Origin of the sequence: Comamonas koreensis (assembly GCF_014076495.1) — a bacterium.
In the GTDB taxonomy this organism is placed as follows: Bacteria; Pseudomonadota; Gammaproteobacteria; order Burkholderiales; family Burkholderiaceae_C; genus Comamonas; species Comamonas squillarum.
Genome location: NZ_CP043575.1, coordinates 339700 through 566489 on the forward strand (window position 1 = coordinate 339700; position 226790 = coordinate 566489).

Sequence of the window (226790 nt, forward strand, 5' to 3'; positions counted from 1 at the left end):
AGAGGTGCTTCGCAATGCACCAAAAAGGTGCAAAACAACAAGGAAGCCCGCCCATGAGTCTCGCCGTGGTGCACAGCCGGGCCCTGGTCGGGCTCACCGGCCATCCCGTCAGCGTCGAAGTCCATCTGGCCAATGGCCTGCCCAGCTTTACCCTGGTCGGCCTGGCCGATCTGGAAGTGAAGGAAGCGCGTGAGCGTGTGCGCTCAGCGCTGCAAAACAGCGGGCTGGAGTTTCCGCACAACAAACGCATCACCGTCAACCTGGCACCGGCCGATCTGCCCAAGGAGTCGGGCCGCTACGACCTGGCCATCGCGGTCGGCATTCTGGCGGCCAGCGGCGCTATCGATGCGGACCGGCTCAAGGACTATGAATTTGCCGGCGAGCTGTCGCTGTCGGGTGCATTGCGCCCGGTGCGCGGCGCGCTGGCCGCCAGCATGGACCTGCACCAGCGCGGCCAGCAGGTGCGCCAGGTGCTGCCCCCGGGCAGTGCAGAGGATGCCGCCCTGGTGCCCGATGCCGAGGTCTACCGCGCCAGCCACCTGCTGGACGTGGTGCAGCACTTTGCGCCCCAGGCCGCCAGCGCCGAGCCCGATGCAGCGCCCAGCCAGTGGCAGCGCATGCCCGCCCAGCCCCGCCCGCCCGAGGCCCCCGGCGCCGACATGGCCGATGTCAAAGGCCAGGCGGCCAGCAAGCGGGTGCTGGAGATCGCTGCCGCAGGCGGCCACAACCTGCTGATGCTGGGCGCACCGGGCGCTGGCAAATCGATGCTGGCCCAGCGCTTTGCCGGCCTGCTGCCGCCCTTGAGCGTGGCCGAGGCGCTGGAGAACGCCGCCGTGCACAGCCTGGTCGGCAGCTTTGATGCCCAGCGCTGGGGCCAGCGCAGCACGATGGCGCCGCACCACACCGCCAGCGCCGTGGCCCTGGTGGGCGGCGGCAGTCCGCCCCGGCCCGGTGCGATATCGCTGGCCCATTGCGGCGTGCTGTTTTTGGACGAACTGCCCGAGTTCCCGCGCAGCGCGCTCGAAGCACTGCGCGAGCCGCTGGAGACCGGCCAGATCAGCATCGCCCGCGCCGCGCAGCAGGCCACCTTTCCCGCCCGCTTCCAACTGATTGCCGCGATGAACCCCTGCCCCTGCGGTTTTCGGGGCTCGCGCCAGCGCGCCTGCCGCTGCTCGCCCGACCAGGTCAGCCGCTACCAGGCCCGCATCAGCGGCCCCTTGCTCGACCGCATTGACCTGCACCTGGAAGTCAGCCCCCTGCCCGCCGATGAGCTGCTGACCGCCCCGGCCGGCGAATCGACCGCCACTATCCGCGAGCGGGTGACCGCTGCCCGCGCCCGGTCACTGCAGCGCCAGGGCATGCTCAACCAGCAGCTGCAAGGCCAGGCGCTCGACGATTACTGCCATGCCGAGCCCGCTGCGCTGCAGCTGCTGCAAACCGCCGCCGCCCAGCTGGCCTGGTCGGCACGCGGCATCCATCGCAGCTTGCGTGTGGCGCGCTCGATTGCGGATCTCGCGCAGTCGGAGACCATCAGCCCGGCCCATGTGGCCGAGGCGGTGCAGTACCGGCGGGCGCTGCTGGGCAGCAGCGGCATGTAGGCAGCACATGCACGCGGGCAGCGCTGCCGCATGTCCACCCTTATGCAGAAAACGCGTTTAGTAAGTCAGAAAAATTAGTTCCTCCCGCAACGCTGACTTCGCACAATCCCCCTTTTGCGCCGCGCAGCCCTGCTGCGAACGGCGGTTTTTTGAAAGCGGATATGGGCGTGAGCAAATTGGGTCAGTGGCGGGTCTTGGGCGTGGCGGCAGCGTCGCTTTGTGTGGTGGCCGGTGCCAGTGCGGCAGGTGCAGCCAGTGCCCCCAGCGGCGCCCCCATCCGTATCGGCTTGCTGGCCCCGCTGACCGGATCGGGTGGCGCCTATGGCAAGGAAGAGGAAACGGCGGCCAAGGCAGCCGCAGCCCATATCAATGCACATGGCGGTGTGCTGGGCCGTCCGCTGGAGATCGTCGTCGCCGATGACGAGACCACGCCCACAGCCGGCGTGTCGGCCGCGCGCAAACTGATTGATGTGGATGGCGTAGTAGCGATCACCGGCGTGTGGAGCAGCGCGGTGGCGCTGGCCGTGCGCCCGGTGGCACTCGAGAAGAGTGTTGCGCTGCTGCCCGTGGGCTCGGCCGATGAGCTGACCGAGGGCGACAACAAGGGCCTGGTCTGGCGCTTCCAGACCAATGGCAAGAACTGGGGCCAGGCCTTTGCCAATGTGGCCTACAAGGATGGCGCGAGGACCGCCTCCATCCTGGTGCTGCAGACGCCCTTCACGCTCAGCACCGTCAAGCCCTTTGCCGAGCGCTTTGCGCAGCAAGGCGGCAAGGTGCTTGACACCCTCTACTTCAACCCCAACCAGCCCTCGTACCGGGCCGAGGTGGAAAAGATCTTCAGCAAGAAGCCCGATGCGGTCTTCCTGCCCAGCTATATCCCCGAGTTCAGCGCCATCGTGCGCGAGATCTACCGCAGCGGCTACGAAAGCAAGCTCTACACCTTCAGCCATGCGGCCGACAGCGGCGGCAAGTTTGTGCAGAACGTGGGCAAGGCCGCCGCCGAAGGCGTGAACCATGTGCAGGCCACGCCGGTGGGCAACAACGCCAGCTACCAGCTCTACCTCAAGCAAACGCAGCAGCCCGAAGGCACCATCGTCGCCTTTGGCGCCAATGTGTTTGACGAGATCAATGTGCTGGCGCTGGCCATCGAAAAAGCCAAGAGCGCCAAGGCGGCCGACTTCAGCAAGGAAATCGCCAATGTGGTCAACACCAAAGGTCCCGATGTGCACGACCCCGTGCAGGGCCTGCAGCTGATTCGCGCAGGCAAGCCTTTCCGCTATTCCGGCGCGACGGCGGACTTCCGCTTTGCGCCCAATGGCGACCAGGTGGACCTGGACTACGGCCACTACCGCGTGCTCAACGGCGTGAGCAAGCTGGTGGGCACCACCAAATGAGCCTGCAGACAGACGATCTGCTCAGGGTTCAGGATGTTCATGTAGGTTTTGGTGAATTCACCGCGCTGGACGGTGCCCACCTGCGCATTGCGCGCGGCGGCATCACCGGCATGGTGGGGCCCAATGGTGCGGGCAAGTCCACCTTGTTCAACGTGCTGGGCGGCCAGCAGGCCCACCAGGGCGGCCGGGTGCTGTTCGACGGCCAGGACATCACGCACTGGTCCGTGCACCGCCGCGCCCAGGCCGGGCTCACCCGCACTTTTCAGATCTCGCGCGAGATGGGCGCGCTCACGGTGCTGGAGAACCTGCTGCTCGCCGCTCCCCAGCAGCCCGGCGAAAAGCTCTGGCATGCGCTGCTGAACACGGCGGCCGCCCGCCAGCACGAAGCCCAGGCGATGGCACAAGCCCAGTCCCTGCTCGAGCGCGTGGGGCTGTGGCGCCTGGCGCATGACCGGGCCGACAGCCTCTCGGGCGGCCAGAAGAAACTGCTGGAGCTGTGCCGCGCGCTGATGCTCAAGCCCCGGCTGGTGCTGCTCGACGAGCCGGCGGCCGGCGTCAACCCGGTGCTGGTCGGCGAGATTGCGGACTTCATCCGCAGCCTGCAGGCCGAAGGCATGAGTTTTGCCATTGTGGAACACAACATGGACATGATTGCCGCGCTGTGCGACCCGGTGTATGTGCTGGCCCAGGGCAAGGTGCTGACCCAGGGCAGCTTTGCCCAGGTGTCTGCCAACGCGCTGGTGGTCGAGGCCTACCTCGGAGGTGTGGCATGAGCGCCGAACTGCGTCTGGACAGCGTCGTGGCCGGCTACGGCGCGCGCGCCGTACTGCATGCCGTGAGTCTGGATGTCGCACCCGGCTCCAGCCTGGTGGTCGTCGGCCCCAATGGCTCGGGCAAATCCACCTTGATGCGCGTCGTGACCGGGCTGATCCGCCCGCAGTCGGGCCGCGTCATCTGGGATGGCCGCGACATCACCGCCCTCGATGCGCCGGGCCGCGCACGCCTGGGGCTGGGCTATGTGCCGCAGGAGGCCAATGTGTTCCGCAACCTCTCGGTGCTGGACAACCTCAAGCTCGGCCATGAGTTCATCGCCAGCGGTGGCGCCAGGGCCTTGCGCGAGCGGCTCGATGCGGTGCTGGCGCTGTTTCCCGAGATCGTTCCCAAGCTGAACGTGGCCGCTGGCTTGCTCAGCGGCGGCCAGCGGCAGATGGTGGCCATGGGCGCGGCGCTGATGCCCTCACCCCGGCTGCTGGCGCTCGATGAGCCCTCGGCGGGCCTGTCGCCGCTGAATGCATCGCGCCTGTTTGACGTGGTGCAGCGCGTGGCGCACACCGGGGTCACCTTGTTCATGATCGAGCAGAACACCCGCCTGGGTCTGGCCGCTGCCGACCGGGGCCTGGTGCTGGTCGCCGGCCAGGTGCGGGCACGCGCGCCCAGCCAGGAGCTGCTGGCCAACGGCCAGCTGCAAAGTCTTTATCTGGGAGCGCACTGATGCTGGCGCAACTCATCTTCAACGGCCTGGTATCGGGCCTGCTCATTGCGTTGCCGGCCTTGTCGCTGGCCTTGATTTTCAGCGTGCTGCGCTTTGCCAACTACGCCATTGGCGCGATGGTGACCACCGGCGCGTACCTGGTCTATGCCTTCAACGGCCCGCTGGGCTGGCCGCTGCCGCTGGCGGTGGCCGCCGGCATGGCGCTCAGCGTTGCGCTTTCGCTGCTGCTCGACCGGCTGGTGTTTGCGCCGCTGCGCGGGCGCTCGGGCGTCACCTTGCTGGTGGCCTCGATCGGCCTGGGCCTGGTGCTGGAGAACCTGGTGCGCCTGGTCGCCGGCAATGCGCCGCGCGGCTTTGGTGTGGAGATTGCCCGGCCCGCGCGCCTGCTCGGCCTGCGCGTCAACCAGGAGCAGCTCATCACCCTGGTCTGCGTGCTGGTGGCGCTGGCGCTCGTGTGGCTGGTGTTCCGCTTCACGCGCCTGGGCCGGGCCATGCAGGCGGTGGCCGACAACCCCGATCTGGCGGACGTGCGCGGCATCTCGCGCAAAAAGGTGACGGCCGCGGTCTGGGCGCTGGCCGCCGCAATGGCGACCTTGTCGGGCGTGCTGATCGGGCTCGATTCGAATGTGGATCCGCAAATGGGTTGGAACTACCTGTTGCCGGTCTTTACCGCAGCCATTCTGGGCGGTATCGGCAGCCCGATGGCGGCAGTGGCGGGCGCGCTGCTGCTGGGCGTGACCGAAGAGCTGGCCACCCTGTTGCTGCCGCCCCACTACCGCACGGTGGTGGCCTTTGGGGTCATGGCCTTGCTGCTGCTGCTGCGCCCGCAGGGTCTCTTTGGTGCCAAGTGGGTGCGCAAATGACAAGCTATCTGATTGCAACCCTGGTGCTGGTGGTCATCGCCACCTTGTCGGGCCTGGCGCTGAACCTGCAGTGGGGCCTGGGTGGCCTGGTTAATTTTGGCCTGTTCGGCTTTTATATGCTGGGCGCCTATGCCTGCAGCCTGCTGCAGATGCAGGGCCTGCCGCCGCTCGCTGCCATGCTGCTGGCGCTGCTGCTGACGGCAGCGGCCAGTGCGCTGGTCAGCTTGATATCCGTACGGCTGAGCGAGGACTACCTGGCCATCGTCACCTTGGGCTTTGCCGAATCGCTGCGGCTCTTTATCAGCTACGAGGAATGGCTGACCCGGGGCACCTTGGGCATCCCCAACATCGTGCGGCCTTTTGCCGAGCTGGTGCCCAGCGCCTGGCGCGACCTGTTCTTTCTGGGCTTTTGCCTGGTCTGGCTGGCGCTGGTGTTTGTGGTGCTGCAGCGCCTGGCGCGCTCGCCCTTTGGCCGCCTGCTGCGCGCCACGCGCGAGGACGCGGGCGTGGCCGAGGCGCTGGGCAAGAACGTGCTCTGGGTGCGGGCGCGCAGCTTTGCGCTGGGCGGCGCCATCCTGGGCATTGCCGGCAGCCTGCACGCCTTCTACTACACCTATATCGACCCGACCCAGTTCAGCACCATCTTGACGGCCTACGCCTTCATGGCTGTGATCCTGGGTGGGCGCGGTAGCCATGCCGGCGTGCTGGTTGCCGGCTTCACGGTGATCCTGCTGCTGGAGGGCAGCCGCATGCTGGCCGGCGTCGTGCCCTGGCTCGATGGCACGCAGCTGGCCGCCATCCGCCTGTCGCTGGTGGGCCTGCTGCTGCTGGCGATGCTGATCTTCAAACCCAACGGCCTGCTGCCGGAGTACCGGCTCGGCCCCCGCTCTCAAGGAAAATAGCCATGTCCCGAATCACCCGCAAATCCCGCGACGACCTGCCCGCCGCAGAGCAGCCGCTGTGGGACCGCATGCTGGCCGCTGGCGACTTTGCCGACCAGGCCGGCGTCATGGCGCAGCGCCTGCCGATCTTCTCGCAGACCTGGGCGCTGCTGCTGCAGCTGGGCCAGGAAGCGGTGCTGCCCAGGCGCTACACCGAGCTGGCCATCGTTACCGTCTCGCTGCTCAATGCATGCGAGTACTGCATCGACCACCATGGGCCCAAGCTGCTCGTCGAAGGCCTGTCAGAACAAGGCGTACAAAGCCTGCTGGACTATGCCAGCCACCCCGAGCTGGGCGAGGTGGACCGCCTGGTGGTGGAATACGCGATCACCGTGACCCGCAACTGGAGCCAGACGCGCGACGAGATCTTTGTGCGCCTGCACCAGCATTTCAGCGAAGCGCAGATTGTGGAACTAACCTGGCGCACCGCGCTGTGCGGCGCCTTCAACCGCTTCAACGACATTCTGCAGGTGCAGACCGCGCCCCTGGCCAGCGCTGCGGCCAGCGCGGCCACTGCGCAAGTCTGAGCACCTGGAGGGATTCCATCGCATGAGCAGACAGCCTCGGCGTGAACTGCGCCTCAACAGCTTCCAGATGGCCGCGCCCTCCCACAACTGGGCCGGCCTGTGGAAGCACCCGCGCGACAACCAGGCGCAATACCACCAGTTGCGCTACTGGGCAGACATGGCCCGCACGGCAGAGCGCGGCCTGCTCGACGGCATCTTTATCGCCGATGTGTTCGGCATCTACGACGTCTACGCCGGCAATGCCGATGCGGCGCTGGTGGCAGGGGCCCAGTCCCCGCAGCTCGACCCGACGATGCTCATCTCGGCCATGGCCCTGGTGACCGAGCACATCGGTTTTGGCGTGACAGCCAGCCTCAGCAACGACCACCCCTTCTCCTTCGCACGGCGCTTTGGCACCCTGGACCACCTGACCAACGGCCGCCTGGGCTGGAACATCGTCACCGGCTACCTGGAAAGCGGCGCGCGCGGCCTGGGCCGCGATAGCTTGCGCGACCATGACGAGCGCTACGAAGTAGCCGAAGACTTCATGGCCGCGATCTACCAGCTCTGGGAAGGCAGCTGGGAGGCCGGTGCTGCCGTGCGCGACAAGGACAGCGGCGTGTTCACACACCCCGAGCGCGTGCATGCCGTCGCCCATGACGGCCCCTACTACCGCGTGCATGGCCGGGCGCTGGCCGAGCCCTCACCCCAGCGCACACCCCTGCTGTACCAGGCTGGCAGCTCCGCGCGCGGCCAGCAGTTTGCCGGCCGCCATGCCGAGGCCTGCTTTATCAACGGCCCCACACCAGCGGCAGCGGCCAAATCGGTGAAGGCCTTGCGCGAATCAGCCCGCAAAGCCGGGCGCGATCCCTACGATCTGCTCACCCTGCTGGGCGCCACCGTGATCGTTGCGCCGACGACCGCTGAATCCCAGGACCTGCGCGACGACTACCGCCGCTACCTGGACAGCGCCGGCCAGCTGGCGCTGGTCTCGGGCTGGACCGGCATGGACCTGTCCCAGCTGGGTCTGGACGATGTGCTGCCCTTTGCCAAGACCAATGCCATACAGTCCACCGTCGAGCACCTCACGCGCAACACGCCACAGCCGCCCAAGGTCCGCGATCTGCTGGATTTCAGCCCCGTCGGTGCGCGCGCACCGGTCTTCATCGGCTCGCCGGTTGATGTGGCCGACCAGATGGCCCATTGGGTCGCCGAGAGCGATATCGACGGCTTCAACCTTGTGCGCACCGTCATGCCCGAGAGCCTGGACGCCATCGTCGACCTGCTGATCCCCGAGCTGCAAAACCGGGGCATGTTCAAGACGCGCTATGCGCAAGGGACACTGCGCGAAAAGCTGTTCCCGGCAGGGGGCAAGCTGCTGCCGGCCAGCCATCCGGGCGCCGCCTACCGGCGCTGATGTTCCAGCAGACGGCCACAAGGACCACCCACAAAAAACAACCCCCACCACCCGGAAACAGGCGATGGGGGTTGGCACATCAGCGCAGACAGCCGCTTTAGGCTTCCGGCATCAGCGGCTCGCCCAGGTTCAGCATCAGGCGGTTGGCCCAGGCAAAGATCGCGTCCGAGTGCAGGAGGTCCAGCACCTCGCCGTCGTTCAGGCCCTCGGCCTTGAGCGCATCGATGTCGGCGGCGTTGATGGCGGCGGGCTGCTCGGTGATCTTGATCGAGAACTGCACGATGGCCTTTTCACGCGCCGTGGTGCCGGCGGTGGCGGGCTCTTCGAACACCTGGGCGATGGTGTCGCTGCGCTTGGCCAGCTGCTCAAAGCGCTGCGCATGGACCGACGCGCAGTAGACGCAGCCGTTGATGCGCGAGACCACGGTGGAGCCCAGCTCACGCTCGGCACGCGAGAGGCCGCCGGGCGCATACATGATGGCGTTGAAGGCGGTGGAGCGCTCGCGCAGGATCAGCGGCTGGTGCACCAGGAACAGGTAGTAGTCCGAGGTCTTGGCCTTGGGGTGGCTTTCTTCGAGCACGGCCATCTGGTCGGGCGTGGCCTGGCCCAGCTGGACCACATCCAGCCAGGCCTTCCACTCCAGCGATTCGTTGGTAAAGCCGTGGGCGCGGATGACCTGGGCGGGTTGGAATGCGGCGGGCGTGCTCATGCGGTGGCCTCCTCGGATGCTTTCATGGCTTGCAGGCCGGCGACAAGGCGGACCTGGTAGGAGAGAAACGCGATCAGCTGCGACAGCGCCACAACGGCCGGGGTGCTGATGCCTGCGGCTGGCAGGGTTTCCAGCGCCGCCTTGTCGCCCTCGATCGGGTTCTCGATCAGGGTGCGGGTAAAGGCCAGCATGGCGGCCAGGCGCGGGTCTTGCGCATCCTGGGGCTGGCCGGTCTCGGCGACGGCGATCAGTGCAGCATCGACTGCCAGCTGCTGCAGGCGTTCGCGGTAGTGGGCAACCAGCTCGGGCGCAGGGGTCAGGCGGCAGGCGTAGAGCGCAACCAGCAGGCGCTCGGCCAGGCTGATGCCCGGCAGCGCCGGATCAAACAGCGCCTGGTAGCTGCCCTGGGTGGCGGCCACCACCTTTTCACGCTGGTGGCGCGCCGCATAGGTGCGGCTGCCCGGTGCCAGACCGACCAGCCGGTCGATCAGGTCATCGCTGGGGGATGTGGACATGCAAGACTCCTTGGATTTATGGTTGTGCAGCGCCGGCCTTGGCCGCCACCGCGCGTTCTAGAAACTGCAGCACGCCCTGCCAGGACGCGGCATCGGCATGGGCGTTGTCGGCCGGGTTGCCACCGCCGGTGCTGACCTTGCCCGAGACCGGGTGCGCGTAGACCAGCTGCGTGGTCGGCACATAGGGGAACAGGATCGCGTGGCCGGCGCGCTCAAAGTCCAGCCACTGCACATCGTGCGGGTGCTGCACCTCGGCCAGCTTGTCGCGCACCATCTGCGAATACACGCTCGACGGCCAGGAGCCATCGTCGGTGGCCGACAGCAGCATCACCGGGCCCTGGATGCGCTCGACCGGGATGCGCGCACGCGCCACGGCCTCGGCATCAAGCAAGGCGGTGCGCATCGCGCGCTCATGGCGGTGGGGCGATGGACCTTCGTCAAACGGTGCCCAGCTGGCTGTGCGGTTGTTCTCCCAGATGTGGGTCAGCGGTTTGCCGCCCAGCAGCCAGGTTGGGCCTTCGCGCCCCACCTGCGGGTCGCAGGCGTTCTGGCCGCTGTGCACAAAGGCGCTGGGCACATAGCCCACCACGGCCGATACCTGCTGCGCAAAGGTGGCCCCCAGCAGCAGCACCAATTCCCCCCCGCGCGACTGGCCGCTGAGCGCGACAAAGTCATGCGCCGGTTGCACCGTGCGGCGCAGCCATTGCAGGCCTTTTTCAAAATACTCCAACGGGGTGTTGGAGATGTAGGGCGACAGGCCAGGCGCCTTGAAATACGCCAGCGCAAAGGCCGCATAGCCGCGCGATGCATAGAGCGCCGCGCGCGGCTCATTGATGCCGCCGCCCGAGCCGTTGACGATCATCACCGCCGGGTGCGGGCCGGCGCCAGCGGGCAGGTACAGGGTACCGACCAGCCCGTCCTCGCGCACCTCGCGGCGGGTCACGCCGGGGGCTGCGAGCTGCTGGCTCAAGCTTGCCTGCGCCTGCGCAGTGCCTGTGCTGGCCTGCAAGGTCGTCAGCAGCGCATCGGTCACCGGCTGGTTGAACAGCTCGCGGCTGGTGGATGCCACCGGGCTTTGCGACCAGACCAGACCCATGCCATCGGCACCGGCATAGCTGCCGGAGACGGGCGCATCGCGGCGCAGATCTACCGTCCCCTTAGCATCGGCGATGAAACGCGCCTGCGCGCGCCACAGCACGCCGCTGCGCGGGGTCTCGGCAGTCACCTCCACCGCCTCACCGGGCTGGGCGCCTTCGATACGGATGTGGCGTGCCACATCGATCAGCGCGTCCGCCTGGTCCATCGTGATGGACAGCTGGGCCATCAGGGTGCCACCTTGGTCACCATCGATGCGGTGGTGCGGTCGCTGCTGAACGGGGTGACCTTCAGGCCCTTCTTCGCGGCCCAGATATTGCGGTAGTGGAACAGCGGGATGATGCCCACATCATCGGACACCACCTTGGCCGACTGGCGCAGGATGCTCTCGCGCTTGGCCATGTCGAACTCTTCGGTGGATTCGGTCAGCGCCTTGTCCACGGCCGGGTTGCTGTAGTGGCCCCAGTTGGAGGCGCCCAAGCCCTTCTTGGCATCGACCGTGGCCAGCACGTTCACCAGCGCATAGCTGGCCTCACCGGTGCCATTGCCCCAGGCCAGCATGCTCATCGCATATTCGTTCTTGTTGGCGCGGCCCGAGTACACGGCCCAAGGCACCACCTCCACCTGGGTCTTCACGCCAATGCGGGTCCAGAACTGGGCCACCACCTGGGCGGTTTCCGGGCCTTGTGGGTAGCGGTCGTTGGGCACATGCATGGTCAGCTTGAAGCCTTCGGGGAAGCCGGCATCGGCCAGCAGCTTCTTGGCCTTGGCGGCATCAAAAGGAATGTTCTTGATGTCGGGGTTGTAGCCATAGGTGTTCTTGGGCATCCACTGGTTGGCCTCGGTGGCCGCGTCCTGCAGGATGCGGTCCACGATGGCGCCCCGGTTGATCGCCAGGTTCAGCGCCTCACGCACGCGCTGGTCCAGCAGCGGGTTCTTAGGCAAAGGCTTGCCGGCGTTGTCGGTGATGAAGGCATTGGGCGCCGGGTTGAAGCTGGGCTGCAGCAGCATCACGCGCAGGCCGTCGTAGGGGTAGACGGTGACATTGGGCGCATTCTTCAGGCGCGCGAGATCAGAGACCGAGACCTTGTCGATCACATCCACATCGCCGGCCAGCAGCGCAGCGGTGCGCGATGCGGCATTGTTGATGTAGCGGTAGTTGACCTTGTCCCAGATCGGCTTGTCACCCCAGTAGCCATCGTTGCGCTGCATCACCACGCGGTCGCCTGGCGTGTAGGACACCCATTTGTAAGGGCCCGAGCCGACCATGGCCTTGCCCGAGTTGTAGTCTTCGGTGGCCGATTTTTCGCCCACATGCTTGCTGACGATGTGCACCGAGGCCAGGTTCAGCGGCAGATCGGGGTTGGGGATGTTGGTCTTGATGATCAGCGTGTGCGGGTCCTTGGCCGTCACCGATTCGACGGTGCGCAGGTAGCCGGCAAAGGTGGCCACGCTGCCGGGCACGGCGCGGGCGCGCTGGTAGGAGTAGATGACGTCCTCGGCGCTGAAGGCCTTGCCGTCCTGCCACTTCACATCAGTGCGCAGCTTGAACTCCCAGGTCTTGGGGTCCAGGTTCTTCCAGCTCGCAGCCAGGCCGGGCTGCAGCTTGTTGTGGTTGTTCTGCACCAGCAGATCCCAGAAATGCAGGTCCACCGAGCGGTCGCCGGCATGGTTGTTGAGCTGGGGGTCCATCGACGAGACCGGGTCGGCAAAGCCGATGTTCAAGGTCTGCGCATGGGCAGCCAGGCCAGCGCCCATCAGGGCAGCGGTGAGGGAAGAGACGATGATGCGTTTCATGGCGAACTCCTGGTGAAACTGTGAAAACGGTTCGAACAAATACGGAGAAAAAGGCGGCGCTCAGCTGAGCGCTCAGGCGTCGTTCAAATGGCAGGCGCTTTGGTGCTGGATGGCGATGCCCTTGAGCTGGGGCGCCTCCACCTTGCAGCGCGGCATGGCACGCGGACAGCGCGGATGAAAGTGGCAGCCGCTGGGTGGGTTGAGCGGGCTGGGGATTTCACCCTGGATGGCCGAGTAGGTCTTGTGGCGCGCGTTCATGTTCGGCACCTCGGCCAGCAAGGCCTGGGTGTAGGGGTGGTTGGGCCGGGCAAACAGCTCCTCGACCGGCGCGGTCTCGATCACGCGGCCCAGGTACATCACCACCACCCGGTCGCAGATATGCTCGACCACGCCCAGGTCATGGCTGATGAACAGATAGGTCAGGTGCAATTGCTCGCGCAGGTCCATGAACAGGTTCAGGATCTGCGCCTGGATCGACACATCGAGGGCGGCGACCGCCTCATCGCAGACCAGCATGCGGGGCTGCACGGCCAGCGCGCGGGCAATGCCGATGCGCTGGCGCTGGCCACCGCTGAACTGGTGCGGGTAGCGGCTGCGCAGCGCGGGGTCGAGCCCGGCGCGCTCCATCTGCGCGCAGACGTAGTCGTCAAAACCAGCCTGGTCGACCAGACCATGGATACGGGCCGCCTCGCCAACGATCTCGTCCACGCGCAGGCGCGGGTTCAGGCTGGCGTACGGGTCCTGGAAGATCATCTGGATGCGCAGGCGCTCGACATGGCGCTCGGCCGGCGTCAGGCTGGCCATGGCCTTGCCGGAGAACAGCACCTCGCCATCGGACGGGGGCAACAGCCCCGCCGCGATGCGGCCCAGGGTGGACTTGCCGCAACCGGATTCGCCCACCAGGCCCACCACCTCGCCGGGGCGCACCAGCAGATCGACCTGGTCGACCGCGCGGGTGACCGGGTGGGGCTTTTCCAGCCCCAGGCTTTGCAGCAGTCGGCCACCAATGCCTGGCTTTTGCTCGCCAAAGCGCTTGCTGACCTGGCGCAGCTCGACCACCGGGGTGTCTGCCGCGCTGTCGGCTGCTGTGGTATTCGTCATCTCGTTCATACGCGGGCCTCCAGGCCTTGCGGCGCGGTGGCACCAAGGGTGCTTGGGGCGCTGGCGGTCAGCGCCGGGTGAAAGCAGCGCACCAGGCGGCCGGGCAGCGGCTCGGTCTGCTCAGGCTGGGCCTGGCAGGCGGCAGTGGCGCGGGTGCAGCGCGCGGCAAAGGCGCAGCCGGGAGGAAGCTGCAGCATATTGGGCGTCATGCCGGGAATCTGCTGCAGGCGGCTGCCGCGCCGGTTGTTGGCCGGCAGGCTGCCGATCAGGCCAGCGGTATAGGGGTGCAGGGGGCTGTCCAGCACGGCATCGACGCCGCCTTGCTCAACGATGCGGCCGGCATACATGACAGCCACTTCATCGGCCAGACCAGCCACCACCGACAGGTCGTGCGTGATCCAGATCAGCGCCGTGCCCTGCTGGCGCGCGAGCTTTTGCACCTCGGACAGGATCTGCGCCTGGATGGTCACATCCAGCGCCGTCGTGGGCTCGTCGGCAATGATCAGATCGGGCCGGTGCAGCATCGCAGTCGCAATGGCCACGCGCTGGCGCATGCCGCCCGAGAGCTGGTGCGGGTAGGCCTGCAGGCGCTCGTCTGGGCTGGCAATGCCCATCATCGCCAGGGTCTCGCGGGCCCGCTCACGCGCCTGGGCCTTGCTGGCCGAGGTGTGGGCGCGCACCGCTTCGATCATCTGCGTGTCCACGCGCAACACGGGGTTGAGCGTCATCATCGGGTCCTGGAAGATCATCGCGATGCGGTTGCCCTGCAGCTGGCGCAGCTCGCGCGGCTTGATCTTGGTGATGTCGCGGCCCTGGAACAGCACCTCACCGCCGGTCACGCGGCCCGGTGCATCGACCAGGCCCATGATGGAAAAGCCGGTGACGGACTTGCCCGAGCCGGACTCGCCGACCAGGCCCAGGATGCGGCCGCGCTCCAAGGTGAAGGACACATCGTTGACCGCGCGCAGGGTGCCGGCGCGGGTCGCAAACTCGGTGCGCAGATTACGCACCTGCAAGGTGGGCACGCTGCTCATCGGGTGTTCCTCGGGTTCAGGACATCGCGCAGGCGGTCGCCCACCAGGTTGATCGCCACGATGGTGACCAGCAGCGCAATGCCGGGGTAGAAGCTGATCCAGTACTGGCCCGAGAGCATGAACTGGTAGCCGTTGGAGATCAGCAGGCCCAGCGAAGGCTCGGTCACCGGCACGCCCAGGCCCAGAAAGCTCAGGGTGGCCTCCAGGGTGATGGCGCGGGCGATCTGCAGGGTGCCGATCACGATCAGCGGCGGCAGGCAGTTGGGCAGGATGTGGCGCACCATGATGCGCCAGTTGGGGATGTCCAGGCAGCGCGCCGCCTCGACATACTCGCGCCGGCGCTCGACCAGGGCCTGGCCGCGTGCCGTGCGGGCGTAGTAGGCCCATTCCAGGATCACCAGGGTCAGCACCACATTGCCCACGCCCTTGCCCAGGTAGGCGAGGATCATCATCGCCACCAGGATCGAGGGGAAGGACAGGATCAGGTCCACCACGCGCATGATGATCGTGTCGGTCTTGCCACCGGCATAGGCGGCCAGCAGGCCCAGCAAGGTGCCCACCACGCCGGCAATCAGCGCCGAGCCCACGCCCACCAGCAGGCTGATGCGCAGGCCGTAGAGAATCGCCGAGTACAGATCGCGCCCCTGGCCATCGGTGCCCAGCAGGTAGTGGAAGCTGGCCAGCCCATTGGCTGAGCCCGGCGGCTGGCGCGCATCGAGCACATCGAGCTGCTGCAGGTCATAGGGGTTCTGCGGCGTGATCCAGGGCGCGACGAGCGCCGCCAGGATCAGCACGACGGCGACGATCAGGCCAAACAGCGCCAGGCGCGAGGCCAGAAAATCGGCCACATGCGCGCGCCAGGGCGAAGGCTGGCGCAGCGCCGCGGCCGGGGCCGTGCCCACGGGGGCGTTGGCAGGGGTGTTGGTGCCGCTCATGCTGCGCCCTCCAGGCGCACGCGGGGGTCGAGCACCTTGTACAAGATATCCACGATCAGATTGAGCGTGACAAACAGGCAGACCACCACCACCAGGTAGGAGACGATGACGGGACGGTCCAGCGCATTGATGCTGTCCAGAATCAATTTGCCAGCGCCCGGCCAGGAGAAGATGCTCTCGGTCACCACCGCAAAGGCGATGGTCGAGCCCAGCTCCAGGCCCAGCACGGTGACCAGCGGAATCATCGTATTGCGCAGCACATGCAGGCCCACCACACGCAGCGGCGACAGGCCCTTGGCGCGGGCAAACTTCACATAGTCGAGCGGCAGCACCTCGCGCACACCGGCGCGCGTCAAACGGATCACCAGCGAGATCTTGAACAGCGACAGGTTGATCGCAGGCAGCAGCATGTGTCGCAGGCCATCGGTGGTCAGAAACGACCACTGCGCGCCCAGGAACTCCACCGTCTGGCCGCGCCCGCTCGACGGCAGCATGCCCAGCGACACGCTGAAGGTCATGATCAGCATCAGGCCGACCCAGAACGTGGGCAGCGAAAAGCCCACGATGCTGCCGGCCATGATGGATTTGGAAAACCAGCTCTCGGGGTAGAGGCCGGCCAGCAAACCCAGCGGCACGCCCAGCACCACGGCGATGACCAGCGCGGCAATCGCCAGCTCCAGGGTTGCGGGCAGGCGCTGCAAAATCAGCTCGATCGCCGGCACGTTGTAGACAAAGCTCACGCCCAGGTTGCCCTGCAGCGCGCCGCCGACAAAGCCCAGGTACTGGCGCCACAGCGGCTGGTCAAAGCCCAGCTGGGCGATGATGCGCGCGCGCTCGACCTGGTCCACGTCCTGGCCGATGAGGATATCGACCGGGTTGCCGATGGCATGCAGTCCGACGAAGACGATGACCGTCATCAGCAGCACCACCACCACGGCCTGCACAAGGCGGCGCAGCAGCCAGCCGATCATGGTGCGCCCGCCTTGTCCAGCAGTGCGGTGGCCTGGCCAGGTGGTTCAGCCGGCGTCCACTCATCGCCAAACACCTCGGGGTCGCTGAAGGCCTGCAGCTTCTCGAAATGCCACTGCACATCTTCGGCATACAGGCGGCTGCTGATGCCCTGTGCCAGGCGCTCGGCGCCCACGCTGATCGCAGGAATATCGCCGGACACCGTGCCATGCGTCAGCGCGGCCGGGTAGGAGAACGCATGGATGCGCTCCAGCCCCGGGCAGGCGCCGGGAATCTTTTGCTGCAGCTCGAAGGCCGGGCCCAGGTCGGGCGAATCGGACAGCTCCTGGTCGTCCTCGCCCTCGGGGTGGCGGTAGCGGTCGCCCCAGTTGCGCACATGGGCGGCAAAGGGCGCAAACTCGCTGCGCGCATTCCAGTCGATGCGAAAGCCGGTGGAGAACACGACAAAGTCCAGGTGGAACACGCCCTTGGAGGTATGGACGCGGATCTCGTCGCCGGTCCATTCCATGCGCTCGATCGCGCAGCCCAGGTTGAAGCGGGCATTGGCATGGCGCGAGACGCGCAAGGTGCTGCCCCGGGGTGGCGGCACCTGCTGCACATTGATGTAGTGGCGGATCTTCCACTTCCAGTCGTCGGGCAGCTGCAGGTGGCCATGGGTCAGGCCCGGGCTGCCGGCACCCTTGCCCTTGTTGACGCGGGGAATGTCGTTGCGGCGGATCAGCAGATCAACGCTGGCCGCGCCGCTCTCCAGCGCCGTCGCTGCGCTGTCCATCGCCGAGGCACCGGCCCCCACCACGCCGATACGCTGGCCAGCCAGTTGGGCGTAATCGGTGCTGTCTGACGAATGGGCCCAACGGTCGCGCGGCAGGCTGCGTGCCATCTCGGGCACATAAGCGCCGCCCAGGCCGTCGCGGCCGGTGGCCAGCACCACATGGCGCGCCAGCACCTTGCGTGCGCCGCCGGGCGTCTCCAGATCGAGCTGCACCACGCCATCGGCGCCGCGTGGGCGCACGGCCAGCACCTTGTGGCCGTTGTGCACCGGCAGCGCCAGCACCTGGCGGTACCAGCGCAGGTAGTCCATCCACTGCAGGCGCGGGATCTTGTCGAGCGCCTCCCAGGCCTCCAGGCCGAACTGCGACTCGAACCAGGCGCGGAATGTGAGCGCCGGTTTGCCCAGCGCCGGGCCGGTGAGCTGCTTGGGTGAGCGCAGCGTTTCCATGCGCGCCGTCGTCGCCCAGGGGCCTTCAAAGCCCGCCGGCGACTGGTCAAAGATCTCGGCCGGCACGCCCATGAAGCGCAGCGCCGCGCATGCGGCCAGGCCCGACATGCCGCCGCCGATGATGGCCACGGGCAGCACCGGCTCGCCCTCCAGCGCGGTCTCGGGCAGCCAGTCCTTGGCGGGCAGGTCCAGCCAGGCCAGGTCCTGGCGCACCCGGGCTTCGAGTGCGGCCAGCCCCTGGGGCGGCAGTAAGCGTTCGTCGTTCATGCGTGGTTCTCTCAAAATTCTGGTGTGCCCGCAGCGGGCCGCTGGCCCTCGGGCAGCATTTCTTCCAGCAGCGCGGCGTGGGCGCGTGCGTCATGCAGTACAAAGCCGGGCAGCAGCGCCTGCGCCACCTCGGTCAAGGCCTGGCACAGCGCATCCATCGCAGGCGTACACGGCGTGGCCTGCTGGCTGACCACGCCAAACAAAAACGGGATCTCGGTATCGAGCGGGCGTACCACCACGCCTTGCAAAGGCAGGCCCAGCGCCGTCACCGGCTCCAGCACCGACACGCCCAGGCCGGCGCGCACGGCGGCCATCGCATTGACCGAAGCATTGGTTTCCATGAACTGGGTCTCGCCCGGCTGCGCGCCCGGGCGGGCAGCGGCAAAGGCTTCATCGAGGCGGCCACGCAAGCGGTAGGGGTTGGCCATGGTGATGATGCGGCGCTCGGCCAGTGCCAAAAGCGGCACCACGTCCAGCGCGGCCAGTGGGTCCGCTTCGGGCAGCACCGCCACGCAGGGCGCGCGGCCAATCCAGTGCACCTGCAGGCCCCGGTGCTCCAGCGGCAGGCTGCTCACGCCCAGCTGGGCGGCCCCCGTCAGCACGCCTTGCGCCACCTGCTCGGGCGAGGCGCTGCGCAGCTGGATGTGCGAGATGCTCTGCGCCATCGCGCCTTCGAGCCGCGCCAGCGCCGCAGGTACCAGGCCCGCGGCCAGCGCCGGCGTGGCCAGCAGGTTCAGCGGGCGTTGGCTGCCGCCTGCAATCTCGCGGGCACGCTGGCGGATCTGTTGCAGGCTGTGCAGCGCATGGGCCACATCCTCGTACAGCAAAAAGCCTTGTTCATTCGGGGTAATGCGCGGGCCGTTGCGGCTGAACAGCGCGTAACCAATCTCCTGCTCCAGCTCCTGCACCAGGCGGCTGATCGCGGGCTGCGAGCGGCCCAGCATGCGCCCGGCGGCCGTCACGCTGCCGGTCGAGATCACGGCCGCGAAGGCCTCAAGCTGGCGAAGTTCCATGGGTATTGAATGCGAAAACCGCATTCTGAGCTATCGAGTATGCAATCCACAAATACTAAATAGACATATCCAAATAGCAGAAGCGTATTTACCCGAGTACCAGGCGACCTGCGCTATGCCGTAGCCACGCAAAAAAGGGAGCATGCGCTCCCTGCGTGACGGCCGTTTCCGGCTGCTTCTAGCTCAAAACTCGCTCAGAGCCCCAGCTTCTTGGCCACATAATCGGCGTCCTTGTCGCCCCGGCCCGAGAGGTTGACGAGGATGTTCACCCCCTTGTCCAGCTGCGGCGCGATACCCATGGCCCAGGCGACGGCATGGGCGCTTTCGAGCGCCGGGATGATGCCCTCGACCCGCGACAGGGTCATGAAGGCGTTGAGGCAGGCCTGGTCGTCCACGGCTTGGTAATCGACCCGGCCCAGGTCCTTCAAGTAGCTGTGCTGCGGGCCCACGCCGGGGTAGTCCAGGCCCGAAGCGATGGAATGCACGGCCGCAGGGCTGCCATCGGCGTTCTCCAGCACATAGCATTTCATGCCATGGATGGCGCCGGGCTTGCCCACCGACAAGGTGGCGGCATGCTTGCCCGGCTGGTCCACGCCCTCGCCCGCTGGCTCCACGCCCACTAGCTTGACACTGGCATCGGGCAGAAAGGCCGTAAAGATGCCCATCGCATTGGAGCCACCGCCCACGCAGGCGGCCACATAGTCGGGCAGCTTGCCGTGCCGGGTCTGGAACTGCTCGCGCGCCTCGCGCCCGACGATGGACTGGAAGTCGCGCACCATCTTCGGAAACGGGTGCGGGCCCACCACCGAGCCGATCGCATACAGGTAGTTCGTCGGGTCCTTGAGGTATTCCTCAAACGCGCTGTCCACCGCCTCCTTCAGAGTCGCCTGGCCAAAGGTCACCGGCACCAGCTTGCAGCCCAGGATGCGCATCTTGGTGACATTGGGGTGCTCTTTTTCGATATCGACCTGGCCCATGTGGATCTCGCAGGGGATGCCCACCAGCGCGCAGGCGGTGGCCAGCGCCACGCCATGCTGGCCGGCGCCGGTCTCGGCAATCACCTTGGTCTTGCCCATGAACTTGGCCAGCAGCGCCTCGCCCAGGCAGTGGTTGATCTTGTGCGCCCCCGTGTGGTTGAGGTCCTCGCGCTTCAAATGGATCTGCGCGCCGCCCAGCTGCTCTGACAAACGGCGGGCATGGAAGATCGGGCTGGGGCGGCCCACATAGTCCTGGAACAGCTGCTGGAGTTCGTCCTGGAAGTCCTGGCGCTGCACGATCTGCTCGTAGGCCTCGGCGATGTCGTCCATGGCCTTTTTCAGATGCGGGGGCACCAGCTGGCCGCCGTAGTCACCAAAGAAACCGTTGGCATCGGGCATCTCAGCAAAGTTCATCATGGTTGTCATAGGCTGCTTTATCTCTGTGAAGGCAAAGCTTGTTGATACCACAGCACTCCAGGCAAAACCTTGCAGGTTTTCCCGATGCCACAATAGCTGCCATGAAAGCTGACGCCGTTCGTGACATCGCCCTGGCCCATGCCATCGAGACCTCACCGCCCCATGAGGCCCTGCCCAGCGCTGCGCGCTGCGAGGCCATCACGCAGGAGGTGCTGCACACCTTGGGCAAGCCCGCGCTGGGTGGCAAGGCCGGCCAGGCCGCCTTTGCCCAGTTTCTGCAGCTGCGCGCCAAGCGCATCATCCAGGCCAGCCAGTTGCCCGCTGATGTGCGCCAGCTGTGGCAGCATGCCCCGGGCCTGGCGCACTGGGCACCGCTGGCGATCGGCCTGCTGGCGCTGTGCCTTGGCTTTGCCAGCCACCGCATTACCGATCCGCACCGGGTCGATCTGATGTCGCTGTCGCTGATGGGCATCGTGCTGTGGAACCTGCTGATGTACACCGTGCTCTTGCTGCGCAGCCTGCTGCGCCTGGCACGGCGCCAGCCAGCGCGCGTGGCGCCCTGGGAGCCCACACAGCCCACGCCAGCCGGCACGGCACCCAGCGCGGCTGCTGCCGATGAGCACCCCGGCTGGATCGCCCGCCTGCGCGGCAAGGCCATGCCTGCGCTGCGCGGCAGCGGCCTGCGCAAGATGGCGCTGCGCTTTGAGCGCAACTGGTGGCAGGCCAGCGAAGGGGTGCGCAATGCGCAATGGCTGCTGTGGCTGCACCTGGGCGCGGCGCTGGTCGCCGTGGGCGCACTGGCCTCGCTCTGGCTCACGGGCCTCACCAAGGAATACCAGGTCGGCTGGGAGAGCACCTTCCTGTCGGCCCCGCAGGTGCAGCACTGGCTCAACCTCCTGTTCGCCCCCACCCAATGGCTGCAGTGGACGACGCCCTGGAGCCTGACCGATATCCAGGCGCTGCAAGGCTGGGTGAGCAGCAGCCTGCCCGCGGCGCCATCGGCCCCGGCAACCCAGGCCATGGCAGCCCCCGCCTCCGGTGTCGGCGCGCGCTGGGTCTGGGCCTATACCGCCTTGCTGGGCGCCACCGTGGTGGTACCGCGTGTGCTGCTGGCGCTATGGCAAGGGCTGCGCGCGCGCTGGCGCAGCCAGCACCTGCAGCTGCCGCTGAACCAGGCCTACTTTGCCCGGCTGCAGCGCGACTTTGGCGGCCTGGCCACGCGCCTGGTGCTGCTGCCGTTCAGCATGGATGTGACGCCCGAGCGGCGCGCCGCGATCGACCACTTTGCGACCGATCTGTATGGCGCCGGCGCCCATGTCGACTGGCTGCCGACGCTGGCCTATGGCGCTGCGCTGCCGGCCGTCGATTTGGCGCCCGCTGCGCAGGCCATTGCGCTCATCAACCTGTCAGCCACGCCCGAGGCCGAGGTACATGGCGAGCTGCTGGCCCAGCTGCGCAGCCGCTTTGGCGCCAACGGCCAGCTCTGGCTCTGGGCCAGTGACTTTGCCGCCCGCAATGCCGGCGCCCCCCGCCGCCTGCAGGAGCGCGAAGCGCTGTGGCAGGAATTTGCCCAGCAGCACGGCTTCAACGCGCAGCTGATCACCACCGGCACCTGACGAGACCCGCACGATGACCGAGATGACGAACGCCCCCCCACTCCCCGCCGCTGTGCCGCAGGCAGCGGATGCAGCCAACGACCAGACCATCGCCTGGTGCCTGCTGTCGCACACCAATATCGGCAAGACCACCCTGGCCCGCACCCTGGTCGCCGAGGACATTGGCGAAGTCCAGGACGCCGCCCATGTCACCAGCCAATCGCAGCGATACCTGCTGCAGCGCACCGAGCAAGGCGATGAACTGTGGCTCTGGGACACGCCGGGTTTTGGCGATTCGGTGCGGCTCTACAACCGCTTGAAGCAGCAGGGCAACCCGCTGGGCTGGTTTCTGTCCAATGTCTGGGACCGCTGGCGCGACAAGCCCTTCTACATGAGCCAGCGCGCCTTGCAGGCCGCGCGTGACCATGCCGATGTGATGCTCTACCTGGTCAATGCCGCCGAAGACCCGGCCGACGCCGGTTACTGGGCCAGCGAGATGCGCATCCTGCAGTGGATGGACAAGCCCGTGCTGGTGCTACTCAACCAGATCGGCAGTGACACCACAGCCACCCAAACCGCCGCCGACCTGCAGCGCTGGCGCGCGGCGACGGCCGAGTTTGCCGGCACCGTGCGCTCGGTGCAGGTGCTCGATGCCTTCACGCGCAGCTGGTGGCATGAAAAGCAGGTGATGCAGTCCATCGCGCCGCTGCTGCCCGATGCCAAGCAGCCGGCTTACCAGCGCCTCTTGCAAACCCGCGCACAGCGCCAGCAAGCGCGCGAAGCGGCCAGCCTGCAGGCCCTGGCCGAGCAGCTGCTGCTGGCGGCCACTGCGCAGGAGACCGTGCAGACCAGCGACAACAAGCTCTGGCAGCGCGCCTGGAGCAAGGTGAGCGGCTCGGTTGCACAGGCCATCCGTGGCAGTGGTCCTGAGGGCGCCGAGCTCAGCCCCGAGCAGACCGCCGCGATGCAACGCCTGACCCAGTCCCTGCAGCAGGCCGACCTGGCCAGCACCCAGGCGCTGCTGGCGCTGCACCAGCTCGATGGCCAGGCGGCCAGCCAGATCCAGCAGCAGCTCAAGGACCACCTGAAAACCAGCACACCGCTGGATCCGCAGACGGCCAGCCTCTGGGGCGCGCTCACGGCTGGTGCTGCAACCGGCCTGGGCGCCGATATGGTGGCCGGCGGCATGACCTTGGGCGCAGGCGCGCTGGTGGGCGCCTTGGTGGGTGCCGTAACCTTTGCCGGTGCCGCCTGGAGCGCCAACAAGATGTTTGACCAGCAGGCCCAGCGCTTTCACCTCTCGCCCGAGTACCTGAGCGCCTTGACCGGCCAGCTGCTGCTCAAGTACCTGGTGATCTCGCACTTTGGCCGGGGACGCGGGCGCTACACCAGCCCCAGCGCGCCGGCGCAGTGGAGCGAGGCCGTGCAGGCCGCCGTGCAGCACCGCGCCACCCAATGGCAGCAGCAGTGGAAGGCGCTGGGCAGCCTGGCCGCCGATGCCGGTTTGAGCGACGAGGCGCGCGCCGCCCACTTGCAGGCGCTGCAGCTGCAGCTCGGTGAATGCCTGCACCAGGCGCTAGGCCGCCTGTACCCCGACATGGATCGACCGGCAGGCAGTGCTCATGCCAACAATCAATAAAAACAAGCAATTACAAAATTAATGACGATAAAAAACATATATCCGCATTGACCCGGTTGTTTTTTGCAGGTGCCCGTCGCAGCATGGGGGTGCCATGGCCCTGAGGCCCGGCATCCCTTGCAACAAAACGACAGGAGAGTTCTATGCGCAATACCTGGAAAGCCTGGATCAGCGGTATCGCCCTGTGCAGCACAGCGGCAGTTTTTGCCCAGACACCGGCAGCGGGCACGGCACCTGCGGCCAAACCAGCCCCTGCCGCCAAGGCCGCGCCGGCGGCCCCCGCAGCAGCAGCGCCAGCGGCCGCTGCCGACAAGGCCAAGACCCCCGCCCCTGGCGGCGGTGCCGGCAAGGTCTGGGCCAATACCAGCTCCAAGATCTACCACTGCCAAGGTGACCGCTACTACGGCACCACCAAGCAAGGCGAGTACATGACGGTGGCAGATGCGAAAGCCAAGGGCATCCAACCGGCCAAGGGCAGCAAGGCTTGCAACAGCTGATCGGCGCCGCCCCGCACCACCCAGACCCTGCGCAAACCCGCAGGGTTTTTTACGCTGCCCGGCGCTGCACCAGCCACTGCCACCAGCGCTTGCCGTAGCCGGCAATGCCCTGGGGGAACAGCAAGACCAGCAGCAGAATCACCGCGCCCAAGGTGGCACGCCAGTAGTCGGTGTTGCGCGCCATGGCGTCATGCAGCCAGGTAAAGCTGAAGGCGCCCAGAATCGGCCCCACCAAGGTCTGCACACCGCCCAGCAGCACCATGACCAGGCCATCGACGGACTTGGCCACCGACATGGTCTCGGGCGAGATGCTGCCCTTGGAGAACGCAAACAAGGCGCCCGCCAGCCCGGCCACCGAGGCAGCCAGCACAAAGCCCATCCACTGCACCCGCGCCACCGCAATGCCGATGGCCTCGGCGCGCAGCGGTGCGTCGCGGCTGGCACGCAGCGCATAGCCCAGCGGCGCATACAGCACCCGCCACAGCGCCAGCACGCCAGCGGTGGCCAGCAGCAGGGTCAGCAGGTAGAACCAGCGCTTGTCCTCCAGCCAGGCCGCCGGCCAGACACCCGTGAGGCCATTGCTGCCCCCGGTGACCGAATCCCACTGGAAGGTGGTAGCCCAGATGATCTGCGCAAAGGCCAGGGTCAGCATCGAGAAATACACGCCCGTCAGCCGCACCGCAAACCAGCCGGTCAACAGGCCGCCCAAGGCCGCCAGCAGTGGCGCCAGCAGCAGCGCCCACAGCATCGGCAGGCCCGCCGCGTTCAGCAGCAGCGCCGCACCATAGGCGCCCAGGCCAAAGAAGGCCGCATGGCCAAAGGAATGGAGACCTGCCGGCCCCATCAAGAAATGCAGGCTGGTCGCAAACAGCGCGGCAATGACCAGGTCCACCATAAGCACCAGGGTGTAGGACTGCGCATCGACCGCCCAGGGCAGCGCCAGCAAGGCCAGCAGCACAGCAGCTCCCACGGCTTTCAAGGCAGGCGGGGGGGCGCGCAGCGGCTGCTCGCGCAGGCCCTGGCTGCGGCTCGCGGCCTGCGGCTTGCCCAGCAGGCCCCAGGGGCGCAGCACCAGCACCACGGCCATCACCAAAAAGTCCGCCACCAAGGTCAGCTGCGGAAACGCAATATCGATACCGGCGATCTGCACCACGCCCAGCCAGATGCACAGCGCCTTGACGGTGGACACCAGCAGTGCCGCGACAAAGGCACCGGTGAGCGAGCCCATGCCGCCGACCACCACCACGACAAAGGCCGAGCCAATGGTCTGCAGATCGAGCTCCAGGGTGGCCGGTTCGCGCGGCAGCTGCAGCGCGCCGCCCAGCCCGGCCAGCGCGGCGCCCAGCGCAAACACCGCCGTGAACAGCCAGGCCTGGCGCACGCCCAAAGCGCCCACCATTTCGCGGTCCTGCGTGGCGGCGCGCACCAGCATGCCAAAGCGGCTGCGGTGCAGCAGCAGCCAGGTGGCACCCAGCACCAGTGGGCCCACCGCGATCAAGAACAGGTCATAGCTTGGAAAGGCGCGGCCCAGGATATCGACCGCGCCGCCCAGCCCCGGCGCGCGCGGGCCCAGCAGCTCATCGGGCCCGCACAGCCACAGCACCGCATCCTTGATCACTAGCACCAGCGCAAATGTGGCGAGCAGCTGAAACAGCTCGGGCGCCTTGTAAATGCGGCGCAGCAGCAGCACCTCCACCACACCGCCCAGCAGCCCGACGGCGATGGCCGACAGCGGCAGCGACAGCCAAAAACCCCAGCCGCCCCCAAGGGGCGCCATGGCCTCGGCCAGCGCATAGGCCGCGTACAGCCCCACCATGTAAAAGGACCCATGCGCAAAGTTGACGATGCGGCAGACGCCAAAAATCAGCGACAGCCCGGCGGCCACCAGAAACAGCGACGAGGCGCCGGCCAGGCCATTGAGCAGTTGCACCAGCAGACCGGAAAAACTCATGCGCCTCCCTGCGCTTGTCGCCATGCCTGGCCGTCTTGCCGCCCCAGCCAGCGGGGCATGCGCGCCCACCGACCTGCGGCGCTTGCGGGGGCCAGGCAGCGTTCCATCAGCTTACTGCGGGCGCATCTTGCGCACTTCGTCATCGCTGGGCAGGTAGTCCTTGCCATCGCGGTAGACATAGTCCACCAGCTCGCCCTTGCCGCCCACGTTCTTGAGCTTGCCCACATAGGCGCCCATGGTCGATTGGTGGTCCTGCGCGCGCCAGGTGATCGGGCCAAACGGCGACACGACCTGCAGGCCTTCAAAGGCCTTGATCAGCGCCTCGGTGTCAGTGTTGCCGGCCTTCTTGATGCCCTCGGCCAGCGACTTGATGCCGGCATAGCCAACGACCGAGCCCTGGCGCGGGTAGTCCTTGTACTTGGCCTGGTAGGCGTCGAAGAAGGCCTTGTGCTCGGGCGTCTTCAGCGTGTGCACGGGGTAGCCGGTGACGATCCAGCCATTGGGCGTTTCGGCCTTGAGCGTGTCCAGGTATTCGGGCTCGCCGCTCAAAACGCTGACGACCTCGCGGTCCTTGAACAGGCCGCGCGTATTGCCCTCGCGCACAAACTTGGTCAGGTCGGTGGCAAACAGCACATTGAAGATCGCATCGGGCTTGGCATCGGCCAGCGCCTGCACGACGCTGCCGGCATCGACCTTGCCCAGCACGGTGGCCTGCTCGGTGACGAACTCCACATCGGGCTGGGCCGCCTTCATCTTGGCCTTGAAGGTGGCGACTGAGGACTGGCCGTACTCGTAGTTGGGGTAGACGAGAGCCCAGCGCTTTTTCTTGAGCTTGAGCGCCTCTTCGACCAGCATCGACACCTGCATGTAGGTGGAGGGGCGCAGGCGGAAGGTGTAGGCGTTGCCATTGCTCCAGACCATCTTGTCCGTCAGCGGCTCGGTAGCAAGGTAGAAGAACTTGCGCTGCTTGGCAAAATCGGTCAGTGCCATGCCGGTGTTCGACAGAAAGCCGCCGGCCAGCACATCGACCTTTTCGCGCGCGATCAGCTCCTCGGCCACGCGCACGGTATCGCCCGGGTTGGCATTGTCGTCGCGCGTGATCAGCTCGAGCTTCTTGCCGTTCACGCCGCCTGCGCGGTTGACTTCGTCCACCGCCAGCTCCATGCCGCGCTTGTAGGGCTCCAAAAAAGCGGGCTGGTTCTTGTAGCTGTTGATCTCACCGATCTTGATGACACCGGCCGCCTGGGCAGCCGAGGCCCCCAGAACAGCGAGCACCAGCGCACTGGCCGTGCGGGACAACAGACGGTAGCGGGCAGAAATAGGCATGCAAAAGTCTCCAGGTGAGACCGGCCCCACAGCGGAGGCAGGCGCTGACAGTCAGGCCGCTATTGTGACGGCTTCCGCGCGCTGTGAACGCCCCGAGCTGCAAAGGGCTGCCCGCATGCGGATGCAGATTCGTTTTTGACCGCTTGGTGCGACAGGTTTTGCGGCCTGCGGCGCCCTAGCCAGATTTTGACTAATTGCCATTCGATCACATGTATTCGTATTTCATCTAATACTAATCTTATTAAGAATTAGCGATCATCGGTTCCTCTCCCAGACTTTGGACCCGTGGGCATATGGCATTGATTCAGACCTTCATCGCGTTGCTTGGTGATAGCGCAGTTCTCCGCAGCCAGCAGGACCTGGCCGGCCATGTGACCGACTGGCGCGGCCGCTACCAGGGCCAGGCCCAGTGCGTGCTGTTCCCGTCGACGACGGCGCAGGTGGCGGAGGTGGTCCGGATCTGCCATGCAGCGCAGGTGCCGGTCGTGGCCCAGGGCGGCAATACCAGCCTCTGCGAAGGCGCGATTCCGCGTGCCGATCTGCCCGAGACCGTGGTCATCAACCTGGGCCGCATGCGCCAGGTGCGCGCGGTCGATCCGGCCAACAACTCGATGGTGGTCGATGCCGGCTGCGTGTTGCAGACCGTGCAGGAGACCGCCCGCAGCCATGGGCGCCTCTACCCGGTGAGCCTGGGCGCCGAAGGCTCCTGCCAGATCGGCGGCAATATCGCAACCAATGCCGGCGGCACGGGCGTGCTGCGCTATGGCAATACCCGCGAGAACGTGCTGGGCCTCGAAGTGGTGCTGCCCGATGGCCGCATCTGGGAAGGGCTCTACGGCCTGCGCAAGAACAACACCGGCTTTGATCTCAAGCATTTGTTCATTGGCTCAGAAGGCACGCTGGGCATCATTACCGGCGCCACGCTCAAGCTCCACCCGCTGCCCACGGCGCGGGCGATGGCCTGGCTGGCGGTGGAATCGCCCCAGGCGGCCATCGCCATGCTGGCCCGGTTCCAGAGCCGCTGCAGTGCCTCGCTGTCGGCTTTCGAGATGCTCAACGATGTGCAGCTGAACATTGTGCTGGGCCATGTGGCCGACCGCCGCGCGCCTCTCAGCCCCAGCTACCCCTGGCATGTGCTGGTGGAGCTGACCGACACCTGTGACGAGGCGCTGCTGTCCGCTGCGCTCGAAGAGACGCTGTCGGCCGCCGCCGAAGAGGGCCTGCTGCTGGATGCGGCCATCGCCACCAATGGCAAGCAACAGGCCGACTGGTGGGAGGTGCGCCACAGCGTCTCCGAAGGCAACAAGAAGGCCGGCATCGGCATCAACACCGACCCGGCGGTGCCGCTGTCGGCCATCCCGGCGTTCATCACCCAGGCGACGGCCGCCGCGCACGGCATCGTGCCGGGCGCGCCGATCATCATCGTGGCCCACCTGGGCGACGGCAATGTGCACTTCATCCCGCAGATGCAGTTTGCGCAGTGGCAGGCGCTCTCGCCCGCTGAGCAGGACCAGCTCTCGCACCGCGTCAAGCAGGCCGTCAACGAAGTGGCCTGCGCGCTGGCTGGCACCTTCAGCGCCGAGCATGGCATCGGCCAGGTGCTGACCGACGAGATGGCGCTGTTCAAGCCCGCCGTCGAGCTCGATCTGATGCAGGCCATCAAACGCGCCATCGATCCGCAGCAGCGCTTCAACCCCGGGCGCCTGCTGCCGCCCGCTCCCTGATCCCCTCCCTCCCTTGACTTCCCCTGCCTCTTCCTTCGAAAGGACACTTTATGACTGAGATCACTACCTCCCGTCGCACCGCACTGAAGGCGGCCGTGGCTGGCGCAGGCCTGATTGCTGCACCTGCCGTACTGCGCTATGCCCGTGCCACGTCCAAGCGTATCGTGGTGCGTGATGACGGCGGTATCTACACCAAGGCCTATGGCGCGGTGTACTACAAGCCTTTCACGCAGAAGACCGGCATCGAAGTGGTGGGGGTGCAGGCAACGGCCGAGCCCGTGGCGCAGATCCGCAGCATGGTCGAGACCAAGAACTACACCTGGGACATGGCCAAGATCAGCCAGCCGGCCATCCTGCTGCTGACCGAAGGCGGCAAGGTGCTGCTGGAAAAGCACGGCCTGGAAAACGACCCCTTCGTCAAGACCATCCCGGCGCAGTACATGTCGCCCTACGGCGTGGGCACCAATGTCTACAGCACCGTGCTGGCCTACCGCGAAGAGGCTTTCAAGGGCCGCGCCGCGCCCAAGTCCTGGGCCGATTTCTGGAACGTCAAGGACTTCCCCGGCCGCCGTGGCATCCGCAAGCACCCGTTTGACACGCTGGAGCAGGCGGCGATGGCCTCGGGCGTGTCTGCTGCGCAGCTGTACCCGCTGGATCTGGACCGCGCCTTCAAGGCCCTGGACCAGATCAAGCCCAAGATCGATGTCTGGTGGAACTCCGGCGCCCAGGTCGAGCAGATGCTCAAGTCCGGCGAAGTCGACATGATCGCCACCTGGGTGTCGCGGCCGCAATCGGCCAATGCCGATGGCGCCAAGATCGGCATCGTCTGGAACCAGAACATCTGGGGCGTGGACAGCTGGTCCATCCTGGCGGGCACGCCCAATGCCGACGCCTGCCGCGAGTTCATCAAGTTCGCGTCCGAGCCCCAGCGCATGGCCTCGCTGACCCAGTACTTTGCCGCCGGCGTGACCCAGCCAGAAGCGTTCAAGTTCATCAAGCCCGAGCTGGCCAAGGAATCGCCCACCTATCCCGACAACATCAAGAACGGCGTGCAGATCGATGCCAAGTACTGGGTGGCCAACCAGGCTGCAGTGATCGAGAAGTTCAACGGCTGGGTGCTCAAGTAAGCGCTGCGCGCCAGTGATGACCAAGCCTGCTGAGGCACGGCACACCGTGCCAGCCTCAGCACAGGCACCACCAGGTTGATTCGTTGCAGCACGGTGCAATGGAGAAGATTGAAATGAAGAATATAAAACTGTCGATTGCGGGCTTGACCAAGCGCTATGGCTCCTTTGTCGCGCTGCACCCTACCAACCTGGAAGTGCCCGAGGGCGAGTTCCTGACCTTGCTGGGCCCTTCGGGCTCGGGCAAGACCACCTTGCTGAGCATGATCGCCGGCCTGTCCGTGCCCGATGGCGGCCAGCTGCTGATCAACGGCAAGGATGTGACCTATGGCGCGCCCTATGAGCGCGACATCGGCATGGTGTTCCAGAACTATGCGCTGTTCCCGCACATGACGATTGCCGAGAACATCGCCTTTCCGCTGAAGATGCGCAAGCTCGACCGCGCCACCGCGATGAAGCGCGCCATGGAGGCGCTGGAGCTGGTGCACCTGCCCCATGTGGCGCAGCGTTTTCCCAAAGAGTTGTCGGGCGGCCAGCAGCAGCGCATTGCACTGGCGCGCTGCCTGGTCTACAAGCCCTCGATTGTGCTGATGGACGAGCCCCTGGGCGCCCTGGACAAGAAGCTGCGCGAACACATGCAGCTGGAGATCAAGCGCATCCACCGCGAGGCCGGCACCACCATCGTCTATGTGACCCACGACCAGGAAGAGGCGATGACCATGTCGGACCGCATCTGCCTGATGAACGGCGGCCGCATCGAGCAGCTGGGCTCGCCCGCAGACCTGTACTTCCGCCCGCGCACGCCCTTTGTGGCCGATTTTCTGGGCGAGAGCAATCTGTTCAAGGGCACCGTCGTTGCCAGCCAGGCCGGCCAGGCCCGCGTCGCCTTGAACGGCACCAACACCGAGCTGCTGGCCTCGGCCGACCAGCCGCTGGCCACCGGCGCCAAGGTCTGCGTGATGGTGCGCCCGCAGAACATGGCCGCCGCCGCTGCGGCCCAGGGCGCCAGCGAGCGCTTCAGCGGCCAGCTGCTCGATACGATGATCACCGGCAGCCTCACCAAGCTCTACCTGAAGGCGCCTGCACTCAGCACCGAGCCGGTGGTGCTGTCCTTCCCCACCTCCATTGCCAAGCATGACCACGCAGTGGGCAGCACCTTGGACTTTGGCTGGTCCAGCAGCGACGCCGTCGCCGTGCCGGAGCCCGCATGAACAGCGCCGCCACCCCCCGCGCCGCCTGGGTGAGGCCGCTGATGATGGCCGCACCGCTGGTCATGCTGTTTCTGGTGCTGCTGGTCTACCCCGTGGGCCAATTGCTGCTGCTGAGCATCTACAGCGACGGCAGCTTCAAGTGGAACAACTACAGCCAGCTGTTCAGCTCTTCGGTCTACCTGGATACCATGTGGATCACCTTGAAGATCTCGCTGGTCACGGCGCTCTTGTCCATCGTGGGCGGCTACCCGATTGCCTACCTGGTCTCGTCGCTGCAAAAGGATAAGAAAAGCCGCTGGGTGTTCTGGATTCTGCTGTCGTTCTGGACCAGCTTTCTGGTGCGCGCCTTCGCCTGGATCGTTGTGCTGGGCCGCAATGGCCTGGCCAACCAGCTGCTGCTGGCGCTGGGCCTGCAGGATGCGCCGTCGAACATGCTCTACAGCTTTGGCGCCGTGCTCGTGGGCATGGTCCATGCGCTGATGCCGCTGGCCGTGCTGACCATGCTCTCGGTGATGGAGAACATCGACCGCAACCTGCCGCGTGCCGCGCTCACCTTGGGTGCCCGCCCGGGCACGGCGTTCTGGCGCGTGTACTTTCCTCTGTCCATGCCCGGCGTGGCTGCGGGCGCGATCATGGTCTTTGTCACCGCCGTGGGCTTTTTCATCGTGCCGCAGCTGCTGGGTGGCCGCAAGGAGACCATGATCACCCAGCTGATCATCGAGCAGGTGATGCAGGTGATGAACTGGGGCTTTGCCGGCGCCATCTCGGTGCTGCTGCTGATCGTCGTGCTGATCGTGTTTGCGATCTATGACAAGGTGCTGGGTCTGTCGACGATGACGGGCGCGCAGTCGGACAAGAGCAACCACAGCAGCGGTTTCATGCGCCAGCTGTCCGAGATGGTGCTGGGCCTGCTCGGCAGCATCAGCGACCGGCTGATTGCGCTGGTGCCGCGCTCGCGCAAACGCGATCTGCAGCAGGGGGATTCCTTCGTGCTGCGCGCCAGCGTGGTGGCCCTCTTGGTGTTCCTGAGCGTGCCTGCGCTCTTGATGATCCCCATCTCGTTTGCCGACAAATCGGGCCTGAACTGGCCGCCCCAGGGCTTTACCCTGCAGCACTACCAGGACATGCTGGCCTCGCCGCTGTGGATCAACGCCACCGTGCGCAGCTTTGTCGTGGGCTTTTTTGCCGCGCTGGCCGCCATGGCTGTGGGCACGCCAGTGGCCTTCTTGCTGGTGCGCGGCCAGATGCGCGGCAAGGCCTTGCTGCTGGCCTTTGTGCTGTCGCCGCTGATCATCCCGCGCATGATCATTGCCGTGGGAATGTTCTATTTCTTCTCCAAGGTGGGCCTGGTGGGCACCTCGCTGGGCCTGGTGCTGGGCCATACCGTCATCGCCATCCCCTATGTGGTGATGACGATGATGGCCGTGCTGCGCAACTACGACACGCGCCTGGACATGGCCGCCCAGAGCCTGGGCGCGCGCCCCTGGCAGACCTTGCGCTACGTGACCTTCCCGATCATTGCCGCCGGCCTGACCTCGTCCTTCCTGTTTGCCTTTGCCACCTCGTTTGACGAGCTGACCATCTCGCTGTTTGCCTCGGGGGGCCTGAGCTCCACCCTGCCCAAGCAGTTCTGGGATGAAGTGACATTGCAGATCTCGCCGGTGATCGCCGCCGTCTCGACCTGCCTGTTCGCCTTCATCGGCATTTTGATCACCTGTGCGGACTGGCTGCGTCGCCGCTCCGCCGCTTCTTTGAATTGATGAACCATGACTACACGTATCACCTCTGAGCAACTCCGCGGCATCTTCCCGGCACTGGCCACGCCCGTGACCGCCGACGGCCAGATCGACACCCAGGCCGTGCGTGCGCTGCTCGCCCACCTGCAAGGCAGCGGCATCAGCGGCACCGTGCCGCTGGGTGGCACCGGCGAGTACGGCGCCCTGTCGCGCGCCGAGCGGGCCCGCATGGTGGCCACGGTGCGCGAGCACCAGGCCGCCGACCTGCCGGTGCTGGCCGGCGTGCTCGACCCCGGCTACCACGACGCCATTGCCTCGGGCCAGGCGCTGGCCGATGCCGGCGCCGACGCGCTGATGCTGCTCACACCGTACTACACCACGCCATCGCAGCAAGGCATCCGCGACTACTTCATGCGCTATGCCGATGCCTCGCCGCTGCCCGTGGTGATCTACGAGATCCCTTACCGCACCCGCATCTCGATTGCGCCCGAAGTGCTGCACGAGCTCTCGCGCCACGAGAACATCATCGGCATGAAGGCCTGCAACACCGACATGTACCACTTCCTCAAGGTGGTCCAGGGCGTGGATGCCAGCTTTGCGGTGCTGAGCGGCGAGGACACCATCTTCCCCGCGCAGATGCTCTGCGGCGCCCAGGGCGGCATCATCGTGACGGCCAACCTGCTGCCCAAGACCTGGACCCGCATGTACGCGCTGCTGACCAGCGGCAAGACCGAAGAAGCGCTGGCCCTGCACCAGGAGCTGATTGGCCTCTTGGACCTGGCTTTTGCCGAAACCAACCCCGGCCCGATGAAGTCGGTCTGGGACCTGGTGGGTGTGCAGGCCCCGCACCTGCTGGCCCCGCTGGTCGATTGCAACCCCGATCTGTCCGCCCGCCTGCGCCAGGCGCTGACAGTGCGGCTGCAGGCCGAGCGCCAGCTGGCCTGACCGGGCACCCGCGATGCTGCCCGCCATCAAAGACTACCGCGTGCTGGCCCGCCAGCGCCTGTCCCGCTTTGCCTTTGACTACCTCGAAGGCGGCGCCGAAGACGGCCGCAGCATGGCACGTAACCTCGCCTCCTGGGGCGATGTCACCTTCTTGCCGCGCGCCATGGTCGATGTCAGCCAGGTGGACACCAGCATCACCTTGTTTGGCCGCAAGCAGGCCATGCCGGCCTTTGTCGGGCCCACCGGGCTCAACGGCCTGTACTGGCCCCAGGCCGAGCAGGTGCTGGCCCGCGCAGCGCATGCCGCCGGCCTGCCCTTTGTGATGTCGACCGCCTCCACGTCGCTGTTGGAGGATGTGCGCGCCGCCAGCCCGGGCGATCTGTGGCTGCAGCTCTATGTGCAAAAGGACCGGCGCATTGCGCAGAGCATGATGGCGCGCGCGCAGGCGGCGGGCTTTAGCGCGCTGATGCTGACCGTGGACACCATGGTGCATGGCAAGCGCGACCACGATGTGCGCAACGGCTTTCGCATGCCCGTGCCCTGGACGCCCAGGCTGCTGGCCGATTTGCTCAGCCACCCGCGCTGGTGCCTGCGCATGCTGCGCCAGGGCGGCTCGCCGCAGCTGGTCAACCTGGCGCGCAGCGCCGGGGTGGAGAGCAATATCCAGAAGCAGGCCGCCGCGATGAGCCGCGAGATGGACATGGCCCTGCGCTGGGAAGACCTGGCCTGGGTGCGGCGCCACTGGCAGGGCCCGGTCATCGTCAAGGGCCTGCTCAGCGCCCAGGATGCCCGGCGCGCGCTGCAGGCGGGCGCCGATGGCATCGTGGTCAGCAACCACGGCGGGCGCCAGCTGGAGTGCGCACCCGCGCCCATGGCGCAACTGCCGCAGATTGCCGACGCCGTTCATGGCAAGATGCATATCTTTGTCGATGGCGGGGTGCGCCGCGGCAGTGACATCGCCAAAGCCCGGGCGCTGGGGGCCGATGCCGTTCTGCTGGGGCGCGCGCCCCTCTACGGACTGGCCTCGCGCGGGCCCCAGGGCGTGGCCGAAGTGCTGGAGATACTGCGCACCGAGCTGGAGACCACCCTCCGATTGCTGGGCGCCCCGCAGGCCACGAGCCTGGACGCGACCTTTCTGCAAAAATACTAGACAGTGACCCGAGACAGCCGCTTTTTACGATGCCTAAAACCACACACAGCATTGCCGAGCCCGTAGCAAGCGTTGAACCCACCGCCCGTGAATCCTCATTGTTTGTCGGCTCGCTGGCCAAGGCCTTCCAGGTGCTGGAGGCCTTTCGCGACACCCACCGCGAGATGTCGCTCGCCGAGATTGCCCGCGCCGCCCAGCTCGACCGCAGTGCCACCCAGCGCATCATCTTCACCCTGGAAAAACTGCGCTACATCCGGCGACTGCCTGGCTCCAACCTCTACACGCTCGCGCCTGAGGTGCTGCGCCTGTCCTACAACTACCTGCGCTCGCAACGCATCGTCGAGCGCGCCTACCCTTATCTGATCGAGATGACCCACACCCTGGGCGAGACCTCGAACCTGCAGGAGATGGATGGCAACGAGGTGGTCTTTATTGCCAAGGTGCCGGGCCGCTACATCTACAACTCGGACTTTGCCGTGGGCTCGCGCCTGCCTGCGGCCTATACCGCCTCGGGCCGCGCGATGATGGCCAAGCTGCCGATGGACGAGCGCCTGCGCCTGATCGAATCGACCCCGCTGGTCAAGATTACCGCCCAGACCATGACCGACCCCGAGGAGCTGCTGCGCCGCATTGAAGACGCCGAGCGCGACGGTTATGCGATTGTGCAGAACCAGACTGTGGTGGGCGATATCTCGGTGGCCGCCGCCATTACCGGCCGGGGCGGTGTGCCCATTGGCGCCATTACCATCTCGGCCCCCTCCACCCGCTGGGGCACGGCCAAGGCCGAGGCCGAGCTGCTGCCCCATGTGCTGCTGGCGGCGACCTCGATCTCCAATATCCTGGATAATTTCTAGACATTCACCTGGTACGGACGGTCTGGGAGTGATAGAAACGCGTGAGTTCCGGTGTCACGCGGTCGAGCGTGATGGGGTCTTCGTAGAACTGCATCTGGTTTTCCTGGCCGAGCCAGACGAGTTCCTTGCTGGCCGCAGGAATGGATGCAAACAGCCGCCGTGGGATGTCAGGCCCGCTTGCCGCACGGTCCGCATGCACCATCAGCGTGGGGGTGCTGAGCTTGGCCATGGCCTGATCGGCGCGGTGCCCCCAGATGCCAGCCTCCGACATCATGGCGATCCGGTTTTCCCACAGACCATGGAAGTTCCAGAACGCATGCCGGTCGGCCCAGCGGCTGTAGAACTGCTGAACCGCAGACGCCTTCAGCAGTGCATCCGGGTTGGGCGGAGTGGTCCGCTCCGAGACGACCGGGATGTAATCCACGGCACCGGATTCCTGAAACTGCTTTAGGGCAGCCTGTGAGCGTGCGGCGCGGCGCTCGATCTCCTGCTCGCTGCCCAGGTACATCAATGCCGTCTGGGGCGTGAGGTAGTGCCCGGCCACCAGCGCCACCGACCGCACGCGCGGCTCGGTGATGGCAGCATCCACCGCCCAGTTCACGCCCTGGCAGATACCCAGCAGATGCAGCGCCGCGCTGTCCACCTCCGCCCGCTGGGCGAGATACTCCAACGCTGCTTGCAGGTCCTGCGTCTTGGCCGCTCCGCTCTCCAGCCGCCTTGGCGTGCCGGCGCTTTCGCCGTGGTAACGCGGGTCAAACACCAGCACCACAAAGCCTTCCCGCGCCAGCCGTGTAGCGTATTGCATCGGTGATTGCTCTTTGACAAAGCCGACGGGGCCCATCACCGCCACCGCAGGTCGAGGCCCCACATGCCCACTGGGCAGCAACAGGTTGCCAACGATTTCGGTGCCTTGCGACAGGAACCGCACCTGCTCGACCGCATAGTGCGTGTTGGCAATGCGGCCGCTGGCACCCCAGGCCTGGGTTTGGAAGGCCGCGCGAGAGTCAGCCTGAGAGGCGGGAGCAGCAGCCTGGGCATTGCCAGCGGTGAGGCCAGCGATCAGGGCAACGCTGCTGAAGATACTTGGAAAGGACATGGGACTTGACTTTCTTTGCCATTTGCAAGGGTTCGAAGTGTTGGCGAAGGCGTATATTTCTCCTAATGAATAGTTAGAATCTTGGTTATGCGCGAAATGGATATTAGGCGTATTGACCTCAATTTGCTGGTGGTGCTGCGTGTGCTTTTGGACACAGGCAGTGTTACCAGAACGGCAGAGCGATTGCATATGAGCCAGCCTGCGGTGAGCCGAGCGCTGGCCAAGCTGCGTCTGCAACTGGGCGACAAACTGCTGGTACGGGTGGCTGGAGGCATGGCACCCACGTTGCGTGCGCAAGCGCTGTCGGCACCGCTTGCCGCATTGCTGCACCAGCTGGAAGAATGTGTAGCACCCGCAGTGTTTGACCCGGCCACCACCAGGCGCGTGTTCAGCGTTGCTACCACCGACTACGGCGCAGTCGCGGTGCTGCCCAGCTTGATGCAAGCTTTCGCACAACAAGCCCCTTTGGCCGGCATCGAAGTGATCCCGTTTTCCGATGCGGTTTTTGAGCTGCTCAATGCGGGCCAGGTGGACTTCGTTCTGTACAGCGACGATCCGGTTGCGGGCACGCTGAGAACCCGCCCGCTGTTTCGGGAGACCTATTCCTGCGTGCTGCGAACAAACCACCCCTTGCTGGTAAACCAAGAGGCGCGCGCAGACGAGGTGCTCAGTCTGGAAGAGTTTGTCGCGTGGCCGCACGCGCTGGTCAGCATCTTTGGTGGGCGGACGGGCGAAGTGGATGATGCCCTGGCTGCCTGTCACCAGAAACGGCATATCGCTCTGTGGCTCCCCTACTTTGCCACGGCGGGCCTGGTCAGTGCTGCCTCGGATTTGATCGTCACCCTGCCCACGCGGGTCGCGACTGCGCTTGCGGACACCAATGGCCTCCGGCTTTTGAAGCCACCGCTTGAACTGCCCGGCTTTGGCTATCGCATGCTGTGGCATGAACGCAGCCACGAAGATCCGGGTTGCGTGTGGCTCCGCGATTTAGTGGCGGCCACAGCCAAACATCAGAATGCAGCGCACACCGGACCATCCGCTTGAGTGTTTCAGGGCTGCGCAGCCTTCGCTTATTGGCTAAAAACCCCGCTCACAACGCGCCGATATGTCCATATGACGTTTAAGTTGTATGAATAGTGAACAATAGCGTTTATAGATATACACAAGACCAACTGACTACTGCACTGCTATGAGCGCCTTTCTCGAAGAACGTGTCCTGTCTGTTCACCACTGGACCGATCGTTTGTTCTCCTTCACGACCACCCGTGATCCCGCGCTGCGTTTTTCCAGCGGCCACTTCACGATGATTGGCCTGAAGGTCGATGGCAAGAACCTGCTGCGCGCCTATTCCATCGCCAGCCCCAACTACGAGGAGCACCTGGAGTTCCTGTCGATCAAGGTCGATGAAGGCCCGCTGACCAGCAAGCTCCAGCACATCCAGGTGGGTGACACCATCATCGTCGGCAAAAAGCCCACGGGCACCTTGCTGGTCGATTACCTGCTGCCGGGCAAGAACCTGTATTTGATCGGCACCGGCACGGGCCTGGCGCCCTGGCTGTCGGTGGCGCGCGACCCCGAGACCTATGACCACTTCGAAAAGGTCGTTGTGGTGCACGGCGTGCGCCAGGTCCAGGAGCTGGCCTACCAGCAGCTGCTCGAAGAAGAGCTGCCCAACCACGAGTTCCTCGGCGAAATCGTCAAGGACAAGCTGGTCTACTACCCGACGGTGACGCGCGAGCCTTTCCGCAACCAGGGCCGTATCTCCAACCAGATCACCGCCGGCACCTTCCCGCAGAACATCGGCCTGCCCGAACTGAACCCGGACACCGACCGCGTGATGCTCTGCGGCAGCCCCGCGATGCTCGCTGAGCTGAAGGAACTGCTTGAAGCCAAGGGCTTCAAGGAAGGCAATACCTCGACACCCGGCGACTTTGTCGTCGAGCGCGCCTTCGTCGAGAAGTAAGCAGCGCCCCCGCCCAGCAAAAAACGACCCTCGGGTCGTTTTTTGTTGCCTGCAGCGCAGATTAGATCAGCTGCTCGGTGTAGAAATTGCCACCGTGGTAGAGCAGCGGCGGCACGCCCACCACATGCTGGCAGTGCGCAACCTCGCCAACGAGGATCACATGGTCGCCCGCATCATGGTGCGGGCCGTTGCGGCACTCAAAGCTGGCAATGGCGCCCGCGAGCAGCGGCACGCCGGTCACGCCCACTTCATACTCCACGCCCGCCCAGCGGTCGATGCCCTTGCGGCTGAACTGCAGGGCCAGCTCCTTCTGGTGCGCGCCCATCACATTGATCGCGTAGTGGCTCACGGTCTCGAACACCGGCATTGACGAGGCGGTTTTCATCAGGCTCCACAGCACCAGTGGCGGGGTGAGCGATGCGGAATTGAAGGAGCTGATCGTCAGCCCGACCTTGTTGCCATCGGGCGCCAGTGCCGTGACCACAGCCACCCCGGTGGCGAACTGGCCCAGCGCATTGCGAAACTCACGTTCGGAAAACGAGGCAGAAACAGGCGATTGCAGGTGTTCAGGGGGGAGGGAGCGGTTCACGGGGCAGGCAGACGGCAGGGGCAGACGCCATGCCGTCAAAAGCATGGATGGGGTCATTATCGGCCAGGGGGCGAGGCCCCTGCGCGCGTAGGTGCTTGAAAACAAGGCAGGCGGGCCGCATCTGCAGGGGAAATACACGGCGAGAAGCAAACCTATGTCCTTGATTCCCAACTTCGCGATGCTCGGCAGTGGCCCGACGGTGCTGATGCTCCACGATGCCGACACCGACCACCTGGGCTTTGCCCCGCAGGTGGAGCTGCTCGCCAGCCAGGGCTACCGCGCGATCGCCTGGGACATGCCTGGCTACCATGCCAACCCGCCACCCTATGGCGGCTACAGCCTGAAGGCGCTGGCCGCCACGGCGGATGGCCTGCTCGAAGCGCTGAAGATTGGCCGCGCCCATATCGTCGGCCATGGCATGGGCGCGATGGTGGCCGCCGAGCTGGCCCTGCGCCACCCCACTCGCGTGCGCAGCCTGACCCTGGTGGCCGGCGGCCCGGCGCTGGAGGCGGACAGCCAGCAGCACTGGGTGCAGACGCGCCAGCAATTGCTGGCCCAGTGCCAGCAGCAGGCCAGCACCGAGGCGGTGCAGATGCAGCGCTTTGCCGAGCTGCTGGTGCAGCTGCAATCGGGCCAGCAGGCCTTGCCCGAAGGGCTGCAGCTGGCGCGCCACGCGATCACCCAGATCCAGCCGCTGGCCTATGGCCGCATGCTGGAGATGCTGGCCGGCCCCAGCACCCTGGCCGAGCGCCTGCCCCACCTCAGCCAGCGCTGCCTGCTGGTGAGCGGCGGCCAGGATGTCTGCATGCCACCCCAGCGCATGCAGGCGCTGGCAGACCAACTGCCCGACGCTCGGCATGCCCGTCTGGAGGGCGTTGGCCACTGGCCCCAGCTGGAGAGCCCCGATGCCTTCGAAGGCCTGCTGCTCGACTTTTTGGCGACCCAGCGCGCCACGGTGCACTAGGAAAAACCCGTAAATCCGGCGCCTGCGGCGGCGGTTTGCCTCTGCAGGTGGTTGACTTGCCATCCTGGCAATGCAGCCCGCTGGGCGCCACCGGGGCAAAAAACTGGCATGCTATGGGGTTTGGCGTGCAGCCCGTCACTTTCCTGGAGCCTCTCCAGGCTGGCGGACGGCCACCATGATCGGCAGCGGCTCCCCACAGGACGCTGCTGTCCCTGTTGCCAACTGAAGGATTAGTCCCGTGTCCCCCTCTTCCCTGACCTTTGCCGTCACCCCATCGAGCCAGCCACGCAGCGCCCAAGAGCGCGCCAAGATTCTGGACAACCCGGGTTTTGGTCTGCACTTCACCGACCACATGGTCTCGGTGCACTGGGACAAAGAGGGCGGCTGGCGCGATGCGGCCGTGACCCCGTACGGCCCGATTGCGCTGGACCCCGCCGCTGCCGTGCTGCACTACGGCCAGGAAATCTTTGAAGGCATCAAGGCCTACCGCCATGCCGATGGCTCGGTCTGGACCTTCCGCCCCCAGGCCAATGCCGAGCGCCTGCAACGCTCCGCCCGCCGCCTGGCGCTGCCGGAGCTGCCGGTCGATGTTTTTGTCGAATCGCTCAAGCAAATCATCGCCGTGGACAAGGACTGGGTGCCCAGCGGCAACGAAGCGAGCCTGTACCTGCGCCCCTTCATGATCGGTGACGAAGTGTTCCTGGGCGTGCGCAGCGCCCACAAGGCCACCTACTACGTGATCGCCTGCCCCGCCGGCCCCTACTTTGCCAAGGGCGTGGCGCCCGTGGCGATCTGGCTGTCGACCGACTATGCCCGCGCGGCCAAGGGCGGCACCGGCGCTGCCAAGTGCGGCGGCAACTATGCCGCTTCGCTGCTGCCCCAGCAGCAAGCCCAGGACAACGGCTGCTCGCAGGTGCTGTTCCTCGATCCTGCCGAAGGCAAGTACCTCGAAGAGCTGGGCGGCATGAACGTGTTCCTGGTCTACGGCAAGCAAAACAAGCTGGTCACGCCTGCGCTGTCGGGCAGCATTCTGGAAGGCATCACCCGCGACTCGCTGCTGCAACTGGCACGCGACCGTGGCATGGTGGTCGAAGAGCGCAAGATCGCCGTTGACGAGTGGAAGCAGGGTGTGGCCTCCGGTGAGATCACCGAAGTGTTTGCCTGCGGTACCGCTGCCGTGATCACCCCCATCGGCCAGCTCAAGGGCGAGGGCTTCTCGGTGGGCGACCTGTCGGCCCCCGCTGGCGAAGTCACGATGGCCCTGCGCAAGGAACTGACCGATATCCAGTACGGCCGCGCCCCGGACCGCCACGGCTGGCTGGTGCGTCTGGACGCCTGATCCGTCCGCGATATAAACGCCAAAGGGCCGCACAGTGTGCGGCCCTTTTTTCACGGTGCTGTGAGACCTTTACACAGCGACGGCAGTCTGGCGCTTGCTGTCGCTCTCGAAGCCATAGAAGCCAAAGCGCATCTCCGGCATGCGCCCGCTCACCAGCTCGGCCATCGCCTTGCCGCTGCCGGCGCCATGGGTCCAGCCCAAGGTGCCGTGGCCGGCATTGATCCAGAGCTTGCCGATCTTGGTGCGGCCGATGAACGGAATATTGGTGGGCGTAGCGGGGCGCAGGCCGGTCCAGAACTGCGGGTTGCCGCCCTGCTCAGGCAGGCGGGTGTCGCAGACGCCGGGCATCAGCTCCTCGATGCGGCGCGCCAGCATGTGGCAGCGGGCCTTGGCCAGGGGGCTGTCCAGCGAGCTGTCAAAACCGTTGAGCTCGATCGTGCCGGCCACGCGCAGCTGGTTGCCCAGGCGGCTCATCGCCAGCTTGTTGCCATCGTCAATGCAGCTGACAAAGGGCGCGGCCTCAGGCTTCAAGATCGGCAAGGTGGCGCTGTAACCCTTGCCCGGATAGATGGCCACATTCAGGCCCACGGTGCGCAACAGCGGCGCGGTATAGCTGCCGCAGGCGACGATGACGGCATCACCCTGCAAGGTGCGCGGGCTGCTGTCTGCGCCCGCTGCGGTGGCGCGCACGGTGACCGAGTCGATCGCGCCACCGGCCACATTCAGCCGCTCGACACGGTGGTTGTAGAGAAACTGCACACCGCCCTGGGCGCAGAGCTGGGCGAGCTTTTGCGTGAACACGCGCGCATCGCCGCTCTCGTCGCTCTCGGTAAAGGTGCCGCCCTTGATATGCGCGGCATAGGGCTTGAAGGCGGGCTCGATCTTCAAAAACTCTTCGGTGCTGACCATGCGGCGGTTCACACCGTACTGGCGCATCAGGTCGACGGCCATCTGCGCATCCTGCACCGCTTCGTCGCTGGTGAAGAAGTGGGCAATGCCGCGCTCGAGCCGGTTGAACTGGATGCCGGTCTGGGCCACCACGGCCTTCAAGGCGTTGTGGCTGTAGGCACCGAGCGCAACGATCTGCTGCACATTGCGGGCAAAGGAGCGGTCATTGCACTCGGCCAGAAACTGCGTGAGCCAGCGCCATTGCTGCGGATCGGCATGCGGGCGCAGCAGCAGCGGCGCCTCCTTGTCGAACATCCACTTGAGCGCCTTGAGCGGGGCATGCTTGTTGGCCCAGGGCTCGCAGTAGCTCACCGAGATCTGCGCGGCATTGGCATAGCTGGTCTCCAGCGCCGCGTCCGGTTGGCGATCCACGACGGTGACGTCGTGGCCGAGTTGCAGCAGATGCCAGGCAGTGCTGGTGCCGATGATTCCGGCGCCGAGGATGATGACTTTCATGCCTCTCAGTGTCTGGCATCTTGGCTGTAACATAAAGTGCAATTAAACTTCTTCAGGATTCATCAGTTCTACTAATACTGGAGCCCCATGAGCAACCTGGACCCTGTCGCGCTGGAATGCCTGGCCGCCGTGATTGAAGAAGGCGGTTTCGAGAAGGCCGCGCTGCGCCTGAATGTGACGCAATCGGCCGTCTCGCAGCGGCTGCGTGCGCTAGAGGCACAGATCGGCTCGGTGCTGGTGGTGCGCAGCCGCCCGCTGCGGCCCACCGCTGCCGGCCAGCTGCTGCTCAAGCACACCCAGCAGCTGCGGCTGCTGCGCACCGACCTGGAGCAGGAGCTGCACAGCCTGCTGCCCCACACCATGCGCCGCAATGCGCATGACGAGGCCATCTCGATTGCCATCAATGCCGACAGCATTGCCACCTGGGCGCTCGATGCACTGCAGGACATCGCGCTGCAGCAGCTGCCGCTGGAGATCATCACCGACGACCAGGACCACACCTTGGAGCTGCTGCGCACCGGCGAGGTGCTCGGCTGCGTCACCACCATGCCGCAGGCGCTGCGCGGCTGCCGCGTGACCGCGCTGGGCGCAATGCACTACATCGCCGTGGCATCGCCCGCCTTTGCCCAGCAGCATGTGCCGCAAGGAATCAACCGCAGCAACTTCAAGCACCTGCCGTTTTTGAGCTACAACCGCAAGGACGACATGCAGCGCGTGTTTGTCGCCCGCGCGATGGGCCTCAAGACCGTCGGCCTGCACCAGCTCTATGTGCCCAACTCCGAAGCTCAGGTGCGCGCCGTGGCCGCTGGCTGGGGCGTGGGCGTGGTGCCCGAGCTGCTGGCCCGCCCCTACCTCGCCGATGGCCGCCTGGTCAATGTGGCCGAGACCCAGGTGCTGCGCGTCGACCTGTACTGGCACTGCTGGAACCTGCAGTCGGCCTTGCTGGGCGCCCTGAGCGACGCGATGGTGCACAGCGCCAAGAGCAGCCTGGCGCCGCCCACGGCGGCCGCTCGCGCCATGGTCAAGGCATAAAAAAACTGCCTGCACCCCCAGGGGGATGCAAGCAGTTTCCGGATGTCCACAGGCATTCATCGCACCGGTGGTTCCATCCCTCCCTCATCAGTGACATCCATTGCATGCGCAGTATCCGCGCCAAGTATTGCTATATGGTGAATAGCAAATGACAGACGCATGATCTGATCCATTTACCGAATCAGCAATACCGGCAGCTTGCTCTCGGCCAGCACTTGGGTCGCCACCGAGCCCAGCACCAGCTTGGCCAGCGCACCATGGCCGCGGGTGCCCATGATCAGCAGGTCATAGCCGCCCTTATCGGCCGTCTCGGCAATGGTCTGGGAGATCGGGCCTACGGCAGTCTCGGCCACGGCCTTCACCTGGTGGGCGGCCAGAAACTCCTGCACCGGCACCAGCACCTTCTGCGCCTCTTCGCTGTGGTAGTCGTCCACCAGCGCCTTGCCCAAGGCCTTGGCGGCCCGGGGCGGCAGCAGGGGCTGCACCGTGAGCACCGTGTAATGGTGGTTGGGCGTCAGCCACTCTGCGTGCGCTGCCAGGTAATCGAGCATCTTCTGGGTGTAGGGGCTGCCATCAACGGCCAACAAAATACGCATGCCTTGACTCCTTCAAAAAAGGGGTGAGGGACCCAACACCGGTGGCGCCACCAACGCTGGACTGTGGCCTGGCAAACCCGCGCTCCATCAGCGAGAACGCGCTTTACAGGCTAAATCATGTGTATCAGCTTATAGATTTACCGTCAAACGGGCATTGATATGCATCAGGCGCGGCGACAAATTTAGGTAAAAACCCTTGGGCTTTGGCTTGACGGAGGGAATGCCAGAAGTGGAGCGACCCTGGCTACACCGCCACCAGGCAATGCGGATTGAAGCTCTCCTGCTCACCCTTGCGCGCATAGCCCAGCGGGTTGGCCACGACCCGGCATTGCCAGGGGCGGCCATCGCTGTGCTGGCCTTTGGCCAGGTAATCGCTGGGCGCATGCAGGTGGCCGTGGATCCAGAGGTCGGCATAGGGCAGCAGGTCATCGAGCACATTGCAAAAACCGGCGGTTCCGGGCGTCAGCCCATAGCGCGGATCGGCGCTGCGCAGGCTGGGCGCAAAGTGGGTGATGACGACGGTTTTGCCATCAAAGGGCTCGGCCAGTGCGGCGCGCAGCCATTCCTGGCAGCGCAGCGCTTCGTCGCGCATCTCGGCGGCCAAAAAGGGCTGGCCGTTGCGCTGCATCTGGGCCTTGGTCAAGTAAAAGTTCGCGGCCTTGAAGGCCTTCTCGCGCTGCTTCATCAGCGCGCCCAGCTCGGTCACGCCGTTGTGCAGGGCAATGGCGTCGTAGTCGGACCAGAGTGTGGTGCCGATAAAGCGCACGCCGTCGATGATCAGGGTGTCGCAGTCCAGCATCGTGATGCCCAACTTTTCGCAGCTGGCACGCAGGCGCAGCCGGGCGGCATCGAAATCCTGGTTGTCAAACTCGTGGTTGCCAGGCACCAGGATTACCGGCTCGGGCCAATGGCCGCCAGCCTGCTGCGGGCTGAACTGGGTGAGGCCAAAATCCTTATCGTCCAGCATCGAGCCATTCTGGTAGGAGCCAATGTCGCCGGCCAGCACCAGCAACTGGGCGCCGGGCGCAGGCTGGGCACGGAAATGGGGGTGGGTCTCCAGATGCAGGTCGGACAGAATTTGCAGGTGCATGGTCGCCTAGCCTACCATGGGCTTTAGCGCCTTGCAGCCCGCTACATCGGTAATTCCAGGTCAGGAAAAGCCGCCCGGGCCGAGCGCTCCAGTGCATGCAGCATCCATTCCAGCGCCGAGGGCGGAATATGCCCGCTGCGGCTGCGCCACAGCGCATCCACATGCACGGCCTCGACGCGCAGCGGCAGCGGCTGGAAGGCCAGCAGATCGGCGATGCCGGTGGCAGGCACAAAGTGACGCGGCAAAACGGTCAGCAGGTCGGTGCGCGCCACCACGCGCGCGGCGGTGAAGTACTGGTTCACCGTCAGCACCACCCGGCGCTTGCGGCCGATCGATGCCAGCGCCTCGTCCAAAAAGCCAAAGGGCTGGCCGGAAAAGCTCACCAGCATATGGCGTGCATCGCAGTAGCGCTCCAAAGTCAGCAAGCCCTCACTCAAAGGATGGTCCTTGCGCATCACGCAGAGGTATTCGCCGTCATAGAGGCGCCGGCTCTCGAAATCCACCAGGTCCCCCGACTGGGCGCGCGCCGTCATCTCGGCGAGCACAAAGGGGAAATAGCCCACGGCCAGGTCCGCCGTCTCGGCGTCCAGCTCCTCGCGCGGATCACGGGTAGTGAGTGGTTGCACATGCACAGAGACGCCTGGTGCCTCGGTCTCCAGAATGTGCATCAGGCTGGGCAGCAAGGTGGCGGCGGTGGCATCGGCCATCGCCACGACAAAGGCCTGGGTCGCATGGGCGGGGTCAAAGCGCTCAGGCGCAAAGCTGGCCTGCAGGCGCGCCAGCGATTCGCGCACCACCGGCCACAGCGCATTGGCCAGCGGTGTGGGCTCCACACCCTGGCCGCTGCGCACCAAAAGCTCGTCATGCAGCGCCTCGCGCAGGCGCCGCATCGCATTGCTGACTGCCGGCTGGGTGATGGCCAGCTTGTCGGCCGCCCGGGTCAGGCTGCGCTCATTCATCACCTCGTCGAATACACGCAAGAGGTTCAGGTCCAGGTGCCGAAATTGGTGGGGCAGCATTTTCAATCCTTTGCAGCGCTGGGCGAACCGCAATACATCACTGACATGAATGATACAGATTCAAAAGATAAATTTGAGAACGTCTAGGGTAAACCCTATACTTCGTTCATCGCTTCAAAGAAGCATTAATCCCAAAGACATCCATCATGACCAACAGTTTTGTACACACTGACATGGCTACCGAGCACACGGGCGTTCTGCGTGTGGAACGTGCTGCTGAACATCTCAAGACCACCTTCGGCACCAAGGGCGTTGGCGCATCGTTGATGCTGGCCGCGCTGGTCGCTGCCGTGCTGGTGGTTGCCACCCGCCTGGTGGACTCCGTCGCTGGCGGCAGCCACTGGATCGCTGGCTGGGCCCTGCTGTGGGCCGTCGCCTTTGTCGCCATCGCCCTGCTCGCTGCCCCTGCCCGCAACCTGAGCAGCAGCCTGCGCGCCGCTCGCCGCAGCTGGGACGAAGGCCACCGCCGCGCCCTGGAAGACGACAAGACCTGGCAAGTGGCCCTGCAAGACAGCCGCGTGATGGCTGACCTGAACCGCGCCATGAGCGACGCAGCGGTTTCGTTCTACCACAAGAACTACTGATCAACGCCGGGGGTCCTCCAGAGCCCCAGCGCCGGCAGCCACGATCTGCCTTTTCAAGAGCCACGGCATGCCGTGGCTTTTTTGTTGTCGGTGGTCGCCCCCATCCATAGCGGATCAGCAGCTTGGCATCGCTAAACACCTCCGCCAGCACAAGCGGCAGGTGCCTGGAAGAAGGTTGGCAAGCGCTTTCCTGCCCTCAGCGGTGCCGACTGTATGCAACAAACCACAGTCCTACCGATGCGCTGACGCTGAGCCCCAGCGGGTGTAAGGCCCGCCACTCCCACAAAACAAAACCCCGCATGCCTGAAACATGCGGGGTTTTGTTGTCTTTCGCTATCCCAGCCACTGGCAGCAGTGCTACCAGCGACCTCGTGAGCTACCGATCAGGCAGCGGCCAGGCGCTTTTCCAGATCGGCCTTGATGTCCAGCAAGGCCTGGGGCAGGCGCTGGGCCAGGTGGTCGAAATGGGTCTGGTGCGATGCCAGCTCTTCGGTCCAGACGGCGGTGTCGATGTTGGTGACGGTCTTGAACTGCTCGGCATTGAAGTCCAGGCCGGTCCAGTTGATCTCGGCGTACTGCGGTGCCACGCCAAAGGCGGTCTGCGTGCCCTGCACCTGGCCTTCGAGGCGGTCGAGCATCCACTTGAGCACGCGCATGTTCTCACCGTAGCCAGGCCAGACGAACTTGCCAGCGGCATCCTTGCGGAACCAGTTGGTGGTGTAGATCTTGGGCAGCTGCGCGCCAGCGGCTTCGAGCTTGTCGCCCAGGTTCAGCCAGTGGGCGAAGTAGTCGCTCATGTTGTAGCCCATGAAAGGCAGCATCGCGAATGGATCGCGGCGCACCACGCCTTGCGCGCCAAAGGCGGCAGCGGTGGTTTCCGAGCCCATGGTCGCAGCCATGTAGACGCCTTCCTTCCAGTTGCGCGCCTCGGTCACCAGCGGCACGGTGGTCGAGCGGCGGCCGCCAAAGATGAAGGCATCGATCTTCACGCCCTTGGGGTCGTCCCAGGCTTCGTCGAGCGCCGGGTTGTTGGTGGCAGCGACGGTGAAGCGGGCATTGGGGTGGGCGGCCTTGGCGCCGGTTTCCTTGGCGATCTGGGGCGTCCAGTCCTTGCCTTGCCAGTCAATCAGGTGGTCGGGCAGCTGGCCGCTGTCCTTTTCCATGCCTTCCCACCACACATCGCCGTCATCGGTCAGCGCGACGTTGGTGAAGATCACGTTCTTGTCCAAACTGGCCATGCAGTTGGGGTTGGTGTGGTAGTTGGTGCCGGGGGCCACGCCAAAGTAGCCGGCTTCGGGGTTGATGGCGCGCAGCGAGCCGTCGGCCTGGGGCTTAATCCAGGCGATGTCGTCGCCGATGGTGGTGACCTTCCAGCCTTCAAAGCCGGTGGGCGGCACCAGCATCGAGAAATTGGTCTTGCCGCAGGCGCTGGGGAAAGCGGCGGCCACGTGGTACTTTTTGCCCTGGGGATTTTGCACGCCCAGAATCAGCATGTGCTCGGCCAGCCAGCCCTGGTCGCGGCCCATGGTGGAGGCGATGCGCAGCGCAAAGCACTTCTTGCCCAGCAGCGCATTGCCGCCGTAGCCCGAACCGTAGGACCAGATTTCGCGCGTCTCGGGGTAGTGCACGATGTACTTGGTCTTGTTGCAAGGCCAGCTGGTGGTGTCCTTTTCGCCGGCCTGCAGCGGCGCGCCGATGGTGTGCACGCAGGGCACAAATGCACCATCGCTGCCGATCACGTCGTACACGGCGCGGCCCATGCGGGTCATGATCTTCATGTTGACCGCGACATAGGCGCTGTCGGACAGCTCGATGCCCACGTGGGCAATGGGCGAGCCCAGCGGGCCCATCGAGAACGGCACCACATACATGGTGCGGCCCTTCATACAACCGTCAAACAGCGGCTGTAGAGTCGAGCGCATCTGGGCAGGTTCCATCCAGTTGTTGGTCGGGCCGGCATCTTCCTTCTTGGCCGAGCAGATGTAGGTGCGGTCTTCCACGCGGGCCACGTCCGAGGGATCGGACCAGGCCAGAAAGCTGCCGGGGCGCTTGGCGGGGTTGAGCTTCTTGAAGGTGCCGGCATCGACCAGTTGCTGGCAGAGGCGGTCGTATTCTTCCTGGCTGCCATCGCACCAGTAGACGGCATCGGGCTTGCACAGCGCGGCCATATCGGCCACCCAGGCGATGAGCTTGGGGTTCTTGACGTAGTCGGGGGCCTGAATGGCGACACCGGCCTGGATGTTTGCGTTCATGGGAAGGCTTTCAAAGTTGTAAACGGTTCATCAAAAACCGCTGCGACAAGCCCCCTGGCCGACAGCAACCCATTTTTGAAAAACCGTCTCCACAACGTCGGACAAGGCGCCATGCCTGTGCGCAAAAATGCCTACGCTGGACTGGCGATTTTAGCAGTCGGCCCCCAAAACGGTGATTTTCAGTCTCAACATCTATGCATTTGACGCATGACGAAATGCATAACTGTATTGATACCGGTTTCTTTGGCAAGCCTTCTGTCGCGCAGGTGGCGCTGGGCCCGGCGTCGCCAAGCGGCCACAGCAGCGCGGGGCCGCGTCAGCTATCGCCAGCCATCGCGAGGGAGCGGCAGGCAACAAAAAACCCGCCAGCGGCGGGTTCAGCAACAAGAGCTGGAGCGCGGTTTGCGCGCAGCGCTCAGGCCATGTAGACGGCGATAAAGGCCAGCAGGAACATCATCAGCGCGCCCACCACGGGCAGCACCACCGGCATCAGCGGAACAATGGCTTCCACGGTATCCATCGGCGGGTGTTCGGTGTCGGCGTCGGTGTGCGGGCTGGACATGGGCTCTCTCCAATGCAAAGGCTGAGAACCATTGTAGCGAGCGGGCGCCGGGCCTGCATGCCGGGCGAACCCTGAGCCAGCTACATGACCCTTTCGCCAACGATCAGCCCTCCAACACGGGGTAGAGCGACAGCACCAGCAGCGCCGCCATGCACCAGTTGAAGCGCTGCAGCGCCCGGGGTGTGCGCAGCGCGCGGCCCACGGCGCTGCCAAACAAGGTCCAGACGCTGACGCTGGGGTAGTTCACCAGGCCCAGCACCAGCGCGGCAAGCAGCAGGTTGGCGGCATAGCCATCGCGCGGGGTGTAGGTGGCCACAATGCCGATGGCCATGATCCAGGCCTTGGGGTTGACCCACTGGAAGGCAGCGGCCTGCCAAAAGCCAAAAGGTTGCGCAGCCGCCTGCTCGGCACCCGCCTGGCCGGAGCGGGCAATCTTCCAGGCCAGCCACAGCAGGTAGGCGGCGCCCAGGTACTTGAGCCAGGTGTAGAGGCGCGGCTCGCGCTCAAAGGCCACGCCCAGGCCCAGGCCCACCAGCAGCAGCATGGCCACCACCCCGAGGCTGATGCCCAGCATATGCGGCACCGTGCGACGGTAGCCAAAGCTCGCGCCCGAGGCCGTCAGCATCACATTGTTGGGGCCTGGCGTGACCGAGCTGACAAAGGCGAACAGGGCCAGGGGCAACACAAAGGCGGTGGTTTCGGGCAAAACAGACATGGCAAGCTACAGAAAAAAGGAGAAAAGAAAAGCTGCTGCCATGCTAACGCTGCCATGCAGTACAGTACCGGTACACTTTATCTAGCCACTTCAAGAATTGGCCTGCTCTTATGACCCAGACACTTTCGCCCGCTGCCGCTTTCGCCGATACCGATACCGCTGCCCCCAGCCCCAGCGCCCCTCCGCTGGCAGCGGCCGCCTGGGGATGGCAGCCGGTGCGCACCGGCAGCGCCTCCCTGGTCGAGCAGCTGGTGGCGCATTTCAGCGACCGCATCCGCAACCATGGGCTGCGCGCGGGCATGCGCCTGCCGTCGGTGCGGGCGCTGGCCGAGCAGGCGGGGGTGAGCCGCGACACCGTCGTGCAAGCCTATGACCGGCTGGCCGCGCAGGGCCTGGTGCAGTCGCGCCGGGGTGCGGGCTTTTTTGTCTGTGCCCAGCGCGCGCTGGCCGAGGCGGCCGCAGCCCCTGCGGCCAGCCTGGCCCAGGGCGCGGCCTTTGATACCTCCTACCTGCTGCGCGGTATCTTCCGCGAGGATGCCGATGGCTCCGGCCACACCGGCAGCGCCGGCTGCCTGCCGGCCAGCTGGATGGACGAGGGACTGATCAGCGGCGCGTTGCGCGCCATCTTGAAGCAAGGCCTGCGTGCCGAGCGCAGCCTGCTGGGCTATGGCCTGCCCCAGGGCCTGGCGCCGCTGCGCCGCCAGATCGCATCGACCTTGCAGGCGCAAGAAGTGCCGGCCCACCCCGAAACCCAGCTGATGACGGTGAGCGGCGTCACCCACGGGCTGGACCTGATCGTGCGCTGCTTTTTGCAGCCCGGCGACACCGTGCTGGTCGAGGACCCGGGCTGGTTCCTGATCTTTGGCCGCCTCAACACCATGGGGGTCAACGTGGTGGGGGTGCCGCGCCTGCCCGGCGGCCCCGATGTGCAGGCGCTGCAGGCACTGGCCGCGCAGCACCAGCCCAAGCTCTTTATCCTCAACACCGCCGTGCACAACCCCACCGGGCTGAGCCTGTCGGCCGGCGTGGCGCACGAGGTGCTGCGCATTGCCGAGCGGCATGATTTTCTGCTGGTCGAGGACGACACCTATTCCGAGTACCTGGGCAATATGCCCTTGCGCCTGGCCGCCATGGACCGGCTGCAGCGCGTGCTGCTGGTGGGCGGCTATTCCAAAACACTGTCAGGCGGCTTGCGCGTGGGCTATGTGGCCGCGCGCCCCGAGTTCATCCACCAGCTGACCGATCTGAAGCTGCTGGGGGGCCTGACCTCCGCCCTGCCCAGCGAGCAGATCGTGCACCGCATCCTGGCCGATGGCAGCTACCGCAAGCATGTGGACCGGCTGCGCGAGCGGGTGGACAAGGCGCGCCACCGCTGCCTGCGCCAGCTCGAAGCGCTGGGCTGCCACGCGGTGCATGAGCCCGTCGCCGGCACCTTCGCCTGGGTGGACTGCGGCATGGATTCGGAACTGCTGGCGCGCCAGGCCAGCGAGCATGGCCTGCTGCTGGCGCCTGGCGTGCTGTTCTCGCCGCGCCAGGCGCCGTCGAGCTTGCTGCGCATCTCGGTGGCGATGGCCGAGCAGCCGGCTGCCTGGCAGACCTTGGCCTTGCTGCTGGAGCGCCACCGGGGCGCTTGATCAGGCCAGGCATTTGAGGCGACAGCCTTAGCCGCCCGTACGCCCGCGCCCCTCGGTCAGCAGCACCGCGGCCTGCACGCGCGATGACAGGCCCAGCTTGCGCAGAATGTGCTGCACATGGATCTTCACCGTCGTCTCGGCAATGGCCAGGCTGCGCGCAATCTCCTTGTTGCTGGCACCGGCGGCAATTTCGCGCAGGATCTCCAGCTCGCGCGGCGACAGCTGCTCCAGCGGGTCGGCCGGCTCGGGCATGGCCGGCGGCGGCGCAACCGGCTCCAGCGGCCGGTTTTGCAGGGCGCTCACCAGCTTGTCGGTCATCTCCATGCTCACCGTCGATTGGCCGCGCAGCGCGCGCTCGATCGCGGCCACCAGCACCTCGCTGTCGGCCGTCTTGAGCAGGTAGCCCTGGGCGCCGCGCTGCAAGGCCAGCGCCAGCGTGCCCGCGTCTTCGCTGGCGGTGAGCACCAGCACCCGCGCCGCCGGCGCTGCTGCGCGCAGGTCCGGCAACAGATCCACGCCGCTCACGCCCGGCATATGGTGGTCCAGCAGCACCACATCGGGCTGTAGCTGCGCGGCCTGGCGCAGCGCCTCGCCCGCATCGCCGGCCTCGGCCACCACCTGCAGCTGCGACTGGGCGGCCAGCAGCGCGATCACACCGCGCCGAAAGAGCGGGTGGTCGTCCACCACCAGCAGGCGTATCGCGGGGGTAGGCGCTTGCGCTGCCGTCATGCGGGGCTCCTGGAGGTGGCAAAGGTTGCGGCCGTGGGCGGCTGAAAAGTCGGTAGAGGCTGAAGGGGTTGCAGGGGCTGCAAGCGGGGCAGGCTCAGGCGCACGCAGGTGCCGGCCCCGGGGACGGAATGGATCTCCAGGCTGGCACCAATGCCAGCGGCGCGCTCGCGCATGATGCGCAGGCCCACATGGGTTTCATCCAGCGCCAGGGCGGCCTGCGCCATGCCCTGGCCATCGTCGCGCACCTCCACCGCCCACTGCGGGCCTTGCTCCACCTCCACCCACACCTGGCTGGCCTGCGCATGCTTGCGCACGTTGGACAGCGCCTCCTGCACCACATGCAGCACCTGCACCTGCACATCGGGCGGCAGCGCCATGCCTTCGCCGGCAATCTGCAGCTGCGCGGGCAGACCGGTCTGGTGCTCGAACTTGGTCAAGGTGGTGCGCAGCGCAGGCACGATGTCCTCGGCATTGGTACGGGTGCGAAAGTGCAGAAGCAGCTCACGCACATCGGACAGGCTTTCGCGGATGCCGGTATCGAGCTCGCCCAAGGTTGCCTGCACGCGCGCGCCATCCGGGGGCAGCCGCGCCATGTCGCTGCGCAACAGCCCCGCCTGGATCTTCAAGAACGCCAGGCTCTGCGCAATGGAGTCGTGCAGCTCGCGCGCCAGCAGGCCGCGCTCGTCGGCCACCGCCGCTTCGCGCTGCAAGGCGTCGGCGCGCAGGCCCTCCATGCCGCCGGCCAGGTGGCTGGCCAGCGCATCGAGCAGCGCACGGTCATCGGGCGCCAACATGGTGGCTTGGCGAAAGAACAGGTCCACCTCGCCCACCATGCGCTCATGCAGCCGCACCGGCACGCTCAGCACGCTGACAAAGCCCGCCCGCCGGCATTGCCCGGCATCGACCCGGCCGGCCGCTGCCGGCACGCCACGGCGCCAATCCTGCAGCGCCACCAGCTGGGTCTGCGCCTGGGCCTGGGGCTGGCCGCAAACGCAGTCACCGGTGGGCAGGCAGTGCTCGGCATCGACCATCTCCTCGGGCAGCCCTTCGGACGCGAGCAGCACATAGCGGCGGTTGTGCTCGTCCGACCAGCGCAGCGCCACCGCATCGGCCTGCGCCGTCTTGCGCATCTGGGCCGCAAAGCCCTGGGCCAGCACCGGCAGCGCATCGGCGCGCGCCACCAGCGCGGCAGCGTCGTACAGCACCGCCAGGCGGGCGCGTTCGGCCTGCAGGTGTTCGGTCTTTTGCTGCACGCGGCGCTCCAGGCTGGCATACAGGTCCTGCAGGCGCACCGCCATGCGGTTGAAGCCCCGCGCCAGCGCACCAAACTCATCGCCGCCATCGGCGTGCACCCGCACCGACAAATCGCCCGCCTCGACCTGGGCCAGGGCCGTCTGCAGCCGCGCCAGCGGCCCAAACACCAGCAGCTGGGCCGCATACAGCAGCGCCAGCGCGGCAGCAATGGCCAGCGCCATCATCACGAACTGGGCGGTGTTGAGCCAGGTCGTCCAGCGCGCCAGTTGCTGCTCGATGCGGCCGACCAGGTGGTCCACCTCGCCGACAAAGCTCTGCGCCTGCTGGGCCGTGACCTCGGCCTGCACCACATGGCTGCCAGTCACCGGCTGCTGCCAGGCTGCGCGCAGCCGCTGCCAGCGTTGCTGCACAGCTTGCAGGGCGGCACGCGAGGCCTTATCGCGCGGCACCGACAGCGGCCGGGCGGCATCACCCTTTTCCAGCAAGGCCAGGCTGGTGTCGAGCTGGCCGATCAGCAAGGCCAGGCGCTGCGGGCTCGCCTCCGGCAAGGCCTGCGCCAGCTGCCAGGTCTGCATGCGCATGCGCCCCGCTTCGTTCACGGCCGCAGCGCCGCCTTCGAGCGACCAGGTCAGCCGCAAGGTCAGGCCAATCGCGACCAGCGCCATCAGCAGCAGCGCGCAACCAATGGCGCCGATCTTGACGGCCAGCGGCCGCTGGCGTGCTGGCTGCAGTTCCCCTTTCATGGCCCCGCCTCCGGGTAACGCACCCCGCGCCGCTGCGCCATCTCGCGCCCCATGGCGGCTTGCACGGCTGGCTCCAATTGCGCTTGCGCGCTGGGGTAGGCCTGCGTCTCCTCTGCCGCGATATGGCGCGTATAGACCTCGGCAAAATCGGCCCAGCGGCGCCGGGCCGCCACCAGCGCCCCGCCCATCGGTGCATGGCCTGCTTGCACCGCCTGCAGATCCGCCCGTATCGCCGGCCACAGCGCCTCCATCTGCCGGTGCTCGGCCTGCAGCTGGTCTGCCAGCGCGCCCTGCCCCGCCGCCCGCAGTACGGGCAGCACATGCTGCTCTTCATCCTGGTGGTGCAAGGGCGCCGCCAGGTCAAAGTAGCGCTGCACATCGGCCGCCGCATCGCGCGCCTGGCCCTGCGCATCGCCGCCGCCCTGCTCGGCCAGGTAGGCACCCAGGCGGCCCAACAGATCCAGGCTGCGCGCCACCCGGCCGTGGCAGGCCTGCAGCATGCCGAACGGCTCGTCAAAGCCTGCTGTGGGTGGGGTGTTCAGGAGCTGTTTCACAGCCTCCATTTTCGCTGCCCATCGCTGACCGTGCGTTGCGGTGTACGCCAAGCATGATCCAGGTCAAATTTTGCTGACTGACGCAGGCGCACAGTGGTGCGGTACTGCTATATCTTTGCCCTGTTAGCTCTTTATGGCCAAACGTTTTCCTATCCATCCTGCGCATCCGGAGCGGACTTGCTGGGGGTGTGACCGTTATTGCGCTGCGTCGTCCATGGCTTGTGGCAATGGGTCGGAGCGGTCGGCGCATCCGGTGGAGTTGTTTGGGCCCGATTGGGCGGACTGGGATCCTTTGGCTTCTCAGCCTGCTGAGGATGCCGGTCTGCCAGGGCAGTCCTGATGTTTCGGGCGGCGTGCGGATCGTGTGACGGTCGGCATTCCATCGCTCTTGGCCCTGCAGGCTCCTGCTGTGGCCTTCAGGCCTGAGGCCGGTTTTCGCCCGGCAGGCGACTTACTTTCTTGCTCGTGCAAGAAAGTAAGCAAAGAAACACGCCCCTACCGTCTGCGACCCCTTCGCTGCGCTGCGGGGCAACCTGTGGTGTGACGTTTGCGGACTGCGCCGTGGAACTCACTACGCGCTAAAGCGCTCCGTTCAAACAGCCACGGCGAGTCAGTTCACGAAGCATGCGCGCTGGGGCGCGCATGCCAGCCCGCAAACGCCCCACCACAGGCGCATACAGAAGGGGGATGCCGTCACCTCCCATGCCGAGCGCAGCGATGCCAGCTTGGGCTGCTGGGCCCCCTCTTTCCCCTTCTGTCCGTGCCGAGAAGCACAGGCCCAGGGGCGGGCGTGTGCCGAAGGACACACGCCTTCGTCGTCATGCTTGCCGCATCTGTTTGAACGGAGCGCCCTGGCGCGTAGTGAGTTATGCGGCACGTCCCTGGGCCGAGCATCGCAGGTTGCCCCGCAGCGCAGCGAAGGGGACACGGACAGCAGGGGCGCACTTCTTTTGCTTACTTTTCTTGTGCGAGCAAGAAAAGTGAGTCGGCTGCCGGACGAAATCCGGCTTCTGTCCTTCAACAACAGAAGAAGTAGAAACCAGCCGCTGTGGCCAACGCTTCTCCATTAACTCGGCAATACCGTGCGATGGTCGGCCTTCCATCGCTCTTAGCCATGCAGGCTCCTGCTTTGGCCTTCAGGCCGGAGGCCGGTTTTCGCCCGGCAGGCGACTCACTTTCTTGCTCGTGCAAGAAAGTAAGCAAAGAAACACTCCCCTACCGTCTGCGACCCCTTCGCTGCGCTGCGGGGCAACCTGTGGTGTGACGTTTGCGGACTGCGCCGTGGAACTCACTACGCGCTAAAGCGCTCCGTTCAAACAGCCACGGCGAGTCAGTTCACGAAGCATGCGCGCTGGGGCGCGCATGCCAGCCCGCAAACGCCCCACCACAGGCGCATACAGAAGGGGGATGCCGTCACCTCCCATGCCGAGCGCAGCGATGCCAGCTTGGGCTGCTGGGCCCCCTCTTTCCCCTTCTGTCCGTGCCGAGAAGCACAGGCCCAGGGGCGGGCGTGTGCCGAAGGACACACGCTTCGTGAACATGCTTGCCGCATCTGTTTGAACGGAGCGCCCTGGCGCGCAGTGAGTTATGCGGCACGTCCCTGGGCCGAGCATCGCAGGTTGCCCCAGCGCCCCAGGCGCTGGGGACACGGACAGCAGGGGCGCACTTCTTTTGCTTACTTTTCTTGTGCGAGCAAGAAAAGTGAGTCGGCCGCCGGACGACATCCGGCCTCTGTCCTTCGATTAAGCAATAGAGGTAAAACGGAAGCTGAGCCGGTCAGCGGCTCTTAATTGGACATGGACAGAGCGATGGCAACACTCTACGCACCATCGCTCTTGGCCATGCAGACTCCTGCTTTGGCCTTCAGGCCGGAGGCCGGTTTTCGCCCGGCCTCTGTCCTTAAACAAAAAGCAGGCGGTTAACAAAGAGCCGACGGTGAGACATAACCAGGCGGCAATCAAACAAAAGAGCTACTGCACCAAAGGCGTTTCCGCCCCTTCCAAATCCACCCCCACCACCAGCGCCCGCCCAGCCAACAACCGCAAATACTGCGACAACCCCGTCGCAAAACTCTGCTGCCGCAGCTGCTGCAACACAGCGGCCCGCACCTGCTCATAAGGCGGCACGGTGCCCGCCTCGCGCTCCTGCACCTCCACCACATGCAGCCCAAAGCGGCTGTGCACCAGGCGCGGCAACACCCCCACCTCGGCATGGCCGAAAAGCTCGCGGGCGAACTCGGGGGCGCAATCCTCGATGCGCAGCCAGCCCAGCTGGCCACCCTGCGCGCCGCTGGGGCAGTTGCTGCTGGTGCTGGCAGCGGCGGCAAAGCGGTCGCCGGCGGCCTGCTCTTGCGGGGTGGCGCTGCGCACATCCAGCAGGCAGGCCTCGGCGCGCTGGCGCAAGGCGTTGATGTCGACGCCGGGCGTCACCGCAAAGAGCACATGGCGTGCCCGCACGCGCTCGCCCCGGGCGTAGCGGGCTGCGTGGGCTTGGTAGTGGCGGCGGCCGGCGTTGTCGTCGGGCTCGGGCAGTTGCAGCTCGGCGTCCAGCAACTGCTCGATGGCGCTGCCGGCCGCTTCGCTGATGGCGCCGGCGCGGGGCACGGGGTCGTCGGCAGCGAGCAGGCCCTGGGCCTGGGCGGCCTGGCGCAGCAGCTCGGTGCAGGCGCGCTGGCGCAGCTCCAGCGGGTCCAGCAGCTCATCGGCATCGCACAGCGCAATGCCGTTGACCTGGGCAGCGGCCAGCGCATCGCGCGGGGCGCCCAGCGGCGCCTCGATGCGGGGCAGGCTGAGGGCGGCGGGGCTGTCCTGGCAGCTGCAGGCTGCGCTGCCACAGCCACCCGTGGAGGTGTGCAGATCGGCGTTCATGGGCGGCCTCCTGGCTGCTTGTTGGACAGGTTCAGACGGCGCGCACGCACCAGCTGGTAGGGGCGTGCCAGGTAGGCCACGGAGGCGAAGCCGCTCCAGACATGCACCAGGCGGCTGAAGGGGAAGAGCAGGAAGATTGTCATGCCCAGCACCATGTGCACCTTGAACGGCCAGTCCAGCGCCACCAGGCCTGCCGCATCGGGGCGGAAGGTGACGATACGCTGGGCCCAGTCGGCCAGCACCAGCATCGCGTGGGCATCGGCCCGGTGCGAGAACGAGGCGGGCAAGGTGGCCAGGCCCAGCACCAGCTGCACCCACAGGATGATGAGGATGGCCAGATCGGTGCGGTGGCTGGTGCGGCGGATGCGCGGATCGGCAATGCGGCGGTGCAGCAGCAGGCTCAGGCCAATAAAGCAGACCAGGCCGGCGGTGCCGCCGGAGATGATGGCCAGCATCTGCTTTTGCGGCGCGGTGATCAGCCACTCATACATGAAGTGCGGCGTGAGCAAGCCCACCGTGTGGCCGAACAGCAGAAACAGAATGCCGATATGGAACAGGTTGCTGCCCCAGCGCAGCTGGCCGGCGCGCAGCATCTGCGAGGAGTCGCTCTTCCAGGTGTACTGGTCGCGGTCAAAGCGCGCCAGGCTCCCCATCAGAAAGACGGCCAGGCAGATGTAGGGATAGACGTTAAACAGGAAGTTGTGCAATGCAATGGGCATGGCGGTCTCCTCGGGGTTCAGCGGGCCGCGCCAGCGGGTGGCTGGCGCCGCGTGATGTGGATGGGTTGGGCGCTGCCCGGTGCGGCCTGGCCCTGGCTGTTGCAGCCGCCAAAGGCGGCGGGCTCTTCCCAGCTTGCGTCCAGCGGCTCGTCGGCGGGCAGCGGCGCAGCAGGGGTGTCGGCCACCAGCGGCTGGCCGGCCAGATCGAGCACGGCGGACAGCACGGCGGCGTAGTCGCTGTGGCGGCGGCCGAGTGCCGCAGCGATGGACTGCAGGATGTGCGCAAACTCACCGATGAAGGCGCGCGCCTCCAGGGTCGGCTGGGTGGAGGCGAACTCCAGCAGCACCGTCAGGTGGTCGGGCAGCTCGGTGGGGTCGAGCAGCAGGCCGGCCTGCTCATAGGTCTGGACCAGGTCGACCATCGCCGGGCCCCGGTCGCGCGAGTCGCCATGCACATGCTCGAACAGGTGCAGCGCAGTGCCACGGCCCCGGTCAAACAGGTCCACATAGATGGCCTCGGCATCCATGCCTTCGGCCAGCAGGCGGTCCATCAATGCGTCCAGCTCGCTGCGGCGCACATGGCCCAGCGCGTTTTCGGCGTTGAGCGCCGTGTGGATGTCGACCAGGTGGCCGCGCATCGCGGCGTCGGGGTAGCGCAGCAGGTGGGCCAGTGCGCGCAAGGTAAAGCTGATGCTGTCTTTCATGTCGTCTCTCCTCACAGGCTCGCCTGGATCGGGATGGTGCGTTTTTTCTCGCTGCCGAACAGGCTGGTGTCGGTCACGCCTTCGCTGCAACCGTTGCCAAACGAGAAGCCGCAGCCGCCGCGCACATTGAAGGCGTTCTCGGCATATTCGCGGTGCGTGGTGGGGATCACAAAGCGGTCTTCGTAATTGGCAATGGCCATGGTCCGGTACATCTCCTCGGCCTGGGCCACCGTCAGCTCGGCCTGCTGCAGTGCGGCCTCGTTGGGCAGGCCATCGACATGCTTGCCGCGCTGGTAGGCGCGCATGGCCAGCATGCGCTCCAGCGCGCGCACCACCGGCACCGTATCGCCTGCGGTGAGCAGGTTGGCCAGGTACTTGACGGGGATGCGCAGCTGGTTCACATCGGGCAGCTCGCCATTGGCGCTCACATGGCCGGCCTGGGCGGCGGCGGTGATGGGAGACAGCGGCGGCACGTACCAAACCATCGGCAAGGTGCGGTACTCGGGGTGCAACGGCAGGGCCACCTGCCAGTCCACCGCCATCTTGTAGACGGGGCTGCTCCTGGCCGCGATCAGCCAGGCCTCGGGGATGCCATCGGCCCGCGCCTGGGCGATCACTGCCGGGTCGTTGGGGTCGAGGAAGATATCGAGCTGGGCCTGGTACAGGTCCTTGTCCTGGGTGACGCTGGCCGCTGCTTCGATGCGGTCTGCGTCATACAGCAGCACGCCCAGGTAGCGGATGCGGCCCACGCAGGTTTCGGAGCAGACCGTGGGCTGGCCCGCCTCGATGCGTGGGTAGCAGAAGATGCACTTCTCGGCCTTGCCGCTTTTCCAGTTGTAGTAGATCTTCTTGTAGGGGCAGCCCGAGACGCACATGCGCCAGCCCCGGCATTTGTCCTGGTCGATCAGCACAATGCCGTCTTCCTCGCGCTTGTAGATCGAGCCGCTGGGGCAGCTGGCCACGCAGGCGGGGTTGAGGCAGTGCTCGCACAGGCGCGGCAGGTACATCATGAAGGTGTTCTCGAACTGGCCGTAGATGTCCTTTTGCACCTCGTCAAAGTTCACATCCTTGCTGCGCTTGCTGAACTCGCCGCCCAGGATCTCTTCCCAGTTCGGGCCCCAGACGATCTTGTCCATGCGCTGGCCGGTGATCAGGCTGCGCGGCCGGGCCGTGGGCGCTGCCTTCATCTCCTTGGCAGTTTGCAGGTGCTCGTAGTCGAAGGTAAAGGGCTCGTAGTAGTCGTCGATCTCGGGCAGGTTGGGGTTGGCGAAAATCTTCATCAACAGCTGCCATTTGCCGCCCTGGCGCGGCGCGATGGAGCCATCGGCCTTGCGGACCCAGCCGCCATTCCAGCGGTCCTGGTTTTCCCATTCCTTGGGGTAGCCGATGCCGGGTTTGGTCTCGACGTTGTTGAACCAGGCGTACTCGACGCCGGGGCGGTTGGTCCAGACGTTCTTGCAGGTGACGCTGCAGGTATGGCAGCCGATGCATTTGTCCAGGTTCAGGACCATGCCGATTTGTGCGCGAACCTTCATGTTGGGTTCTCCGTGGGGGTTGGTGTGGGGGTCGGTGCGAAAAGCATGACCAGGGCCGATGCGGCCTCCTGGGCATGCACAGCGTGGGGCTCGCCCGCGGCGATGTGGCAAAAGTCACCCGGCGCCATGGCCAGCTGGCGGCCCATGGTCTCGAAGACGAAGCGCCCTTCGATGCACTGGATCACCATGCGCTCTGGCACCTGGTGGCTGTGCAGCGACTGGCCGGCCTGCAGCACCAGGCGGAAGATCTGCAGACCGGGATCGCGCACCAGGGTGTACGAGCGCGCCTCGCCCAGCGCGGCCGCCAGGGGCCGCGCCGAGAAGACGGCGCCAGCAGGGGTGTGGGTCAGTGCCATGGCGGGGACTCCTTCTGCGTGGCGCTCAGGGGTTCTCGCCCTGGGCCTGGTAGGCGGCGGCCAGGTGGTCATCGCGCGGCGTGTCCAGCCAGTCCACCTTGGCCATCTTGCGCACCACGACGAACTCGTCGCGGTTGGTGCCGATGGTGCCGTAGTAGTTGAAGCCGTAGCTGTACTGCGCGTAGCCACCGATCATGTGCGTGGGTTTGAGCACAATCCGCGTGACAGAGTTGTGGATACCGCCGCGCACGCCAGTGATCTCGCTGCCGGGCGTGTTGATGATCTTCTCCTGCGCGTGGTACATCATCACCATGCCGGGTTTGACCCGCTGGCTGACGACCGCCCGCACGGCCACTGCGCCGTTGAGGTTGAACATCTCCATCCAGTCGTTGTCCTCGATGCCGGCGCGCTGGGCGTCCTCCTCGCTGATCCAGGCCACCGGCCCGCCCCGGTTGAGCGTGAGCATCAACAGGTTGTCGGTATAGGTGCTGTGGATGCCCCATTTCTGGTGCGGCGTGATGAAGTTCAGCTGGATCTCGGGGTGGCCATTGGGCTGGATGCCCTGCATGCCGGCCGTGGCCTTCATGTCCACCGGCGGACGGTAGCTGGAGAAGCCCTCGCCAAAGGCCACCATCCAGGGGTGGTCCTGGTAGAACTGCTGGCGGCCGGTGAGGGTGCGCCATGGGATCAGCTCATGCACATTGGTGTAGCCGGCGTTGTAGCTCACGGTCTCGCTCTCGATGCCGCTCCAGGTGGGCGAGCTGATGATCTTGCGCGGCTGCGCCTGGATATCGCGGTAGCGGATCTTCTCGTCCTCGCGGTAGATCGCCAGGTGCTTGTGCGCGCGGCCGGTCACCTTCTCCAGCGCCTCCCAGGCCTTCACCGCCACATGGCCATTGGTCTCGGGGGCCAGCTGCAAAATCGTCTCACAGGCATCGATATCGCTCACGATGCGCGGGCGCCCCTCGGTCACGCCCGGCTCGGTGGTCAGGCCATTCAACTGGCCCAGCTGCTCAACCTCGGTGCCGGTCTGCCAGCCAATGCCCTTGCCGCCATTGCCCAGCTGGTCCATCAGCGGGCCCAGTGCGGTAAAGCGCTTGTAGGTGTTGGGGTAGTCACGCTCCACCACGGTCACCTGCGGCGCGGTCTTGCCGGGGATCAGCGCGCATTCGCCCTTTTTCCACTCGGCCACGCCATAGGGCTGGGCCAGCTCGGCGGGGGTGTCGTGCATCAGCGGGGTCAGCACGGTGTCGCGCTCCACGCCCAGGTGGCCCACGCAGACCTCGCTGAAGGACTGGGCAAAGCCCTTGTAGATCTCCCAGTCCGAGCACGATTCCCAGACCGGATCGACCGCGGCCGACAACGGGTGGATGAAGGGGTGCATGTCGCTGGTGTTGAGGTCGTTCTTCTCGTACCAGCTGGCCGTGGGCAGCACGATGTCCGAGTACAGACAGGTGGTGCTCATGCGGAAGTCCAGGGTGACCAGCAGATCGAGCTTGCCCTGGGGCGCATCGGCATGCCAGGTCACCTCTTCGGGCTTGGCGTCATCGGGGCCCAGGTCCTTGCCCTGCACGCCGTTGTCGGTGCCCAGCAGGTGCTTGCAGAAGTACTCATGGCCCTTGCCGCTGGAGCCCAGCAGGTTGCTGCGCCAGACAAACAGGTTGCGCGGCCAGTTCTCGGGCGCATCGGGGTCTTCGCAGCTCATCGCCAGGCTGCCGCTTTGCAGGCCTTGGGCCACATAGTCGCGCGGCGCCAGGTTGGCGGCATCGGCGGCGGCCGCTATCGACAAGGGGTTGGTCTTGAGCTGCGGCGCGCTGGGCAGCCAACCCATGCGCTCGGCGCGCACGTTGTAATCGATCATGCTGCCGCCGTACTGGCTGCGGTCGGCCAGGGGGCTGACGATCTCTTCAAGGCCGAGCTTCTCGTAGCGCCACTGGTCGGTATGGGCGTAGAAGAAGCTGGTCGAGTTCTGCTGGCGCGGTGGGCGTGCCCAATCGAGCGCAAAGGCGAGCGCCGTCCAGCCGGTCTGCGGGCGCAGCTTTTCCTGGCCCACATAATGCGACCAGCCGCCGCCGCTTTGGCCCACGCAGCCGCAGAGCATCAGCAGGTTGATGACGCCCCGGTAGTTCATGTCGCAGTGGTACCAGTGGTTCATCGCCGCGCCGATGATGACCATGGACTTGCCCTGGGTCTTGTCGGCATTGGCGGCAAACTCGCGCGCCACCAGGGTGATCTGCTCGCGCGGCACGCCAGTGATGCTCTCGGCCCAGGCGGGCGTGTAGGCGGCATCGTCGTCGTAGCTGGCAGCGCCGCTGCCCAGGCCCCGGTTGATGCCGTATTGCGCGGCCTGCAGGTCGAACACGGTGGCCACCAGGGCCTCGTGGTATTCGCCCTCGCTGCACAGGCGCAGGCGCACGGCCGGCACCTTGGCGCGGCTCACATCGCCTTGCTGTTCGTTGGCGGTGAAGTGCGGCGTGGCAATGCCGCCAAAGTAAGGAAAGCCGACATCGACAATCTCATGGGCCTGGCTGCCATCTTCCAGCACCGAGAGCTTGAGGCGGACCTCGTCGCCATGGCGCGCTTCCTTGGACTCCAGGTTCCACTTGCCCGCGTCGCCCCGGCCCTCGGCGCCCCAGCGAAAGCCGATCGAGCCATGGGGCAACACGGCGCGGCCCTGGCTGTCAAAGGCCATGGTCTTCCACTCGGGGTTGTTGTCCTGGCCGAGCTTGCCGTTGAAATCGCTGGCGCGCAGGTAGCGGCCAGGCACCTGCACTACGCTGCCATCGGCCAGGGTCTTGCTCTCGAGCAGCACCAGCATCGGCAGGTCGGTGTAGCGGCGCGCGTAGCCGTCAAAGTAGTCGCTGCGCTTGTCGAAGTAGAACTCCTTGAACGCCACATGGCCCATGGCCATCGCGAGCGCCGCATCGGTGCCCTGCTTGGGGTGCAGCCAGACGTCGGAGAGCTTGGCCACCTCGCTGTAGTCGGGGGTGACGGCCACGGTCTTGGCGCCCTTGTAGCGCACCTCGGTGAAGAAGTGGGCATCGGGCGTGCGCGTCTGCGGCACGTTCGAGCCCCAGGCAATGATGTAGCTGCTGTTGTACCAGTCGGCCGATTCGGGCACATCGGTCTGCTCGCCCCAGACCTGGGGGCTGGCCGGCGGCAGGTCACAGTACCAGTCGTAAAAGCTCATGCAGACGCCACCGATCAGGCTCAGGTAGCGGCTGCCGGCCGCGTAGCTGACCATGCTCATCGCCGGGATCGGCGAGAAGCCAATGATGCGGTCCGGCCCGTGTTGCTTGATGGTGTAGACGTTCGCAGCGGCCACCAGCTGGTTGACCTCGTCCCAGGTCGAGCGCACAAAGCCGCCCAGGCCACGCACCTGCTGGTAGTCGCGGCGCGCGGCATCGTCCTGTGCAATCAGGGCCCAGGCATCGACCGGCGTTTTGGCCACCTGGAGCGCCGCGCGCCAGCGCTCGAGCAAGCGGCCCCGCACCATCGGGTACTTGACCCGGTTGGCGCTGTACAGGTACCAGCTGTAGCTGGCACCCCGGGCGCAGCCACGCGGCTCATGGTTGGGCATGTCCCAGCGCGTGCGCGGGTAGTCGGTCTGCTGGGTTTCCCAGGTGACGATGCCGCCTTTGACATAGATCTTCCAGGAGCAGGAGCCCGTGCAGTTGACGCCATGCGTGCTGCGCACGATCTTGTCATGCGCCCAGCGGGCGCGGTAGGCGTCTTCCCAGGTGCGGTCTTCGCCGGTGGTGCGGCCGTGGCCGCCGGCAAAGCTCTCCTTGGGCAGGCGAAAGTGGGTGAGTCGGTCGAGGAAATGGCTCATAACGGTTCTCTTTCTCGTGGGGTCCAGGCTCTGGGGCCTTTAGCAGGGCATCGCGGCGTTGCGGCGGGCATAGCACCACCAGGTCACCACGGCGCACAGCAGATAGAAGGCAGAAAAGACCCACAGCGCGGCCTCGGGCCCGCCGGTGGATGCGATCGAGCTGCCATAGCTCTTGGGAATGAAAAAGCCGCCATACGCACCCAGTGCGCCGGCAAAGCCGACGGCGGCGGCGCCCAGCACATTGCCTTCCTTGAGGGCGGCGGCCTGCGAGGCCGCATCCTTGCCTGCGCCTTGCGTGGCCAGCTGGTTGAAGATCACGGGGATCATGCGGAAGGTGGAGCCATTGCCGATGCCGGTGGTGACAAACAGCACCAGGAACATCAGAAAAAAGCCGGTGAAGCTGCCCGCTTGCGGCCCCCAGGCCAGCGCATAGCTGCCCGTGCCCTTGGGCAGAAACCACAGCACGCCCAGCACGGCCAGCGCCATCACCAGAAAGTTCCAGAACGTGACCACGCCGCCACCGACCTTGTCGGCCAGCCAGCCACCAAAGGGCCGCACCAGCGCGCCCACCAGCGGGCCCAGCCAGGCGTAGGCCAGCGGATTGACGGCGGGGAACAGGCCCTTGATCAGCAGCGGAAAGCCGGCGGCAAAGCCGATGAAGGAGCCAAAGGTGCCCAGGTAGAGCAGGCACATGATCCAGTTGTGGGGCTGCACAAAGATGGCGGCCTGCGCGGCCACTGAGGCCTTGGCATCGGCCACATCGTTCATCCCGAACCAGGCAACGACCGAGGTCAGCGCAATCCAGGGCACCCAGATGAAGGCAGCGTTCTGCATCCAGACCTCGACCTGCACCCCGCCCTGGGTGATGGTCTGCGGCTCACCGCCAAAGATGCCCAGCAGACCGACGGTGACGACGATGGGGCTCAGGAACTGCACCACCGACACGCCCAGGTTGCCCAGGCCGGCATTGACACCCAGCGCCGAGCCCTTGCGGTCCTTGGGGAAGAAGTAGCTGATGTTGGCCATGCTGGAGCTGAAATTGCCCCCGCCCAGGCCGCACAGCAGCGCCAGGATCAGCATCGTCGGGTAGGGCGTGGCCGGGTCCTGCACGGCCATGCCGATGCCGATCGCCGGGATCAGCAGGCTGGCAGTCGAGATCGCCGTCCAGCGCCGGCCGCCCACCAAAGGCACCATGAAGGAGTAGAAGATGCGCAAGGTGGCGCCCGACAGCGCAGGCGCGGCCGCCAGCCAGAACAGCTGGTTGGTGGAGTACTGAAAGCCCAGGCCCGGCAGGCTGACGGCGACCACGCTCCAGACCTGCCAGACGGCAAAGGCCAGGAACAGCGCCGGCACGGAGATCCACAAATTGAGCTTGGCGATGGCCTCGCCCTCCTTTTCCCAGAAGGCCTTGTCCTCCGGGGTCCAGATCGTCAAGGTGCTGCCGCGGCGCGGCGCAGAGGGGGTGTTGCTTGTCATGGAGAGTCTTTCCAGCAGAAATCGATGGCGGCTGTCACGCCTTGCGGCCCGCAGCGGGGCCCATCACATCGGTGCGGCGCACCTCGGTCCAGTACATCCAGATCAGCGAGACCCAGACCACGCCATAGAGCAGCATGAAAGCGCTGGAGCGCAGGCCCGTCAGATCGAGCAGCAGACCGAACAGGATCGGCAGCACAAAGCCGCCCAGGCCGCCGGCCAGGCCCACGATGCCGCTGATGGCACCGATGTTGTCGGGGTAGTCGTTGCCGATGTACTTGAAGACGCTGGCCTTGCCGAACGCAAAGGCCACGCCCAGCACACCCATCAGCGCGGTGAAGCTGTAGACGTTCAGGCCCAGGTGGAAGGTCTGGGGGCCGTTGACCGTGGCAACGGTGAAATCGGTCTGCGGGTAGCTCAGCAGGAACAGGCAGATCCAGCTCACCCACATCACCCACCAGGTGACCTTGTGGGCGCCGTATTTGTCGGACAGCACACCGCCAATGGCGCGCAGCACGCCGCCGGGCAGCGAAAAGCAGGCCGCGAGCAAGGCGGCGACGCGGATGTCCAGGCCGTACTCGCCCACGTAGTACTGCACCATCCACAGCGCCAGCGCCACATAGCCACCAAAGACGATGCTGTAGTACTGGCAGTACTTGAGCACGCGCGGGTCCTTCAAGGCCTGCAGCTGGTCGACAAAGCGGACGTTGCTGGCCACCAGGTGGCGCGGGTCATGCGCGCTGAACAGCCAGAACAGCACCACGGTGCCCGCCAGAATGGCCGCGTAGACCTGGGGCACCAGCGCCCAGCCGCCCGCCACCAACAGCGCCGGCGCAAGAAACTTGTTGACGGCCGAGCCGGAGTTGCCCGCGCCATAGACGCCCATGGCCATGCCCTGGCGGCTCTTGGGAAACCAGCGCGCCACATAGGGCGTGCCCACCGAGAAAGAGCCACCGGCGAGGCCGACAAACAGGCCGATGACGAGGAACTGCCAGTACTGCGTGGCGTAGGCCATGAGCCAGACGGCCGGCACGGTGACGGCCATCAGCACGGTCATCACGGTGCGGCCGCCAAAGCGGTCCGTCCAGATGCCCAGCGGCACCCGCACCAGCGAGCCCGAGAGCACCGGCATGGCGGTGAGCAGGCCAAACTCGGTCGCGTTCAGGCCCAGTTGCTGCTTGAGCGGGATGCCGATGACGCCGAACATCATCCACACCATGAAGCAGACCGTGAAGGCCAGCGTGCTGACGGCGAGCACGCTCCAGGCCTGGCGCGAGACAGCGGGAGGGGCAGTGGCGGAATCCATGGTGGGGGCAGATGTTGTTGGTCTGCCTCTACTGTGCTGCGCCAGCGCGCAGCGCACCATCCACCGGTTAGCGCATCAGGCCGCGCCGCAAGAACGATGGCCTGCGCCCTGCCATCGTTCTGAAGAACTATGGCGCCGCTTTTCTCGGCAGCGCCTGATGTGCATCAAACCGGCCATGCAGCCTGGCCGGCATGATGCCCGGTTGCTCAGGCCAGATCGACCTGCATGCCCACGGCGCGCAGCTTGTCCACCACCTCATCGATATGCGCCTTGCTGCGGGTCTGCAGCACGATGTCGATCTCGGTGTTTTGCGCGGCCAGCTTGGTGAAGGCGCGCTGGTGGTGCACCTCTTCGATGTTGGCGCCCGCCTCGGCCACGATGGCCGTGATGCGTGCGAGCATGCCGGGCACATCGCGCGAGCTGATGCGCAGGCGCGCGAGCCGGCCCGAGCGCACCATGCCGCGCTGGATGATGGAGGCCAGCAGCAGCGGGTCGATATTGCCGCCCGACAGCACCAGGCCCACCTTCTGGCCGGCAAAGCGCTCGGGGTAGCGCAGCAGCGCCGCCAGCCCCACCGATCCCGCGCCCTCGACCAGGGTCTTTTCAATCTCCAGCAGCATCAGCACCGCCTGCTCGATATCGCTCTCCTCGACCAGCACCAGGTCGTCCACCGTGCGGGCGACGATCTCGCGCGTGATCAGGCCGGCCGTCGCCACCGCAATGCCTTCGGCCATCGTCGAGACGCCGACGGGCAGGTCCTGGTGCTGCACCGCATTGACCATGCTGGGAAAGCGCGAGGTCTGCACACCCACCACCTGGATGCCGGGCTTGACCGCCTTGGCGGCGGTGGCCATGCCGGCAATCAGGCCCCCGCCGCCGACGGCGACCAGCAGGGTGTCCAGGTCGGGCTGGTCTTCGAGCATCTCCAGCGCCAAGGTGCCCTGGCCGGCTGCAATGTCGGCATCGTCAAAGGGGTGCACAAACACCAGCTTCTGGTCCTCGGCCATCGCATAGGCATGGGCGCGGGCCTCTTCCAGCGTGTCGCCATGCAGCACCACCTCGGCACCAAAACTGCGCGTGCGCTCGACCTTGACGCCCGGCGTGAAGCGCGGCATCACGATCACCGCCCGCACACCCAGCTGCTGCGCATGGTAGGCCACGCCCTGGGCATGGTTGCCCGCGCTCATCGCAATCACGCCCCGTGCGCGCTGCTCGGCGTTGAGCTGCATCAGCTTGTTGCAGGCACCGCGCTCCTTGAAGGCCGCCGTGAACTGCAGGTTCTCGAACTTGAGGTAGACCTTGGCGCCCACGATCTGGGACAGGGTGTGGGAGTACAGGCACGGCGTGCGCTCGACCTTGCCTTGGATGCGCTGGGCGGCGTCGCGGATGTCTTGAATGCTGAGCATGGGATGACTCGCTGGAGGGTGGGCCGCCCGGCCAGGGGGCGGCAGTGGTGATGGGTGCCGTATCCGTGTTGCCGGGCGTCAGTCGGCGCTGGGCGGCTGGTAGACATGGTCAAAAAACGCCTGCTCCAGCGCCACCGCGCGGCTGAAATAATCGGCCGCCTCGGCACGCACGTCGGGCTCGATGCTCTCGCCCATGCGGTCGAGCTCGGCGCGCAGCCAGCCGACAAAATCGCGGAAGAAGTCATTGGCGTGCAGGCTGATCCATTCGGCATGTTCAAAGCGCGGCGGCAGGCGCTGGCCGGGCTGGTCAAAGCCGTCCAGGTACAGGCCTTCGGCCACGCAGAGCACGGCCAGGCAGTTGGCGTATTTCTGGCTGCGCGCAGCCTGCCCCATCAGCGCCTGGAACTGCACGGTAGGCAGCGTCAGCGGCGGCGTATCGCGCTCCTGCTGGGACACGTCCAGCGCGTCAAAACTGCGCTGAAAGTAGGTGTTCTCGTCGCTGGTGATCATCGCCGCTAACTGCGCCAGGCGCACGCGCGGCGCAAAGCTATCGGCGCTGGCGATGGCCGCGCCCAAGAGCGCCACGAACTGGTTGATGAACTGGTAGTCCTGCACCAGGTAGCGGCGCAGCACCGCATCATCAAGGCTACCGGCCCGCATCTCGTCAATGAAGCGGTGCTGGATGCAGGCATCCCAGACGGGCTGGTTCAGCGCTTGAAGCGATTCGGAAAAACGGTCGGTCATGGTGGGCGGCAGGGGCTGCAACGGCAAAGAGGGCCATTGTGCCGCAACAGCCTTGTGCCTGCGTACCACCCTTGTGATGCGCTATGATTTTTGCACATCCCCACCCTCTCCCTCTGTTACCGAAAGACGAGCATGACCTCTGCCATCGACCGCCGCCATGTCGGCGCCCGCCTGTCCGAAATCGCCATCCACAACGGCACCGTCTACCTGGCCGGCCAGATCCCCGAGAACAACCCCGGTGCCGATATCGTCACCCAGACCCAGGAAGTGCTGAGCCATATCGACCGCCTGCTGGGCGAGGCCGGATCGAGCAAGGCCAGCATCCTGCAGTGCCAGATCTACCTGACCGACATCAGCGAGATTGGCCAGATGAACAGCGTCTGGGACGCCTGGGTGACCCCCGGCCACACGCCGCCCCGCGCTACCGTGCAGGCCACGCTGGGCAACCCGGCCTACAAGATCGAAGTGGTGGTGGTCGCCGCCGTCGACAAGGCCTGATCGGGGCGCGCTGGCCCTAACCAAGAACCTGTTCTAAGGCTGCGCTGAACGCAGCATTCCTTGCATACAAAGCCTGTCTTGCAACTTGCATGGCAGGCTTTTTGCTTGTGTCTCCCAGGCTGCACAAGTCGGTGAACGCTCACGGGTAATCCCTGTTCACTGATCGGTATGTGCATGGGTACATTTTGCATACAAGAAATTTACAACTTGTATACAAACCGAAAAGGAATGCGTATGCGTCGTTTTGTCAGATCGCTGTTCGGGCAGGTGGTGGTGGCTCTTATCGTTGGGGTCCTCATCGGCCTGCTGGTGCCGGAGTGGGCCGTCAACCTCAAGCCTTTGGGCGATGGTTTCATCAAGCTCATCAAGATGATCATCCCGGTGCTGGTGTTCTGCGTGGTGGTGCATGGCATCGCGGGCGCAGGCGACCTCAAGCGCGTGGGCCGGGTCGGCGTCAAGGCGCTGATCTACTTCGAGGTGCTCACCACCATTGCACTGGTGTTGGGCCTGGTACTGGCCTTTGTGTTCCAACCTGGTGCAGGCATGAACGTGGACCCGAGCAAGCTCGATGCCTCGGCCATGAGCGCCTACGCCAGCAATGCCGACAAGCTGACCAGCGGCGGCACGGTCGATTTCCTGATGAAGCTGATCCCCACCACCGTGGTGCAGGCCTTTGCCACCGGCGACGTGCTGCAGGTGCTGCTGTTTGCCGTGCTGTTTGGCTGCGGGTTGACCATGCTGGGCGAGCGCGGCGCGCCGGTGAGCCTGCTGATCGACACCATGTCGCATGTGCTGTTCAAGGTGATGGGCATCATCATCAAGCTCGCGCCCCTGGGTGTGCTGGGCGCGATCGCCTTTACCGTCGGCCAGTACGGCGTGGGCTCGCTCAAGCAGCTGGGCATGCTGGTGCTGCTGTTCTATGTGGCCGTCGCCTTCTTTGTCTTCGTGGTGCTGGGCTTTGCGATGCGCGTCTCGGGTTTCAGCCTCATCAAGCTGCTGCGCTACCTGCGTGAAGAGCTGATGGTGGTGTTTGCCACCACCTCGTCGGACAGCGTGCTGCCCCAGATCATGGCCAAGCTGCGCCACCTGGGCATCCGCGACTCCACGGTCGGCCTGGTGATCCCCACCGGCTACTCCTTCAATCTGGATGCGTTCTCGATCTACATCACCTTGGCGGCGGTCTTCATTGCCCAGGCCACCAATACGCCGATCTCGATGACCGACCTGCTGACCATCCTGGCCATTGCGCTGGTCACCTCCAAGGGCGCGCACGGCGTGCCGGGCTCGGCCATCGTGGTGCTGGCCGCCACCTTGCATGCGATCCCCGCGATCCCGGCCATCGGCCTGGTGCTGGTGCTGTCGGTGGACTGGTTCATGGGCATTGCCCGGGCGCTGGGTAACCTGATCGGCAACTGCGTGGCGACCGTGGCGATTGCCTCCTGGGAAGGCGATATCGACCGCGAGCGCGCCCATAAGGTGCTCAATGGCGAGAAACTACCGCAAGACACGGCACAATCGGAGCTGTCTACACCCCACGCCTGAGCCCATGACTGCTGTCAGCCCCACCACCATTGCAGAACGCGTCGTCGAAGCCATCCTCGCGCAGAAGCTCTCGCCCGGGGAGCGCCTGGGAGAGCAGGCGCTGGCAGACAACTTCTCGGTCAGCCGCACCTTGGTGCGTGAGGCGCTGATGCAGCTGCAGGCGCGCGGCTTTGTGCAGGTGCAGCCGCGCCGGGGCTGGTACGTGGTGCAGCCCAGTGCCGAAGAGGCACGCGACGCCTTCGCCGCCCGGCGCATCATCGAGGCGGGCATCCTGGAGACCGCAGGCCGCCCGATGCAGCAGGTGATCCGCCAGCTGCGCCTGCATATCGACGAGGAGCAGCGCGCGATCCAGGGCGCCGACGCGGCCACGCGCGCCTTTCTGCTGGCCGATTTCCACGTCTGCCTGGCCGAGAACATGGGCCACCGCCTGCTGGCCGATACCCTGCGCGACCTGACCGCCCGCACCACGCTGGCAGCAACGCTCTACCAGTCCGACCACAGCGCCGAGCAGTCCTGCGCGGACCATGCCAGCATTGTCGAGGCGCTGGAGCGGGGCGACGCCGAGCAGGCCCGCGCACTGATGCTGGCCCATATCGGCAACGTCGAAGAAGCGTTGGAGACCACCCCTCCGCCCCCGGAGACTGCGCCTGGCGAGCGCCTGCGTGCCACCCTGAGCCCCGTGCAGCGCTGATGCCCGAGCCACGCATGCGGCCGCGCAAGAGCGGCGGGCCGGGCCGACTCCTCAAGCCTGCCAGGCCCGCAAGCCCGGCCGGCCCGCCCCGGCTGCTGGGCTTTCACAAGCCCTATGGCGTTGTCAGCCAGTTCACGCCCGAGGGGCGCTGGCAAGGCCTGAAAGACTTTATCGACGTGCCCGGCGTCTATGTCGCTGGCCGGCTCGATGGCGACAGCGAAGGCCTGCTGCTGCTGACCAACGACGGCCAGTTGCAGGCCCGCATTGCCGACCCGCGCCACAAGATGGCCAAGACCTACTGGGTGCAGGTCGAAGGCATTCCCGATGCCGCCGCCTTGCAGCAGCTGCGCGATGGCGTGGACCTGAAAGACGGCAAGACCCTGCCGGCCCAGGTGCGCATGCTCGACCCGCAGCCTGCGATGTGGCCGCGCCACCCGCCCATCCGCGTGCGCCAGAGCGTGCCCGATTGCTGGATCGAGCTCATCATCCGCGAAGGCCGCAACCGCCAGGTGCGGCGCATGACCGCTGCCGTCGGCCACCCCACCTTGCGCTTGGTTCGCATGGCCATTGGCCGCTACTCGCTCGCTGGCCTGGAGCCCGGGCAGTGGACGGATCTGGCGCTGTAAAAAGTCGCCGCGCCAGGCATCATTGCGCCAGCAGCGGCAATGCATCCAAAGCCTCTTGCCCCGAGGGAAGGGCCACCGCCTGCCAGCCACCACGCCGGGGCCAAGGCCGGTAGTGCGCCAGCGGCAACACCTCCACCTGCTCGATCTGCCCTTGCAGCTGCGCGCCCAGCGCCTGCAAGGCCTGGCTGCGCTGCTGCGCGCAGGCCTGCACCTGCGCCCACTGCGCGCGCCGCTCGGCCGCGCTGAGGGCCGCCATCGCATGGGGCGCTGGCAGGCATTGCGCCGCAGCCAGCCAGCGCAACGCGCTGAGGTCGCCCGCGCCCAGTTGCTGCAGCTGCTGGGCATAGCGCTGCAGCCCCTCCGGCTCCAGGCGGCCCGCCAATTGGATGTCGAGCACATCGCCTTGCAGCCGGTAGCGCGCTGGCAGGGCGGCGGTCCAGTGGCTGCTGCCGTGGCGGCTACGCATGCTGGCAGCAATACGGCGGCTGCCCTGCACCAGCAGTGGTTGCACCAGCTCCAGCAGGGCCACATCGCGCAGGCGGGCTTGTTCCGGGTTGCGGGCGGGCGCCAGCTGAATGCGGATGGGCTGGCTGTCATAGCCGCGCCATTGCAGGCCCCAGGCCTGCAGCCCGGCCCGGTCGGGCGCCATCAGGCCCATGGCCAGCGCCGCTGGCACAAAGGCGATCGCCGCCCAGATCCACCATTCGGGCGACATGCGGCGGGCATTCCAGGCCTGGCCCTGCCGAAGCAGCGACCAGCCGGTGCTCAACTGCCCCAGCAGCCAGACCACCACCAGCACCACGATGGCGCCGGCCAGGCCCGTGCCCATCTGCAGCATCTCGGCCGGGTGCAGGCCCTCGGGCAGCACAAACAGGACCATCCAGCCGCAGGCCGTCGCCAGCAAGGCCGCCAGCATCGCGTAGAACGGCAGCCACACGGGCGTACGCAGGCGCCCGTCCTCCATCCGCAACGCCGGATCGCGCAGCGCGCGCCGCCCTTCGACCAGCCAGCCGATGCGGCCCGCTTGCGACAGCAGCACAAACACCAGCCCGCCTGCGGCCACTGCTATCAGCAGCGGCAACCACAGCCACAGCAGCAGCACGCCCAGCGCCGCCATCAGCACACCGCCCAGTACCAGCAGCGCCGCATGGCCGCGCTGCCGCTTTCCCTCTTGTCTCCAACCCATGGACCTCTGCACTCCCTTGTCTCTCATCTCCACCGGCATCCGGCATTCCTGTGCAAGAATGCCCTTTCGCACCCACTAAGCCTGCAAGACCAGCTATGGTTTTGGGAGTATATGAACTGGAGGGGATGGACGCGGCTGCCATACCCCCGCTGTAAGAACCTGTTCAAAGGAAACCCCATGCGCCCCTTGCTCAGCCTCTGCCTTGGCCTGGCCTTTCAACTGACGCAACCCCCTGCCCACGCACAGAACATGACCACGCTCGCCCTGCACCAGGCAGCGGCTGCCAACAACGGCAGCCGCATCCAGCAACTGCTGCAAAACGGTGGCGCCAGCGCCCTCGATGCACGCGATGCCCAGGGCCGCACGCCGCTGCTCGTAGCCACCCAGAGCAACCAGGTGGCAGCGGCCAGGGCCTTGATCGAGGCCGGCGCCGATGTGAATGCCAAGGACCACATCGAAGACAGCCCCTACCTGTACGCCGGCGCACGCGGCCACCAGGAGATCCTGCAGATGACGCTGGCCCATGGCGCCGACCTGCGCAGCACCAACCGCTATGGCGGCACCGCGCTGATCCCGGCAGCCGAGCGCGGCCATGTCGAGACCGTGCGCACCCTCATCAACGCCGGCGTCGATGTGAACCATGTCAACCGCCTGGGCTGGACGGCGCTGATGGAGGCCATCGTGCTGAGCGATGGCGGCCCGCGCCACCAGCAGATCCTGCAGCTCTTGATCGATGCCAAGGCCGATGTCAACCTGGCCGACAAGGAGGGCGTGACACCGCTGGCCCATGCCCGGCAACGCGGCTATAGCGCGATGGTGGAGATGCTGACAGCGGCCGGTGCGCGCTGAGGCGCAACGTTGTTTTATGCAATACGTTAATAAAAATTAGACTTTTTATAACTATTGCTTTATAGTGAACACCGTCTGAGAGGTATTTGCCGCTGTGCAAGCCTCTTTTTCCCGCTGGTGGGTGGCAGGGCTACTTCCAGCGTTCTTGGCGACATTCGCCTGGTTGGTCTGCAGAGCAGCAGTCAACCGCGTACCTACACGCTCACACAGGCTGCCCAAGCCCGTGATCCTGATTGATACCCATTTCTAAGACTTTTATTTCCATCGGGAAGTACCTCGTTTCCCCGTCGACCCACCAAGCGCCCAATGGCCGCTTTGGCGCCTCCTTCTCCTTCCAGCGATCACCGGGCAATGGCAGCTATTGCCGGGTATTCCGCTTCGACAAGACATTCGCCTCTGCAGAAGCGGCGCGCATCTTTGCAGTGACCCAAGGCTGGCTGCAGTCATCCATGCCCAAGCCTCCGGTCTGCTGACCGCGGGGTGGCAACACCACCCCTCCCATTCCTTGGCGACATGGCCTGGTCTGTCCAGTCCGCCGCCACTCCATGCGCACCCATGGTGCAACTTCTTTCAGAAAGGCTCTGACATGAGCAGCAAAATTTATGTGGGCAACCTGCCCTATTCCGTGACCGATTCCAGTCTCCAGGACAACTTCTCCGAATTCGGTTCGGTGACCTCCGCCAAAGTCATGATGGACCGCGATACCGGTCGCTCCAAGGGATTCGGCTTTGTCGAAATGGCCTCGGCCGATGTGGCCCAGGCAGCAATCGACGCGCTCAATGGCAGGTCGGTCGACGGACGCCAGATCGTCGTCAACCTGGCCCGCCCCCGTGAAGAATCCAGAGGCGCGGGTGGCTACAGCAACTCGGGCGGTCGCTCCGACGTGGGCTACGGCCAAGGCGGCTACGGCGGTGGCCGTTACTGAGCGCATCGCATCTTGAAGACCCGGCTGTCGTAGCCGGTTCGATCAGGCCTTACAAAGCGCCTCTCGGTACCGCTGGTACAGAGAGGCGCTTTGTCATGGAGCGGACACGGGGCCGTCCGGGCCGGGCGCAATCGCTCCGGCCTGCGCCAGCAGCTGCGCGATCCAGTCGATGAACACCCGCACCCGGCGCGACAGCTGCGCCCGGTGCAGGTAGAGCACATGCACCGGCAGCGCAGGCGGCGGGTAGCTGTGCAGCACCTGCACCAGCTCGCCCGACTGCAGATGGGCCTGCACGTCATAGCGCGGTATCTGGATCAGGCCCAGGCCCGCCAGCGCGCAGGCGATATAGCTCTCCACATGGTTGGCACCCACAGCCCCGGGCAGCACCATGCTGTGCTCGGCGCCGCCCTCCACCCATTCCCAGGCGGCAGGGCGCCCACTGGTGGGCGAGTTGTAGTGCACGCTCTGGTGGCCTGCCAGGTCAGCCGGTGTCTGCGGCGTGCCCTGCCGGGCCAGGTAGGTGGGGCTGGCGCAGTTGATCAGTTCCATGCTGCCCAGCGCCTTGGCCACCAGCGAGCTGTGGGCCAGCGGTCCCACGCGCAAGGCGCAGTCGATGTGCTCCTGCACCAGGTCCACCGCCCGGTCGCTGGAGCCCAGATCCACCTCCAGCCCCGGGTGCTGCGCCAGCAGCGCTGGCAATGCGGGGGCGACGATCAGCCGCGCCACGCGGCTGGGCACATCGATGCGCAGGCGCCCGGCCACGGCATGCGATTGCGGGCGAAAGCGCTGCTCGAGGTCCTGCATCTCATCAACCAGGCTGCTGGCGCTATCAACCAGCGCCTGGCCATCCAACGTCAGCGCTACCTTGCGTGTGGTGCGGTGGAGCAGGCGCGTGCCCAGCCGGGCTTCCAACTGCTGCACCGCCAGCGACACGGTGGGCCGGGGCAGCGCCAGCTGGTCGGCGGCCTGGGAAAAGCTGCCGGTCGCGGCCACACGCAAAAAGATGCGCAGCAGGTCAATGCGGTCCATAGCCCGGATCCTGCACATTCATTGTTAATAAATTCTGGATAAACATGGAATAAATTCTATATTTATCTTTGTTTCGTGACCAATTACGCTGAACAGCTCTGACCTATCCCCAAGGAGCTTTTCATGTCCAAACCCCAACACAGCCTGCAGGGCAAGACCGTTTTGATCGCCGGCGGTGCCAAAAACCTGGGCGGCCTGCTGGCCACCGACTTTGTCCAGCATGGCGCCAAGGCCGTGGCCATCCACTACAACAGCGCAGCGAGCAAGGCCGATGCCGAGCAGACGCTGGCAGCGCTGCAAAAGCTGGGCGCCAAGGCGGTGATGCTGCAAGGCGACCTGACCACGGCCGCCGCCGTGGAGAAGCTGTTTGCCGACACCGTGGCCGCGCTGGGCCGCCCCGACATTGCGATCAACACCGTCGGCAAGGTGCTGAAAAAGCCGATGGCCGAGATCAGCGAAGCGGAGTTTGACGAGATGGATGCGGTCAACAACAAGGCCGCCTTCTTCTTCTTGAAGGAGGCAGGCAAGCAGGTGAATGATGGCGGCAAGATCTGCACGCTGGTCACCTCGCTGCTGGGCGCCTTCACGCCGTTTTACGCGTCCTACGCGGGCACCAAGGCGCCGGTGGAGCACTACACCCGCGCAGCGGCCAAGGAGCTGGGCGCGCGCGGCATCTCGGTCACCGCCGTGGGCCCCGGCCCGATGGACACGCCCTTCTTCTACGGCCAGGAAAGCGCTGACGCGCAGGCCTACCACAAGAGCGCAGCGGCGCTGTCGCCGTTCAGCCAGACGGGCCTGACCGACATCGAAGACGTGGTGCCCTTTGTGCGCCACCTGGTGAGCGATGGCTGGTGGATCACCGGCCAGACGATTCTGATCAACGGCGGCTATACGACAAAATAAAGCCTGGAGGGCGCCGCCCTCCCACCACCACAAGGAGTTGCCCATGCATATGATTTTGGTCATGCTGACCGGCTTGCTGCTGCTGGCCGTCTTTGCCCTGCTGGGCAAGCTCTGGGGCGCCGATGCGGCCAGCATCGCGCTGGCGGCCAAGTACTTCATCCCCGCCTGGCTGGGGGTCGCGCTGGTCAATATGTGGGTCGGCGTCCACAAGGCCGGCTATACCGTCGCGCAGGAGCTGCCCATCTTGCTCGTCAACTTCGCCGTGCCCGCCGCGCTGGCGCTGGGCCTGGTCTGGTGGCTGGGCCGCGCCTGATCGGCGATTGGACAGAACACCACAGTTGCCGCGCTGCAGCATCGAAAACACTGGGCCCGCTGCCTGCCTTGCACTACGCTGGTGCGTGGAATTGGATGCCTGCAGCGGTTGATGGGGGTGTTCTCTACAGGCGGCAGCAAAGACCGACAAGTGCCTGCACACCTCGCCTGTTGTGAGCCGCAGACGCGCGCTTTACATTGTCACCGTGCCGTCATACCGACCCCGCAGCATCCATCCACTTGCTGATTCACCAACCCTGGGGACAACGGACGATGACAACACACCAACCCACCTTTCGCCTGGCCACGCTGGGCGCTGCGATGTGCGCAGCTCTGCTGATGACCGCCTGCGGCGGCGGCGATGATGATCCGAGCTTCAAGACCCTGGACGGCAAGCAGCCCCAGGTGATCGCCCACCGTGGCTACTCGGGCATGTACCCCGAGCAGACCCGCATGGCCTACGAGAAGGCGGCCGACGCCGGTGCCGACATGCTGGAGCTGGACATGCACATGACGCGTGACTGCCAGCTGGTGGCCCGCCACAACGCCTGGCTGAGCGACAGCACCAACATCGCCGATGTGGCCAAGACCAATGCCGCCGTGGCAGCCCGCAAGCGCACCACGCCCGGCGTGCTGGTGAATGTGAAATACCCCGCCATCCCGGCCAACGGCCCCAGCCAGTACCTGACGGACCTGGTCGAGCCGGGCAACCAGAAGTCGGTGCTCAAGGCGCTGATCGTCGACGGCGAAGACCACAGCAATGACTGGTCGATCAGCGACTTCACGATGCAGGAGCTGCGCGACTGGATTGCCGGCACCACCTTGGACAACCGCGCCGACCGCCCCACCGAGTGGAACGGCAAGCTGCCGCTGATCAGCGCCCAGGATGTGATCGACATCGCAGCGGCCAAGGGCAAGGCGCTGGGCCGCACCATCCCCGTGTATGCCGAAACCAAGAACCCCTACTGGAACAACCAGCAGGCGATCGCCAATGGTTGCGGCAGCGGCAGCCACCCGTTTGAAGATGCCGTGATGGCGCTGCTCGAGAAGAACAAGCTCAACAGCAAGGACTCGGCCATCTACATCCAGAGCTTTGACCCTGAGAGCCTCAAGTACCTGCGCAAGGCCGGCATGAAGGCCAAGGGCGTGCAGCTGATCGATGGCAATGACTTCGACCTCAAGGACGGCTCGATGGTCTACATCACCACCGATGAATGGACCTTCATCAGCGGCCGCCCCTACAGCTGGACCCTGGCTGGCGATGCCCGCACCTTTGCCGTGATGCAGACCCCGGCCGGCCTGGCCGAGATCAAGACCTATGCCGACGGCATCGGCCCCTGGAAGCCCCAGGTCCTGGCCCACTCCGTCGTGCCCTACAAGGACGGCGCCGGCCTGAAGGACGTCAACACCTTGAAGGACACCGGCCTGATCGCCAACGCCCACAAGGCTGGCCTGATCGTGCACAGCTTCACCTTCCGCAACGAAGCGGGCCGCCTGGCCGGCATCTACAAGGGTGACCCGGTGCAGGAGTTCCTGGCCTACTACCGCCTGGGCATCGATGGCGTGTTCACCGACTTCACCCCGACGGGCGTGCAGGCCCGCGATGCCTACATTGCCGAGCTGAAGAACCAGTAAGCCAGGCAGCTGCTTCCACCCCCAAGGACGCCCTGGCGTCCTTTTTTGATGCCTGCCTCAGCGCGCCAAGCGCGGCTGGCTGCGCCGCGCCAGCGCCCAGGCCAGCAGGTTCAGCGCCGAGCACATCAGCCAGTAGATCGCGCCCACCAGCAGGAACACCTCGGCCGGGTGCACCATCAGCCGCGCATTGACCTGGGTGGACAGAAAGGACAGCTCGCCCACGCCGACGATATAGGCCAGCGAGCTGTCCTTGATCAGGGTCACCCACTGGTTCACAAACGAGGGCAGCATCACCGCCAGCGCCTGGGGCAGGATGAGGCTGCGCAGCACCTGCCAGCGCGTCAGGCCCAGCGCCGCGCCCGCATCCCACTGGCCCGGCGCAACCGCCTGCAGGCCAGCGGCCACGCCATGGGCCAGGTAGGCGCCGCTGACCAGCGACAGCGCACAGACCACCGAGACGCTGCCCGGCACATCCACGTTGAACAGCACCGGCAGCAAAAAATAAATCCAGAAGATCAGCAGCAGCACCGGAATGGCGCGCAAAAAGCCCAGCACCACCCGCAGGTACTGCAAGGCCCGGCCCCGCCCCATCACCAGCGCAATGCCCAGTGCCAGCCCCAGCACGGCAGATAGCAGGCCGGAGACGGCGCTCAGCATCAGGCTCAGCAAGGCGCCGCCCGGTGGCCCATCGGGAAAGGTGCCCACCAGCAGGTAGTGCCAGTCATCGCTCAGTGCAGCAAAGTTCATGCGCGCCTCACCTCCACCCGGCCCCAGCGGCGGCGCTGGGCCAGGTGCTGGCTGAGCAGCTCCAGCCCGATGATCAGCACGATGTAGAGCAAGGTGGTGATGCCATAGACCTGGAAGGACTGGAAGGTCTCGGCCTCCACCTGGCGCGCCCGGTACGAGAGCTCGGCCAGGCCAATGGCCATGCCCAGCGAGGTGTTCTTGACGATGTTCATGTACTGGCCCATCAGCGGCGAGATGACCCGCGCCAGCGCCTGGGGCAGCACGATATGGCGCAGCAGCTGCCAGCCGCCCATGCCCAGCGAGCGCGCCGCCTGGCTCTGGCTGGCCGGCACGCTGTTGATGCCCGCGCGCACCTCTTCGCCCACATAGGCCGTCGCATAGAACACCATGCCGATGCAGGCCGAGACAAACTCCAGCGAAGGCCAGCCCAGGCTGAACGGGCCCAGCGCCAGGCTGTGCGCCTGGTTGAGCCAGGCCATCCAGGCCGGTGGCAGCAGGCTGGGAACGCCAAAGTACCAAAAGAACAGCTGCACCAAGAGCGGCGTATTGCGAAACACCGACAGGTAGGCCAGCGCCAGCCAGCGCAGTGGCGCCCAGGCCGTGCTGCGCGCCACCGCAAAGCCGATGCCCAGCACGGTGGACGCCGCCATCACCAGCAGCGAGGCCAGCACCGTGGTGCACCAGCCCTCCAGCAGCCAGCGCCAGTACTTGCCCGCCAGCAGATGCGGCCACAGCGGCTCCAGCCAGGAGATCAAAAATTGCATAAACACCAACCCCAAAAGGCACAGCCCCGCGCCTTCTCAGACGCGGGGGTTGTGCGGTACCTATGCTGTTATGGCTTGTCGCCGATCTTGAAATTGCGCACCAGCGGTGTCGCGCTCTGCGGCCCGAACCAGGTGTCGTAGATCTTGCCGGCCTGGCCGCTGGCCTCCAGTTCCTTGAGGGCGGTGTTGACAAAGTCGGTCAGCGCAGCCTCCCCCTTGGGAATGCCCACGCCGATGTAGTCGCTCGATATCGTGAACGCCGGCACCTCCCACTTGTCGCGCTCCTTTTTATCCTTGATCGTGGCCAGCAGGCCGACCAGCTTGGGGCCGTCTTGCGAGATGGCCTGCACATTGCCATTGCGCAGCGCAGTGAACGCAAACGGCGTGTCGTCATAGGCCACCAAGGTGGCTTGCGGGTGCTTCTCGCGCAGCACGATCTCATTGGTCGTGCCCTTGTCCACACCGATGCGCAGCTGGTTCAGTTGCGCGGGCGAGGTCAACGTGCCCTTGGCCGCGATGAACTGTGTGCCCGAGGCAAAGTAGGGAACGCTGAAGCCCACCTGCTTGGCACGCTCCTCGGTGATCGTGAAATTGGCCAGCACCAGGTCCACCTTGTTCGACAGCAGCAGCGGCACGCGGTTGGCCGGGTTGGTCGGCACCAGCTGCAGCTTCACGCCCAGTCGCTGCGCAAAGGCCTGCGCATAGTCCACATCCAGACCCACGATCTTGCGCGTCTTGGGATCGACAAAACCAAACGGTGGATTGGCATCAAAGGCTGCCACGCGCAGCACCCCCGCCTGCTTGATATCCTGCAGGCGATCGGCCCACACCGCCCCCGATGCCAGCGCTGCCACCGCAGCGGTGGCCACCATCGCCCATGCCTTGTTTTTCATAGCTATGCTTTCTGAGATCCCCACGCCAGGGCACCATGCCCTGGCCAGCGAAAACTTGATTGAGGGCCCAGTGTAGGAATACAGACCGTCGTTGGACAACGACGATTTCATTCAATCGATATGTAGATTTCGCATGTACGACTCGACGACAAAGCACATCGCGCAAAACGCTCAAAAGGCTTTATAAGCAAGGGTGCGCGGCACACCCGATGTCTGCACCTGCCGCCCCATCCCCCAAGAACAACCCACCATGGACCGCAAAACCACCACCAGCGAATTGCGTGCGCAGTTCTTCCCGCAACTTGTGGCCGCCGGCTTTGTCCGCCAGGGCGATATCGCCCGGCGTGTGCTGGACGGTGGCGTGGTGCATGTCGTTGAGGTCCAGCATCGCCCGCGCAGCGCGGTGTTCCAGGTCAACCTGGGCGCCCATCTGCTGGCGCTGGGCGATGTGGCCGGTGGCGCCATGCCCGCGCCGCCGGCGATGCGCGACCATGACTGCGCCTGGCGCGGCTCGGTCATCGCCGGCTTTCGCAACGCCGCAGATGCCGAGTTTGCCTATGGCACCAGCGCACAGGAGGCGGCCGAATCAGTGGCCTTTGTAGTGTCGGAATGGCAGCGGCAGTCCCAGGCCTTTTTTGCCCCTTTCAGCGCCTACCCCGCGTCGTTCCTGGCCGCCGCCCGGCTGGCGGCGCAGGACAAGGATATGCACCCCGCCCACCTGCTCACCTGGGCCCGGGTCGCCGTCGTGTTGGGTGAGGCGTTACTGGCGCAATCGATCGCCCAAGCAGCGCTGCCGCGGGTGACGGAGCGCGCTACGGCGCTGCGGGCAAATCTGGAGGGGATCTTGGCGGGTTGAGCTGTGAAGCCTTGGGGCGAGCGCTGTCCTGGATCAACACCGCAGCTCAGTCATGCACCCTGCCCAGGCGGTTCGCGGCGTCTTGCAGGCCTTGGAATATGGCCGTTGACACGCTCTGCGGAAAGTCAGGGGGTAGTTGCTTTTCGGCGCGGGCAATCACGTCCGGTGTCATCTCCACCACTTGGTCGATGATTGCTCGCACATCCAAGCCTTGGGGCGAGCGGATGCCATAGCGCTCGCCCACAGCCTCCCAGTGGCAGCGCATGATCTTGTTCATGTTCCAGTGCGCATTTTTGGAACGCACGGCCATGGCCATGCGCGCCTTGTGGGGCGACAACTTGCCAGGCCCGGCTCCCCAAATGGGGTAGGCCGAGAGCACGTCATACAGCGGCGTCATCTCGAACACGCCCTGGGGCCGCAAAAAGATGCTGAAGTTCTTGGCATGGCCGTCAGTGGCACACAGCATCCAAAACAACAGCTGTGCCATAAAGAACTGGAACCGGTCTGTCCCCGGACTTTTGGATCTCGCCAGCAAGTCCATGATGGTATCGACGCCGGGCCCGCCATCACTCTCGTATTTGAGAATGGGCGAGACACCACTGGCCTGGCACATGTCCTCCTGCGGGATCCGTACCAGGACCTTCTCCTTCCATACGCTCCGGTCAAAGCGTTCAACGGCCAACACCTTCTGGTCTTCAAAGCGCAGCACGTCGCAGGGCGCAATCGGAATCCCAAAGGCGGCCACCAGCTTCGAACACAGCCATTCGTTCTCTACCGAGTGGCGCATGTCGATCTGCATATTGCCAATCAGACCCAGCGGCAATTTCAGGATGTGTGAAGTCGGTGTTGCACCCAGGGGTCTGCACCATTGGCCGGCCCAGTAAAGCAGCGCGGTTTTCTCCTGCGCCCCGGCAATCGAGATCCGGAAATCGTCGTCATCCAGACCGCCATCGCCAGACTGCGTCGGGTTCACCACGGCGCGAACCAGGCGCGCCACGTCCGCCTCGCTCAGCACCTCGTACTGCATCTCCGGTTCTTCGGGGGACGCCTCACCAGCGGGCAGGATCTGCAAGGCGCCAACGCAGTCTCTGCCAATTTCCCGCAACAGCGCATTGGGGTCTGTAGCGCCTACTTTGTAGCGGCGCGCGATGCGCTCCAAAATCTGCTCGTTGTCCGGCAGCAGGTTCTGGAAATAAAAGCGCACCGCCTCGCCTTTGTGCGGACCATTTCCCGGTGTGAAGGGCAGTGACAAGGACAAGGGCCGGCGCAGAGCCACATCACGCACCCAGGCGTCGTCGTACTGCAAAACATCGCTACCCGCCTCTACGCGCCATGTCCCGACACGGTGGCCGTTCATCCACAGGCCCAGGGCTTTGTTATGGCCAACGCTGCGCATGGCTTACCAGCTATCCAGTGTCTGCAGTTCACGGCCGGTGTCCGGAGACGTGGCCGGGCGGGCGCGCAATACCAGATCCACGCCCAGGATGCCCATCAGCTTCATCAAGCGTTCAGCGCTGACCGACTCGGCATTGCGCTCCATGGCCGAGACCGTCTGCTGGGTGACCCCCAGACGCGTGGCCACATCCGCCTGGGTCAGCTTGGCCGTCTTGCGAAAGGCTTTGAGCAGCGTCGGCAGCTGTGCCGTCGTGCGTACGGTGAATTCGTCCATGGCGCGCTCCTCTGCAAGCAGCAGAAAAACACACTATACGCTGTATTTGTGATTTACAAAATATAGGCTGTATTTCCGTTTTACAACCTAAGGATTGTATTTACGCCAGATTCGGCGCCAGCGCGCGGCGCAGGACCTCGATGTCCATGCCCCGGCGCTGGGCCATATCGGCCAGCTGGTCCTCGCCGATTTCGCCGACATTGAAGTAGACGGCTTCGGGGTAGCCCAGGTAGAAGCCACTGACGCTGGAGGCGGGGAACATGGCCAGGCTCTCGGTGAGGTGCATGCCGATATCGGCGGCATCCAGCGCCTTGAACAGGTCGATCTTGGCGGTGTGGTCCGGGCAGGCGGGGTAGCCGGGGGCGGGGCGCACGCCCTGGTATTTTTCCTTGATGAGTTCCTCGTTGCTCAGCTGCTCATCGGCGGCATAGCCCCACAGGTCTTGGCGCACGCGCAGGTGCAGGCATTCGGCAAAGGCTTCGGCCAGGCGGTCGGCCAGGGCCTTGAACATGATGCCGCTGTAGTCGTCCAGTGCGGCTTCAAATTCCTTGTCCTTTTTCTCGGCGCCAATGCCAGCCGTGACGGCAAACAGGCCGGCGTAGTCGCCGATGCCCGATTCCTTGGGGGCCACAAAGTCGGCCAGGCAGCGGCTGGGGCGCATCACGTTGTCCACCGCCTGCTTCTCGGTTTGCTGGCGCATGCCGTACCAGGTCAGCAGCTCGGTGCTGCGCGACTCGTCGGTGTAGAACACGATGTCGTCGCCCACGCGGTTGGCGGGGAACAGGCCCATCACGCCATTGGCCTGCAGCCAGCGGCCTTCGATGATCTTCTTGAGCATGGCCTGGGCATCAGCCAGCACCTTGCGCGCCTCCACACCGACCACCTCATCGTCGAGGATGGCGGGGTACGGGCCGGCCAGGTCCCAGGTCTGGAAGAATGGACCCCAGTCGATGTACTGGGCGATCTCGGCCAGGTCAAAGTTCTTGAACACGCGGCGGCCCAGCACGCGGGGCGTGACGGGCGGGTGCGCGGCAAAATCCACCGGGGTGGCATTGGCGCGGGCCTGGGCCAGGGTCCACAGCGGCGTTTTCTTCTTGTTGGCGTGCTGGGTGCGCACCTTGTCGTAGTCGGCCTCCACCTCTTGCAGGTAGCGGTCCTTGTTCTCACCCAGCAGGCTCTGGGCCACGCTCACGCTGCGCGAAGCATCAGGCACGTAAAGCACCGGGCCTTCGTACTTGGGCGCAATCTTCACCGCCGTGTGCACGCGCGAGCAGGTGGCGCCGCCAATCAGCAGCGGAATTTTCTTGATGCGGAAATAGTCGTCCTTGTGCATCTCGCCGGCCACATACTGCATCTCTTCGAGGCTGGGCGTGATCAGGCCCGACAGGCCAATGATGTCCGCGCCCTCGGCCTTGGCACGGGCCAGGATCTCGTGGCAGGGCACCATCACGCCCATATTGATGACCTCGAAGTTATTGCACTGCAGCACCACGGTGACGATGTTCTTGCCGATGTCATGCACATCGCCCTTGACGGTGGCGATGACGATCTTGCCCTTGCTCGACACGTCCATGCCCGCCGCTTCCTGCTGGCGCTTTTCCTCTTCGATATAGGGCACCAGGTGGGCCACGGCCTGCTTCATCACGCGGGCCGACTTGACCACCTGGGGCAGGAACATCTTGCCGGCGCCAAACAGGTCGCCGACGATGTTCATGCCGTCCATCAGCGGCCCTTCGATCACATGCAGCGGGCGCCCGCCGCCTTGCACGACGATGGCCTGGTAGGCCTCTTCGGTGTCTTCGGTGATGAAGTCGGTGATGCCATGCACCAGCGCATGCGACAGGCGCTCATTCACCGTCTTGGGGCTGTCGGGCGTGCCGCGCCATTCGAGCTTCTTGCTGTCGTCCTTGGCACCGCTCTTGGCGCTGTCGGCCACTTCGACCAGGCGCTCGCCGGCGTCGGGGCGGCGGTTGAGCACCACGTCTTCGACGCGCTCGCGCAGCACCGGCTCGAGGTCGTCATAGACGCCGACCATGCCGGCGTTGACGATGCCCATGTCCATGCCCGCCTGGATTGCGTGGTACAGGAACACCGTGTGGATCGCCTCGCGCACCGGGTCGTTGCCGCGGAACGAGAACGACACGTTCGATACGCCGCCGCTCACCTTGGCGCCGGGCAGGTTCTGCTTGATCCAGCGCGTCGCCTCGATGAAGTCCACGCCGTAGTTGTTGTGCTCTTCGATGCCGGTGGCCACGGCAAAGATGTTGGGGTCGAAGATGATGTCCTCGGGCGGGAAACCGACCTCGTCAACCAGGATGCGGTAGGCGCGCTCGCAGATCTCGATCTTGCGCTCGTAGGTATCGGCCTGGCCTTTTTCGTCAAAGGCCATGACCACGGCGGCGGCGCCATAGCGCTTGACCAGGCGCGCATGCGCTTTGAACTCGTCCACGCCCTCTTTCATCGAGATGGAGTTGACGATGCCCTTGCCCTGGATGCAGCGCAGCCCCGCCTCGATCACCTCCCATTTGGAGCTGTCGACCATGATGGGCACGCGGGCGATATCGGGCTCGGAGGCGATCAGGTTCAGAAAACGCACCATCGCGGCCTTGCTGTCGAGCATGGCCTCGTCCATGTTCACATCGATCACCTGGGCGCCGTTTTCCACCTGCTGGCGCGCAACGGCCAGCGCCTCTTCGTACTGCTCGTTCAGGATCAGGCGCGCAAAGGCCTTGGAGCCCGTCACGTTGGTGCGTTCACCGACGTTGACAAACAGGCTGTCCTCGCCAACAAACACGGGCTCCAGGCCCGACAGGCGCATGGGAGGAACGGAAACGGGGGCAGCAGACGCGGACATGGGGCTCACCTGTGAAAACCAGAAAACAGAGACAGAACAGGTGAGCGCCGTTGATGCGGGCCATGCGCGGCATGCCCGTCGACCTGCCCCAAGCCTGACAGGCCTGCGATGGGGGTACCACCGGCCTGCTGCAGCGCTCCTTGGAACAAGGCCCTGCATTTTAAGCCAGGCCGGGCGCCAAAGCACAGGCAGAGGGGCTTGTCCATAGCCACAAACACCATTCACCATTGTTGGTTATAGCCCTATTCAATCAGACGATGCTTCAGCATTCACCCATATTGCAGCGCTTTGCCGGCAAACAACGCCAACCCATAGGCAACACCGGCTTTCTGTTTTCAAACAGGTCCAGACCTGCACTTTGAGGAGAATTCCCTTGCATCTGAGTTTCAGTGCTTACTACACCCTGATCTTTGCCGTCCTCGTGCTCTTGCTGGGCAAGTGGCTGACGCGGCACATCCGCTTCCTGCGCGACTTCAACATCCCCGAGCCCGTTTCCGGCGGCCTGGTGGTGGCCGCCCTTATCTTTGCGCTGCACCAGGCCACCGGCCTGACCCTGGCCTTTGCCACCGGCATGCAGACCAGCTTCATGCTGGTGTTCTTCTCGTCGATCGGGCTGAGCGCCAACTTTGCCAAGCTGCGCGAAGGCGGCATGGGCCTGGTGGTGTTTCTGGGCGTCATCGTCGCCTTTATCTTTGTGCAAAACGGTGTCGGCGTGGGCCTGGCCACCTTGCTGGGGCTGGATCCGCTCATTGGCCTGGTCGCGGGCTCGATCACCTTGCTGGGCGGCCACGGCACCGCTGGCGCCTGGGGCTCGGTGCTGGAGAACCAATACGGCCTGAGCGGCGCCACCGCGCTGGGCATTGCCTGCGCCACCTTTGGCCTGGTCATCGGCGGCCTGCTGGGCGGCCCTCTGGCCAAGCGCCTGATCACGCGCCACCAGCTGGCCCAGCCACGCACGCTGGCTGAAAAGGAAGTGAGTGAGCACACCCCAGGCAACGACAGCAGCCAGGTCGCCAATTTCGAGACGCCCAATACCGCCCCGCGCCTGATCACCGCCGAGGCCGCCATCGAGACCCTGGCGCTGTTTGCCGGCTGCCTGGCCTTTGCCGAGTTCATGACCAGCGCCACCCAGGGCACGATGCTGCAGCTGCCCACCTTTGTCTGGGCGCTGGGCGGCGGCGTGGTGATCCGCAATGTGCTCGACTACGGCTTTGGCTTCAAGGTGTTTGACCGTGCCATCGACGTGTTCGGCAACGCCGGCCTGTCGATCTACCTGGCCATTGCGCTGCTGTCGCTCAAGCTCTGGGAGCTGGCCGATCTGGCCGGGCCGCTGATGCTCATCCTGGCGGTGCAGACCGTGGCGCTGGCGCTGTTTGCCGTCTTCATCACCTTCCGCACGATGGGCCGCAACTACGACGCCGCCGTGCTGGCCGCCGGCCACTGCGGCTTTGGCATGGGCGCCACGCCGACGGCTGTGGCCAATATGCAGGCCATCACCAGCCAGTACGGGCCCTCGCACAAGGCCTTCCTGATCGTGCCGCTGGTAGGTGCGTTCTTTATCGACATCATCAATGCCTTTGTGCTGCAGCTGATGATTGCCTGGTTGCGCTAAAGCACAGCCATTAACAGCAACGGGGCGCCAGTGGTAACACGGCGCCCCGTTGTGCTTTCCGACCCTACTGTGCCGATTGCGGCAGGCCAAACAGGCGGTCAAACGACCAGTTGAAGACAAAGGTGTAGACCAGGAAGAACAGCAGCAGGCCGATGTCCATCACCAGCGCATCCCAGAGGCTGACCTCGAACCACCAGGCAAACAGCGGCACGAGCATGAAGACGAGACCGCCTTCCATGCCCAGCGCATGCGCAATGCGGCGGCCCAGCCCGCGCCCACGGGTGGGTTGGGTAGCTTCCCAGCGCTCGAACAGGTGGTTCCAGACCACGTTCCACAGAATGGCGATGGCCGACGAGGCGGCGGCTACGACACCGGAGTGCGCAGCGCCCTGGCCCGACAGAGCCGACAGGCCTGCCGTGGCGGCCACGATGGCGATGGCCTCGTACAGGGCCACATAGACCACGCGCCGCATCGGCCCCTGCAGCGACCAAGGGCTGTTGTGTATTTTTTGAACTGACATGGGGCGCTATCTTATGTGTCATGAACTGATAACATAAGTCAGAATCTTTCAGAAAAATTGATACATCAATGCGCAGTGCCTTCGCCCCCTTTGACTCCGACACGATCCAGACCCTGTTGGCCGTGCTCGACCATGGCAGCTTCTCGGCCGCAGCCCGGGCGCTGGGCAAGGTGCCCTCGGCCGTCAGCATGCAGATCGCCCAGCTCGAGGCCGAGCTGCAGATGCCGCTGTTTGCCCGCGAAGGGCGCGAGCCCCGACCGCTGCCCGCCGCATTGGCGCTGGAGCCGCAGGCGCGCCTGCTGGCCGCGCAGCTGCAGCAGCTCAACGCCCATGCGCTGGCGCTGGAGCAAGGGCTGGAATCGCGGCTGAGCCTGGTGATGGCGCCGGAGCTGCTCTCAGCCCCCTGGGCTGCGCCACTGGCCGCGCTGGCGCAGGAGTACCCGCAGCTGGCCGTCGAGGTGCTCACGGCCCCCCAGGCCGATGCGCTGACCATGCTGCACAGCGGCCGCGCGCAGCTGGCACTGGTCTTTGAGCGGCCGAGCCTGGACGGCCGCGAAGGTTTTCAGGAAGTGGCGACCGAGACCTTGCTGGCCGTCATCGCCCCCAGCCACCCGCTGATGCAGGCGCTGGTCCAGGCGCCTGCGCCCGGCGAGGCCGCCCGGCCCCAGCTGCGCGAGCACCACCTGACCAATACGCGCCAGATCATCGTTGCCAGCCGCGACTGGTCGCTGGACCATGAGCGCCTGGTCTACGCCCGCGATGTCTGGCGCACCGACAACCATGTGGCTGCCTTGCAGATGGTCAGCGCCGGCATTGGCTGGGGCTGGCTGCCACAGCCGCTGGTGGCACCGCTGCTGCAGTCGGGCGCTCTGGTGGCGATGGAGTTTGCCAACCTCAGCAATGGCGCCCAGCTCTATGTGGATGTGGTCTGGTCCAAGGAGCACCCGATGGGCCTGGCCGCCAAGCGCTTTGTGGCGCTGGTGCAGGCAGCCTCCCAAACACCTTAAGCGCCCGGGGCTTCTTGCGGCGCAGCGGGGGCGGGCGGCAGGTCGCGCACATGGATGTCCATCTGCGGGAAGGCCACCGCAATGCCGGCTGCCTTCAGCCGCGCGTTGATGCTGCGGTTGAGGTCGTTGCGCACCGGCAGGCGGTCATCCACCGCACCCACATAGACGCGCAGCTCGAACTTCTGGCCCTGGCCTTCGAGCGCCATGAACCAGCAGTTGGCCTCGGGCTCGCGCAGCACCTTGGGGTGCTCGGCCGCAATGGCCAGCAGCATGCGCTGCACCTCGCCCGGGTCGCTGCCGTGCGCAACCGAGACATCGATGATCAGGCGCGTCACATCGTCGCTCAAGGTCCAGTTGGTCACCTGGCCGGTGATGAAGGTCTTGTTCGGGATGACGATTTCCTGGTTGTCGAAATCCAGCACCGTGGTGGCGCGCGTGCGGATGCGGGTGACGGTTCCGGTGTGCTGGTTGATGGTGATCACATCGCCGACCCGGAAGGGCCGCTCGACCAGCAGAATCAGGCCCGAGACAAAGTTGGCAAAAATCTCCTGCAGGCCAAAACCCAGACCCACGGTCAGCGCGGCGGCCATCCACTGCAGCTGGCTCCAGCGCAGGCCCAGCAAGGACAGCGCGCTGACCGTGCCGGCAATCGTGATGCCGTAGCGCGCCAGGGTCGCCATCGTGTAGCGGTCCGAGCTGCTGACCCGGCGCGTGCCGGAGAACACCACCTCGACCAGGCCGGGCAGGTTGCGCGTCAGGCTGAAGGTCATCAGCAAGATCAGCGCACCCACCAGCAGGTCCATCAGGCTCACCGGCGCGGGGCGCGCAATGCCACTGGCCTCGGTATTGGTGGTGTACCACAGCACCACGCCCTCAAAGCGCAGCAGCGCTGGCAGCACCGGCGACCAGGCGTACACCAGGCTCAGCGCCACCAGCACCCGCTGCAGCAGGCCCAGCAGGCGGTGTGCCTGCGTGCTGACGGTGACCAGCGCCATCTGGCTTTGCTCATCGGCGGCATTGTTGTTGGCCGGGGCGGGGCTGCCAGTGGCGGCATCGGCAGCCGCTGCCGCATTGGCCGCCTGGCGCTGCAGCGCGGCGGCGCGCAGGCGGTTGAGCGCCAGGCGGCGCTCGCCCAGCAGCAGCCAGCGCCGCAGCAGGCTGACCAGCACCTCGGCCGCCGCCAGGAACACAAAGCTGCTCAGCAACGCCTGGATCACCTCGGTGGCGGTGTAGACATAGCCCAGCCCGATGCCCACCAGGGTCACGGCCAGCACCAGCAGCACGGCCACGCTCACCACCTGGCTCCAGCGCAGGCCCGGGCGCTGCTTGCGCAGGCTTTGACGCAGGTAGCGCAAGGCCATCCAGCCCAGGCCCAGGGTCAGGACCAGCAGGCACATGCGGCCCCAGGTGCTGATCGCCGAATCATCGTGGCTGAAGAAGGCCAGGCCGCCCAGCAGATCGATGGGCACGATCAGCCAGGTGGCGCGCAGCACCATCTGGCGCAGCACCTGCACACGCTCGCGCGACCAGCCAAAATGCGCCACCGCCAGCCCGCAGGGGCGGAACAGCACGTTGAGCAGGGTCACGACAAAGACAAAGGCACTCAGCTGCTCGAGCGCCTGGCCCAGCGGCTCGAGCGCCACCGGCGCTGCCGTCGATTGCAGCAAGGTGCCCAGGGCGGCCGTGGCAAAGCTCCAGGGCAGCGCATACAGCAGGCTCCAGCCCAGCGCCATCAAGGTCAGGCCAAAGTGGTCCTGCGAGAAATTGTCCACCTGCGTGGCAATCGCCTGCAGCTTTTGCAAGGCATAGCGGCGCAGGCCCAGCAGCAGCAGCACGCCGGCAAAGATACCGGCATAGATCCAGAGGTTGCGCAGCATGCTCGCGCCCAGCGCCCGCGCGGTGTTCCAGGGCGAGGCGCTCGCGCCCTGCTCCAGGGGCGCACCGTCCGAGCTGCGCAGCACCGAGCGCCATTCGTCCAGCCAGGCGCTGCCCATCGCCAGATGGCTGGGGAACCACAGCAGCTCCTTGTCCATCACCTGGCGCAGCGCGTTGCCGCTGGTCAAGGTCGATTGCAGCGCCGCATCGGTCTGCTCCAGCACCGCAATGCGCCGCAGCAGCAAGGGCTGGAGCTGGTCAATCAGCGCGGCCTGCTTGGTCCACAAGGCTGTGCTCTGGGCACTGCCGCGCGTAGTCATGCCCGAGTTGCCGCCACCCGTGGCCGTGCCGTTGAGGCTGAAGCGCCGCTCGCTGGCATTGAACAGCGCCAGCCGCAGCTCGGCCAGCTGCCGCAACGTGGCCTTGCGGCGCGACTGGATGGTGTTGACGGTGGGCAGCGCCACGCGCTGCTTCCACAGCCACTGGCCCACCGAGGCGCTGCCGCCCAGGCGCAGGCGCGCCTGCGTGTCGCGCAAGGCCGAGGCCAGCTGGCTTTGGCGGTATTCGTCGCTCGCCAGGTCCTGGCGCTCTTTGACCAGGCGGTCGTTGTGCGCCAGGATCTGGGCGGCCAGCGCGCTGTTTTGCTGCGCCAGCTCGCGCACGGCGGCCGAGGCCTCGGCCGTGTCGTTCTCGGCCGCCTGCGTTTGCTGCACCTGCTGCTCGAGCTGCTGGCGGGCGCGGTCGGCAATGCGCTGGTTGAGCCAAGCCACGCGCGGCGTGCGCTCGAGCAGCTCGCGGCGCTGGGTCTGCAGTTGCACATCGAGCAGGCGCTGGCGGGTCTCGATCGTCGATTGCTCTTCCTGGCGCAGTGCCAGCTCCTGCGTGGCGCGGCGGTGCTCGGCGCTGCGGCGCTGCTGGCGCGCCTGGGTCAGCGCCTTCGACTCTCCCGGCTCGGCCGTCACCGGCGTCGCGGTCTCCTGCACGCGCTGCTGCAGGCTGGCCAGGTCGCTGCGGCCATTGCCGGGCTGGGCCACCAGGTTGGCCTGTTCGGCCGCCGATTTCTCGATGCCGGACTTGAGCGCGGCAATCGCCTCGCGCTCGTCGGTCAGTAGCTTTTCCAGCACTTCCTGGCTGGCATTGGCGGGTACACGCTCTTCCCAGCGCGTCTGTATCTGGCCCAGCTCCTGGTCACTCAGCGGTGCGGGGGGCGCGCCCGCGGGGGTCTGCACGCGGCTGCGCAGGCGCTCGAGCGACTGGGTCAGCGCATCGGCCTCCTGCTCGGCCGTGGTGGTGGCCTCGCGCTGCGCCTGGATGGCGCGCTCTTCATCGCTGCTGCTCGATGAACTGCCCCCCAGGCCCGCCAGCGAGGTCAGTGACTGTGCCGTCGCTGCCGAGGGGAGCAGGCATGCGCACAGCAGCAGCCACAGGGCCGGCAACCACCAGCGTGGCAGACCCTGGCGGGCAGAGAAAGAGAGGGGGGAGGCTCGCATCGGCACAGTGTATCGGTATGCGCCCTCCCCGGAGGCTAGGACAAGGGCGCTGCTTGCACCTGATAACAATGCTTTCAACGTCCCTGGCGGTGGCCGCGGCGGTAGTGGCTGCAGTTGCCAGGGACGCTGGGATGCTCAGCGCGGTGGCCGGCTATCCTGCATGCGGTCAAAGGCCTTGTCGATATCGTCGGCCTGCAAGGTGGCCTGCAGCGGCTGGCGGCCGGCGCGCTGCTGGTCGATCTGCTCTTGCATGCGGGTGGCGACCTGCATCAGCACGCGGTGCAGCCCCAGCTGCTGGCGCCGGCTCTGGTCCAGGTGCTCGACCACCGGCTGCAGCGACTGCAGCACCAGCTGGCCCAGCTGCTGCACGGCCAGGTCCAGCGGCGGTGCATCAGCGTGGCGCGCGGGCTGCGGCGCCGGCGCGCTGTCCAGCACCGCCTGGCGAATGCCGTCGAGCGACTGGCCCACGGCCGTTTGCGCCTGGCCCCACTGCGCCAGCATGCGCTGCAGGCCCTCTTGCGCGGCGCTGTCACCCTGGTGGCGGTCCTGCTGTGCCTGGGCCATCGCACGCGTAGCGGCGACCAGGTCGACCAGCTGGGTCGTCACGCGGGTGGCCGCATCGGCATTGGCGCCGCCTGCGGCCTGCTGGCGCTGGAACTGGGCCTTGATCTCGGCCCAGCGCGCCTGGGCCTGCGCATCGGCGCTGCCGCGCAGCTCGGCGAGCTTGAGCAGGTTCTCCTCGGCGCCGCCGGTCAGCATCTGCGCCTCGCCCTGGTAATGGTCGCTCAGCATCTGCGCCATCTCGGCATCGTTCATCACCGGGGTGATCTTCTCGGCGAGCTTGTTCATGTTGCGGTAGCTGCCCTGCAGCTTGAAAGGCGGCTCCGTGCGGTAGCTGTCGTCCTGCGCGGCGCTGTGGATGTACTGCTGGTTGACCTTAAACACCAGCTCGCGCACCTGCAGCATGCGCTGGAGCACCGCCTCCATCTCGCGCAGCTCGGCGGCCGCATAGTCGTGCGACAGCGCATTGGCCGACACCTCCTTGCCCTGCACCCGGTCGAGCAGCAGGTACAGATCCTGCAGGCTGCGCGTGGCCATCGGCGCGAGCACCGCGTTCGAGGTCATGCTGTTTTCGATATAGCTGAGCTTGAAGACCTCATCCATGCCGCCCAGCACATCGCCCAGGTTGTAGATGTCGGCGCGGTTGGCCAGCATGTCGGGGATCTTGAAGACCTCGCCCGACTCGGTATAGGGGTTGCCGGACATGACCACGCAAAAGCGCTTGCCGCGCATGTCATGGGTCTTGGTCTGGCCCCTCCACACCCCTTCGATGCGGCGCGTGCCATCGGACAGCGAGATGAACTTCTGCAAGAACTCCGGATGCGTGTGCTGGATATCGTCGATATACAGCATCACGTTGTTGGCCATCTCCAGCGCGAGGTTGAGCTTTTCGAGCTCCTTGGCCGCCGTCGCATCGGGCGCCTGGGCCGGGTCGAGCGAGCGCACCGAGTGGCCCAGCGCCGGGCCGTTGATCTTCATGAAGATGAGACCCAGGCGGTTGGCCACGTACTCCATCAAGGTGGTCTTGCCGTAGCCGGGCGGCGAGATCATCATCAGCAGGCCCATCTGGTCGGTGCGCTTGTTCTCGCCCACGACGCCGATCTGCTTGGCCAGGTTGTCGCCAATCACCGGCAGGTAGATCTCGTTGATGAGCCGGTTGCGCACAAAGGACGACAGCGGCCGGGCCTTGAACTCCTCGAGCCGGAAGCGCGCGCGGTACTCGCCCAGCAGCTGCTGGCGCAGCGCCTGGTAGCGCTCCCACTGCGGCAGATAGCGGCGGTAGTGGCGCGCCGCACGCGTGGTCAGCTCGTCGAGCTGGATGGACATGCGGCCGGCATCCACCCGGCCATGCTGGCCCAGCAGGCCCAGCACCTCGCAGCGCAGATCCACATTGCTGACCTGGTGCGGCAGCTCGCCCTGGCAGACCAGCCAGGCGGCCGCTTCGCTGCAGTAAGGCAGCCAGGCGGCACGCTCGGCCTCGGGGGCGGCCTTGGCCACTGTCTGCAGCCAGTGCAGCGCGCTGCGCCAGCGCTGGGCCAGCGGTGCGGCGCCGCGCTCGCGGCTGGCCTGGCCGGCCTCGCCGCCCGCCCAGTAGCGCTGCAGATCGGCCCAGTGCAGGCCTTCCTTGGGGCCGGCCTTGAGCGCCTGCTGCAGCGCGGCCACCACCGCCTGGCTGGCGCCCGAGAAATGGAAGCGCAGCGCCTTGTGCGCCAGCTCGGCCTGCAGGTAATCGGCGGCGGCGCGCAGCAGGTTGTCAGTCTCGCTGTCCCACTCTCCCGCATCGGGCGCTGCCGCTGCCAGCAAGGGGCTGGCCGGGTCGGCGCGCAGCAGCGCATCGAGCAGGCCCTGGTCCTGCGCAAAGGCGCGCAGCTGGGCCATGATGTCGGTCTGCAGCGCCAGGCGCTCGGCCTCGCTACCCAGCAGCTGCTGCATGGCCTGGGCCTGCTGCGCGCGCTCGGGCCAGCGTGCAATGCTGCTGGCCAGCTGGGGCTGCTGGATATGGGCCTGCTGGCTCCAGAACAAGAGCGCCAGGCTGCGTGCCTGCGGCGCATGGCGCAGCACCCCGGCGCCATCGGCCAGCGGCACCAGCGCCTGCAATATGACGGCCGCATCATGGTCGTGGATGCCGCGCTCATAGCCGTCGCGGTAGCGCGGCGCAGAAAACTCGCGGATCGCCTGGGTCAGCGCCTCGCCATCGGGCAGGAGCTGGCGCAGGCGGTCCTGGCTCCAGCCTTCGCGCCCGGCACGCACGGCCTGCACCACCTCCAGCGCCAGGTACTCGCCCCGGTACATCTCGGCCGATTCGGCCGGCGACGAGGCATCCCAGTAGGCCTGCAGGCCGGCCAGCTCTGCATTGTCCACCGGCTCGAAGTACTCGGTGCCCACCAGGTGCAGGTAGAGCTGGCCGTCGCGCGGCAGCAAGGTCAGGTCCAGGTCCTGGTTGCCCACCGAGAAACGGTGGCGGCCCAGGCGGATCAGCTTGCCATCGCCCTCGTACAGGTCGGTTCGGTCCTGCAGCGCGCGGAAGGCCTGGTCGCGCAGCGACTTGATGCGGCTGTCGATGTCATCGGCCTTGACGGGGTCCTGCAACTCGCCGCGCAGGCGCCCGGCCAATTCCTTGAGCTTGGCAATGAGCGGGTCGCCGGCAAAGAACGCGTGCAGTGCCTCTGGGCTGGCGATCTTTTCGGTGCGCTTGGGCAGGCCTTGCACAATGCGCAGCGCGGCATCGAGCACGCCCTGGGCGCGGCGCTGGCGCTCGTCCTGCAAGGACTGCTTGCGCGCCTCGAAAGTCTCCAGCACCTCTTCGCGCTTGGCGATGATGTCCGAGAGAAACTGCGCATGCTCGCCAAACTGGCTCTCGATGTCTTCGAGCTGCACCAGGAGGCGCGCGAGCTGCTCATCGCATTTCTCGGGCGTCTGGGCCAGGTTCAGGCCGCTGACGATGCTTTGCGAGAACAGCGCCAGCTGCGCGGCAAACTGGGCCAGGTTCTCGGCGCTGCCCAGGCCGGATTTGCGCTGCTCGGCGCGCGCGCGCACCTGGTTCAAGCGGGCGTAGATGGACGAGATGCGGTCCACCACCGCCGTGCGCTGGGTGGCGTCGTCAATCTTGAGGCTGCCCATCAGCTCGGACAGCAGATCGAGCGCGGCCGACATCTGGGCCATCTGCGCCAGCGGCTCGGCCAGCTGCACCACCGTGGTCGCTGCCTGGGCCTGCTGGTCCAGCGCCTGCAGCTGCTCCACATAGGGCTGCATGGCCGCGTCGGTGGCGATAAAGCCGGCCGTGCGCTGCGAGACTTCAGCCTGGGCCTCCTCGGCCGTCTGCACCATGGCCTCGATCGCTGCGGCATCCACATAGCGCAGCTCGCGCGTGGCCAGCAGCTGGCCGCGCAATGCGGCCAGATCGGTCAGCGCCCCCACATAGGCATCGATGCTGTCGCCGTCGGACAGGCGAATCTGCTTGAGCAGCTGCGCATGGCGGCTGCTGACCTCGCCCATGGCCTTGGCCGAGGCCTGGCGGATGCTCTCGACCTTTTCGTACTCGTCGAGCACCGCGTCGCCGGTGGCGACAATGCCCAAAAGGTTCTCATGCAGCGCCTGCATGCCCGGGCTGCTGAGCCAGTGGTAGCGCTCAAAGAGGCGCCGCGCCGTGTCGATCAGCCGCTCATAGCGCGGCAGCGAGACCTCGGTGGCGGCAATCTCCTTGCGCACGCTGTACAGGTCGGAGATGCCGCTGACCAGCTCGGCATTGCCGATGCGGCCCAGCACGCTGTCCTTTTGCGGCTGGCGCGCGGCATAGTCGTCCGACGCAAAGGGCGTGCGCCACAGCTGCATCGGGTGCACGCGCGAGGCCTCATTGCTCTCGGCAGCAAAGATGACAATGCGGCCATCGTCCATGCGCGCATAGCCGTGGCCGATCAGGGGCGGCTGCAGCGCCCGCTCGATCAGGTTGTACTTGAACAGCGCCATGCGCCCGCTCTCGGGCTCGTAGAACACATAGAGCACATCCTCGCCATTGGGCGAGCGGATGCTGCGGCGGTAGCGCATGCCCTGCATGTTCTGCTCGAAGGCGCGGTGTTCGCCGTTTTGCAGATAGTAGCCACCGGGGAAGATGATGCCGTGGTCCTGGGGCAGCTGGATGCAGGCCGCGCCAATCGCATCCATGCGCAGCACCTGGCGCGACAAGGTGTTGTAGACCAGGTAACGCCACTGGTCCTCACGGTAGGGCAGGATCTTGAGCAACACCAGGCTGCCGACGGCCGCGTATTCAAACACCGCGTCATCGAGCGACTGGTTCTTCTCCTGCACCGGCTCGCGGTAGATGCCCAGGCCGTCATTGGTGTTGTTCTCGACCTTGATCGTCAGGTCGCCGTCAAGCGTCTCGACAAACACCTTGTCCAAGATATTGATGTGCGGGTGGCGGCCCTGCACCAGGTGCTCGCGGCCGGCGCGCTGCCACTCAAAATCATGGGGGGCAGGCAGCTCGATGTCGCGCTCGCCCCGGTTGTCGATGTAACGGATCTGCTGGCCATCGGGCGAGACCGACCAGCGGAACACCCGCACATCGCCCAGGCGCTCGCCGATCTGGAAGCTGGCCAGCAGCTTGCCATCCCGCACCGCCAGCTGCATCAGCTTGGTGTGCTTGTAGTAGGCGTAGAGCTCCTGGAAATCCTGCACAAAGCTCTGGATGCCCAGGAAGCTGTCCTTGAGCTCGACCGGCGTGACTTCGTAGCCCTGCTCGCCCTCGTGCAGGCGGTAGAGCGCAAACACATCCTCGATGCGCGTCTCCTGCTTGAGGCCCATGAACACGTTGTAGCCAAACAGCAAAAAGCCGCCGACCTGGGCGATGTCGCGGCCCAGGCAGTTGTTTTCGGTGCGCACCCGCATGCGGGCGATGACCTCCATCTGGCTGCGGCCAAACTCCTCCAGCCGCGCTTCGTTGAGTTCGCGCGCCAGCGTCTCCAGCGCCTGGCCCTGGGCATCGAGCCGCTTGGCCAGCACTTCATAGGAGCCGCCGCTGGCGACGGCGTCGTCAACGGCAGAGCGGTCCGGTAGGTGGTTGGTGGGGATAGTGGACATGGCTAGAGCGGCAGAGAATGCGGTGGGGCAAGGCCGGCCAGCACGGGTGCTGGGGCCTGCGATGGGAGTGGCCCGCCCAGCGGCGCACAGGGCGCCGCCGGGCCAGGCGGGCTAGGCCAAGGCCTGGACTCAGGACTCGGCCGCCGATGGCGGCAGGCTCTTCTTGTCCTGGCCGCCGCCCAGCAGGTTGCTCAGTGCATCCGTGGGCAGGCCCTTGCCGCCGATGAACTTTTGCAGCAGCTCCTGCACGATGGGGCTCTTGGCCGAGACACCCTCGACCGCCTTGCCCACCGACAGCGCCTTGGCAAAGTTGTTGAAGAAGTCGCCACCGCCGCCGACGATGTCGATATTGGCCTTGGACAGCGCGGCCGACAGCACCTCGGCCTGCTCCTGCGCCACGGTCTTGTTCGCCTCGATCGCAGCCAGCGCCTGCTCGAAGTTCTTCTCCAGCTGCATGCGGAACTCTTCGTGCGAGCGGGCCTGGTCGGACAGCGACGCGAGCGCCGTGAACTTTTCGGTCAGACCCTTGGCCTCGGCAAACAGCTTGTCGCGCAGCACATCGGCTTCGGACTGGCCGACATCGCGGGTCACCACTGCCTTGGTGTTGCCCACCTGGGCTTCACCACGGGCCTGTGCCATCAGACGCTCTTCGAGCACCTTGGCATCGGCCAGGCCCAGCTTTTCGTTGGCATCGGCCTGCGCCTCGATCACGCGCACTTCGGCCAGGCCCTTTTCCTCTTCGCCGCGCGCCTGGGCGATCAGCTTTTCGGCAATGATCTTGGCCTGCACCATGCCCTCGCGCTCAATGGCCGCTGCCGTCACTTCGCGCACCTTGGCGTCCGCCAGGCCCGGCGCTGCGCGCTCGACCTCGATGGCCTCGGCCATCTTCTTCTTGGCTTCGGCGGTCTTGCCGGCCGCTTCCAGCTCGGCCTGGGCCAAGGTGGTCACCTCGACGGCCTTGTGGCGCGATGCCGACTCGTCGGCCTCGGCCTTCTTGACCTGGCGCACCATGTCTTCTTCGGCCTGGGCCTGGGCGGTCAGCACGGTGACCTGCTTCATGCGCTCGGCCTCGGACACCACGCGCACTTCCTTGATGCGCTCCTCTTCCTGGGCCACGCCCTTTTCCACCACCACGCGCTCGCGGATCACATTGGCGATATTGGCCTTCTCGACCTCGATGGCCTTTTCCTTCTCGATGCGCTGCAGCTCCACCTCGCGCTGGCGCGAGACCACTTCCAGGTCCTTGGCGCGGGTGACCTTTTCAATCTCGATCACCACCGCGCGCTCGCGGTTCTGCTGGGCCACCGCCACTTCGCGCTGGCGGTTTTCCTCGCGGATGTCGAGCTGCTCCTGCGTCTGGATACGGGCCTGCTCGGCCTTGAGGCGCTCTTCTTCCTGCACCTTCTGGGTCTCGGCCTGCTCGCGCGCCTGGATGGTGGCGATCTCGCGCTTTTGGCGCGCCTCGGCATCAGCCTGCTGGCGCTCGAGCGCCAGCATCGCTTCCTTGGTCTCGACGTTCTTCTTGGTCACGGCCAGCTCGGCATTGCGCTCGAGCTCGTTGGTGACGATGTTCTGGTTGGCCGTCAGCTCGGTGATTTTGCGAATCCCTTCGGCGTCCAGGATGTTGTTCGGGTCCAGCGAGGCCTTGGAGGTCTGCTCCAGGTAGTCGATGGCCACGTCTTCGAGCACATAGCCGTTCAGGTCATTGCCGATCACATGGATGATCTGGTCGCGGAAATCCTGGCGGTTCTCGAACAGTTTGACAAAGTCGATCTGCTTGCCCACGGTCTTCAAGGCCTCGGAGAACTTGGCATTGAACAGCTCATTGACGGCACCCTTCTCCGATGCACGCTCCACACCGATGGCCTTGGCCACCTTGAGCACATCGGCGGCGGTCTCGTTGACGCGCAGGTAGAAGGCCACGGTGATGTCGGCACGCATGTTGTCGCGGCAGATCAGGCCTTCCTTGCCACGGCGGTCAATCTCCAAGGTGATCAGCGAGATGCGCATGAACTCCTTCTTGTGGATCACCGGCAGCACCATGCCGCCGGTGAACTTCACCTTGGGCTGCGAGGTCGTGTCATTGATGATCAAGGCCGTGCCCTGGGGCACCTTGATGTAGAAGGCCTTGACCAGCGCAAACAGGCCCAGGATGACGATGAAGACCGTGCCGATCACCACCCCCGCGACGATGTACCACTCCAGATTTCCCCAATTCATGCGTAGCTCCCTATCAGTATCAATTTCTAAAAAAATGCGATGCGGGCCCGCCGCGCCGGCGCTGGCGAGCCGCTCCTATCAAACAGGTGGGTGCAAACCCGGTATCTCGCTGCCGTCGAACTCGGCCTTGCTGACCACGCGCCAGGCGTTGTGCGCTGGCAGGTGCTCGATCAGCACGATCTCGGTGCCGCGCGGCAGATCGCGCTCGGGCGAGCGCATCTGCACATTGAGCCCGCCGCCGCCGTCATCGACGCTGCCGTAACCTTGCGTGGCGTTGACAACGCCGCTGCGCACCAGGCCTGTGCGGCCCAGCAGCACCTGCGGGGTTTCGGGCGGCGCAATGCGCGCCACCAGGCCGCGCAGCGGCCGCAGCACCACCACGGTGGCGGCAAAGCCCAGCACCAACGCGGCCAGCGCCAGCGCGCTGCCGATGATGAGGTTGACCAGGGTCCAGCCCTGGGGCATCGGCACCAGATGGCACAGCACATAGGAGGCCAGCCAGGACAGCAGCAGCAACACCGTCAGGATGACGGTGGCCGGAATGCCGCCCAGGCCCACCTTGAGCAGCAGGCCGGCCAGCGCGCTGACCGAATGCTCCACGCCATGGGCATGGTCGCTGCCATCGAACAGCAGCCATTGGTCCAGTGAATCGGTCTCCACCAGGCCCACCAGCGCGATCAGCCAGTACAGCAGCATGCACAGCAGCAATGCGCCGAAGATGAAGGTCGGAAAGCCCAGCGCATAGTGCAGAAAGGTCGACATGGCAGTCCCTCTTCTCGGTGTGCGGTAGCGGGCGTGACGCCGGCTCCTCACTTGTTGTGTGTCTGGTCGGGCCCGCCAGGGGCCCGGGCGCGATCAGCCCTGCTTGGTGCTGGCGCGCTGCGCCTTGAGGCGCTCGAGCACCGACTGCGCATTACCGGCAGCGGCGGTGATGCCCGCGGCACGCAGCTTGGCATCGAGCGCGTCTTCGCTGCTGCTGTTTGCCAGCTCGGCCGCGCTTTCCATGCGGGCGCCGCGCTCGGCCTGCTTTTGCTTGATGCGTTCGAGCGAATCGAGCGCCGTCTGCACGCGCGACTGCGAGCCGGTGTAGCGGCCCGCTACCGTGGCCTGGGCGCGCTGCACGCTCTCGGTGGCCTTGACGGTGTCGGCCTGCTGCTTGAGCCGCTTGATATTGGACTGCGCAGTCTGGATCGCGCCGCGCAGCTGCTCCACGCTCTGGGTGAAGGCGCCCAGCTGGGCCTCTTCCTCGTCACGCTGGGTTTCGAGCAGGGCCACCTTGCCGGCCACTTCCAGTGCCAGCGCCTCGTCCTGGGTTTCCAGCGCCTTCATCGCATAGCCTTCGTACTCGGCAATCTTGGCTTGCGTGGTCTGCAGCTTGCCAGCGGACAGCTTTTGCTTGGCCATGATCTCGGCCAGCGCTTCCTTGGAGCTGTTCAGGTCGTTGTCGGCATCGCGGATTTCCTGGTCCAGGATGCGCAGCGCCTGGCTGTCGGTGACGGCTTCACCCGCCTCGTGCGCGGCGCCGCGCAGCGCAGTCACCAGCTTGTTCCATACGGTCATGATGCTCTCCTTGTACTGTGGGGTCGGGGACGGGCTGCGCTCAGACCTGCGCCAGGGTCAGATAGGGGGCCAGCGCCTCGGTGGCCTGGATCACGCTGTCGGCCAGGATCAGGATCTCGGCCAGGATGTCGTCCGTGCTGCTGTTGGCGCGCATCGCGGCAAACATCACATAGCCTTCGCCACCCCGGGTCAGGGGCTCCAGCGCCATCGTTGTGAACGGGAACAGCTTTTGCAGGCGCAGGATTTGCGCATTGAGACCGGCGCTATCGCGCACCTGGTTGGCGGGCCACAAAAAGGCCTCGACCACCAATTGCTCACCCGACAGGGCCACATGCACGGGCAGGTCGCCAAAATCGGACAGGGTGACCAGCACGCTGGTCTCGGCCCCCTCCAGTAGCTCTATCTGCAACTTGCCCTCGCGGGCCAGCGCCGATGCGCCCAGCTCGTCGGCCAGCGCCTGAATGCTGCGGTAGTGGTGCTTGCTGCTTTCCATGCTCCCCTCCTGTCGGTGGATGGTCAATGAACCCGGTTGTGCCTGCGGCTGGCGCATCTGCTTTTCGAGCAAATGCAGGGCCGCGCTGTACTCTGGAAGTACCCAGACCTCTTTTTTCACCAAACCCTGCTCCCGCAGCCGTTGGCGGTGCAGTCGCTGGTAGTGAGCAGATGTTTTTGGATCCATGGGATGACGATAACAGCCATTACATGTGATGTGTACATGTAATAGTTTCAATATGTAAATTCTCCTTTGAAATCATAGCACTGCAGGGCTATTTCACGGGCTGTCACCGTGTTTTGTCTCTGTGGGGACCGGCCCCATCGTGTGACATCTTCACAATGGCCGCATGCTTTTGATCGACCTGCACCACGCCCACGCTGCCTTGCAAGACAACGGCGTCGCCACCTTGACGATTCGCCATGCCGGCAGCCTCAATATCCTGTCGTCGCCGGTGCTCGAAGCGCTGGCCCAGGCATTCGATACGCTGGCGCAGGACACGCGCATCCGCGTGCTGGTGCTGCGCGGCAGCGGTGACAAGGCCTTTGTCGCGGGCGCTGATATCAAGGAAATGCGGGCGCTGACGCCGGACAATGCCGCTGCCTTCATCACCCGGCTGCGCCGCGTCTGCGAAGGCGCGCGCCAGTTCCCCACGCCGGTGATTGCCCGCCTGCCGGGCTGGACGCTGGGCGGCGGGCTGGAGCTGGCCTGCGCCTGCGATATCCGCATTGCCAGCAACCGGGTGCAGTGCGGCATGCCCGAGGTCCAGGTCGGCATCCCCTCGGTGATCCATGCCGCCATGCTGCCCCGGCTGATTGGCGGGGCGCGCACGCAGTGGCTGCTGCTGACCGGCGACAACATTGACGCCGCACAGGCGCTGCAATGGGGCCTGCTCGACCAGGTGGTGCCGCCCCAGCGGCTCGACGACGAGGTAGAGCGCCTGGCCAACCAGCTGGCCGGCTACGGCCCGCAGGCACTGCGCCAGCAAAAACGCATGCTGCGCGCTTGGGAGCGGCAATCTGTCGACCAGGCCATCGAAGACAGCGTGCTGGAATTTGCCAACGCCTTCAAGACCGGTGAGCCCCAGGCCTATATGGCCCGCTTTGGCCAGCACTGATACAGGGGCAAGCCTGCCTGCGCTTGAGCGGGCAGGCCTATCTGCGCTTTGCTAGCAGGCGGCATCACCTGCTGATGCCGGGGCTCCGCAATCGGGGCCCGTTTCTCTCCCTACCGCCCCCTTGATCGCCCATGCCGTCTGCGCAGGGGTGATGTCCCATCGCGCCCGGATGGCACACGCCCAGCGCTGGCCCTCTGTTGCAGGGCGCAGTGTGGTTGCCAAGCCCCAGCCATCCCTTGTCATTTTTCTATGGGATTGGCAACACACCCCCAAGAAAAAGCATCATCCAGAAACAGGAAATTTTGATGCGCCGCAGCAATATTTACATTTGATCGTTAAAAATCGCTTCCAAATCAAGCATCAACTTGTAACCTCACCAACGACGTTTGCAGGCAGATCGTTGATAGTATTTCCCTTTGTCGTTAATAAATACTTACTTTTTACTAGGATACTTGTTGAAACACTATTCATGCATTTGTGGCGATTGATATAATCGAATCACAAGTCGTGAGAATTTTTTTCTATCAATCACCATGCCCAAGCGCTCCGCCCCCTCATTTCAGGCCCCTGCCCTCTGCGCAGCGCTCCTGGGCCTTTTGCCTGTATGGGCCCATGCCCAGCCACTGCGGCCTTACCAAGCCAGCTGGGCCACCTGGGGCCTGGGTCTGTGCCTGGCCGCGCTGATGGTGGTGGTGGCGCTGGAGGCGCTCTACACCTTCCGCCACTACGCCTTCACGCTCAACCGCCTGTTCGCACGCCAGCGCCCGCTGTATGCCGGCATCGAGCAGGCGCACTGGCCGCACATCACCGTCTTTATTGCAGCGCACAACGAAGAGGCCGTGATCTCGGGCTGCATCGAGGCGCTCCTGGATGTGGACTATCCGCGCGATCGCCTGACGATCATGCCGGTCAATGACCGCTCGACCGATGGCACGCGCCAGATCATCGACAGCTATGCCGACCGCCACCCTGGCCGCCTGCAGCTGTTCCACCGCCAGGAAGGCCCTCCAGGCAAGGCCGCGGCGCTCGCCGATGCCACCGCCATCGTCCAGGCCCGGGGCGAGTCCGAGCTGATCGTGGTGTTCGATGCCGACTACCTGCCGGGCAAGAAGATCATCAAGCAGCTGGTCGCCCCCTTCCTCGACCCCGAGGTGGGCGCCGTCATGGGCCGCGTGGTGCCCCAGAACGCCGGCGTGAACCTGCTCACCCGCCTGCTCGATCTGGAGCGCTCCGGTGGCTACCAGGTCGACCAGCAGGCCCGTTTCAACATGGGTGCGGTGGCGCAGTACGGCGGCACCGTGGGCGGCATTCGCCTGAGCGCGCTGCAGGATGTGGGCGGCTGGACCCCCGAGGTGCTGGCCGAAGACACCGACCTGACCTACCGCCTGCTGCTCAAGGGCTGGCAAACCGCCTACCTGGGCTACGCCGAATGCTATGAGGAAGTGCCTGAGAGCTGGGCTGTGCGTTTTCGCCAGATCAGCCGCTGGGCCAAGGGCCACAACCAGGTGATGACCAAGCTGGGCACCGAGATGCTGACCCGCAAGGGCCTGCGCTGGATGGAGCGTGTCGACGGCGTGGCGCTCCTGGGCGTGTTCCTGATGTCGCCCATCTTGCTGGTGGGCTGGCTGCTGGCCCTGGTGCTGACGGTCACCGGCTACGGCATCGGTGCCAATGTGAACATTGCCTTGCTGATGCTGCTGATCGCCACCGGTTTTGCCTGCGTGGGCAACTTCGCCGCCTTCTTCGAAGTGGCCGCTGCCGTGCACCTTGACGGCCACCAGCGCCGCCTGCGCCTCTTGCCGCTGCTGCTGACGGGCTTTGTCGTCAGCATGGTGGCCGTCTCCAAGGCCACGATCGACGGGCTGCTGCTCGACAAGCTGTTCAAGCGCCAGTTCAAATGGGACAAGACCGTGCGCTACCGCCAGGCGCCCGCCGCTGCCCCGGTCGTCTCGCCCGCAGCCCTGCCTGAAGCACGTGTATGAGCGCCCCCGTCCATCCCCTGCTGTTTGGCAGCATGTGGCTGACCGTGACCGCCCTGGTCTTCCTCTTGCCGCTGCTGCCGGCGCTGCGCGAGCTGTATTCGCGCAGCGATGCCGATGCACTGGCCATCGATCCGCTGGACAACGGCCGCACGGACTACACGGCCCAGCGCATGGCCGAGCAACTCGATCTGCTCGAAGCCATGCCGCGCGTGGCCCAGTGGCAGCACGATGACCAGGGGCGCCTGATGGTGCCCCGTGGCCAATCGCGCCTGATGGCCCGGACCGAGGTGCCGGTCGTGATCGGCTTCAGGTCCCAGCTGCGCACCCTTGTCTCCAGCGACATCGTCGAGCTGCAGGCCAACAGCGTGGTGCAACGCGTGCTGCATGCCAAGAGCATCCACTGCCTGGGCCCGGCCCAGCTGGCCCGCCTGACCAGCGCCGAGCGCCATATCGTGCTCTCGCCCGGTGCGCGCTTTTTGCGCCTCTCGGCCGCCTGCATCTTTACCTGGCCCCTCAAGCGCTCGCTGCAGTTCCCGCTGCCCGAGCTGGGCACCGGCATGCCGCTGACGACGCTGCAGCGGCGCCATGAAGGCGACCTGCGCATTCCCGCCGGCACCATTGTGCGCGGTGGCCTGGTGGTCACCGGCAACCTGCTGATGGAAGAGATGTCCGTGGTCGTGGGCCATATCAAGGTGCATGGCAATGCCGTGCTGGCCCAGAGCGCCTGTGTGCAGGGCGCGGTGTTCGTGCAGGGCGACCTGCAGACCAAGGGCAACAACTATGTCGAAGGGCCACTGTGCGCCGGCAAGCGCCTGCAGCTGGGCCCCGACAGCCAGGTGGGCGACAAGGAGTGCCCCAGCAGTGTCTCGGCCTGGACCATTGCCTTACACGCCAGTGTCCGCGTCTATGGCAGTATGGCTGCTGTACGTTCCGGACAGGTGGTGCTATGAAAACACGCAATCTCTGGATCGCCTCGGCAGCCATGGCCTGGCAGCTGGCAGGCGCAGCGCAGCCGGACGAGCCCCCGGCGCTGGCCGCCTTTGCCACCGGCGATGGCGCCTACTACACCACCTTGGGCGGCCAGGTCGTAGACCCTTACTTCGTCAACAAGGGCTTCACGATCGCGCTGCAGGCGGGTGTGCCGCTACGCGCCGAGCTGCAGCAGTGGCTGGCCTGGCTGCTGCCGCGCCAGCGCCAGGATGGCGGCTTTGACCGCTTTTGCCCCACCGCAGACACTGCCTGGCGCAGCTGCATGGGCGCCGATGCCGACGACTCCATGGCCGCCACCACGATCGAGATGCTGCACTTGGCGCGGCAGAAGCAATGGCTCACTCCTGGTCAGCAGGCCGCTGCCCAGCAGGCCATTGCGCGCAGCCAACAGCTGCTCGCGCGCCTGCGCAACCCCAGCAACCAGCTCTACAAAGCCTTGCTGGACACCGAGCTGTACTACCTGATGGACAACATCGAGGTCTACGAAGCGCTGCGCGCGGCCGAAGGGGCGCAGGCGGGCCCCGCCTCCAAGCAGCTGGCAGCGGCCATCAACCGGCGTTTTCGCAGTGGCAGCGACTGGAAACCGGCCTTGCCCGAATACGACCGTCCGCGCTTTTATCCCCATACCCTGGCCAGCGCCTACCTGTGGCAGACCGGGGTGATTTCCCGCGCCGAATCGGACCGCGCCACCGCCCAGTGGCTGGCCCAGCATGGCAGCGCCTGGCTCTCGCGCAGCGAAGACCACTATGCATGGGGCCTGGTTGCATGGAAAATGCGTCAGACCGCACCGATCCAGGCCGCCTGCTGGCGTGCATCGCTACGGCCCTTCCAGCCTGCGGTAGGCTGGACCGTGTTGGATGCGATGATCGACCACGCGCTGGCGCACACGGGTATCAGCACCCAGTGCCCTTTTGCAATGGCCACGGCGCCCGCGCCGGTGCCCGCGCCGGTGCCCGCGCCGGTGCCCGCGCCCACAACCACCCCGGCTGCCAACCCTTGAGGCTGACACCATGAACAAGCTCTTGCGCTGGAAAAAATGGCTGGCCGCCACCGCAGTGGTGCTGTGCCTGCTCGCCGTCATTGGCTGGCACCAGTCACGCAGCCTGCAGGCCAGCCAGCACTACGCCACCATCAGCTTGCTGATCCCCGATGGCATGCCCGCCCATGCGCCCCAGGTGCAGATCTGGAGCGAGGCAGCGCGCGAGCGCGGCCTGCTGCTCAAGCCGCTGGCGATCAGCGAATGGATGCGTGGCATCCACTATGGCGCCCCCGCTGCGCAGCAGGCGGTGATCCTGCCCGATACCTTCCACCGCAATATCTCTGATGCGGCAGTGCAGACCCTGATCGACGTGGTGCAGGCTGGCGGCCAGGCCATGGTGGTGCAGGACGGCGGCATGCTCGACGAGCGCGGCTACTACAGCAAGGGCACATCGCGCCTGTCGCAGATGCTCGGCGTGCGCTATGGCGACTACGACACCTACAAGGACCAGCTGTCCGACTATGAAGAGATCCGGGGCGCGCCCACCACGATGGAGCTGCTGGGCATCCCGCCCGGGCGCTACCTCGATGCCAAGGCCGCTGCCAAGCTCACTGCGATCGACCCCGAGGAGCTGGCGGTCGATCAACCTGGCTTTCCGAGCTTCATTGCCGGCTACACCAAGGATTCGCAGCGCTTTACCGTGCTCAAGACCGACCGCCCCCAGGGCGCACGCATCCTGCTGCAATCGAGCAATGGCGATGTGGTGGCCAGCGTCAACCGCTGGGGCAAGGGCCAGGCGATGTTCATCAACCTGCCGCTGACCTATTTGCTGCAGCGCACCGACGGCATTTTCCTGCACGGTTTTCTGGCCTACTTTGCCCAGCAGCTGGTGCAGCAGCCGCAACTGCTGGCCTCACCGGACGGCATTGGCGCGCTGGTGCTGAACTGGCACAACGACGACGGCCGGGCCATCGGCTTTTTGCACGAGCTGCAGGAAGCGGGCATTTTTGACCACGGCCACCAGTCCTTGCACTTCACCGCCGGCCCCGATGTGAACCAGCCAGGCGACGGCCTGGGCATGGACCTGGACTACAACGAAGACGCCCAAAAGATGATCCAGATGCTGCTCAGCCAGGGCCACAGCATCGGCAACCACGGCGGCTGGATCCACAACTATTTCGGCAACAACGCCTCCGACGACAACGCCGACGATTTCATGCCGTTTCTCGACCTGAACAATGCCTCGGTCACCAAGGCCAACCATGGCCTGCAGCCCAAGGAATACTCGGCCCCCAACGGCAATACGCCGCTGTGGACCTATGACTGGATGGCCGAGCACGGCGTGCAGTCCTTTTACACGGTGGCCAACGTCGGCATGCCGCCCACACGGCTGTGGTTGGGCACGCGCCAGGTCCAGCAGTCCTGGGCCTTCCCCGTGCTGACCTACGGCCAGGTTGCGTCGGCCGAAGAGGCCTCGTTCCAGAAGATACCGGTTGCCGAGTTCGGCCAGTGGCTGCAGCAGGTGGCGGGCTTTATCGAACATACCCGCAGCATCCGCCTGAGCTACTTTCACCCGATTGGCGCGGTGGAGTACCTGCCAGCGGTCAAGGCCTACATCGACAGCGTACAGGCCTGTGCGGACCGCAAGCAGTGCCAGTTCATCTCGATGGGCGAGGCGGCCGACTTCCTCAGTCGGCGCAACCAGGTGCAGTGGTCCATCGCGGCCGAGGGCGACAACGACCTGCTCAGGGCCAGCCACCCGCAGTCCCTGGCCGCGATGGCCTGGACTGTGCCCAAGACAAAATATGCGGCCGTGCGTGTGCGCGCTGGCCAGGCCCAGGTGCAAGCCACCGATAGTGCCTGGCTGGTGCGCGTGCAGGACGGTCAAGAACTCAGCCTTGAAATGCGTCGCCAAAAATGAGCTCCTCCACCCCTTCCTCCTCCTTGTCCGTCGCGGCCATCATGGGCACCCGGCCCGAGATCATCAAAATGGCCCCGGTGGTGCTGGCGCTGCGCCAGCGCGGTATCACCACCCATGTGCTGCACACCGGCCAGCACGAAGAGATGGCCTGGCCGCTCTATGAATTTTTCGGCATCGCGCCCCAGGAGGTGATCCGCCTCAAGCGCGAGGTCGCCACCTTGCCGGCGCTGTCGAGCGAGCTGATGTCGGCCATCGGCAGCACCCTGGCCAGCCTCCAACCGGCCGTAGCGCTGGTGCATGGCGACACCAGCAGCGCGGCCATGGGCGCGCTCGCGGCCGCCTTCCTGCAGATCCCCGTCGGCCATGTCGAGGCCGGTCTGCGCTCGGGCCGCATCTCCGAGCCTTTCCCCGAAGAGATCAACCGCAGCCTGATCGGCCGCGTGAGCCAATGGCACTTTGCCCCCACCGGCCAGGCCCGCGAGAACCTGGAGAAGGAAAACGTGCCCGGCGAGATCGCGGTGGTCGGCAACACCGTCGTCGACGCCGTGCTGCTGGCCGCGCGCCATGTGCGCACGCAGCGCACTGCCGGCCAGCCGGTGGCCAACCCCGACTACCAGTGGTTCGTCGACAGCGGCCTGCGCCAGCTGGTGCTGGTAACGGCACACCGGCGCGAGAACTGGGGCGCGCCCATGGTGGAGATCGCCCATTCGGTGGCGCGCCTGCTCGAGCAGCACCCTGAGGCCGCCGTGGTCTGGCCGGTGCACCTGAACCCGCTGGTGCAGCAGGTGGTGCGCGGCGTGCATGGCGCCAGCTCCGCAGACGTGCAGCGCCGCTGGCGCCTCACGGCCCCGCTGGATTACGCGCCCATGGTGGAGATCATGGACGCCGCCCAGCTGCTGCTGACCGACTCGGGCGGTATCCAGGAAGAAGGCCTGTCACTGCACAAGCCCCTGCTGGTGATGCGCGATGTGACCGAGCGTCCCGAAGTCATCGCCTGCGGCGCCGGCCTGCTGGTGGGCACCGAGGCCGAGCGCATCCTCTCGGCCGCCAGCCATGTGCTGGCCACCGGCCAACTGCCCGGCCTGCCGCCCGCCTCTGTGGACAACCCCTTTGGCGATGGCAGCAGCGGCTTGCAGATCGCCGCCGCAATTGCCCGCCATCTGCAGCCCTCCTCCCTCTGAACAACCTCTACAAGAACCCCATGAACACCTTCTTCCTCCGCAGCTCCATGGCGCTGAGCGCCGCCGCCTTGCTGGCCCCTGCCATGGCCCAGACCACCGGTGCCGGCACCACAGCGCCCATCACCGAGCCCGCCGCCGCGCCTGCAGCACCGGCCGCAGACTTCGAGCCGGGCCAGCGCGGCCGGGTTGATATCGGCGCGGGCTTCTCCAGCCTGACCGGCGGCAACAGCAACTGGAATGACGAGTACGTGCGCGGCTATGTCGGCCTCAAGCCCGGCACCGTCCTGAACTGGGACCTGGCCAGCCAGCGCCACTTCGACCAGCGCGGCACCGTGGGCGCGCTGTCGCTGACACACACCTTGTCGCCCTGGTGGTACATGTCGGTGGGTGCCAGCTCCGGCTCGGCCGACTTCCAGAACAAGTACCGCGGTGACATCGCCATCTACCGCAAGTGGACCGAGAGCCAGCAGTGGGTGACGGGCCTGTCGCTGATGAAATCGGCCAGCCGCGACGGCATCCACCGCGACACCGGCATCACCGCCTCGGTCGCCTACTACTCGACCAACGACTGGGTCGGCGAAGGCGGTGTGGTCTACAACAAGTCCAACCCCGGCTCGGTCGAAGGCTACCGGGGCTTTGCCGCGCTGACCATGGGCCGCGAAAAGCAGCACTACTTCACCGCCCGCATCGACCATGGCAAGGAAGGCTACCTACCCACCGGCGCCATCGCCAACGGCGTGGGCAACCAGGTCGGCTTCCAATCGACCGAGCTGAGCCTGCAATGGCGCCAGTGGCTGGGCAAGGACTGGGGCTACCTGGTGGGCGGCCAGTTCTACCGCAACCCCTACTACAACCGCAAGGGCCTGAGCGCTGCGGTGTTCTTCGACTTCTAAGGCCAGGCCATGTCGTTGCGCATGACCCGCCAGCACCGGGGCCTCAGAAGCTACATCTGGACCTGGCAGCACAGCGCCCAGCTGCTGGTGCTGCTGCTGGCCTTCTGGCTGGTGCTGTGGTGGGCTGCGCCGCTGTTGATGCACCGCTGGGCCGATGTGCTGGCCTGGGCCTGGCCGCACCTGGGCCTGGGCAGCAGCGAGGGGGTCGAGGTGCAGACCACATCGCTGCTGGGCGTGCCCATCGAGGTGGTGCGCACACATTTCTATGTGCCGCCCCCCAGCCTCTGGCAATGGTGGGGTGGCGCGCTGCTGTCGCTGGGGCTGATGGCGCTGTCCTTTGTGCTCTCGCGCGAGCGCCTGCCGCTGATCTACGGGCTGCGCATCGTCGCGCTGTTGGGCATCGTGGGTCTGCTGTCCTACGAGTTCCTGCCCACGCTGGCCGTCAGCGACGTCAACCGCCTGCTGGCCGACAACATCCTGGACATGGGCCTGGCCATGCTCTGGCTGCTGCCGGCCGTGCATGCGCTGGTGCTCTACATCTTCCCGATCCCGGTGCTGCACAAGGTCGCCGCCACGATGACCGGCATGCTGATGCTGGTCGTCAGCATTCCGCTGCAGGCCGCCTCGCTCGCCTGGCTGGCCCAGCAGTTCAGCCTGCTGGTCACCTTGCCCTTGTACATGCTGTTCAGCTTTTTGCCCCAGATTGCGGCGCAGCTGGGCATCTACGGTCTGTTCATGAGCTTTGCGCCAGCGCCTGAGCGAGGGGGCGCCTAGCTGGGGGCGCCCACTTCGCTGCACCTCGCCGGGGGCACCTCGCCGGCCGCACCTCGCCGGCCGCACCTCGCCGGCCGCACCTCGCCGGCCACCCCCTCCTCCAGGATCCAAAAAGTTTCCCAAGCAACGATTAGCCGACGAGACCCTGTTGGCTTGCCACTGGGCGGACAATGCGCCGTGGCCCTGTCCGCAGGGCCCAGACCAACCGATCGACCCATGGCGCCCGGTGGCCGGCCACCGGGCAGGCCCGCTGGGGCGCCGCCAAGGAGAAAACAATGCTGTATCTGGTTCGCATGGATGTGAACATTCCCCATGACCTGCCCCAAGCGCAGGCCCAAGAGATCAAGGCCCGCGAGAAGGCCTATTCGCAAGATCTGCAGCGCGATGGCCGCTGGAAGCACATCTGGCGCGTGGCGGGCGAGTATGCGAACTACAGCGTGTTCGATGTGGAATCGAACGACGAGCTCCACGGCCTGCTGCAGGCGCTGCCGCTGTTCCCCTACATGAAGATCTCGGTCACGCCGCTGGCCCAGCACCCCTCGGCCATCGCCCAGAACTGAGTCGGCGCGCCGGCAGGGGCCGGCCACCCGCTTGTACGACGCACACCCTCGCGAGCAGCGACGGTGTGCGTTGTGCTTTCCGGCTTGGATGCGCGGACTACAGCTGCACGCGCAGCTCGCCGATGCCGTCAAACTGCACCCGCACTGCATCGCCAGGCGCCGCCTGCAGCAAGCCGCACCAGCTGCCCGTGGTCACCACCGTGCCGGCGCGCAGGCTGCCAAAGTGCGCCGTCGCATGGCGCAGCCACTGCGGCAGCAGCCAGGCCGGGTCCTGCAGGCCATAGCTGCGCTCAAAGGCCTGGGCGGGCTGCGCGCCGATCTGGACCGTGCAGCGCTGCGTGCTGCCATCCACCGGGCGGTAGGGCTGCCAGGCGCCCAGCACCAGCGCGCCGTGGCAGAGCAGGTCCGCCGCCTTCAAGGCCGCAGGCGCCTGCAGCTGCTGCTGCCAGCGTGAATCGACGATCTCGATGCTCAGCGCCATCGCATCGATCAGCTGGGCGGCGCTGGCCTCATCGAGCGCAGCGGCCTGGTCCGCATCGACCGATTGGCCCAGGCGCAGCGCAATCTCCGCCTCAACCCCGCGCAGGAAAAACGGGGTGGCACGCAGATCGGCGCCGCCACCGTGCACCCCTTGGGGCGGCAGAGGCGCATGGCCCAGCGGCTGGCTGCGGCTGGGTCCACCCGATTTCCAGTACTGGGGCGCTTGGGCGGCGTCCCCCCAGCGCTGGGCCCGCTCGCGGTGCACGGCGATGATGTCGGCAGGCGCCAGGCTCGCCGGCCAGGCGGCCGCGTCGATGGCGGCGCCGGCCCCGGTGGCGGTCTGCAGCGCCTGGGCCAGGGCAGCGGGTTGAAAGGTCGAAGCGGTGTCGGCAGAGGGCATGGCGATGGCGTTCGAAAGTGTAAAAAGTCCAATCGGCATAGCGTAACGGACAGCGCCGCCCGCCCCTGTCACCGCAGCAAACACGCTACATGTAAGCAGAACCGGTGCAAGGTTATGCAAAAAAAGCATTCCATCCCAATCATCCGGCCTTGGACAAAGGTATAGAGCGGATTTAAGCTGTACAGACCTTTTCAACCGCATGGATCGTATGCCGTCCAACAGCACTCCCGCCGCAGCGCCACAACACGCTCTGCCTTCCTACCTCGACCCCAAGCACCTGGGCCCCTGGGGCAACTACCTGCAGCAGGTCGACCGCGTCACGCCTTACCTGGGCTCGCTGGCCCGCTGGGTCGAGACGCTCAAGCGCCCCAAGCGCGCGCTGATCGTGGATGTGCCCATCGAGATGGACAACGGCACGATCGCCCACTTTGAAGGCTACCGGGTGCAGCACAACCTGAGCCGCGGCCCGGGCAAGGGCGGCGTGCGGTTCCACCAGGATGTGACCCTGTCCGAAGTGATGGCCCTGTCAGCCTGGATGTCGATCAAGAATGCCGCCGTGAACGTGCCCTACGGCGGCGCCAAGGGCGGTGTCCGCGTCGACCCCAAGACCCTGTCCAAGGGTGAGCTCGAACGCCTGACCCGCCGCTACACCAGCGAAATCGGCCTGTTCATCGGCCCGTCCAAGGACATCCCGGCACCGGACGTGAACACCAACGGCCAGATCATGGCCTGGATGATGGACACCTACTCGATGAACACCGGCGCCACCGCTACCGGCGTGGTCACCGGCAAGCCCATCGATCTGGGCGGCTCGCTCGGCCGTGTCGAGGCCACCGGCCGCGGCGTGTTCACCGTGGGCGTCGAGGCCGCCAAGCTGTCGGGCCTGGCCCTGCAAGGCGCCAAAGTGGCGGTGCAAGGTTTTGGTAATGTGGGCGGTACGGCAGGCAAGCTGTTTGCCGAAGCGGGCGCCATCGTCGTGGCCGTGCAGGACCACACCGGCACCATCTTCAACGCCAAGGGCCTGGATGTGCCCGCCGTGCTCGAGCACGTGGCCAACACCGGCGGTGTGGGCGGCTTCAAGGGCGCCGACAAGATGGCCAACGAGGACTTCTGGTCCGTCGACTGCGACATCCTGATCCCCGCTGCACTGGAAGGCCAGATCAACGCCAAGAACGCCGCCAAGATCAAGGCCAAGATGGTGATCGAGGGCGCCAACGGCCCCACCACCACCGAAGCCGATGACATCCTGAACGACAAGGGTGTGCTGGTGCTGCCCGATGTGATCGCCAACGCGGGCGGCGTGACGGTGAGCTACTTCGAATGGGTGCAGGATTTCTCCAGCTTCTTCTGGAGCGAAGACGAGATCAACGCCCGTCTGGTGCGCATCATGCAAGAAGCCTTTGCCGCTGTGTGGCAAGTGGCGCAAGAGAACAAGGTCTCCCTGCGTACCGCCACCTTCATCATCGCCTGCCGCCGCATTCTGCACGCACGCGAGGCACGTGGTCTGTACCCATAAAGCCAGAACGACTCCACGCATTGCTAGCGGCCTTCGGGCCGCTTTTTTTGCGCCCTGCTTCCGCGCACGCAAAGCATGGCTTTCGCAAGTGCGAAGGCCCAATGCGCGCTGGTGCAGGCAAACCCCATCACGCCGCTGGGTGGAACTCCCTATCGTGAGCCCTTAACGATAAATACGGAGACAACGCCATGCGCTTTGCGCGCCGCCGCGCCCTCGCGGCCCTGCTGCTTTCCCCCCTGCTGGCCTTTGCGGCCGACTGGCCGTCCCGCCCCATCGCCATCGTCGTGCCCGCAGCAGCTGGCGGCACCACCGATATCGCAGCGCGCCTGCTGGCCCAGAAGATGGGCTCCTCGCTCAAGACCAGCGTCATCGTCGAGAACAAGGCCGGCGGCGGCGGCAGCATCGGCACCGCCTATGTGGCGCGCGCCAAGCCCGACGGCTACACCTTGCTGATGGGCAACATCGGCCCGGTGGCCATCAATTTCAGCCTCTACAAAAAGCTGGCCTATGGCCCCAACGACCTGCGCGGCATCACCAATGTGATCTCGGTGCCCAACATCCTGGTGGTGCATGCCAACTCCCCCATCCAGAACGTGCAGCAGCTCGTGGCACTGGGCAAGCAAAAGCCGCTGACGGCCGCGACCTCCGGCGTGGGCCAGTCGCCGCACATGTCCACCGAGCTGTTCCGCCAGCAAAGCGGGCTCGATGTCACCCTGGTACCCCACAGCGGCGCAGCGCCTGCGGTTACTGCGCTGCTGGGCCAGCAGATCGATTTCATGATCGACAACCTGCCCAGCTCGATGCCGCATATCCAGTCGGGCAAGTTCCGGGCGTTGGCCATCACCAGCCGCGAGCGCTCGGCCCAGCTGCCCGATGTGCCGACGATGCGCGAGGCCGGTGTGCCGATGGATGTGACCGCCTGGTTTGACCTGCTCGCCCCGGCGGGCACGCCGGATGCCATCGTCAACCGCCTGCAGCAGGCAGCGCATGAGGCACTGCAAAGCGCCGACATCCGCCGCACCTTTGCCGAGCTGGGTGGTGTGCCCGGCGGCGAGACGGCGGCCGAGCACGACGCCTTTATCGCGCAGGAGCGCAAGCGCTGGGCCGAGATCGTGCGCGCCGCCAACCTGTCTCTGGACTGATTTCCTTCGTTTGCATGTTTGCTATGTCTGACACTTCCTCCTTCCAACTCGCCCAGCCCTTTGGCTCCATCCCCGCCCTGGTGCTGGCCCAGGCCCAGGAGCGCCCCGAGCACACCGCGCTGGTGCTGGGCGCCACGCGCCTGAACTACGCCCAGCTGGCCCAGGGCATGCGCCAGGTGGCCTGCGCGCTGCAGCAGCAAGGCCTGCAGGCCGGTGATGTAGTGGCCATCTGCGCCAGCACCTCGGTGCCTTATGTGCTGGCCTACCTGGGCGCGCTGCAGGCCGGGGTGGTGGTGGCACCGCTGGCGCCATCGGCCACGGCCGAGCACCTGAGCGCCATGCTGGACAACGCCGAGGCCAAGCTGCTGCTGCGCGATGCCGAGGTCGCCGCCCAGTGGCCGCTGGCCAGCACGGCCGAGCGCCCCTGCATCGCGCTGGACGATACCGCACAGGCCGGCACGCGCTGGAGCGACTGGCTCGCCCAGGTGCCCGCCGGCCAGGCGCCCCAAGCGGTGCAGCCCACGCCGCAGTGGCCCTTCAACCTGATCTACTCGTCGGGCACCACCGGCGTGCCCAAGGGCATTGTGCAAAGCTGGGGCATGCGCTGGTCGCATGTCAAGCGCGCAGCCACCAACGGCTACGGGCCCGATGCGGTATCGCTGTGCGCGACGCCGCTGTACTCCAACACCACCTTGGTGGCGGTCCTGCCCACGTTGGCGCTGGGCGGCACTTTGGTGATGATGCGCAAGTTCGACGCGGCCCAGTACCTGCAGCTGGCCCAGGACGAGCGCGCCACCCACACCATGCTGGTGCCCGTGCAGTACCAGCGCCTGCTCGACTGCCCGGCGTTTGACCAGACCGATCTGCACTTGCTGCAGCACAAGTTCTGCACCAGCGCTCCGTTCAAGACCGCGCTCAAGGCCGAGGTGCTGCGCCGCTGGCCCGGGCGCCTGATCGAGTACTACGGCATGACCGAAGGGGGCGTGCGCTGCGAGCTGCACTGCCACCAGTTCCCCGACAAGCTGCACACCGTCGGCCGCGCCGGGCCGGACGCCGATCTGCGCTTTATCGACGAGGACGGCCAGGAGCTACCCCAAGGCGCGCAGGGCGAAATCGTCGGCCGCTCGGCCGGCATGATGACCGGCTACCACCGCCAGCCCGACAAGACCCGCGAGGCCGAGTGGATCAGCCCCAGCGGCGAGCGCTTTATCCGCAGCGGCGATGTGGGCCAGATGGATGCCGATGGCTTCATCGTGCTGGGCGACCGCAAGAAGGACATGATCATCACCGGCGGCTTCAACGTCTACCCCAGCGATATCGAGGCCGTCATGCTGCAGCACCCCGAGGTGCGCGAGTGCGCGGTGATCGGCGTGCCCTCGGACGCCTGGGGTGAGAGCCCCGTCGCCTATGTGGTGCCCCAGCCCGGCAGCAGCCCCCAGCCGGCCGAGCTGCAGCAGTGGCTCAACAGCCGTGTGGGCAAAACCCAGCGCGTGGCCGACCTGGTCATCCACAGCCAACTGCCGCGCAGCGAGATCGGCAAGGTGCTCAAGCGCGAGCTGCGCACGCTGTACGCGAGCCAGGTTAGCCAGTCTGCCGCTTGATTGCCGCCAACACCCGTCCAACAACAAGACCAGGAGACACGACTTGACCCATCGCCACACCACTTCCCTCCGGCGCAGGCAGCTGGCCGGCCTGCTCTCAGGCTTGGCGGTCGCCAGCGGCATGCTGCTGGCCGGCATGGCCCATGCAGCGCCCTGGCCCACCAAGCCGATCCAGCTGGTCATCCCCTACCCCCCTGGGGGCAGTGCCGATCTGCTGGGCCGGCCGCTGGCCTTGCAGCTGCAGCAGCAGCTGGGCCAGCCGGTGGTGCTGGAGTACAAACCCGGGGCCGGTGGCACCCTGGCCTCGCAGTATGTGGCGCGTGCCAAGCCCGACGGCTACACCGTGCTGATGGTGCTGGCCGCGCATGCGATCAATGACAGCCTCTACCCCAAGCTGCCCTATGACACCCGCAAGGACTTTGCACCGGTCTCGCTGGTGGCCAACCTGCCGATGATCGTCGTGGGCAGCAGCAAGCTGCAGGCCAAGAACATTGGCGAGCTGGTCAAGGCCGCGCAGGCCGCCCCGGAAAAGCTCACCTATGGCTCGGCCGGCAATGGCAACACCGGCCACCTGGCTGGGGCGCTGTTTGCCAGCACCGCCGGCGTCAAGATGACCCATGTGCCCTACAAGGGCAGTGCCGGCGTCGTCAATGCGATGCTGGCCAGCGATATCGACCTGACCTTTGACAGCATCTCCACCTCGATCCCGCATGTGCGCAGCGGCAAGCTCCATGCGCTGGCCGTCACCAGCGCCAAGCGCTCGGCGCTGGCACCCGAGATCCCCACCGTGCAGGAGCAGGGCTTTCCGGGCTTTGACATCAATGGCTGGTACGCGGTGATCGCCCCGGCGGGCACCCCGGCCGACATCACCGGCAAGCTCAGCCGCGAGATTGCGACCGCGCTGCAAAACCCCGCGCTGCAGTCGCAGCTGGCCGCCAGCGGCTATGAGCCCGTCGGCTCCACGCCCGAAGCGCTGGGCGCCCATATCGACCGCGAGATGGAGCGCTGGGCTGCTGTCGTCAAAGCCACTGGCGCCCGCATCGAATAAAAGGCTCAGGCCCCAACAACAATGCCCTGGCAAGCCAGGGCATTTTTCATGGGGAAGTTAACGCAGATCAGCGGCTTTGGCGCGCGCTGGCCTGGGCTTCCAGTGCGGCGCGCAGCGCATCGTCATTGCTGCCCTGCTCGCTGCCGGCATCCGGCGTCACCTTGCGCAACAGGCCGGTGATGCGGCCCGAGTTCTGCATCAGGCGGTTGGCATACAGCGCGCCCTCGCCCGAGCCACGGGTATTGTTCCAGTTGCCCTCCGCCTGGTTGACGCTGAAGTTAAACCAGAAGCTCCGTACCGTTTCGCTCGAGGTGCCGCTGCGCATCTTCACGCACTGGGTCTTGCCGGTATCGACACCCCGGATGATCTGCTCGCAGGCAAACAAGCCGTCGTAGGAGACGGTCATGCCACTGCTGAAGGAAGAGCCGCCGGTGATGCGGGTCAGCTGCATGGTCTCGGTTTCGATATTGCCATTGCTGTCGCCATAGACCAGGCTCCACAGGCCCAGCAAGGAGGCGGGCGAGTTGTCATAGCCAAACTGGTAGCGCTTGATTTCCTTCTCGCCTTCGCCCGGCAGGGTGATGTAGCCCAAGGTGCCGCTGACAAAGCGGATGCGCACATTGCCAGGGCTGCCGCGCTCGACGCCGCTGCGGTCGCCACTGCCCAGGAAACGGCCGCCTTCGTAGCGGCCCAAGGTGGTCGTCAGCTCGCTGTTCTCGTTCAGGCGGCCGGTGGCCATGTAGAAGGTGGGCTGGCCGCTGCTTTCATAGGCATAGACCTGCATCACCAGCACGTCGTTTTGCACATCGACGGCAAAACCACGGCCGGGCCGGCCGTTGACTTCGTCGGAGATGATCCAGGTGCCGCCCTGGGGCACGTAGGCATGGGCCATTCCGGTAAGGGCCACGGCGGCCCAGGCAATCGCGTGTTTGAACATGTCGCTCTCCTATATCGGTGCGCCAATGTAGCGGCGCGGTAGCGGCGCGGTAGTGGAGCGAGTATATCGACGAGATTGCGGAGGTCTGTGTCAGAAAGTGTCCTGCCCTGCACCCCGTGCAGGCCGCTTTTTGAGAACCTGTTCAGGACGCGCTTTGCAGGCGCCGCTGGGCCTGCTGGTGGCGCTGCAAGGTCTTGTGGGCGAGTGCAATCACGGGGGCATCGACCATGCGGCCATCGACGACGCAGACCCCGCCTTGCGCTGCCTCGGCGGCAGCCAGCACCTGCTGGGCGCGCTGCAGCTGCGCCTCCGTCGGCGCAAAGGCCGCATTGATGGGCGCCACCTGCATCGGGTGGATGCTGAGCTTGCCACCAAAACCGCCGCGCAGCGCACGCGCCGCATCGGCCTGCACCACGGCGGCATCCTGGGTGTTGACTGTCACGCCATCGATGGGCGCGGGCAGCTGTGCGCGGCGCGCAGCCAGCACCACGGCCAGGCGCACTGGCACCAGCTCAGTCTCGTCCTCGGCGCAGGCCATGCCGGCATCGACCTGAAAATCCAGATGGCCAAAGGCCAGCCGCAAAACGCGCGGCGCGCGCGCAATCGCATCGATCGCATGCAGGCCCGCCACCGATTCGATGATGGGCACCAGCAGCCCTTGCGTACCCAGCGCCGGCAGCAGCAGCGCCATGGCATCGGCGGCCTCTGCCTTGGGCAGCACCACCCCGGCGGCGCCCTGCGCCACCAGCTGGGCCAGCGCCTGCAGGTCGCCATCAAACCAGGGCGTGCCATGGGCATTGATGCGCACCAGCACTCGGGCGCGCTCTGCCACTTGCAGCTGGCCAAAGGCGCCCAGCAAGGCGGCGCGGGCTCCTTCCTTGTCCTGCGGCGCCACCGCATCTTCCAGGTCCACGATCACCGCATCAGCCCCACTGGTTAGGGCCTTGGCGATGCGCTCGGGGCGGCTGGCCGGTACAAACAGCCAGGAGGTGGCGGTGGCGAGCGGATGCGCGTTGAGAGTCATGTCCATCAGTCTTCCGTTTATCAAAAAAGGGGCCCATGGCCCCTGCTCCTGCGCGGGTGAACGCCAGGCTTAGAGCCGCTAACACGACCCAGCAAACCGAAGGTTTGCGGTTGAGACTAGGCGTCCCCGACTAGGCGCCGAGCCGCAGGCAGGACAGTAGTACGACAAGGCTTGGCGCGGCCGGCCAGGCAACGACGTATCAAGGGTTGTGTTGGCGGCTCTTATTCGGCGGTCACGCCGGCTGCCTTGATCACCGTGTTCCAGCGTTTCACTTCGGATTCCAGCAAGGTCTTCAAGCTCTGCGGCGTGGCGCGGTCCGGCGTGACCAGCTCGCTGCTCAGGTCGGCAATGCGCTGCACCACGACGGGGTCCTTCAAGGCCACATTCAAAGCGGTGTTGATCTTGGTGATCACCTCGGCCGGCGTACCCTTGGGAGCATACATGCCGTGCCAGACCTTGACATCAAAGCCCTTCAAGCCCTGCTCATCGAGCGTGGGAATCTGCGGCATGGCAGTGAGGCGCTGGGGCGTGGTCACGCCAAACACCTTGACCCGGTTGCCGTCCTTGATGACCGGCGCGGTCTGCGTGGTCTGGTCGCACAGCAGATCAACCTGGCCGCCCATCAGATCATTCATCGCCGGGCCCGCGCCCTTATAGGGCACGGTGGTGAGCTTGACGCCCGCCTGGTACGCAAACAGCATGCCGCACAGCTGCGAGACGGCGCCAATGCCGGCATTGGCCAGCGACACCTTCTCCTGGTTGGCCTTCACATAGGCCATCAGCTCCTGGAAGTTGTTGGCCGGAAAGTCCTTGCGCGACAGCAGCGTCATCGGCACATCGAGCACCTGGCCGATGTACTCGAAATCCTTCAGCGGGTCGTAGGGCAGCTTCTTGTACAGCGATGGCGCCGTGGCCATGCCCATGTGGTGGATCAGGATGGTGTAGCCATCGTTCTTGGCGCGGGCCACGCGCGCTGGCGCAATCGTGCCGCCTGCGCCCACGGTGTTCTCCACCACCACGGTCTGGCCCAGCGACTTGCCCATCGGAATGGCCAGCATGCGGGCCACCACATCGGTGGGGCCACCGGCCGAGTAGGGCACCACCAGCACCACGGGTTTGGTCGGCCAGTCCTCCGCCTGGGCGTTGAGGTGCAGGCCCAGGCCGGCTGCGGCCATCACGGCGGCAGCGGCCACCGGGGTCAACATGCGAAAGCGCATTCTTGTCTCCTTGTCTGGGGACAGGTACATTGCCCGTCCCGGTAGGGGAAGGGGCCTGAACGGGCCCCCGCTGCGCAGCCACCAAGCTCCGGCGCTGCTGCTTTCTTTATACGGCGACCAACAGCTTTTCGACCCTGGTCCAATCCCGTACTTGCCACAGTTTCTGCACCGATTGCTGCATCTGCGCGGCGGGCACGGCGCGGCTGAATTCACCCAGGCGCAGCGCCTTGTCGGTCAGCTCCTCGCGGCTCAGGGTGTTGCCCGGGTCGCCCTTGGGCTCGTCGACCCGGCCTTCCAGCACGCGGCCATCGGTGGTGGTCACGGTCACCTTGCCAATCCAGCGCTGCGGGTAGGCGCCGTCCACCTCGGGGTCCAGCACCATGCGCACCTTGTCGCGCAGCGCCATCGTGTCTTCGGCGCGGAATTCGTTGTCGAATTCGTTGAGGCCGGCAAAGCCAAAGCGCGCAGCCAGCGCCAGCACCGTGCCCATCGAGAACTTGCTCTGGTGCACCGTGCTGGGGTCCACCACGGGGCCCAGTACATCGATCGCGGCCTGGTGCACATGGGTCACCACCTCGGCAATGTCCGAGACCTTGAGCTGGTGCGCGCGTACCACCTGCAGCAGCGCATCGGCGGCCGGGTGGGTGTGGCGGCAGGAGGCATGCCATTTGAAGGAGGTCTCGGGCGTCGCCCAGCGCGTGCCCAGGCCATCGATGAGGCGGGCCGGGTCGCTGTCGCTGGACATGCCAGCGGCCATGCCCTGCGCGCCGCAGAAGATATCGGCCGCGCCGGTAAAGCCATCCTTGGCCAGGTAGGCGGCCATCAGGCCGGCACCGGCGGCATGGGCGGTGTGCAGCTGCTTGCTGTCGGCCGCAGTGCGCAAGAACTCCCACAGGCCGGCCGATTGGGTGCCCGCCGAGCCAAAGGCATGCAGCATTTGATGCGCATTGAGGCCCAGCAGATGGCCCACGGCCGCCGCTGCTGCCAAGGTGCCGGCCGTGCCGGTGGTGTGGAAGATCTTGTAGTGCGAGCGGCCCAGAAACTCGCCCACGCGGATGCCCACTTCATAGCCGGCGATGCAGGCGGTCAGCAGCTCCTTGCCGGACTTGCCCAGCGCCTGCGCCACGGCCACGGCCGGGGGGAAGACGACCGCTGCCGGGTGGAACACCGAGCCGTTGTGCACATCGTCCTGCTCGGCCACATGCGAGGCGGCGGCATTGGCCATCGCCGCCAGGTAGGGGCTGCTGCTGCGGCCCTCGGGGCCGATCACCTCGGCCGGGCCCTGTGCCGGGCCCTGGCCCAGTGCAAAGCGGGTGATGCTGGCGACGGGGCGGGCATTGTGGCCGGCGACCACCGAGCCAAACCAGTCGACCCAGAGGTCTTCGGTTTTCTGCAGCACCGATTCAGGAATGTCGCTGTACTGCAGCTCGGCGGCAAAGCGGGCCAGTTGCGCCGCGGGCGTGGGGGATGAGGTTGCTGTGGTCATGTTCTTGTCTCTCCAACAGATAGCATCAAAGGCCGGAGGCCTTGCGCACCGCTGCCAGCGCATCGGCCGGCAGCTGCAGCGCATCGAGGATGGCGGCCGTGTGCTCGCCCACCGCAGGCACCGCATCCATGCGGTAGTCGTACTGGTTGTTGCGCCCGGGCGGCAGCAGCGCAGGCACCGTGCCTACGGGCGTGTCCACCTGCGCAAAGCGCTGGCGCGCCAGCAGCTGCGGGTGTGCCCACAGACCTGCCATGTCGTTGACATGGGCATTGGCAATACCGGCCTCGTCCAGGCGCTGCACCACATCGCTGGCATTGAGCGCGCCAAAGATGCGCACAATCTCGGCCTGCAGCTCGGCGCGGTTGGCATTGCGCTTGGCATTGCTGTCAAAGCGCGCGTCGGTCGCCAGTGCCGGTGCCAGCAGCACCTGGTCGCAGAAGATCTTCCACTCGCGCTCATTTTGCAGGCCCAGCATCACCGTGCCGCCATCGCCGGCCACAAACGGGCCATAGGGGTAGATGCTGGCATGCGATGCGCCGGTGCGCGGTGGTGGCGCTGCGCCTTCGAACGCGTAGTACATCGGGTAGCCCATCCACTCGCCCAGCGCTTCGAGCATGGACACATCGATATGGCTGCCCTCGCCCGTCTTGCCGCGCAGCAGCAGGGCCGAGAGGATGTTCGTGTAGGCATACATGCCCGCCGCAATATCGGCCACCGAGATGCCCGATTTGCTCGGCGTCTCGGGCGTGCCGGTCACCGACAGAAAGCCCGCCTCGCTCTGGATCAGCAGGTCATAGGCCTTCTTGTCGCGGTAGGGGCCGTTGTCGCCATAGCCGCTGATGTCGCAGACGATGAGGCGCGGAAAGGCTGCATGCAGGGCCTCGTACGACAAACCCATGCGCGCCGCAGCGCCCGGCGCCAGGTTCTGCAGCAGCACATCGGCCGAGCCCAGCAGCTGCTTGAGCGCCTCCAGCGATGCCGCATCCTTGAGGTCCAGCGCCAGGCTTTCCTTGTTGCGGTTGAGCCAGGTGAAATGCGAGGACTGGCCGCGCACCCGGCTGTCATAGCCGCGCGCAAAATCGCCGCTGCCCGGCCGCTCCACCTTGATGACGCGCGCGCCCAGATCGGCCAGCTGGCGCGCGCAAAAAGGCGCAGCGACTGCGTGCTCCAGCGATACGACGGTGATCCCGTCCAATGGTCTTGTCATGAAGACTCCGGTTGTCTGTTTTTATCGCTGCGCAGCGCCATCAGAACGAGCGCGGCAGGCCCAGGATGTGCTCGGCCACGTAGGAATAGATCAGGTTGGTCGAGATGGGCGCGACCTGATACAGACGCGTCTCGCGGAACTTGCGCTCCACGTCGTATTCGCAGGCAAAGCCAAAGCCGCCGTGGAACTGCAGGCAGGCATTGGCCGCCTCCCAGCTCGCCTTGGCCGCCAGGTACTTGGCCATATTCGCCTGGGCGCCCATGGGCTCGTGCTTGTCAAACAGCTCGCAGGCCTTCCAGCGCATCAGGTTGGCCGCTTCCACCTCGATGAAGGCATCGGCAATCGGAAACTGCACGCCCTGATTCTGGCCAATCGGGCGGCCAAACACTTCGCGGTCGCGCACATAGTTGGTCACGCGGTCAAGGAACCAGTAGCCGTCGCCAATGCACTCGGCCGCGATCAGGGTGCGCTCGGCGTTGAGGCCGTCCAGGATGTACTTGAAGCCCTTGCCCTCTTCGCCAATCAGGTTCTCCTCGGGGATCTCCAGGTTCTCGAAGAACAGCTCATTGGTCTCGTGGTTGACCATGTTCAGGATGGGGCGCACGGTCAGGCCCTTTTTCTCGGCCTCGCGCAGATCGACCATGAAGATCGACATGCCTTCGCTCTTTTTCTTCACTTCGGCCAGCGGCGTCGTGCGCGCCAGCAAGATCATGAAATCGCTGTGCTGGATGCGGCTGATCCACACCTTCTGGCCGTTGATGACGTACTTGTCGCCTTTCTTCACGGCCGTGGTCTTGATCTTGGTGGTGTCGGTGCCGGTGGTGGGCTCGGTCACGCCCATCGATTGCAGGCGCCACTCGCCGCTGGCGATCTTGGGCAGGTACTTTTCCTTCTGCGCGGCCGAGCCATGGCGCAGCAAGGTGCCCATGTTGTACATCTGGCCGTGGCAGGCGCCGGAGTTGCCGCCGCAGCGGTTGATCTCTTCCATGATGACCGAGGCCTCGGTCAGGCCCAGGCCGGAGCCGCCGTATTCCTGCGGAATCAGCGCGGCCAGCCAGCCGGCCTTGGTCAGCGCCTCGACAAAGGTCTCGGGGTAGGCTCGCGCCTCATCGACCTTGCGGAAATACTCATCGGGGAACTCGGCGCAGAGCGCACGGATGGCATCGCGGATTTCGGGGAAGTTGTTGGAGCCGGTATGTTCGATCATGGTTCTGGGTCGGGCGTTGGGGGTGGCGGCGCTGACAGCGTCTGCGCCACCCGCCGGTGTTGGGAAAAGCGTTGTTGGTGGCGGCGCTCAGCGGATCTTGGCGGTGGCCTGCATCGTGAGCCAGCCCTCATGGTCATGCGCCCAGAGCTTGATGGTCTTGCCATCGTCCTGGGGCTCGCCCAGCACGGTGAAGGGGTGCAGATCAAAGGTGGGGCGGATGGCCTTGAACGAGAAGTCGGTCAGCACCGCATCCGGCGCATTGCGGCGCAGCAGATCGACCAGCAAGGTCGCGATCAGCGGGCCATGCACGATGAGGCCCGGGTAGCCCTCTTCCTGCGTGACATAGCTGCGGTCGTAGTGGATGCGGTGGCCGTTGAAGGTGAGCGCCGAGTAGCGGAACAGCATCACCGGGTCGGCCGTGATCTCGCGCTTCCAGGCGGCCTGCGTCTGGGCGGCCGTGGGCTGGGGCACCGGGTCGCTGGGCTGGGCGGCGGCGCGGTAGACGATGTCATGCTCCTCGGTCAGCGCCAGGCCCCGGGCATTGCGGTAGCTGTGCTGCACCAGCACAAACAGCAGCTCGCCCGAGCGGCCCACTTTGTGGTCCACCGAGGCGATGCGCGAGACGCGCTCGACGCGCTCGCCAATGCGCAGCGGGTTGTCCGCCTGCCACTGCAGGCGACCGCCCGCCCACATGCGCCGGGGCAGCGGCACCGGGGGCAGAAAGCCGCCACGCGCCGGGTGGCCGTCCGGCCCCAGCAGGCTTTGCCGCGCCATCGGCAAAAAGTTCATCCAGTGCCACAGCGGCGGCAGGCTGTCGCCATCCTGGGCCGGGGCATCATCGCGGTCCAGGGTGGCCGACAGGCCCGCCGCGGCCGTGCGGGCCACCAGGTCCTGCATGGTCTCGGTCTTGTGGATCCAGCTTTGCAAATGGGCGACCTGCTCGGCAGAGAGCGAGGCGGCGGAAGGTTCAGGGGTTCGCGACATGGTGGCACTGTCGCAGGCTGCGCCCGCCAGCGCAATCGCAGAGATTGGAACCTCTCCTTTTACAGCGGTGAAGACAGCGGGTTAACGCGCATTTGTGAGCCAGTCGTTTCAGTTTGCCAAAGACCTGCCTACGCATTTGCGAATTGGCAATGCGCTTAATGGACGGCATGCTGGTGGCATTCATCGACACACACAGATCCAAGGAAAAGCAGACATGTCCACCATGCTCGAAGGCAAAGTCGTTATCGTCACCGGTTCTGGCGGCGGCATCGGCCGTGATATGGCCCTGGCCATGGCCCAGCAAGGCGCCAAGGTTGTCGTCAACGACATCGGCACCTCCACCACCGGCGAAGGCCATGACGACGGCCCCGCGCAACAGGTCGTCAACGAGATCAAGGCCGCAGGAGGCCAGGCCGTCGCCAATACCGACAGCGTCTCGGACGCCAATGCCGCGGCCAAGATCGTGCAATGCGCGCTCGACAGCTTTGGCAAGCTCGACGGCATCGTCAACAACGCCGGCATCCTGCGTGACCGGTTCTTCCACAAGATGAGCGTCGACGAGTGGGATGCCGTCATCAAGGTCCACCTCTACGGCAGCTACTACGTGGCGCGCGCTGCGGCCAACCACTTCAAGGAGCAGGAGAGCGGCGCGATGGTGCACATGACCAGCACCTCCGGCCTGATCGGCAACTTTGGCCAGGCCAACTACTCGGCCGCCAAGCTGGGCATCGTCGCGCTGTCCAAGAGCATTGCGCTGGACATGGCCAAGTTCCATGTGCGCAGCAACTGCATCTCGCCCTTTGCCTGGAGCCGCATGATCGGCTCCATCCCCACCGACACGCCCGAGCAGCAGGCCCGCGTGGACAAGCTCAAGCAGATGACCCCCAACAAGATCGCCCCGCTGGCCGTCTACCTGCTGAGCGACCAGGCCAAGGATGTGAACGCCCAGGTGTTTGCCGTGCGCAATAACGAGATCTTCCTGATGAGCCAACCGCGCCCGCTGCGCTCGGTGCACCAGGGCGAGGGCTGGACGCCCGAGGACATCGCCTCGCATGCGATGCCGGCGCTCAAATCCTCGTTTGTGCCGATGGAGCGGTCGGGGGAGGTGTTTAGCTGGGATCCTGTCTAAGCTACCCCCTGTGCGGCGTTGCCGCTTCCCCCTAAAGGGGGACGGCACCCTCCGGGCGGGGCGGCCCTTCGTCGGTGCCTGGTAGATCGGCCTCGCCAGTTTTTGGCATGGCGCTCAGTAGGGACGACTGAGTTGTTCACACAGGCTCGATAGGTGTGCTCTGCCAGTTTCACAGATACCCCCCAGTGGCGTTGCAGGACCTCCAGAACAGCCTCCTGTGCGCATCCATAGCCGATACCGAAGTGCCGTTTCCCTTCCGCCTTCGCACAACAACAACCCCAGAGACAACGACCATGACCATCAATTACCAGCAACTCAAGGACCGGCCGTTTGCGCCGGTGCACCAGGATTATTCGCAGCGCGACACGATGCTGTATGCGCTGAGTCTGGGGGTGGGCAATGATCCGCTCGATGCCCGCAATCTGCCGCTGGTCTACGAGGGCATGGCGCAGCCGCTGCAGGCGCTGCCGACGATGAGCTCGGTACTGGGCTATCCGGGCTTTTGGGCCAAGGAGGCGGATACGGGGATTGACTGGGTCAAGCTGGTGCATGGCGAGCAGCGCACCACCATCCACCAGCCGCTGCCGGTGGGGGCCAAGGTGGTGGGCAAGACACGGGTCACGCGCGTGATCGACAAGGGCGCGGGCAAGGGCGCGATTGTGGTGAGCGAGCGCAGCCTGGAAGGCGAAGATGGCACACTCTACGCCACCTTGGAGCAGGTCACGTTCTGCCGGGGTGATGGTGGTTACAGCGAAGCGCTGGGCGGCCAGCCCAGCGATACCTCGCTGCCGGCACTGGCGCCCACGCCCGATACGGCGCCGCGCTGGACCTACACCCACACGATCCGCCCCGAGGCCGCCCTGCTCTACCGCCTGATGGGCGACTACAACCCCCTGCATGCCGATCCCAAAGTGGCGCAGGCCGCTGGCTTTGACAAGCCCATCCTGCACGGCTTGGCTACCTACGGCATGGTCTGCCATGCGCTGGTGATGACCGCCTGCAACGGCGATGCCAGCCTGCTGCGCAGCATGCATGCGCGCTTTTCGTCGCCGGTGTTTCCGGGCGAGACCTTGCGCACCGAGGTCTGGCAGGAAGGGGACGCGCTGCAGTTCCGCGCGCTGGTGGTCGAGCGCGGCATTGTCGTGCTCAGCCACGGCAATGCCAGCATCGCTGCCGCGCAGCCATGAGCATGGCCCAAGGCCGGCAGATGGCGCTGGCAGACCTGGACCTGGCGCAGTTCATCCGCGCTGGTGACAGCATCGTCTGGGGCCAGTCGGCCGCCGAGCCGCTGTCGCTGATCCAGGCCTATGTGGCCCAGCGCCAGCGCTTTGCGCGTACCAGCGTCTTTCTGGGCATTGGCGGCGCAACTACCTTGCAGCCTGACCATGCCGATGCCATCGACATGCGCGGCTATGCGGCCGGTGGCTCGCACCGCACGCTCGGCATGGCCGGTGTGCTCGATCCGATTCCCTGCCACTATTCACAGATTCCGCAGCTGATCGCCAGCCGCCGCATCGCCGTCGATGTGGTGTTCGTCCAGGTATCACCACCCAATGCCGATGGCGACTGCAGCCTGGGCCTGGCCCATGACTACCTGGTCACTGCCATGCGCCATGCGCGCTGCGTGATTGCCGAGGTCAACGCCGATGTACCCTGGGTGGCGGGCGCCAGCCTGCGCCTGGCCGATGTGGATGCCTGGGTGCAGAGCGACCAGGGCGTCGTCGATGTGCCCGCTGGCAAGATTGGCCCCGCCGAAGAGGCGATTGCGCAGCTGATCGCCAGCCGCGTGGAAGACGGCGCCACCTTGCAGCTGGGCATTGGCAACCTGCCCGATGCGGTGCTGCAGGCGCTGCAGGGCCACCGCGACCTGGGTGTGCACAGCGGCACCATTGGCGACCGCGTCGCCGACCTGGTCGAGGCCGGCGTCATCACCAACGCGCGCAAGGGCATCGATGTGGGCACCAGCGTCACCGGCCTGCTGATGGGCAGTGCCCGCACGCGGCGCTGGGCGCATAACAACCGTGCGCTGCGCATTGCCGGCACCGACTACACCCACAACGCCCGGGTGCTAGGCCAGACCCAGCGGCTCACCGCCATCAACTCGGCGATCGAGGTGGACCTAACGGGCCAGATCAATGCCGAGGTGGTGGCGGGCCAGTACCTGGGCGCGGTCGGCGGTGCGATGGATTTTTTGCGGGCCGCTGCCGCCTGCGATGGCGGCCTGCCGATCGTCGCGCTGCCGTCTACCGCGCGCGGCCAGTCGCGCATCGTCGCGCAGCTGTCCGGGCCGGTTTCCACACCGCGCGCCGATGCCGGTTTGATCGTCACCGAGCATGGCGTGGCCGATCTGCGCGGCCTGAGCCTGGCCCAGCGCGTGCGCGCGATGCTGGCGATTGCCGCGCCTGAACACCGAGACCTTCTGGCGGCCCAAGCGCGCCAACAACTGAATTGATTCAATTTTCTGGAGACATAACCATGCGTAAAGCCGCCATCGTCACCCCTTTGCGAACCCCGGTAGGCACCTACGGGGGCAGCCTGCGCCCCGTCTCGGTCGAGGACCTGGCCGCCACCACCGTGCGTGCCGTGGTCGAGCGCAGTGGCATCGACCCCAGCCGCATCGACGATGTGGTGTTTGCCCAGTCTTACGCCAGCAGCGAAACGCCTTGCGTGGGCCGATGGGCCGCGCTGCAGGCCGGCCTGCCGGTGGAAGTGCCCGGCATGCAGCTCGACCGCCGCTGCGGCGGCGGCCTGCAAGCGGTGGTCACCGCCTGCATGATGGTGCAAAGCGGCGCCGCCGATGTCGTGATCGCCGGTGGTGTGGAGAGCATGAGCAATATCGAGTACTACACCACCGATATGCGCTGGGGCAAGCGCGCCGGCAGCGTCACCATGTATGACCGCCTGGACCGGGGCCGCGAGCGCTCGCAACCGGTGGAGCGTTTTGGCGTCATCTCCGGCATGATCGAGACCGCCGAGAACCTGGCGCGCGACTATGGCATCAGCCGCGAAGAGGCCGACGCCTTTGCGCTGCGCAGCCACCAGCGTGCTGCTGCCGCCTGGCAGGCCGGCCGCTTTGATGCCGAGGTGGTACCCGTCAGCGTGCCGCAACGCAAGGGCGAGCCCATGCTGTTCAGCCGCGACGAGGGCTTTCGCGCCGATGCCACGATGGACTCGCTGGGCAAGCTGCGCGCGCTGATGAAGGGCGGCACCGTCAGCGCCGGCAATGCCAGCCAGCAAAACGATGCCTCGGCCGCCTGCCTCATCGTTGCCGAAGACAAGCTCCAGGAGCTGGGCCTGACGCCGATGGCCAGCCTGGTGGGCTGGGCCGCTGCCGGCTGCGAGCCCTCGCGCATGGGCATTGGCCCGGTGCCTGCCGTCAAGAAGCTGCTGGGCAAGCTGGGCCTGTCGATGAACGACATGGACCTGGTCGAGATCAACGAGGCCTTTGCCTGCCAGGTGCTGGCCGTGCTGCAGGGCCTGGAGTGGAACGATGCCGAGCGCCTGAATGTGAACGGCTCGGGCATCTCGCTGGGCCACCCGATTGGCGCCACGGGCGTGCGCATTCTGGCCACCTTGCTGCATGAGCTCGAACGCCGCAAGGGGCGCTACGGCCTGGAGACCATGTGCATCGGCGGCGGCCAGGGCATTGCCGCCGTGTTCGAGCGCTACTGACGCACGGCAGCTGCCACCTACGACAAAAAACCAGGAGACAAGACATGACCTTCATCCACCGCCGCAGCCTGCTGGCCGCCACGGCAGCCGCCGCCCTCAGCCTTTGCGCTGCTGCCCATGCCCAAGGGGGCCTGGGATCGGGCGCACCGGTGCGCCTCATCGTCGGCTACTCGGCCGGCGGCCCCGTGGACCAGGGCGCACGCCTGCTGTCCATCGCGCTGTCCAAGGAGCTGGGCAGCACCGTCGTGGTCGACAACAAGACGGGCGCCAACGCCACCCTGGCCGGCAACGAAACCTCGCGCGCCAACCCCGATGGCCTGACCCTGTGGTTTGCCGCCAGCCCCACGATCACCATCAGCCCCAATGTGATGCGCAAGATGCAGTTCGACCCGGTCAAGGACCTCACCCCGATCGCGCCGGTGCTGAGCTACTACAACGTGCTGGTAGCCAACAACAACGAGCCCTTCAAGACCACGCAGGCGCTGGTCGACTATGCCAAGGCCCACCCTGGCAAGCTCAGCTATGCATCGGCGGGCGTTGGCGGCTCCAACCACCTGGGCACCTTGCTGTTTGCCAAGCGCAGCGGCATCGAGCTGAACCATGTGCCCTACCGCGGCAACGCGCCAGCGATGACCGATGTGATGGGCGGCCAGATTAACATGATGATGGACATCATCAGCACCGCCGGCACCTACATCCACGGCAAGAAGGTGACGCCCATTGCCGTCACCTCGCCCCAGCGCAACCCGGCGCTGCCCGATGTGCCAACCTTTGCCGAAAGCGGCATCGAAGGCCTCAAGGGCTTTGATGTCGGCGGCTGGTATGCCGTCTACGGCCCCAAGGGCATGTCGCCCGAGCTGCAGATGCGCCTGAACAAGGCGATCAATGCCGCGCTGGCCCAGCCTGAGCTCAAGGCCAAGTACAAGGAGCTGGGCTACGACGAATGGACGGGCAGCCCCCAGACCCTGGTCGAGCGCGCCGCCAAGGAACGCCAGATGTGGTCCACCGTGACCCAGGGCATTGTGGTGGACTGAAGAGGAACATATGGAATTTCGCATTCACCAGTTTCTGGACCGCTGGCTGCAGGAGGCCCCTGACCGGCCCTTCATCTACCTGCCGGACCGCACGTTGAGCTATGCCGACCTGGGCCGCCTGGTCGATGCGCTGGAGGCGGAGCTGCGCGTGCTGCAGGTGCGCAGCGGCGACCGCGTGCTGGTGGTCGCCGAGAACTGCCCCGAGCATGCCGCCTTGCTGCTGGCCTGCAGCCGCGTGGGCGCCTGGGCCTGCGGCGTCAATGCCCGCATGGCGCCCGGCGAGGTGCGCGGCTTTGCCGACAAGGCCGATGCGCGGGTGGTCTACTTCACCGACCGCGTCTCCAAGGCCGCTGCCGCGCACGCCGAGCGCTATGGCGTCAGCCCCTCCTGCGTGCCGGGCCTGGCCCACACGGCGGTGCGTGCCGATGCGCGCGCCGAGCCCGAGCCGGACGGCAATCCAGTCGCTGCCATCATCTTCACCTCCGGCACCACCGGCACGCCCAAGGGCGTGCTGATGAGCCAGCGCGGTGTGGCGCACTTTGCCCGCGTCTCGGCCCAGTCGCGCCGGCTCGGGCCCGATGACAAGGTCTACGCCTTTGTGCCGATGACCCATATCTTCGGCCTGGGCACGGTGCTGCTGGCCTCGCTGTCGGCCGGCGCCGCGCTGGAGATGCGCAGCCAGTTCGAGCCCGCCGATCTGCTCGACGCGCTCGCCCACCATGGCATCACGCAGCTGCAAGGCCCGCCCGCCTTGTTTGCGCGCCTCTTGCAGCACTGCGAGCAGCAGGGCATCCGCCAACCGGCGGCGCCGCATCTGCGCTACCTCTACACCGGCGCCGGCCCGCTCGATCTGGCCCTGAAAACCAAGGTCGAGGCGCTGTTTGGCCAGACCCTGCACCATGGCTATGCGATGAGCGAATACGCCGGCTCGCTGCACCTGACGCGCATCGACGAAGCCCGCAGCGACACCAGCGCTGGCTACTGCATCGATGGCGCGGAACTGCAGATCGTCGATCCGCACAGCGGCCGTCCGCTGCCGACCGGCGAGCGCGGTGAAATCTGGGTGCGGGGCACGGGCCTGATGCCCGGCTACTTCCGTGACCCCGAGGCCACGGCAGCCGCTTTGCGCGACGGCGGCTGGTACGCCACCGGCGACCTGGGCGAGCTGCATGCCGATGGCGCGCTCTTCGTCGTGGGCCGCCTCAAGGAGATGATCATCCGCTCGGGCTTCAACGTCTACCCCAGCGAGGTCGAGCATGCGCTGGGCAGCTTTCCCGGCATCCAGCGCGCCGCCGTCGTGGGCCAGAAAGAGGCCGATGGCAACGAGGCCGTGATCGCCTTTGTGGTGCAGGATGCCCGCCATCCACCCGATGCGCAGGCGCTGCAGGAACACCTGCGCGAGCACCTGGCGCCCTACAAGCGGCCGGCGCGCATCATCGCCATCGATGAGCTGCCGGTGAATGCCAATGGCAAGGTGATGAAGCGCGAGCTGCAGGCCCGGCTGGAGGCGGAGCAGACCGCTGCAGCGCCCGCAAGCGCTACGGCGTCGTAGCCGGCACGATCTGCTGCATGAAATCGTTCAGGCTGGCGTGGGAGAGCTCGCCCACGCGCTGGCCCTGCAGCTGGCCGCTGGCGTCATAGAACAAGGTGGTAGGCAGCGCACGGCTGCCAGCGACTTCGCCCATGCTGTTGCGCGGATCGAGCAGCACCTGGCCATCGGGCAGGCCAAAGCCGCGCGCGGCCTTGAGCACCACCTCGGGCGCCTCTTGCTGGTTCACCCAGAGAAACTGCGCCTGCGGGTAGCGCTTTTGCGCCTCCAGCAGCGCGGGCATCTCGCGCACGCAGGGGGTGCACCAGCTGGCCCAGAGGTTGATGACCACGGGCTTGCCCTTGAACTGGTCGAGCGCATGGCTTTGGGCATCGAGCGCCACCAGCGACAGCGGCGGCAAGGCCTTGGCGCTGGAGGAGAAGTTGTAGAACAGCGCATGGCCGCCCAGCCACAGCGCCGCAAACAGCGCCGCCGCACCCGCCAGCGGCTGCAACACGGCCTTTTTGCGCAGCCACAGCCACCACATATAGACAACCGCCACCGCCAGCGCCGCCCAGGGCTCCCAGCCCCCATCGCGCACATTCAGCATTGACAGCGGCTGCGCCAGGTACTCATCGGCATAGCGGGCGACAAAGCCCAGGCGCGCCGCCACCAGCGCCAACAGCGGCAGCAGCCAGGCATGCGGCGTTGTGGCCAGGCCGCGCTTGCGCGCCCAGCGCGCCAGCAGCACATCGGCCGCAAGCCATGCCAGCATCAAAATGACCAAACCCCAGGGCAGTGAAAACGGCCCGATCTGCAAACTTGCGCTCATCGTTGTATTTCTGAATGACAAAAAACGCTGGAGTGGGTACACACCAGCGGCGATTGTGCAGTCTGAATACCTGGCGCGCCTTTTGGTTCCATTCCTGGGCCCGGCAGCAGGGCCCGGGAAGGGGAAAACCGGCTTTACTGGTCTTCGCTGACCAGCTTGATATTGCAGTAAGCCTGCAGGCCTTCAATGCCGCATTCCGAGCCCCAGCCGCTTTCCTTGACGCCGCCAAACGGTGCCTCGGCCATCGAGATGTTCAAGGTGTTGATGCCCAGCATGCCGGTCTGCACGCCGTTGGAGAGTTGCTGGCGCACGGCGCTGTCCTGCGTGAAGGCATAGGCGGCCAGGCCGTATTGCAGGCGGTTGGCGCGCTGGAGCGCTTCGTCCATGTCGGCGATGGGATTGATCAGCGCGACCGGGCCAAAGGGCTCCTCGTTCATCAGGCCGGCGTCTTCGGGCAGGTTGCTGATGACAGTGGGCTCCCAGAAGAAGCCCTTGCCGGGCATGCGCTTGCCGCCGGTGTGCAGCGTAGCGCCCTTCTCCTGGGCATCGGCGATCAGGCGGGTGAGGGCCTCGATGCGGCGCGGATTGGCCAGCGGGCCCATCTGGCTGCTCTCGTCGAGGCCATTGCCGACCTTGAGCTTTTTGGTGCGCTCGACAAAGGCGCTCACAAAGCTGTCGAACACATCGCGGTGTACATAAAAGCGCGTGGGCGAGATGCAGACCTGGCCGGCATTGCGGAACTTGCCGGCGACAAGGGCATCGGCGGCCTTGTTGATGTCGGCATCCTTCCAGACGATGACCGGTGCATGGCCGCCCAGCTCCAAGGTGGCGCGCTTCATGCTCTTGGCGGCATGCGAGGCCAGCATCTTGCCCACGGCAGTGGAGCCGGTGAACGAGAACTTGGCCACCTCGGGCTGGTCGAGCAGGTAGCCCGAGACCTCGGCCGGCACGCCAAACACCATGTTCAGCACGCCAGCGGGCAGGCCGGCGTCGTGCAGCACGCGCACCAGCTCCTGGGCGGTGGCAGGGGTTTCCTCGGCGGGCTTGAGCACCAGGGTGCAGCCGGCGGCCAGCGCGCCGGCGATCTTGCGTGCGGGGGTGATGGCCGGGAAGTTCCAGGGTGCAAAGGCGGCGCAGACGCCGACGGGCTCATGGTGCACGGCAATGCGCTGGGTCGGGGTCTTGCCCGGCACCAGGCGGCCATAGTTGCGGCGGCCCTCTTCGGCATACCAGTCATAGGTGTCGGCAGCGGCCAGCACTTCCAGTTTGGCTTCGCGCACCGGCTTGCCCTGCTCCAGGGTCATGCAGCGGGCAATGTGGTCGGCACGCTCGCGGATCAGGCTGGCGGCCTTGCGCAAGATGTCCGAGCGGGCCAGCGGCGAGGTGCGCTTCCAGCCTTCAAAGGCTGCGTTGGCGGCCTGCAGGGCGGCCTGCAGATCGGCGGCGCTGGCGTGAGGCAGCTGGCCCAGCGTGGATTCGTCGAGCGGGTTGATGACCGGCTCGCTCTTGCGGCCGTCGGCGGACAGCCATTGGCCGTTGATAAATAGTTGCAACTGTGGATAAGCTTGGGACATGCTGGGCTCCTGCAAGGGGGTTTGGAATGCATAACGCGGTCTTTCAGCGCTGAAGACCGCGTTGCCTGTGGATAAGTCTGTGGTTACTTTTTCACGAAACCACACTTGCCATCGGCCATGGGCCGGAAGGCCTGGTCACCCGCAATGGTGGCCAGCACCTTGTAGTAGTCCCAAGGGCCTTTGGATTCCTCAGGCGACTTGACCTGCACCAGGTAGAGGTCGTGCACCATGCGGCCGTCCTCGCGCACATGGCCGTTCTGGCTGAAGAAATCCTCGATCTTGTTGGACTTGAGGTACTTGGTCACCGCGGGGCCATCGTCGGTCTTGGTGGCCGCCACGGCCTTGAGGTACTGGGTCACGGCCGAGTAGGTACCGGCATGCACCATCGAGGGCATGGTCTTCTTGCCCATGCGCTCAAAAAAGCGCTGCGAGAAGGCGCGCGTCTCGGGCGTGCGGTCCCAGTAGAAGGCGGTCGCAAAGGTCAGGCCCTGCGCGGTCTTGAGGCCCAGCGAATGCACGTCCTGGATGAACATGAACTGCGGCGCCACCGTCTGCTTTTGCATCAGGCCAAACTGCTTGGCCGACTTGATCGCATTGATCGTGTCATTGCCCGCGCTCACCAGGGTGACCACCGAGGCCTTGGACTCCTGCGCCTGCAGCACAAAGGACGAGAAATCGCTGGCATTGAGCGGGAAGTTGGTGCGGCCCACGATCTTGCCGCCGCCCTTGCTGACGATATTGGTCACCGTCTCGGCGCCGGCCTTGCCGAAGGCATAGTCCACCGCCATGATGTACCAGTCCTTCTTGCCTTTTTCCAGCATCGCATGGGCCACGCCGCTGGCCATCGCATAGGTGTCATAGGTGTAGTGGATGGCAGTGGGGATGCAGGCTTCGCTGGTCAGCGTGTCTGAGGCGCCGCCCGAGGTCAGCACCAGCTTGTTGCGCTCCTTGGCCAGGTTGTAGACCGCCATCGCGACGGCCGAGTTGTTCAGGTCCACCACCACGTCCACGCCATCGGTGTCAAACCAGGTGCGCGCGCGGCTGGCACCGACATCGGCCTTGCCCTGGTGGTCGGCAAACACCACCTCGATCTTCTTGCCCCCCACACTGCCGCCAAAGTCTTCCACCGCCATGCGCGCGGCTTCGAGCGAGCCCCGCCCTGCGGTGTCGGCATAGGGGCCGGACATATCGCTGAGCACGGCAATCTTGACGACGTCGTCAGAGATGCCCTGCGCTTGCGCGCCCGTGGTGCAGCATGCGGCCATGGCCAAAGCCAGCGCGGTCATTTTCATGGTCTTGTCTCCGGTTTTATAGAAAGCGTTTGACAGACGATGCTAGAGATTTCCAGCGCGCCGGTTTCTGCATTTGCCAAGCGCCGCCTTAGGCTGCGCCAAAGCCTAGAAAACCCTGATGGTCTTCTAGAGCAAACTGCTGTCACCCAGGTTCGTCAAGCGCGGCCAAACCCCCTCTTCGGCAACCAATAATTGCGTGCAGCAGGCAATGGGGCCATGCTTGAGCATCCGCTATCTCCTCAGAAAGATTCCGCAATGACACCCTCGATGTCAAGCCAGTACCAGGCTGCATTGGATACGGGCAGCTTCCAGATTCAGCGCTGCAAGGCCTGCGCCCAGGCCATCTTCTACCCCCGTGAGCTGTGCCCGCATTGCGGCAGCGATGCGCTGGCCTGGGAGCAACCCAGCGGCGAGGGAACGGTCTACTCGACCACAGTGATCCGCCGCAAGGCCGAGGCTGGTGGCGACTACAACGTCGCGCTGGTGGACCTGGCAGAAGGCCCGCGCATGATGAGCCGCGTCGAAGGCATGGCACCGGCCGATGTGAAGATCGGCATGGCGGTGAAGGCCGAAGTCATCGAGCACAACGGCAAGGGCCTGGTGGTGTTCAAAGCCGCATAACGAGGGATAAAAACATGGCACAAGTACATACCAGCAGCGGCCTGCGCGCGCTGCGCGGCAAGGCCGCCATCACCGGCGTGGCCACCTATGGCTGCGGCGAAGCCCCGGGCTCGGACGACATGCTGCTGCTCGCCCGCGCCGCCCATGCGGCCGTGGCCGATGCGGGCCTGACGATGCAGGACATCGACGGCCTGGCCACCTGCAGCGTCAACGCCACCATGTGGCCCATGCCGGTGATCGAGCACCTGGGCATCAACCCAAACTACGTCAATGGCACCATGCTGGGCGGCTCCAGCTTTATCGCCCACCTGCTGCCCTCGATCATGGCCTTGGAGGCCGGCCAGTGCAAGCATGTGCTGGTCTGCTACGGCAGCGCCCAGCGCTCGGCCGCCTTTGGCCGCAAAGAATCGACCGCTGCGCGCAAGTTCATGGACCCGCAGCCCTTTGAGCACCCGTTTGAGCCCACGATGCCGGTCGCAGCCTATGCGATGGCTGCGGCCCGCCACATGCACCAGTACGGCACCACACGCGAGCAGCTCGCGGCCGTCGCCGTCTCGGCGCGCCAATGGGCGCAGAAGAACCCCGAGGCCTTCATGCGCGATTCGCTCTCCATCGAGCAGGTGCTGGGCGCGCGCATGGTGGCCGATCCCTTCACCGTGCGCGACTGCTGCCTGGTGACCGATGGCGGCGGCGCCTTTGTGCTCAGCCGCGCAGAAGACGCCCAGCGCGGCCCCAACGCCCCCATCTATGTGCTGAGCAATGCCACGGCCTGCTGGAACCGCCAGATCTCGTCGATGCCCGACCTCACCGTCACCGCTGCGAGCCAGTCCGGCGCGCAGGCCTTTGCGATGGCAGGCCTGACAGCGCAGGACATGGATGTGGTCGAGCTCTACGACGCCTTCACCATCAACACCCTGCTTTTCCTGGAAGACCTGGGCTTTGTCAAAAAGGGCGAGGCCGGTGCCTTTGTTGCCAGCGGAGCGATTGCGCCGGGCGGCAGCCTGCCGGTCAACACCAATGGCGGAGGCCTGTCCTGCGTGCACCCGGGCATGTACGGCATCTTTGCGCTGATCGAGGCGGTGCGCCAGCTGCGCGGCAACTGCGGCGAACGCCAGGTGGCGGGCGCCCAGCTGGCACTGGCCCATGGCAATGGCGGCACCTTGTCCAGCCAGGCCACGGCGATCCTGGGCACGGCGGCAACGCTCTGACCTGCGCTACAGAACACAACAGAGAACCATCCATGATTCGAGACCCAGAAACCCTGGAGGCGCTGCTCGACAGCGTGCGCCGCTTTGTGCGCGAGCGCCTGGTGCCCGCCGAAAACGAAGTCGCCGAGACCGACGAGATCCCCGAAGCCATCGTGCAGGAGATGCGCGAGCTGGGCCTGTTTGGCCTGACGATTCCCGAGCAGTTCGGCGGTCTGGAGCTGACGATGGAGGAGGAAGTGCATGTGCTGCTGGAGCTGTGCCAGACCTCGCCCGCCTTCCGCTCGGTGATCGGCACCACGGTGGGCATCGGCTCGCAAGGCATTCTGATGGATGGCACCGATACCCAGAAGGCCGAGTGGCTGCCCCGCCTGGCCACCGGCGAGGTGATCGCCTCGTTCGCGCTGACCGAGCCCGAAGCCGGCTCGGACGCCGCCTCCCTGCGCACCACCGCCGTCAAGCAGGGCGACCACTACCTCGTCAACGGCACCAAGCGCTTCATCACCAATGCGCCCCATGCCGGCATGTTCACCCTGATGGCGCGCACCAACCCGACCGACAAGGGCGCGGGGGGCGTGTCGTCCTTCATCGTCGATGCCAAGAGCCCGGGCATCAGCTTTGGCAAGTACGACAAGAAGATGGGCCAGCGCGGCGCCCACACCTGCGATGTGATCTTTGACAACGTCAAGGTGCCCGCCGCCAACCTGATCGGCCTGCAAGAGGGCCGCGGCTTCAAGACCGCGATGAAGGTGCTGGAAAAAGGCCGCATCCACATCGCCGCCGTGGCCGTGGGCTGCGCCAAGCGCATCCTGCGCGACGCGTTGCAGTACTCGCTCGAGCGCAAGCAGTTTGGCCAGGCGATCTGCGACTTTCAGCTGGTGCAGGCCATGCTGGCCGACAGCCAGGCCGAGCTGTATGCCGCCGAGTGCATGACCATTGACGCCGCGCGCCGCCGCGACGCGGGCCAGAACGTCTCGACCGAGGCATCGAGCGCCAAGATGTTTGCCACCGAGATGTGCGGCCGCGTGGCTGACCGCGCGGTGCAGATCCTGGGCGGCTCGGGCTATATGGCCGAGTACGGCATCGAGCGCTTCTACCGCGATGTGCGCCTGTTCCGCCTCTACGAAGGCACGACCCAGATCCAGCAGATCATCATTGCGCGCAACATGGTGCGCGACGCCAAGGCCGCCGCATGAGCACCACCCCACCCCGCCAGCAGCTGAGCATCGAGGACCTCAACACCCGCGTGCCCTTTCTGCGCCTCATCGGCGCGCGCCAGGACCCGAACTTTGAAGACGGCATTGTGCGCGTGCACCTGCCCGACCTGCGCGAGGAGCTGTGCAACCAGCTGCCCGCCGCGCATGGCGGCATCCTGATGACCCTGCTGGACGTGGCCATGTCCCGCGCTGCCGTGCTCGCGCCCGGCGCGCCGTCGAGCACCGCCGTCACCGTCGAGATGTCCTCGCGCTTCATCTACCCGGGCCGTGGCCCGCTGGTTGCCGAAGGCTGGGTCATCAACCAGGGCCGCTCGCTGTGCACCTGCCAGGCCAACATCTACGACGCCAACCGCCGCATCCTGGCCACCGCCCAGGGCACCTTCAAGTACTGGAAAGCCCACGCCTACGACAACACGGCCGAGCCCAGTGCATAACTGAGGGGAAAAGCACAGCCATGTGCATAGTTTTGTGGATAAGCCGCTGACTTATCCACGACCCACCAGAAATCCACCGACTTACCCCCAACGAAAACGCGACCCGAAGGTCGCGTTTGTTTTTGAAGAACGGAAAACAGGATGGTGATTCCGATATTCAACAGCTAGGAGCAGCGCGCACAGCGCCCAAGCCACCCACCCCAATGGCGAGATGGGCCCGCAGGCTAGGCGTGGCGCCGTAGACAATACTTTGGTATGGCAAGGCGCCACAACAACGCATACGGGCCCATATCGCCACCCAAAAACGAAAACTGCCAAAGTCCCATCCAGAACAAGAATCCGCCAGAGCACACATGCACCCAGGACAGGATCCCCACCGACTTACTTGTCTGGAAGCTCGATTTTTACTTCGAGAACTTCAAGATTATCTTGTCGTTCCAGGTTGACGCGGACGTCATCGGGATTGATGGAGACGTACTTGGCGATCACCGCCATCAGCTCTTTTTGCAGCGCAGGCAGATAGTCCGGCTGGTTATTGCTACGCCCAGTGCGCTCACGCGCCAAAATAATCTGCAGCCGCTCCTTGGCGACCGACGCGGTCTTTTTCTTTTCACCCAAGAACAGGGACAGCAAGGACATTGAACTTACCTCCCAAAAATGCGTTTGAAGAAACCAGGCTTTTGCGCATCGGTAAAGCGCATCGGCTTGTCTTCACCCAAAAAGCGTGCCACCACATCCTTGTAGGCTTCGGACACATCGGTCTGGTTCAGGTTGATCGCAGGCGTGCCCTGGTTGGACGCCTGCAGCACCGACTCCGACTCGGGAATCACACCAATCAGCGGAATGCGCAGAATGTCCTGGATATCTTCCAGCGACAGCATCTGGCCGTCCTGCACCCGGTTGGGGTTGTAGCGGGTGATCAGCAAATGCTCCTTGATCGGATCGCCGCCATCGACGGCGCGCTTGGTCTTGGAGTTGAGCATGCCCAGAATGCGGTCCGAGTCACGCACGGACGAGACCTCGGGGTTGGTGACCACCAGCGCCTCGTCGGCAAAGTGCATGGCCATCAGCGCCCCGCTCTCGATACCGGCGGGCGAGTCGCAGACGATGAAATCAAAGTCCATCGCGGCCAGGTCCTTGAGGATCTTCTCGACCCCCTCCTGCGTCAGCGCATCCTTGTCGCGCGTTTGCGAGGCGGCCAGGATGTAGAGGTTCTCGAGCTGCTTGTCCTTGATCAGCGCCTGGTTGAGGTTGGCCTCGCCCTGGATCACATTGATCAGGTCATAGACCACACGGCGCTCGCAGCCCATGATCAGGTCCAGATTGCGCAGGCCGACATCGAAGTCGATCACCGCAGTCTTGTGCCCGCTCAGCGCCAGTCCGGCCGCAAAGCTTGCACTGGTGGTAGTTTTTCCAACTCCGCCCTTGCCGGAAGTTACAACGACGATTTTTGCCATCTTTCGATCCGATCCCTTTACGTCCTCAAATGTCCAAAGCCCGGTGCGGGCCGTCCCCGTGCGCCTGTCACAGCGGCTCGATCAACAGTTTCTCACCTTCAAGCCGCACCACGGCTGCCTTGCCCGACAGCTCGGCGGGCCAATCCGACTCGACCGTGCGGTAGATGCCCGCGATGGACACCAGCTGCGGCTCAAAACAGGTGCAATAAATACGTGCACTCTTATCCCCCCGGGCGCCGGCCACGGCCCGGCCCCGCAAGGGCCCGTAGACATGGACGTTGCCATCGGCAATCACCTCGGCGCCGTAGCTGACGATGGCGTTGACGATCACATCGCTGCCCGCCGCATAGACCTGCTGGCCCGAGCGCATCGGTTTGTCGACCCGCATGGTCGCCTTGGCCGGCAGCTGCACTTCCTTGATGACCTCGACTTCGACCTCGCGCACTTCGGGCTCAGCCGCCTTGCGCGCAGGTGGCGCCTCGGGCGCGGCGATCAGCCCCGCCGCATAGGCGCGGGCCATCTGCGCCTCGCTGCCGCCGCGCACCGCCACCGGTGTGGTGCGGTACTGGCGCAGCAAGGCCACCAGGGCAGCAAAGTCGATGTCCTCATCGGCCTCGCGCAGCTGCGCCAGATCGACCAGCACCGGGTCGTGGTCGAAGAAGGCGGAGTCGCTGCCAAAACGCTCGGCAAACTCCTGCGCCAACTGCTCCAGGTCGGCCGAACGCAGTGCGAACGCAACCACCGGCAACTGGGCGCTTTTCATATCGAAACCGCTGCGCTGGGTCGTTTCACCTGACATGGTTATAAGCCGATCTAGTTACTGGACATGAATCGGCAAAGTGTAACCTGCCTGACGTGAATCGCCGCAGCCGGTCTGCCGTTTTGCCCGGATTGACAACACTCTTTTACCAATGAAGCCGCGCTTACGGGCGGATACAGAGTGCCATGAAAAAGGGCGCTTGCGCGCCCTCAAAGAATGCCACAACCCGTCAAGGCTTGAGCTGGAAGCCGCAGTGGCCGCAGAACACATCGTCGGCCGCCACCACTTCAAAGCAGCTGCGGCAGCGCAGCAAGGGCTCGGAGGCCGCCTGTGCCGCTGGGGCTGCCGCAGGCGGCAAGGCCGAAGCTGCCGCGCCGCCAGCCACCGCTGCGCCACCCAGACCCGCTGCGGTAGCTGGCGCTACGGGCGGCTGCACGGGGGCTGGCGCCACCACGGGTGCCGGGGCCACAGGGGCTTGCGACACGGGGGCAGGTGGTACCGGAGCCACGGGCGCCGAAGGCGGCACAGGCGCAGGGGCGGGTACCGGCGCGGACGCTACGGGAGCAGCCGGTGCGACAGGTGCGACCGGCGCAGGAGCCGGGGCAAAGATATCGTGGTGCGGTGCCACCGGTGCGGCTGGCGTCACTGGCGCCACAGGCGCTGCCGGGCCTCGTGCCGCAGCACCCTGGTGGCCATGGCCATCCATATGCGCGGCGTGGCGCACCTTGTCGGCCGCTTCACGGGCCATGCCCTGGGCCTGGCGGGCCTTTTCGCGCGCCAGGTCAATGCCGGCCTGCAGACTCTCTTCGGTGCCCTGCTCATCGAGGCCATCGGTGACCATCAGGTAGATGATGTTCACGCCCATGATCATTACCTGCATGGTCAGCGCCATCAGCACCGCAAACAGGATCACGGTCGACAGCGTACCGGCCAGCATATGGCCGCTGCTGGCCATCGCGCCAAAGGCGGCGGAGTTGCCCATGCCGCCCATCGAGGCCATCATGCTCGGGCCAATCACGCCGCTGGCAATGGCCGTCATGTAGGCAAAGCCGGGGATGAAGCCGGTAAACACCACCAAGGTGATCACGGTGATGACGATATAGAGCGCCAGCAGCATCAGCACCAGTGGCACCAGGCGCGTGCGCACGACAGCCACCACCAGCGATACGGCGCGGCGCAGCGAGCGGCCGTCCCAGATCGCCGGCGCGAGCAGTGGCGCGGCGACCCAGTACAGCGCGATGAAGAACACCGAGGCGGCGATCACCATCACCGGGTGGGCAAAGAACAGCAGGATCGGTCCGATGAACGGGATCTTGCAGACGAAATACACAATGGCCGCCACCAGGCACAGGCCCAGCACCACGGCCAGCACCAGCAGACCAAACAGGATAAATCGCGGCACACACAGCAGGCCCGCGCGGATGGCGGCCGCCACGCTGCGCTGCTCCACATCCTTGGCCTTGTCCTGCAGCAGGATGCCGACGGCCGACATGCCGGCCGAGAACACCACCGAGGCGATGACCAGGAACAGCAGCGCCAGCAGCATGCTGCCCGCACGGGTCGCCAGCATCTGGCCGCCCACCATCACCAGCCCTCCGGCCAGCCAGGTCAGGAACGACAAGCCGAGCACGCGCCACTGGGTCAGCCCCTCGGCCGCTCGCATCAGTTGGCCAAAGTCAATGGACTTCAACATCGATTGGGGAGAAGACATCTGCGATTCCTTCGTCGTTTTTACCGTATAGCTGCTCCGCCATGGCCTGCGCAGGCGCTTTCATGGCGGAGATGGGGGGATGGGCCGCCTGCTCAGTCGATGCGGCTGGGCCAGGGTTTGGCCTGGATCACGAAATGCTCGACACCGGCGGGCACATTCTTGTCGGCCGATTTCTTGACCTCGACCGGGTTGCCGGCCTCGGTGGGCGCGGTGCCGGAATTGGTGTTGACCTTCTTGGCGCGCAGATCACGTGGCGAGACGGTGACAAAAATCGTGGCGCCGCCGCGGTTGTCGGCCATCATCGTGGCAATGTCCTTGATGGCGACCATCGCATCCTTGTGCTCCTGGCGCGACTTGGCGGCCCAGGGCAGATCGAGCGAGACCGAATCGAGCACCGGCATGGCGCGCGTGGCGGGCGACTGGCTGGTGCTGAAGACCTGCTCGGTGGTCATGGTCTTGCTGCCTTCCTTGATGCGCTGCTTGGCAGGCAAGGCGGACATGGCCTCGACGGCACGCAGGCGCAGGGCCTCGGCCTCGTCGATCTCGCCCTTCATCTTCTGCTCCCAGGTCACCAGGGCAGGTGGCACGGCAGGCTCACGGCAGCCGGGGGGCGATGCGACACCACATTCGACCTGCACCGGTACGGCCGGCGCGGGAGCCGGTGCGGGTTCTGGCGGCGGGGCAGCACAGCCGGCCAGCGCGAGCACCGACACCAGGGCGGACATTTTCATCAATAGTTTCACAAGGCTCTCCTTCAATTGAGCAAATCATCCAAAGTCTGTTTGCGCACCGGCTTGCGCACCGCCGGGCGGGCCGGTGCAGGTGCCGGGGCGGGCGCTTCCTCCACCGCCACGGCTGCGGCCGCAGCATCCTCGGCGGGCGCTGGCGCCAGCAGCGTTTCATTGGGGGCGAGTGCGGCATCGGTCGCGACCATCGCAGGCGCTGCGGACTCTACCGGCACGGCGGCATCAGCGGCCACGGGCTGGGCGGGCGCTGCCGGTGCGGAGACACTGGGCGCAGCCACCGCGCCACCGGCCGGGCGCCCTTGCTGGCTCGTCCACCACCAGGCACCGCCACCGGCCAACACGGCAATGCCCAGCAGCGCCAGCACGATGCGCAGCCCCTGCCCGCTGGGAGGCGGCGGGGCTTCAGGCATGGGGTTGCGCAGCTGCGCGCTGGCGCGTGGCCGCAGAGGGGGGTCTGCTGCGACGGGAGGGGCACGCTTGGCAGCGGCATCGGTCTCCCACAAGGGCACCTCGGGCTCGCGCAACGCGGGCGCCGGCACGGCCGCTGCCGGGCTCGCCGACGCGCCGCCAATCACCATCGCAGCGCTGGTCTGGATGCGCTCGCCGGGCGGCAAGCTGGAGGGCGGCAGGGAGCTGTCCTGCACATTGCCAAAGACCAGAATGGCCTTTTCTTCGGCCACGCTCAGCGGGGCGTCCCAGTAGGGAGCCGTGTCCTCAAAACCAGGCGTCTCTTCAAACCGGCATCCGCATTGCTTGCAAAACAGCGCCTGGCCCTTGCACAGCGCGCCGCAATCGGGGCAGGTGGCGTAGGCGGCCACCGGCGCAGCCGGCGCACTGCGGGGGCTGGCTACGGCCTCGGGCGCCGCTGCGCTCTGCACCTTGCAGCCGCATTTTCGACAGAATTTAGCGCTGGCGGCCAATGCCTCGCCACATTGCACACAGTTCATGGAAACCCTCTCTCCCGAAACAGGCCGGTTGCTGCAGGCAACCGGCCGTATTTGTTCTCAATGTCATTGTGATTATCTATCGCATTCACCCAACAAGCCAGTGCTACCGCACCACAGCCTTGCGCCGACCCGGGCATGCGGGGCCTTGCAGTCCTCGCCCTGGCGCTGGTTAGAGAGTTTCCCTCTCTCTACAAGGCTTGCCAAATTCACTATGATGCAGCACCTTTTCTCTCGCTCGCCTGCAACTGCCCCTCCCGGAGCAGCCCTGCCTGCGGCCTGCCAAAACCATGTCTGATTCCTTCCTTCCCCGCTGGCGCGAAGTGCGCCCGGGTGCTGATGATGTTGTCGCGCCCGATGAGCGCCTGCCCTGGCCACAAACCTCGATCATGGGGGTGCAGCATGTCATCGCCATGTTTGGCTCGACCATTTTGGCGCCCATTCTGATGGGTTTTGATCCCAATGTCGCCATTTTGATGAGTGGCGTCGGCACTTTGATCTTCTTTTTGATCACCGGCGGGCGCGTGCCCAGCTACCTGGGATCGAGCTTTGCGTTCATCGGCGTGGTGATTGCCGCCACCGGCTACGCCGGCTCCGGGCCCAATGCCAACATCGGCATGGCGCTGGGCGGCATCATCGCCTGTGGCCTGCTCTACACCTTGATCGGTTTTATCGTGCAGGCGGTGGGCACGGGCTGGATCGAGCGCTTCATGCCACCGGTGGTGACGGGCGCGATCGTGGCCGTGATCGGCCTGAACCTGGCCACGGTTCCCGTCAAGAACATGGCCAGCAACAACTTCGAGAGCTGGATGCAGGCGATGACCTTTGTCTGCGTTGGCATGGTGGCCGTGCTTACCCGGGGCATGGTGCAGCGCCTGCTGATCCTGGTGGGCCTGATTGCCGCAGCTGTCCTCTACGCCATCCTGACCAATGGCATGGGCCTGGGCAAGCCGGTGGATCTGTCGGGCCTGGCCACGGCCGCCTGGATTGGCATGCCCAATTTCTCGGCACCCCAGTTCAGCCCCCAGGCGATGGTGCTGATCGCCCCGATCGTGATCATCCTCGTGGCCGAGAACCTGGGCCACATCAAGGCTGTGACAGCCATGACCGGCCGCAACCTGGACCAGTACATGGGCCGGGCCTTCATCGGTGACGGCGTGGCCACGATGGTCAGCGGCGGCGTGGGCGGCACGGGCGTGACCACCTATGCAGAAAACATCGGCGTGATGGCGGCCACCCGCATCTACTCCACCGCGGTGTTCATGGTCGCTGGCCTCATCGCGCTGCTGCTGGGCTTCTCGCCCAAGTTCGGCGCGCTGATCCAGGCCATTCCACTGCCCGTCATGGGCGGCGTATCCATCGTGGTGTTCGGCCTGATTGCAGTGGCCGGCGCCAAGATCTGGGTGGAAAACAAGGTGGATTTCTCGCAGAACAAGAACCTGATCGTTGCGGCGATCACCTTGATCATCGGCACCGGCGACTTCACCTTGAAGTTCGGCAGCTTTGCGCTGGGCGGCATCGGGACCGCGACCTTCGGCGCGATCATCCTCTACCAACTGCTCAACCGCAGCGACAAGCGCTGAGCGGCACGCCAACGCATCGCCAAGCCCGGTTGTCCCGGGCTTTTTTATGCGCTAAATTGTTGCAGTGCAACAATAAATTGCCAGCGCAGTAGCACTTATCCACAATCGGGTATTCCCGGATCCTTAATGGTTTCGGGTGCAACGACTGCTAAGATTTGCCCGCCTCGCAGCCCGGCCTTTGCCGCCGGGCAGCATCTGTAGACAATAACGAAAACACCTTCCTGGAGTCTCCCCCCATGTCGTTGAATGACCGTGTGCGCTGCAGCGCGCTGCACTCCCGCATCATGTCCGCCGCCGACGCGGCTGCCCTGATCCCTGCTGGCGCCAATGTGGGCATGAGCGGCTTCACCGGCGCAGGCTACCCCAAGGCCCTGCCCCAGGCCATCGCAGCCCATGCCAAGTCCGAGCATGCCGCCGGCCGGCCCTACAAGATCAATGTCTGGACGGGCGCCTCCACCGCTGCCGAATGCGACGGCGTGCTGGCCGAGGCCGCTGCCATCGGCCAGCGCCTGCCCTTCAACACCGACCCGATCGCGCGCAAGTCCATCAATGCCGGGGACATCGACTTCATCGACATGCACCTGTCCCACGTCGCCCAGCATGCCTGGTTCGGCTTTCTGGGCCACATGCATGTGGCGGTGGTCGAAGTACTGGGCATCACCGCCGATGGCCTGCTGATCCCGTCGACTGCCGTTGGCAACAACAAGACCTGGCTGGAGATTGCCGACAAGGTGATCCTGGAGGTGAACACCAAGCCTCCCGCCAAGATGGAAGGCATGCACGACATCTACTACGGCACCGCCATCCCGCCGCGCCGCGTGCCCATCCGCATGACCCACGCCGATGACCGCATTGGCGAGGGCTACCTGAAGGTGGACCTGGACAAGGTCGTCGCCGTCGTCGAGACCCACAAGGGTGACCGCGACAATGTGTTTGCCGCCCCGGACGCCAACTCCAACACCATTGCCGCCTCCATCATCGACTTTCTCTCGCACGAGATGAAGATGGGGCGCCTGCCCCAGGAGATGCTGCCCATCCAGTCGGGCGTGGGCAATGTGGCCAATGCCGTGCTGGCCGGCCTGCTCACCGGCCCCTTCGACAACCTGCTGGGCTTTACCGAGGTGCTGCAGGACGGCATGCTGGACCTGCTGCGCACGGGCAAGATGGCGCGCGCCTCGGCCACCTCCATCTCGCTGTCGGCAGCTGCCTACCGCGATTTCGAGGAGAACATCGACTTCTACCGCGAACGCATCATCCTGCGCCCGCAGGAGATCTCCAACCACCCAGAGCTGGTGCGCCGCCTGGGCGTGATCGCGATGAACTCGATGATCGAGGCTGACATCTACGGCAACATCAACTCCACCCATGTGATGGGCTCGAGCATGATGAACGGCATTGGCGGCAGCGGCGACTTTGCGCGCAACGGCTACCTGTCCTTCTTCGTCACGCCCTCGGTGGCCAAGAACGGCCATATCTCCTGCATCGTGCCGATGTGCTCGCATATGGACCATACCGAGCACGACACGCAGATCATCGTCACCGAGCAGGGCCTGGCCGACCTGCGCGGCCTCTCGCCCAGGCAGCGCGCCAAGCTCATCATCGAGCGCTGCGCGCACCCGGACTTCCGCCCCATGCTGCAGGACTATGTGGACCGCGCGATGCACCAGTCGGCCGGCCTGCACACGCCCCACATCCTGACCGAGGCGCTGTCCTGGCACCAGCGTTACCTCGATACCGGCTCGATGAAGACCGCCTGATTCCGGACCCTGACCCCGTTTCCATGCCCCGGCAGCTGCGCTGCGCGGGGCTTTTTTGCATCTGTCTCCGACGCAATAGCGGCGGCGCGCGCTGCGGCGCACAATAGCGGCGATCCATGGCATCAGCTATGTAAAAAGCCGCAGAAGCCTTTGATAAAGCTGAACATACAGCTATCAAAAGCGAAGCACCTTAGCCACCCGTCCTACCCATAACAGCATCGGAGACCAAATATGGACACCCTGGAACAGCGCACCATCTCCAAGATCAGCTGGCGGCTCTTGCCGCTGCTGATGGTCTGCTACTTCATCGCCTACCTCGACCGCGTCAATATCGGCTTTGCCGGGGCCAGCATGTCCAAGGACCTGGGGTTCTCGGCAGCGGTCTTTGGCAGCGCGGCCGGTATCTTCTTTCTGTCGTACTTTCTCTGTGAAGTGCCCAGCAACCTGGCGCTGGAGAAGTTTGGCGCGCGCAAATGGATTGCCCGCATCATGTTCAGCTGGGGCGTGCTGTCGGCCGCGCAGGCCTGGGTCGGCGGCGCCACCAGCTTCAACATCGTGCGCTTTTTGCTGGGGATTGCCGAGGCGGGCTTTTTCCCCGGCGTGATCTTCTATATCACCTTGTGGTTCCCGGCCGCCTACCGGGCGCGCATTGTGGGCTGGTTCATGTTTGCCATCCCCATCTCCACAGTGATCGGCGCGCCCATCTCCGGCTTTATCCTCGACATGGACGGCATGGGCGGCATGCACGGCTGGCAGTGGCTGTTCATCCTCGAAGCGCTGCCCGCGATCTTCCTGACCTTTGTCGTGCTGTTCTACCTGCCCGATGGCCCGCAGGATGCCAAGTGGCTGAGCGACGAAGAGCGCGCCTGGCTGGCCCAGACCCTGACGGCCGAGCGCCAGAACCGCGAATCCATCCACAAGATCTCCTGGAAGCAGACCCTGCTCAACCCCAAGGTGATCGCGCTGGGCTTTGTCTACATGGGCATCACCGTGCCGCTCTACGGCCTGGGCTTTTTCCTGCCGCAGATCATCAAGGGCTTTGGTGGCCTGTCCAATGTGCAGGTGGGCTTTATCAACGCCTTCCCCTACCTGGTCGGCGCGATCGCGATGATCTTCTGGACGCGCGGCTCCGACCGCATGAAGGAGCGCAAATGGTTTGTGCTGATTCCGCTGGCCTGCATCGTCGCCGGCCTGCTGATCGCCGCCAACACCGCCGCACCGGTGCCCAAGATGGCGGCGGTGACCCTGGCTGCCTTTGGCATCTTCAGCGCGCTGCCCACCTTCTGGACCCTGCCCACCGCCTTTTTGAGCGGCACCGCAGCCGCTGCGGGCATCGCCTGGATCAACTCCATCGGCAACCTGGGCGGCTACATCGGCCCCACGATCTTCGGCACCTTGAAGGACAAGATGGGCAACGATGTCTACGCCGTCATGTTCCTGGCATCGCTGGCGGTCGTCGCGTTTGCACTGGTGTTCTTCATGCGCCATGACACCCGCGCCGAAGGCTTTGATGTGAAGGCCCAGGCCCACTAGGGAGCGGCTAAGCCCTCCTCCCAAAAAACAATGCGCCCTCGGGCGCATTGTTGTTGCTGCGTAGAGACTTTGAAAAGGTTCTTAGATCTGGAAATCCACGGTAGCGGCCTGCCCGGCCGTTGGCCGCAGGCGCGTGCTGTCCTCCTCGGCCCCGCCTCCTCCTTTGCCATGCAGCGCAATGTCAGCACTGTTCAGTGCGCGCGCGCAGCTGGCGGCAAACAGCAAAATAGCCGACGAGAAATAGATCCACATCAGCAGCACCACCAGCGAGCCGGCCGCGCCATAGGCCGAGACCACGGCAGCGGTGGACAGATACCAGGCCAGCACCTGCTTGCCGATGGTGAAGAGGAAGGCGCCAATGGCCGCGCCGGCAATCAAAAAACGCAGCCGGGGCTTGGTGCCGGTGCCGATACGCATCATGCCGACGAACAAGGTGACGGTGATCAGGAAGGACACGGTCTCGTTGATGACGCCCAGCAGCATGCCGGGGGCCTCGATATGCAACACGGCACCGGCCCAGCGCGTGGTCATGCTCAGCATCGTCGTGAGAACCAGCGATATCAGCATCAAAAAGCCCAGCACCAGGATATAGCCCAGGCCGCGCACACGCTGCACCAGCGAGTACCACCAGGGCGTGCCGCTCTTGTCGACTTTTTCGCCATGGTTCCACAGGCGCTCGAGCGAGGTCTGCAGCTCCACAAACACCCCGGTCGCGCCCGACAGCAGCATCACAAAACCAATCGCCGAGGCGATCAGGCCTTGCGACTTGGTCTGCGCGCTCGACAGCGCACCGCGCACCACATCGGCCACTTGCGATCCCATGATGTCTTCGACCTGGTGGATCAGGTTGCTCTCGATGTAGGAGCGATCGAGCCACCAGCCCAGCACCCCCACCAAGAGCAGCAGCAGCGGCGCCAGGCTCAGCATGCCGTAGAACGACATGGCCGCGCTCATGCGCAGACCATCGGCCGCCAGCCATTGCTCGGCCGCATGGTAGAAGGGGCGGAAAGGATTGAGCTTGCGTTGCACCCGCTGGGCGAGCGTCGAGTCTTGTGTCACCATCGCCCGATTCTGGCATCGATGGGCGGCCCGCCGGTGTCAGCCATCGGCCATAGCTGGCACCAGGTGCCAATTCCTGACATTCTGCGAACCGCCCAGGCACCCTCAGCGCAGATGGTGCACCGGCTGCAGGCCATAGACCGGGGTGGCCAGCCCTTCCTGCCGCGCCTTGAGCTGCAGCGCCAGGTACAGCGAATAGTGGCGCGACTGGTGCAGGTTGCCGCCGTGGAACCACAGCTGCGGCTGCTGGGTGGGCTTCCACATATTGCGCTGCTCGCCCTCCCAGGGGCCCGGGTCCTTGGTCGTGTCCGATCCCAGGCCCCAGACCTTGCCCACCTTGTCGGCCACCTCCTGGCTGATGAGCTCGGCCACCCAGCCATTCATCGAGCCGTAGCCGGTGGCATAGACCACCAGATCGGCGGGCAGCTCGGTGCCATCGCTCAGCACCACGGCGTTCTCGGTCAGGTGGCTGATGCCCTTGTTCTCGCCCGCCTGCAGCTTGATGCTGCCGTCGATCACCAGGTCGCAGGCGCCCACATCGATGTAGTAGCCCGAGGCGCGGCGCAGGTACTTCATAAAGAGGCCCGAATCGTCATCACCAAAGTCCAGCATGAAGCCCGCCGCTTCGAGCTGGCGGTAGAACTCGGCATCGCGCTCGCGGATGCGGTCATACAGCGGCACCTGGAAGTCGGCCATGATGCGGTAGGGCAGCGAGGCAAAGACCAGATCCGCCTTCTTCGTGGTCATGCCGCTGGCCACCGCGCGCTCCGAGTACAGATCGCCCAGGCCAATGTCCATCAGCGAATCGGAGCGCACGATATGCGTGGACGAGCGCTGCACCATGGTCACATCGGCGCCATGCTCCCAGAGCGCCGCGCAGATGTCGTGGGCCGAGTTGTTGGCGCCGATCACCACCACCTTCTTGCCGGCATAGGCCTCGGGCCCGGAATGCTGCGACGAGTGCTGCTGCTCGCCCCGGAAGCGCTCCTGGCCTTCGATGCGGGGGATGTTGGCCTTGCCCGACATACCGGTGGCAAACACCAGCTGTTGGGGGCGCAGCACCATCTGGCGGCCCTCGCGCTCCACCGTCACTTCCCACTCCTGGGCCGCCTCGTCATAGCGCGCGCCCAGGCATTGGGTGGACGACCAGTAGTTCACCTCCATCACGCGGGTGTACATCTCCAGCCAGTCGCCAATCTTGTCCTTGGGCGCAAACACCGGCCAGTGCTCGGGAAAGGGGATGTAGGGGAGGTGGTCGTACCAGACCGGGTCGTGCAGGCACAGTGATTTGTAGCGGTTGCGCCATTGGTCGCCCGGGCGCGGCTGCCGGTCGATGACGATGTGCGACACGCCCAGCTGGCGCAGCCGCGCGCCCAGCGCAATACCGCCCTGGCCGCCGCCAATCACCAGCACATAGGGCTGGCGGCTCTCGCCCAGGGTCTCGGCCTCTTCCTGCTGGCGGTCCAGCCAGGTCTTGCGGCCCCGGCGTATGCCGTGCTCGGCCCCCATCGGCCGGCGCAGGCCTTGCGCCTCTTCAAAGCCCTTGAGCTCCTGGATCGTGGTCAGCAAGGTCCAGATGCGCCCATCGCGAATACGCAGGTGGCCCAGGCCCCGCGCATGGCGCGCATCCACCACCAGCCAGGCGCTCAGCACGCCATCAGCCTCGATGACCTCCTCCTTCGGATCGAGCTGCAGCACCAGGGGCGCGGCGGCGTCGAGCTGCGCGGCCAGCATGTCGGCCACCTGCGCCGGGCCCTCGCAGGTCTTGAGGTTCCAGGTCAGCAGCACTAGGTCGCGCCAGAAGCAGTCTTGGGCAAACAGCTGGCTGGCGGCCGCAAAATCGCGGGCGGCCAGCGCCTGGTTGAGCTGGTCCAGCAGGGCCTGGGCGCGGGCGGTGGGGGTGCCGGCCTCAGCGGGCCTGGCATCCGGGGTGGGGTTGGCGGTGGTAGCGGTTGTCATGGCTTGTCTCCTTTTTTTGGGATATCGCAGCGGCTGAGCGGCCGCAGCTGGGCTGTTTTTGCAAGCCCCATGCCAAGCGGCCATGCTGCACTGCAACCTCCTTGCACCAGGGGCGCGCATTGCGGGTTTGCCAGCAGCGGGCTGGCAGCGGCACTGCCGCAGCCGATGCAACACCTGTTGCATGCGCCCTTTTGCACTGCAGCATGTGTTGCGGGTTAGCCTGATTGGCAGCACCTGCGGGCGGGCACAGAATCAGCCCGGTGATTGCAGGAGACCCGCCATGCCCATCCACAGCTATACCGCCCATGTCCAGGAGCTCGAAGCCTTTGGCATGGGCTACCCGCTGCAGGGGGAGGCACGCGACCGGGCCGTGCTGGGCAGCTGGCGCCGCTGCATCGACCAGCACCGGCTCGACCCCTGCCGCACCAGCGAAGCCCATATCGTGCCCGCCGGCCAGCTGCGCGCCCACCGCGAAGAGTCCGAGCCGCTGATCCGCATTGCCCGCAGCGGGCTCGAGCGCCTCTACCAACAGCTCAAGGGCCTGGACTATGTGCTGCTGCTGGCCGACCGCCATGGCGTGGCGGTGGATTTTCTGGGCCATGACAGCGACGCCAGCGACCTGCGCGGCGCCGGCCTCTACCTGGGCGCGCAGTGGCGCGAGGATGTGGCAGGCACCTCGGCCGTCGGCACCTGCCTGGCGACCGGCGAGGCGCTGACGGTGCACCAGAGCGACCATTTCGACTTCACCCACACGCGCCTGTCGTGCACCGCCGCGCCCATCTACGACCTGCAAGGCCAGCTCGCTGCGGTGCTGGATCTGTCCTTGCTGCGCTCGCCCGCCGCCCGCGCCAGCCAGCAGATGGCGCTGCACCTGGTCACCGCTGCCGTGCGCCGCGTGGAGCTGGCCAACCTGATGGCCCAATCGGGTAGCGACTGGGTGCTGCGCCTGGCGCAGTCGCCCGATTTTCTCGATGTCGATGCTGACGCCGCCCTCAGCATCGATGCGCGCGGCCGCATCCGCGCGATGACCCATGCCGCCAGCCGCATGCTGGCCGCCATTGCCGGGCTGAACTGGCGCCAGCACCCGTTGCTGACAGGCCAGCCCCTGGGCCGCTTTTTTGACACCGACCTGCAGGCACTGCCGCAGCTGATGCGCAACCGCCCGGCGCAAGAGCGCATCCTGCGCGCACGCGACGGCAGCATCTGGTTTGCCCATGCGCTGCCGCCTCAGCCGCGCAGCAGCGCGCAGCCCATCCCGCGCCCCACATTGCCAGCGCCGCTGCAGGCGCTGAACACCGGCGATACGGCCATGGGCCAGGTGCTGCACAAGGCCGCGCGGCTGGCGCCACAGGACCTGCCGGTGCTGCTGCAGGGCGAGACCGGCAGCGGCAAGGAGTTTCTGGCCCGCGCGCTGCATGCGGCCAGCGGCCGCAGCGGTGCCTTTGTCGCCATCAACTGCGCCGCCATCCCCGAGGCGCTGCTCGAGAGCGAGCTGTTTGGCTACCTGCCCGGCACCTGGACGGGAGGCGCGCACAAAGGCCGCACCGGGCTGATCGAGGCCGCCCACCAGGGCAGCCTCTTTCTCGACGAAATCGGCGACATGCCGCTGGCTCTGCAGGCCAAGCTGCTGCGCGTGCTGTCCGAGTCGGAGATCACGCCCTTGGGCGCGCGTGCGCCGCGCAAGGTCGATATACGCGTCATCTCCGCATCGCACCGGCCGCTGGCCGAGCTGGCCCAAAGCGGCCAGTTCCGCGCCGACCTGCTCTACCGCCTGAACGCCGCCGAGCTGCCGCTGCCCGCCTTGCGCGAGCGCAGCGATCTGCTGGCCCTGGCCGCGCACATGCTCGCCGTCATGGGCTGCAGCCTGCGCCTGAGCGAGGCCGCACAAGCCGCCCTGCGCGCCCACCACTGGCCCGGCAATCTGCGCGAGCTGCACAATGCGCTGCGCTATGCCGCTGCGCTGGCCGAGCAGCAGATCGACCTGGAGCACCTGCCCGATGCGCTGCAGCGCAGCCCCGCTGTGGCGCAGGGGCGGGACACGGTCAGCGATGGCGCATTGGCAGATACCGCGTTGGATGGCCCTGCCTTGCGCAACGCCACGCTGGAGCAAGTCCTGGCCCAGTGCCAGGGCAATGTCTCCGAAGCCGCCCGCCTGCTGGGCGTGAACCGCTCCACCATCCACCGCCGCATCCAGCGCCAGCAGCTCAGCCGGGTGTTTGCCAGGCAGGAGGGAGAGCGGCCTTAGGCCACTGTTCACAGTCTCCTCGCGCCCCGCACGCAACACGCAAGAGCCCCGCTAAAGCAACGGCCTGCGCCGCCTCGGTTAGGCTGGTGCCACCACCCCCTTGCCGCATTGCCTGCCCATGCCCCGATACCGCTTTAATGTCTTTGGCCGCATCCTTGATCTGGAACCCGTCAGCACCGGCTGGCGCTGCTATGCCGTCGGGCAGGACGGCAAGCGCGCACCCGTGCAATTGGCCGTCCCCGCCGATCTGCCCGCCAGCGAGCTGACCCAGTACCTCTACGACATCTACCATGAGATGGCGACGGGCAGCAGGGGCGATGTGACGGAGATAGGGGTGACGGGTGCGGGGGATGCGTCGAGGAACGCAGGCACTCCCTGAGCGGGTGTGTACGCAGCCACCAGGGATAGGGCTGGCATTCTGGTTGGCATTCGGGCGGTGCCTGAGGAGATAGCCTGCCACCCCACACCATCACGGCGCTTGCCTGGACAGCTGCGCAGCATCTTCAGCACCTGCAGCGATGCCGCTGCGGTGAGGCGGGAGCTGCCAGCCCTAAGAACCTGTTCAAAGAGCCTCAGGCCAAGGCCTGGCGAGCGAGATGCGCCACGGCCAACTCCTGGTGGGCCTGGCTGTGCGATCCGTCCTCCAAAAACCAGGCAGCAGATAAAGCGGCGTGGGCCATCACCCACCGCAGCAGGCGCTGGCGCTCCAGTCCCGCCACATCGACAATGACCGCCAACTGGCGCGCAAAGCGCAGCGGGTCGGTGCAGCTTGGCAGATCCGGGTTGCACAGCACATTCACATAGTCGTAATAGCGTTCACCGCTGACGCGCTTGGGGTCTATCGCCAGCCATCCGCGCTGCCCGAAATCGAGAATATTGCGGTGGTGCGCATCGCCATGCAGCACGACCTGCTCACGCTGATCATGCAACAGCTCCTGGGCGACCATGGCGCAGTCGGCCATCAGCCCCCCTTCACGCTGCGCCATCGGCGCCAGCGACCTGAAAAAGTCCGCCAGCGGCAGCAGATGTTCCGGGGGGTCCGATGCGCGGTGGGAATGCAGCTGGGCCAGGGTGTGGCAGATACAGGCCGTCGCCGCATCATCCTCGCCTGCCAAAGCCATGCGCAGCAAATCCTGGGAGCCCATGGCGCGCTCCATCAGCAGCGCGCCTGACGCGGGATCAGAGGCATAGACCCGCGCCGCGCCATGGCCACCCCACCATTGCAGCACCTGGCCGCCAATGCGCTCGTCAGCATCTCGCGTCACCTTGATCATTGCCGGCAGGCCCTCTGGCGACCCGCGCAGGCTCACCGGCAGAAGATCACTGGTCGCCGTGACCACGGGCTTGCCAGCAGCCCGTACACCCCAGCGCTGGAGGTAGACATTGAAGGGTTCGAGGTCGGAGGACATGCACCGCATTGTCGTAGACGTGCATGCGCCTGCCTGGAAATCCTGGTGCACCACCATGGGCGGGCGCAGATGGCTGCTGCGCAAATCAAAAGCAAGACGGCGCCCATTCGGGTGCCCGGGCTTTTCCGCTGCTGCGCGGAAAACACCGCATTTGGCTGACAGACACTGCCATCGTCTGGTGCTGCAATAGTTGCCGACTCATCCAATTCAGCGGCCCAGAGACTAGAACGTTTAGCGACTGCTCCAATGGGTAGAAGTCTTCCGTTCAACCTTGGGCCCGATGGCCTGAAAGTGGAAGCAATGACGCAATCGCATGGCAAACCCATCGCTAGAAACTTCACCGTAGCGATTCTGGTCCTGGTGACCTTGTTTTTAGTGGGGGGCGGTGGATGGTTGATCGCTCTGGGGGGCTCGGCCTACTACCTGGTGGCAGGCCTGGTGATGGTCGTCATCACCTGGTGGTATGCGCGCGACCGCGCCGCTAGCCTGTGGCTGTATGCGGTGCTGCTGCTTGCCACCATCGCATGGGGCATCTGGGAGTCGGGGACCGATTTCTGGGCGCTGACGCCGCGACTGGATATCTGGTTTGTGCTGGGCCTGTGGCTGGTGCTGCCCTGGGCGAGCCGGCGGCTGAGCCAAAGCGCAGGCGCGAAATCGCTGCTCTCGCTTGGCCTTGTGGCGGTGCTTGCCGTGCTGGGCATGAGCTGGTTCAACGATCCGCAAGAGGTCAATGGCAGCCTGGCGCGCGCGCCGTCGGCGCAGAAAACACCGGTGGCCGGCGTGGCCGATGCTGACTGGCCGGCCTATGGGCGCACCCAGGCCGGTGTGCGCTACTCGCCGCTGGCGCAGATCAACGATGGCAATGTGAGCAAGCTCCAGCTGGCCTGGAAGTACCAGACGGGCGACTTCAAGGGCGATGACGACTCGGGCGAAACCACGGCGGAGCTGACCCCTATCAAGGTGGGCAACCGCATGTTCATCTGCACGACCCACCAGTTCCTCGATGCGCTCGACCCCGCAACCGGCAAGCGCCTCTGGCGTTTTGATCCGCAGCTCAAAGCCGACCGCACCTTCCAGCATCTGACCTGCCGAGGCGTGTCGTACTACGACAGCGCCAACGTCGAGGGCAACAGCGCCAGCGTGCAAAAGAACCTGACCCAGGCCTCTGCCGAGTGCCCCCGCAAAGTCATTCTGCCGGTCAACGATGGGCGCCTGTTCGCGGTGAACCCGGACACCGGCAAGCCCTGCAGCGACTTTGGCAACCAGGGCCAGGTCGACCTGCAGGCCAACATGCCGTTCCCCTACCGTGGCGGCTACAACCCCACCTCGCCCCCGGTAGTGACGGGCTCGACGATCGTGATTGGCGGCTCCATCACCGACAACCTGTCCAACGCAGAGCCCTCGGGCGTGATCCGGGGCTATGACGTCAATACCGGTGCGCTGCGCTGGGTGTTTGACACCGGCGCCGAGGACCCGAACCAGATGCCGGGCGAGAAAGGCGAGTTTGTGCACAACTCCCCCAATGCCTGGGCACCGCTGGCCTATGACGCCAAGACCGACATCGTCTACGTGCCGACCGGCGTGGGAACGCCCGATATCTGGGGCGGCGACCGCACCGAATTGAAAGAGCGCTATGCCAATTCGATGCTGGCCCTGGATGCCAGCACCGGCAAGCTGGTCTGGAACTTCCAGACCACCCACCATGACCTCTGGGACATGGATGTGCCCTCGCAGCCTTCGCTGGTCGACCTCAAGCGCCCCGATGGCACAACGGTGCCTGCCATTTATGTGCTGACCAAGACAGGACAGCTGTTCGTTCTTGATCGGCGCAGTGGCGAAGCCATCCTGCCGGTGACCGAAAAGCCGGTGCCGCAAAGCGTCAAGCGTGGCCCACAAACCAAGGGCGAGCATTATTCGCCGACGCAGCCCTTCTCGACATTGAACATGGGCCCGCACGAGAACCTGACCGACAAGAACATGTGGGGCGCCACCATGTTCGACCAGCTGATGTGCCGGGTGATCTTCCACCGCCTGAACTACGAGGGCATCTACACGCCACCGTCGGAAAATGGCACCTTGGTGTTCCCGGGCAACCTCGGCATATTCGAATGGGGCGGCATGTCGGTGGACACCGACCGCCAGGTCGCGTTCATGAATCCCTTGGGTCTGCCCTTTGTCTCGCGGCTGATCCCTGCAGACCCGAACCGCCCACGCACTGAAAAAGGCGCCGGCACCGAGCAAGGCGTGCAGCCCATGTACGGCACGCCGTATGGGGTGGAGCTCAATGCCTTCCTGTCACCGCTGGGTCTGCCTTGCAAGGAGCCCGCATGGATGACCGTCGCTGGTGTGGATCTCGCCACCCATGAGGTCGTGTGGAGAAAGCGCGTGGGCACCATCCGCGACAGCCTCCCCCATCTGATGCAGCTGCCGCCCATCAAGGCCGGTGTGCCCGGCCTGGGCGGCCTGATCTCCACCGGCGGCAATCTGATGTTCATTGGCGCGACGCAGGACAACTACCTGCGCGCATTCAACGCCAGCAACGGCGATCTGCTCTGGCAGGCGCGCCTGCCAGCGGGCGGCCAGGCCACCCCCATGACCTACGACATCGGCGGCAAGCAGTATGTGGTCATCATGGCCGGCGGGCATGGCTCGTTCGGCACCAAGATGGGCGACTCGCTGATGGCCTATGCGCTGCCGGATTGATGGGCAGACGGATGGGGAGCCGTCGCCAAAAGCAGCGCTCCCCAACGCATAAAAAGGGCCGCGCAACCCATGGCTGCGCGGCCCTTTGCATTGGTAAAAATGCGGCTTAGTCGATCCGTGCAATCACTGCACCGGCCGCCTGGTAGCTGCCTGCGTCCACCTTCAGGCTGATGCGGCCAGCGCGGGGGGCGTTGATCTGCATTTCCATCTTCATGGCTTCCATCACGGCGATCAGCTCGCCCTCCTGCACGCTGGCGCCATCAGCGACCTTCCAGGTCGTGAGGGTGCCGGCGGAGGCGGCAGTGACGGCCTTCTCGTCCACAGCCGCTTCCACGGGCGCTGGGGCAGCGCCAGGGGCCGACAGGCCCGACAGCAGGGAAGCGGGCAGGCCCAGCATCACGCGGCGGCCGTCGAGCTCGATGGCGACGCGCTGCAGGCCAGCGGTAGCGGCAGGCTGGGGTCGGGTTTCGGGCTGGGCATCCCACTGGGGCATCAGCTCGGTTTCGATCCAGCGGGTGTGCACGCCAAAGTGCTCGCCGTTGATGAAGTCGGCATGCGCCATCACCGCTTCGTGGAAAGGCAGCACCGTGGGCACGCCTTCGATCTTGAACTCCTTGAGAGCGCGGCGTGCGCGTTGCACGGCCACTTCGCGGCTGGGGCCCCAGACGATCAGCTTGGCCAGCATGGAATCGAACTGGCCCGCCACTTGCGAGCCCGATTCCACACCGCTGTCAACGCGCACGCCGGGGCCCGATGGGGCCTCGAAGCGGGTCACCAGACCAGGGGCGGGCAGGAAGCCACGGCCCACGTCTTCGGCATTGATGCGGAACTCAAAGGCATGGCCGTGGGGTGCAGGCACCGAGGTATCGGCCAGCACTTCGCCTTCGGCCACGCGGAACTGCAGTCGCACCAGGTCGGTACCGGTGGTCTCTTCGGTCACCGGATGCTCCACCTGCAAACGGGTGTTGACCTCCAGGAACGAGATCGCGCCGCCTTGGCTCAGCAGGTATTCCACCGTACCGGCGCCCACATAGCCCGCAGCCTGGCAGATCTCGCGGGCCGATTGGTGGATGCGCTCGCGCTGCGCGTCGGTGAGGAATGGCGCAGGTGCTTCTTCGACCAGCTTCTGGTTGCGGCGCTGCAGCGAGCAGTCACGCGTGCCCAGCACCCGCACATTGCCGTGCTGGTCGGCCATCACCTGGGCTTCGATGTGGCGGGGCTTGTCCAGGAACTGCTCGACAAAGCACTCGCCACGGCCAAAGGCCGTGACCGCCTCGCGCACCGCCGCGCCATACAGCTCGTCGATGTCCTCGGCCTTCCAGATCACCTTGATGCCACGGCCACCACCGCCGAACGCGGCCTTGACCGCAATCGGCAGGCCATGCTCACGCGCAAAGGCATGCACTTCGGAGACATCCTTGACCGGCTCGGGCGTGCCTGCCACCAGCGGCGCACCGACGCTCAGCGCCAGCTTGCGCGCCTGCACCTTGTCGCCCAGCTGCTCAATGGCCGAAGGCGGTGGTCCCACCCAGGTGAGACCGGCACCGATCACCGCGCGGGCAAAGGCGGCGTTCTCGGACAGAAAGCCATAGCCTGGGTGCACGGCATCTGCGCCGCTTTTTTGCGCCACTGCGATCAGCTTGGCGATGTCCAGATAGGTCTCGGCCGGGCGCTGGCCTTCAAGCGCATAGGCCTCATCGGCCATGCGCACATGCAGGGCGTCGATATCGGCGTCGGCATACACCGCCACGCTCTTGAGGCCGTGGTCCGTGCAGGCACGGATGATGCGGACGGCGATCTCGCCTCTATTTGCAATCAGAACTTTTTTCATGGCTGAGAAGACTCCAGACAACCAAAACACGACAGAGAAGTGAGATTGCCGCAGCGTGTTTCACGGCCTTTTGCAATCAACACTTCGCTCATAGCTAAATCCATTCAAGAACGGGCGCGCAGGCCCTGTTCCACACTCAGCCCACCAGGTCCGCAAAGGGCGCCAGGGGGCGGAATTGCAACCAGCCACCGACGGGCACTTGCGCGGCCAGGTCCAGGTGGTAGGAGGCAATGCAGGCGATGACCGGGTAACCACCGGTCAAGGGGTGGTCGGCCAGGAAAAGGACAGGCTGGCCACTGGCGGGCACCTGGATGGCGCCCAGGGCCGTGCCCTCGCTGGGCAGCTCCTGGGTTTGGCTGCGCACCAGAGCCTCTTGCCCAGCCAGGCGCAAGCCCACGCGGTTGGACTGGGGGGTCACCTGCCAGCGCTGCGCAGCAAACAGGGCCACGGCCTCGGGGGTGAACCAGTCGGTGCGCGGGCCCATGACGACATCGAGCACCACGGTCTCTCCGGCCTTGGGCAGCGCCGGCGGGTTCAGATCGGCGTCCTCCACGGCAGCGGCATCGCGCGCATCGCCCACGGCCAGGGTCTGGCCGGTAGCCAATGCGGCGGGGCCAATGCGGGCCAGGGTATCGGTGCTGGTACTGCCCAGCACGGGCTCGACCAGCCAGCCACCGCGCACGGCCACATAGCTGCGCACGCCGCTGTCGGGCTCGCCCAGCTGGATCACATCGCCATCGTTCAACGCAATGGCCGCATTGCGTTCGGCCTGCCAGGCAGCGCCGCTGGCGCTGCGCACGGTCAAGGGGCCGGTGGCGCCAGTGACGGCCACCACGGTGGCACCCCGGCTTTGCAATTGCAGGCCTGCGGCCACCGATTCGAGCACCGACAGGCGCGCATCGTTGCCCACCAGGCGGTTGGCACGGCGCATCGCGCCCTGGTCCAGCGCACCGGCGGCCGATACGCCCTGGCCAGCCTGGCCGGCACGGCCGGCATCCTGCACCAGGGTTTGCAGGCCGGTGGCACGCACGCGCATGCCGGCGCCGGTGTGCTCCGCCGCTGCCGGGGCTGGGGCTTGCACAGCGGATTGCTGCTGGAGCAAGGCCTGGCCAGCAGCAGTGCTGGCGTCGACAAAGCGCACCAGCATGCCCGGCTGCAGCAACGCAGGCGGGTCGCGCAGCAGGTCCCACATCGGCACATCGGTGCGGCCCAGCAGCTGCCAGCCGCCGGGGGTGTCATTGGGGTAGACGGCACTGAAGGTGCCGGCAATCGCCACCGAGCCCGCAGGCACCTTGGTGCGCGGCGTGCTGCGGCGCGGCACGTTCAGGCTCGGGTCGCCCCCGGTCAGGTAGGCAAAGCCGGGCGCAAAGCCGCAAAAGGCCACGCTGTAGTCGCTGCCGCTGTGGCGGCGAATCAGCTCGGGCACATCAATGCCCAGGATCTGCGCCACATCGGCCAGGTCCTCGCCGTCGTAGTGCACCGCGATCTCAACACGCTGGCCGGCGCTGCGGGCCTGGCGGCCCAGCTGCAGCGCAGCCATGTGGCGCTGCAGGTCGGCCGCGCTGGTCTGCCAGCGGTCAAAGGCGATCAGGATGGTGCGCGCAGCGGGCACCAGCTCCTGCACGCCAGCGGGCAGCTCGGCCTGCAAAGCAGCCAGCAGGTCCAAGGTGTGCTCCAGGTCCTGCAGCTCCACCAGCATGCTCTGGTCGCTCACCGGCAATAAGCGCATCGTGCGTTCGTCGCTCATGCGCCCGCCTTGTCCATGAAGGAGCGGATCTGCACGCCAGCGGCCTGCAGGTGCTCACGCACCGCCTGGGCCATGGCCACCGCGCCGGGGCTGTCGCCGTGCACGCAGATGGAATCGGCCTGCACCTCGACCACCGAGCCATCATTGGCCTGCACCGTGCCTTGCTGCACCAGCTGCAGCATGCGCTTAGCAACCATCTCAGGGTCGTGCAGCACGGCACCGGGCTCGCGGCGCGATACCAATGTGCCTTGCGGGGTGTAGCCCCGGTCGGCAAAGGCCTCGGCAATCACCGTCAGGCCCGCGTCGCGCGCCCATTGCATCAGCGGCGAGCCGGCCAGCACCACCAGCGCCAGCTGTCCGCCCACAGCCTGCATGGCTTCGATCACGGCAGCGGCCTGGCGGCGGTCCTGGGCGATGGTGTTGTACAGCGCGCCATGGGGTTTGACATAGCGCACCGTGGTGCCTGCCGCAGCGGCCAGGCCTTGCAGCGCGCCAATCTGGTAGATCACATCGCTCACCAGGTCGGCATGGGCCACATCCATGTTGCGGCGGCCAAAACCGACCAGGTCGCGGTAGGCCACATGGGCACCGACCACGACGTTGTTGGCCTTGGCTTTTTTCAAGGTATCGAGAATGCCAGCCGGATCGCCTGCATGAAAACCGCAGGCCACGTTGGCGCTGCTGACGATGGACAGCATGGACGCATCGTCGCCCATGGTCCATGCACCCAGGCTCTCGCCCAGGTCGCTGTTCAAATCCATGGTGAGGGACATGGTGCTACCTTTCTTATGAATTTCAGTGGAGTTGGCCTGCGCTCAGCTGCAGATCCTGCTGCTCTGGATCATGCCGCAGCACGGCCGCAATCAGCGCTTCAATACCCTTGCACTGCGTCTCCACCGCCATGCTCGGGGCGCCCGGCAGCGCTGCGGCCATCTCGGGCAGGTAGGGCACATGCACGAAGCCGCCGCGCGTCTGCGCCCAGGCGGGCACGGTGTTCAGGCGGTGCATCAGGCCGTAGAAGACATGGTTGCAGACAAAGGTGCCGGCGGTGTTGCTCACCTCGGCGGGCACACCGGCTGCGCGCATCGCAGCGACCGCCTGCTTGATGGGCAGCCGCGCAAAATAGGCCGCAGGGCCATCGGCGGCCACCGCCACATCGATGGGCTGCTGGCCGGCGTTATCGGCGATGCGGGCATCATCGACATTGATGGCCACGCGCTCGATCGACAAGGCCGTGCGGCCTCCAGCCAGGCCCAGCGCAATCACCAGGCTGGGCTGGTGCTGCTGCAAGGCGGCGTCCAGCGCCTCCAGCGCTTTGCCAAACACACAGGGCAGCTGCACGCCGACGATGCGCGCACCGCCGATTGCCTTGCCATCGAGCCTGCGGGTCACTTCCCACGCGGGGTTGAGGGGGGCTTTGTCAAAGGGCTCAAAGCCCAGCACCAGTACGGTTGCGTCAGTCATGCAGGAGTCCTGTGGTTGCGGCGATCAGTGGTTCATCAAAAAATACAACAAAAACACGTTGCAGACCAGGATGCCCAGTGCCGTGGGCACCTGCGCCTTGATCACCGCATTGCGGTCCGGCAGCTCCAGCAGCGCCGCCGGCACAATGTTGAAGTTCGCCGCCATCGGGGTCAGCAAGGTGCCGCAGTAGCCCGAGAGCATGCCTACCGCGGCCATGATGGCCGGGTCACCGTGGTACACATTGATCAGCACCGGCACGCCCACGCCGCCCGTCATCACCGGGAAGGCGGCAAAGCCATTGCCCATGATGACGGTGAACAGCGCCATGCCGACAACGTACACCACCACGGCCACAAAGCGCAGGTCCATGTTGATGTAGGTGGTGGTCACATGGGCCACGGCCTTGCCAACGCCGGCGTCCGAGAACACCAGACCGAGCATGCCCAGCATCTGCGGCAGCACCATGGCCCAACCCATCGCATCGACCAGGCGGCGCGATTCGCGCAGCGATTGCACCGGCGATTCCTTCGTCATCTTGCAGGCCATCGCTGCACCGATGATGCAGCCCAGCGCCAGGCTCACCAAGGTGGCGTTCTTGGGGTCGATCAGGAAGTTGCCGCCGATCTTGAAGTCCTTGAGCAGCACGCTGCCGATCACGGTCACCACAGGGATGGCCAGCGCCGGCACAAACAGCTTGTTCTTCAGGCGCAGCGCGCTTTCCTTGTTCTCGGCATCGCTGCGCACTTGCGGCTTGCCGCCGCCCACGCCCTTGACCAGCACGATGAGAGCCAGCACGATCACGCCGGCACCGACCACTTCAGGCGGCATCTTGTCGCCCAGCAGGAACATGACCGCGTACAGGCCCCAGAACAGGCCGGTGGTCCAGCGTTTGGGGTTGCTGGCATCGAGCAGGTTGAAGACGGCCACGGCCGCCATGACCAGGCCGGCGAGCCAATAGACTTGGGTGATGCTGAAAATCATGCTTCACCTCCTTCACGGATGGTCGATGCTGCGGCAGGCGCGTTGGCCATTTCCTTGGCGATGTACTGGTCCAGACGACGCAGGCGGTAGGCATGGATCAGGAACGCGCAGATCGCCGTGGGGATGCCCCAGACGGCCACATGGATCGGCTCGACGTCGATGCCCGCTTCATGCAGGAAGGTGGTCATCAGCACAATCGCGCCGAAGGCCACAAAAATGTCTTCACCAAAGAACAGGCCGACGTTGTCGGTGGCGGCGCTGAAAGCGCGAAGGCGGTAGCGCAGCGCTTCGGGCAGCTTGCCGTAGCGGGTTTCGGTCGCACCTTCAGCCATGGGGGCCAGCAGTGGGCGCACCATCTGGGGGTGGCCACCCAGGCTGGTCAGGCCAATGGCAGCGGTCAGCTGGCGCGCGCCCAGGTAGACGATCAGCAGGCGGCCGGTGGTGGCCGACTTGATGTGGCCGATCCAGTTTTGCGCGTGTTGGCGCAGGCCATGGCGCTCCAGCAGGCCGATCACGGCCAGCGGCAACACCAGGATGAGCGGCAGGTTGCGGGTTTTGACAAAACCCGTGCCCAGCTCGGCCAGCACTTTTTGCAGGGGGAAACCCGCCAGCGCAGCGGTGACGAGCGCCGTCACGACCACCACCACAAAGGGATTGAAACGCAGGACGAATCCCACGATGATGACGGCCACCCCGAGGAGCGGCCAGAGGTTGACGATTGAGCTGTCCATGACAATACAAGGTTTGTTATAGGCACGGTTCCCAAGGACTGGGCACCGCATAGTTTTTGTTCAACAAATCATCAATTTGACCAATGGTAAATTTGAGTTTGTTGAACAATACAAAAGTTTAGCCAAACAAAACAAGCTTTCTTATCGGGAAAACCCGTACACATCTGCTTTCAAATAGCGATGTAGGCGAAATTCTCGTCTTTGTGGCGAAGAAAATCGCCACAGTGACCGATTCAGGGGCTGGGGCCAATGCGCTGGGCCGGACCACAGGCCGCCGCTATCATGTGTATCAATCTCTGACTACCTGCGATCGCCATGAATGTTGCACTGCCTACTCTCTCGCTCAATGACCGCGTGGCCGAGCAGATTCGCGACCGCATCGTGCGTGGCGAATTCCAGCCCGGATCACGCCTCTCGGAAGTGGCGCTGAGCGAAAGCCTGGAGATCTCGCGCAACACCTTGCGCGAGGTGTTCCGCCTGCTGACCAAGGAAGGGCTGCTGCGCCATCTGCCCAACCGGGGCGTGTTTGTTGCCATCCCGTCGATGGCCTCGATCATGGACATTTACCGCGTGCGCCGCATGATCGAGTGCCAGGCGCTGCAGCAGGCCATCCCGCAGCACCCGGCGCGCAAGGAAATGCGCGAGGCCGTCGCCGCCCAGAAGCAGCTGCGCGAGGCCGGCCGCTGGGTGGAGGTGGGCACCGGCAATATGCGCTTTCACAAAGGGGTGGTGGCGCTGGCCGATAGCGAGCGGCTCAATACCTTGTTCTCGCACCTGCTGGTGGAGCTGCGCCTGGCCTTTGGCATGCTGGGCGATGCCGAGTTCATGCATGCGCCCTATATCGACCTCAATGCCCACATCCTGGAGCGCTTTGAGGCCGGGGAGATGGAGCAGGCGGCCAAGCTGATGCATGACTACCTGACCCATTCCGAGCGTGTGCTGCTGAGCGTCTATGCCCGCCGCATGAGCGATGCGGGCATGGAGCTGTAAACGCCGCTGCGTTGAGGCCGCGCCGCCGTTCAGGCAGTTGCGGGGTAGAACAGCTTGCGCGCCGTGGCGCTTTGCACCGCCTGGGCGATGGCGCCAATGTGGTCGGGCGTGGTGCCGCAGCAGCCGCCCACGATGTTGACCAGGCCTTCAGCGGCAAACTCGTGCACCAGGCGGCTGGTGATCTCGGGCGTCTCGTCAAAGCCGGTATCGCTCATCGGGTTGGGCAGGCCGGCATTGGGGTAGCAGCTGATGAAGGTGTCGGGTGCGGCCTTGGCCAGCTCCTGCACATAGGGGCGCATCAGGGTGGCGCCCAGCGCGCAGTTCAGCCCGATCGACAGCGGGTTGGCATGGCGCACGCTGTGCCAGAAGGCCGTCACCGTCTGGCCCGACAGAATGCGGCCCGAGGCATCGGTGACGGTGCCGCTGATCATGATCGGCAGCACCTCGCCGGTCTGCTCAAAGGCCTCGTCCACCGCAAACAGCGCTGCCTTGGCGTTGAGCGTGTCAAAAATCGTCTCGACCAGGATCACATCGGCGCCGCCCTCGATCAGCGCCAAGGTCTGCTCCAGGTAGGCCTGGCGCAGCGCCTCAAAGGTCACATTGCGCGCGCCCGGGTCGTTCACATCGGGGCTGATCGAGGCCGTCTTGGGCGTGGGGCCCAAGGCGCCAGCCACATAGCGCTTATGGTCCGGGGTGCTGTACTTGTCGCAGGCCGCACGTGCCAGCTGGGCGCTCTTGAGGTTCATCTCATAGGCCAGATCGGCCATGTGGTAGTCCTCCTGGGCAATCGTCGTCGCACCAAAGGTATTGGTCTCGATCAGATCGGCGCCAGCGGCCAGGTATTTCTCGTGGATGTCGCTGATCACATCGGGGCGGGTGAGCGACAGCAACTCGTTGTTGCCCTTGACGTCGTAGGCAAAGTCCTTGAAGCGCTCACCGACGCTGCCAGGGCCGCTATAGCCTTCACCCCGGTACTGGGCCTCGCCCAGCTTGAAACGTTGGATCATGGTGCCCATTGCGCCATCGAGAATGACGAGGCGCTTGGCCAGGGTGGCGGGCAGTTCTTGGGCTCGGGTATAGCGGGGCAGTGACATGGCGGCCATTGTAGGGCGGCCGCCCGCCAGGCGTGGCGCCCAGGCGTTATTTGCCATACCGGCGCTGGTTGTATGGCGCCCGCTTGCTGCAGGGCCTCTACAGCACATCTGCATCACATCCACAGCGCAATTGCAGGGCATCCGCGCCACAAAACCGCCCGTTACCGCCCCACAAACCCCGCCCTGCCGTTGCTGCGCCCCAAAACGCGCACAATAGCGCTTTGCGCCTGCGCCCGGGCTCCGTGTCTGGGCGACTTCTTCTGGCCCGTTGACGATACCCCGCTTGCGCGGCCCTCCCAGGGGGCTGGCACAGCTGCCTTCTCTAGCAATTTGTGACTTCCCTCGCCCACACCGTCTTGCAAGATGCCTTTGGCTATGCGCATTTTCGCGGCTCGCAGCAAGCCATTGTTGACCATGTGATTGGCGGCGACGATGCGCTGGTGCTGATGCCCACCGGAGGTGGCAAAAGCCTGTGCTACCAGATCCCGGCCATCGTGCGCCAGCAGCAGGGCCATGGCACCACCATCGTCATCTCGCCGCTCATCGCACTGATGCACGACCAGGTCAGCGCCATGCACGAGATCGGTGTGGACGCGGCCTTCCTCAACTCCACGCTGGATTACGACCAGACCCGCGATGTGGAGCTACAGCTGATGTCGGGCGGCATCACCTTGCTGTATGTGGCGCCCGAGCGGCTCAACACGCCGCGCTTTCTGGGCCTGCTCGATGAGCTGCATGCCATGGGCAAGCTGGCCCTGTTCGCGATTGACGAGGCCCATTGCGTCAGCCAGTGGGGACATGACTTTCGGCCTGAGTACCGCGAGCTGACCGTGCTGCACCAGCGCTATGCCGGCGTGCCGCGCATTGCGCTCACCGCCACGGCCGATGCGCTGACCCGCGCCGACATCGTCGAGCGCATGCAGCTCGAATCGGCGCGCGTCTTCATCAGCAGCTTTGACCGCGCCAACATCCGCTACACCATCGTTGAGAAAAAGGACGCCACCGCCCAGCTGCTGCGCTTCATCGAGCGCGAGCACGATGGCGACGCAGGCGTCGTGTATTGCCTCTCGCGCAAGAAGGTCGAAGAGGTCGCGCAATCGCTGTGCGATGCCGGCATCAACGCCCTGCCCTACCATGCCGGCCTGGGCGCCGAGCTGCGCCAAAAGAACCAAAGCCGCTTTCTGCGCGAAGAAGGCATTGTGATGGTCGCCACCATCGCGTTCGGCATGGGCATCAACAAGCCCGATGTGCGCTTTGTCGCCCATGTGGACATGCCCAAGAACATCGAGAGCTACTACCAGGAAACCGGCCGGGGCGGGCGCGACGGCCTGCCCGCCGATGCCTGGATGGCCTATGGCTACCGCGACGTGGTCAGCCAGCGCAGCATGATCGACGAGAGCCCGGCGGGCGATGCCTTCAAGCAGGTGATGCGCGGCAAGCTCGACGCGCTGCTGGGCCTGGCCGAGGCCACCGGCTGCCGGCGCGTGCGCCTGCTGGCCTATTTTGACGAGGTCTACGGCCAGGGCGGCGACTACGACTCGGCCCACCCCGAGGCCTCCGCCGCATCTGCCGAGAAGGCACCGCGCTACCAGTGCGGCAATTGCGATAACTGCCTGAGCCCGCCCAAGACCTGGGACGGCACCGATGCCGCGCGCAAGCTGCTGTCCACCATCTACCGCGCCCATTCGGCCAGCCAGATCACCTTTGGCGCCAGCCATATCCTCGACATCGTGCGCGGCAAGGAAACCGACAAGGTGCGCCAGTTCGGCCACCAGCAGCTGAGCACCTTTGGCCTGTGCCAGGACTACACCGAGCCCCAGCTGCGCGGCGTGCTGCGCCAGCTGCTGGCCATTGGCGCGCTGGCCACCCACAAGGTGCAGACCGAAGCTGGCTACAGCTTCGAGACCCTCACCCTGTGCGACGGCTCACGCGCCGTGCTGCGCGGCGAGCAAACCGTGAAGCTGCGCGAAAGCACCGCCGAGCGCAGCCCCAGCAAGCGCCAGCGCAGCACCAAACCCGCCGTCGCCGCGCAAAACCTGGGCCCCGACGAGCAGGTCCGCTTCATCAACCTCAAGGCCTGGCGCACCGAAGTGGCCAAGGAGCACAACGTCCCCGCCTACGTGGTCTTCGCTGATGCCACCCTGGCCGCCATCGCCCAGCGCAACCCGCAGAGCCTGGACGAGCTGCAGGGGGTGAGCGGGATTGGGGTGAAGAAGCTGGAGGCTTATGGGGAGGCGGTGCTCCGGGTGTGCAGCAGCCTCTAAGCTCAAATATTGTTGTTGCATTGCAAACAAAGTAAAACGCATGCTTCCATTTTGTAAAGCTATGCTCTAATGCCGTTTTAATTGTTGAAAACTATTAACCAACGGACAGACATATGCTGAAAAAATGGATCGCAATCGGCGCCCTGCTGGGCACCAGCATGGCCCAGGCCTATATGCCCCAATCGGGCACCTGGGTGGTTACCAGCGAACTCAATGGCAAGCCCGGTCGCGGCCTGGCCATCGATGTGCAGGGCCAGACCCTGGTCATGCAGATGTATGCCTATGACGCCAGCGGCAATGCCACGTTCTACCTGACCTCGGGCGCCTACAAGAACAACCAGTACTCCGGCACCTTGAACAAATACCGTGGCGGCCGCTACCTGGGCAGCAACGAACGCATTGGCCAGGACAACGGCAACGATGGTGTGGTGTCGATGCGCTTTGACTCGGGCACCAAAGGCTACATCAAGTTCCCGGGTGAAGCGGAAAAGGAAATCTCGCGCTTCAACTTCGGCTATGACACCAGCCCGCAAAGCCTGTTCGGCATTTGGCTCTTTACCCCGCTGGGAACCAGCACACCCCGGTCAGATGTCGTCAAACTGGAAAAGCTGACGCCTGCGAGCAACTACGGCACCGGCTTCGTCATGTCCGCAGACAACCGATTTGGCTGCGAAAATGTGACCAGCGGACCCAATGCCGGTTTGGTGGTGTGCATCAAGTTCAACGTGGCCAACCGCACCGAGCAGGTCTATTACTTTGACTACAAAGTCAATGATGGCGAGGGCTATACCGGAACCTCACCCGCAACGGCCAGCAACCTGCTGATCGTTCGCCGCCTGACCACCAGCAACGCTGATGGGACTGGCATCACCTTCAAAGACTCGGAAAGCACTCTGCCAGCAGATCCCGAAGCACTCCGCCAGGCATTCGAGTCGGTCGTGTCCGAGCCCATCGAAGAGTAAGCCTTAACGCGTCTCCCCCTTTGAAGCCAGCAGCCATCCGCGCGCGATGCTGCTGGCTTCGCCGTCTGTGGGCGAAACGCGCATCCATCGCAGGCCCTGGCACCGCGGTTTGCCATCCAGCGCTACACTCAGCCCCCATGCCCCCCACCACCCCTGCCCGCCTGTCCATCCGCGCCCTGCAAAGCCCCATCAGCGGGCCCTGCTCGCTGGAGCTGGCAGCCGGCGAATGCGTGGCGGTGATGGGCGCATCGGGGGCGGGCAAGTCAGTGTTGCTGCGGCTGATTGCCGATCTGGACCCGGGCAGTGGCGAGGTGCTGCTCAACGGCCAGGCACGCAGCGCCTTCAGCGGCCCGGCCTGGCGCCAGCAGGTGATGTACCTGGCGGCAGAGCCTGCCTGGTGGGGGGCGACGGTGATGGAGCATTTCCCGCCGGGCTCGCAGGCGGCGCTGCTGGAGATGGCCAGTGCGCTGGGGCTGCGCCAGGGCTTTGTCGATATTGCGCTGACCCAGCTGTCGACCGGCGAGCGCCAGCGCCTGGCCTTGCTGCGCGGGCTGTTGCGCAGGCCCCAGGTGCTGCTGCTCGATGAGCCCACGGCGGCCCTCGATGAAACATCGGTGGCTGCGGTAGAGCAACTGCTGCAGCGCTGCCAGCAGCAGGGCCTGAGCCTGCTGTGGGTGACCCATTCGCAGGCGCAGGCCGCGCGCGTGGGCCAGCGCTGCATGCAATTGGTAGACCACCAGCTGCGGCCGATGGAGGCCGCGCAATGAACACGGCGATCCATCTGCAACCCGGCGATTTGCTGGTGGGCGCAGCACTGGTGCTGGCCGCCGCTGCCGCCTCCTGGGCGATGCGCCTGCAGTTGCAGCGCCAGGTGCTGTGGGCATCGCTGCGCATGGTGGTGCAGCTCCTGCTGGTGGGCTATGTGCTGCGGCTGGTGTTCCAGCAGGCGCACCCGGGCACCACCTTGGTCGTCGTGCTGGTGATGATTGCCGCTGCCGCGCGCGAAGTGGCGGTGCGGCCGCACCAGCGGCTGGCCGGCGGGGGCAACTACCGCATTGCGGGGCTGGTGGTGGCGCTGGCCAGCCTGTCGACCGTGGTGCTGGCGCTGATGACCGCCGTGCGGCCCGATCCCTGGTTTGATGCACGCTATGCGATACCGCTGATGGGCATTGTGCTGGGCAGCGTGCTCAATGCCGCGAGCCTGGGGCTGGACAGCTTTTTTGATGGCGTGCGCCAGGGGCGCGCTGCGATCGAGGCCCAGCTGGCGCTGGGGGTCCCTTTCCGCCGGGCCCTGGCACCGCACACCCGCGCCGCTATCCGCCGGGGGCTGATCCCCATCATCAACCAGATGTCGGCTGCGGGATTGATCACCTTGCCCGGCATCATGACCGGCCAGATCCTGGGCGGCATGGACCCGCTGGAAGCGGCCAAGTACCAGATCTTGTTGTTGCTGCTGCTGACGGGCGCGGGCGGCATGGCCGCCGCCGGCAGTGTGCTGCTGGCCGCCCGGGCGCTGGGTGACGAGCGCCAGCGCCTGCGGCTGGACCGGCTGAACGCCCATAGCTGATCTGTTTTGCTATCTCGCAGTGCTGTTCCTAGAATGGGCAAGCACATCTGGGAGAGCAGCCATGGCAGAGCGCGACAAGGACAACCTGGTGGATGAGCTGGTCGACTACGACCCGCTGGGCAGCGATCCGGCCTTGAAGGCCGCCCTGGCACGCGCGCAGGCCCAGGCCTGGCTGCCGGGCCTGCAGCAACACGCCCGCACCGTTGGCAGCAGCGCCTTTGCGCAATGGGCCGACCAGGCCAACCGCCACCCACCGCAGTTGCAGCAATGGGATGCACGGGGCCGGCGCATCGACCAGGTGGAGTTTCACCCCGCATGGCACCAGGTGCTGGCGCATTACCGTGCGCAGCAACTGATCGACATGCCGTTTGCCGATGCACCGGAAGATGCACCACGCGGCCGCTGGACAGCCTGGGCCGCCGGTTTTTACCTGCATGGCCAGGCAGAAGCGGGCAGCCTCTGCCCCGCAACGATGACGACGGCGGCGATCCCGGTGCTGCGCAAGGAGCCAGCGCTATGGGCACAGATCGCGCCTGGCATTACCAGTGCCCACCATGACGCGCGCGATGCGCCGCTGGCAGACAAGACGGCCCTGTGGGTGGGCATGGGCATGACCGAAAAACAAGGCGGCTCGGACGTGCGCAGCAACACCACCGTGGCCTATCCGCAGGGTGCCACAGGCGGCGGGCGCGGCGCGGACTACCGGCTGCAAGGTCATAAATGGTTTTATTCGGTGCCGATGGCCGATGCGCACCTGGTGGTGGCGCGCATGGCCAGCAGCGCCGCCGACGGCCATGCACTGCAGGCACCGCTGGCCTGCTTTTGGGTGCCGCGCTGGCAACCCGATGGGACCCGCAACCATGTGCTGGTGCAGCGCCTCAAGGACAAGGTGGGCAACCGCAGCAATGCCAGCAGCGAGGTGCTGTTTGACGATGCCTATGGCGTGCTGGTGGGCGAGGAAGGCCGGGGCATTGCCACCATCATGGAGATGGCCACGGTCACGCGGCTGTGCTGCGTGCTGGGCAGCTGCGCGCTGCTGCGCCAGGCCACTGTGCAGGCGCTGTGGTCGGCCCGGCACCGCCAGGCCTTTGGCGCGGCGCTCATCGCGCAGCCGCTGATGCAATCGGTGCTGGCCGACCTGGCGCTGGAGAGCGAGGCAGCGCTGCTCTTGGCCATGCAGCTGGCGCAGGCCTTTGAGGGCAGCAGCGCCCCGGGCCAGACCACCGCGCAGGCCTGGCAGCGCGCCATGACGCCAGCGGCCAAGTTCTGGGTCTGCAAACGCGCCATTGCCTGCAGCGCCGAGGCCATGGAAGTGCTGGGCGGCAATGGCTATATCGACAGCTCGGCGCTGGCACGCATCTACCGCGAAGCGCCGGTCAATTCGATCTGGGAGGGCTCGGGCAATGTGATGTGCCTCGATGTGCTCAAGGCCCTGCAGCGCGAGCCTGACCTGCGCGACGCGCTGTGGCTGGACTTGCAGCGCATGGCAGCCGATGACACGCCCATCCAACAAGCGCTGGCGTGCCTGCAAGGCCAGTGGCAGGCCATGGCGCAAGACGCCTGGGCGCAGCAGGCGCAGGCGCGCCAATGGGTGCAGCAGCTGGTGCTGGTGGCGCAGGCGGGCCTGATGCGGCAGCACGCAGCGCCCGCCCATGCCGATGCCTTTGTCGCCAGCCGCCTGGGGCCACATGCCAGTTTGGGCGTGATGGGTGCTTATCCGCTTGCCAAGGCGCAGATCAGCGCTATCCTCAGCGCCAGTCTGCAGTTGCAAAAATGATCGGAAAGTAGCCATGGCCGTCAGCGTGTTTGATTTGTTCAAGATCGGTATCGGGCCCAGCAGCTCGCACACGGTCGGCCCGATGCGCGCCGCGCATGCCTTTGTGCAGCGCCTGCAACGCCAAGGCCAGCTTTCGCAGGTGGCACGCCTGCGCTGCCAGCTGTTCGGCTCCCTGGGCGCCACCGGCATCGGCCACGCCAGTGACCGTGCGGTGATCCTGGGCCTGGCCGGCCATGCGCCCGATACGGTGGATGTGAATGCCATCGATGCGCTGATTGCCGAAGTCCACAGCACCGGGCAGCTGCTGCTCAATGGCGAGCAGCGCATCGTGTTTGACCCGGCCACCGACCTGCTCTTGATTGGCGAGGTCAGCCTGCCTTTCCACCCCAATGGCATGCGCTTGGAGGCCTGGGATGCGCAGCATGGGCTGGTCGACGCGCAGGCCTACTACTCGGTGGGCGGGGGCTTTATCGTCAGCGAAGAGGCCGCCTACGATGCCGAGCGCCAGCAGGCGATTGCGCCCGATACCGAGGTGCTGCCCCTGCCCTTTCACAGCGCCGCGCAGCTGCTGCAGCTGGCGCAGGACCACCAGCAGCCGATTGCGCAGATCATGCGCACCAATGAACGCCACTGGCGCGCCGATGCCGACATCGACAGCGGCCTGCTCAAGATCTGGCAGGCCATGCAGGACTGCGTACAACGCGGCTGCCGCACCGAAGGGCGCCTGCCCGGCGGGCTCAACGTCAAACGCCGTGCGGCCGGCTTTTACCAAGGCCTGACCCAGCATGCCCACGGTGCCAGCACCGATCCGCTGGAGGTGATGGACTGGGTGAACCTGTTTGCACTGGCCGTGAACGAGGAAAACGCCGCCGGCGGCCGGGTGGTGACCGCCCCCACCAATGGCGCTGCCGGCATTGTGCCGGCCGTGCTGCACTACTACTGGCGCTTTGTGCCCGGCGCCAGCGAGGCCGGTGTGGTGGACTTTTTGCTGACCGCAGGCGCCATCGGCATGCTGTACAAGGAAAACGCCTCGATATCGGGCGCCGAAGTGGGCTGCCAGGGCGAGGTGGGCGTGGCCTGCTCGATGGCGGCAGCAGGCCTGTGCGCGGTGATGGGCGGCACACCAGCGCAGGTGGAGAACGCCGCCGAGATCGGCATGGAGCACCACCTGGGCCTGACCTGCGACCCGGTTGCCGGCCTGGTGCAGGTGCCCTGCATCGAGCGCAACGCGCTGGCCGCCGTCAAGGCCATCAATGCCGCACGCATGGCCTTGCGCGGCGATGGCTCGCATGTCGTGAGCCTGGACAACGTGATCGCCACGATGCGCGCCACCGGCGCCGACATGATGAGCAAGTACAAGGAGACCTCGCTGGGCGGGCTGGCCGTGCACATCGTCGAATGCTGATCTCAAGCGGCGGCCACCAACCTGGGTGACAAGCCGGGCCTTGCGCACGGGGGGTGGCCGACCCCAGCGCCTACAATCGCGCCATGGCAATGCATTTTGACTTGGTAGATCTGCGCCTCATGGTGCATGTGGCAGACGCGAACAGCATGACGCGGGGGGCCGAGCTGTCGTTCATCTCGCTGCCGGCGGCCAGCACCCGTATCAAGAACCTGGAAGAGAGCATGGGCGTCAAGCTCCTGTACCGCACCAGCCAGGGCGTGACCCTGACCCTGCCGGGCCAGGCCTTTGTGCAGCATGCGCGCACCGTGCTGGGCCAGATCGAGCATCTGCGCGGCGACATGCAGGAGTACGCGCGTGGCATCAAGGGCCATGTGCGCGTGTTTGCCAACACCACGGCGCTGGGCGAGTTCCTGCCCCCGGTGCTGCGCGCCTACCTGCGCAAGCACCCGGATGTGGATATCGACCTGCGCGAGCGCCTGTCCAACGACATCATCCGTGCCGTGGGTGAAGGCCAGACGGATATCGGCATCGTCGCCGGCCAGGTGCGCACCGAAAGCCTGGTCGCGATGCCCTACCGGCGCGACCGCCTGGTGCTCGTCGTCTATGCCGACCATGCGCTGGCCCGGCGCAAGGCCGTGGCCTTTGGCGACACCCTGGAGTACGACTACATCGGACTGCATGAATCGAGCGCCATCCACGCGTTCTTGCGCCAGCACAGCGACCTGCTGCACCGCCCGATCAAGCAACGCATCCAGGTGGGCAATTTCGAGGCCGCCTGCCGCATGATCGAAGCGGGCGTGGGCATCGGCATCCTGCCCGAATCCGCTGCCCGCCGCCACGCGCGCAGCATGGACATCCGCATCATCAGCATCTCGGACGAATGGTCCAACCGCGAGATGCAGATCGTGGTGCGCAACCTCGAATCGCTCCCCTCCTTTGCCCGCGAGCTGGTGGAGCTGCTGGTCGAAGACGGTGCCAGCGGTGACGAAGGCCAGGGCGATACGGACAGCGACAACGAACAGGTGCCGACCAGCAACTGAGCCGCCGGGCCCCGGCGAGCCCGCCACTGCGTCAAAAGCTGCCACAAAGCTCACGCCAGCGCCCTGGCAACCCCAGCCAGTCATGCAGGCGGTAGGCAGCGGGCCTGTGCAGCGCTATGCTGTGGCATCCCTTTTGTTGAGCCTGGACACCCCATGACTGCTATCTGGAAAAAGCCCATCTCGCTGGATGCGCTGCGCGACAAGGCGCGCAATACGGCGATTGAACACCTGGGCATCGAATACGTTGAAATCGGCGACGACTACCTGGTGGGCCGCGTGCCGGTGGACCACCGCACGCACCAGCCCTTTGGGCTGCTGCATGGCGGCGTCAGCGTGGTGCTGGCGGAGACGCTGGGATCGGTTGGCGCGCTGTTCTCGTCGCCAGAAGGCTGGCGCTGCGTGGGGCTGGACATCAATGCCAACCACATCCGGGGTGTGAAGAGCGGCTGGGTCACCGGCACCGCCAAGCCCGTGCATATCGGCCGCATGACCCAGGTCTGGCAGATCGACATGGTCAACGATGACGGCAAGCTGACCTGCGTTTCGCGCATCACGATGGCGATGCTGGAAGACGCCGCTTAAGGCCTTATTCAGTTGCCGTAGGCCACGCGCGCCAAGGCCCGCGCCAGCTCCCAGGCCGGGTCGACCAACGGCAGGCCTTGCATGCTGGCCGCGCCTGGCAGGGCCAGCGGTATTTCGGTGCAGCCCATGATCAGCGGCACATCGCCATGGCGGGCGCGCATGGCCTGGGCCACGGCGGCAAAATCGGCGCGCGCCTGGTCCATGCGGTCGGCCTTCACACCCTGGTAGATGCCGCGCATCAGCAACTCACGCTCAGCCTCTTGCGGCAGGTGCACGGTGATGCCGCAGGCGGCCAGCGCCTGGTCATACAGGCCAATGCGGTAGGTGCCTTGCGTGGCCAGCAGCATGCAGGCCTGGTGGCCTTGCTCTTGCAGGCCCTCGGCCACCACGCGCGCAATGTGCAAGAGCTGCAGCTGCGGGTAGGCCTGCTGCAGGCGCCCATGCCAGGCGTGGGCGGTATTGCAGGCCACGGCCACCGCCTGGGCGCCCACTGCCTGGAGCTTGTCCAGGCCCTGGCACATCATCGCGAAGGGGTCCTCTGCGGTCTCGGGCGCCAGCAGCGCGGCGCTGCGGTCCGGTATCGGCAACTGGGCCAGCCAATGCGTGGGGTAGCCCTGGTCGGTAACAGCGGCGCCGCTGGCCCGCAAATGGTCTGCGCAGGCCTGTACAAACAGGCGCACAAAATCAGCGCCCGCTGCCGGGCCCATGCCGCCCAGAATGCCTACGGTGGAAAGCGTCATGCCGAACTCCAGAGAAAATGAAAAATGGCCCGTTGCCGGGCCATTGCAGTGCGTGCCGTGCACGACACGGGATTGTCCATCAGATCGCAGGCTTGTCGCTTTGCGCCGTCAGATTGTCCTTGAGTTCCTTGTTCATCGGCAGACCCAGCGCCTGGTTCTTCGGCGGGATGGGTTGCATGAACCACTTGTCGTACAGCTTGGTGAACTCACCGGACTTCATCATGCCGCCGATGACGCCATCGACGATCTTCTTGAAGGCAGGATCGTCCTTGGGCAGCATGCAGGCATAGGGCTCGACTTGCAGCGCATCGGCCACCACTTCGTAGGCAGCAGGGTCCTTGGAGTTGGCCTTCAAGCCGTACAGCAGGATGTCATCCATCGCAAAGCCGGCTGCGCGGTCGTTTTCCATCAGCAAGAAGCCGTCGGAATGGTCCTTGGCCAAGGTGATGTTGATGTCCAGCTTCTGGTCGGCGCTGTACTTGCGCACCACAGGCAGGTTGGTGGTGCCGGTGGTGATCGCCAGCGTCTTGCCCTTCAGATCGGCCCAGCTGTTGATGCCCGAGCTCTTCTTCACGGCCACGCGGGTGCCGGTGTAGAAGTAGTTGATCGCGAAATCCACGTCCTTGTTGCGGGCGCTGTTGTTGGTGGTGGAGCCGCATTCGAGCACGATGGTGCCGTTCTGGATCAGCGGAATGCGGTTGGCCGAGGTGACCGACTGCCATTTCACTTTCAGGTCGGGCTTGCCGATTTCCTTGCGCACGGCATCGGCCACGGCGTTGGAGATGTCCACCGAGAAGCCAATGGCGTTCTGGCCACCGGAGAGGTAGCTGAACGGCACCGAGGATTCGCGGTAGGCGAACGTGATTTCGCCCGAATCCTTGGCCTTGGCCAGCACATCGGCAAAGGCCGAGGGCAGGCAGGCAACGGCAGCGGCAGCACAGACCAGCGACTTAACAAACTTCATGGTGAGACCTCCTTGAATCAATCAATGCAAACAGTGTAGAAACCAGTGCTTTGTTCCAACAATGCCTTTTTGGGACAGGCCCATAACGCTTGGTTATGGTGCATGGCATACCGCAAAGGTGAAGAACCGCTGTACCTATAAGCAAACGGCATGCCTGTTGCCCATTTTGCTATGCGACAGCCTGAATTCAAGCGCCTATATTTAAGGGTTTTCAGGGGGTGTTCCATGCAGGTATGCATTCTGGGTGCGGGAATTGTGGGTTTGGCGGCCGCCTATGAGCTGCACCAGGCTGGGCACCAGGTTACGGTGGTTGACAAAGCCTCACATGCGGGCAGCGGCACCAGCATGGGCAATGGTGCGCAGCTGAGCTACAGCTATGTGCAACCCTTGGCCGACCCCGCCATCTGGAAGCAGTTGCCCAAGCTGCTGTTCAGCAGCGACTCGCCGCTCAAGTTCCGCCTGCAGGCCGATCCCCAGCAATGGAAATGGGGCCTGGCTTTCTTGGGTGCCTGCAATGCCGACCGGTCTGCGGCCAGCACCCGCACATTGCTGCAGTTGGCCGCCGTCAGCCGCCAGCGTTTTGAGGCCATGCAGACCCAGGTGGGCGGCGACTGGGACTACAGCAGCACCGGCAAGCTGGTGCTCTACCCCAGCGATGCCGCCGTGCAGTCGGCGCGCCACCAGCTCGAGGTGCAAAGCCAGTTGGGCAGCGCGCCCCAGCGCATCGTCAGCGCCGACGAAGCCGTCGCGCTGGAGCCTGCGCTCGCCGCCTACCGCAGCCAGTTTGCCGGCGCCGTGCACACGCCCAGCGAGTGCGCCGCCGATTGCTACCAGGTCTGCCGCCAGCTCGAAGACTGGCTGCGCCAAAAGGGGGTGAAGTTCATCATGGACACGCCCATCCACAGCCTGCGCCGCGAAGGCGGCAAGATCGTCGCGCTGCAGACGGCGCAGGGCGATATCGAGGCCGAGCACTTCATGGTGGCGCTGGGCGTGGACAGCGTGGCACTGTGCAAGCCACTGGGCGTGGACCTGCCGGTCTACCCGCTCAAGGGCTACAGCATCACCCTGGATGTGGCAGCAGCCGGCCACAAGGCGCCCACGGTGAGCATCACCGACAGCGCGCGCAAGGTGGTGTTTGCGCGCATTGGCGAGCGCCTGCGCGTAGCCGGCATGGTGGAGCTGGTGGGCCACGACCTGCGCATTCCGCAGGACAAGATCCAAAGCCTGTGTGCCTCCACCGAAGCGGTGTTTCCCGGCTGCAGCGATTTTGTGCAGGTCCAGCCCTGGGCCGGCCTGCGCCCTGCCACACCGACTGCTGTGCCGATTGCCAAGTGCGCAGGCGCCAGCAATCTGTGGATCAACACCGGCCACGGCGCGCTGGGTTTTACGTTGGCGTTTGGCACGGCGGCACAGCTGGCCTACGAGATCGGCCAGGCTGCCTGAGCCGCGCAATCGCACAATCGCACGTTGACGCAGAGGCTTACAGCTGCGCCGCCAGCACCTTCTGCATCTCGCGCGTGATCGCCTTGACCAGCAGTGATTGCGGCTGCGAGACCGCGCGGATCGCATTGACCGGCACCTGCAGGCCGGGCGCCAGCGGCAGCACATCGACCTTGCTCGTGTCGGCCGACAAGGCGGTGCAGCCATCGACCATGGCCACGCCCAGGCCGTGGTGGGCCATGGCCAGCGCCGTGTGGTAGGTCTGCACGGTCACATAGTGGTTCAGGCCGGCGCTCGATTCCCGCGCCAGCTGGCTCAGCAGCATGCCCACGGGGTCCTGCGCATCGAGGCTGATGGTGGGCACGCCGGTCAGGTCATCGAGCGAGAGGCTGCCCGCGCGCAGCTTGAAGGGCGGCAGCATGCCCTTGGGCACCACGCAGACCATCGGCACGCGGGCCAGGTTCTCCTGCTGCAGGCTGGCCTGCTGCACATTGCTCAGCACAAAGCCGACATCGGCCTCCTGCATCATCAGCGCCGAGACGATCTGCGGCGAATGCAGCGACTGCAGGCTGACGCTGACATGCGGGTGCTTCTGCTTGAACTGCGCCAGCGCCCGGGGCAGCACCTCGTGGCCCAGCGCCAGCACGCTGGCAATGCGCAGCGAATCGCTGTCGCGGCCCTGGCGCAGGCTGTCAGCGAGGCGCTGCACCTCTTCGAGCTGGGCGAACAGCTTTTCCATGTGCGGCAGCAAGGCCAGCGCCTCACTGGTCGGCGTCAGCCGCCCCTTGCTGCGCTGGAACAGCGCAAAGCCCAGCTGCAGCTCGGCATGCTGCAAGGTGCGGCTGACGGCTGGCTGCGAGATGTTGATGAGGCGCGCCGCAGCGCTGACGCTGCCGGTGTGCATCACCGCGTTGAAGACTTCGATATGGCGCAGGCGCATGGGGGCCTCGGGGTTCAGCGGCCCGCGCCGATGTTGTTGTCGCCGGGGCCGCCGTGGCCATCTTCGGCCTGCATGCGCGCCAGCCGCGCGCTTTTCCAGTACACATCGTCACCGCCATCAACGCGGTTGAGCACGCGCGCCAGCACAAACAGCAGATCGGACAGGCGGTTGAGGTACTGGCGCGGTGCGGCGCGCATGGCCTCGCCCTGCTCCAGCGCCACCACCATGCGCTCGGCGCGGCGCGCGACGGTGCGGCAGACATGGGATTGCGCGGCCGCACGCGTGCCGGCGGGCAGGATGAATTCGGCCAGGCGCGGCAGCTGCGCGTTGTAGTGCGCCAGTGCGGTGTCGAGCTGCAGCAATGCATCGTCCTTGAGCAGCTCGTAGCCGGGCATCGACAGCTCGCCGCCCAGGTTGAACAGCTGGTGCTGGATATCGACCAGCAGCTCGCGCACATCGGCGGGCAGCGGCTCGCACAGCAGCAGGCCGATGTGGGAGTTGAGCTCGTCGACATCGCCCATCGCCTGGGGCCGGCCGCTGGCCTTGGAGACGCGGCTGTTGTCGCCCAGCCCGGTGCTGCCATCGTCACCGGTTCTGGTCGCAATTTGGGAGAGACGGTTGCCCATGGGTAATCCTTGTAAAGCAGCGGTGAACCAGCGCCTATTTTCTGTTACCGGCACAGGAAATATGTAGCCGAGGCAACACTAAGCAAAAATGATAGCAAAACCGGCCGATTCCGGGTTCAATAGAGCCATGTCTGAATGACGAAAGGATCTACAGATGTCTGGCAAGTTTTTCGCCCATCCCTTTGACGCCCGCAGCGTGATGCTGTTTGCATCGATTGCGGTCACATCGGCGATGGCGCATGCCCAGCCGCTCAATAGCAGCCAACAACGCATCGGTCAGGCCGCTAGCGGCAGCCGCATTATCCAGGTTGAGCGCCAACTGGGCACCCATGACCCGCGCCGCCATCAGGCGCGCCAACCGGTCAAAAAGGCGCTCTGACCCAGCAGCCACTGCCGGTTTTCCCGAACTCTCCCCCTCCCCGCTACGGCGGGGTTTTTTCATGCCCGGCTGCAGCGCAGCGGACAGCCATGAAAAGCCGGCGGTGCTATTCTTGGCTCCCGCCCTGGAGAACCCGATGAACGCGCCCACCTCCCCCCACATTCTGGCTGCTGCGCAGCGCCCCATTCCCGATGCCTTCATGGCAGCGCTCAGTGCCCGTTTTGGCAGGCAGTGCGTGACCTCGCAGGCCGTGCGCGAGCAGCATGGGCGCGACGAAGGCTCCATCACCGCGCCGCCACCGGCCGCCGTGGTCTATGCCCAGTCGAGCCAGGATGTGCAGGATGCCGTGGCGCTGTGCCACCAGCACGAGGTGCCCGTCATCGCCTACGGCGCCGGCTCCTCGCTCGAAGGCCATCTGCTGGCCGTGCAAGGCGGCATCAGCATCGATGTGAGCCGCATGAACCAGGTGCTGTCGATCGACACCGAGGACCTGACCATCACCGTGCAGCCGGGCATCACCCGCAAGCAGCTCAACGAGGCGATCAAGGACACCGGCTTTTTCTTCCCGATCGACCCGGGCGCTGACGCCTCCATTGGCGGCATGGCATCGACCCGTGCCAGCGGCACCAATGCCGTACGCTACGGCACCATGCGCGAGAACGTGCTGGCGCTGGAGGTGGTGACCGCCAGCGGCCAGGTGATCCGCACTGGCAACCGCGCCAAGAAAAGCGCGGCCGGCTACGACCTGACGCGGCTGATGGTGGGCAGCGAAGGCACGCTGGGCATCTTTACCGAGATCAGCCTGCGCATCTACCCGCTGCCCGAAGCGGTGAGTGCCGCCATCTGCTCGTTCCCGACGATTGAAGCGGCCGTGCGCACCGTGATCGAGACTATCCAGATGGGCATTCCGATTGCGCGCGTGGAACTCATTGATGTGAACGCAGTGCGCATGGTCAATGCCTACAGCAAGCTCGATCTGCGCGAGGAACCGATGCTGCTGATGGAGTTCCACGGCTCGCCCACCGGCGTCAAGGAGCAGGCCGAGATGGTGCAGGACCTGGCCCGCGAGCATGGCGGCAATGCCTTTGAATGGGCTGAGCGCCCGGAAGACCGCACGCGCCTCTTCACCGCCCGCCACAATGCCTACTTTGCCGCCGTCTCCAGCGTGCCCGGTTGCCGCTGCATCACCACCGATACCTGCGTGCCCATCAGCCGCCTGGCCGATGCGCTGCTGCAATGCGTGACCGAGGCCGATGCCAGCGGCATCCCTTACTTTCTGGTGGGCCACGTGGGTGACGGCAACTTCCACTTTGGCTACCTGATCGACCCGGACAACGATGCCCAGCGCGCGCAGGCCGAGCAGCTCAACCACCAGCTGGTGCAGCGCGCCATTGCGCTGGGCGGCACCTGCACCGGTGAGCACGGCATTGGCGTGCACAAGCAGGGCTTTTTGCTGGAAGAAGCCGGCGAAGGCGCCGTCGCCATGATGCGCGCCATCAAGCAGGCGCTGGACCCCAAGAACATCCTCAACCCGGGCAAGATCTTCCAGCTGGGCTGATCCATACCAGCGACCCAGTAAAAGGCCCGCGCAACCAAGCGGTTGCGCGGGCCTTTTTACGCCTTGTGGCGGGTTTTCTGCGGGTGCCCAGGGGGTAGGCAGCCTCTTGCTCAGGCAGGCACCACAGCGGCCTTTTCCTTTAGCTTGCGCGCGGCCACTCCGGCGCCGACAAAGCCGGCCGACACCACGCTCAGCACCATGCCCACGGCCGCGCCAAAGAACACACCGGCGTTCATGTGGTGGTCCAGCATGTAGCCAAACACCGGGGCGGCCAGGCAAAAGCCCAGGTCCAGGCCCGAGTAGACGGTGCCATAGACCCGGCCGGTGGCGCCCGGCGGCGCGGCGCGCTTGACCAGCATGTCGCGCGAGGGGCCGGCCAGGCCGGTGCCGATACCGGCGATCGCGGCCACGCCCAGCGCCACATAGCCAGGCAGCCAGCCGGTGCCCACCAGCGCCAGCAAGATGCCGGAGAACAGCAGGCAGGTGGAGATGACTTTCTCCAGCCGCTCCACCCGACCCACCAGAAAGCCGCCCAGCACCATGCCGGCGGCGCCAAACAGCATATAGCCGGTGACCACATAGGCGGTGATGCTGGCGGGCAGCCCGTAGAGCTGCTGCAGCGCCGGGCTGGAGAACGACTGGATGGCGCTCATCGCGCAGGTGGTCCAGAAAAAGAACGAGAAGCACAGCCAGACCGAAGGCAGCTTCAAAAAGGCCATCGGGTGCTCCTGCTTGCCGGCTACCGCCGCCTTGGCAGGGGCCGCGCCAGGCAGGCTGACGCGGTCATCGAGCGCATCGCGGTTGACCACCATGATGGCCAGGATGATGGCCGCCAGCGCGGCGCCGCACAGGCAGGCCATGCGCCAGGAGCCGGTGGCCGAGGTGATGCCAGCCATGAACACCGGCGCCGCCGCCCAGCCCAGGTTGCCCGAGAGGCCATGCACCGAGAAGCCATGGCCCAGGCGCTGGGGCGAGAGGCGCTTGTTGAGGATGGTGAAATCCACCGGGTGGAAGGGCGCGTTGCCCAGGCCGGCAAAGATGGCGGCCAGCATCAGCTGCGCATAGCTGTTGGCGGTGCCGGCAATGACACCGGCCACCGCAAAGCTGCTGAGCGCAGCAAACATGATGGGGCGGGCGCCAAAGCGGTCGACCACAAAGCCGGCCAGCGCCTGGCCCACGCCCGAGACGATGAAAAAGGCCGACACCAGCACGCTGAGCTCGGAGTAGCTGAAGCCGAAATCTGCAATCAGCCAGGGAAACAGCGGCGGCAGCAGCAGGTGGAAGAAGTGCGAGGAGCCATGGGCCAGGCCCACCAGGCCGATGGTGCGCGAATCTTGGCGCAGGCTGCCCAACGCGCTGGGCCCGGGCGCGCCCGGCGGTATTGTTGTGCTGGTTGTCATGGCAGCGATGTTAGCCAAAGCCCTGTCGGCATGTATGCGACAGAGAGACGATTACTATCGCCAATGTGCCAAGCTGCTGCACCTGGCCCTTCCCCATCACCACCACCCCCAACCGCCTTGCTGCCATGACTTCTGCCCGGACTGCCTCCCCGCCCCACGCGGCACGCGCTGCCGCCAGCGGCGAGGCTGCCAGCGCCCGCCGTGCCTGGCAGTATGTGGACTCGCTCACCCCGCACCTGTTTGTGCCCACCGCCGAGCGGCCGGTGCGTGCCAAGCTGCGTGAGCTGAGCGGAGACACCCGGGTGCTGCCCCACCAGCATGCCTGGGCGCAGTTGGCCATCTCGGTCACCGGCACCGTGCACCTGCGCGTGCCATCGGCCACCTTTGTGGTGCCGCCCCGGCGCGCGCTGTGGATTCCGCCCGGTGTCGAGCATGCGGTGACCCTCGTGGAGACGGCCGAGCTGCGCACCCTCTACATCTACCAGGCCGAAGGTCAGTGCGGCCCCGGCCCGGGTGACAGCGCTGCCAACCTCTGGCGGCGCTGCCGTGTGCTGGAGGTCTCCGAGCTGATGCGCGCGCTCGTGTGCGATCTGCCCATCCTGCCCGACGATGCACCCGCGCCCAGCGCCGCGCAGCTCGCACGCGAGCGCCATGTCAGCGCGCTGCTGCTCGATGAGCTGCGCCAGGCGACCCAGCTCGATCTGCGGGTGGACATGCCGCGCGACAAGCGCCTGCACAGCCTGTGCCAGGCCGTCCTGGACGACCCGCTGGCCCATGACAGCCTGCAAGCCTTTGCCCACAACAGCGGCGCCAGCCCACGCACCATTGCGCGCCTGTTCCGCCAGGAGCTGGGCTGCACCTACCTGCAGTGGCGCCAGCAGGTCATTCTGGCCAAGGCGGTGGAGTTGGGCGCCAGCGGCCTGGCCATTGGCCAGATTGCGGCCGAGCTGGGCTATACGCCCAGCGCCTTCAGTGCCATGGTGCAGCGTGCCTGCGGCCTGTCACCGGTGCGTTTTCTGGGCATGCAGACCCGCTAGGAGGCCGTTCCAGGTCTGCCGCCGTTTCTTCCACTATCCAACCTCTGCCATTCCCCACCATGCCCCTGCACAGCTACGAACCCCGCCAAGGCCACCGCCTGCCCCATGATCCCTTCAATGCCATCGTCGGCCCGCGCCCGATTGGCTGGATCTCCAGCACCAGCAGCAGCGGCGTGCTGAACCTGGCGCCCTACAGCTTTTTCAACGCCTTCAACTATGTGCCGCCCATCGTCGGCTTTGCCAGCGTGGGGCGCAAAGACAGCCTGAACAACATCGAGGCGACGGGCGAGTTTGTCTGGAACCTGGCGAGCGAATCGCTGGCCGAGGCGATGAACCAGAGCTGCGCGGCCGTGGGCCCCGAGGTGAACGAATTCGAGCTGGCCGGCCTGGCCACCGAGCCCTCGACACTGGTGCGCCCGCCGCGCGTGCAGGCCAGCCTGGTGACGATGGAATGCCGCTGCACCCAGATCGTGCAGCTGCAGACCGCGCAAGGCACGCAGGTGCCCACCTGGCTGGTGCTGGGCGAGGTGGTGATGGTACATATCGACGAGCAGCTGCTCCAAGGCGGCGTGTACCAGACGGCAGCGGGCAAGCCGCTGCTGCGCGGCGGCGGGCCGGGCGACTATTTCACGATCAGCGAGGCGGGCAAGTTCGTGATGCGCCGACCCGCGTGATGCCGCGCGGCATCGTCAATCGCAGCGCATGCCGGTGGCTGCGGCAAAGCTGCCCAGCGACCAGCCCTGGCCCAGCAGAAACATGCGGGTGCTGAGCGGATCGAGCCGCTCGGGCGCCATGCGCTCGCCCAGGTAGTGCATTTTCTTGTTGCTGATATCGACATAGCCCAGGCGGTGGCTGGCAGCGAGCTTGTGCCACAGCGCATGCGCGCCCGGTGACTGGCGCGCGCCTGTGACCAGGCACAGGCCGGCATCGAGCGCCCAGCGGTAGATGCACGAGGCCAGGCCCTTGCGCTGGTAGGCGGGGTCAAAGCGGCTGTGCGGTCCGCGTATGTAGCGGTCGGCGCGCTTGTCCAGCTCGATCAGGCGGTTGAAGACGGTAAAGCCCGCAATGCGGTGCTCCAGCTGGTCTTCGACATAGACATAGAACTCACCATCGGCGCTGCGGTAGCGGATGGCAAAACGGGGGTCGGACAAAGGGATCTCGGGCAGGCCATGGAGCCGGTCGCCGGGGGTGTGGATGCGATCGTGGATGGAGGCGCATTCGCCTTCGAGTTGATGGGGTGGAATCGGGCTCACATCGATGCGCAACTCCACCGGCCGGTACAGCCAGGATGCCCAGAAGGGGGGTATCGCGAGGTTCATACCAAAACTCCTGCAGTTGAAAACCCGGCAGGTTAGCCCCGGCAGCATTTCGCACGCAAAGGGTGCGATATGCCCCACAGCTCGCAGACACAAAAAAGCCCGCCTGGGGGGCCAGGCGGGCTGTCAAAGTGCAAGGCCTTACGGCTTATTGCACACCCAATGTCATCGACGAGGTGGCACGGTTGCCAATCGCCACGGCAGACGAGCGGTTGCCCGATACATTGATGCCGCTGGTGCCCGGTACGCCGGAGGCGCTGTAGCTGCCACTGACCACTGCCGACACGTTGCCGCTGTTGATCTGGGTGGAGGTCAGCTGCGCGCTGGCCATTTGCTGGCCAGGCAGGGCCGACACGTTCACGACGTTCTCCGCGTTGTTGCCCACGGCCGTGGCGCTGGCCGTGTTGCCGCTCAGGTTGAGCGAGCTGCCACGGCTGAAGCCATCGGCGTTCAGCGTTGCTGTGGCCAACACGTTGCCACTATTGGCCTGCGAATTGAGCAAGCCCACGCCCGAGCCGCTGTTGAGCGCCGTGCCGGCACCTACCTGCACGCTGTTGAGGGACGTATTGCCTGCCGCCACTGCCAGCGCCTGGTTGCCGGTGGTGGTGATGTTGCCATCAAGCCGGTTGGCGGCACTGCCACCGGCCAGCAGGCTGGTGGTCGAGGTGACGGCACCGGTGTTGCCCTGCGAATTGGCCAGCAACGCAAACTGGTCGCTCGCCTGCGTGCCGGCAGCCAGCGTCAGCTGGTTGTTGGCGACGTTGGCACGCGCCATGCTGCTGGCCTGGTTGCCCGTGATGGTGGTGTTGCCGCTGGCATCGGTAGCCACACTGTTGCCGCTGAGGATGTCCATCCGCGTGGTCGCCGAGGTGGCGCCTGCCGAGGTCTGCACGCTGCCCAGCAGTGCCGGCTGCAGGCCGCCCGTTCCCAGCGTGCTGACGGCGTTCATCTCCAGGCTGTTGACGGCCTGGTTCTGGCTGGCATTGGCGCTGAACTGGTTGTTGCTCACCACCAGCTCATGGCCACCGGCACGCGTGGTGTCTGCCACGGTGTTGCCATCTACCCCCAGGTTGACCCAGGTGAGCGATTGTGCATTGCCCGACGACACGTTTTGTGCGTTGTAGAGAACGGCCGCGGAGCTGCCATCGATGCGGCTGCCGGCCATCGAGACCTGGTTGTTTGCCTGGTTGACGATGGCATCCGAGGCGCCCTGGTTGCCGGTGACGGTGAGGCTGGCACCCGAGGCCGTGTCGGCACGCAGGCCGATCAGCATCGGGGCTGGCTGGGGCGCAGGGCTGACGTTGATGAAGTCTGCGACCGTGGCACCGACATTGCCGGCCTGGTGGTCCTGCACATTGACCACGATGGCGCCAGAATCAACCACACCATTGGTGGCATTGATGCGGGCCAGGTTGTCGGCCTTCTGGCTGGCAGCGCTGGCGCTGAACTGGTTGCCGCTGACCACCAGGGTGGCATTGGTGGCGCTGGTAGTCGCTGCGCCCACCAGGTTGGAGCTGGCGCTGGCCTCCACTGCGCCGGTGGCATGGCCCTGCGTGTTCATCACCACGGCGGCCGATTGCGTCACCGTATTGTCGGCACCCAGTTGGGCATCGTTGGTGGCGGAGGCGGCCGTGGCCTCTGCGCCCACCTGGTTGCCGCTCACCGTCAGGCTGCTGCCCGACAGGCTGGTCGAGCTGCTGCCGATGCGCGCAGCGCCAGCACCGGCCGAAACGGCACCGCCAGCATTCACCTGGGTATTGGCCGTGGTGGCCAGGCTGCCAGCAATGTTGCTGGCGCCTGCACGGGTCTGGTTGCTGGCGCTGGAGCCCTGGGCCTGGGCTTGCACCAGGTTGCCGCTGACGCTCATGGTGTCATTGCTGCTGTCCAGGGTCTGCACGCCCAGCGATAACACACTCGCACCAGCGGTGACGACGGGCGAGACCAGGGTCTGGGAATTCGTGGTCTCCAACACCGCACCGTCGATACTGCCTGCAGCAGCCACAGCCGTGCGGTTGCTGCCGCTGTTGCCATCGGCCTGGGCGCTGACGCTGTTGCCCGCGACGCTGTAGCTGTTGTTGGCCGAGCCAGGCTTCTGGTTGTCGATGCCCAGGGTGGTTGCCGAGCCTGAGGCGATGACAATGCCGCCATTGCCCTGGGTCGCCGTGGTGGCCAGAACCGTACCGGGCGCCTGCACCACATCACCCGATGCAGTGATCTGCAGGTTGCTGGTCTGCTGGTTGCCGCCAGCAGAGGCTTGCACCTGGTTGCTGCTCACGCCCAGGGTGCTGTCCGTCATGGGCTGGTTGGGGGTGCCCTGAACCCGGATACCCAGCAAACCACCGACCGAGGAGATGCCAAAAACAGGGCCCGTGGCCACTTGGTCAACGGTACTGCTGGCATCGGCCCCCACATTGACGCTGCCGCCCTGCACCTGGATACCCGCCTGGGTGGTGTTGGCCTGGGCACTGGCATCGACCTGGTTGCCCGAGACACTCAGCCCCAGGTTGTCCATGGCATTGGCGGGGTTGGCACCCCCGGTCTGGTTCAGGCGGATACCTACCTGGGTCAGGGAGGTGGTGCCAAACACCGCCCCCGTTGCCGTCTGGCTAACCGCCGCCGTCGCCGGGGTGCTCATGTCCACCGCTGTGCCGGTGATCTGCATGGTGCCTACCGCCGTGCTGCCGATCGCGGTGGAGGTGGCTTCGTTATTGCTCACGCTGGCGGTATCACCATCGTGGTTGCCCACCACATTGGCGGCATTGACGCCGATCAGTCCAGAGGTCGTGCTGCTGACGGTGCCGCTGACCTGCTGGGCAATGTCCACCGTGGGCAGCGTCGGCGGCTGGTTGTTGATGGTCAGGGCGGCAGCCGCACCGGTGGCAAGCCGGTGCTGGTTTCCGATGGCCAGCGCATCCACGCCATTGCCGTTCACCACGCCATTGCTGGGGAAGTTGGTGTACTGCGCATTGCTGCTGTTTTGGGCGTTCACCACCCCGTTGCTGGTCTGGTTGGCCGAGGGTCCGGCCACCGGAGCGGTTCCATTGCTCTGCGCCAGCGCCACACCGGAGGTCGCAGCGATCAATGCCGCCGCAGCGGCCAGCGGAGCCAGGCGTGCCCGGCGAAGAAAGGTTGGGTGCTTGTGGGACATGACTGTCTCCTAGGGGTACAGGGAGGAAAACTAGACGTGATTTGGGTGTTTTATGCTCTTAGTGCCCGTCTATAAAGCGCTATAAGCTATGAAATTGGTAGCTTTGAAATGTTGCCAGTCAAGGCTTGACCTGCAACCGCGCCAGCAGGCGGTAGCCCGCGCCGTAGCGGTGCACGGTGGTGTCGCCGGGCGTGGGGCGCCACAGCACCTGCACCTGGCCAGGCGGGATGCCATGCTGGGCCAGTTCAGCGCGCAGCGCCTGCAGGCGCTCGTCGGTCAGCGCATCGCGCCGGGCGGGGTTCTGGTCGTTCTCGTTCTCGCGTGCCAGCAGCGCCATGCGCACGCCCTGGCCGGCGCGCAGGCGGGTGGCCACGGTCTCTGCAGCGGTGGCCGATTGCTGCGCAATGCGGGTGTTGTTTTCTTCAAAGACCACGTCCAGCGAGGTCATCGCGGCCTTGGTTTTTTCGGGCATCGGCTCGGTGGCTGCAGCGACAGGAGCAGCAGCCGGTACAGGCGCAGGGACCGGTGCTGCAGGTTCGGCGGGAACAGGCGTTGGCGGTACTGCAGCGGGCTCGCCTGCTGCCGTCTTGGCGCCTTCCATGCAAGGGCCGGCTGGGGTCTGCGTCACCGTGCTGATCAGCTCCAGCACGCCCTGCTCCAAGGTAGTACGCACGCCCAGTTGCACGGGCTCCAGGTCCTTGCTGCCGGCGTTGATGTCAAACAGGTTGCTGCCAAAGAAGCGGAAGATACCCGCACCAATCTCGCGGCCCACGATCTGCTTTTGCAGGCTGACGGCACGCACCACGCGCAAGGTCTTGGTCTCGACGATGCGCAGGTCGGCGCCCACGTTCATCGTGAAGACGCGGTAACGCGGGCCGATCTGGTTGACCTGGGCTTCGATGCCGCCGGACTGGATGTTGTAGTTCACCTCGGTGAGGCCACCGATGATGTAGTAGTCCGAGCGCAGGATGGAGCCGCCGTAGTACGGCAGCCAGGGCACCGCGCGCTGGCCTTTCTCATCGGCCAGTGCGTGCTGGTTGCCATCGCCCAGCTGGCGCCGGTCGGTGTAGGCCAGCTCCAGCTCGGCCACGCGGGTGTCAAAGCGCTCGCGCACATCGATGGCGCCGCCGAGCTTGCCCAGCGCCGAATAGACCATCAGCGATCCGCCCTGGGTGACGACATTGCCATCGCCCTGGGAGTACTTGCCGGTGTAGTCCTTGATGTCGCCCACGGCAATCGACAGCGGGGCGCGGCCGTTGCGCTGCTCGACGATGCGGTGCGACAGGCAGGCAAAGCTGTTGTCCAGCGGGGTGCCGTTGTGGCGCGGGCCGGGGCCTTGCATCACGGGCGCTTCGTCATCGGCCATGCGCACCTGCTGGTAGGTGGGCAGCGCGCAGCCGCTCAGCAGCAAGGTGGCGGCCAGGGCCGACAGGGTCATCGTGCGGCGGGGCAGCGGGCCGCGCGCGGACAGGGGGTAAAGGTTCAGGGCGTGCATGGTGTCCTCCGTCCGCGCTTTAGTTGATGGCACCGCTGGCGCCGAACTGGCAGGCTGAACTGCCGCTCACGTTGGTGCTTTGGTTGCCGCTGTTGTTCTGCGCGACCTGCATGTCCTGCTGGCCATGGGCGTTTTCGCTGTTGATCGGCGCCATCGTGGTCGTCGATGGGCTGCCCTGCACGCCACTGCTGATGGCGCCGCTGTTGCTCTGGTTGTTGTTGGCCACGCCACCACGGCCCAGGTTGTCGCTGCTGTCGCTGGCGCTGCCGGTGCTCGATGCGCTGTTGCCTGCCGATGCATTGGTCTGCGGAGAGGCGACCTGGTTGGCCTGGTCGGCCGAGCTGCTGTTGCCGGCGGCGGTGGGCTGGAAGTTGCAGTTCACCTGGCGCTCGATATTGGTGATGTAGGTGCTTTTGAAGGCGTCGTAGTAGCCGCCTTTTTTCTTCTCTATGAGGTCGTTGGTAAGGGCCCGGTTGGCCCGGTCGGCGCTGGTCTGGAACTGCCAGGGCACAGATTCGCCGAGCCAGCCCTGGGCATGGCTGGAAGCGGCTGCCGTCAGCAGGGCTGCGGCAAGGTAGATGGCGCTGTGTTTCATGTCGTCCTCACAGTTGGGTGTTGTGCTGTTCATGGGCAAAACAGATGGAGCGACGACAGGCATCCCATGGCGGCCAGCCATCGCATGGAAGGCATGTTCGGCTGGCAGTAAGCAATTGTAAATAGACCAGATGTACTAGCCTAAAGACCATTTAGCAGCGCAAGTGGGACGAAAAATGCACCCTTGTATTCTCAATAAATCCATAAAAATCATTGGACTTTTTTCAACACGAGCAGATACTTCGAAACTATCAAAGCGGCGGTAAGGCGCACTAGTTCATATGGACTATTGGTTGCTTCGGTAAATAGATGTAAGGTACGGGCCATGAAGAACTGCGCCCCCCATGCCGCAAGAAGGAGCCTGCGGATATGACACTGCCCCTGCCATCGGTCATGCTGGTGGATGACCATCCCCTCTTCCGCCAAGGCCTGCGCATGATGCTGCTGAGCAGCAACATGCTGCAGGCCGATATCCACGAAGCGGGCTCGGTCACCGATGCGGTGGCGCAGGAGCACTGGGTCAACCTGGTCATGCTCGACATCAGCATGCCCGGCTGTGATGGGCTCGAAGGCATTGGCCAGATCCGCAAACGCTGGCCCGGCGCCTATGTGGTGATGCTCTCGGGCCATGACCACCCCGAGCTGATGCGCGATGCGGTGCGCCAGGGCGCCTCGGGCTTCATCTCCAAGGCGCTGGAGCCCGAGGCCATCTGCGCGCAGGTGCAGCACTGGTTGCTGCGCAGCCTGGGCATGGAGCACAACATCCACAAGGCCAGCGGCCGCAGCCTGGAGCCCGCCGCCAAGCCCAGCGCCGAGGTGCTGCCGCTGCGCCAGTATGAAGTGCTCAAGATGCTGGCCAAGGGCTTTAGCAACAAGGCCATTGCCAAGCATTTCGGGCTGAGCGAACACACGATCCGCAACCAGGTGGCGTCCATCCTCAAGCACCTGGGAGCCGATACCCGTACCCAGGCGGTGCTGGTGGCGCAACGCAACGGTATCCTGCCCGCCACGGCCATCAAATAAAAAGCTGCTGCTGTCGCCGCCCAAGCGCCAGCGCCATGCCACTTGCCGGCCCGATGCCAGGCAGGTGCACAACGAGGAAGCGATGATGGATACAGGCCCCCAAGACAAGCCCCAGTGGATGCGCTGGGCACTGGCCGTTTTGCTGCTCTGCTGCCTGGTGGGCCTGGCGCCCGCCAAGGCGGCATCTGACCGCTTGCGCATCGGTATACCGCTGGAGCCCGCGTCGTTCGACATCACCAGCACGTCAGCGGCCACCGCCAGCGAGATCACCTACGCCAATGTGTTCGAGGGCCTGACCATCATCGACGGGCAAGGCCAGATCAAGCCGCGTCTGGCGCAGAGCTGGACCGTGAGCCAGGACGGCAAGCAGGTCGATATGGTGCTGCGCCGCCAAGTGCGCTACCACGATGGCAAGCCCTTCAATGCCGCCACGGCCGCCTTCAGCCTGCAGCGCCTGCTGCAGATGAAGAACACCAATGCCTACCTCGAATGGTTCGACAAGCTCGTCTCCGTCGAGGCCGTGGACGAGTACCTGCTGCGCATCCGCCTGAGCGAGCCCGACGCACTGCTCAGCTATGCGCTGGCCATGCCCGGCGCGGTGATGGTGCACCCCGACAGCGCCGCGAGCAATGCCGGCACGCCGGTGGGCACCGGCCCCTACCAGGTCGAAAAATGGACCAAGGGCAAATCGATCACCTTGCTGCGCAACGAGCAGTGGTGGGACAGCAAGAAGCCCGCCATCCGCATGGCCGATTTCCTCTTCATGTCGAGCGCAGCCGAGACCGAGAACATGCTGGCCGAAGGACGCATCGATGCGCTCAGCTCGGTCACGCGGCTGACGGCCTCGTTCATGGCGCGCACCGACTATGTGATGGGCCAGCGCGGGGTGGAAGGCAAGCTGCTGATCGCGATGAACAATGCGCGCGCGCCGCTGAACGATATCCGCGTGCGGCGGGCCATCAACCATGCCCTCGACCGCAGCCGCTACCAGAATATCTATGGCGGCTCCATCGAGGTGCTGCCCATTGGCAGCCACTTCTCGCCCCACCACCGGGCCTATGTCGATCTGGTGCAGCGCTACCCCTACGACCCGGCCCAGGCCAAGGCCCTGCTCGCCCAGGCCCAGGTGGCCCCGGGCACCAGCCTGCGCCTGGCCGTGCCGCCCACCGACTACGGGCGCTACGGCAGCCTGATCGTGGCCGCGCAGCTCGAAGCCATCGGCCTGCAGGTCGAGATCATCCGCATGGACTGGCCCACCTGGCTGGACCAGGTGATGAAGCGCAAGGACTATGACCTGAGCCTGATCATGCATGTGGAGCCAATGGACATCGGCATCTATGCGCGCGATGACTACTACTTCCAGTACAACAACCGTGTGTTCAAGAAGATCTGGGAAAAGCTGCGCGCATCCGCATCGCCCCAGGAGCTCGATGACTGGCTGGGCCAGGCGCAAAGGCAGCTGGCCGAAGATGCGGTCAACGCCTTCATCGTCGTGCGGCCCGAGCGCAACTTCATGCGCAAGGGCCTGGTGGGCATGTGGTCCCAATGCCCGATCCCGACCTTTGCGCTCGAAGACCTGCGCTGGCAGAACTGACAGCAATGGCAGCTTCCCCTATGCCAGACAGCCCATCACTACCACCACCAGCGCCTGCCGCGCAGGCCGCACCGGACAAGCGCAGTTTTCCGATGTCGGTGACCTCGCGCATCTTGCTGATGCTGGTGATTCTGGCCGTGGGTATTGCCGTGGTGTTTGCCTTGACCTTGCAGGGCCTGCGCCGCACCAACCAGGCCCTGCAGCAGCTGTCCAGCGTGGAGATGGAGCAGCTCATTGCCAGCACGCGCGTGATGCAGCAAAGCGAGATGATCGGCAGCTATGCGCGCCTGGTCGCCATCACCAACGACATCGGCGAGCGGCGGCTGAACATGGTGGAGCTGACCGACCGCATGGGCTGGCTCGACAAGCTGCTCGGCGAGATGACGCAGACACGGCTCGATGGCGCGATCGACCCGCTGATGCAGTCCAAGCGCAATGCGCTCAACGCCAATGTGCAGCAGCTGAGCCAGGCGATCTTTCAGCCCGCGCAGCATGGCCTCGATGACCGCGCCGTCTTCCACCTGGTGGCCGAGAACCAGATGCTGGCCACCGACATGTCCTTGCTGGCCAGCCGCGCTGCGGCCGACCTGCGGCGCCAGCTCAATGAGCGCAGCGTGCAGCTGTCCCGGGATGTGGCGGCCCAGCAGAGCAATCTGAACTGGCTGGTGGCCGTGCTGATCCTGTGCGTGGCGATGGCGGGCATCTACATGCATGCCTCGGTCTCGCGCCGCCTGGTGGCGCTGCGCCGCGAGGTCAGCAATGACGAGTTTGGCGGCATCTACGCGGTGCCCCAGCAGTGGGGTGACGAGATCGACCAGCTGGGCCGGGCCATTGCGTCGTACAAGAAGCACCTGAGCGACCATGCCCGCTCGGCCCAGAACGCGGTGCGCGCCAAGAACCGCTTTCTGGCCGGCGCCAGCCATGACCTGCGCCAGCCGGTGCAGGCGCTCAACCTGTTTTTGGAGACCTTGCGCGGCTCGGGCCTCAACAGCCAGCAGGCGGTGGTGCTCGAGCACGCGCGCGCTGCGCTGTCGGCCAGCCGCGAGATGCTCGACACCCTGATGGATTACTCGCGCATCGAGGCCGGCGTGCTGGACCCCAAGTTCCAGCCGGTGGCCATTGCCGGCTTCTTGCGCCGGCTGGAGAAGGAGTTCGGCCCACAGGCCGACGCCAAGAACCTGGTCTTCCGCGTGCGCGACAGCGAAGACTGGATCTACACCGACCAGTCGCTGCTCTTTATGCTGCTGCGCAACCTGGTGTCCAACGCGCTGCGCTACACCGACCACGGTGGCGTGCTGCTGGGGGTGCGCAAACGCGGCCTGCAGCGCGTGATCGAGGTCTGGGACACCGGTGTGGGCATCGATGACGAGCACCACGACCTGATCTTCCAGAAGTTCCGCCAGGTGGCCGAAGACCAGCACATGGGCACCAAGGGCTTGGGGCTGGGTCTGGCGATCGTGCGCGAGCTGGCCGATATCCTGAACGTGAAGGTCGCGCTGTCATCGATCCCAGGGCGCGGCAGCGTCTTCCGCGTCAGCCTGATGGCAGAGGCCGTGCCCGCCGGCGGCTATGGGCTGGTCGCCGGCCTGTGGGAGCAGCCCGACGATGGCGACTACTCGTCGCTGCATGGCCTCAAGGTGCTGGTGGTCGATGACGAGCCGCTGGTGCGCGTGGGTCTGGCCAGCATGCTCGAGCAATGGCATTGCCAGGTGATGAGCGCGGCCAATGTGGACCAGGTGCGGCGCCTGATCGGCCATATGCAGGAGAGCAACAGCAAGCCCTTCGATGTGGTGCTGACCGACCTGCGCCTGTCGGCCACCGAAGACGGCAGCATGGTCGTCATGGCCGTGCGCGATGCCACGGCCGAGCATGTGCCCTGGCAGCAGATGCTGCCCCACTACGTGATCCTGACCGGCGACACGGCCCCCAAAAGGCTGCAGATGGCCAACAGCCTGGGGGCGACCTTGATGCACAAGCCCATCGATCCGCGCCAGCTGCACAAGCTGCTGGCCCGGGAGCTGCAGCTGCGCTGCGATATTGAGGAGTTCATGGAAACCCAGCCGCCTGCCGATATCGACGAGGCCATCGACAGGGCATGAAAAAACCCGCCGGGGTGAGCGGCGGGTTTGCTGGCCTGGCTAGGCAGTGCGGAAGGCTTATTCCGACAGCTGGCGCATCGTGGCCTGGTCCAGGCGTCCCGTCACCGACAGGCCCTGGTCTTGCTGGAAGGAGCGCAGCGCGTTCTGCGTGCGCGGGCCGGAGGCGCCATCGGGGGTGCCCACATCGTAGCCCAGCTCGTTGAGGCGCTGCTGCGCTTGCTTCATGCTCAGGCGCACATTGGTCTTGGCGCCGGGTGCCGAGGTCTGGCTGGGCGCTGCGGCGCCATCCACACCCAGACGACCGCCACCGCCCAGGCCCTGGCCCTTGACGGATTGCGCACTGTAGTTGCGCAGCGCCTGCACCATCTGGTTGTAGGCATCGACGAAAGCGGCCGACACGACCTTGCCTTGCGAGGTGTTGGAGTAGCCACCCATGCTGGCACCAGCTGCGCCACCGAACAAGGTACCAAAGCCACCCCAGTCGGTGTTGCTGGCATTGCCGGTCGACGAGGACACCTGCACGCCCGAGCGGTTGTCCACCAGGGTCAGCATGGCCGATGCTTCACGGGTCTTGCTGTTGGCAGCCACGCCTGCGAGCGCGCCGCCGCCACGGCCGCCCAGGATGCCGCCCAGCGCCGCGCCAAAGCCGCCGGCATTGTCTTCGCTGAAGGTCACCTCAGGCGTCAGGCCGTAGTCCGATGCGACCACTTGGCCCTTGCCGAAATTGCTGCCCTTGCGCATTTCGCCGTTGTCCATCATCGCGCGCTCGCGGTTCATCGCGTTCATGCCGGCAGCGCTGCGTTCCACGACCACAAAGCAGTTCGATTGCTGGATCAGCACGCGCAGCAGATTGGCGGTCGGTGGCAGGCGGTATTCGTTGCGCAAGATGGTGTACCAGCCCGCTTGCTGGTTCTCGACCAGGGAGACGGTACCCACCGGCGAATCACATTTTTCGAGTTGGCTGTTTTCGCCCTGGCTGCTGCCCCCTGCTGCGCCACCGGTCACCATGTTGTTGGTGCCGCCGCCCAGCTTCATACCGGTGCTTTCGCAGCCTGCCAATGCCAAGACGGCCAGTGCCGCCAATGCTGCCTTTTTCATGTCGCTCTCCCGCAAATCATTCAGTTGTTCATTCAAAGCGAGCCCGGAATTCCTTCCAGGCTCGATTACTTCGATTTCGTATTTTTGCTTTGCGCTGCTGACACGGGAATCACCTGCTTCCAGGAACCTCGGTGGAGCGTTGTCCGCTCTTAAGCGAAGTTGTTAGTAAATGTCACCCAAATCACGACGTGCAGCACATGGCCGGTGCATTATCCACGTAATTTATCAATCAATCCATTCAGGGCATCCAGAGAGCCAAACTGGATTACCAATTCACCCATCTCTTCGAGTTTGCCGGCGCGCTTGACGCGCTTTTTCACGCGCACTTCCACTTCGGCCATCAACAGGTCCGACAGCTCTTCTTCGACGCGCTTCAAATCGCGCGATTTCGCCGGTTTGGCCTTGACCGGGGTTTCGCCCGAGAACTCGGCACTGACCTTTTTGACCAGGCTCTCGGCCTCCCGCACGCTCATTTTTCGCGCATTGATCTGGTTGGCTGCGGTGATCTGCGCGGCGCGGTCCAGCACCAGCAAGGCACGCGCGTGGCCCATGTCCAGATCCCCTGCCATCAGCATGGTTTGCACGGGTTCGGCCAGGTTCAGCAGGCGCAGCAGGTTGGACGCAGCCGATCGCGAGCGGCCCACCGCCTGCGCAGCCTGCTCATGCGTCATCTGGAACTCGCCCACCAGGCGCGAGAGGCCCTGGGCTTCTTCCAGCGGGTTGAGGTCTTCGCGCTGGATGTTCTCGATCAGCGCCATCGCCGCGGCGGACTCGTCCGGCACATCACGCACCAGCACCGGCACCTCGGCCAGACCGGCGATGCGCGCGGCTCGAAAGCGCCGCTCACCGGCGATGATTTCGTACTTGCCGGCGTGGTCGCCCGAGGCCAGCTTGCGCACCAGGATGGGCTGCATGATGCCCTGGGCCTTGATGCTTTCGGCCAGCTCGTACAGCGCGCCCTCGTCCATGCGCGTACGCGGCTGGTAGACGCCGGGGACCATGTCATCGAGCCGCAATTGGTGGGGCAGCTGGCCCTTGTCGTCGCCGGCGGGCGCAGCGTCCTCGACCTTGGGGCCCAGCAGTGCTTCGAGGCCGCGTCCCAGACCCTTGGGTTTCTTGGTAACCATGTCTTAATTCACCTTTGTTGGTTCGGCCATCAGCTCGGCCAGCAGCGCCTGGCCCAGCGGCCAGTCGCCCAGCCCCGATTCGGCATTGATATGGCCGCAGGCGCCCTGGTCCACCCAGCGCGCGCCCCAGTGGCCAGCGAGCCACTGCGCGCGCTCGGCGCTGCAATAGGGGTCGTTTTGGCTGCCCACCAAGATGGCGGGAAAGGGCAGTTTTTGCAGCGCGATCGGCGACCAGCCAGGGATCTGTTCGGCCAGGTCGGCGCGCTCGACATCGCCCGGCGCCACCAGCAGCGCGCCGCGCACCTTGCTGGCCGCCTGGGGCGAATGCGCGGCCCACCAGGCCGTCAGAATGCAGCCCAGGCTGTGGGCGACCAGCACCACGGGCTGCGGCGCATCCAGCACCACATCCTGCAGGCGCGCCGTCCAGTCACCGCGTTTGGGGTGCAGCCAGTCGTGCTGCTGCACGCGCTCATACCCCAGTTGCTGCTCCCACACCGTTTGCCAATGGCCCGGCCCGCTGTTTTGCCACCCCGGCAGCAGCTTGATGGACGAGGATTCAATGCTCATTTTTTAATAGCAAAAAAGCGCCACCGTACTGCGCTGTTTCAAAGAAATGCAAACCCTTATTGTGCCCGAATGCTTGCCATACGCAACGCGGGTGCCTGCAGCGCGCAGGCCACCAAGAAAAAGACCTCCGCATGCCAGGCAGCGGAGGTCGGTCGGGCAGCGGCGGGGCCGGCTGTCACTTCATGCGTTTGATGCGCTTGACCATCTCTTTGGCGAACTCGACAAAGGCCTTGCTGCCCTTGGCCGCCGGGTCGAACACGACGCCGGGCAGGCCGTAGCTGGGGGCTTCGGCCAGGCGCACATTGCGGGGAATCACCGTGTCGAACACCTTGTCGCCGAAATGCTCGCGCAGCTGGTCGCTCACCTGCTGCTGCAAGGTGATGCGCGGGTCGAACATGACTCGCAGCAGCCCGATGATCTCCAGATCGCGGTTCAGGTTGGCATGCACCTGCTTGATGGTGTTGACCAGGTCGGTCAGGCCTTCGAGCGCAAAGTACTCGCACTGCATCGGGACGATCACGCCATGGGCCGAGCACAGGCCGTTCAAGGTGAGCATGGACAGGCTGGGCGGGCAGTCGATGAGCACAAAGTCAAAGTCGGCGTCGCTCGCCTCCAGCGCGGCCTTGAGGCGCTTTTCACGGCGCTCGAGCTCGACCAGCTCGACTTCGGCGCCAGACAGTTCGCGGTTGGCGCCCAGCACCCAGTAGCCGCAGCGCTCGGAATGGACAGCGGCCTCCTTGATGGTGCTCGATTCGAGCAGCACGTCATAGACCGAGGTCTCCAGCGCGCGCTTGTCGATGCCCGAGCCCATGGTGGCATTGCCTTGCGGATCCAGGTCAACCAGCAGCACACGCTGCTTGATCTTGGCCAGACCGGCCGCCAGGTTGACTGCGGTGGTGGTCTTGCCGACGCCGCCTTTTTGGTTGGCGATACAGAAAATTTTTGCCATGAGAACTCGCTTGTCCACTAACTTATTTGGTAAGGGCCAGCTTAAGGCCAAAACCAATCAAAAACACACCCGCCGTTTTCTCCAGCCATTTAACCAGCGCCGGATTGGCGCGCAGGCGCTCAGCCAGCATCCTGGTGAGCAGCACCACGACCGTGCAATAGGCCAGGCTGATCACCGCCACGGTCGCTGCCATCACCGCAAAAGTGGGCAAGCCCCGGTGGGTGGCCGGATCAACAAACAGCGGGAAAAACGCCATGTAGAACACGATGGCCTTGGGATTCATCATGGTGATGAGAAAGCCTTGCCTGAAATAATGCCGGGGCGCAATCTTGATGACCGGCTGGTCACCTGGTCGGGCCGTTATCAGCTTGTAGCCAATCCAGGCCAGGTAGGCAGCGCCCAGCCATTGCACCGCTTGAAAGGCGGCCGGGTATGCGCTCATCACGGCCGCCACGCCGGCAACGGCCAGCCACATCAGCAACTGGTCAGCGGCCATGCAGCCCGCGCATACGGCCAGACCGGCCTGGATGCCGCCCTTGCCCGTGGAGGTGATCAGCGCCAGGTTGCCGGGCCCGGGAATCATCAAGAACAGGAGCACGGCGAAGACAAATGCACCATAGTCAGAAATGCCAAACATGTGCCGCCTCTGCGATGGAAACTTTGAGTGTAAACGACGGCCCTGCTTGCAAGCCAGCAAAAGCGCGTTGTTACCGGCGCAAGCGTCAGCAAAAAGCCCCGAAAAATCGGGGCTGGTAGATGGTGCAGGTGGCGCGGCCTGCGATCCGCAACGCGGGGCTATGCCGCCTGCTGCCGCATCCAGACAATGCAGCGCTCGGCATCGAGCCCGGGCACCTGCAGCGGCTCGATGTTCAGCACCTGTACCGACGCGGGCAACAGCGCCAGCTCATCGTCAGGGCGCTTGGCCTTCATCGCCAGCCAGATGCCATCGGCCTTCAAGGTCTGGGCCGACCAGGCGGTGAAATCCTGCAAGGCGGCAAAGGCACGGCAGCTGACCACGTCGTACTGCTGGCTCAGCTGCTCGACGCGCGACTGGATGCCATGCAGGTTGCGCAGGCGCAGCGCGGCAGCCGCTTGCTGGATAAAGGCCACCTTCTTGCCCACGGTATCCACGCAGCTCACATCCAGCTGCGGCAGGCAGATGGCGAACACCACAGCGGGCAGACCGCCACCCGAGCCGACATCGAGCAGCTTGGGGGCTGGCAGGCCGGCTCCCCCCAGATGGCGCACCAGCGGCGGCACCGCCGCCAGGCTGTCGAGCAAATGGTGGGTCAGCATCTCCTGCGGGTCACGCACCGAGGTCAGGTTGTAGACCTTGTTCCACTTCTGCAGCAGATCCAGAAAAGCCATCAACTGGGCAATTTGCTCATCGCTCAGCGACAGGCCCAGTTGTTGTACGCCGTCACGCAGTGGGATTTCCAATGGTGCGCTCATGCAGTCGTTACCTCTTGTGCAGTGCTGAAGCCTTTGAAGCCACCTTTTTTCAGGTGGACCATCAGCAAGGAAATGGCAGCGGGCGTGACACCGGAAATACGCGATGCCTGGCCCAGGGTTTCGGGGCGGTGGGTCTGCAGTTTCTGGCGCACCTCAAACGACAGCGCAGTCACCTGCATATAGTCCAGCTCGGCGGGCAGGCGCAGTTTCTCGTAATGGGCTGCGCGCTCCACTTCGTCCTTTTGGCGGTCAATATAGCCCGAGTACTTGGCACCGATCTCCACCTGCTCGACCACGGACTCGCTCAGTGCACCCAGTGTTTCACGTGAAACGTCGCTGGTCTGGTAGGCGCCTTCGTTCATGCTCATCAAGGTGGTGTAGTCCACACCAGGGCGGCGCAGCAGATCGAACAGGTTGTACTCCCGCTCCATGGCCTTGCCCAACACACGTTCGGCTTCTTGCGCAGCGACGATGCGTGGGTTCACCCAGGTAGCCTTGAGGCGTTCTGTTTCACGTGAAACAGCATCGCGCTTGCGGCTGAAGGCATCCCAGCGCGCATCGTCGACCAGGCCCATCTTGCGCCCCTCTTCGGTCAGGCGCATGTCGGCATTGTCTTCCCGCAGCTGCAGGCGGAACTCTGCCCGGCTGGTGAACATGCGGTAGGGCTCGGTCACCCCCTTGGTGATCAGGTCGTCGACCAGCACGCCCAGGTAGGCTTCATCACGGCGCGGCGTCCAGGGGCCTTCGCCCCGGCATTGCAGTGCGGCGTTCAGGCCGGCAAACAGGCCTTGGGCTGCCGCTTCTTCGTAGCCGGTCGTGCCATTGATCTGGCCGGCAAAGAACAGGCCCTGGATCTGCTTGGTCTCAAAGCTGTTCTTCAAGGAGCGTGGGTCGAAGTAGTCATACTCGATCGCATAGCCCGGGCGCAGGATGTGGGCGTTCTCCAGGCCCTTCATGCTGCGCACCAGTTCGTACTGCACGTCGAACGGCAGGCTGGTCGAGATGCCGTTGGGGTAGTACTCGTGGGTGGTCAGGCCTTCGGGCTCCAGAAAGATCTGGTGGCTTTCCTTGTCGGCAAAGCGGTTGATCTTGTCTTCCACACTCGGGCAGTAACGCGGCCCTACCCCTTCGATCTTGCCGGTGAACATCGGGCTGCGGTCAAAGCCGCTGCGGATGATCTCGTGCGTGCGCGCATTGGTGTGGGTGATGTAGCAAGGCATCTGCGCCGGGTGCATCTCTGCATTGCCCATGAAGCTGAACACCGGCAGCTGGCCTTCGTTGACGCCGCCGGGCATGCCGTCGCCCGGCTGGGTTTCGCACTGGCTGAAGTCGATCGAGCGGCCATCGATGCGCGGCGGCGTGCCGGTCTTCAGGCGCCCCTGGGGCAGCTTCAATTCCTTCAGGCGCGCCGACAGGCTGACCGCTGGCGGATCACCGGCGCGGCCTGCGGCATAGTGGTTCAGGCCCACATGGATCTTGCCGTCCAGGAAAGTCCCGGCCGTCAGCACCACGGTGCGGCTGCGAAAACGGATACCCACCTGGGTGACGGCGCCCACCACGCGGTCGCCCTCGACCATCAGGTCATCGACCGCTTGCTGGAACAACCAGAGGTTGGGCTGGTTCTCCAAGGTCTCGCGGATCGCTGCCTTGTACAGGATACGGTCGGCCTGCGCACGGGTGGCACGCACGGCCGGGCCCTTGGAGCTGTTTAGAATGCGGAACTGGATGCCACCCTTGTCGGTGGCCAGCGCCATGGCGCCGCCCAGCGCATCCACTTCCTTGACGAGATGGCCTTTGCCAATGCCGCCAATGCTGGGGTTGCAGCTCATCTGGCCCAGGGTTTCGATGTTGTGGGTCAGCAGCAGCGTCTTGCTGCCCATGCGGGCAGCGGCCAGCGCCGCCTCGGTGCCGGCATGGCCGCCACCCACAACGATGACATCAAATTCTTGCGGATAGGTATAGGGGGTTTGGCTCATACGGCCTCGTTCCAGGGCTCGCAAGGCAGCAGCCTTGCATGCAGTCATGCCCTTCTGCAGCCCTTTGACAGAATGGCGAATAGTCGGTTTTGCCCGCTATTTTAATGACTTGGGGGTTTACACGCGGTCAGCCGTGTTATTGCGCCGCAGCCACCTGGCTGCAAAGCTTTGTCAAAAGCGATAGCATGGTTTGGCTTTCACCTTTCACTGGAGATTTGTCGATGAAGCTGTATTTCTCTCCCGGCGCCTGTTCGCTGTCGCCCCATATCGCCCTGCTGGAAGCCGGTCTGCCCTTCACCCTGGAGATGGCCAGCACCAAGACCCACCAGCTCAAGGACGGCACCGACTTCTACACGATCAACCCGCTGGGCTATGTGCCGGTGCTGGAGCTGGACAATGGCCAGCGCCTGCGTGAAGGCCCCGCCATCGTGCAGTACATTGCCGACCAGGCGCCCGCCTCCAAACTGGCACCCGCGAACGGCACCTTCGAGCGCTACCAGTTGCAAGAGTGGCTGGGCTTTATCGGCACCGAGATCCACAAGGGCTTCTCCCCGCTGTTCAACCCCAATATGCCCGACCCTGTCAAGGACCTGGCCCGTGGACAAGTGCTCAAGCGCCTGACCTGGGTGGATGCGCAGCTGGCCGGCAAGGAATTCCTGATGGGCGCGGACTTCAGCGTGGCCGATGCCTACCTGTTCACCGTCTGCGGCTGGAGCAAGTTTGTCGGTGTCGACATCAGCGGCCTGGAAAACCTGGCAAGCTTCCTGCAGCGCGTGGGCGCCCGTCCTTCGGTGCAAAAGGCCATCGCGGACGAAAAGCAGTAATGCAGCCTGTCGGTCCATGGATGCTGTTTCACGTGAAACACATCCGGACCGAAGCAGTTCTGATGGCTTGTTCCAGGCGAAAGCCCCTGCTCTTGACCTTCACACCGTGTCAGCTTTCAAGATCAAGCCATCAACTACAGGAAAAGGAAACTCTGATGCAAAACACCTTCCAAGTCCAAGGCATGACCTGCGGCCACTGCGAGCGTGCCGTCACCCAGGCTGTGCAGCAGCTCGACGCCCAGGCCAAGGTAGCCATCGACCGCGCCCAAGGCAAGGTGGTGGTCGAGTCCAGCCAGCCCGCTGACAAGATCGCAGCGGCCATTGCGGCCGAAGGCTACCAGGTCCAGTAAACATGGTCAGCCCGTCACGCAAGCCTGCCACTGAGCGGTCCATCGCCTGGCCGGTGTCCATCAGCCAGGCAGCCCAGCTGGCGGGTATTTCTGCGCGCATGGCGCGCCACTACGAATCGCTGAACCTGCTGCCCCATGTGCACCGCACCGACAGCGGCTACCGGCTGTATACCCAGTCCGATGTGCATACCCTCTCCTTCATCCGCCGCTGCCGCGATCTGGGCTTCTCGATGGAGGAGATCGAGAACCTGCTCAACCTCTGGCACGACAAGCAGCGCGCCAGCAGCTCGGTCAAGGAGATTGCGCAAAAGCATATCGGCGCCTTGCGCGAGCGCATTGCCGCGATGAAGGCGATGGAGCGCTCGCTGCAGGCGCTGGTGCACAGCTGCCACGGCGACCAGCGCCCGGACTGCCCTATTCTCGACAGCCTGTCCGACCCGCATGCCGACCCTGACGCAGCCAGCTGCTGCAAGCACTAAAGCCCTGTCCAAGCATTGCACAGGCATAAAAAACGCGCTCCTGGGAGCGCGTTATCGTTTCTGCGGTTGGCCCAGATCAGAAAGGGCTGGAATCCGGATCCTGGTCCACCGGTGCCGATTTGGGCCCGGTCTGCATGCCGCCAGGCTTGCCAGACGCCTGGAATGGCTTGGCAGCGCCTACCCCCTGGCTCATCGGCTTGGCGGGCGCTGCAGCCCCTTCCCGGGCCGCTGCGGCGGGTTTGTCGCCCCGGTCGGGCAGCTGGCCCAGCTCGGTGCGGCCTTCGCCGCCCAGTGCCTGGATCAGGTCGGGAATCAGCTGGCTGAACTCCCCGGTGGCAATGGCCACATCGGCGTCAAAACCGCCATCCTCACTGGCGCCTTCCATCACCACATCAAGCAAGGCCACCTTCTTGAGCTGCAGGCCCTCGGTCAGCACAAAGCTGACCCGGTCATCCCAGGTCAGCGCCAGCTTGGTGGGCAGCTTGCCCTGGTCGATATGCTCGCGGATCTCGTCGATGCCCAGCGGGTGGCGGGCATAGCGCACGACCGCCTTGGATTCATCGGCACTCTTGAGCTCGCACTCCTGGTCGATGCTGAAGCCCGCCGGCGCGTCGTAGCTGTGCAGCCAGGCGGACATCGCCCCCTGGGGGCTGTTCTGGGTGTCGATCAGCGCCACCGAAAAACCGGGCGAGGCCTCCACCAGCATGGTGATCACTTCGTCGGCACGGCCCTGGCTGCTCGTGTCCAGCACCAGGAGGCGCGCCTGCGGATCGATCCAGATCCACAGCCCGCCCTGCTTGGTAAAGGCCATCGGCAGCAGATCGAGCTTGCACTCGTCCTTGAGCTCCTGCTTTTCCTTCTTGCCGGGCTTGCGGCCTTCCTGGGCTTCGATATGGGCGAGCTTTTCATCAACTTTGCGGTTGAGCACGCTGGCGGGCAGCATCTTGCTCTCGCTCATCAGCCGCAAGATCCACTGGCCCCCTACCGACTCGACCATCGCGCCGTGCTCCTCGCCGCGCGGAGGCACCCAACCGGTGGATTTTTCCTGGGTAGCGCCGCACTGCTCAAACTGCTGCTTGGCCAAGGCCGTATCCAGCGCGACCAAATCCGGCTGCCAGGTTTCGGAGATGCGGTAAAAAATCATGTTCTTGAACATGCCATTCCTTTGTTCTGGGGGGCTGCAGTCTTGCGCAGCAGCCCTTTAAAAAACACAAGCGGCCCTGGTGTGCCGCACTGATCTGCTGTCCATTGTGCCGCGAATCGGGCCCGCCCCAGCCCGATGCGCCAGGCAAAAAACCGGGTTTGGGATGGGTGGGCGCTGGTAGCAGCAGCGCTTGCCTCCCCCAAAGCCACACAACCAAAATTGCTAATTCTTTACACAGCCATACCGGCCAGTGACAGCGCTATTACATGGCAGGCGGACACTGCAGACATCGCATAAGACATCACAACCCGGAAAGGAACCACTATGTCTCTCTTACAACGCAGCGCCATCGTGACCGCCATGCTAGCCAGCCTGTCGGTTTCCAGCTTCGCCCAAACCCCGGCAGCCCCCGCAGTAGCCCCCACCACACAAAGCGCCCCCGCCCCTGCCAAAAAGGCCCATGGCCCCGAAGCACGCGAGGCACACATGGCCAAACGCATGCAGGCACTCAAGGCCTCGCTCAAGCTCAATGCCAGCCAGGAAGCCGCCTGGACCAGCTATATGACGGCCGTCAAGCCCCAGCGCCCGGCCCCCGGTGACCGCCCTGAGCGTCCAGACTTTGCCAAGATGACCACGCCAGAGCGTATTGACGCGATGCAGGCCATGCATGCCAAGCACCAGGCTGCGATGGACCAGCGCAACCAGGCGACCAAGGCTTTCTATGCCACCTTGACGCCTGAGCAGCAAAAGACTTTTGATGCGGAAACCTTGAAGATGCATGAGCGCCGCGGACGCGGCCCGGACGGAAAGGGCCCGCATGGCCAGCGCCATCAAGGCCCCAATCCGAAACAGACTGTTCCACCTATGGACAGTAAATAGGGCAACCGCCCGCCTCCTGGCATCTGTCTCCCTCTCCAACCCCTCCTGCGCAGCCCTGACCAGCTGCGCTTTTTTGTGCCTGTGTATATGCCCGTGACAGCGTCAGCGGTTGCATACAGACAACATCCTGCTTTTGCTGACAAAAGCTGCTGTGGTCCAGGTGTAACATTATTTAATGCAATACCGCCCTCTCCTCTCCGCTATCGGCTTGTGCGCGCTGACTGTCTGGAGTGCCTCTGCCCAAGCGCAGTTTGCCGACAAGCGCAACAGCCCCACCCTGTACCTGCAAGCAGGGGTTGCCGAACGTGACGCGCGTGCGCTCACCATTGGCTCGACCATCCCAATGGATTGGAAGACCTATTGGTGGGGCCATGCGGTCACCGCCCATTGGGACATGAGCCTGTCCGCCTGGAACTCCGACCGCATGGAGCAAGAAGGCAGCCGCACCATTGCTGTGGTTGGCCTCGTGCCCACGATGCGCTTTCACAGTAAGAGCCAGTACCCCTGGTTTGTTGAAGCGGGCCTCGGCGGTTATGTCTCCAGCAAGCTCTATGAAAGCCGCGACAAGCGCTTCTCGACCGCTTTCAATTTCGGCACCCACATCGGCGTGGGCTACTTTACCGGCATGCGCCGCGAGAATGAATGGTCGGTGCGTCTGGAGCATCTGTCCAACGCCTCGATCAAGCGTCCCAACCCTGGCGAGAACTTTGTGCAGCTGCGCTACGCGCGCCACTTCTGATCGCCCCATAACCCCCCCTCTTCCCCTTCATACCGCCATCTGGCGGTATTTTTTTGCCTGTCTGAGGGGTTATGGGCTGGAAACGCCGTTCGGGGCCTCTACGCAGCCATAGCGGCGCTTGAGAGGCTGGCGGTGTCGAATGGGCTACAGGTCAAACGGGCTGTGGCAAGAAGCCATACCGATGACTGTATAAAAATACAGTTATCGCAGATGAGGGTCCAGCTCCTTGATCCATTGCACGACCACCACCTGCCAAAAGATACCAAGGCTATAGAACACTCTCACGGCCATTCACGGCCGGCAGAGACGGTGTAAGCCATCCTTGGCCCCAACCACTCCCAACCCCGCTTGACCCCTCTACCCAGCGCCAATCAACGCCTGGGCAGGCTCCAGCGGCCTGGTGGACGGATCTGCAGGGCCTGCGGGGCGATCCGCTGCGATGCGTTCCCTGCTGCGCAACGACACCTAGGCGGCAGCCGCACCAATCAATGCCGCCTTCTCATCCCGCCATATGCCGCGCAAAGCGGCATCCGCACTCGCCACGCATATCCAAAAGTATAGCTAACACCTATGCTGGGCTGTGCATTTGCGCACAGCGCCCCTCTCTGTGTGATCGAACTCTGGGTCAGTACGACAGTGCTGCGACCAAGCACCCCAAGTTATAGGATGCCCTCGTCCATAGGGGAGAGGGATGCTGAGGTGATGTGCTGCGTATTTTGAGAACTGCTCTGCCCCGCTCACTTCTGCCGAAGAGGCTTGACTTTTCACAGTCTGAAAATTTTCAAGATATGAAACTTTGCCGAGCTTGCCTTTGGTTTTTCTTTTATTTTCTTTAAAAGAATAGTAGATAGTAGTAGAAGGGCCCCACCTTCTGTGGATAAGTCCATTAAGCCCAATGCTGTCAACCGCTTGAAATTTTTCCAACCATGTTGATGGTACCCCTTCATCCTTGTAACTGCGAAGTGGATAAGTCCGGCATCTGGGATATTTCTGTGGATAAGCTGATACGACCATGCGCATTATCCACAGCCATTCTTCAATCTCAAATTCTCACCAAGTGATTGATAATTAATAACTTATCCACAATCACTCAGTGATCAGCACAAAATGGTAGCACCCGCTGGACTGCTGTGCGCAGGAAACTCTGGGCCGCAAATATTGTCCACAATACCTAGGCGGCGATCGGCCACTTTGGATGCCGGAGAGTTTGGCCCATTAAATTGTGGATAAGTTTTTTATCGTTACAAAACAAATATCTACTGCACTATTGGTCTGTGGACACCGGACGCTATTTCCGGTGCATGGTAGTGGAGCAAGTTCGCGGTCGGGCTTCTATCTGTGGATAACTAGGGGATTGTTAGGGGCTTGTACCGATTGTTATACACAGCTCTTTTGGGGCTCCTCCCATCGGTTCCGGAGGTGGCCGCTGAGGGTCCACCGTCTTTCCAAAAAGATACCCAATAAAAACAACAACTTACTGGCTAGCAACGGCCGCTTAGGGATACAAAGCCATCTGCCTGGGGCTGACTTTTGGGCAAAGAGACGTTCGCCAGGCCTCCAAAAACTGCATGTGCAAAACAGCGGACCAGCGCCATTCGCATAGGCAGTGGTGCGCCTCACACCCGCGATGAAGGCCGCTGCCCGCGATGCGCCACATCTGTGGACATCTCGCGCCTGATGGGATCGTGGCGTCGCGCCGGGACGGCAGTCCGGCGCCGACGGTTGGCGGAGCTCGCCGCTGGGGAGGATCGGCGCATTCCGGTATTTGCCCGCACCGGTCTTTTCTTCGTTTCTGCTGTGCCAGGCGATCAAGCGATGCAGTCAACAGCCATCGCCAGGCCCAACAAGCGCGCGGGTGGTCGTCGCGCCCTCAGCGCAACGAGGGGCGTCGCTGATTCGGGCGCTTTCGACGCAGTGTTTTGGTATTCACCGGCTATTGCGCACGTGTTTGGCATCGAACAAGCACGTTCGACCGGGACCTTCTGACGCAAGCGCAGATCGAGGGATGGCGCTAGGCTGATTTCTGCCAGCCCCCAGCGGCTGGCGCAGAGGGCGATGACGGTGATTGACGGCATCTCAGACCGGAGTGCGCTGGATCCTGGGCCCCTAACGACAAAGCCCAAATTTCAATTTGAATAATTCAAATAAACTGAAATCAAAAGCGATTCAATTCAAATCAATGACAGCACTACAAGGCGAGCATATACGAACGAATGCCTAATTTTTATGCAAAACTGCCGAAAAGGGAGCTTGCTTTTTCAACAAGTTATCCTTATCGTGCTTGTGCATAATATCTCACATCGTGGGATATTTCACCATATGAGAGTCTGGTGGTGGGGGTTATGCACATAGGCATGGCAGGAGCCTCCCTCTACGATGGCGCAAATTTGTGGATAAGTAAAGGACTTATGCGATAAAAACGACAAGCACTTTTCCCCGGATGACTTATCCACATGTTGACATGTGAAGGTGGCTGTAGCATGGATTGTGGATAAATTGATCCATAGAATTTCGAGTTACCCACAGGGTTCTGTAAATTTCCTGTTTAAAGCGAGTCACTTGTATTCTTATGCACAGTGCTTACGAAATAACTTTCCATCGTATAAATGCTTAATAAATAGACGATAAAGATCAAAAAATGTGGAAAAGTATGTGTATAGATTGCATGCCATGCTCAAGTCCTACGGCTCAGCAATGCGGATATTTAAGTGAAAATTGCGGGCAGTTATGCGACATATGTGCGGCATATAGCTATTTTTATTTGCTGAAGCCACTCCAAACATAGCTTCTCTCAAGTCACATCTATCTGTGGATATCTTCCCAGTCAGAAAATTTGACAGAGAAATTTTTAAAATGTGCATAAGCTGTGTGCAAATCAATAGACTGAGCGCATGAAGATATCCACTGGTTTTTCGGCGTCTGAACGCCTGGTCTGAACAGTGCATTCAGTGGATTTGAACGACCGTGATTCGGCGTTGCTGCGTTCGTGCCCCAAGCTTTTTCGAGCTCTGCGGATGGAGGGCAGCATTGAGGGCCGTTGGAGGAGGGCACAGCGCCAGAGCAGGCGCGCTCGCGCTGTCCTGTGTCCGCCTCTGTCTGCCGGTAGCTGCCTTGTGTTCTGCCATGGGCGCTGTACGCCGGCAGACATGCGCGCTGCAGCGTTATTCAGGTCCCTGCCAAGGCGGCCGGCGCTTGGCGCCTAGGGGCTGGGTGCGGATTGCCGAGTGCCGAGCGCGTGGGCCGGCGTAGGCGCAGCCAGTCTGGTGTTGGCGAAGTTTTTTTGCTTGGGTGGTGTTGCGAGCGCTTGCGCTGCACCGACCGACTGCGCGGCGCCCGAGCTGCAAACCACGCAACTGGTGGGTGCCAGGGCCGCGAAAACAGCAAGCCTTAGACGCAAAAAAGCACCGCCAGGCGGTGCTTTGCTCAGAAGGGTGGGCGGTGCTGGCCCGGTTCAGCCCTTAGAGCCGCTAACACCACCTCGTCTTGAGCCCTGCACGAAGCATTTATGCTTCGTGCCTTCATGGCAAGACAACCTGTTAGTAAAGAGTTGTGGCAACAGCTACAACCTCTGATTCCCCAATTCACCCCTTCTTCCAAGGGCGGTGCGCGCAAATTGGGCGTGAGCAACGAAGCTGCTCTCAATGGCATCCTGTACGTGCTTCAAACCGGCATCCCTTGGGAAGATTTACCTCAAGCTTTGGGCTACGGCAGTGGTATGACATGCTGGCGACGCTTGCGTGACTGGAGTGCAGCAGGCATTTGGGAACAACTACACCATGCAATGCTGGTGCGCCTTCGTGAGCATGACCAAATTGATTGGAGCCGAGCCAGCATTGATGGCTCATCGGTGCCAAGCCCCCGGGGGGTCAGGAAACGGGTCCCAATCCCACTGACAGAGGCAAATTAGGCTCCAAACGTCACATCATTGTGGATGCTCGTGGCATTCCATTGGTGGTGCTTGTCAGTGGAGCCAACAGGCACGATTCGATGCTGTTTGAGCCATGTGTAGATGCCATTCCTGCAATCAAAGGACTGCAAGGCCGCCCTCGCAGGCGGCCCTACAAACTTCATGCGGATAAAGGGTACGACTACCCACGCTGCAGGCGGCATCTCAAAAAGCGTGGAATCGTCAGTCGCATTGCCAGGCGAGGCATTGAAAGCAGTGAACGATTAGGCAAGCACCGCTGGGTCGTGGAGCGAACTCATGGCTGGTTTGCTGGCTTTGGAAAACTGCGCATCCGATTCGAGCGGCGCTTGGATATACACATGGCTTTACTAAAGCTGGCTGCTGCAATCATCTGTGCACGCTTCGTGGATAGGTGGTGTTAGCCGCTCTAAGACATTGGCACATGTGGGTACTGAAATGAGCCTGCATGTGCTGGCCTACAACTTCAAACGTGTGATGCGCATCTTCGGTGCGCAAAACATGATGCAAGCGATGCGATCTGTGCCGGCGTAAGCCTTTACGGCTTAATTTTTACTTGCAGAGCGGCATAGATTGGCACCCAGATAGCTTGAGTGCCGCCATGTTCCAAAAAATAGGCTAAGCCATTCAAAGACCGGCTGTGCCGTGGAGTGCCGATCGCTGACTCGGCAAAAATGCGTTTCCACACAGCCTCGGCCGGGAGTTGACTGTCCAAGTTTCGGAGCTGGTAAAAACGCCAATATTGTGAAAGCCTCATTAATTGCGGTGCTCAATGCAGCATTGAGGTTTAGTCAAACTGCGAACTAAGCCCTCGTTTACACCCTTCATCTAGCAGTGAAGGGTAGTTATCCAAGGTCTGCTGCTAGTCATAAACGCCAAAAATCCCGCAAGTGCGGGGTAATCCCCCCTTAAACCATTGCTCTGAGAAGTAGAGCTATGCGGCCATGGCAAGCCGCTGTTTGGGGGGTGATGCCGCCCAATGCCATATTTGGGCGTTCATGGTTGTACCGCCACATCCATTGCGTGGCGTAATCTCGAACTTCATCAAGATTGCGCCAATGGTACTGCGACAGCCATTCATAGCGAACGGTCCTGTTGAAGCGCTCCACATAGGCATTTTGCTGAGGCTTGCCTGGCTGGATGTATTCCAAACGGATACCTTTGGCGCTCGCCCAGTTTTGCAGGGTTGCGCTGACGTATTCGGGCCCGTTGTCACAGCGAATCACTTGCGGCTTGCCACGCCACTGCATGATTTGCTCCAAGACCCGAATCACACGCTGCGCGGGCAATGAGAAGTCCACCTCAATACCCAGTGCTTCACGGTTGAAGTCATCAATGACGTTGAGCAGCCGGATACTGCGGCCATCTTCAAGCTGGTCATGCATAAAGTCCATTGACCAAACAACATCTGGGTTTGCTGGCACTGTCAGTGGCTCAGGTTTGGCACGCTCCAAGCGCTTGCGTGGCCGAATGCGCAAATTGAGCTCCAACTCCCGGTAAATCCGGTAAACCCGCTTGTGGTTCCATTTGAAGCCTCTGACGTTGCGCAAATACAGGAAGCACAAACCAAAGCCCCAATTGCGGTTGTTATCCGTCAGGCGCAGCAGCCACTGCGCAATCTCATCGTCCTCGATACAGCGCTGTGCCTTGTACCTGTAGCAGGCCTGACTAATTTGGAACGCTTGGCAAGCCAAGCGAATGCTCATCCCTCGGCGTATCACTGCAAGTTCTGCCATCTCGCGTCTGCGAGATGGCTTCACCACTTTTTTGCAAGCGCCTCCGCCACCACCTCTGCCTTGAGCTTTTCTTCGATGTACATCTTGCGCAGCCGGCGGTTCTCTTCTTCGAGCTCCTTCATACGAGCCATCAACGAGGCATCCATTCCGCCGAACTTGGCACGCCACTTGTAGAACGTAGCTGCACTGATGCCAAGTTCACGGCACAGCTCGGGCACAGCCAAGCCAGCCTCTGCACGCTTGAGCGCATCGATGATTTGGCTGTCTGTAAAACGTGACTTCTTCATAGTAGAGATTCTCCTTGCGAGGTCTCTACTTCTTAAGACGCTGGTTTTACGGGGGGATTACCGCGGGATTTGTCATTTGCAAGTTATTGAGAAAATTTGCATTCGTTCTGAGAACCTACAGATATTGAGTTAATGCACGGCGTCAGCAGAGTGCATTAGTGTTCTGACCAGGAGAGCCTAGCTGCAGAGGGTAGGGGGGGGGAAGCCCTGAGATTCCGCAATATGAAATGCGACAAGCATGGAAATCGAAAGCCTGTTGCCAATAGTGCTACAAAAAAAATAGCAAGGTTTCAAGGAATACAAAGGTTTCAGGAAGGACTGATGCCTTCTACTGCCAGAGAGGTCGTTATTTGCGCGAAAAAAATGAGCATAGATTAGATGGTACTAATCTTTGCGCAGCGTTTGGACTGAGGTTATTTGCATCATTCTGAGAATCTAGTGTTCATGGACACTTCAATTGCATTGCGTACAATGGTGTTCATGGACACGCAAAAAGACAACGCAAACAACATGAGGCTGCGACAGCTCATTGAAGAAGCTGGCCTGACTCAGTTGGATGCTTTAGCTTTATTCAACAGGAAGTTAAGAGTGAGAAAGCTCGCGGAATCGAGTTGGAAAGCCTACTTTTGCCAGCCCGACAAGACGAGATACAGATGGTTCAATGATGAGTATTTGCAACTAGCTGAAACAGTGTTCAAGAACACTAAAAAAAAGATTGACAGATGATGTACTAGAACACTACATTAGAGTCACGGACTCTTAACTTTAGAAAGGAGGTGCGCCGTGAATGGAACTGAGTTGAGAGATGGCTATGTCGTGCTGGACGATGGGACGTATTTCGTTGCCCTGAACACCAACTACGAGCTGCAAAAAGCACCCGGTTTCCTCTACAAGCGGTGTGCGAGAACTGAGGACACCCCACAAGGTTGGGAATGTGTCGGAGGTTTTGATACGGCTTGGAAGCCAGTCAACGATGGCAAAAATTGGAGAGCTGACGTAGATGCCATCTACGACGAAGAAACGGATAGCGACGTGACCATCGTTGCTAATAACACCACGCGAATGGAAGCAATCGCCCTACTTTGGCAACATCGACACACTGCTTTTTCGCGCCACTGAAAACTCCAAAACTCGATTGAGAGAAAGTGAGCGAGAAAATGAATGCCAGAAAACCAGAAGCTGAGTTTGTGCAAACTGAGCTGGAGAATTTTGAGCTGCAATTGGCTCAAGGCAGCATCAAGAAGGCCATGCAGCAGGCCGGTGCAAAAAGCCGCGACCTTTGGCAAGTTGAGCGTGACCATATTCATGTCCTGCCGAACTTCAACGTGCGTCTGACCAACACGGAACGCTACAAGAAGAAGATTCGCTATCTAGCCGACTCGATGAAGAAGGAAGGCTACATTCAGTCGAAGGCTTTGGAAGGTTATGTAGCTGACGTTGATGGAAAGCAGATCATCTATCTAACTGACGGACACGGCAGACTGGAAGCCTACGATCTTGCAGTTAGCGAAGGTGCAGAGCTTGGACGCCTGCCCATGGTGATCGTGCCGCCTGGTACGTCACAAGAAGATTTGCAGGTCAGCCTGTACCGGCACAACGAAGGCGGTGAAAAGCTCGCACCCTATGAGCTGGCGTTGTTGTGCAAGCGCCTGTCTAAGATGGGCATGGACACCAAAGAAATTGCCGACCGGCTTGAGATCGGAGAGAAGTACACCGATGACCTGCTGGCACTTATGTCTGCTGACATAAAGCTGCGTGAGATGGTGATGAACGATCTGGTGGCCGCAGGCATTGCAATTGACATGCTTCGCAAGCACGGCATTAAAGCTGCTCAAGTGCTGCAAGCGGAGCTGGACAAGGTGCAAGGTACTGGTGGCAAGAAGCTCACCAAGAAGCACCTACCTGAACAGATTTTTAAGAAGAAGGTGACGAAGGCCGCACCGACTCTTTTCAACGTCATGCGTGATGTGAAAAGTGACCCCGGCTATGAGTACATCTCAGAGGAACTTCGGGAGCGACTGGACAAGCTGATGAGCGAGTTCGGTGATCTGTTGGCGAACGGGGACACGAAGCCAGCCGACGATGAGATGGCTGACTTAATTGATTAACTAGATGAAAGGCAACTGCAATGTCCACTTACAAAGAACTCCTGGCACAAAGACAAGCTCTGGAGGACGCAATCAACAAGGCGCGCAAAGAAGAACTGTCGAAAGCGATTTCGGATGTTCGTGCCATCGTTGCGGAGTACGGCTTGACTGCTGATGATGTGTTTGGAGGCGGTAAGGGTGGCACACGCAAGCCAACTGGAAAAGTGGCTCCCAAGTACCGCGATCCAGCAACAGGACAGACTTGGACTGGCCGTGGCAAAGCTCCTGCATGGATTGCAGGAGCTGCTGACCGCGAGGCTTTTGCCATCAAGGATTAAGCCTGACCGACAAGCCCGCGAAAGCGGGCTTTTTTGTTTGGTAGGTCTGAGACTGGTTAAGCAAGGAGAGCCATGGTGCGTGGTGACTGGGTGCTAAAAACAATGGCAGCGGTGGTCATAGCCCTGTACGTTGCGCTGCTGGCTATCCAGCCGGGTGGCGAAGGGTGGGGCTATGGCTGGAACGTCATTGGGTTTCTGCTCTATGCCGTGCCTGGTGCGTTGTTAGCTGGAGCTGTAGCAGCGTGGCGTTCCAGAAAGCTGCTTATGCGAGGTACGTGGGTGTCACGCATTGCTATTTACGGCAGCGTGGCATTCCCCTTGGTTGCAGCAATCATCGCAAGAATCAAGCTCTAACTCAGTTTTGAGAGGTATGAAATGGACGATCTGGATGATGATGACTTGAGCCTGCAGCACGCTTGGAGCATCACAGCAAGACTGGCTGCTATCGACGTTAATCGTGAAGAAGGTCTGAGTGCAGAACTCAAGGGCTTGATTGCAGAAGCACAAGGACTGCATCCGACCATGGTGCAAGTCGGCGGTAATGGTTGAATCTGGTGACGCTGCAGGACTGAGCAGATGGCATCAAGACAACACCAGAAAGAAAAAAGCCTGCTTCTCAGCAGGCGTTTTCTACTTTCACCGTAAACCCCACAAGTGGGGCGCAACAAAATAAGCAATCATGCTTATTTAGCTTCCAAGCCCCACAGGTGGGGCGCAAATGGAAGTGAAAGCAATTGAAATAGAGCAGACATTCGCTGGATAGGCAATCTGATAAGCACATAAGAGTGCCAGTCAGAGGCTCACTAAATCCGAAACACAGGCTCTAAATGCAGTCGGTACTTTGACCTTCTTGCTGGCGAAAGTTTGGAGATGACAGGCATGACTTCGGACTTTATGAAGGCAACCACATCTGCAGTTCTAAAGAAAGGCTGCGCGTTCTGGGGCACTGTTGCAAATAGTCGGTGGTGATAAACTTATCATCCCCTTTTGCTGATGGAGCTGCACATGAACCCATTCAAAGGCCGGCATTTTCAGCGTGACATCATTCTGTGGGCCGTACGCTGGTACTGCAAATACGGCATCAGTTACCGTGAGCTGCAGGAGATGCTGGCTGAACGCGGAGTGAATGTCGATCACTCCACGATTTACCGCTGGGTTCAGCGTTATGCGCCTGAAATGGAAAAACGGCTGCGCTGGTACTGGCGTAACCCTTCCGATCTTTGCCCGTGGCACATGGATGAAACCTACGTGAAGGTCAATGGCCGCTGGGCGTATCTGTACCGGGCCGTCGACAGCCGGGGCCGCACTGTCGATTTTTATCTCTCCTCCCGTCGTAACAGCAAAGCTGCATACCGGTTTCTGGGTAAAATCCTCAACAACGTGAAGAAGTGGCAGATCCCGCGATTCATCAACACGGATAAAGCGCCCGCCTATGGTCGCGCGCTTGCTCTGCTCAAACGCGAAGGCCGGTGCCCGTCTGACGTTGAACACCGACAGATTAAGTACCGGAACAACGTGATTGAATGCGATCATGGCAAACTGAAACGGATAATCGGCGCCACGCTGGGATTTAAATCCATGAAGACGGCTTACGCCACCATCAAAGGTATTGAGGTGATGCGTGCACTACGCAAAGGCCAGGCCTCAGCATTTTATTATGGTGATCCCCTGGGCGAAATGCGCCTGGTAAGCAGAGTTTTTGAAATGTAAGGCCTTTGAATAAGACAAAAGGCTGCCTCATCGCTAACTTTGCAACAGTGCCTTCTACGGCACGTTTGAAGGCGCGCTGAAAGGTCTGGTCATACATGTGATGGCGACGCACGACACCGCTCCGTGGATCGGTCGAATGCGTGTGCTGCGCAAAAACCCAGAACCACGGCCAGGAATGCCCGGCGCGCGGATACTTCCGCTCAAGGGCGTCGGGAAGCGCAACGCCGCTGCGGCCCTCGGCCTGGTCCTTCAGCCACCATGCCCGTGCACGCGACAGCTGCTCGCGCAGGCTGGGTGCCAAGCTCTCGGGTAACATCAAGGCCCGATCCTTGGAGCCCTTGCCCTCCCGCACGATGATCGTGCCGTGATCGAAATCCAGATCCTTGACCCGCAGTTGCAAACCCTCACTGATCCGCATGCCCGTTCCATACAGAAGCTGGGCGAACAAACGATGCTCGCCTTCCAGAAAACCGAGGATGCGAACCACTTCATCCGGGGTCAGCACCACCGGCAAGCGCCGCGACGGCCGAGGTCTTCCGATCTCCTGAAGCCAGGGCAGATCCGTGCACAGCACCTTGCCGTAGAAGAACAGCAAGGCCGCCAATGCCTGACGATGCGTGGAGACCGAAACCTTGCGCTCGTTCGCCAGCCAGGACAGAAATGCCTCGACTTCGCTGCTGCCCAAGGTTGCCGGGTGACGCACACCGTGGAAACGGATGAAGGCACGAACCCAGTGGACATAAGCCTGTTCGGTTCGTAAACTGTAATGCAAGTAGCGTATGCGCTCACGCAACTGGTCCAGAACCTTGACCGAACGCAGCGGTGGTAACGGCGCAGTGGCGGTTTTCATGGCTTGTTATGACTGTTTTTTTGTACAGTCTATGCCTCGGGCATCCAAGCAGCAAGCGCGTTACGCCGTGGGTCGATGTTTGATGTTATGGAGCAGCAACGATGTTACGCAGCAGGGCAGTCGCCCTAAAACAAAGTTAGGCATCACAAAGTACAGCATCGTGACCAACAGCAACGATTCCGTCACACTGCGCCTCATGACTGAGCATGACCTTGCGATGCTCTATGAGTGGCTAAATCGATCTCATATCGTCGAGTGGTGGGGCGGAGAAGAAGCACGCCCGACACTTGCTGACGTACAGGAACAGTACTTGCCAAGCGTTTTAGCGCAAGAGTCCGTCACTCCATACATTGCAATGCTGAATGGAGAGCCGATTGGGTATGCCCAGTCGTACGTTGCTCTTGGAAGCGGGGACGGTTGGTGGGAAGAAGAAACCGATCCAGGAGTACGCGGAATAGACCAGTCACTGGCGAATGCATCACAACTGGGCAAAGGCTTGGGAACCAAGCTGGTTCGAGCTCTGGTTGAGTTGCTGTTCAATGATCCCGAGGTCACCAAGATCCAAACGGACCCGTCGCCGAGCAACTTGCGAGCGATCCGATGCTACGAGAAAGCGGGGTTTGAGAGGCAAGGTACCGTAACCACCCCAGATGGTCCAGCCGTGTACATGGTTCAAACACGCCAGGCATTCGAGCGAACACGCAGTGATGCCTAACCCTTCCATCGAGGGGGACGTCCAAGGGCTGGCGCCCTTGGCCGCCCCTCATGTCAAACGTTGGGCGTCTTTTCAGTAGTGGTACTTGAGTTGAACGATCCAAAGGGCATCATCCGCCACTTTGTAAACCATTCGGTGCTCATCCGTAATTCGACGAGACCAATAACCGGCCAAAGCATGTTTTAATGGCTCTGGCTTGCCCACTCCAGAGAAAGGCTCTCGGGTGGTTTCTTTAATTAGCTTGTTAATTCGATC

Annotated in this window: 195 protein-coding genes, 2 pseudogenes and 1 riboswitch (1 of these 198 running past the window's edge); of the genes and pseudogenes, 100 read left to right on the forward strand and 97 right to left on the reverse strand. The window is 64.8% G+C overall.

Annotated features, from left to right (window positions below):
- Nucleotides 1-53 precede the first annotated feature (53 nt).
- From F0Q04_RS01670 to F0Q04_RS01705, 8 genes are all read left to right on the forward strand, one after another.
- Nucleotides 54-1598: a YifB family Mg chelatase-like AAA ATPase gene (locus tag F0Q04_RS01670; RefSeq protein ID WP_116927586.1), complete on the forward strand. Its 1545-nt coding sequence runs from the start codon at nt 54-56 to the stop codon at nt 1596-1598.
- Nucleotides 1599-1765: 167 nt separating this feature from the next.
- Entirely contained in the window at nt 1766-2992 is a 1227-nt protein-coding gene (locus F0Q04_RS01675) for an ABC transporter substrate-binding protein (RefSeq protein WP_198424340.1), read from the forward strand.
- Nucleotides 2989-3765: an ABC transporter ATP-binding protein gene (locus tag F0Q04_RS01680; protein WP_116927588.1), complete on the forward strand. Its 777-nt coding sequence runs from the start codon at nt 2989-2991 to the stop codon at nt 3763-3765. The genes F0Q04_RS01675 and F0Q04_RS01680 overlap by 4 nt, the downstream gene beginning before the upstream one ends.
- Complete coding sequence (locus F0Q04_RS01685; protein ID WP_116927589.1) at nt 3762-4484, forward strand: ABC transporter ATP-binding protein; 723 nt, start codon at nt 3762-3764, stop codon at nt 4482-4484. The genes F0Q04_RS01680 and F0Q04_RS01685 overlap by 4 nt, the downstream gene beginning before the upstream one ends.
- On the forward strand, nt 4484-5347 hold the full coding sequence (locus F0Q04_RS01690) for a branched-chain amino acid ABC transporter permease (protein ID WP_232539479.1): 864 nt from the start codon (nt 4484-4486) through the stop codon (nt 5345-5347). Before F0Q04_RS01685 ends, F0Q04_RS01690 begins: the two co-directional genes overlap by 1 nt.
- The gene (locus F0Q04_RS01695) at nt 5344-6249 is read left to right on the forward strand and encodes a branched-chain amino acid ABC transporter permease (RefSeq protein WP_116927590.1); all 906 of its coding nucleotides are present in this window, start codon (nt 5344-5346) and stop codon (nt 6247-6249) included. The genes F0Q04_RS01690 and F0Q04_RS01695 overlap by 4 nt, the downstream gene beginning before the upstream one ends.
- Nucleotides 6250-6251: 2 nt before the next feature.
- Nucleotides 6252-6815, forward strand: a complete 564-nt coding sequence (locus F0Q04_RS01700; RefSeq protein ID WP_182344138.1) for a carboxymuconolactone decarboxylase family protein — start codon at nt 6252-6254, stop codon at nt 6813-6815.
- Nucleotides 6816-6837: 22 nt separating this feature from the next.
- The gene (locus tag F0Q04_RS01705; protein ID WP_182344140.1) at nt 6838-8211 is read left to right on the forward strand and encodes an LLM class flavin-dependent oxidoreductase; all 1374 of its coding nucleotides are present in this window, start codon (nt 6838-6840) and stop codon (nt 8209-8211) included.
- Between the two features lie 97 nt (nt 8212-8308).
- On the opposite strand, the gene F0Q04_RS01710 is transcribed toward F0Q04_RS01705, so the two are convergent.
- The 11 genes from F0Q04_RS01710 to trpB all read right to left on the reverse strand — a co-directional run bounded on the left by F0Q04_RS01710 (nt 8309) and on the right by trpB (nt 20259).
- Nucleotides 8309-8920 (reverse strand): peroxidase-related enzyme, encoded by a 612-nt coding sequence (locus F0Q04_RS01710; protein ID WP_021024826.1) that lies wholly within the window; start codon nt 8918-8920, stop codon nt 8309-8311.
- Nucleotides 8917-9435, reverse strand: coding sequence for a CMD domain protein (locus F0Q04_RS01715; RefSeq protein WP_116927594.1), 519 nt, complete (start codon nt 9433-9435; stop codon nt 8917-8919). The genes F0Q04_RS01710 and F0Q04_RS01715 overlap by 4 nt, the downstream gene beginning before the upstream one ends.
- A 16-nt stretch (nt 9436-9451) precedes the next feature.
- Nucleotides 9452-10759 carry an acyl-CoA thioesterase/bile acid-CoA:amino acid N-acyltransferase family protein gene (locus tag F0Q04_RS01720; protein WP_116927595.1) on the reverse strand — a complete coding sequence of 436 codons (1308 nt, stop codon included), beginning with the start codon at nt 10757-10759 and terminating at the stop codon, nt 9452-9454.
- Nucleotides 10759-12327, reverse strand: a complete 1569-nt coding sequence (locus F0Q04_RS01725; RefSeq protein ID WP_182344142.1) for an ABC transporter substrate-binding protein — start codon at nt 12325-12327, stop codon at nt 10759-10761. The genes F0Q04_RS01720 and F0Q04_RS01725 overlap by 1 nt, the downstream gene beginning before the upstream one ends.
- 72 nt (nt 12328-12399) lie before the next feature.
- Nucleotides 12400-13428, reverse strand: coding sequence for an ABC transporter ATP-binding protein (locus F0Q04_RS01730; protein ID WP_116927632.1), 1029 nt, complete (start codon nt 13426-13428; stop codon nt 12400-12402).
- A 5-nt stretch (nt 13429-13433) separates the two neighbouring features.
- Nucleotides 13434-14462 carry an ABC transporter ATP-binding protein gene (locus tag F0Q04_RS01735; protein WP_116927597.1) on the reverse strand — a complete coding sequence of 343 codons (1029 nt, stop codon included), beginning with the start codon at nt 14460-14462 and terminating at the stop codon, nt 13434-13436.
- Nucleotides 14459-15397, reverse strand: coding sequence for an ABC transporter permease (locus F0Q04_RS01740; RefSeq protein WP_182344144.1), 939 nt, complete (start codon nt 15395-15397; stop codon nt 14459-14461). The genes F0Q04_RS01735 and F0Q04_RS01740 overlap by 4 nt, the downstream gene beginning before the upstream one ends.
- Nucleotides 15394-16368 carry an ABC transporter permease gene (locus tag F0Q04_RS01745; RefSeq protein WP_116927599.1) on the reverse strand — a complete coding sequence of 325 codons (975 nt, stop codon included), beginning with the start codon at nt 16366-16368 and terminating at the stop codon, nt 15394-15396. The genes F0Q04_RS01740 and F0Q04_RS01745 overlap by 4 nt, the downstream gene beginning before the upstream one ends.
- On the reverse strand, nt 16365-17852 hold the full coding sequence (locus tag F0Q04_RS01750; protein WP_116927600.1) for a SidA/IucD/PvdA family monooxygenase: 1488 nt from the start codon (nt 17850-17852) through the stop codon (nt 16365-16367). The genes F0Q04_RS01745 and F0Q04_RS01750 overlap by 4 nt, the downstream gene beginning before the upstream one ends.
- An 11-nt stretch (nt 17853-17863) precedes the next feature.
- A complete protein-coding gene (locus F0Q04_RS01755) occupies nt 17864-18865 on the reverse strand; it encodes a LysR family transcriptional regulator (protein ID WP_116927601.1) in 1002 nt (333 codons plus the stop codon).
- Between the two features lie 194 nt (nt 18866-19059).
- Complete coding sequence (trpB, locus tag F0Q04_RS01760; RefSeq protein WP_409935115.1) at nt 19060-20259, reverse strand: tryptophan synthase subunit beta; 1200 nt, start codon at nt 20257-20259, stop codon at nt 19060-19062.
- 101 nt (nt 20260-20360) lie between these two features.
- Between trpB and F0Q04_RS01765 the strand changes: the two genes are divergently transcribed.
- From F0Q04_RS01765 to F0Q04_RS01775, 3 genes are all read left to right on the forward strand, one after another.
- Nucleotides 20361-21875: a DUF2868 domain-containing protein gene (locus F0Q04_RS01765; protein ID WP_182344146.1), complete on the forward strand. Its 1515-nt coding sequence runs from the start codon at nt 20361-20363 to the stop codon at nt 21873-21875.
- Between the two features lie 22 nt (nt 21876-21897).
- Nucleotides 21898-23493 carry a DUF3482 domain-containing protein gene (locus F0Q04_RS01770; RefSeq protein ID WP_182344148.1) on the forward strand — a complete coding sequence of 532 codons (1596 nt, stop codon included), beginning with the start codon at nt 21898-21900 and terminating at the stop codon, nt 23491-23493.
- Between the two features lie 143 nt (nt 23494-23636).
- On the forward strand, nt 23637-23990 hold the full coding sequence (locus tag F0Q04_RS01775; RefSeq protein WP_182344150.1) for a signal protein: 354 nt from the start codon (nt 23637-23639) through the stop codon (nt 23988-23990).
- Nucleotides 23991-24039: 49 nt separating this feature from the next.
- Here the strand turns inward: F0Q04_RS01775 and F0Q04_RS01780 are convergent, their stop codons facing one another.
- Complete coding sequence (locus F0Q04_RS01780; RefSeq protein WP_182344152.1) at nt 24040-25941, reverse strand: ABC transporter permease; 1902 nt, start codon at nt 25939-25941, stop codon at nt 24040-24042.
- Between the two features lie 111 nt (nt 25942-26052).
- Complete coding sequence (locus tag F0Q04_RS01785) at nt 26053-27267, reverse strand: ABC transporter substrate-binding protein (protein WP_182344154.1); 1215 nt, start codon at nt 27265-27267, stop codon at nt 26053-26055.
- A gap of 293 nt (nt 27268-27560) precedes the next feature.
- Here F0Q04_RS01785 and F0Q04_RS01790 point away from each other — a divergent pair, with 293 nt between their 5' ends.
- The 7 genes from F0Q04_RS01790 to F0Q04_RS01820 all read left to right on the forward strand — a co-directional run bounded on the left by F0Q04_RS01790 (nt 27561) and on the right by F0Q04_RS01820 (nt 36011).
- Complete coding sequence (locus F0Q04_RS01790) at nt 27561-28991, forward strand: FAD-binding oxidoreductase (RefSeq protein WP_116927607.1); 1431 nt, start codon at nt 27561-27563, stop codon at nt 28989-28991.
- A 50-nt stretch (nt 28992-29041) separates the two neighbouring features.
- Entirely contained in the window at nt 29042-30118 is a 1077-nt protein-coding gene (locus F0Q04_RS01795; protein ID WP_182344156.1) for an ABC transporter substrate-binding protein, read from the forward strand.
- Nucleotides 30119-30231: 113 nt separating this feature from the next.
- Nucleotides 30232-31326 carry an ABC transporter ATP-binding protein gene (locus tag F0Q04_RS01800; protein WP_182344158.1) on the forward strand — a complete coding sequence of 365 codons (1095 nt, stop codon included), beginning with the start codon at nt 30232-30234 and terminating at the stop codon, nt 31324-31326.
- A complete protein-coding gene (locus F0Q04_RS01805) occupies nt 31323-33086 on the forward strand; it encodes an ABC transporter permease subunit (protein WP_182344160.1) in 1764 nt (587 codons plus the stop codon). The genes F0Q04_RS01800 and F0Q04_RS01805 overlap by 4 nt, the downstream gene beginning before the upstream one ends.
- Before the next feature lie 6 nt (nt 33087-33092).
- Nucleotides 33093-34007 (forward strand): 4-hydroxy-tetrahydrodipicolinate synthase, encoded by a 915-nt coding sequence (dapA, locus tag F0Q04_RS01810; protein ID WP_182344162.1) that lies wholly within the window; start codon nt 33093-33095, stop codon nt 34005-34007.
- A gap of 13 nt (nt 34008-34020) precedes the next feature.
- Complete coding sequence (locus F0Q04_RS01815; RefSeq protein WP_182344164.1) at nt 34021-35157, forward strand: alpha-hydroxy acid oxidase; 1137 nt, start codon at nt 34021-34023, stop codon at nt 35155-35157.
- Nucleotides 35158-35186: 29 nt separating this feature from the next.
- The gene (locus F0Q04_RS01820; RefSeq protein ID WP_116927611.1) at nt 35187-36011 is read left to right on the forward strand and encodes an IclR family transcriptional regulator; all 825 of its coding nucleotides are present in this window, start codon (nt 35187-35189) and stop codon (nt 36009-36011) included.
- A gap of 4 nt (nt 36012-36015) precedes the next feature.
- On the opposite strand, the gene F0Q04_RS01825 is transcribed toward F0Q04_RS01820, so the two are convergent.
- A complete protein-coding gene (locus F0Q04_RS01825) occupies nt 36016-37107 on the reverse strand; it encodes an alpha/beta hydrolase (RefSeq protein ID WP_182344166.1) in 1092 nt (363 codons plus the stop codon).
- A gap of 87 nt (nt 37108-37194) precedes the next feature.
- Between F0Q04_RS01825 and F0Q04_RS01830 the strand changes: the two genes are divergently transcribed.
- Both F0Q04_RS01830 and F0Q04_RS01835 read left to right on the forward strand, forming a co-directional pair.
- A complete protein-coding gene (locus F0Q04_RS01830) occupies nt 37195-38151 on the forward strand; it encodes a LysR family transcriptional regulator (protein ID WP_133248229.1) in 957 nt (318 codons plus the stop codon).
- Nucleotides 38152-38296: 145 nt separating this feature from the next.
- Nucleotides 38297-39070: a ferredoxin--NADP reductase gene (locus F0Q04_RS01835; RefSeq protein WP_182344168.1), complete on the forward strand. Its 774-nt coding sequence runs from the start codon at nt 38297-38299 to the stop codon at nt 39068-39070.
- Between the two features lie 61 nt (nt 39071-39131).
- Here the strand turns inward: F0Q04_RS01835 and F0Q04_RS01840 are convergent, their stop codons facing one another.
- The gene (locus F0Q04_RS01840; protein ID WP_021029037.1) at nt 39132-39659 is read right to left on the reverse strand and encodes a flavin reductase family protein; all 528 of its coding nucleotides are present in this window, start codon (nt 39657-39659) and stop codon (nt 39132-39134) included.
- A 154-nt stretch (nt 39660-39813) separates the two neighbouring features.
- On the opposite strand from F0Q04_RS01840, the gene F0Q04_RS01845 reads away from it, so the two are divergent.
- A complete protein-coding gene (locus F0Q04_RS01845; RefSeq protein WP_116927615.1) occupies nt 39814-40623 on the forward strand; it encodes an alpha/beta fold hydrolase in 810 nt (269 codons plus the stop codon).
- Nucleotides 40624-40861: 238 nt separating this feature from the next.
- A complete protein-coding gene (locus F0Q04_RS01850; RefSeq protein ID WP_182344170.1) occupies nt 40862-41962 on the forward strand; it encodes a branched-chain amino acid aminotransferase in 1101 nt (366 codons plus the stop codon).
- A 69-nt stretch (nt 41963-42031) separates the two neighbouring features.
- Here F0Q04_RS01850 and F0Q04_RS01855 read toward each other — a convergent pair whose 3' ends face one another.
- On the reverse strand, nt 42032-43366 hold the full coding sequence (locus F0Q04_RS01855; protein WP_232539480.1) for a D-amino acid dehydrogenase: 1335 nt from the start codon (nt 43364-43366) through the stop codon (nt 42032-42034).
- Nucleotides 43367-43453: 87 nt separating this feature from the next.
- Here F0Q04_RS01855 and F0Q04_RS01860 point away from each other — a divergent pair, with 87 nt between their 5' ends.
- Nucleotides 43454-44398: a LysR family transcriptional regulator ArgP gene (locus F0Q04_RS01860; RefSeq protein ID WP_116927618.1), complete on the forward strand. Its 945-nt coding sequence runs from the start codon at nt 43454-43456 to the stop codon at nt 44396-44398.
- Nucleotides 44399-44571: 173 nt separating this feature from the next.
- Here F0Q04_RS01860 and F0Q04_RS01865 read toward each other — a convergent pair whose 3' ends face one another.
- The 3 genes from F0Q04_RS01865 to F0Q04_RS01875 form a co-directional block, all read right to left on the reverse strand.
- Complete coding sequence (locus F0Q04_RS01865) at nt 44572-44994, reverse strand: universal stress protein (RefSeq protein ID WP_021029032.1); 423 nt, start codon at nt 44992-44994, stop codon at nt 44572-44574.
- Nucleotides 44995-45238: 244 nt separating this feature from the next.
- Nucleotides 45239-46084: a metallophosphoesterase gene (locus F0Q04_RS01870; protein WP_116927620.1), complete on the reverse strand. Its 846-nt coding sequence runs from the start codon at nt 46082-46084 to the stop codon at nt 45239-45241.
- 41 nt (nt 46085-46125) lie between these two features.
- Entirely contained in the window at nt 46126-47103 is a 978-nt protein-coding gene (locus F0Q04_RS01875) for a LysR family transcriptional regulator (protein ID WP_116927621.1), read from the reverse strand.
- Nucleotides 47104-47249: 146 nt separating this feature from the next.
- On the opposite strand from F0Q04_RS01875, the gene F0Q04_RS01880 reads away from it, so the two are divergent.
- The gene (locus F0Q04_RS01880) at nt 47250-47687 is read left to right on the forward strand and encodes a hypothetical protein (protein WP_021029029.1); all 438 of its coding nucleotides are present in this window, start codon (nt 47250-47252) and stop codon (nt 47685-47687) included.
- 383 nt (nt 47688-48070) lie between these two features.
- On the opposite strand, the gene F0Q04_RS01885 is transcribed toward F0Q04_RS01880, so the two are convergent.
- The 3 genes from F0Q04_RS01885 to F0Q04_RS01895 all read right to left on the reverse strand — a co-directional run bounded on the left by F0Q04_RS01885 (nt 48071) and on the right by F0Q04_RS01895 (nt 51216).
- Nucleotides 48071-49939 carry a phosphoenolpyruvate carboxykinase (GTP) gene (locus tag F0Q04_RS01885; protein ID WP_116927622.1) on the reverse strand — a complete coding sequence of 623 codons (1869 nt, stop codon included), beginning with the start codon at nt 49937-49939 and terminating at the stop codon, nt 48071-48073.
- A 415-nt stretch (nt 49940-50354) separates the two neighbouring features.
- Nucleotides 50355-50501: a hypothetical protein gene (locus F0Q04_RS01890; RefSeq protein WP_165841246.1), complete on the reverse strand. Its 147-nt coding sequence runs from the start codon at nt 50499-50501 to the stop codon at nt 50355-50357.
- Between the two features lie 103 nt (nt 50502-50604).
- Entirely contained in the window at nt 50605-51216 is a 612-nt protein-coding gene (locus tag F0Q04_RS01895; RefSeq protein ID WP_182344174.1) for a LysE family translocator, read from the reverse strand.
- Between the two features lie 110 nt (nt 51217-51326).
- On the opposite strand from F0Q04_RS01895, the gene F0Q04_RS01900 reads away from it, so the two are divergent.
- Nucleotides 51327-52850, forward strand: a complete 1524-nt coding sequence (locus F0Q04_RS01900) for a PLP-dependent aminotransferase family protein (RefSeq protein ID WP_182344177.1) — start codon at nt 51327-51329, stop codon at nt 52848-52850.
- 27 nt (nt 52851-52877) lie between these two features.
- On the opposite strand, the gene F0Q04_RS01905 is transcribed toward F0Q04_RS01900, so the two are convergent.
- The 3 genes from F0Q04_RS01905 to F0Q04_RS01915 are packed head-to-tail and all read right to left on the reverse strand — an operon-like array spanning nt 52878 to nt 56130.
- A complete protein-coding gene (locus F0Q04_RS01905) occupies nt 52878-53579 on the reverse strand; it encodes a response regulator (protein ID WP_182344179.1) in 702 nt (233 codons plus the stop codon).
- Entirely contained in the window at nt 53576-55576 is a 2001-nt protein-coding gene (locus tag F0Q04_RS01910) for a type IV pili methyl-accepting chemotaxis transducer N-terminal domain-containing protein (RefSeq protein WP_182344181.1), read from the reverse strand. The genes F0Q04_RS01905 and F0Q04_RS01910 overlap by 4 nt, the downstream gene beginning before the upstream one ends.
- Complete coding sequence (locus F0Q04_RS01915; protein WP_232539481.1) at nt 55573-56130, reverse strand: hemerythrin domain-containing protein; 558 nt, start codon at nt 56128-56130, stop codon at nt 55573-55575. Before F0Q04_RS01915 ends, F0Q04_RS01910 begins: the two co-directional genes overlap by 4 nt.
- Before the next feature lie 133 nt (nt 56131-56263).
- Here F0Q04_RS01915 and F0Q04_RS01920 point away from each other — a divergent pair, with 133 nt between their 5' ends.
- Entirely contained in the window at nt 56264-56470 is a 207-nt protein-coding gene (locus tag F0Q04_RS01920; RefSeq protein WP_116927628.1) for a DUF3079 domain-containing protein, read from the forward strand.
- 1630 nt (nt 56471-58100) lie between these two features.
- Here F0Q04_RS01920 and F0Q04_RS01925 read toward each other — a convergent pair.
- The 10 genes from F0Q04_RS01925 to F0Q04_RS01970 form a co-directional block, all read right to left on the reverse strand.
- On the reverse strand, nt 58101-58997 hold the full coding sequence (locus F0Q04_RS01925; RefSeq protein WP_182344185.1) for a peptidylprolyl isomerase: 897 nt from the start codon (nt 58995-58997) through the stop codon (nt 58101-58103).
- Nucleotides 58994-59716, reverse strand: a complete 723-nt coding sequence (gene narI, locus F0Q04_RS01930) for a respiratory nitrate reductase subunit gamma (protein ID WP_116927489.1) — start codon at nt 59714-59716, stop codon at nt 58994-58996. The genes F0Q04_RS01925 and narI overlap by 4 nt, the downstream gene beginning before the upstream one ends.
- A gap of 17 nt (nt 59717-59733) precedes the next feature.
- On the reverse strand, nt 59734-60420 hold the full coding sequence (narJ, locus tag F0Q04_RS01935; RefSeq protein WP_182344187.1) for a nitrate reductase molybdenum cofactor assembly chaperone: 687 nt from the start codon (nt 60418-60420) through the stop codon (nt 59734-59736).
- Nucleotides 60421-60431: 11 nt separating this feature from the next.
- On the reverse strand, nt 60432-61955 hold the full coding sequence (narH, locus tag F0Q04_RS01940) for a nitrate reductase subunit beta (RefSeq protein ID WP_116927488.1): 1524 nt from the start codon (nt 61953-61955) through the stop codon (nt 60432-60434).
- A complete protein-coding gene (locus tag F0Q04_RS01945) occupies nt 61952-62311 on the reverse strand; it encodes a cupin domain-containing protein (protein ID WP_165841242.1) in 360 nt (119 codons plus the stop codon). Before F0Q04_RS01945 ends, narH begins: the two co-directional genes overlap by 4 nt.
- A gap of 25 nt (nt 62312-62336) precedes the next feature.
- Nucleotides 62337-66143, reverse strand: coding sequence for a nitrate reductase subunit alpha (locus F0Q04_RS01950; protein ID WP_182344189.1), 3807 nt, complete (start codon nt 66141-66143; stop codon nt 62337-62339).
- Between the two features lie 39 nt (nt 66144-66182).
- Complete coding sequence (locus F0Q04_RS01955; protein WP_116927485.1) at nt 66183-67619, reverse strand: MFS transporter; 1437 nt, start codon at nt 67617-67619, stop codon at nt 66183-66185.
- Nucleotides 67620-67653: 34 nt separating this feature from the next.
- A complete protein-coding gene (locus F0Q04_RS01960; protein WP_182344191.1) occupies nt 67654-68922 on the reverse strand; it encodes an MFS transporter in 1269 nt (422 codons plus the stop codon).
- Nucleotides 68923-69128: 206 nt separating this feature from the next.
- On the reverse strand, nt 69129-70328 hold the full coding sequence (locus F0Q04_RS01965) for a threonine ammonia-lyase (protein ID WP_116927483.1): 1200 nt from the start codon (nt 70326-70328) through the stop codon (nt 69129-69131).
- A 78-nt stretch (nt 70329-70406) separates the two neighbouring features.
- The gene (locus F0Q04_RS01970; protein WP_182344193.1) at nt 70407-71072 is read right to left on the reverse strand and encodes a TenA family protein; all 666 of its coding nucleotides are present in this window, start codon (nt 71070-71072) and stop codon (nt 70407-70409) included.
- 132 nt (nt 71073-71204) lie between these two features.
- On the opposite strand from F0Q04_RS01970, the gene F0Q04_RS01975 reads away from it, so the two are divergent.
- From F0Q04_RS01975 to F0Q04_RS01990, 4 genes are all read left to right on the forward strand, one after another.
- A complete protein-coding gene (locus F0Q04_RS01975) occupies nt 71205-71570 on the forward strand; it encodes a RidA family protein (protein WP_182344195.1) in 366 nt (121 codons plus the stop codon).
- Nucleotides 71571-71804: 234 nt separating this feature from the next.
- The gene (locus F0Q04_RS01980) at nt 71805-73112 is read left to right on the forward strand and encodes a C4-dicarboxylate transporter DctA (RefSeq protein WP_182344197.1); all 1308 of its coding nucleotides are present in this window, start codon (nt 71805-71807) and stop codon (nt 73110-73112) included.
- Between the two features lie 4 nt (nt 73113-73116).
- Nucleotides 73117-73803, forward strand: coding sequence for a GntR family transcriptional regulator (locus F0Q04_RS01985; RefSeq protein ID WP_021025306.1), 687 nt, complete (start codon nt 73117-73119; stop codon nt 73801-73803).
- Entirely contained in the window at nt 73803-74429 is a 627-nt protein-coding gene (locus F0Q04_RS01990) for a pseudouridine synthase (protein WP_232539482.1), read from the forward strand. Before F0Q04_RS01985 ends, F0Q04_RS01990 begins: the two co-directional genes overlap by 1 nt.
- Before the next feature lie 19 nt (nt 74430-74448).
- Here the strand turns inward: F0Q04_RS01990 and F0Q04_RS01995 are convergent, their stop codons facing one another.
- Nucleotides 74449-75615 carry a hypothetical protein gene (locus F0Q04_RS01995; protein WP_182344199.1) on the reverse strand — a complete coding sequence of 389 codons (1167 nt, stop codon included), beginning with the start codon at nt 75613-75615 and terminating at the stop codon, nt 74449-74451.
- A gap of 249 nt (nt 75616-75864) precedes the next feature.
- Between F0Q04_RS01995 and F0Q04_RS02000 the strand changes: the two genes are divergently transcribed.
- The 3 genes from F0Q04_RS02000 (at nt 75865) to F0Q04_RS02005 (ending at nt 77389) form a co-directional block, all read left to right on the forward strand.
- Nucleotides 75865-76464 carry an ankyrin repeat domain-containing protein gene (locus F0Q04_RS02000; protein ID WP_232539483.1) on the forward strand — a complete coding sequence of 200 codons (600 nt, stop codon included), beginning with the start codon at nt 75865-75867 and terminating at the stop codon, nt 76462-76464.
- A 263-nt stretch (nt 76465-76727) separates the two neighbouring features.
- Nucleotides 76728-76937: a hypothetical protein gene (locus F0Q04_RS23915; RefSeq protein ID WP_116927500.1), complete on the forward strand. Its 210-nt coding sequence runs from the start codon at nt 76728-76730 to the stop codon at nt 76935-76937.
- Between the two features lie 113 nt (nt 76938-77050).
- Nucleotides 77051-77389: an RNA recognition motif domain-containing protein gene (locus F0Q04_RS02005; RefSeq protein ID WP_116927477.1), complete on the forward strand. Its 339-nt coding sequence runs from the start codon at nt 77051-77053 to the stop codon at nt 77387-77389.
- 93 nt (nt 77390-77482) lie between these two features.
- Here F0Q04_RS02005 and F0Q04_RS02010 read toward each other — a convergent pair whose 3' ends face one another.
- Entirely contained in the window at nt 77483-78418 is a 936-nt protein-coding gene (locus F0Q04_RS02010) for a LysR family transcriptional regulator (RefSeq protein ID WP_116927476.1), read from the reverse strand.
- Nucleotides 78419-78541: 123 nt separating this feature from the next.
- Here F0Q04_RS02010 and F0Q04_RS02015 point away from each other — a divergent pair, with 123 nt between their 5' ends.
- The 3 genes from F0Q04_RS02015 (at nt 78542) to F0Q04_RS02025 (ending at nt 81268) form a co-directional block, all read left to right on the forward strand.
- Nucleotides 78542-79321 carry an SDR family oxidoreductase gene (locus F0Q04_RS02015; RefSeq protein ID WP_116927475.1) on the forward strand — a complete coding sequence of 260 codons (780 nt, stop codon included), beginning with the start codon at nt 78542-78544 and terminating at the stop codon, nt 79319-79321.
- 43 nt (nt 79322-79364) lie between these two features.
- Nucleotides 79365-79634, forward strand: a complete 270-nt coding sequence (locus tag F0Q04_RS02020; protein WP_021025328.1) for a hypothetical protein — start codon at nt 79365-79367, stop codon at nt 79632-79634.
- A gap of 272 nt (nt 79635-79906) precedes the next feature.
- Complete coding sequence (locus F0Q04_RS02025; protein ID WP_182344202.1) at nt 79907-81268, forward strand: glycerophosphodiester phosphodiesterase family protein; 1362 nt, start codon at nt 79907-79909, stop codon at nt 81266-81268.
- Nucleotides 81269-81325: 57 nt separating this feature from the next.
- On the opposite strand, the gene F0Q04_RS02030 is transcribed toward F0Q04_RS02025, so the two are convergent.
- The 3 genes from F0Q04_RS02030 to F0Q04_RS02040 form a co-directional block, all read right to left on the reverse strand.
- Nucleotides 81326-82015 carry an amino acid ABC transporter permease gene (locus tag F0Q04_RS02030; RefSeq protein WP_182344204.1) on the reverse strand — a complete coding sequence of 230 codons (690 nt, stop codon included), beginning with the start codon at nt 82013-82015 and terminating at the stop codon, nt 81326-81328.
- Nucleotides 82012-82779, reverse strand: a complete 768-nt coding sequence (locus F0Q04_RS02035; protein WP_182344206.1) for an amino acid ABC transporter permease — start codon at nt 82777-82779, stop codon at nt 82012-82014. The genes F0Q04_RS02030 and F0Q04_RS02035 overlap by 4 nt, the downstream gene beginning before the upstream one ends.
- Before the next feature lie 68 nt (nt 82780-82847).
- Entirely contained in the window at nt 82848-83672 is an 825-nt protein-coding gene (locus tag F0Q04_RS02040) for an ABC transporter substrate-binding protein (protein WP_116927471.1), read from the reverse strand.
- A 250-nt stretch (nt 83673-83922) separates the two neighbouring features.
- Here F0Q04_RS02040 and F0Q04_RS02045 point away from each other — a divergent pair, with 250 nt between their 5' ends.
- Nucleotides 83923-84528, forward strand: a complete 606-nt coding sequence (locus tag F0Q04_RS02045) for a hypothetical protein (protein ID WP_182344208.1) — start codon at nt 83923-83925, stop codon at nt 84526-84528.
- A gap of 46 nt (nt 84529-84574) precedes the next feature.
- On the opposite strand, the gene F0Q04_RS02050 is transcribed toward F0Q04_RS02045, so the two are convergent.
- The 3 genes from F0Q04_RS02050 to metH form a co-directional block, all read right to left on the reverse strand.
- Nucleotides 84575-85924, reverse strand: a complete 1350-nt coding sequence (locus F0Q04_RS02050) for a type II toxin-antitoxin system HipA family toxin (RefSeq protein WP_232539484.1) — start codon at nt 85922-85924, stop codon at nt 84575-84577.
- Nucleotides 85925-85927: 3 nt separating this feature from the next.
- On the reverse strand, nt 85928-86197 hold the full coding sequence (locus F0Q04_RS02055) for a helix-turn-helix domain-containing protein (RefSeq protein ID WP_116927469.1): 270 nt from the start codon (nt 86195-86197) through the stop codon (nt 85928-85930).
- Between the two features lie 100 nt (nt 86198-86297).
- Nucleotides 86298-89051, reverse strand: a complete 2754-nt coding sequence (gene metH, locus F0Q04_RS02060; protein WP_182344210.1) for a methionine synthase — start codon at nt 89049-89051, stop codon at nt 86298-86300.
- 35 nt (nt 89052-89086) lie between these two features.
- Nucleotides 89087-89199, reverse strand: a riboswitch (S-adenosyl-L-homocysteine riboswitch).
- 225 nt (nt 89200-89424) lie between these two features.
- Here metH and gltS point away from each other — a divergent pair.
- Complete coding sequence (gltS, locus tag F0Q04_RS02065) at nt 89425-90663, forward strand: sodium/glutamate symporter (RefSeq protein ID WP_182344212.1); 1239 nt, start codon at nt 89425-89427, stop codon at nt 90661-90663.
- 64 nt (nt 90664-90727) lie between these two features.
- On the opposite strand, the gene F0Q04_RS02070 is transcribed toward gltS, so the two are convergent.
- Nucleotides 90728-91183: a PACE efflux transporter gene (locus tag F0Q04_RS02070; RefSeq protein WP_021025337.1), complete on the reverse strand. Its 456-nt coding sequence runs from the start codon at nt 91181-91183 to the stop codon at nt 90728-90730.
- A gap of 68 nt (nt 91184-91251) precedes the next feature.
- Here F0Q04_RS02070 and F0Q04_RS02075 point away from each other — a divergent pair, with 68 nt between their 5' ends.
- Nucleotides 91252-92190, forward strand: coding sequence for a LysR family transcriptional regulator (locus tag F0Q04_RS02075; protein WP_116927466.1), 939 nt, complete (start codon nt 91252-91254; stop codon nt 92188-92190).
- Here F0Q04_RS02075 and F0Q04_RS02080 read toward each other — a convergent pair.
- The 6 genes from F0Q04_RS02080 to F0Q04_RS02105 all read right to left on the reverse strand — a co-directional run bounded on the left by F0Q04_RS02080 (nt 92187) and on the right by F0Q04_RS02105 (nt 105465).
- The gene (locus F0Q04_RS02080) at nt 92187-95555 is read right to left on the reverse strand and encodes a mechanosensitive ion channel domain-containing protein (RefSeq protein ID WP_182344214.1); all 3369 of its coding nucleotides are present in this window, start codon (nt 95553-95555) and stop codon (nt 92187-92189) included. The two genes, F0Q04_RS02075 and F0Q04_RS02080, sit on opposite strands and share 4 nt — an antisense overlap.
- Nucleotides 95556-95690: 135 nt before the next feature.
- Nucleotides 95691-101192, reverse strand: a complete 5502-nt coding sequence (locus tag F0Q04_RS02085) for a DNA repair ATPase (RefSeq protein WP_182344216.1) — start codon at nt 101190-101192, stop codon at nt 95691-95693.
- 129 nt (nt 101193-101321) lie between these two features.
- A complete protein-coding gene (locus tag F0Q04_RS02090) occupies nt 101322-103412 on the reverse strand; it encodes a flotillin family protein (protein WP_116927464.1) in 2091 nt (696 codons plus the stop codon).
- A gap of 78 nt (nt 103413-103490) precedes the next feature.
- On the reverse strand, nt 103491-104174 hold the full coding sequence (locus F0Q04_RS02095; RefSeq protein ID WP_182344218.1) for a ubiquinone biosynthesis protein UbiH: 684 nt from the start codon (nt 104172-104174) through the stop codon (nt 103491-103493).
- Nucleotides 104175-104267: 93 nt separating this feature from the next.
- Nucleotides 104268-104972, reverse strand: coding sequence for a PspA/IM30 family protein (locus F0Q04_RS02100; RefSeq protein WP_182344220.1), 705 nt, complete (start codon nt 104970-104972; stop codon nt 104268-104270).
- 40 nt (nt 104973-105012) lie between these two features.
- Nucleotides 105013-105465 (reverse strand): YjfI family protein, encoded by a 453-nt coding sequence (locus tag F0Q04_RS02105; protein ID WP_232539485.1) that lies wholly within the window; start codon nt 105463-105465, stop codon nt 105013-105015.
- 349 nt (nt 105466-105814) lie between these two features.
- Between F0Q04_RS02105 and F0Q04_RS02110 the strand changes: the two genes are divergently transcribed.
- The 10 genes from F0Q04_RS02110 to catC all read left to right on the forward strand — a co-directional run bounded on the left by F0Q04_RS02110 (nt 105815) and on the right by catC (nt 115862).
- On the forward strand, nt 105815-106582 hold the full coding sequence (locus F0Q04_RS02110; RefSeq protein ID WP_182344222.1) for an enoyl-CoA hydratase: 768 nt from the start codon (nt 105815-105817) through the stop codon (nt 106580-106582).
- A 121-nt stretch (nt 106583-106703) separates the two neighbouring features.
- Nucleotides 106704-107075 (forward strand): hypothetical protein, encoded by a 372-nt coding sequence (locus tag F0Q04_RS02115; RefSeq protein ID WP_182344224.1) that lies wholly within the window; start codon nt 106704-106706, stop codon nt 107073-107075.
- A gap of 40 nt (nt 107076-107115) precedes the next feature.
- On the forward strand, nt 107116-108564 hold the full coding sequence (locus F0Q04_RS02120; RefSeq protein WP_116927459.1) for a glycosyltransferase family 2 protein: 1449 nt from the start codon (nt 107116-107118) through the stop codon (nt 108562-108564).
- Nucleotides 108561-109514: a polymer-forming cytoskeletal protein gene (locus F0Q04_RS02125; protein WP_182344226.1), complete on the forward strand. Its 954-nt coding sequence runs from the start codon at nt 108561-108563 to the stop codon at nt 109512-109514. The genes F0Q04_RS02120 and F0Q04_RS02125 overlap by 4 nt, the downstream gene beginning before the upstream one ends.
- Nucleotides 109511-110554 carry a hypothetical protein gene (locus F0Q04_RS02130; RefSeq protein WP_182344228.1) on the forward strand — a complete coding sequence of 348 codons (1044 nt, stop codon included), beginning with the start codon at nt 109511-109513 and terminating at the stop codon, nt 110552-110554. Before F0Q04_RS02125 ends, F0Q04_RS02130 begins: the two co-directional genes overlap by 4 nt.
- Nucleotides 110555-110564: 10 nt before the next feature.
- Nucleotides 110565-112454 carry a hypothetical protein gene (locus tag F0Q04_RS02135; RefSeq protein WP_182344230.1) on the forward strand — a complete coding sequence of 630 codons (1890 nt, stop codon included), beginning with the start codon at nt 110565-110567 and terminating at the stop codon, nt 112452-112454.
- Nucleotides 112451-113635: a non-hydrolyzing UDP-N-acetylglucosamine 2-epimerase gene (gene wecB, locus F0Q04_RS02140; protein WP_182344232.1), complete on the forward strand. Its 1185-nt coding sequence runs from the start codon at nt 112451-112453 to the stop codon at nt 113633-113635. Before F0Q04_RS02135 ends, wecB begins: the two co-directional genes overlap by 4 nt.
- Nucleotides 113636-113655: 20 nt before the next feature.
- The gene (locus tag F0Q04_RS02145) at nt 113656-114528 is read left to right on the forward strand and encodes a YaiO family outer membrane beta-barrel protein (RefSeq protein ID WP_182344234.1); all 873 of its coding nucleotides are present in this window, start codon (nt 113656-113658) and stop codon (nt 114526-114528) included.
- 9 nt (nt 114529-114537) lie between these two features.
- Nucleotides 114538-115302, forward strand: coding sequence for a hypothetical protein (locus F0Q04_RS02150; protein ID WP_182344236.1), 765 nt, complete (start codon nt 114538-114540; stop codon nt 115300-115302).
- 275 nt (nt 115303-115577) lie between these two features.
- Nucleotides 115578-115862: a muconolactone Delta-isomerase gene (catC, locus tag F0Q04_RS02155; protein ID WP_116927452.1), complete on the forward strand. Its 285-nt coding sequence runs from the start codon at nt 115578-115580 to the stop codon at nt 115860-115862.
- Nucleotides 115863-115959: 97 nt separating this feature from the next.
- Here the strand turns inward: catC and F0Q04_RS02160 are convergent, their stop codons facing one another.
- Entirely contained in the window at nt 115960-116742 is a 783-nt protein-coding gene (locus F0Q04_RS02160) for a fumarylacetoacetate hydrolase family protein (protein WP_182344238.1), read from the reverse strand.
- A gap of 199 nt (nt 116743-116941) precedes the next feature.
- On the opposite strand from F0Q04_RS02160, the gene F0Q04_RS02165 reads away from it, so the two are divergent.
- The 4 genes from F0Q04_RS02165 to F0Q04_RS02180 all read left to right on the forward strand — a co-directional run bounded on the left by F0Q04_RS02165 (nt 116942) and on the right by F0Q04_RS02180 (nt 122049).
- Nucleotides 116942-118258 (forward strand): Glu/Leu/Phe/Val family dehydrogenase, encoded by a 1317-nt coding sequence (locus F0Q04_RS02165; RefSeq protein WP_420093970.1) that lies wholly within the window; start codon nt 116942-116944, stop codon nt 118256-118258.
- Nucleotides 118259-118446: 188 nt separating this feature from the next.
- Nucleotides 118447-119400 (forward strand): Bug family tripartite tricarboxylate transporter substrate binding protein, encoded by a 954-nt coding sequence (locus F0Q04_RS02170; RefSeq protein ID WP_182344240.1) that lies wholly within the window; start codon nt 118447-118449, stop codon nt 119398-119400.
- 23 nt (nt 119401-119423) lie between these two features.
- Nucleotides 119424-121001 (forward strand): class I adenylate-forming enzyme family protein, encoded by a 1578-nt coding sequence (locus tag F0Q04_RS02175; RefSeq protein WP_182344242.1) that lies wholly within the window; start codon nt 119424-119426, stop codon nt 120999-121001.
- Nucleotides 121002-121122: 121 nt separating this feature from the next.
- Nucleotides 121123-122049 carry a tripartite tricarboxylate transporter substrate binding protein gene (locus F0Q04_RS02180; protein WP_182345526.1) on the forward strand — a complete coding sequence of 309 codons (927 nt, stop codon included), beginning with the start codon at nt 121123-121125 and terminating at the stop codon, nt 122047-122049.
- Between the two features lie 67 nt (nt 122050-122116).
- Here the strand turns inward: F0Q04_RS02180 and F0Q04_RS02185 are convergent, their stop codons facing one another.
- From F0Q04_RS02185 to F0Q04_RS02215, 7 genes are all read right to left on the reverse strand, one after another.
- A complete protein-coding gene (locus F0Q04_RS02185) occupies nt 122117-122986 on the reverse strand; it encodes a hypothetical protein (protein ID WP_021024706.1) in 870 nt (289 codons plus the stop codon).
- A 142-nt stretch (nt 122987-123128) separates the two neighbouring features.
- Nucleotides 123129-124016, reverse strand: coding sequence for an HpcH/HpaI aldolase/citrate lyase family protein (locus F0Q04_RS02190; protein ID WP_232539486.1), 888 nt, complete (start codon nt 124014-124016; stop codon nt 123129-123131).
- Nucleotides 124017-124231: 215 nt separating this feature from the next.
- The gene (locus F0Q04_RS02195; RefSeq protein ID WP_232539630.1) at nt 124232-125185 is read right to left on the reverse strand and encodes a tripartite tricarboxylate transporter substrate-binding protein; all 954 of its coding nucleotides are present in this window, start codon (nt 125183-125185) and stop codon (nt 124232-124234) included.
- 148 nt (nt 125186-125333) lie between these two features.
- Entirely contained in the window at nt 125334-126713 is a 1380-nt protein-coding gene (locus F0Q04_RS02200; protein ID WP_182344244.1) for an MmgE/PrpD family protein, read from the reverse strand.
- A gap of 25 nt (nt 126714-126738) precedes the next feature.
- A complete protein-coding gene (locus tag F0Q04_RS02205) occupies nt 126739-127920 on the reverse strand; it encodes a CaiB/BaiF CoA transferase family protein (RefSeq protein WP_182344246.1) in 1182 nt (393 codons plus the stop codon).
- A 40-nt stretch (nt 127921-127960) separates the two neighbouring features.
- Nucleotides 127961-129127: an acyl-CoA dehydrogenase family protein gene (locus F0Q04_RS02210; RefSeq protein WP_116927445.1), complete on the reverse strand. Its 1167-nt coding sequence runs from the start codon at nt 129125-129127 to the stop codon at nt 127961-127963.
- An 87-nt stretch (nt 129128-129214) separates the two neighbouring features.
- Nucleotides 129215-130111 carry an FAS1-like dehydratase domain-containing protein gene (locus tag F0Q04_RS02215; protein ID WP_182344248.1) on the reverse strand — a complete coding sequence of 299 codons (897 nt, stop codon included), beginning with the start codon at nt 130109-130111 and terminating at the stop codon, nt 129215-129217.
- A gap of 223 nt (nt 130112-130334) precedes the next feature.
- Between F0Q04_RS02215 and F0Q04_RS02220 the strand changes: the two genes are divergently transcribed.
- The 6 genes from F0Q04_RS02220 to F0Q04_RS02245 all read left to right on the forward strand — a co-directional run bounded on the left by F0Q04_RS02220 (nt 130335) and on the right by F0Q04_RS02245 (nt 137498).
- Nucleotides 130335-131240, forward strand: a complete 906-nt coding sequence (locus F0Q04_RS02220) for an SDR family NAD(P)-dependent oxidoreductase (RefSeq protein WP_116927493.1) — start codon at nt 130335-130337, stop codon at nt 131238-131240.
- Nucleotides 131241-131533: 293 nt separating this feature from the next.
- Complete coding sequence (locus F0Q04_RS02225) at nt 131534-132427, forward strand: MaoC/PaaZ C-terminal domain-containing protein (protein ID WP_116927443.1); 894 nt, start codon at nt 131534-131536, stop codon at nt 132425-132427.
- The gene (locus tag F0Q04_RS02230; protein WP_409935118.1) at nt 132424-133692 is read left to right on the forward strand and encodes an acetyl-CoA hydrolase/transferase family protein; all 1269 of its coding nucleotides are present in this window, start codon (nt 132424-132426) and stop codon (nt 133690-133692) included. Before F0Q04_RS02225 ends, F0Q04_RS02230 begins: the two co-directional genes overlap by 4 nt.
- 23 nt (nt 133693-133715) lie before the next feature.
- Nucleotides 133716-134912 carry an acetyl-CoA C-acetyltransferase gene (locus F0Q04_RS02235; protein WP_116927442.1) on the forward strand — a complete coding sequence of 399 codons (1197 nt, stop codon included), beginning with the start codon at nt 133716-133718 and terminating at the stop codon, nt 134910-134912.
- A 44-nt stretch (nt 134913-134956) separates the two neighbouring features.
- The gene (locus F0Q04_RS02240; RefSeq protein ID WP_182344250.1) at nt 134957-135946 is read left to right on the forward strand and encodes a Bug family tripartite tricarboxylate transporter substrate binding protein; all 990 of its coding nucleotides are present in this window, start codon (nt 134957-134959) and stop codon (nt 135944-135946) included.
- Nucleotides 135947-135956: 10 nt separating this feature from the next.
- Entirely contained in the window at nt 135957-137498 is a 1542-nt protein-coding gene (locus F0Q04_RS02245) for a class I adenylate-forming enzyme family protein (protein ID WP_182344252.1), read from the forward strand.
- Here the strand turns inward: F0Q04_RS02245 and F0Q04_RS02250 are convergent.
- The 3 genes from F0Q04_RS02250 to F0Q04_RS02260 all read right to left on the reverse strand — a co-directional run bounded on the left by F0Q04_RS02250 (nt 137485) and on the right by F0Q04_RS02260 (nt 141172).
- On the reverse strand, nt 137485-138306 hold the full coding sequence (locus tag F0Q04_RS02250) for a TlpA disulfide reductase family protein (RefSeq protein WP_182344254.1): 822 nt from the start codon (nt 138304-138306) through the stop codon (nt 137485-137487). The genes F0Q04_RS02245 and F0Q04_RS02250 overlap by 14 nt on opposite strands.
- Before the next feature lie 134 nt (nt 138307-138440).
- Entirely contained in the window at nt 138441-139880 is a 1440-nt protein-coding gene (locus F0Q04_RS02255) for an NAD-dependent succinate-semialdehyde dehydrogenase (RefSeq protein WP_116927490.1), read from the reverse strand.
- A gap of 83 nt (nt 139881-139963) precedes the next feature.
- Nucleotides 139964-141172: an ABC transporter substrate-binding protein gene (locus F0Q04_RS02260; protein WP_116927435.1), complete on the reverse strand. Its 1209-nt coding sequence runs from the start codon at nt 141170-141172 to the stop codon at nt 139964-139966.
- A gap of 255 nt (nt 141173-141427) precedes the next feature.
- Here F0Q04_RS02260 and F0Q04_RS02265 point away from each other — a divergent pair, with 255 nt between their 5' ends.
- From F0Q04_RS02265 to F0Q04_RS02280, 4 genes are read left to right on the forward strand one after another with little or no spacing between them, the layout of a single operon-like run.
- Nucleotides 141428-141793, forward strand: a complete 366-nt coding sequence (locus F0Q04_RS02265; RefSeq protein WP_198424341.1) for a Zn-ribbon domain-containing OB-fold protein — start codon at nt 141428-141430, stop codon at nt 141791-141793.
- Nucleotides 141794-141807: 14 nt separating this feature from the next.
- Complete coding sequence (locus tag F0Q04_RS02270; protein WP_182344259.1) at nt 141808-143001, forward strand: thiolase; 1194 nt, start codon at nt 141808-141810, stop codon at nt 142999-143001.
- A gap of 32 nt (nt 143002-143033) precedes the next feature.
- The gene (locus tag F0Q04_RS02275; RefSeq protein ID WP_182344260.1) at nt 143034-144194 is read left to right on the forward strand and encodes an acyl-CoA dehydrogenase family protein; all 1161 of its coding nucleotides are present in this window, start codon (nt 143034-143036) and stop codon (nt 144192-144194) included.
- Nucleotides 144191-144649 carry a PaaI family thioesterase gene (locus F0Q04_RS02280; protein ID WP_021027471.1) on the forward strand — a complete coding sequence of 153 codons (459 nt, stop codon included), beginning with the start codon at nt 144191-144193 and terminating at the stop codon, nt 144647-144649. Before F0Q04_RS02275 ends, F0Q04_RS02280 begins: the two co-directional genes overlap by 4 nt.
- Before the next feature lie 381 nt (nt 144650-145030).
- Here the strand turns inward: F0Q04_RS02280 and minE are convergent, their stop codons facing one another.
- The 6 genes from minE to F0Q04_RS02310 all read right to left on the reverse strand — a co-directional run bounded on the left by minE (nt 145031) and on the right by F0Q04_RS02310 (nt 150270).
- On the reverse strand, nt 145031-145288 hold the full coding sequence (gene minE / locus F0Q04_RS02285) for a cell division topological specificity factor MinE (protein WP_021027472.1): 258 nt from the start codon (nt 145286-145288) through the stop codon (nt 145031-145033).
- Nucleotides 145289-145293: 5 nt separating this feature from the next.
- Nucleotides 145294-146106, reverse strand: coding sequence for a septum site-determining protein MinD (minD, locus tag F0Q04_RS02290; protein ID WP_182344262.1), 813 nt, complete (start codon nt 146104-146106; stop codon nt 145294-145296).
- Nucleotides 146107-146173: 67 nt separating this feature from the next.
- The gene (gene minC / locus F0Q04_RS02295; protein ID WP_116927430.1) at nt 146174-146905 is read right to left on the reverse strand and encodes a septum site-determining protein MinC; all 732 of its coding nucleotides are present in this window, start codon (nt 146903-146905) and stop codon (nt 146174-146176) included.
- A gap of 190 nt (nt 146906-147095) precedes the next feature.
- The gene (locus F0Q04_RS02300) at nt 147096-148577 is read right to left on the reverse strand and encodes a hypothetical protein (RefSeq protein ID WP_165841241.1); all 1482 of its coding nucleotides are present in this window, start codon (nt 148575-148577) and stop codon (nt 147096-147098) included.
- 92 nt (nt 148578-148669) lie between these two features.
- The gene (locus tag F0Q04_RS02305) at nt 148670-149308 is read right to left on the reverse strand and encodes a hypothetical protein (protein WP_133248223.1); all 639 of its coding nucleotides are present in this window, start codon (nt 149306-149308) and stop codon (nt 148670-148672) included.
- A gap of 23 nt (nt 149309-149331) precedes the next feature.
- Nucleotides 149332-150270, reverse strand: coding sequence for a zinc ribbon domain-containing protein (locus tag F0Q04_RS02310; RefSeq protein WP_182344264.1), 939 nt, complete (start codon nt 150268-150270; stop codon nt 149332-149334).
- Between the two features lie 287 nt (nt 150271-150557).
- Between F0Q04_RS02310 and F0Q04_RS02315 the strand changes: the two genes are divergently transcribed.
- The 3 genes from F0Q04_RS02315 to F0Q04_RS02325 all read left to right on the forward strand — a co-directional run bounded on the left by F0Q04_RS02315 (nt 150558) and on the right by F0Q04_RS02325 (nt 155140).
- Nucleotides 150558-151850: a solute carrier family 23 protein gene (locus F0Q04_RS02315; RefSeq protein WP_182344267.1), complete on the forward strand. Its 1293-nt coding sequence runs from the start codon at nt 150558-150560 to the stop codon at nt 151848-151850.
- A gap of 236 nt (nt 151851-152086) precedes the next feature.
- Nucleotides 152087-153607, forward strand: coding sequence for an acetyl-CoA hydrolase/transferase family protein (locus tag F0Q04_RS02320; RefSeq protein ID WP_182344269.1), 1521 nt, complete (start codon nt 152087-152089; stop codon nt 153605-153607).
- Nucleotides 153608-153838: 231 nt separating this feature from the next.
- A complete protein-coding gene (locus F0Q04_RS02325; protein ID WP_116925292.1) occupies nt 153839-155140 on the forward strand; it encodes an MFS transporter in 1302 nt (433 codons plus the stop codon).
- An 81-nt stretch (nt 155141-155221) separates the two neighbouring features.
- Here F0Q04_RS02325 and F0Q04_RS02330 read toward each other — a convergent pair whose 3' ends face one another.
- Nucleotides 155222-156202 (reverse strand): YihY/virulence factor BrkB family protein, encoded by a 981-nt coding sequence (locus F0Q04_RS02330; protein ID WP_116925293.1) that lies wholly within the window; start codon nt 156200-156202, stop codon nt 155222-155224.
- Between the two features lie 102 nt (nt 156203-156304).
- Nucleotides 156305-158158, reverse strand: a complete 1854-nt coding sequence (locus F0Q04_RS02335) for a flavin-containing monooxygenase (RefSeq protein ID WP_116925294.1) — start codon at nt 158156-158158, stop codon at nt 156305-156307.
- A gap of 280 nt (nt 158159-158438) precedes the next feature.
- Between F0Q04_RS02335 and F0Q04_RS02340 the strand changes: the two genes are divergently transcribed.
- Nucleotides 158439-160403, forward strand: a complete 1965-nt coding sequence (locus F0Q04_RS02340; RefSeq protein ID WP_116925295.1) for a sigma-54-dependent Fis family transcriptional regulator — start codon at nt 158439-158441, stop codon at nt 160401-160403.
- Between the two features lie 118 nt (nt 160404-160521).
- Nucleotides 160522-160782: a DUF7661 family protein gene (locus F0Q04_RS02345; RefSeq protein WP_116925296.1), complete on the forward strand. Its 261-nt coding sequence runs from the start codon at nt 160522-160524 to the stop codon at nt 160780-160782.
- A gap of 193 nt (nt 160783-160975) precedes the next feature.
- On the opposite strand, the gene F0Q04_RS02350 is transcribed toward F0Q04_RS02345, so the two are convergent.
- Complete coding sequence (locus F0Q04_RS02350) at nt 160976-161812, reverse strand: aminoglycoside phosphotransferase family protein (protein WP_116925509.1); 837 nt, start codon at nt 161810-161812, stop codon at nt 160976-160978.
- Nucleotides 161813-162112: 300 nt separating this feature from the next.
- Here F0Q04_RS02350 and F0Q04_RS02355 point away from each other — a divergent pair, with 300 nt between their 5' ends.
- The gene (locus F0Q04_RS02355) at nt 162113-164515 is read left to right on the forward strand and encodes a glucose/quinate/shikimate family membrane-bound PQQ-dependent dehydrogenase (protein WP_182344271.1); all 2403 of its coding nucleotides are present in this window, start codon (nt 162113-162115) and stop codon (nt 164513-164515) included.
- A gap of 106 nt (nt 164516-164621) precedes the next feature.
- Here F0Q04_RS02355 and F0Q04_RS02360 read toward each other — a convergent pair whose 3' ends face one another.
- The 6 genes from F0Q04_RS02360 to F0Q04_RS02385 all read right to left on the reverse strand — a co-directional run bounded on the left by F0Q04_RS02360 (nt 164622) and on the right by F0Q04_RS02385 (nt 171269).
- Entirely contained in the window at nt 164622-166346 is a 1725-nt protein-coding gene (locus F0Q04_RS02360; protein ID WP_182344273.1) for an acetyl/propionyl/methylcrotonyl-CoA carboxylase subunit alpha, read from the reverse strand.
- Between the two features lie 136 nt (nt 166347-166482).
- Nucleotides 166483-168075, reverse strand: a complete 1593-nt coding sequence (locus F0Q04_RS02365; protein WP_182345528.1) for a 5-oxoprolinase/urea amidolyase family protein — start codon at nt 168073-168075, stop codon at nt 166483-166485.
- Nucleotides 168076-168089: 14 nt separating this feature from the next.
- Complete coding sequence (locus tag F0Q04_RS02370) at nt 168090-168866, reverse strand: LamB/YcsF family protein (protein WP_182344275.1); 777 nt, start codon at nt 168864-168866, stop codon at nt 168090-168092.
- A gap of 22 nt (nt 168867-168888) precedes the next feature.
- The gene (gene pcp, locus F0Q04_RS02375; protein WP_116925300.1) at nt 168889-169557 is read right to left on the reverse strand and encodes a pyroglutamyl-peptidase I; all 669 of its coding nucleotides are present in this window, start codon (nt 169555-169557) and stop codon (nt 168889-168891) included.
- A 24-nt stretch (nt 169558-169581) separates the two neighbouring features.
- Nucleotides 169582-170538 (reverse strand): DUF979 domain-containing protein, encoded by a 957-nt coding sequence (locus tag F0Q04_RS02380; RefSeq protein ID WP_116925301.1) that lies wholly within the window; start codon nt 170536-170538, stop codon nt 169582-169584.
- Nucleotides 170535-171269: a DUF969 domain-containing protein gene (locus F0Q04_RS02385; protein WP_182344277.1), complete on the reverse strand. Its 735-nt coding sequence runs from the start codon at nt 171267-171269 to the stop codon at nt 170535-170537. The genes F0Q04_RS02380 and F0Q04_RS02385 overlap by 4 nt, the downstream gene beginning before the upstream one ends.
- A 315-nt stretch (nt 171270-171584) precedes the next feature.
- Between F0Q04_RS02385 and F0Q04_RS02390 the strand changes: the two genes are divergently transcribed.
- Complete coding sequence (locus F0Q04_RS02390) at nt 171585-172259, forward strand: GntR family transcriptional regulator (protein WP_116925302.1); 675 nt, start codon at nt 171585-171587, stop codon at nt 172257-172259.
- Nucleotides 172260-172288: 29 nt separating this feature from the next.
- Here the strand turns inward: F0Q04_RS02390 and F0Q04_RS02395 are convergent, their stop codons facing one another.
- A complete protein-coding gene (locus F0Q04_RS02395) occupies nt 172289-173353 on the reverse strand; it encodes a homocysteine S-methyltransferase family protein (protein ID WP_116925511.1) in 1065 nt (354 codons plus the stop codon).
- Between the two features lie 332 nt (nt 173354-173685).
- On the opposite strand from F0Q04_RS02395, the gene recQ reads away from it, so the two are divergent.
- From recQ to F0Q04_RS02435, 8 genes are all read left to right on the forward strand, one after another.
- Nucleotides 173686-175617 carry a DNA helicase RecQ gene (recQ, locus tag F0Q04_RS02400; RefSeq protein WP_182344279.1) on the forward strand — a complete coding sequence of 644 codons (1932 nt, stop codon included), beginning with the start codon at nt 173686-173688 and terminating at the stop codon, nt 175615-175617.
- 113 nt (nt 175618-175730) lie between these two features.
- Nucleotides 175731-176579: a hypothetical protein gene (locus tag F0Q04_RS02405; protein WP_182344281.1), complete on the forward strand. Its 849-nt coding sequence runs from the start codon at nt 175731-175733 to the stop codon at nt 176577-176579.
- A 137-nt stretch (nt 176580-176716) separates the two neighbouring features.
- Nucleotides 176717-177346 carry an ABC transporter ATP-binding protein gene (locus F0Q04_RS02410; protein ID WP_116925316.1) on the forward strand — a complete coding sequence of 210 codons (630 nt, stop codon included), beginning with the start codon at nt 176717-176719 and terminating at the stop codon, nt 177344-177346.
- Nucleotides 177343-178146 (forward strand): ABC transporter permease, encoded by an 804-nt coding sequence (locus tag F0Q04_RS02415; RefSeq protein WP_182344283.1) that lies wholly within the window; start codon nt 177343-177345, stop codon nt 178144-178146. Before F0Q04_RS02410 ends, F0Q04_RS02415 begins: the two co-directional genes overlap by 4 nt.
- Before the next feature lie 61 nt (nt 178147-178207).
- Nucleotides 178208-179923 (forward strand): acyl-CoA dehydrogenase family protein, encoded by a 1716-nt coding sequence (locus tag F0Q04_RS02420; protein WP_182344285.1) that lies wholly within the window; start codon nt 178208-178210, stop codon nt 179921-179923.
- Between the two features lie 13 nt (nt 179924-179936).
- Nucleotides 179937-181328 (forward strand): L-serine ammonia-lyase, encoded by a 1392-nt coding sequence (locus tag F0Q04_RS02425; RefSeq protein WP_182344287.1) that lies wholly within the window; start codon nt 179937-179939, stop codon nt 181326-181328.
- Nucleotides 181329-181411: 83 nt separating this feature from the next.
- The gene (locus tag F0Q04_RS02430; RefSeq protein WP_116925514.1) at nt 181412-182368 is read left to right on the forward strand and encodes a LysR family transcriptional regulator; all 957 of its coding nucleotides are present in this window, start codon (nt 181412-181414) and stop codon (nt 182366-182368) included.
- A gap of 153 nt (nt 182369-182521) precedes the next feature.
- Nucleotides 182522-182950, forward strand: a complete 429-nt coding sequence (locus tag F0Q04_RS02435; RefSeq protein ID WP_116925320.1) for a hotdog fold thioesterase — start codon at nt 182522-182524, stop codon at nt 182948-182950.
- A gap of 8 nt (nt 182951-182958) precedes the next feature.
- On the opposite strand, the gene F0Q04_RS02440 is transcribed toward F0Q04_RS02435, so the two are convergent.
- Together F0Q04_RS02440 and F0Q04_RS02445 are read right to left on the reverse strand one after the other, a co-directional pair.
- The gene (locus F0Q04_RS02440; protein ID WP_116925321.1) at nt 182959-183690 is read right to left on the reverse strand and encodes an aspartate/glutamate racemase family protein; all 732 of its coding nucleotides are present in this window, start codon (nt 183688-183690) and stop codon (nt 182959-182961) included.
- A gap of 79 nt (nt 183691-183769) precedes the next feature.
- Nucleotides 183770-184654 (reverse strand): amino acid ABC transporter substrate-binding protein, encoded by an 885-nt coding sequence (locus F0Q04_RS02445; RefSeq protein WP_021027896.1) that lies wholly within the window; start codon nt 184652-184654, stop codon nt 183770-183772.
- Between the two features lie 225 nt (nt 184655-184879).
- Between F0Q04_RS02445 and F0Q04_RS02450 the strand changes: the two genes are divergently transcribed.
- Nucleotides 184880-186097, forward strand: coding sequence for a D-amino acid dehydrogenase (locus F0Q04_RS02450; RefSeq protein ID WP_182344289.1), 1218 nt, complete (start codon nt 184880-184882; stop codon nt 186095-186097).
- Between the two features lie 37 nt (nt 186098-186134).
- Here the strand turns inward: F0Q04_RS02450 and F0Q04_RS02455 are convergent, their stop codons facing one another.
- Nucleotides 186135-187034 carry a LysR family transcriptional regulator gene (locus F0Q04_RS02455; protein WP_116925323.1) on the reverse strand — a complete coding sequence of 300 codons (900 nt, stop codon included), beginning with the start codon at nt 187032-187034 and terminating at the stop codon, nt 186135-186137.
- A 14-nt stretch (nt 187035-187048) separates the two neighbouring features.
- Complete coding sequence (locus tag F0Q04_RS02460) at nt 187049-187660, reverse strand: cob(I)yrinic acid a,c-diamide adenosyltransferase (RefSeq protein ID WP_116925324.1); 612 nt, start codon at nt 187658-187660, stop codon at nt 187049-187051.
- Nucleotides 187661-187814: 154 nt separating this feature from the next.
- Here F0Q04_RS02460 and F0Q04_RS02465 point away from each other — a divergent pair, with 154 nt between their 5' ends.
- Nucleotides 187815-188039 (forward strand): hypothetical protein, encoded by a 225-nt coding sequence (locus tag F0Q04_RS02465; RefSeq protein ID WP_116925325.1) that lies wholly within the window; start codon nt 187815-187817, stop codon nt 188037-188039.
- Nucleotides 188040-188175: 136 nt separating this feature from the next.
- Complete coding sequence (locus F0Q04_RS02470; protein ID WP_182344291.1) at nt 188176-189597, forward strand: FAD-binding oxidoreductase; 1422 nt, start codon at nt 188176-188178, stop codon at nt 189595-189597.
- Nucleotides 189598-189707: 110 nt separating this feature from the next.
- On the opposite strand, the gene F0Q04_RS02475 is transcribed toward F0Q04_RS02470, so the two are convergent.
- Nucleotides 189708-190997: an MFS transporter gene (locus tag F0Q04_RS02475; RefSeq protein WP_182344293.1), complete on the reverse strand. Its 1290-nt coding sequence runs from the start codon at nt 190995-190997 to the stop codon at nt 189708-189710.
- A gap of 125 nt (nt 190998-191122) precedes the next feature.
- Between F0Q04_RS02475 and F0Q04_RS02480 the strand changes: the two genes are divergently transcribed.
- Together F0Q04_RS02480 and F0Q04_RS02485 are read left to right on the forward strand one after the other, a co-directional pair.
- A complete protein-coding gene (locus F0Q04_RS02480) occupies nt 191123-192034 on the forward strand; it encodes an AraC family transcriptional regulator (protein ID WP_182344295.1) in 912 nt (303 codons plus the stop codon).
- 59 nt (nt 192035-192093) lie between these two features.
- Entirely contained in the window at nt 192094-192708 is a 615-nt protein-coding gene (locus F0Q04_RS02485; protein ID WP_182344297.1) for a flavin reductase family protein, read from the forward strand.
- 15 nt (nt 192709-192723) lie between these two features.
- Here F0Q04_RS02485 and F0Q04_RS02490 read toward each other — a convergent pair whose 3' ends face one another.
- From F0Q04_RS02490 to F0Q04_RS02505, 4 genes are all read right to left on the reverse strand, one after another.
- Nucleotides 192724-193353: an N-acetyltransferase gene (locus tag F0Q04_RS02490; protein ID WP_182344299.1), complete on the reverse strand. Its 630-nt coding sequence runs from the start codon at nt 193351-193353 to the stop codon at nt 192724-192726.
- Nucleotides 193354-193498: 145 nt separating this feature from the next.
- Nucleotides 193499-196498: a beta strand repeat-containing protein gene (locus tag F0Q04_RS02495; protein ID WP_182344301.1), complete on the reverse strand. Its 3000-nt coding sequence runs from the start codon at nt 196496-196498 to the stop codon at nt 193499-193501.
- A 118-nt stretch (nt 196499-196616) separates the two neighbouring features.
- The gene (locus tag F0Q04_RS02500; protein ID WP_182344303.1) at nt 196617-197993 is read right to left on the reverse strand and encodes a CsgG/HfaB family protein; all 1377 of its coding nucleotides are present in this window, start codon (nt 197991-197993) and stop codon (nt 196617-196619) included.
- Nucleotides 197994-198012: 19 nt separating this feature from the next.
- Nucleotides 198013-198588 carry a hypothetical protein gene (locus tag F0Q04_RS02505; RefSeq protein WP_182344305.1) on the reverse strand — a complete coding sequence of 192 codons (576 nt, stop codon included), beginning with the start codon at nt 198586-198588 and terminating at the stop codon, nt 198013-198015.
- A 368-nt stretch (nt 198589-198956) separates the two neighbouring features.
- Here F0Q04_RS02505 and F0Q04_RS02510 point away from each other — a divergent pair, with 368 nt between their 5' ends.
- The 3 genes from F0Q04_RS02510 to F0Q04_RS02520 all read left to right on the forward strand — a co-directional run bounded on the left by F0Q04_RS02510 (nt 198957) and on the right by F0Q04_RS02520 (nt 203303).
- Nucleotides 198957-199610: a response regulator transcription factor gene (locus F0Q04_RS02510; RefSeq protein WP_021027159.1), complete on the forward strand. Its 654-nt coding sequence runs from the start codon at nt 198957-198959 to the stop codon at nt 199608-199610.
- 85 nt (nt 199611-199695) lie between these two features.
- Nucleotides 199696-201204 carry an ABC transporter substrate-binding protein gene (locus F0Q04_RS02515; RefSeq protein ID WP_165841151.1) on the forward strand — a complete coding sequence of 503 codons (1509 nt, stop codon included), beginning with the start codon at nt 199696-199698 and terminating at the stop codon, nt 201202-201204.
- A gap of 5 nt (nt 201205-201209) precedes the next feature.
- Nucleotides 201210-203303, forward strand: coding sequence for a hybrid sensor histidine kinase/response regulator (locus F0Q04_RS02520; protein ID WP_182344307.1), 2094 nt, complete (start codon nt 201210-201212; stop codon nt 203301-203303).
- 57 nt (nt 203304-203360) lie between these two features.
- Here the strand turns inward: F0Q04_RS02520 and F0Q04_RS02525 are convergent, their stop codons facing one another.
- The 7 genes from F0Q04_RS02525 to mnmG all read right to left on the reverse strand — a co-directional run bounded on the left by F0Q04_RS02525 (nt 203361) and on the right by mnmG (nt 210472).
- Nucleotides 203361-204401: a peptidoglycan-binding protein gene (locus F0Q04_RS02525; RefSeq protein WP_182344309.1), complete on the reverse strand. Its 1041-nt coding sequence runs from the start codon at nt 204399-204401 to the stop codon at nt 203361-203363.
- 209 nt (nt 204402-204610) lie between these two features.
- On the reverse strand, nt 204611-205528 hold the full coding sequence (locus F0Q04_RS02530) for a ParB/RepB/Spo0J family partition protein (protein ID WP_116925336.1): 918 nt from the start codon (nt 205526-205528) through the stop codon (nt 204611-204613).
- 3 nt (nt 205529-205531) lie between these two features.
- Nucleotides 205532-206095 (reverse strand): RBBP9/YdeN family alpha/beta hydrolase, encoded by a 564-nt coding sequence (locus tag F0Q04_RS02535; RefSeq protein ID WP_420093971.1) that lies wholly within the window; start codon nt 206093-206095, stop codon nt 205532-205534.
- A 175-nt stretch (nt 206096-206270) separates the two neighbouring features.
- Nucleotides 206271-207044: a ParA family protein gene (locus tag F0Q04_RS02540; RefSeq protein ID WP_021027164.1), complete on the reverse strand. Its 774-nt coding sequence runs from the start codon at nt 207042-207044 to the stop codon at nt 206271-206273.
- A gap of 22 nt (nt 207045-207066) precedes the next feature.
- The gene (locus F0Q04_RS02545; RefSeq protein ID WP_182344311.1) at nt 207067-207681 is read right to left on the reverse strand and encodes a LysE family translocator; all 615 of its coding nucleotides are present in this window, start codon (nt 207679-207681) and stop codon (nt 207067-207069) included.
- 158 nt (nt 207682-207839) lie between these two features.
- Complete coding sequence (rsmG, locus tag F0Q04_RS02550; protein ID WP_182344313.1) at nt 207840-208496, reverse strand: 16S rRNA (guanine(527)-N(7))-methyltransferase RsmG; 657 nt, start codon at nt 208494-208496, stop codon at nt 207840-207842.
- Nucleotides 208493-210472 carry a tRNA uridine-5-carboxymethylaminomethyl(34) synthesis enzyme MnmG gene (mnmG, locus tag F0Q04_RS02555; RefSeq protein WP_182344315.1) on the reverse strand — a complete coding sequence of 660 codons (1980 nt, stop codon included), beginning with the start codon at nt 210470-210472 and terminating at the stop codon, nt 208493-208495. The genes rsmG and mnmG overlap by 4 nt, the downstream gene beginning before the upstream one ends.
- A gap of 221 nt (nt 210473-210693) precedes the next feature.
- Here mnmG and gstA point away from each other — a divergent pair, with 221 nt between their 5' ends.
- The 3 genes from gstA (at nt 210694) to cueR (ending at nt 212125) form a co-directional block, all read left to right on the forward strand.
- Complete coding sequence (gstA, locus tag F0Q04_RS02560) at nt 210694-211296, forward strand: glutathione transferase GstA (protein WP_182344317.1); 603 nt, start codon at nt 210694-210696, stop codon at nt 211294-211296.
- Nucleotides 211297-211451: 155 nt separating this feature from the next.
- Complete coding sequence (locus F0Q04_RS02565; protein ID WP_021027169.1) at nt 211452-211646, forward strand: heavy-metal-associated domain-containing protein; 195 nt, start codon at nt 211452-211454, stop codon at nt 211644-211646.
- Between the two features lie 2 nt (nt 211647-211648).
- Entirely contained in the window at nt 211649-212125 is a 477-nt protein-coding gene (gene cueR, locus F0Q04_RS02570) for a Cu(I)-responsive transcriptional regulator (protein WP_232539487.1), read from the forward strand.
- Between the two features lie 76 nt (nt 212126-212201).
- Here the strand turns inward: cueR and F0Q04_RS02575 are convergent, their stop codons facing one another.
- A complete protein-coding gene (locus tag F0Q04_RS02575; RefSeq protein WP_182344319.1) occupies nt 212202-213281 on the reverse strand; it encodes a recombination-associated protein RdgC in 1080 nt (359 codons plus the stop codon).
- Nucleotides 213282-213593: 312 nt separating this feature from the next.
- Between F0Q04_RS02575 and F0Q04_RS02580 the strand changes: the two genes are divergently transcribed.
- The 3 genes from F0Q04_RS02580 to F0Q04_RS02590 all read left to right on the forward strand — a co-directional run bounded on the left by F0Q04_RS02580 (nt 213594) and on the right by F0Q04_RS02590 (nt 219216).
- Complete coding sequence (locus F0Q04_RS02580) at nt 213594-214148, forward strand: Spy/CpxP family protein refolding chaperone (RefSeq protein WP_116925343.1); 555 nt, start codon at nt 213594-213596, stop codon at nt 214146-214148.
- Nucleotides 214149-214323: 175 nt separating this feature from the next.
- Nucleotides 214324-214887 carry an acyloxyacyl hydrolase gene (locus F0Q04_RS02585; RefSeq protein WP_116925344.1) on the forward strand — a complete coding sequence of 188 codons (564 nt, stop codon included), beginning with the start codon at nt 214324-214326 and terminating at the stop codon, nt 214885-214887.
- Between the two features lie 3520 nt (nt 214888-218407).
- A protein-coding gene (locus F0Q04_RS02590; protein WP_182345530.1) for an IS5 family transposase occupies nt 218408-219216 on the forward strand; the annotation gives its coding sequence in 2 pieces (ribosomal slippage) (nt 218408-218735 and nt 218735-219216; 810 coding nt in all).
- A 530-nt stretch (nt 219217-219746) separates the two neighbouring features.
- On the opposite strand, the pseudogene F0Q04_RS02595 reads toward F0Q04_RS02590, so the two are convergent.
- Nucleotides 219747-220835, reverse strand: a pseudogene (locus F0Q04_RS02595) (IS3 family transposase).
- A 444-nt stretch (nt 220836-221279) separates the two neighbouring features.
- On the opposite strand from F0Q04_RS02595, the gene F0Q04_RS02600 reads away from it, so the two are divergent.
- From F0Q04_RS02600 to F0Q04_RS02630, 7 genes are all read left to right on the forward strand, one after another.
- Complete coding sequence (locus F0Q04_RS02600) at nt 221280-221561, forward strand: hypothetical protein (protein ID WP_182344323.1); 282 nt, start codon at nt 221280-221282, stop codon at nt 221559-221561.
- 57 nt (nt 221562-221618) lie between these two features.
- Nucleotides 221619-221954 carry a hypothetical protein gene (locus tag F0Q04_RS02605; protein ID WP_182344325.1) on the forward strand — a complete coding sequence of 112 codons (336 nt, stop codon included), beginning with the start codon at nt 221619-221621 and terminating at the stop codon, nt 221952-221954.
- A 26-nt stretch (nt 221955-221980) separates the two neighbouring features.
- Nucleotides 221981-222943 carry a hypothetical protein gene (locus tag F0Q04_RS02610; protein ID WP_182344327.1) on the forward strand — a complete coding sequence of 321 codons (963 nt, stop codon included), beginning with the start codon at nt 221981-221983 and terminating at the stop codon, nt 222941-222943.
- A gap of 20 nt (nt 222944-222963) precedes the next feature.
- Entirely contained in the window at nt 222964-223260 is a 297-nt protein-coding gene (locus tag F0Q04_RS02615; RefSeq protein ID WP_182283343.1) for an H-NS family nucleoid-associated regulatory protein, read from the forward strand.
- Between the two features lie 72 nt (nt 223261-223332).
- Nucleotides 223333-223614, forward strand: a complete 282-nt coding sequence (locus F0Q04_RS02620) for a hypothetical protein (protein WP_182283342.1) — start codon at nt 223333-223335, stop codon at nt 223612-223614.
- Nucleotides 223615-223635: 21 nt separating this feature from the next.
- The gene (locus F0Q04_RS02625; RefSeq protein WP_182283341.1) at nt 223636-223809 is read left to right on the forward strand and encodes a hypothetical protein; all 174 of its coding nucleotides are present in this window, start codon (nt 223636-223638) and stop codon (nt 223807-223809) included.
- A gap of 456 nt (nt 223810-224265) precedes the next feature.
- The gene (locus F0Q04_RS02630) at nt 224266-224970 is read left to right on the forward strand and encodes an IS6-like element IS26 family transposase (RefSeq protein WP_001067855.1); all 705 of its coding nucleotides are present in this window, start codon (nt 224266-224268) and stop codon (nt 224968-224970) included.
- 52 nt (nt 224971-225022) lie between these two features.
- On the opposite strand, the pseudogene intI1 reads toward F0Q04_RS02630, so the two are convergent.
- Nucleotides 225023-225820 (reverse strand): annotated as a pseudogene (gene intI1 / locus F0Q04_RS02635) (class 1 integron integrase IntI1); the annotation flags it as partial.
- A gap of 160 nt (nt 225821-225980) precedes the next feature.
- Between intI1 and F0Q04_RS02640 the strand changes: the two are divergent.
- Nucleotides 225981-226535 (forward strand): aminoglycoside N-acetyltransferase AAC(6')-Ib4, encoded by a 555-nt coding sequence (locus F0Q04_RS02640; RefSeq protein WP_003159191.1) that lies wholly within the window; start codon nt 225981-225983, stop codon nt 226533-226535.
- Between the two features lie 72 nt (nt 226536-226607).
- Here the strand turns inward: F0Q04_RS02640 and F0Q04_RS02645 are convergent, their stop codons facing one another.
- Nucleotides 226608-226790, reverse strand: the 3' portion of a protein-coding gene (locus F0Q04_RS02645) for a Txe/YoeB family addiction module toxin (protein ID WP_032492620.1). The gene runs 72 nt beyond the window's last position; only the last 183 of its 255 coding nucleotides appear in the window; the start codon falls outside the window, past its right edge — the gene reads right to left on this strand; its stop codon occupies nt 226608-226610.

What these genes read in the sequence shown, in the direction of transcription:
- F0Q04_RS02005 (WP_116927477.1), top strand. Translation starts at nt 77,051, where the DNA reads ATGAGCAGCAAAATTTATGTGGGCAACCTGCCCTATTCCGTGACCGAT.
- F0Q04_RS02010 (WP_116927476.1), bottom strand. Translation starts at nt 78,418, where the DNA reads ATGGACCGCATTGACCTGCTGCGCATCTTTTTGCGTGTGGCCGCGACC.
- F0Q04_RS01800 (WP_182344158.1), top strand. Translation starts at nt 30,232, where the DNA reads ATGAAGAATATAAAACTGTCGATTGCGGGCTTGACCAAGCGCTATGGC.
- F0Q04_RS02040 (WP_116927471.1), bottom strand. Translation starts at nt 83,672, where the DNA reads ATGAAAAACAAGGCATGGGCGATGGTGGCCACCGCTGCGGTGGCAGCG.
- F0Q04_RS01860 (WP_116927618.1), top strand. Translation starts at nt 43,454, where the DNA reads ATGAGCAACCTGGACCCTGTCGCGCTGGAATGCCTGGCCGCCGTGATT.
- F0Q04_RS02365 (WP_182345528.1), bottom strand. Translation starts at nt 168,075, where the DNA reads ATGCGCTTATTGCCGGTGAGCGACCAGAGCATGCTGGTGGAGCTGCAG.
- F0Q04_RS02485 (WP_182344297.1), top strand. Translation starts at nt 192,094, where the DNA reads ATGCCCCTGCACAGCTACGAACCCCGCCAAGGCCACCGCCTGCCCCAT.
- F0Q04_RS02180 (WP_182345526.1), top strand. Translation starts at nt 121,123, where the DNA reads ATGCTGCTGGCCGGCATGGCCCATGCAGCGCCCTGGCCCACCAAGCCG.
- F0Q04_RS02450 (WP_182344289.1), top strand. Translation starts at nt 184,880, where the DNA reads ATGCAGGTATGCATTCTGGGTGCGGGAATTGTGGGTTTGGCGGCCGCC.
- F0Q04_RS02210 (WP_116927445.1), bottom strand. Translation starts at nt 129,127, where the DNA reads ATGATCGAACATACCGGCTCCAACAACTTCCCCGAAATCCGCGATGCC.
- F0Q04_RS01700 (WP_182344138.1), top strand. Translation starts at nt 6,252, where the DNA reads ATGTCCCGAATCACCCGCAAATCCCGCGACGACCTGCCCGCCGCAGAG.
- F0Q04_RS02565 (WP_021027169.1), top strand. Translation starts at nt 211,452, where the DNA reads ATGCAAAACACCTTCCAAGTCCAAGGCATGACCTGCGGCCACTGCGAG.
- F0Q04_RS02460 (WP_116925324.1), bottom strand. Translation starts at nt 187,660, where the DNA reads ATGGGCAACCGTCTCTCCCAAATTGCGACCAGAACCGGTGACGATGGC.
- F0Q04_RS01900 (WP_182344177.1), top strand. Translation starts at nt 51,327, where the DNA reads ATGACCCAGACACTTTCGCCCGCTGCCGCTTTCGCCGATACCGATACC.
- F0Q04_RS01785 (WP_182344154.1), bottom strand. Translation starts at nt 27,267, where the DNA reads ATGCCTATTTCTGCCCGCTACCGTCTGTTGTCCCGCACGGCCAGTGCG.
- F0Q04_RS02615 (WP_182283343.1), top strand. Translation starts at nt 222,964, where the DNA reads ATGTCCACTTACAAAGAACTCCTGGCACAAAGACAAGCTCTGGAGGAC.
- F0Q04_RS02395 (WP_116925511.1), bottom strand. Translation starts at nt 173,353, where the DNA reads ATGTCACTGCCCCGCTATACCCGAGCCCAAGAACTGCCCGCCACCCTG.
- F0Q04_RS02495 (WP_182344301.1), bottom strand. Translation starts at nt 196,498, where the DNA reads ATGTCCCACAAGCACCCAACCTTTCTTCGCCGGGCACGCCTGGCTCCG.
- F0Q04_RS02130 (WP_182344228.1), top strand. Translation starts at nt 109,511, where the DNA reads ATGAAAACACGCAATCTCTGGATCGCCTCGGCAGCCATGGCCTGGCAG.
- F0Q04_RS02045 (WP_182344208.1), top strand. Translation starts at nt 83,923, where the DNA reads ATGGACCGCAAAACCACCACCAGCGAATTGCGTGCGCAGTTCTTCCCG.
- F0Q04_RS01870 (WP_116927620.1), bottom strand. Translation starts at nt 46,084, where the DNA reads ATGCACCTGCAAATTCTGTCCGACCTGCATCTGGAGACCCACCCCCAT.
- F0Q04_RS02150 (WP_182344236.1), top strand. Translation starts at nt 114,538, where the DNA reads ATGTCGTTGCGCATGACCCGCCAGCACCGGGGCCTCAGAAGCTACATC.
- rsmG (WP_182344313.1), bottom strand. Translation starts at nt 208,496, where the DNA reads ATGAGCGCACCATTGGAAATCCCACTGCGTGACGGCGTACAACAACTG.
- F0Q04_RS02345 (WP_116925296.1), top strand. Translation starts at nt 160,522, where the DNA reads ATGCCCCGATACCGCTTTAATGTCTTTGGCCGCATCCTTGATCTGGAA.
- F0Q04_RS02600 (WP_182344323.1), top strand. Translation starts at nt 221,280, where the DNA reads ATGGACACTTCAATTGCATTGCGTACAATGGTGTTCATGGACACGCAA.
- F0Q04_RS01945 (WP_165841242.1), bottom strand. Translation starts at nt 62,311, where the DNA reads ATGGCACTGACCCACACCCCTGCTGGCGCCGTCTTCTCGGCGCGGCCC.
- F0Q04_RS02380 (WP_116925301.1), bottom strand. Translation starts at nt 170,538, where the DNA reads ATGATTTTCAGCATCACCCAAGTCTATTGGCTCGCCGGCCTGGTCATG.
- F0Q04_RS02235 (WP_116927442.1), top strand. Translation starts at nt 133,716, where the DNA reads ATGCGTAAAGCCGCCATCGTCACCCCTTTGCGAACCCCGGTAGGCACC.
- wecB (WP_182344232.1), top strand. Translation starts at nt 112,451, where the DNA reads ATGAGCTCCTCCACCCCTTCCTCCTCCTTGTCCGTCGCGGCCATCATG.
- F0Q04_RS01880 (WP_021029029.1), top strand. Translation starts at nt 47,250, where the DNA reads ATGACCAACAGTTTTGTACACACTGACATGGCTACCGAGCACACGGGC.
- F0Q04_RS02325 (WP_116925292.1), top strand. Translation starts at nt 153,839, where the DNA reads ATGGACACCCTGGAACAGCGCACCATCTCCAAGATCAGCTGGCGGCTC.
- narJ (WP_182344187.1), bottom strand. Translation starts at nt 60,420, where the DNA reads ATGAAAGACAGCATCAGCTTTACCTTGCGCGCACTGGCCCACCTGCTG.
- F0Q04_RS02330 (WP_116925293.1), bottom strand. Translation starts at nt 156,202, where the DNA reads ATGGTGACACAAGACTCGACGCTCGCCCAGCGGGTGCAACGCAAGCTC.
- F0Q04_RS01845 (WP_116927615.1), top strand. Translation starts at nt 39,814, where the DNA reads ATGTCCTTGATTCCCAACTTCGCGATGCTCGGCAGTGGCCCGACGGTG.
- F0Q04_RS02310 (WP_182344264.1), bottom strand. Translation starts at nt 150,270, where the DNA reads ATGAACTGTGTGCAATGTGGCGAGGCATTGGCCGCCAGCGCTAAATTC.
- F0Q04_RS02105 (WP_232539485.1), bottom strand. Translation starts at nt 105,465, where the DNA reads ATGGAAAGCAGCAAGCACCACTACCGCAGCATTCAGGCGCTGGCCGAC.
- minE (WP_021027472.1), bottom strand. Translation starts at nt 145,288, where the DNA reads ATGTCCTTGCTGTCCCTGTTCTTGGGTGAAAAGAAAAAGACCGCGTCG.
- F0Q04_RS02135 (WP_182344230.1), top strand. Translation starts at nt 110,565, where the DNA reads ATGAACAAGCTCTTGCGCTGGAAAAAATGGCTGGCCGCCACCGCAGTG.
- F0Q04_RS02205 (WP_182344246.1), bottom strand. Translation starts at nt 127,920, where the DNA reads ATGACAAGACCATTGGACGGGATCACCGTCGTATCGCTGGAGCACGCA.
- F0Q04_RS02465 (WP_116925325.1), top strand. Translation starts at nt 187,815, where the DNA reads ATGTCTGGCAAGTTTTTCGCCCATCCCTTTGACGCCCGCAGCGTGATG.
- F0Q04_RS01830 (WP_133248229.1), top strand. Translation starts at nt 37,195, where the DNA reads ATGCGCGAAATGGATATTAGGCGTATTGACCTCAATTTGCTGGTGGTG.
- F0Q04_RS02455 (WP_116925323.1), bottom strand. Translation starts at nt 187,034, where the DNA reads ATGCGCCTGCGCCATATCGAAGTCTTCAACGCGGTGATGCACACCGGC.
- F0Q04_RS02100 (WP_182344220.1), bottom strand. Translation starts at nt 104,972, where the DNA reads ATGACCGTATGGAACAAGCTGGTGACTGCGCTGCGCGGCGCCGCGCAC.
- F0Q04_RS01855 (WP_232539480.1), bottom strand. Translation starts at nt 43,366, where the DNA reads ATGAAAGTCATCATCCTCGGCGCCGGAATCATCGGCACCAGCACTGCC.
- F0Q04_RS01970 (WP_182344193.1), bottom strand. Translation starts at nt 71,072, where the DNA reads ATGACCGACCGTTTTTCCGAATCGCTTCAAGCGCTGAACCAGCCCGTC.
- F0Q04_RS02625 (WP_182283341.1), top strand. Translation starts at nt 223,636, where the DNA reads ATGGACGATCTGGATGATGATGACTTGAGCCTGCAGCACGCTTGGAGC.
- F0Q04_RS01895 (WP_182344174.1), bottom strand. Translation starts at nt 51,216, where the DNA reads ATGTCTGTTTTGCCCGAAACCACCGCCTTTGTGTTGCCCCTGGCCCTG.
- F0Q04_RS02170 (WP_182344240.1), top strand. Translation starts at nt 118,447, where the DNA reads ATGCGCTTTGCGCGCCGCCGCGCCCTCGCGGCCCTGCTGCTTTCCCCC.
- F0Q04_RS01950 (WP_182344189.1), bottom strand. Translation starts at nt 66,143, where the DNA reads ATGAGCCATTTCCTCGACCGACTCACCCACTTTCGCCTGCCCAAGGAG.
- F0Q04_RS02515 (WP_165841151.1), top strand. Translation starts at nt 199,696, where the DNA reads ATGGATACAGGCCCCCAAGACAAGCCCCAGTGGATGCGCTGGGCACTG.
- F0Q04_RS02200 (WP_182344244.1), bottom strand. Translation starts at nt 126,713, where the DNA reads ATGACCACAGCAACCTCATCCCCCACGCCCGCGGCGCAACTGGCCCGC.
- F0Q04_RS01825 (WP_182344166.1), bottom strand. Translation starts at nt 37,107, where the DNA reads ATGTCCTTTCCAAGTATCTTCAGCAGCGTTGCCCTGATCGCTGGCCTC.
- F0Q04_RS02250 (WP_182344254.1), bottom strand. Translation starts at nt 138,306, where the DNA reads ATGAGCGCAAGTTTGCAGATCGGGCCGTTTTCACTGCCCTGGGGTTTG.
- trpB (WP_409935115.1), bottom strand. Translation starts at nt 20,259, where the DNA reads ATGATGAACTTTGCTGAGATGCCCGATGCCAACGGTTTCTTTGGTGAC.
- F0Q04_RS02275 (WP_182344260.1), top strand. Translation starts at nt 143,034, where the DNA reads ATGATTCGAGACCCAGAAACCCTGGAGGCGCTGCTCGACAGCGTGCGC.
- F0Q04_RS02620 (WP_182283342.1), top strand. Translation starts at nt 223,333, where the DNA reads ATGGTGCGTGGTGACTGGGTGCTAAAAACAATGGCAGCGGTGGTCATA.
- F0Q04_RS01835 (WP_182344168.1), top strand. Translation starts at nt 38,297, where the DNA reads ATGAGCGCCTTTCTCGAAGAACGTGTCCTGTCTGTTCACCACTGGACC.
- F0Q04_RS02255 (WP_116927490.1), bottom strand. Translation starts at nt 139,880, where the DNA reads ATGTCCCAAGCTTATCCACAGTTGCAACTATTTATCAACGGCCAATGG.
- F0Q04_RS02280 (WP_021027471.1), top strand. Translation starts at nt 144,191, where the DNA reads ATGAGCACCACCCCACCCCGCCAGCAGCTGAGCATCGAGGACCTCAAC.
- F0Q04_RS02050 (WP_232539484.1), bottom strand. Translation starts at nt 85,924, where the DNA reads ATGCGCAGCGTTGGCCATAACAAAGCCCTGGGCCTGTGGATGAACGGC.
- F0Q04_RS02335 (WP_116925294.1), bottom strand. Translation starts at nt 158,158, where the DNA reads ATGACAACCGCTACCACCGCCAACCCCACCCCGGATGCCAGGCCCGCT.
- F0Q04_RS01780 (WP_182344152.1), bottom strand. Translation starts at nt 25,941, where the DNA reads ATGAGTTTTTCCGGTCTGCTGGTGCAACTGCTCAATGGCCTGGCCGGC.
- F0Q04_RS02360 (WP_182344273.1), bottom strand. Translation starts at nt 166,346, where the DNA reads ATGAAAAAAGTTCTGATTGCAAATAGAGGCGAGATCGCCGTCCGCATC.
- F0Q04_RS02015 (WP_116927475.1), top strand. Translation starts at nt 78,542, where the DNA reads ATGTCCAAACCCCAACACAGCCTGCAGGGCAAGACCGTTTTGATCGCC.
- F0Q04_RS01735 (WP_116927597.1), bottom strand. Translation starts at nt 14,462, where the DNA reads ATGAGCAGCGTGCCCACCTTGCAGGTGCGTAATCTGCGCACCGAGTTT.
- F0Q04_RS02000 (WP_232539483.1), top strand. Translation starts at nt 75,865, where the DNA reads ATGACCACGCTCGCCCTGCACCAGGCAGCGGCTGCCAACAACGGCAGC.
- F0Q04_RS01740 (WP_182344144.1), bottom strand. Translation starts at nt 15,397, where the DNA reads ATGAGCGGCACCAACACCCCTGCCAACGCCCCCGTGGGCACGGCCCCG.
- F0Q04_RS01690 (WP_232539479.1), top strand. Translation starts at nt 4,484, where the DNA reads ATGCTGGCGCAACTCATCTTCAACGGCCTGGTATCGGGCCTGCTCATT.
- F0Q04_RS02390 (WP_116925302.1), top strand. Translation starts at nt 171,585, where the DNA reads ATGAATGTTGCACTGCCTACTCTCTCGCTCAATGACCGCGTGGCCGAG.
- F0Q04_RS01750 (WP_116927600.1), bottom strand. Translation starts at nt 17,852, where the DNA reads ATGAACGACGAACGCTTACTGCCGCCCCAGGGGCTGGCCGCACTCGAA.
- F0Q04_RS02545 (WP_182344311.1), bottom strand. Translation starts at nt 207,681, where the DNA reads ATGTTTGGCATTTCTGACTATGGTGCATTTGTCTTCGCCGTGCTCCTG.
- F0Q04_RS02055 (WP_116927469.1), bottom strand. Translation starts at nt 86,197, where the DNA reads ATGGACGAATTCACCGTACGCACGACGGCACAGCTGCCGACGCTGCTC.
- F0Q04_RS02580 (WP_116925343.1), top strand. Translation starts at nt 213,594, where the DNA reads ATGTCTCTCTTACAACGCAGCGCCATCGTGACCGCCATGCTAGCCAGC.
- narH (WP_116927488.1), bottom strand. Translation starts at nt 61,955, where the DNA reads ATGAAGGTTCGCGCACAAATCGGCATGGTCCTGAACCTGGACAAATGC.
- F0Q04_RS02190 (WP_232539486.1), bottom strand. Translation starts at nt 124,016, where the DNA reads ATGGACATGACTCTCAACGCGCATCCGCTCGCCACCGCCACCTCCTGG.
- F0Q04_RS02500 (WP_182344303.1), bottom strand. Translation starts at nt 197,993, where the DNA reads ATGCACGCCCTGAACCTTTACCCCCTGTCCGCGCGCGGCCCGCTGCCC.
- F0Q04_RS02265 (WP_198424341.1), top strand. Translation starts at nt 141,428, where the DNA reads ATGACACCCTCGATGTCAAGCCAGTACCAGGCTGCATTGGATACGGGC.
- F0Q04_RS02435 (WP_116925320.1), top strand. Translation starts at nt 182,522, where the DNA reads ATGACTGCTATCTGGAAAAAGCCCATCTCGCTGGATGCGCTGCGCGAC.
- F0Q04_RS02175 (WP_182344242.1), top strand. Translation starts at nt 119,424, where the DNA reads ATGTCTGACACTTCCTCCTTCCAACTCGCCCAGCCCTTTGGCTCCATC.
- metH (WP_182344210.1), bottom strand. Translation starts at nt 89,051, where the DNA reads ATGTCCGCGTCTGCTGCCCCCGTTTCCGTTCCTCCCATGCGCCTGTCG.
- F0Q04_RS01925 (WP_182344185.1), bottom strand. Translation starts at nt 58,997, where the DNA reads ATGAACGCCGATCTGCACACCTCCACGGGTGGCTGTGGCAGCGCAGCC.
- F0Q04_RS02410 (WP_116925316.1), top strand. Translation starts at nt 176,717, where the DNA reads ATGCCCCCCACCACCCCTGCCCGCCTGTCCATCCGCGCCCTGCAAAGC.
- F0Q04_RS01875 (WP_116927621.1), bottom strand. Translation starts at nt 47,103, where the DNA reads ATGCTGCCCCACCAATTTCGGCACCTGGACCTGAACCTCTTGCGTGTA.
- F0Q04_RS01755 (WP_116927601.1), bottom strand. Translation starts at nt 18,865, where the DNA reads ATGGAACTTCGCCAGCTTGAGGCCTTCGCGGCCGTGATCTCGACCGGC.
- F0Q04_RS02220 (WP_116927493.1), top strand. Translation starts at nt 130,335, where the DNA reads ATGCTCGAAGGCAAAGTCGTTATCGTCACCGGTTCTGGCGGCGGCATC.
- F0Q04_RS02165 (WP_420093970.1), top strand. Translation starts at nt 116,942, where the DNA reads ATGGATCGTATGCCGTCCAACAGCACTCCCGCCGCAGCGCCACAACAC.
- F0Q04_RS02195 (WP_232539630.1), bottom strand. Translation starts at nt 125,185, where the DNA reads ATGGCCGCAGCCGGCCTGGGCCTGCACCTCAACGCCCAGGCGGAGGAC.
- F0Q04_RS01920 (WP_116927628.1), top strand. Translation starts at nt 56,264, where the DNA reads ATGGCCAAACGTTTTCCTATCCATCCTGCGCATCCGGAGCGGACTTGC.
- F0Q04_RS02505 (WP_182344305.1), bottom strand. Translation starts at nt 198,588, where the DNA reads ATGAAACACAGCGCCATCTACCTTGCCGCAGCCCTGCTGACGGCAGCC.
- F0Q04_RS02225 (WP_116927443.1), top strand. Translation starts at nt 131,534, where the DNA reads ATGACCATCAATTACCAGCAACTCAAGGACCGGCCGTTTGCGCCGGTG.
- F0Q04_RS02525 (WP_182344309.1), bottom strand. Translation starts at nt 204,401, where the DNA reads ATGAAAAAGGCAGCATTGGCGGCACTGGCCGTCTTGGCATTGGCAGGC.
- F0Q04_RS02430 (WP_116925514.1), top strand. Translation starts at nt 181,412, where the DNA reads ATGGCAATGCATTTTGACTTGGTAGATCTGCGCCTCATGGTGCATGTG.
- F0Q04_RS02240 (WP_182344250.1), top strand. Translation starts at nt 134,957, where the DNA reads ATGACCTTCATCCACCGCCGCAGCCTGCTGGCCGCCACGGCAGCCGCC.
- F0Q04_RS02160 (WP_182344238.1), bottom strand. Translation starts at nt 116,742, where the DNA reads ATGCCCTCTGCCGACACCGCTTCGACCTTTCAACCCGCTGCCCTGGCC.
- F0Q04_RS02120 (WP_116927459.1), top strand. Translation starts at nt 107,116, where the DNA reads ATGCCCAAGCGCTCCGCCCCCTCATTTCAGGCCCCTGCCCTCTGCGCA.
- F0Q04_RS02370 (WP_182344275.1), bottom strand. Translation starts at nt 168,866, where the DNA reads ATGTCCCTCACCATGGATTTGAACAGCGACCTGGGCGAGAGCCTGGGT.
- F0Q04_RS02025 (WP_182344202.1), top strand. Translation starts at nt 79,907, where the DNA reads ATGACAACACACCAACCCACCTTTCGCCTGGCCACGCTGGGCGCTGCG.
- F0Q04_RS01745 (WP_116927599.1), bottom strand. Translation starts at nt 16,368, where the DNA reads ATGATCGGCTGGCTGCTGCGCCGCCTTGTGCAGGCCGTGGTGGTGGTG.
- dapA (WP_182344162.1), top strand. Translation starts at nt 33,093, where the DNA reads ATGACTACACGTATCACCTCTGAGCAACTCCGCGGCATCTTCCCGGCA.
- F0Q04_RS02080 (WP_182344214.1), bottom strand. Translation starts at nt 95,555, where the DNA reads ATGCGAGCCTCCCCCCTCTCTTTCTCTGCCCGCCAGGGTCTGCCACGC.
- F0Q04_RS02385 (WP_182344277.1), bottom strand. Translation starts at nt 171,269, where the DNA reads ATGGACAGCTCAATCGTCAACCTCTGGCCGCTCCTCGGGGTGGCCGTC.
- F0Q04_RS01975 (WP_182344195.1), top strand. Translation starts at nt 71,205, where the DNA reads ATGACCTCTGCCATCGACCGCCGCCATGTCGGCGCCCGCCTGTCCGAA.
- F0Q04_RS02020 (WP_021025328.1), top strand. Translation starts at nt 79,365, where the DNA reads ATGCATATGATTTTGGTCATGCTGACCGGCTTGCTGCTGCTGGCCGTC.
- F0Q04_RS02440 (WP_116925321.1), bottom strand. Translation starts at nt 183,690, where the DNA reads ATGACGCTTTCCACCGTAGGCATTCTGGGCGGCATGGGCCCGGCAGCG.
- F0Q04_RS01865 (WP_021029032.1), bottom strand. Translation starts at nt 44,994, where the DNA reads ATGCGTATTTTGTTGGCCGTTGATGGCAGCCCCTACACCCAGAAGATG.
- F0Q04_RS02530 (WP_116925336.1), bottom strand. Translation starts at nt 205,528, where the DNA reads ATGGTTACCAAGAAACCCAAGGGTCTGGGACGCGGCCTCGAAGCACTG.
- F0Q04_RS02035 (WP_182344206.1), bottom strand. Translation starts at nt 82,779, where the DNA reads ATGCAATTTTTGATCTCCTGGCTGGAGCCGCTGTGGCCGCATCTGCTG.
- F0Q04_RS02110 (WP_182344222.1), top strand. Translation starts at nt 105,815, where the DNA reads ATGCTTTTGATCGACCTGCACCACGCCCACGCTGCCTTGCAAGACAAC.
- F0Q04_RS02305 (WP_133248223.1), bottom strand. Translation starts at nt 149,308, where the DNA reads ATGAAAATGTCCGCCCTGGTGTCGGTGCTCGCGCTGGCCGGCTGTGCT.
- F0Q04_RS01905 (WP_182344179.1), bottom strand. Translation starts at nt 53,579, where the DNA reads ATGACGGCAGCGCAAGCGCCTACCCCCGCGATACGCCTGCTGGTGGTG.
- F0Q04_RS02405 (WP_182344281.1), top strand. Translation starts at nt 175,731, where the DNA reads ATGCTGAAAAAATGGATCGCAATCGGCGCCCTGCTGGGCACCAGCATG.
- F0Q04_RS02320 (WP_182344269.1), top strand. Translation starts at nt 152,087, where the DNA reads ATGTCGTTGAATGACCGTGTGCGCTGCAGCGCGCTGCACTCCCGCATC.
- F0Q04_RS02185 (WP_021024706.1), bottom strand. Translation starts at nt 122,986, where the DNA reads ATGTTCAAACACGCGATTGCCTGGGCCGCCGTGGCCCTTACCGGAATG.
- F0Q04_RS01720 (WP_116927595.1), bottom strand. Translation starts at nt 10,759, where the DNA reads ATGGCCCAGCTGTCCATCACGATGGACCAGGCGGACGCGCTGATCGAT.
- F0Q04_RS02095 (WP_182344218.1), bottom strand. Translation starts at nt 104,174, where the DNA reads ATGTCGACCTTTCTGCACTATGCGCTGGGCTTTCCGACCTTCATCTTC.
- F0Q04_RS02425 (WP_182344287.1), top strand. Translation starts at nt 179,937, where the DNA reads ATGGCCGTCAGCGTGTTTGATTTGTTCAAGATCGGTATCGGGCCCAGC.
- F0Q04_RS02090 (WP_116927464.1), bottom strand. Translation starts at nt 103,412, where the DNA reads ATGAATTGGGGAAATCTGGAGTGGTACATCGTCGCGGGGGTGGTGATC.
- F0Q04_RS02340 (WP_116925295.1), top strand. Translation starts at nt 158,439, where the DNA reads ATGCCCATCCACAGCTATACCGCCCATGTCCAGGAGCTCGAAGCCTTT.
- F0Q04_RS01730 (WP_116927632.1), bottom strand. Translation starts at nt 13,428, where the DNA reads ATGACGAATACCACAGCAGCCGACAGCGCGGCAGACACCCCGGTGGTC.
- F0Q04_RS01765 (WP_182344146.1), top strand. Translation starts at nt 20,361, where the DNA reads ATGAAAGCTGACGCCGTTCGTGACATCGCCCTGGCCCATGCCATCGAG.
- pcp (WP_116925300.1), bottom strand. Translation starts at nt 169,557, where the DNA reads ATGACTGACGCAACCGTACTGGTGCTGGGCTTTGAGCCCTTTGACAAA.
- F0Q04_RS01960 (WP_182344191.1), bottom strand. Translation starts at nt 68,922, where the DNA reads ATGGATTCCGCCACTGCCCCTCCCGCTGTCTCGCGCCAGGCCTGGAGC.
- F0Q04_RS02475 (WP_182344293.1), bottom strand. Translation starts at nt 190,997, where the DNA reads ATGACAACCAGCACAACAATACCGCCGGGCGCGCCCGGGCCCAGCGCG.
- F0Q04_RS01725 (WP_182344142.1), bottom strand. Translation starts at nt 12,327, where the DNA reads ATGAAACGCATCATCGTCTCTTCCCTCACCGCTGCCCTGATGGGCGCT.
- F0Q04_RS02575 (WP_182344319.1), bottom strand. Translation starts at nt 213,281, where the DNA reads ATGTTCAAGAACATGATTTTTTACCGCATCTCCGAAACCTGGCAGCCG.
- F0Q04_RS02510 (WP_021027159.1), top strand. Translation starts at nt 198,957, where the DNA reads ATGACACTGCCCCTGCCATCGGTCATGCTGGTGGATGACCATCCCCTC.
- F0Q04_RS02480 (WP_182344295.1), top strand. Translation starts at nt 191,123, where the DNA reads ATGACTTCTGCCCGGACTGCCTCCCCGCCCCACGCGGCACGCGCTGCC.
- F0Q04_RS02245 (WP_182344252.1), top strand. Translation starts at nt 135,957, where the DNA reads ATGGAATTTCGCATTCACCAGTTTCTGGACCGCTGGCTGCAGGAGGCC.
- mnmG (WP_182344315.1), bottom strand. Translation starts at nt 210,472, where the DNA reads ATGAGCCAAACCCCCTATACCTATCCGCAAGAATTTGATGTCATCGTT.
- F0Q04_RS01820 (WP_116927611.1), top strand. Translation starts at nt 35,187, where the DNA reads ATGCCTAAAACCACACACAGCATTGCCGAGCCCGTAGCAAGCGTTGAA.
- F0Q04_RS02350 (WP_116925509.1), bottom strand. Translation starts at nt 161,812, where the DNA reads ATGTCCTCCGACCTCGAACCCTTCAATGTCTACCTCCAGCGCTGGGGT.
- F0Q04_RS02070 (WP_021025337.1), bottom strand. Translation starts at nt 91,183, where the DNA reads ATGTCAGTTCAAAAAATACACAACAGCCCTTGGTCGCTGCAGGGGCCG.
- F0Q04_RS01965 (WP_116927483.1), bottom strand. Translation starts at nt 70,328, where the DNA reads ATGCTCAGCATTCAAGACATCCGCGACGCCGCCCAGCGCATCCAAGGC.
- F0Q04_RS01805 (WP_182344160.1), top strand. Translation starts at nt 31,323, where the DNA reads ATGAACAGCGCCGCCACCCCCCGCGCCGCCTGGGTGAGGCCGCTGATG.
- F0Q04_RS02520 (WP_182344307.1), top strand. Translation starts at nt 201,210, where the DNA reads ATGGCAGCTTCCCCTATGCCAGACAGCCCATCACTACCACCACCAGCG.
- F0Q04_RS02270 (WP_182344259.1), top strand. Translation starts at nt 141,808, where the DNA reads ATGGCACAAGTACATACCAGCAGCGGCCTGCGCGCGCTGCGCGGCAAG.
- F0Q04_RS02075 (WP_116927466.1), top strand. Translation starts at nt 91,252, where the DNA reads ATGCGCAGTGCCTTCGCCCCCTTTGACTCCGACACGATCCAGACCCTG.
- F0Q04_RS01775 (WP_182344150.1), top strand. Translation starts at nt 23,637, where the DNA reads ATGCGCAATACCTGGAAAGCCTGGATCAGCGGTATCGCCCTGTGCAGC.
- F0Q04_RS02630 (WP_001067855.1), top strand. Translation starts at nt 224,266, where the DNA reads ATGAACCCATTCAAAGGCCGGCATTTTCAGCGTGACATCATTCTGTGG.
- F0Q04_RS01995 (WP_182344199.1), bottom strand. Translation starts at nt 75,615, where the DNA reads ATGGGTTGGAGACAAGAGGGAAAGCGGCAGCGCGGCCATGCGGCGCTG.
- F0Q04_RS01815 (WP_182344164.1), top strand. Translation starts at nt 34,021, where the DNA reads ATGCTGCCCGCCATCAAAGACTACCGCGTGCTGGCCCGCCAGCGCCTG.
- minD (WP_182344262.1), bottom strand. Translation starts at nt 146,106, where the DNA reads ATGGCAAAAATCGTCGTTGTAACTTCCGGCAAGGGCGGAGTTGGAAAA.
- F0Q04_RS02215 (WP_182344248.1), bottom strand. Translation starts at nt 130,111, where the DNA reads ATGTCGCGAACCCCTGAACCTTCCGCCGCCTCGCTCTCTGCCGAGCAG.
- F0Q04_RS01795 (WP_182344156.1), top strand. Translation starts at nt 29,042, where the DNA reads ATGACTGAGATCACTACCTCCCGTCGCACCGCACTGAAGGCGGCCGTG.
- narI (WP_116927489.1), bottom strand. Translation starts at nt 59,716, where the DNA reads ATGCCCATTGCATTGCACAACTTCCTGTTTAACGTCTATCCCTACATC.
- F0Q04_RS02300 (WP_165841241.1), bottom strand. Translation starts at nt 148,577, where the DNA reads ATGTCTTCTCCCCAATCGATGTTGAAGTCCATTGACTTTGGCCAACTG.
- F0Q04_RS01990 (WP_232539482.1), top strand. Translation starts at nt 73,803, where the DNA reads ATGCCCGAGCCACGCATGCGGCCGCGCAAGAGCGGCGGGCCGGGCCGA.
- F0Q04_RS02585 (WP_116925344.1), top strand. Translation starts at nt 214,324, where the DNA reads ATGCAATACCGCCCTCTCCTCTCCGCTATCGGCTTGTGCGCGCTGACT.
- F0Q04_RS01680 (WP_116927588.1), top strand. Translation starts at nt 2,989, where the DNA reads ATGAGCCTGCAGACAGACGATCTGCTCAGGGTTCAGGATGTTCATGTA.
- F0Q04_RS02470 (WP_182344291.1), top strand. Translation starts at nt 188,176, where the DNA reads ATGAACGCGCCCACCTCCCCCCACATTCTGGCTGCTGCGCAGCGCCCC.
- F0Q04_RS01695 (WP_116927590.1), top strand. Translation starts at nt 5,344, where the DNA reads ATGACAAGCTATCTGATTGCAACCCTGGTGCTGGTGGTCATCGCCACC.
- F0Q04_RS02445 (WP_021027896.1), bottom strand. Translation starts at nt 184,654, where the DNA reads ATGAAGTTTGTTAAGTCGCTGGTCTGTGCTGCCGCTGCCGTTGCCTGC.
- F0Q04_RS01980 (WP_182344197.1), top strand. Translation starts at nt 71,805, where the DNA reads ATGCGTCGTTTTGTCAGATCGCTGTTCGGGCAGGTGGTGGTGGCTCTT.
- F0Q04_RS02490 (WP_182344299.1), bottom strand. Translation starts at nt 193,353, where the DNA reads ATGAACCTCGCGATACCCCCCTTCTGGGCATCCTGGCTGTACCGGCCG.
- gstA (WP_182344317.1), top strand. Translation starts at nt 210,694, where the DNA reads ATGAAGCTGTATTTCTCTCCCGGCGCCTGTTCGCTGTCGCCCCATATC.
- F0Q04_RS01985 (WP_021025306.1), top strand. Translation starts at nt 73,117, where the DNA reads ATGACTGCTGTCAGCCCCACCACCATTGCAGAACGCGTCGTCGAAGCC.
- F0Q04_RS02085 (WP_182344216.1), bottom strand. Translation starts at nt 101,192, where the DNA reads ATGTCCACTATCCCCACCAACCACCTACCGGACCGCTCTGCCGTTGAC.
- F0Q04_RS01715 (WP_116927594.1), bottom strand. Translation starts at nt 9,435, where the DNA reads ATGTCCACATCCCCCAGCGATGACCTGATCGACCGGCTGGTCGGTCTG.
- F0Q04_RS02535 (WP_420093971.1), bottom strand. Translation starts at nt 206,095, where the DNA reads ATGAGCATTGAATCCTCGTCCATCAAGCTGCTGCCGGGGTGGCAAAAC.
- F0Q04_RS02315 (WP_182344267.1), top strand. Translation starts at nt 150,558, where the DNA reads ATGTCTGATTCCTTCCTTCCCCGCTGGCGCGAAGTGCGCCCGGGTGCT.
- F0Q04_RS01885 (WP_116927622.1), bottom strand. Translation starts at nt 49,939, where the DNA reads ATGAACGCAAACATCCAGGCCGGTGTCGCCATTCAGGCCCCCGACTAC.
- F0Q04_RS02420 (WP_182344285.1), top strand. Translation starts at nt 178,208, where the DNA reads ATGGCAGAGCGCGACAAGGACAACCTGGTGGATGAGCTGGTCGACTAC.
- F0Q04_RS02230 (WP_409935118.1), top strand. Translation starts at nt 132,424, where the DNA reads ATGAGCATGGCCCAAGGCCGGCAGATGGCGCTGGCAGACCTGGACCTG.
- F0Q04_RS02030 (WP_182344204.1), bottom strand. Translation starts at nt 82,015, where the DNA reads ATGAACTTTGCTGCACTGAGCGATGACTGGCACTACCTGCTGGTGGGC.
- F0Q04_RS02415 (WP_182344283.1), top strand. Translation starts at nt 177,343, where the DNA reads ATGAACACGGCGATCCATCTGCAACCCGGCGATTTGCTGGTGGGCGCA.
- F0Q04_RS01710 (WP_021024826.1), bottom strand. Translation starts at nt 8,920, where the DNA reads ATGAGCACGCCCGCCGCATTCCAACCCGCCCAGGTCATCCGCGCCCAC.
- F0Q04_RS01685 (WP_116927589.1), top strand. Translation starts at nt 3,762, where the DNA reads ATGAGCGCCGAACTGCGTCTGGACAGCGTCGTGGCCGGCTACGGCGCG.
- cueR (WP_232539487.1), top strand. Translation starts at nt 211,649, where the DNA reads ATGGTCAGCCCGTCACGCAAGCCTGCCACTGAGCGGTCCATCGCCTGG.
- F0Q04_RS01670 (WP_116927586.1), top strand. Translation starts at nt 54, where the DNA reads ATGAGTCTCGCCGTGGTGCACAGCCGGGCCCTGGTCGGGCTCACCGGC.
- F0Q04_RS02260 (WP_116927435.1), bottom strand. Translation starts at nt 141,172, where the DNA reads ATGAAAATGACCGCGCTGGCTTTGGCCATGGCCGCATGCTGCACCACG.
- F0Q04_RS01770 (WP_182344148.1), top strand. Translation starts at nt 21,898, where the DNA reads ATGACGAACGCCCCCCCACTCCCCGCCGCTGTGCCGCAGGCAGCGGAT.
- minC (WP_116927430.1), bottom strand. Translation starts at nt 146,905, where the DNA reads ATGTCAGGTGAAACGACCCAGCGCAGCGGTTTCGATATGAAAAGCGCC.
- F0Q04_RS01705 (WP_182344140.1), top strand. Translation starts at nt 6,838, where the DNA reads ATGAGCAGACAGCCTCGGCGTGAACTGCGCCTCAACAGCTTCCAGATG.
- F0Q04_RS01910 (WP_182344181.1), bottom strand. Translation starts at nt 55,576, where the DNA reads ATGAAAGGGGAACTGCAGCCAGCACGCCAGCGGCCGCTGGCCGTCAAG.
- F0Q04_RS01955 (WP_116927485.1), bottom strand. Translation starts at nt 67,619, where the DNA reads ATGACAAGCAACACCCCCTCTGCGCCGCGCCGCGGCAGCACCTTGACG.
- F0Q04_RS02125 (WP_182344226.1), top strand. Translation starts at nt 108,561, where the DNA reads ATGAGCGCCCCCGTCCATCCCCTGCTGTTTGGCAGCATGTGGCTGACC.
- F0Q04_RS02355 (WP_182344271.1), top strand. Translation starts at nt 162,113, where the DNA reads ATGACGCAATCGCATGGCAAACCCATCGCTAGAAACTTCACCGTAGCG.
- F0Q04_RS01890 (WP_165841246.1), bottom strand. Translation starts at nt 50,501, where the DNA reads ATGTCCAGCCCGCACACCGACGCCGACACCGAACACCCGCCGATGGAT.
- catC (WP_116927452.1), top strand. Translation starts at nt 115,578, where the DNA reads ATGCTGTATCTGGTTCGCATGGATGTGAACATTCCCCATGACCTGCCC.
- F0Q04_RS01790 (WP_116927607.1), top strand. Translation starts at nt 27,561, where the DNA reads ATGGCATTGATTCAGACCTTCATCGCGTTGCTTGGTGATAGCGCAGTT.
- F0Q04_RS02540 (WP_021027164.1), bottom strand. Translation starts at nt 207,044, where the DNA reads ATGGCAAAAATTTTCTGTATCGCCAACCAAAAAGGCGGCGTCGGCAAG.
- F0Q04_RS02145 (WP_182344234.1), top strand. Translation starts at nt 113,656, where the DNA reads ATGAACACCTTCTTCCTCCGCAGCTCCATGGCGCTGAGCGCCGCCGCC.